The sequence below is a fragment of the Kribbella sp. NPDC023855 genome (assembly GCF_040639475.1).
Lineage (GTDB): Bacteria > Actinomycetota > Actinomycetes > Propionibacteriales > Kribbellaceae > Kribbella.
The window spans coordinates 114,028-342,548 of sequence record NZ_JBFAAA010000007.1; the positions used below are offsets into that span (position 1 = coordinate 114,028).

218 protein-coding genes, 1 tRNA gene and 1 pseudogene (1 of these 220 running past the window's edge) are annotated in these 228,521 nt (G+C 67.2%); 96 read left to right on the top strand and 124 right to left on the bottom strand.

The annotated features are described in order from the left end of the window. Positions 1-633 carry the 5' end (the start) of an MFS transporter gene (locus tag AB0F51_RS24520; RefSeq protein WP_360283689.1) on the bottom strand. 693 nt of this gene lie to the left of the window's left edge, so 633 of the gene's 1,326 nt are visible here — the first part of the coding sequence; it begins with the start codon at positions 631-633; its stop codon lies beyond the left edge, outside the window. 65 nt (positions 634-698) lie between these two features. On the opposite strand from AB0F51_RS24520, the gene AB0F51_RS24525 reads away from it, so the two are divergent. Both AB0F51_RS24525 and AB0F51_RS24530 read left to right on the top strand, forming a co-directional pair. Further along, positions 699-1,700, top strand: coding sequence for a PLP-dependent aminotransferase family protein (locus AB0F51_RS24525; protein WP_360283691.1), 1,002 nt, complete (start codon positions 699-701; stop codon positions 1,698-1,700). Next, entirely contained in the window at positions 1,601-2,056 is a 456-nt protein-coding gene (locus AB0F51_RS24530) for a hypothetical protein (protein ID WP_360284104.1), read from the top strand. The genes AB0F51_RS24525 and AB0F51_RS24530 overlap by 100 nt, the downstream gene beginning before the upstream one ends. Here the strand turns inward: AB0F51_RS24530 and folP are convergent. The 4 genes and pseudogenes from folP to AB0F51_RS24550 all read right to left on the bottom strand — a co-directional run. Beyond that, positions 2,048-2,815: pseudogene (gene folP / locus AB0F51_RS24535) on the bottom strand (dihydropteroate synthase); the annotation flags it as partial. The gene AB0F51_RS24530 and the pseudogene folP sit on opposite strands and share 9 nt — an antisense overlap. Positions 2,816-2,866: 51 nt before the next feature. After that, positions 2,867-3,838, bottom strand: coding sequence for an LLM class flavin-dependent oxidoreductase (locus AB0F51_RS24540; protein ID WP_360283693.1), 972 nt, complete (start codon positions 3,836-3,838; stop codon positions 2,867-2,869). A 75-nt stretch (positions 3,839-3,913) separates the two neighbouring features. Beyond that, positions 3,914-5,371 carry a peptide MFS transporter gene (locus AB0F51_RS24545; protein ID WP_360283695.1) on the bottom strand — a complete coding sequence of 486 codons (1,458 nt, stop codon included), beginning with the start codon at positions 5,369-5,371 and terminating at the stop codon, positions 3,914-3,916. Positions 5,372-5,430: 59 nt separating this feature from the next. Continuing rightward, complete coding sequence (locus AB0F51_RS24550; RefSeq protein WP_360283697.1) at positions 5,431-6,315, bottom strand: AraC family transcriptional regulator; 885 nt, start codon at positions 6,313-6,315, stop codon at positions 5,431-5,433. Between the two features lie 55 nt (positions 6,316-6,370). Here AB0F51_RS24550 and AB0F51_RS24555 point away from each other — a divergent pair, with 55 nt between their 5' ends. Then, a complete protein-coding gene (locus tag AB0F51_RS24555; protein ID WP_360283699.1) occupies positions 6,371-7,177 on the top strand; it encodes an MBL fold metallo-hydrolase in 807 nt (268 codons plus the stop codon). Positions 7,178-7,228: 51 nt separating this feature from the next. On the opposite strand, the gene AB0F51_RS24560 is transcribed toward AB0F51_RS24555, so the two are convergent. Both AB0F51_RS24560 and AB0F51_RS24565 read right to left on the bottom strand, forming a co-directional pair. After that, entirely contained in the window at positions 7,229-8,530 is a 1,302-nt protein-coding gene (locus tag AB0F51_RS24560) for an erythromycin esterase family protein (protein ID WP_360283701.1), read from the bottom strand. 56 nt (positions 8,531-8,586) lie between these two features. Beyond that, positions 8,587-9,018, bottom strand: a complete 432-nt coding sequence (locus tag AB0F51_RS24565; protein WP_360283703.1) for a helix-turn-helix domain-containing protein — start codon at positions 9,016-9,018, stop codon at positions 8,587-8,589. A gap of 126 nt (positions 9,019-9,144) precedes the next feature. Between AB0F51_RS24565 and AB0F51_RS24570 the strand changes: the two genes are divergently transcribed. Further along, positions 9,145-10,026 (top strand): MBL fold metallo-hydrolase, encoded by an 882-nt coding sequence (locus AB0F51_RS24570; RefSeq protein WP_360283705.1) that lies wholly within the window; start codon positions 9,145-9,147, stop codon positions 10,024-10,026. On the opposite strand, the gene AB0F51_RS24575 is transcribed toward AB0F51_RS24570, so the two are convergent. After that, positions 10,012-10,575 (bottom strand): TetR/AcrR family transcriptional regulator, encoded by a 564-nt coding sequence (locus tag AB0F51_RS24575; RefSeq protein WP_360283707.1) that lies wholly within the window; start codon positions 10,573-10,575, stop codon positions 10,012-10,014. The genes AB0F51_RS24570 and AB0F51_RS24575 overlap by 15 nt on opposite strands. Before the next feature lie 73 nt (positions 10,576-10,648). Here AB0F51_RS24575 and AB0F51_RS24580 point away from each other — a divergent pair, with 73 nt between their 5' ends. Beyond that, positions 10,649-11,665: an enterochelin esterase domain-containing protein gene (locus AB0F51_RS24580; RefSeq protein ID WP_360283709.1), complete on the top strand. Its 1,017-nt coding sequence runs from the start codon at positions 10,649-10,651 to the stop codon at positions 11,663-11,665. A 10-nt stretch (positions 11,666-11,675) separates the two neighbouring features. Here AB0F51_RS24580 and AB0F51_RS24585 read toward each other — a convergent pair whose 3' ends face one another. Then, a complete protein-coding gene (locus AB0F51_RS24585; protein WP_360283711.1) occupies positions 11,676-12,209 on the bottom strand; it encodes a hypothetical protein in 534 nt (177 codons plus the stop codon). Positions 12,210-12,333: 124 nt separating this feature from the next. On the opposite strand from AB0F51_RS24585, the gene AB0F51_RS24590 reads away from it, so the two are divergent. Both AB0F51_RS24590 and AB0F51_RS24595 read left to right on the top strand, forming a co-directional pair. Continuing rightward, positions 12,334-12,846 (top strand): SigE family RNA polymerase sigma factor, encoded by a 513-nt coding sequence (locus AB0F51_RS24590; RefSeq protein ID WP_360283713.1) that lies wholly within the window; start codon positions 12,334-12,336, stop codon positions 12,844-12,846. Continuing rightward, entirely contained in the window at positions 12,843-13,892 is a 1,050-nt protein-coding gene (locus tag AB0F51_RS24595; RefSeq protein ID WP_360283715.1) for a hypothetical protein, read from the top strand. The genes AB0F51_RS24590 and AB0F51_RS24595 overlap by 4 nt, the downstream gene beginning before the upstream one ends. A gap of 33 nt (positions 13,893-13,925) precedes the next feature. Here the strand turns inward: AB0F51_RS24595 and AB0F51_RS24600 are convergent, their stop codons facing one another. Continuing rightward, on the bottom strand, positions 13,926-14,429 hold the full coding sequence (locus AB0F51_RS24600; protein ID WP_360283717.1) for a MarR family transcriptional regulator: 504 nt from the start codon (positions 14,427-14,429) through the stop codon (positions 13,926-13,928). A 39-nt stretch (positions 14,430-14,468) separates the two neighbouring features. On the opposite strand from AB0F51_RS24600, the gene AB0F51_RS24605 reads away from it, so the two are divergent. Together AB0F51_RS24605 and AB0F51_RS24610 are read left to right on the top strand one after the other, a co-directional pair. Then, a complete protein-coding gene (locus tag AB0F51_RS24605; protein WP_360283719.1) occupies positions 14,469-15,386 on the top strand; it encodes an EamA family transporter in 918 nt (305 codons plus the stop codon). A gap of 2 nt (positions 15,387-15,388) precedes the next feature. Beyond that, a complete protein-coding gene (locus tag AB0F51_RS24610; protein ID WP_360283721.1) occupies positions 15,389-15,844 on the top strand; it encodes a general stress protein in 456 nt (151 codons plus the stop codon). Between the two features lie 148 nt (positions 15,845-15,992). Here the strand turns inward: AB0F51_RS24610 and AB0F51_RS24615 are convergent, their stop codons facing one another. After that, the gene (locus AB0F51_RS24615; protein ID WP_360283723.1) at positions 15,993-16,820 is read right to left on the bottom strand and encodes an oxidoreductase; all 828 of its coding nucleotides are present in this window, start codon (positions 16,818-16,820) and stop codon (positions 15,993-15,995) included. Positions 16,821-16,926: 106 nt separating this feature from the next. On the opposite strand from AB0F51_RS24615, the gene AB0F51_RS24620 reads away from it, so the two are divergent. The 7 genes from AB0F51_RS24620 (at position 16,927) to AB0F51_RS24650 (ending at position 23,002) form a co-directional block, all read left to right on the top strand. Beyond that, positions 16,927-17,469, top strand: coding sequence for a helix-turn-helix domain-containing protein (locus tag AB0F51_RS24620; RefSeq protein ID WP_360283725.1), 543 nt, complete (start codon positions 16,927-16,929; stop codon positions 17,467-17,469). A gap of 53 nt (positions 17,470-17,522) precedes the next feature. After that, positions 17,523-18,431: a MurR/RpiR family transcriptional regulator gene (locus AB0F51_RS24625; protein ID WP_360283727.1), complete on the top strand. Its 909-nt coding sequence runs from the start codon at positions 17,523-17,525 to the stop codon at positions 18,429-18,431. 5 nt (positions 18,432-18,436) lie between these two features. Next, positions 18,437-19,501 carry an aldo/keto reductase gene (locus tag AB0F51_RS24630; protein WP_360283729.1) on the top strand — a complete coding sequence of 355 codons (1,065 nt, stop codon included), beginning with the start codon at positions 18,437-18,439 and terminating at the stop codon, positions 19,499-19,501. Positions 19,502-19,566: 65 nt separating this feature from the next. Continuing rightward, positions 19,567-20,019, top strand: coding sequence for a hypothetical protein (locus AB0F51_RS24635; protein WP_360283731.1), 453 nt, complete (start codon positions 19,567-19,569; stop codon positions 20,017-20,019). Between the two features lie 159 nt (positions 20,020-20,178). Next, positions 20,179-20,463, top strand: coding sequence for a hypothetical protein (locus tag AB0F51_RS24640; protein ID WP_360283733.1), 285 nt, complete (start codon positions 20,179-20,181; stop codon positions 20,461-20,463). A gap of 125 nt (positions 20,464-20,588) precedes the next feature. Beyond that, positions 20,589-22,298: a cytochrome c oxidase subunit I gene (gene ctaD / locus AB0F51_RS24645; protein WP_360284105.1), complete on the top strand. Its 1,710-nt coding sequence runs from the start codon at positions 20,589-20,591 to the stop codon at positions 22,296-22,298. Between the two features lie 11 nt (positions 22,299-22,309). Then, the gene (locus tag AB0F51_RS24650) at positions 22,310-23,002 is read left to right on the top strand and encodes an ANTAR domain-containing protein (RefSeq protein WP_360283735.1); all 693 of its coding nucleotides are present in this window, start codon (positions 22,310-22,312) and stop codon (positions 23,000-23,002) included. A 21-nt stretch (positions 23,003-23,023) separates the two neighbouring features. On the opposite strand, the gene AB0F51_RS24655 is transcribed toward AB0F51_RS24650, so the two are convergent. Next, positions 23,024-23,722, bottom strand: coding sequence for a GAF and ANTAR domain-containing protein (locus AB0F51_RS24655; RefSeq protein WP_360283737.1), 699 nt, complete (start codon positions 23,720-23,722; stop codon positions 23,024-23,026). An 89-nt stretch (positions 23,723-23,811) separates the two neighbouring features. Here AB0F51_RS24655 and AB0F51_RS24660 point away from each other — a divergent pair, with 89 nt between their 5' ends. Continuing rightward, positions 23,812-25,275 (top strand): aminotransferase class I/II-fold pyridoxal phosphate-dependent enzyme, encoded by a 1,464-nt coding sequence (locus AB0F51_RS24660; RefSeq protein ID WP_360283739.1) that lies wholly within the window; start codon positions 23,812-23,814, stop codon positions 25,273-25,275. Between the two features lie 50 nt (positions 25,276-25,325). Here the strand turns inward: AB0F51_RS24660 and AB0F51_RS24665 are convergent, their stop codons facing one another. Beyond that, complete coding sequence (locus AB0F51_RS24665) at positions 25,326-26,204, bottom strand: manganese catalase family protein (protein WP_360283741.1); 879 nt, start codon at positions 26,202-26,204, stop codon at positions 25,326-25,328. Between the two features lie 153 nt (positions 26,205-26,357). Between AB0F51_RS24665 and AB0F51_RS24670 the strand changes: the two genes are divergently transcribed. Beyond that, complete coding sequence (locus AB0F51_RS24670; protein WP_360283743.1) at positions 26,358-27,911, top strand: NAD(P)/FAD-dependent oxidoreductase; 1,554 nt, start codon at positions 26,358-26,360, stop codon at positions 27,909-27,911. 38 nt (positions 27,912-27,949) lie between these two features. Then, a complete protein-coding gene (locus AB0F51_RS24675) occupies positions 27,950-28,402 on the top strand; it encodes an SRPBCC family protein (protein ID WP_360283745.1) in 453 nt (150 codons plus the stop codon). A 4-nt stretch (positions 28,403-28,406) separates the two neighbouring features. Here the strand turns inward: AB0F51_RS24675 and AB0F51_RS24680 are convergent, their stop codons facing one another. After that, a complete protein-coding gene (locus AB0F51_RS24680) occupies positions 28,407-29,288 on the bottom strand; it encodes an SDR family oxidoreductase (RefSeq protein ID WP_360283747.1) in 882 nt (293 codons plus the stop codon). A 29-nt stretch (positions 29,289-29,317) separates the two neighbouring features. Next, on the bottom strand, positions 29,318-29,929 hold the full coding sequence (locus AB0F51_RS24685) for a hypothetical protein (RefSeq protein WP_360283749.1): 612 nt from the start codon (positions 29,927-29,929) through the stop codon (positions 29,318-29,320). Between the two features lie 62 nt (positions 29,930-29,991). On the opposite strand from AB0F51_RS24685, the gene AB0F51_RS24690 reads away from it, so the two are divergent. From AB0F51_RS24690 to AB0F51_RS24705, 4 genes are all read left to right on the top strand, one after another. Then, complete coding sequence (locus AB0F51_RS24690) at positions 29,992-30,780, top strand: SDR family NAD(P)-dependent oxidoreductase (RefSeq protein WP_360283751.1); 789 nt, start codon at positions 29,992-29,994, stop codon at positions 30,778-30,780. Between the two features lie 146 nt (positions 30,781-30,926). After that, entirely contained in the window at positions 30,927-31,358 is a 432-nt protein-coding gene (locus tag AB0F51_RS24695; protein WP_360283753.1) for a DUF4383 domain-containing protein, read from the top strand. Positions 31,359-31,366: 8 nt separating this feature from the next. Further along, positions 31,367-32,539: a zinc-dependent alcohol dehydrogenase gene (locus AB0F51_RS24700; RefSeq protein ID WP_360283755.1), complete on the top strand. Its 1,173-nt coding sequence runs from the start codon at positions 31,367-31,369 to the stop codon at positions 32,537-32,539. Between the two features lie 322 nt (positions 32,540-32,861). After that, entirely contained in the window at positions 32,862-33,353 is a 492-nt protein-coding gene (locus tag AB0F51_RS24705) for a GAF domain-containing protein (RefSeq protein WP_360283757.1), read from the top strand. An 8-nt stretch (positions 33,354-33,361) separates the two neighbouring features. Here AB0F51_RS24705 and AB0F51_RS24710 read toward each other — a convergent pair whose 3' ends face one another. The 4 genes from AB0F51_RS24710 to AB0F51_RS24725 all read right to left on the bottom strand — a co-directional run bounded on the left by AB0F51_RS24710 (position 33,362) and on the right by AB0F51_RS24725 (position 35,603). Next, entirely contained in the window at positions 33,362-34,078 is a 717-nt protein-coding gene (locus AB0F51_RS24710) for a GAF and ANTAR domain-containing protein (RefSeq protein ID WP_360283759.1), read from the bottom strand. A 201-nt stretch (positions 34,079-34,279) separates the two neighbouring features. After that, positions 34,280-34,696: a CBS domain-containing protein gene (locus AB0F51_RS24715; RefSeq protein ID WP_360283761.1), complete on the bottom strand. Its 417-nt coding sequence runs from the start codon at positions 34,694-34,696 to the stop codon at positions 34,280-34,282. A gap of 78 nt (positions 34,697-34,774) precedes the next feature. Continuing rightward, entirely contained in the window at positions 34,775-35,161 is a 387-nt protein-coding gene (locus AB0F51_RS24720; RefSeq protein WP_360283763.1) for a hypothetical protein, read from the bottom strand. Beyond that, entirely contained in the window at positions 35,130-35,603 is a 474-nt protein-coding gene (locus AB0F51_RS24725; RefSeq protein ID WP_360283765.1) for an Hsp20/alpha crystallin family protein, read from the bottom strand. Before AB0F51_RS24725 ends, AB0F51_RS24720 begins: the two co-directional genes overlap by 32 nt. A 142-nt stretch (positions 35,604-35,745) precedes the next feature. On the opposite strand from AB0F51_RS24725, the gene AB0F51_RS24730 reads away from it, so the two are divergent. After that, positions 35,746-36,042: a hypothetical protein gene (locus tag AB0F51_RS24730; protein ID WP_360283767.1), complete on the top strand. Its 297-nt coding sequence runs from the start codon at positions 35,746-35,748 to the stop codon at positions 36,040-36,042. Here the strand turns inward: AB0F51_RS24730 and AB0F51_RS24735 are convergent. Further along, the gene (locus AB0F51_RS24735; protein ID WP_360283769.1) at positions 36,025-36,849 is read right to left on the bottom strand and encodes a sigma-70 family RNA polymerase sigma factor; all 825 of its coding nucleotides are present in this window, start codon (positions 36,847-36,849) and stop codon (positions 36,025-36,027) included. The genes AB0F51_RS24730 and AB0F51_RS24735 overlap by 18 nt on opposite strands. Before the next feature lie 214 nt (positions 36,850-37,063). Here AB0F51_RS24735 and AB0F51_RS24740 point away from each other — a divergent pair, with 214 nt between their 5' ends. Genes AB0F51_RS24740 through AB0F51_RS24760 form a run of 5 tightly spaced genes read left to right on the top strand, consistent with a single transcriptional unit; the run spans position 37,064 to position 42,339 of the window. After that, positions 37,064-38,023, top strand: coding sequence for a hypothetical protein (locus tag AB0F51_RS24740; RefSeq protein WP_360283771.1), 960 nt, complete (start codon positions 37,064-37,066; stop codon positions 38,021-38,023). Further along, positions 38,020-39,066 carry a polysaccharide deacetylase family protein gene (locus AB0F51_RS24745; protein WP_360283773.1) on the top strand — a complete coding sequence of 349 codons (1,047 nt, stop codon included), beginning with the start codon at positions 38,020-38,022 and terminating at the stop codon, positions 39,064-39,066. The genes AB0F51_RS24740 and AB0F51_RS24745 overlap by 4 nt, the downstream gene beginning before the upstream one ends. 52 nt (positions 39,067-39,118) lie before the next feature. After that, the gene (locus AB0F51_RS24750) at positions 39,119-40,606 is read left to right on the top strand and encodes an FAD-dependent oxidoreductase (protein ID WP_360283775.1); all 1,488 of its coding nucleotides are present in this window, start codon (positions 39,119-39,121) and stop codon (positions 40,604-40,606) included. Between the two features lie 57 nt (positions 40,607-40,663). Beyond that, positions 40,664-41,149, top strand: coding sequence for a MarR family winged helix-turn-helix transcriptional regulator (locus AB0F51_RS24755; RefSeq protein WP_360283777.1), 486 nt, complete (start codon positions 40,664-40,666; stop codon positions 41,147-41,149). Further along, positions 41,146-42,339, top strand: coding sequence for an MFS transporter (locus AB0F51_RS24760; RefSeq protein WP_360283779.1), 1,194 nt, complete (start codon positions 41,146-41,148; stop codon positions 42,337-42,339). Before AB0F51_RS24755 ends, AB0F51_RS24760 begins: the two co-directional genes overlap by 4 nt. On the opposite strand, the gene AB0F51_RS24765 is transcribed toward AB0F51_RS24760, so the two are convergent. The 5 genes from AB0F51_RS24765 to AB0F51_RS24785 all read right to left on the bottom strand — a co-directional run bounded on the left by AB0F51_RS24765 (position 42,340) and on the right by AB0F51_RS24785 (position 45,705). Continuing rightward, entirely contained in the window at positions 42,340-42,672 is a 333-nt protein-coding gene (locus AB0F51_RS24765) for a PRC-barrel domain-containing protein (RefSeq protein ID WP_360283781.1), read from the bottom strand. Next, on the bottom strand, positions 42,659-42,952 hold the full coding sequence (locus AB0F51_RS24770; RefSeq protein ID WP_360283783.1) for a hypothetical protein: 294 nt from the start codon (positions 42,950-42,952) through the stop codon (positions 42,659-42,661). The genes AB0F51_RS24765 and AB0F51_RS24770 overlap by 14 nt, the downstream gene beginning before the upstream one ends. 1 nt (position 42,953) lies before the next feature. Beyond that, entirely contained in the window at positions 42,954-44,183 is a 1,230-nt protein-coding gene (locus tag AB0F51_RS24775; RefSeq protein WP_360283785.1) for a divalent metal cation transporter, read from the bottom strand. Further along, positions 44,180-44,617 carry a hypothetical protein gene (locus tag AB0F51_RS24780; RefSeq protein ID WP_360283787.1) on the bottom strand — a complete coding sequence of 146 codons (438 nt, stop codon included), beginning with the start codon at positions 44,615-44,617 and terminating at the stop codon, positions 44,180-44,182. Before AB0F51_RS24780 ends, AB0F51_RS24775 begins: the two co-directional genes overlap by 4 nt. Positions 44,618-44,703: 86 nt before the next feature. Beyond that, complete coding sequence (locus AB0F51_RS24785) at positions 44,704-45,705, bottom strand: DNA topoisomerase IB (RefSeq protein WP_360283789.1); 1,002 nt, start codon at positions 45,703-45,705, stop codon at positions 44,704-44,706. 95 nt (positions 45,706-45,800) lie between these two features. Here AB0F51_RS24785 and AB0F51_RS24790 point away from each other — a divergent pair, with 95 nt between their 5' ends. Both AB0F51_RS24790 and AB0F51_RS24795 read left to right on the top strand, forming a co-directional pair. Beyond that, on the top strand, positions 45,801-46,322 hold the full coding sequence (locus AB0F51_RS24790) for a DUF6328 family protein (RefSeq protein WP_360283791.1): 522 nt from the start codon (positions 45,801-45,803) through the stop codon (positions 46,320-46,322). A gap of 11 nt (positions 46,323-46,333) precedes the next feature. Next, a complete protein-coding gene (locus AB0F51_RS24795) occupies positions 46,334-46,957 on the top strand; it encodes a hypothetical protein (protein WP_360283793.1) in 624 nt (207 codons plus the stop codon). A 37-nt stretch (positions 46,958-46,994) separates the two neighbouring features. On the opposite strand, the gene AB0F51_RS24800 is transcribed toward AB0F51_RS24795, so the two are convergent. Further along, positions 46,995-47,405 (bottom strand): MarR family transcriptional regulator, encoded by a 411-nt coding sequence (locus AB0F51_RS24800; RefSeq protein ID WP_360283795.1) that lies wholly within the window; start codon positions 47,403-47,405, stop codon positions 46,995-46,997. 51 nt (positions 47,406-47,456) lie between these two features. Between AB0F51_RS24800 and AB0F51_RS24805 the strand changes: the two genes are divergently transcribed. Further along, positions 47,457-47,852 (top strand): SRPBCC family protein, encoded by a 396-nt coding sequence (locus tag AB0F51_RS24805; protein ID WP_360283797.1) that lies wholly within the window; start codon positions 47,457-47,459, stop codon positions 47,850-47,852. A 66-nt stretch (positions 47,853-47,918) separates the two neighbouring features. Next, the gene (locus tag AB0F51_RS24810; protein ID WP_360283799.1) at positions 47,919-48,851 is read left to right on the top strand and encodes a hypothetical protein; all 933 of its coding nucleotides are present in this window, start codon (positions 47,919-47,921) and stop codon (positions 48,849-48,851) included. 25 nt (positions 48,852-48,876) lie between these two features. Here the strand turns inward: AB0F51_RS24810 and AB0F51_RS24815 are convergent, their stop codons facing one another. Further along, a complete protein-coding gene (locus AB0F51_RS24815; protein WP_360283801.1) occupies positions 48,877-50,826 on the bottom strand; it encodes a glycoside hydrolase family 43 protein in 1,950 nt (649 codons plus the stop codon). An 18-nt stretch (positions 50,827-50,844) separates the two neighbouring features. Next, positions 50,845-52,662: a GDSL-type esterase/lipase family protein gene (locus tag AB0F51_RS24820; RefSeq protein WP_360283803.1), complete on the bottom strand. Its 1,818-nt coding sequence runs from the start codon at positions 52,660-52,662 to the stop codon at positions 50,845-50,847. Positions 52,663-52,783: 121 nt separating this feature from the next. Between AB0F51_RS24820 and AB0F51_RS24825 the strand changes: the two genes are divergently transcribed. Further along, positions 52,784-53,839, top strand: a complete 1,056-nt coding sequence (locus tag AB0F51_RS24825; RefSeq protein ID WP_360284106.1) for a LacI family DNA-binding transcriptional regulator — start codon at positions 52,784-52,786, stop codon at positions 53,837-53,839. A 41-nt stretch (positions 53,840-53,880) separates the two neighbouring features. Here AB0F51_RS24825 and yjfF read toward each other — a convergent pair whose 3' ends face one another. The 4 genes from yjfF to AB0F51_RS24845 are packed head-to-tail and all read right to left on the bottom strand — an operon-like array spanning position 53,881 to position 58,492. After that, entirely contained in the window at positions 53,881-54,882 is a 1,002-nt protein-coding gene (gene yjfF / locus AB0F51_RS24830) for a galactofuranose ABC transporter, permease protein YjfF (RefSeq protein ID WP_360283805.1), read from the bottom strand. Next, entirely contained in the window at positions 54,879-55,913 is a 1,035-nt protein-coding gene (locus tag AB0F51_RS24835; protein ID WP_360283807.1) for an ABC transporter permease, read from the bottom strand. The genes yjfF and AB0F51_RS24835 overlap by 4 nt, the downstream gene beginning before the upstream one ends. Next, positions 55,906-57,480, bottom strand: coding sequence for a sugar ABC transporter ATP-binding protein (locus AB0F51_RS24840; RefSeq protein WP_360283809.1), 1,575 nt, complete (start codon positions 57,478-57,480; stop codon positions 55,906-55,908). The genes AB0F51_RS24835 and AB0F51_RS24840 overlap by 8 nt, the downstream gene beginning before the upstream one ends. 7 nt (positions 57,481-57,487) lie before the next feature. Next, the gene (locus AB0F51_RS24845; protein ID WP_360283811.1) at positions 57,488-58,492 is read right to left on the bottom strand and encodes an ABC transporter substrate-binding protein; all 1,005 of its coding nucleotides are present in this window, start codon (positions 58,490-58,492) and stop codon (positions 57,488-57,490) included. A 308-nt stretch (positions 58,493-58,800) separates the two neighbouring features. On the opposite strand from AB0F51_RS24845, the gene AB0F51_RS24850 reads away from it, so the two are divergent. After that, complete coding sequence (locus tag AB0F51_RS24850) at positions 58,801-60,642, top strand: rhamnogalacturonan lyase (RefSeq protein ID WP_360283813.1); 1,842 nt, start codon at positions 58,801-58,803, stop codon at positions 60,640-60,642. A 39-nt stretch (positions 60,643-60,681) separates the two neighbouring features. Here the strand turns inward: AB0F51_RS24850 and AB0F51_RS24855 are convergent, their stop codons facing one another. The 4 genes from AB0F51_RS24855 to AB0F51_RS24870 are packed head-to-tail and all read right to left on the bottom strand — an operon-like array spanning position 60,682 to position 64,806. Beyond that, a complete protein-coding gene (locus tag AB0F51_RS24855) occupies positions 60,682-61,530 on the bottom strand; it encodes a carbohydrate ABC transporter permease (protein WP_360283815.1) in 849 nt (282 codons plus the stop codon). After that, a complete protein-coding gene (locus tag AB0F51_RS24860) occupies positions 61,527-62,351 on the bottom strand; it encodes a sugar ABC transporter permease (RefSeq protein ID WP_360283817.1) in 825 nt (274 codons plus the stop codon). The genes AB0F51_RS24855 and AB0F51_RS24860 overlap by 4 nt, the downstream gene beginning before the upstream one ends. A 44-nt stretch (positions 62,352-62,395) precedes the next feature. Further along, complete coding sequence (locus tag AB0F51_RS24865; RefSeq protein ID WP_360283819.1) at positions 62,396-63,715, bottom strand: ABC transporter substrate-binding protein; 1,320 nt, start codon at positions 63,713-63,715, stop codon at positions 62,396-62,398. After that, complete coding sequence (locus AB0F51_RS24870) at positions 63,712-64,806, bottom strand: LacI family DNA-binding transcriptional regulator (RefSeq protein ID WP_360283821.1); 1,095 nt, start codon at positions 64,804-64,806, stop codon at positions 63,712-63,714. Before AB0F51_RS24870 ends, AB0F51_RS24865 begins: the two co-directional genes overlap by 4 nt. Before the next feature lie 92 nt (positions 64,807-64,898). Between AB0F51_RS24870 and AB0F51_RS24875 the strand changes: the two genes are divergently transcribed. Together AB0F51_RS24875 and AB0F51_RS24880 are read left to right on the top strand one after the other, a co-directional pair. Then, the gene (locus AB0F51_RS24875) at positions 64,899-67,001 is read left to right on the top strand and encodes an alpha-galactosidase (protein ID WP_360283823.1); all 2,103 of its coding nucleotides are present in this window, start codon (positions 64,899-64,901) and stop codon (positions 66,999-67,001) included. A 3-nt stretch (positions 67,002-67,004) separates the two neighbouring features. Continuing rightward, positions 67,005-69,710, top strand: a complete 2,706-nt coding sequence (locus tag AB0F51_RS24880; protein ID WP_360283825.1) for a CBM35 domain-containing protein — start codon at positions 67,005-67,007, stop codon at positions 69,708-69,710. A gap of 6 nt (positions 69,711-69,716) precedes the next feature. Here AB0F51_RS24880 and AB0F51_RS24885 read toward each other — a convergent pair whose 3' ends face one another. Genes AB0F51_RS24885 through AB0F51_RS24895 form a run of 3 tightly spaced genes read right to left on the bottom strand, consistent with a single transcriptional unit; the run spans position 69,717 to position 72,227 of the window. Beyond that, a complete protein-coding gene (locus AB0F51_RS24885; protein WP_360283827.1) occupies positions 69,717-70,334 on the bottom strand; it encodes a helix-turn-helix domain-containing protein in 618 nt (205 codons plus the stop codon). 19 nt (positions 70,335-70,353) lie between these two features. Continuing rightward, entirely contained in the window at positions 70,354-71,205 is an 852-nt protein-coding gene (locus AB0F51_RS24890) for an alpha/beta hydrolase (protein WP_360283829.1), read from the bottom strand. 26 nt (positions 71,206-71,231) lie between these two features. Next, positions 71,232-72,227 (bottom strand): NADP-dependent oxidoreductase, encoded by a 996-nt coding sequence (locus tag AB0F51_RS24895; RefSeq protein WP_360283831.1) that lies wholly within the window; start codon positions 72,225-72,227, stop codon positions 71,232-71,234. A gap of 169 nt (positions 72,228-72,396) precedes the next feature. Between AB0F51_RS24895 and AB0F51_RS24900 the strand changes: the two genes are divergently transcribed. From AB0F51_RS24900 to AB0F51_RS24935, 8 genes are all read left to right on the top strand, one after another. Then, a complete protein-coding gene (locus tag AB0F51_RS24900; protein WP_360283833.1) occupies positions 72,397-75,183 on the top strand; it encodes a carboxypeptidase regulatory-like domain-containing protein in 2,787 nt (928 codons plus the stop codon). A 199-nt stretch (positions 75,184-75,382) separates the two neighbouring features. Continuing rightward, the gene (locus AB0F51_RS24905) at positions 75,383-76,684 is read left to right on the top strand and encodes a sugar ABC transporter substrate-binding protein (protein WP_360283835.1); all 1,302 of its coding nucleotides are present in this window, start codon (positions 75,383-75,385) and stop codon (positions 76,682-76,684) included. Positions 76,685-76,691: 7 nt separating this feature from the next. Further along, the gene (locus AB0F51_RS24910) at positions 76,692-77,579 is read left to right on the top strand and encodes a sugar ABC transporter permease (RefSeq protein ID WP_360283837.1); all 888 of its coding nucleotides are present in this window, start codon (positions 76,692-76,694) and stop codon (positions 77,577-77,579) included. Beyond that, on the top strand, positions 77,579-78,514 hold the full coding sequence (locus AB0F51_RS24915; RefSeq protein ID WP_360283839.1) for a carbohydrate ABC transporter permease: 936 nt from the start codon (positions 77,579-77,581) through the stop codon (positions 78,512-78,514). Before AB0F51_RS24910 ends, AB0F51_RS24915 begins: the two co-directional genes overlap by 1 nt. Further along, on the top strand, positions 78,511-81,042 hold the full coding sequence (locus AB0F51_RS24920) for a beta-galactosidase (protein WP_360283841.1): 2,532 nt from the start codon (positions 78,511-78,513) through the stop codon (positions 81,040-81,042). The genes AB0F51_RS24915 and AB0F51_RS24920 overlap by 4 nt, the downstream gene beginning before the upstream one ends. After that, positions 81,017-82,267: an ROK family transcriptional regulator gene (locus AB0F51_RS24925; protein WP_360283843.1), complete on the top strand. Its 1,251-nt coding sequence runs from the start codon at positions 81,017-81,019 to the stop codon at positions 82,265-82,267. Before AB0F51_RS24920 ends, AB0F51_RS24925 begins: the two co-directional genes overlap by 26 nt. Positions 82,268-82,275: 8 nt before the next feature. Then, positions 82,276-83,793 carry an alpha-L-arabinofuranosidase C-terminal domain-containing protein gene (locus tag AB0F51_RS24930; protein ID WP_360283845.1) on the top strand — a complete coding sequence of 506 codons (1,518 nt, stop codon included), beginning with the start codon at positions 82,276-82,278 and terminating at the stop codon, positions 83,791-83,793. Positions 83,794-83,852: 59 nt separating this feature from the next. After that, on the top strand, positions 83,853-85,061 hold the full coding sequence (locus tag AB0F51_RS24935; protein ID WP_360283847.1) for an alpha-galactosidase: 1,209 nt from the start codon (positions 83,853-83,855) through the stop codon (positions 85,059-85,061). On the opposite strand, the gene AB0F51_RS24940 is transcribed toward AB0F51_RS24935, so the two are convergent. Further along, a complete protein-coding gene (locus AB0F51_RS24940; RefSeq protein WP_360283849.1) occupies positions 85,058-85,726 on the bottom strand; it encodes a LysE family translocator in 669 nt (222 codons plus the stop codon). The genes AB0F51_RS24935 and AB0F51_RS24940 overlap by 4 nt on opposite strands. Before the next feature lie 148 nt (positions 85,727-85,874). Here AB0F51_RS24940 and AB0F51_RS24945 point away from each other — a divergent pair, with 148 nt between their 5' ends. Genes AB0F51_RS24945 through araA form a run of 4 tightly spaced genes read left to right on the top strand, consistent with a single transcriptional unit; the run spans position 85,875 to position 90,789 of the window. After that, complete coding sequence (locus tag AB0F51_RS24945; RefSeq protein ID WP_360283851.1) at positions 85,875-86,891, top strand: LacI family DNA-binding transcriptional regulator; 1,017 nt, start codon at positions 85,875-85,877, stop codon at positions 86,889-86,891. A gap of 42 nt (positions 86,892-86,933) precedes the next feature. Next, positions 86,934-88,607: a ribulokinase gene (gene araB / locus AB0F51_RS24950; protein ID WP_360283853.1), complete on the top strand. Its 1,674-nt coding sequence runs from the start codon at positions 86,934-86,936 to the stop codon at positions 88,605-88,607. Then, positions 88,604-89,269 (top strand): L-ribulose-5-phosphate 4-epimerase, encoded by a 666-nt coding sequence (locus tag AB0F51_RS24955; protein WP_360283855.1) that lies wholly within the window; start codon positions 88,604-88,606, stop codon positions 89,267-89,269. The genes araB and AB0F51_RS24955 overlap by 4 nt, the downstream gene beginning before the upstream one ends. A gap of 14 nt (positions 89,270-89,283) precedes the next feature. Further along, positions 89,284-90,789, top strand: a complete 1,506-nt coding sequence (gene araA, locus AB0F51_RS24960; protein ID WP_360283857.1) for an L-arabinose isomerase — start codon at positions 89,284-89,286, stop codon at positions 90,787-90,789. Positions 90,790-90,793: 4 nt separating this feature from the next. Here the strand turns inward: araA and AB0F51_RS24965 are convergent, their stop codons facing one another. Further along, the gene (locus AB0F51_RS24965; RefSeq protein WP_360283859.1) at positions 90,794-92,623 is read right to left on the bottom strand and encodes a beta-L-arabinofuranosidase domain-containing protein; all 1,830 of its coding nucleotides are present in this window, start codon (positions 92,621-92,623) and stop codon (positions 90,794-90,796) included. 116 nt (positions 92,624-92,739) lie between these two features. Between AB0F51_RS24965 and AB0F51_RS24970 the strand changes: the two genes are divergently transcribed. Continuing rightward, entirely contained in the window at positions 92,740-93,750 is a 1,011-nt protein-coding gene (locus AB0F51_RS24970; RefSeq protein WP_360283861.1) for a LacI family DNA-binding transcriptional regulator, read from the top strand. On the opposite strand, the gene AB0F51_RS24975 is transcribed toward AB0F51_RS24970, so the two are convergent. The 8 genes from AB0F51_RS24975 to AB0F51_RS25010 all read right to left on the bottom strand — a co-directional run bounded on the left by AB0F51_RS24975 (position 93,747) and on the right by AB0F51_RS25010 (position 102,099). Further along, positions 93,747-94,523 (bottom strand): inositol monophosphatase family protein, encoded by a 777-nt coding sequence (locus tag AB0F51_RS24975; RefSeq protein WP_360283863.1) that lies wholly within the window; start codon positions 94,521-94,523, stop codon positions 93,747-93,749. The two genes, AB0F51_RS24970 and AB0F51_RS24975, sit on opposite strands and share 4 nt — an antisense overlap. Before the next feature lie 19 nt (positions 94,524-94,542). Then, complete coding sequence (locus AB0F51_RS24980) at positions 94,543-95,520, bottom strand: hypothetical protein (RefSeq protein ID WP_360283865.1); 978 nt, start codon at positions 95,518-95,520, stop codon at positions 94,543-94,545. After that, positions 95,517-96,749, bottom strand: a complete 1,233-nt coding sequence (locus tag AB0F51_RS24985) for an MFS transporter (RefSeq protein WP_360283867.1) — start codon at positions 96,747-96,749, stop codon at positions 95,517-95,519. The genes AB0F51_RS24980 and AB0F51_RS24985 overlap by 4 nt, the downstream gene beginning before the upstream one ends. 9 nt (positions 96,750-96,758) lie before the next feature. Further along, complete coding sequence (locus AB0F51_RS24990) at positions 96,759-98,357, bottom strand: discoidin domain-containing protein (protein ID WP_360283869.1); 1,599 nt, start codon at positions 98,355-98,357, stop codon at positions 96,759-96,761. A 365-nt stretch (positions 98,358-98,722) separates the two neighbouring features. Further along, complete coding sequence (locus AB0F51_RS24995) at positions 98,723-100,126, bottom strand: NAD(P)/FAD-dependent oxidoreductase (RefSeq protein WP_360283871.1); 1,404 nt, start codon at positions 100,124-100,126, stop codon at positions 98,723-98,725. Between the two features lie 13 nt (positions 100,127-100,139). Further along, entirely contained in the window at positions 100,140-100,340 is a 201-nt protein-coding gene (locus AB0F51_RS25000) for a hypothetical protein (RefSeq protein ID WP_360283873.1), read from the bottom strand. Between the two features lie 27 nt (positions 100,341-100,367). Continuing rightward, positions 100,368-100,811 (bottom strand): VOC family protein, encoded by a 444-nt coding sequence (locus AB0F51_RS25005; RefSeq protein WP_360283875.1) that lies wholly within the window; start codon positions 100,809-100,811, stop codon positions 100,368-100,370. A gap of 49 nt (positions 100,812-100,860) precedes the next feature. Continuing rightward, positions 100,861-102,099: an MFS transporter gene (locus AB0F51_RS25010; protein WP_360283877.1), complete on the bottom strand. Its 1,239-nt coding sequence runs from the start codon at positions 102,097-102,099 to the stop codon at positions 100,861-100,863. A gap of 113 nt (positions 102,100-102,212) precedes the next feature. Between AB0F51_RS25010 and AB0F51_RS25015 the strand changes: the two genes are divergently transcribed. Next, positions 102,213-103,127, top strand: coding sequence for a DMT family transporter (locus AB0F51_RS25015; protein ID WP_360283879.1), 915 nt, complete (start codon positions 102,213-102,215; stop codon positions 103,125-103,127). On the opposite strand, the gene AB0F51_RS25020 is transcribed toward AB0F51_RS25015, so the two are convergent. Further along, the gene (locus tag AB0F51_RS25020; protein ID WP_360283881.1) at positions 103,117-103,737 is read right to left on the bottom strand and encodes a maleylpyruvate isomerase family mycothiol-dependent enzyme; all 621 of its coding nucleotides are present in this window, start codon (positions 103,735-103,737) and stop codon (positions 103,117-103,119) included. The genes AB0F51_RS25015 and AB0F51_RS25020 overlap by 11 nt on opposite strands. A 69-nt stretch (positions 103,738-103,806) precedes the next feature. On the opposite strand from AB0F51_RS25020, the gene AB0F51_RS25025 reads away from it, so the two are divergent. After that, positions 103,807-104,817 carry a sigma-70 family RNA polymerase sigma factor gene (locus tag AB0F51_RS25025; RefSeq protein WP_360283883.1) on the top strand — a complete coding sequence of 337 codons (1,011 nt, stop codon included), beginning with the start codon at positions 103,807-103,809 and terminating at the stop codon, positions 104,815-104,817. Here AB0F51_RS25025 and AB0F51_RS25030 read toward each other — a convergent pair. Together AB0F51_RS25030 and AB0F51_RS25035 are read right to left on the bottom strand one after the other, a co-directional pair. Further along, positions 104,814-105,662, bottom strand: a complete 849-nt coding sequence (locus AB0F51_RS25030) for an ABC transporter permease (protein WP_360283885.1) — start codon at positions 105,660-105,662, stop codon at positions 104,814-104,816. The genes AB0F51_RS25025 and AB0F51_RS25030 overlap by 4 nt on opposite strands. A 35-nt stretch (positions 105,663-105,697) precedes the next feature. Continuing rightward, positions 105,698-106,585, bottom strand: coding sequence for an ABC transporter ATP-binding protein (locus tag AB0F51_RS25035; RefSeq protein WP_360283887.1), 888 nt, complete (start codon positions 106,583-106,585; stop codon positions 105,698-105,700). Positions 106,586-106,715: 130 nt separating this feature from the next. On the opposite strand from AB0F51_RS25035, the gene AB0F51_RS25040 reads away from it, so the two are divergent. Then, positions 106,716-107,645, top strand: coding sequence for a MarR family transcriptional regulator (locus tag AB0F51_RS25040; protein ID WP_360283889.1), 930 nt, complete (start codon positions 106,716-106,718; stop codon positions 107,643-107,645). Here the strand turns inward: AB0F51_RS25040 and AB0F51_RS25045 are convergent. Then, positions 107,611-108,762: a geranylgeranyl reductase family protein gene (locus AB0F51_RS25045; RefSeq protein ID WP_360283891.1), complete on the bottom strand. Its 1,152-nt coding sequence runs from the start codon at positions 108,760-108,762 to the stop codon at positions 107,611-107,613. The two genes, AB0F51_RS25040 and AB0F51_RS25045, sit on opposite strands and share 35 nt — an antisense overlap. A gap of 111 nt (positions 108,763-108,873) precedes the next feature. Here AB0F51_RS25045 and AB0F51_RS25050 point away from each other — a divergent pair, with 111 nt between their 5' ends. Beyond that, positions 108,874-110,361, top strand: a complete 1,488-nt coding sequence (locus tag AB0F51_RS25050; protein WP_360283893.1) for an alpha/beta hydrolase — start codon at positions 108,874-108,876, stop codon at positions 110,359-110,361. A gap of 18 nt (positions 110,362-110,379) precedes the next feature. Here AB0F51_RS25050 and AB0F51_RS25055 read toward each other — a convergent pair whose 3' ends face one another. The 3 genes from AB0F51_RS25055 to AB0F51_RS25065 all read right to left on the bottom strand — a co-directional run bounded on the left by AB0F51_RS25055 (position 110,380) and on the right by AB0F51_RS25065 (position 114,833). Beyond that, a complete protein-coding gene (locus AB0F51_RS25055) occupies positions 110,380-111,174 on the bottom strand; it encodes a hypothetical protein (protein ID WP_360283895.1) in 795 nt (264 codons plus the stop codon). Positions 111,175-111,300: 126 nt separating this feature from the next. Then, the gene (locus AB0F51_RS25060; protein WP_360283897.1) at positions 111,301-113,049 is read right to left on the bottom strand and encodes an ABC transporter ATP-binding protein; all 1,749 of its coding nucleotides are present in this window, start codon (positions 113,047-113,049) and stop codon (positions 111,301-111,303) included. Then, the gene (locus AB0F51_RS25065) at positions 113,046-114,833 is read right to left on the bottom strand and encodes an ABC transporter ATP-binding protein (protein WP_360283899.1); all 1,788 of its coding nucleotides are present in this window, start codon (positions 114,831-114,833) and stop codon (positions 113,046-113,048) included. The genes AB0F51_RS25060 and AB0F51_RS25065 overlap by 4 nt, the downstream gene beginning before the upstream one ends. 105 nt (positions 114,834-114,938) lie before the next feature. Between AB0F51_RS25065 and AB0F51_RS25070 the strand changes: the two genes are divergently transcribed. Then, the gene (locus AB0F51_RS25070; RefSeq protein ID WP_360283901.1) at positions 114,939-115,631 is read left to right on the top strand and encodes a TetR family transcriptional regulator; all 693 of its coding nucleotides are present in this window, start codon (positions 114,939-114,941) and stop codon (positions 115,629-115,631) included. 141 nt (positions 115,632-115,772) lie between these two features. On the opposite strand, the gene AB0F51_RS25075 is transcribed toward AB0F51_RS25070, so the two are convergent. Continuing rightward, on the bottom strand, positions 115,773-116,600 hold the full coding sequence (locus AB0F51_RS25075) for an SAM-dependent methyltransferase (protein ID WP_360283903.1): 828 nt from the start codon (positions 116,598-116,600) through the stop codon (positions 115,773-115,775). Between the two features lie 359 nt (positions 116,601-116,959). Between AB0F51_RS25075 and AB0F51_RS25080 the strand changes: the two genes are divergently transcribed. After that, positions 116,960-117,193, top strand: a complete 234-nt coding sequence (locus AB0F51_RS25080) for a DUF397 domain-containing protein (RefSeq protein WP_344211191.1) — start codon at positions 116,960-116,962, stop codon at positions 117,191-117,193. A gap of 243 nt (positions 117,194-117,436) precedes the next feature. Here AB0F51_RS25080 and AB0F51_RS25085 read toward each other — a convergent pair whose 3' ends face one another. Both AB0F51_RS25085 and AB0F51_RS25090 read right to left on the bottom strand, forming a co-directional pair. Beyond that, entirely contained in the window at positions 117,437-117,622 is a 186-nt protein-coding gene (locus tag AB0F51_RS25085; protein WP_112249279.1) for a hypothetical protein, read from the bottom strand. A 26-nt stretch (positions 117,623-117,648) separates the two neighbouring features. Beyond that, positions 117,649-117,837: a hypothetical protein gene (locus AB0F51_RS25090; protein WP_360283908.1), complete on the bottom strand. Its 189-nt coding sequence runs from the start codon at positions 117,835-117,837 to the stop codon at positions 117,649-117,651. A 466-nt stretch (positions 117,838-118,303) separates the two neighbouring features. Here AB0F51_RS25090 and AB0F51_RS25095 point away from each other — a divergent pair, with 466 nt between their 5' ends. Further along, positions 118,304-119,176 (top strand): helix-turn-helix transcriptional regulator, encoded by an 873-nt coding sequence (locus AB0F51_RS25095; RefSeq protein WP_360283910.1) that lies wholly within the window; start codon positions 118,304-118,306, stop codon positions 119,174-119,176. A gap of 8 nt (positions 119,177-119,184) precedes the next feature. Here AB0F51_RS25095 and AB0F51_RS25100 read toward each other — a convergent pair whose 3' ends face one another. Beyond that, positions 119,185-119,811, bottom strand: coding sequence for a DUF2461 domain-containing protein (locus AB0F51_RS25100; protein ID WP_360283911.1), 627 nt, complete (start codon positions 119,809-119,811; stop codon positions 119,185-119,187). 36 nt (positions 119,812-119,847) lie between these two features. Between AB0F51_RS25100 and AB0F51_RS25105 the strand changes: the two genes are divergently transcribed. Then, entirely contained in the window at positions 119,848-120,792 is a 945-nt protein-coding gene (locus AB0F51_RS25105) for an NAD-dependent epimerase/dehydratase family protein (protein ID WP_360283913.1), read from the top strand. Positions 120,793-120,877: 85 nt separating this feature from the next. Next, positions 120,878-121,825, top strand: a complete 948-nt coding sequence (locus AB0F51_RS25110) for a zinc-binding dehydrogenase (protein ID WP_360283915.1) — start codon at positions 120,878-120,880, stop codon at positions 121,823-121,825. A 22-nt stretch (positions 121,826-121,847) separates the two neighbouring features. On the opposite strand, the gene AB0F51_RS25115 is transcribed toward AB0F51_RS25110, so the two are convergent. The 5 genes from AB0F51_RS25115 to AB0F51_RS25135 all read right to left on the bottom strand — a co-directional run bounded on the left by AB0F51_RS25115 (position 121,848) and on the right by AB0F51_RS25135 (position 130,993). Next, positions 121,848-123,002 (bottom strand): epoxide hydrolase family protein, encoded by a 1,155-nt coding sequence (locus tag AB0F51_RS25115; protein WP_360283917.1) that lies wholly within the window; start codon positions 123,000-123,002, stop codon positions 121,848-121,850. A 40-nt stretch (positions 123,003-123,042) separates the two neighbouring features. Further along, positions 123,043-123,339, bottom strand: a complete 297-nt coding sequence (locus tag AB0F51_RS25120) for a hypothetical protein (RefSeq protein WP_360283919.1) — start codon at positions 123,337-123,339, stop codon at positions 123,043-123,045. A 279-nt stretch (positions 123,340-123,618) separates the two neighbouring features. Next, the gene (locus AB0F51_RS25125) at positions 123,619-126,465 is read right to left on the bottom strand and encodes a TIM-barrel domain-containing protein (RefSeq protein ID WP_360283921.1); all 2,847 of its coding nucleotides are present in this window, start codon (positions 126,463-126,465) and stop codon (positions 123,619-123,621) included. Then, positions 126,462-129,773 (bottom strand): TIM-barrel domain-containing protein, encoded by a 3,312-nt coding sequence (locus AB0F51_RS25130; RefSeq protein WP_360283923.1) that lies wholly within the window; start codon positions 129,771-129,773, stop codon positions 126,462-126,464. The genes AB0F51_RS25125 and AB0F51_RS25130 overlap by 4 nt, the downstream gene beginning before the upstream one ends. A 38-nt stretch (positions 129,774-129,811) precedes the next feature. Further along, on the bottom strand, positions 129,812-130,993 hold the full coding sequence (locus AB0F51_RS25135) for an ROK family transcriptional regulator (RefSeq protein WP_360283925.1): 1,182 nt from the start codon (positions 130,991-130,993) through the stop codon (positions 129,812-129,814). Between the two features lie 175 nt (positions 130,994-131,168). Between AB0F51_RS25135 and AB0F51_RS25140 the strand changes: the two genes are divergently transcribed. Genes AB0F51_RS25140 through AB0F51_RS25165 form a run of 6 tightly spaced genes read left to right on the top strand, consistent with a single transcriptional unit; the run spans position 131,169 to position 138,676 of the window. Beyond that, positions 131,169-132,377: an ROK family transcriptional regulator gene (locus AB0F51_RS25140; RefSeq protein ID WP_360283927.1), complete on the top strand. Its 1,209-nt coding sequence runs from the start codon at positions 131,169-131,171 to the stop codon at positions 132,375-132,377. 35 nt (positions 132,378-132,412) lie between these two features. Further along, on the top strand, positions 132,413-133,288 hold the full coding sequence (locus AB0F51_RS25145) for a sugar ABC transporter permease (protein WP_360283928.1): 876 nt from the start codon (positions 132,413-132,415) through the stop codon (positions 133,286-133,288). Further along, the gene (locus tag AB0F51_RS25150; protein ID WP_360283930.1) at positions 133,281-134,105 is read left to right on the top strand and encodes a carbohydrate ABC transporter permease; all 825 of its coding nucleotides are present in this window, start codon (positions 133,281-133,283) and stop codon (positions 134,103-134,105) included. The genes AB0F51_RS25145 and AB0F51_RS25150 overlap by 8 nt, the downstream gene beginning before the upstream one ends. Before the next feature lie 19 nt (positions 134,106-134,124). Continuing rightward, positions 134,125-135,381: a sugar ABC transporter substrate-binding protein gene (locus AB0F51_RS25155; protein WP_360283932.1), complete on the top strand. Its 1,257-nt coding sequence runs from the start codon at positions 134,125-134,127 to the stop codon at positions 135,379-135,381. A gap of 8 nt (positions 135,382-135,389) precedes the next feature. After that, positions 135,390-136,523, top strand: a complete 1,134-nt coding sequence (locus AB0F51_RS25160) for a glycoside hydrolase family 15 protein (protein ID WP_360283934.1) — start codon at positions 135,390-135,392, stop codon at positions 136,521-136,523. Next, the gene (locus tag AB0F51_RS25165; protein WP_360283936.1) at positions 136,523-138,676 is read left to right on the top strand and encodes a TIM-barrel domain-containing protein; all 2,154 of its coding nucleotides are present in this window, start codon (positions 136,523-136,525) and stop codon (positions 138,674-138,676) included. Before AB0F51_RS25160 ends, AB0F51_RS25165 begins: the two co-directional genes overlap by 1 nt. Here the strand turns inward: AB0F51_RS25165 and AB0F51_RS25170 are convergent. Next, entirely contained in the window at positions 138,669-141,740 is a 3,072-nt protein-coding gene (locus tag AB0F51_RS25170) for a hypothetical protein (protein ID WP_360283938.1), read from the bottom strand. The genes AB0F51_RS25165 and AB0F51_RS25170 overlap by 8 nt on opposite strands. A 156-nt stretch (positions 141,741-141,896) precedes the next feature. On the opposite strand from AB0F51_RS25170, the gene AB0F51_RS25175 reads away from it, so the two are divergent. From AB0F51_RS25175 to AB0F51_RS25185, 3 genes are read left to right on the top strand one after another with little or no spacing between them, the layout of a single operon-like run. After that, on the top strand, positions 141,897-142,853 hold the full coding sequence (locus tag AB0F51_RS25175) for a GNAT family N-acetyltransferase (protein ID WP_360283940.1): 957 nt from the start codon (positions 141,897-141,899) through the stop codon (positions 142,851-142,853). Positions 142,854-142,862: 9 nt separating this feature from the next. Next, positions 142,863-143,270, top strand: a complete 408-nt coding sequence (locus tag AB0F51_RS25180; RefSeq protein ID WP_360283942.1) for a metalloregulator ArsR/SmtB family transcription factor — start codon at positions 142,863-142,865, stop codon at positions 143,268-143,270. Then, on the top strand, positions 143,270-144,259 hold the full coding sequence (locus AB0F51_RS25185; protein ID WP_360283944.1) for a cation diffusion facilitator family transporter: 990 nt from the start codon (positions 143,270-143,272) through the stop codon (positions 144,257-144,259). Before AB0F51_RS25180 ends, AB0F51_RS25185 begins: the two co-directional genes overlap by 1 nt. Here AB0F51_RS25185 and AB0F51_RS25190 read toward each other — a convergent pair. Then, complete coding sequence (locus tag AB0F51_RS25190) at positions 144,213-144,734, bottom strand: GNAT family N-acetyltransferase (RefSeq protein ID WP_360283946.1); 522 nt, start codon at positions 144,732-144,734, stop codon at positions 144,213-144,215. The genes AB0F51_RS25185 and AB0F51_RS25190 overlap by 47 nt on opposite strands. An 81-nt stretch (positions 144,735-144,815) precedes the next feature. Between AB0F51_RS25190 and AB0F51_RS25195 the strand changes: the two genes are divergently transcribed. After that, the gene (locus AB0F51_RS25195) at positions 144,816-145,091 is read left to right on the top strand and encodes a DUF1905 domain-containing protein (protein WP_360283948.1); all 276 of its coding nucleotides are present in this window, start codon (positions 144,816-144,818) and stop codon (positions 145,089-145,091) included. Positions 145,092-145,283: 192 nt separating this feature from the next. On the opposite strand, the gene AB0F51_RS25200 is transcribed toward AB0F51_RS25195, so the two are convergent. From AB0F51_RS25200 to AB0F51_RS25210, 3 genes are all read right to left on the bottom strand, one after another. Continuing rightward, positions 145,284-146,882, bottom strand: a complete 1,599-nt coding sequence (locus AB0F51_RS25200; protein ID WP_360283950.1) for an ABC-F family ATP-binding cassette domain-containing protein — start codon at positions 146,880-146,882, stop codon at positions 145,284-145,286. Between the two features lie 123 nt (positions 146,883-147,005). After that, complete coding sequence (locus AB0F51_RS25205; RefSeq protein WP_360283952.1) at positions 147,006-148,439, bottom strand: HAMP domain-containing sensor histidine kinase; 1,434 nt, start codon at positions 148,437-148,439, stop codon at positions 147,006-147,008. Between the two features lie 2 nt (positions 148,440-148,441). Beyond that, on the bottom strand, positions 148,442-149,125 hold the full coding sequence (locus tag AB0F51_RS25210) for a response regulator transcription factor (protein WP_360283954.1): 684 nt from the start codon (positions 149,123-149,125) through the stop codon (positions 148,442-148,444). 133 nt (positions 149,126-149,258) lie between these two features. On the opposite strand from AB0F51_RS25210, the gene AB0F51_RS25215 reads away from it, so the two are divergent. Further along, positions 149,259-150,281, top strand: a complete 1,023-nt coding sequence (locus AB0F51_RS25215) for a 2-dehydropantoate 2-reductase (protein WP_360283956.1) — start codon at positions 149,259-149,261, stop codon at positions 150,279-150,281. Here the strand turns inward: AB0F51_RS25215 and idi are convergent. Then, positions 150,255-150,824, bottom strand: coding sequence for an isopentenyl-diphosphate Delta-isomerase (gene idi, locus AB0F51_RS25220; protein WP_360283958.1), 570 nt, complete (start codon positions 150,822-150,824; stop codon positions 150,255-150,257). The genes AB0F51_RS25215 and idi overlap by 27 nt on opposite strands. A 313-nt stretch (positions 150,825-151,137) precedes the next feature. Between idi and tyrS the strand changes: the two genes are divergently transcribed. From tyrS to AB0F51_RS25240, 4 genes are all read left to right on the top strand, one after another. After that, positions 151,138-152,358, top strand: coding sequence for a tyrosine--tRNA ligase (gene tyrS / locus AB0F51_RS25225; RefSeq protein WP_360283960.1), 1,221 nt, complete (start codon positions 151,138-151,140; stop codon positions 152,356-152,358). Further along, positions 152,355-153,062: a 3-keto-5-aminohexanoate cleavage protein gene (locus AB0F51_RS25230; RefSeq protein ID WP_360283962.1), complete on the top strand. Its 708-nt coding sequence runs from the start codon at positions 152,355-152,357 to the stop codon at positions 153,060-153,062. Before tyrS ends, AB0F51_RS25230 begins: the two co-directional genes overlap by 4 nt. Further along, positions 153,062-153,889, top strand: a complete 828-nt coding sequence (locus AB0F51_RS25235) for an NAD(P)H-binding protein (RefSeq protein ID WP_360283964.1) — start codon at positions 153,062-153,064, stop codon at positions 153,887-153,889. The genes AB0F51_RS25230 and AB0F51_RS25235 overlap by 1 nt, the downstream gene beginning before the upstream one ends. Positions 153,890-154,176: 287 nt before the next feature. Then, positions 154,177-155,094, top strand: a complete 918-nt coding sequence (locus AB0F51_RS25240) for a VOC family protein (protein WP_360283966.1) — start codon at positions 154,177-154,179, stop codon at positions 155,092-155,094. Positions 155,095-155,141: 47 nt separating this feature from the next. Here the strand turns inward: AB0F51_RS25240 and AB0F51_RS25245 are convergent, their stop codons facing one another. From AB0F51_RS25245 to AB0F51_RS25255, 3 genes are all read right to left on the bottom strand, one after another. Next, positions 155,142-155,528: a hypothetical protein gene (locus tag AB0F51_RS25245; RefSeq protein ID WP_360283968.1), complete on the bottom strand. Its 387-nt coding sequence runs from the start codon at positions 155,526-155,528 to the stop codon at positions 155,142-155,144. A gap of 256 nt (positions 155,529-155,784) precedes the next feature. Then, complete coding sequence (locus AB0F51_RS25250) at positions 155,785-156,318, bottom strand: isochorismatase family protein (protein WP_360283970.1); 534 nt, start codon at positions 156,316-156,318, stop codon at positions 155,785-155,787. A gap of 11 nt (positions 156,319-156,329) precedes the next feature. Further along, positions 156,330-161,162, bottom strand: coding sequence for a DUF2961 domain-containing protein (locus AB0F51_RS25255; RefSeq protein WP_360283972.1), 4,833 nt, complete (start codon positions 161,160-161,162; stop codon positions 156,330-156,332). Positions 161,163-161,338: 176 nt separating this feature from the next. On the opposite strand from AB0F51_RS25255, the gene gndA reads away from it, so the two are divergent. The 3 genes from gndA to AB0F51_RS25270 all read left to right on the top strand — a co-directional run bounded on the left by gndA (position 161,339) and on the right by AB0F51_RS25270 (position 164,275). Further along, positions 161,339-162,778 (top strand): NADP-dependent phosphogluconate dehydrogenase, encoded by a 1,440-nt coding sequence (gene gndA, locus AB0F51_RS25260; RefSeq protein ID WP_360283974.1) that lies wholly within the window; start codon positions 161,339-161,341, stop codon positions 162,776-162,778. Between the two features lie 111 nt (positions 162,779-162,889). Next, positions 162,890-163,399 (top strand): DUF6319 family protein, encoded by a 510-nt coding sequence (locus AB0F51_RS25265; protein WP_360283976.1) that lies wholly within the window; start codon positions 162,890-162,892, stop codon positions 163,397-163,399. A 339-nt stretch (positions 163,400-163,738) separates the two neighbouring features. Next, positions 163,739-164,275: a DUF6817 domain-containing protein gene (locus tag AB0F51_RS25270; RefSeq protein ID WP_360283978.1), complete on the top strand. Its 537-nt coding sequence runs from the start codon at positions 163,739-163,741 to the stop codon at positions 164,273-164,275. An 8-nt stretch (positions 164,276-164,283) separates the two neighbouring features. On the opposite strand, the gene AB0F51_RS25275 is transcribed toward AB0F51_RS25270, so the two are convergent. Continuing rightward, positions 164,284-164,646, bottom strand: a complete 363-nt coding sequence (locus AB0F51_RS25275; protein ID WP_360283980.1) for a hypothetical protein — start codon at positions 164,644-164,646, stop codon at positions 164,284-164,286. Between the two features lie 99 nt (positions 164,647-164,745). Here AB0F51_RS25275 and AB0F51_RS25280 point away from each other — a divergent pair, with 99 nt between their 5' ends. Then, the gene (locus AB0F51_RS25280; RefSeq protein WP_360283982.1) at positions 164,746-165,159 is read left to right on the top strand and encodes a hypothetical protein; all 414 of its coding nucleotides are present in this window, start codon (positions 164,746-164,748) and stop codon (positions 165,157-165,159) included. Positions 165,160-165,249: 90 nt separating this feature from the next. Here the strand turns inward: AB0F51_RS25280 and AB0F51_RS25285 are convergent, their stop codons facing one another. The 9 genes from AB0F51_RS25285 to AB0F51_RS25325 form a co-directional block, all read right to left on the bottom strand. Continuing rightward, positions 165,250-165,972 carry a PIG-L deacetylase family protein gene (locus AB0F51_RS25285; protein WP_360283984.1) on the bottom strand — a complete coding sequence of 241 codons (723 nt, stop codon included), beginning with the start codon at positions 165,970-165,972 and terminating at the stop codon, positions 165,250-165,252. Positions 165,973-166,021: 49 nt separating this feature from the next. Continuing rightward, positions 166,022-167,323: a D-arabinono-1,4-lactone oxidase gene (locus tag AB0F51_RS25290; protein WP_360283987.1), complete on the bottom strand. Its 1,302-nt coding sequence runs from the start codon at positions 167,321-167,323 to the stop codon at positions 166,022-166,024. Further along, complete coding sequence (locus AB0F51_RS25295) at positions 167,320-168,474, bottom strand: amino acid deaminase/aldolase (protein ID WP_360283989.1); 1,155 nt, start codon at positions 168,472-168,474, stop codon at positions 167,320-167,322. Before AB0F51_RS25295 ends, AB0F51_RS25290 begins: the two co-directional genes overlap by 4 nt. A 43-nt stretch (positions 168,475-168,517) precedes the next feature. After that, positions 168,518-169,258, bottom strand: a complete 741-nt coding sequence (locus tag AB0F51_RS25300; protein WP_360283991.1) for a hypothetical protein — start codon at positions 169,256-169,258, stop codon at positions 168,518-168,520. A 17-nt stretch (positions 169,259-169,275) separates the two neighbouring features. Further along, positions 169,276-170,628, bottom strand: coding sequence for a M15 family metallopeptidase (locus tag AB0F51_RS25305; protein WP_360283993.1), 1,353 nt, complete (start codon positions 170,626-170,628; stop codon positions 169,276-169,278). A gap of 103 nt (positions 170,629-170,731) precedes the next feature. Next, on the bottom strand, positions 170,732-171,838 hold the full coding sequence (gene dapC, locus AB0F51_RS25310) for a succinyldiaminopimelate transaminase (protein ID WP_360283995.1): 1,107 nt from the start codon (positions 171,836-171,838) through the stop codon (positions 170,732-170,734). Next, entirely contained in the window at positions 171,835-172,701 is an 867-nt protein-coding gene (locus tag AB0F51_RS25315; protein ID WP_360283997.1) for an alpha/beta fold hydrolase, read from the bottom strand. The genes dapC and AB0F51_RS25315 overlap by 4 nt, the downstream gene beginning before the upstream one ends. Positions 172,702-172,795: 94 nt before the next feature. Further along, positions 172,796-173,392: a TetR/AcrR family transcriptional regulator gene (locus AB0F51_RS25320; protein ID WP_360283999.1), complete on the bottom strand. Its 597-nt coding sequence runs from the start codon at positions 173,390-173,392 to the stop codon at positions 172,796-172,798. 30 nt (positions 173,393-173,422) lie between these two features. Beyond that, positions 173,423-173,911 (bottom strand): MarR family transcriptional regulator, encoded by a 489-nt coding sequence (locus AB0F51_RS25325; RefSeq protein WP_360284001.1) that lies wholly within the window; start codon positions 173,909-173,911, stop codon positions 173,423-173,425. Positions 173,912-174,010: 99 nt separating this feature from the next. Here AB0F51_RS25325 and AB0F51_RS25330 point away from each other — a divergent pair, with 99 nt between their 5' ends. Further along, the gene (locus AB0F51_RS25330) at positions 174,011-174,388 is read left to right on the top strand and encodes a DoxX family protein (protein WP_360284003.1); all 378 of its coding nucleotides are present in this window, start codon (positions 174,011-174,013) and stop codon (positions 174,386-174,388) included. Between the two features lie 22 nt (positions 174,389-174,410). Here AB0F51_RS25330 and AB0F51_RS25335 read toward each other — a convergent pair whose 3' ends face one another. From AB0F51_RS25335 to AB0F51_RS25345, 3 genes are read right to left on the bottom strand one after another with little or no spacing between them, the layout of a single operon-like run. Beyond that, entirely contained in the window at positions 174,411-174,731 is a 321-nt protein-coding gene (locus AB0F51_RS25335; protein WP_360284107.1) for a co-chaperone GroES, read from the bottom strand. Positions 174,732-174,745: 14 nt separating this feature from the next. After that, entirely contained in the window at positions 174,746-175,009 is a 264-nt protein-coding gene (locus AB0F51_RS25340) for a DUF3618 domain-containing protein (RefSeq protein ID WP_360284005.1), read from the bottom strand. Between the two features lie 39 nt (positions 175,010-175,048). Continuing rightward, complete coding sequence (locus tag AB0F51_RS25345) at positions 175,049-176,092, bottom strand: glucose 1-dehydrogenase (RefSeq protein ID WP_360284007.1); 1,044 nt, start codon at positions 176,090-176,092, stop codon at positions 175,049-175,051. Between the two features lie 141 nt (positions 176,093-176,233). On the opposite strand from AB0F51_RS25345, the gene bcp reads away from it, so the two are divergent. From bcp to AB0F51_RS25380, 7 genes are all read left to right on the top strand, one after another. Continuing rightward, positions 176,234-176,704 (top strand): thioredoxin-dependent thiol peroxidase, encoded by a 471-nt coding sequence (gene bcp, locus AB0F51_RS25350; RefSeq protein ID WP_360284009.1) that lies wholly within the window; start codon positions 176,234-176,236, stop codon positions 176,702-176,704. 350 nt (positions 176,705-177,054) lie between these two features. Then, positions 177,055-178,677 carry a VWA domain-containing protein gene (locus AB0F51_RS25355; protein ID WP_360284011.1) on the top strand — a complete coding sequence of 541 codons (1,623 nt, stop codon included), beginning with the start codon at positions 177,055-177,057 and terminating at the stop codon, positions 178,675-178,677. Positions 178,678-178,735: 58 nt separating this feature from the next. Further along, positions 178,736-178,816, top strand: a tRNA-Leu gene (locus AB0F51_RS25360). A 249-nt stretch (positions 178,817-179,065) separates the two neighbouring features. Then, positions 179,066-179,371, top strand: coding sequence for a hypothetical protein (locus AB0F51_RS25365; protein ID WP_360284013.1), 306 nt, complete (start codon positions 179,066-179,068; stop codon positions 179,369-179,371). Further along, a complete protein-coding gene (locus AB0F51_RS25370; RefSeq protein ID WP_360284015.1) occupies positions 179,368-179,934 on the top strand; it encodes a hypothetical protein in 567 nt (188 codons plus the stop codon). The genes AB0F51_RS25365 and AB0F51_RS25370 overlap by 4 nt, the downstream gene beginning before the upstream one ends. After that, entirely contained in the window at positions 179,844-180,482 is a 639-nt protein-coding gene (locus tag AB0F51_RS25375) for a site-specific integrase (RefSeq protein WP_360284108.1), read from the top strand. The genes AB0F51_RS25370 and AB0F51_RS25375 overlap by 91 nt, the downstream gene beginning before the upstream one ends. 329 nt (positions 180,483-180,811) lie before the next feature. After that, a complete protein-coding gene (locus tag AB0F51_RS25380; protein ID WP_360284017.1) occupies positions 180,812-181,282 on the top strand; it encodes a hypothetical protein in 471 nt (156 codons plus the stop codon). 1,088 nt (positions 181,283-182,370) lie between these two features. On the opposite strand, the gene AB0F51_RS25385 is transcribed toward AB0F51_RS25380, so the two are convergent. Together AB0F51_RS25385 and AB0F51_RS25390 are read right to left on the bottom strand one after the other, a co-directional pair. Then, entirely contained in the window at positions 182,371-182,880 is a 510-nt protein-coding gene (locus AB0F51_RS25385; protein ID WP_360284019.1) for a hypothetical protein, read from the bottom strand. Between the two features lie 193 nt (positions 182,881-183,073). Beyond that, the gene (locus tag AB0F51_RS25390) at positions 183,074-183,583 is read right to left on the bottom strand and encodes a hypothetical protein (protein WP_360284021.1); all 510 of its coding nucleotides are present in this window, start codon (positions 183,581-183,583) and stop codon (positions 183,074-183,076) included. A 678-nt stretch (positions 183,584-184,261) separates the two neighbouring features. Here AB0F51_RS25390 and AB0F51_RS25395 point away from each other — a divergent pair. After that, on the top strand, positions 184,262-184,522 hold the full coding sequence (locus AB0F51_RS25395; RefSeq protein ID WP_360284023.1) for a hypothetical protein: 261 nt from the start codon (positions 184,262-184,264) through the stop codon (positions 184,520-184,522). A 392-nt stretch (positions 184,523-184,914) separates the two neighbouring features. On the opposite strand, the gene AB0F51_RS25400 is transcribed toward AB0F51_RS25395, so the two are convergent. The 3 genes from AB0F51_RS25400 to AB0F51_RS25410 form a co-directional block, all read right to left on the bottom strand. Beyond that, entirely contained in the window at positions 184,915-185,211 is a 297-nt protein-coding gene (locus tag AB0F51_RS25400; protein WP_360284109.1) for a WhiB family transcriptional regulator, read from the bottom strand. A 139-nt stretch (positions 185,212-185,350) separates the two neighbouring features. Beyond that, a complete protein-coding gene (locus AB0F51_RS25405; protein WP_360284025.1) occupies positions 185,351-186,790 on the bottom strand; it encodes a hypothetical protein in 1,440 nt (479 codons plus the stop codon). An 80-nt stretch (positions 186,791-186,870) separates the two neighbouring features. Further along, positions 186,871-187,404: a hypothetical protein gene (locus AB0F51_RS25410; RefSeq protein WP_360284027.1), complete on the bottom strand. Its 534-nt coding sequence runs from the start codon at positions 187,402-187,404 to the stop codon at positions 186,871-186,873. Positions 187,405-189,499: 2,095 nt separating this feature from the next. Here AB0F51_RS25410 and AB0F51_RS25415 point away from each other — a divergent pair. Further along, the gene (locus AB0F51_RS25415; RefSeq protein ID WP_360284029.1) at positions 189,500-189,727 is read left to right on the top strand and encodes a helix-turn-helix domain-containing protein; all 228 of its coding nucleotides are present in this window, start codon (positions 189,500-189,502) and stop codon (positions 189,725-189,727) included. Positions 189,728-191,402: 1,675 nt separating this feature from the next. Here the strand turns inward: AB0F51_RS25415 and menD are convergent. The 7 genes from menD to AB0F51_RS25450 are packed head-to-tail and all read right to left on the bottom strand — an operon-like array spanning position 191,403 to position 199,534. After that, positions 191,403-193,040 (bottom strand): 2-succinyl-5-enolpyruvyl-6-hydroxy-3-cyclohexene-1-carboxylic-acid synthase, encoded by a 1,638-nt coding sequence (gene menD, locus AB0F51_RS25420; RefSeq protein ID WP_360284031.1) that lies wholly within the window; start codon positions 193,038-193,040, stop codon positions 191,403-191,405. After that, a complete protein-coding gene (locus tag AB0F51_RS25425; RefSeq protein WP_360284033.1) occupies positions 193,037-193,963 on the bottom strand; it encodes an o-succinylbenzoate synthase in 927 nt (308 codons plus the stop codon). The genes menD and AB0F51_RS25425 overlap by 4 nt, the downstream gene beginning before the upstream one ends. A gap of 14 nt (positions 193,964-193,977) precedes the next feature. Continuing rightward, positions 193,978-194,886 carry a 1,4-dihydroxy-2-naphthoyl-CoA synthase gene (locus AB0F51_RS25430; protein WP_360284035.1) on the bottom strand — a complete coding sequence of 303 codons (909 nt, stop codon included), beginning with the start codon at positions 194,884-194,886 and terminating at the stop codon, positions 193,978-193,980. Continuing rightward, positions 194,883-195,983, bottom strand: a complete 1,101-nt coding sequence (gene hisC / locus AB0F51_RS25435; protein ID WP_360284036.1) for a histidinol-phosphate transaminase — start codon at positions 195,981-195,983, stop codon at positions 194,883-194,885. Before hisC ends, AB0F51_RS25430 begins: the two co-directional genes overlap by 4 nt. Positions 195,984-195,985: 2 nt before the next feature. After that, complete coding sequence (locus AB0F51_RS25440) at positions 195,986-197,395, bottom strand: isochorismate synthase (RefSeq protein ID WP_360284038.1); 1,410 nt, start codon at positions 197,393-197,395, stop codon at positions 195,986-195,988. A gap of 17 nt (positions 197,396-197,412) precedes the next feature. After that, positions 197,413-198,555, bottom strand: a complete 1,143-nt coding sequence (locus tag AB0F51_RS25445; RefSeq protein ID WP_360284040.1) for a GntG family PLP-dependent aldolase — start codon at positions 198,553-198,555, stop codon at positions 197,413-197,415. Positions 198,556-198,586: 31 nt separating this feature from the next. Further along, on the bottom strand, positions 198,587-199,534 hold the full coding sequence (locus tag AB0F51_RS25450; protein ID WP_360284042.1) for a cupin domain-containing protein: 948 nt from the start codon (positions 199,532-199,534) through the stop codon (positions 198,587-198,589). A gap of 167 nt (positions 199,535-199,701) precedes the next feature. On the opposite strand from AB0F51_RS25450, the gene AB0F51_RS25455 reads away from it, so the two are divergent. Further along, entirely contained in the window at positions 199,702-200,019 is a 318-nt protein-coding gene (locus AB0F51_RS25455; RefSeq protein ID WP_360284044.1) for a riboflavin kinase, read from the top strand. A gap of 13 nt (positions 200,020-200,032) precedes the next feature. Here the strand turns inward: AB0F51_RS25455 and AB0F51_RS25460 are convergent, their stop codons facing one another. The 3 genes from AB0F51_RS25460 to AB0F51_RS25470 form a co-directional block, all read right to left on the bottom strand. Then, the gene (locus AB0F51_RS25460) at positions 200,033-201,319 is read right to left on the bottom strand and encodes a GNAT family N-acetyltransferase (RefSeq protein ID WP_360284046.1); all 1,287 of its coding nucleotides are present in this window, start codon (positions 201,317-201,319) and stop codon (positions 200,033-200,035) included. Between the two features lie 77 nt (positions 201,320-201,396). Further along, the gene (locus AB0F51_RS25465; protein WP_360284048.1) at positions 201,397-203,910 is read right to left on the bottom strand and encodes an AAA family ATPase; all 2,514 of its coding nucleotides are present in this window, start codon (positions 203,908-203,910) and stop codon (positions 201,397-201,399) included. 9 nt (positions 203,911-203,919) lie between these two features. Then, positions 203,920-204,234: a hypothetical protein gene (locus AB0F51_RS25470; RefSeq protein ID WP_360284050.1), complete on the bottom strand. Its 315-nt coding sequence runs from the start codon at positions 204,232-204,234 to the stop codon at positions 203,920-203,922. Between the two features lie 517 nt (positions 204,235-204,751). On the opposite strand from AB0F51_RS25470, the gene AB0F51_RS25475 reads away from it, so the two are divergent. Together AB0F51_RS25475 and AB0F51_RS25480 are read left to right on the top strand one after the other, a co-directional pair. Further along, positions 204,752-206,338, top strand: a complete 1,587-nt coding sequence (locus AB0F51_RS25475) for a sensor histidine kinase (RefSeq protein ID WP_360284052.1) — start codon at positions 204,752-204,754, stop codon at positions 206,336-206,338. Next, the gene (locus AB0F51_RS25480) at positions 206,335-206,967 is read left to right on the top strand and encodes a response regulator transcription factor (RefSeq protein ID WP_360284054.1); all 633 of its coding nucleotides are present in this window, start codon (positions 206,335-206,337) and stop codon (positions 206,965-206,967) included. Before AB0F51_RS25475 ends, AB0F51_RS25480 begins: the two co-directional genes overlap by 4 nt. A 16-nt stretch (positions 206,968-206,983) precedes the next feature. Here AB0F51_RS25480 and AB0F51_RS25485 read toward each other — a convergent pair whose 3' ends face one another. From AB0F51_RS25485 to AB0F51_RS25525, 9 genes are all read right to left on the bottom strand, one after another. Beyond that, positions 206,984-207,829, bottom strand: coding sequence for a cupin-like domain-containing protein (locus AB0F51_RS25485; protein WP_360284056.1), 846 nt, complete (start codon positions 207,827-207,829; stop codon positions 206,984-206,986). Positions 207,830-208,298: 469 nt separating this feature from the next. Then, positions 208,299-208,787 carry a hypothetical protein gene (locus tag AB0F51_RS25490; protein ID WP_360284058.1) on the bottom strand — a complete coding sequence of 163 codons (489 nt, stop codon included), beginning with the start codon at positions 208,785-208,787 and terminating at the stop codon, positions 208,299-208,301. Next, the gene (locus AB0F51_RS25495) at positions 208,784-209,302 is read right to left on the bottom strand and encodes a pyridoxamine 5'-phosphate oxidase family protein (protein ID WP_360284060.1); all 519 of its coding nucleotides are present in this window, start codon (positions 209,300-209,302) and stop codon (positions 208,784-208,786) included. The genes AB0F51_RS25490 and AB0F51_RS25495 overlap by 4 nt, the downstream gene beginning before the upstream one ends. A gap of 29 nt (positions 209,303-209,331) precedes the next feature. Continuing rightward, on the bottom strand, positions 209,332-209,898 hold the full coding sequence (locus AB0F51_RS25500; protein ID WP_360284062.1) for a sigma-70 family RNA polymerase sigma factor: 567 nt from the start codon (positions 209,896-209,898) through the stop codon (positions 209,332-209,334). A 148-nt stretch (positions 209,899-210,046) separates the two neighbouring features. Beyond that, a complete protein-coding gene (locus tag AB0F51_RS25505; RefSeq protein WP_360284064.1) occupies positions 210,047-212,617 on the bottom strand; it encodes an AAA family ATPase in 2,571 nt (856 codons plus the stop codon). A gap of 47 nt (positions 212,618-212,664) precedes the next feature. Continuing rightward, positions 212,665-213,363 carry an anti-sigma factor gene (locus AB0F51_RS25510; protein WP_360284066.1) on the bottom strand — a complete coding sequence of 233 codons (699 nt, stop codon included), beginning with the start codon at positions 213,361-213,363 and terminating at the stop codon, positions 212,665-212,667. Between the two features lie 117 nt (positions 213,364-213,480). Next, a complete protein-coding gene (locus AB0F51_RS25515; RefSeq protein ID WP_360284068.1) occupies positions 213,481-213,783 on the bottom strand; it encodes a hypothetical protein in 303 nt (100 codons plus the stop codon). A gap of 329 nt (positions 213,784-214,112) precedes the next feature. Further along, positions 214,113-214,490, bottom strand: coding sequence for a Rieske (2Fe-2S) protein (locus AB0F51_RS25520; protein ID WP_360284070.1), 378 nt, complete (start codon positions 214,488-214,490; stop codon positions 214,113-214,115). A gap of 126 nt (positions 214,491-214,616) precedes the next feature. Next, entirely contained in the window at positions 214,617-215,195 is a 579-nt protein-coding gene (locus AB0F51_RS25525; RefSeq protein WP_360284110.1) for a DUF6529 family protein, read from the bottom strand. A 263-nt stretch (positions 215,196-215,458) separates the two neighbouring features. Between AB0F51_RS25525 and AB0F51_RS25530 the strand changes: the two genes are divergently transcribed. Next, on the top strand, positions 215,459-216,046 hold the full coding sequence (locus AB0F51_RS25530; RefSeq protein WP_360284072.1) for a hypothetical protein: 588 nt from the start codon (positions 215,459-215,461) through the stop codon (positions 216,044-216,046). Positions 216,047-216,350: 304 nt separating this feature from the next. After that, positions 216,351-217,178: a hypothetical protein gene (locus AB0F51_RS25535; protein WP_360284074.1), complete on the top strand. Its 828-nt coding sequence runs from the start codon at positions 216,351-216,353 to the stop codon at positions 217,176-217,178. An 89-nt stretch (positions 217,179-217,267) separates the two neighbouring features. Here AB0F51_RS25535 and AB0F51_RS25540 read toward each other — a convergent pair whose 3' ends face one another. Next, positions 217,268-217,654 carry a CARDB domain-containing protein gene (locus AB0F51_RS25540; RefSeq protein ID WP_360284111.1) on the bottom strand — a complete coding sequence of 129 codons (387 nt, stop codon included), beginning with the start codon at positions 217,652-217,654 and terminating at the stop codon, positions 217,268-217,270. Between the two features lie 78 nt (positions 217,655-217,732). Here AB0F51_RS25540 and AB0F51_RS25545 point away from each other — a divergent pair, with 78 nt between their 5' ends. Then, complete coding sequence (locus tag AB0F51_RS25545; protein ID WP_360284113.1) at positions 217,733-217,864, top strand: hypothetical protein; 132 nt, start codon at positions 217,733-217,735, stop codon at positions 217,862-217,864. Positions 217,865-218,171: 307 nt separating this feature from the next. On the opposite strand, the gene AB0F51_RS25550 is transcribed toward AB0F51_RS25545, so the two are convergent. Then, positions 218,172-218,633, bottom strand: coding sequence for a hypothetical protein (locus tag AB0F51_RS25550; protein ID WP_360284076.1), 462 nt, complete (start codon positions 218,631-218,633; stop codon positions 218,172-218,174). Between the two features lie 234 nt (positions 218,634-218,867). On the opposite strand from AB0F51_RS25550, the gene AB0F51_RS25555 reads away from it, so the two are divergent. Then, positions 218,868-219,404 (top strand): hypothetical protein, encoded by a 537-nt coding sequence (locus AB0F51_RS25555; RefSeq protein ID WP_360284078.1) that lies wholly within the window; start codon positions 218,868-218,870, stop codon positions 219,402-219,404. 168 nt (positions 219,405-219,572) lie between these two features. Here the strand turns inward: AB0F51_RS25555 and AB0F51_RS25560 are convergent, their stop codons facing one another. The 9 genes from AB0F51_RS25560 to AB0F51_RS25600 all read right to left on the bottom strand — a co-directional run bounded on the left by AB0F51_RS25560 (position 219,573) and on the right by AB0F51_RS25600 (position 225,897). Then, positions 219,573-220,811 (bottom strand): MFS transporter, encoded by a 1,239-nt coding sequence (locus AB0F51_RS25560; protein WP_360284080.1) that lies wholly within the window; start codon positions 220,809-220,811, stop codon positions 219,573-219,575. Between the two features lie 54 nt (positions 220,812-220,865). Then, complete coding sequence (locus AB0F51_RS25565) at positions 220,866-221,927, bottom strand: tetratricopeptide repeat protein (RefSeq protein ID WP_360284082.1); 1,062 nt, start codon at positions 221,925-221,927, stop codon at positions 220,866-220,868. 109 nt (positions 221,928-222,036) lie between these two features. Then, the gene (locus AB0F51_RS25570) at positions 222,037-222,222 is read right to left on the bottom strand and encodes a hypothetical protein (RefSeq protein ID WP_360284084.1); all 186 of its coding nucleotides are present in this window, start codon (positions 222,220-222,222) and stop codon (positions 222,037-222,039) included. Positions 222,223-222,526: 304 nt separating this feature from the next. Further along, positions 222,527-222,748, bottom strand: coding sequence for a hypothetical protein (locus AB0F51_RS25575; protein ID WP_360284112.1), 222 nt, complete (start codon positions 222,746-222,748; stop codon positions 222,527-222,529). 160 nt (positions 222,749-222,908) lie between these two features. Further along, entirely contained in the window at positions 222,909-223,220 is a 312-nt protein-coding gene (locus AB0F51_RS25580) for a hypothetical protein (RefSeq protein WP_360284086.1), read from the bottom strand. A gap of 144 nt (positions 223,221-223,364) precedes the next feature. Then, positions 223,365-223,778 (bottom strand): RICIN domain-containing protein, encoded by a 414-nt coding sequence (locus AB0F51_RS25585; RefSeq protein WP_360284088.1) that lies wholly within the window; start codon positions 223,776-223,778, stop codon positions 223,365-223,367. 112 nt (positions 223,779-223,890) lie between these two features. Beyond that, on the bottom strand, positions 223,891-224,535 hold the full coding sequence (locus tag AB0F51_RS25590; protein ID WP_360284090.1) for a hypothetical protein: 645 nt from the start codon (positions 224,533-224,535) through the stop codon (positions 223,891-223,893). 407 nt (positions 224,536-224,942) lie between these two features. Continuing rightward, positions 224,943-225,458 (bottom strand): ricin-type beta-trefoil lectin domain protein, encoded by a 516-nt coding sequence (locus AB0F51_RS25595; protein WP_360284092.1) that lies wholly within the window; start codon positions 225,456-225,458, stop codon positions 224,943-224,945. Between the two features lie 169 nt (positions 225,459-225,627). Further along, complete coding sequence (locus AB0F51_RS25600; protein WP_360284094.1) at positions 225,628-225,897, bottom strand: hypothetical protein; 270 nt, start codon at positions 225,895-225,897, stop codon at positions 225,628-225,630. A gap of 207 nt (positions 225,898-226,104) precedes the next feature. On the opposite strand from AB0F51_RS25600, the gene AB0F51_RS25605 reads away from it, so the two are divergent. Continuing rightward, positions 226,105-226,383, top strand: coding sequence for a hypothetical protein (locus tag AB0F51_RS25605; protein ID WP_360284096.1), 279 nt, complete (start codon positions 226,105-226,107; stop codon positions 226,381-226,383). 602 nt (positions 226,384-226,985) lie between these two features. Here the strand turns inward: AB0F51_RS25605 and AB0F51_RS25610 are convergent. Next, positions 226,986-227,729, bottom strand: coding sequence for an SDR family oxidoreductase (locus AB0F51_RS25610; protein WP_360284098.1), 744 nt, complete (start codon positions 227,727-227,729; stop codon positions 226,986-226,988). 79 nt (positions 227,730-227,808) lie between these two features. Continuing rightward, positions 227,809-228,054 carry a WhiB family transcriptional regulator gene (locus AB0F51_RS25615; RefSeq protein ID WP_360284100.1) on the bottom strand — a complete coding sequence of 82 codons (246 nt, stop codon included), beginning with the start codon at positions 228,052-228,054 and terminating at the stop codon, positions 227,809-227,811. Positions 228,055-228,521: the final 467 nt, after the last annotated feature.

The window sequence follows — 228,521 nt, forward strand, 5'->3', positions numbered from 1 at the left end:
GTTCAGCACCCCGTTGAGCGCCATGAAACCGACGAACGGACCGTCTCGCAGTACGGCCCACGGCGACGCGCCCGGCTCGACCGCCGGCACCCGCGGCAACCGGAGAATCAGGGCTCCGGTGGCCAGCAGCAGTACGGCGGTCACCAGCAAACCGACCCGGTACGCCGCCGGCGCATCGGTGGCCAGCACGATGCCACCGAGCCCGGCGCCGACCGCGAACCCCGCATTGGCGGCCACTCGAACTTGCGCCCGAACCCGCAATCGCGACTCGGCCGGCACCACCGCGTGGATCACCGCTCCCTGGGCACTCCGCTGGCCGAGATCCCCGATCGCCAGCGCCAACGCCACCAAGGCGTAGGCGGGCACATCGCGAACGAGGACGAGCCCGGCGACTCCGATCGCCTGCAGGCCGAGCATCCCGGCGTACACCTCGCGTGCGCCGAGCCGATCGGCCAGATGTCCGAGCCAGGTGCTTGCGGCGACCGCGATCGCAGTAGCCGCTGTCAACGTGAGACCTACCGACCGCAGACTCAAGCCGGACACCTGGGTCACGAACAGGGCCGAGACGGCGGTTGCGAGTCCGGTCCCGGTCCGGCTCACGAGGGCGATCAGGCGCAAGGTCAGTTGGTCCACAGCACCGACGCTAGGATGATCTTGTCCCAGAATCTTGGGCCAAGTCGCAGCTAGAATCGTGGGCCATGACGGACCTGCATCTCACCCTCGACCGGTCGGCGGGAGTCCGGACCGGCCTCGAGCGAGCACTGCGAGAGGCGATCACGGCGATGCCACCCGGTACCAGGTTGCCGTCGTCGCGGGCGCTGGCGATCGACCTCGGGGTGGCCCGGAACACGGTGGCCGAGGTCTACAGCCAGCTGGTCCAGGAGGGGCGGCTGGAGGGCGACCGGGGTGCCGGCACGCGAGTGGCCGCAGTACAGCCGCAGCCTGCTCAGATGTCACCAAGCTCGCTGCAGCCTGAGGTCGCGCACGATCTGCGGGCCGGGCGGCCCGATGTGTCGTTCTTTCCGGCGGCCGCATGGAACGCCGCGACCCGGCAGGTTCTCAACACGCGTCCTCGGGAGGCTCTCCAGTACGACGAAGCGCAGGGGTCGCGTTACGCCCGGGAAGTGCTGGCCGGCTACCTCAACCGCGTCCGCGGCGTACAGGCTGACCCTGACCGGATCCTGCTCTGCAGTGGATTGCGGCAAGCCGTGGCGCTGGTGGCGGGCGCACTCCATCGGCAGGGCGCTCGATCGTTCGGCTATGAGCGTCCCGGCCAGCCCGCGATCCGGCAGCAGCTCAGCTGGGTCGGGCTGGATCCACGACCCCTCCCCATCGACTCGCACGGTGCCGTGGTCGGCCAACTGGGCGATGAGGCCGGCGCCGTACTGACTCCGGCTCACCAGTTTCCGACCGGCGTACCGCTGGCTCCGCGCCGCCGTACGGAGGTGATCGCCTGGGCCCGGCGTACCGGCGGGGTGATCGTGGAGGACGACTACGACGGCGAGTTCCGGTACGACCGGCAACCGATCGAGCGCTGCAGGGGTTGGGGCCCGACGTCGTCGCGTACGCCGGTTCGGCGAGCAAGACGCTCGCGCCCGGCCTGCGTCTCGGCTGGCTCGTCCTGCCGAGCCACCTCGTCGACGCCGTGGTCGCCGAGAAAGAACTCTCCGACCGCCACAGCAACAGCCTGGCCCAGCTGACCTTGGCCACGATGATCGAGTCGGGCGGCTACGACCGGCACGTACGCGCCGCCCGGCTGCGCTACCGGCGCCGCCGGGACGAACTGATCCATGCCCTAGGCAACTACTCCACCACCGGCATCGCCGCCGGCCTCCAGGTCGTCCTCAACCTGCCGGACCACGACGAACAAGCCGTACTACGCCACCTCGCCACCCACGACATCGCCACCTTCGGCATGTCCCGCTTCGGCCCTGACCTCCCCCCGGCCCTCATCCTCGGCTACGGAGCCCCACCCCAGCACACCTGGCCCCAAACCCTCACCGCCCTCCTCCGCGCCCTCGCAACCGGAGCAGCGCCAGCAAGCTGCCAGGGCTGAGTGGATGGTGAGGGCGTCGGTGAGGGCGGCTGGGTCGTGGGTGCGGATGAAGTTGGCGCCTTGGGTGGCCGCGTAGAGCTCGGCGGCGAGGGTGGCTGGGCCGATGTCGGCGAGGGCGGTGCCGGTCAGGGTGCGCAGGAAGGACTTCCTGGAAGGGGAGACCAGGATCGGTAGGTCGAACTGGGCTTTCAGTTTGCTGAGGTTGGCGAGCACCTTAAGGGAAGGTTCCGGAGTACTGCCGAGGAAGTACCCGAGTCCTGGGTCAAGCACCAAGCGATCGACGCCGGCTGCCTGCAGGTTGGCGAGCCGTTCGTGGAAGAAGTGCTCGATGCCTTGGTAAACGGCCGATGCATCGGTGCGTACTTCGGTCGCCGGGCCGCGGCGCTGGATCGAGTGCATCACGATGAGCGTGCAGCCGGTGTCGGCCAGCTCGGCATAGCGGTTCGGGTCGGGAAAGCCCTGGATGTCGTTCAAGTACGTCGCGCCGTGGGCGGCGGCGAACCGTTGGGTCTCCGGCTGGAACGAGTCGACCGACACGGGGACGCGAGCGGCCACCAACTCGTCCAGGACATCGGCCAGCCGCCGAATCTCCTCCTCGGCACTCACCTGCTGAGCACCTGGATGGCTGGCTGCCGGGCCGAGGTCGATGATGTCGGCGCCGCCCTCCACCAGCCGCCATGCTTGGGCCAACGCATCCTCGGTCGCCAGATACTTGCCGCCGTCGGAGAACGAGTCCGCGGTGACGTTGACGATCCCCATCACCAACGGCCTCGAAGTAATCACCTGCTCCACAGTACTTCGATGGATGGTTCAGAGTCGGCTGATTATCTCTGGGAGGACCTTGTGGGCTATTAGGTGCAGCGACTCCAGGGCGCGGCTGTGGGGGAGGCCTGGGAGGCGGGACCAGTGGGCGAAGTGGTCGAACTGGATGTCGTGGTGGAGGGCAACTAACTGGTCCGCCACCTGCTGGGGGGTGCCGACCAGGTAGTCGTCTCGGTGGGGAGGCGGGAGGTCCGGCTGGCCGCTGTAGGTGGCGATTTGGCCTTCCAGGTAGGCGATTCCGGGTGCGGCTTCGGTCCATGCTTGGTCCGGGTCCTCGGCTACGTGCAAGATGCTGGTGCAGATCAGTGGATGACCCGGGGCGATCTCATCGAGGAGGGCGCGTCTGGCTCGGAGGTCGGCGGGTTTGGCGCAGTAGATGATGACCGCGTCGCCGAGTCGGGCCGCGCGGCGGAGGCCGGCCGGCGCGACTCCGGCGACGTAGATCGGGATCGCGCGTTCTGGCTGGGGCGTGACTCGCAGTCCGTCGTACGACCAATGCTTGCCGTGGAAGTCGATCGGCCCCGGCGACCACGCCTGGCGCAGCAGCGTGACGCCCTCTTCGAGCAGGGTGCCGCGATGCCGGCGTTCAGCGCCGAAAGCGGCGAACTCCTCCTCCGCATACCCCTGGCCAACGCCGAGCACCAGGCGCCCACCCGAGACCAGGTCGGCCACCGCAGCGTCCTCCGCCACTCGGAGCGGGTGATGAAGAGGCAGTACGACGATGTTGGTGCCGATCCGCAGCCGGGTGGTTCGCGCGGCAATCGCGGCTGCCATCACGAGTGGTGAAGGCAGCAGCCCGTCGGCGGTGAGGTGATGCTCCGACATCCAGACCGCGTCGAAGCCGAGCTGATCGGCAACGGCGACTTCCTCGAGACTCTCGGCGTAGTATCGGGAAACGGGGTCGGAGTTGGTCGGCGGCCGGCGGAAGTCGTGCAGGATCCCGAAGGTAGGAACACTCATCTGTCCCAGGCTGCCGCCACCCGCGCCGCCGGTCCAATGCCAAGTTCAGAGGACTTGATGCGGGCTGGACATGAGTCAGTGGATGCCGCTCATCAGGCGACGGATGGCGGGAGTGGCCGCCCCCAGGGCGAGGCCGAGCAGGAGGGCGACCACACCGATCACTCCGAAGTACGCGGTCTCGTGGTCGGCGCTGTAGAACTTGGCCAGTACGCCGGACATCGCCGTCCCGAGGGCGATCGAGAGGAAGAACAGCGCGACCATCTGGGTGCGGAACGCCTCCGGTGCCAGCTTGGTCGCCAGCGAGAGGCCGACCGGCGACAGGAGCAGCTCGGCGATCGTGAAGACCAGCAGTACGCCGGCCAGGCCCAGCAGGGGCGCACTGTTCGGGCCGCCGCCGGCCATCGGGAGGAACAGCAGGAACGCGATCCCCATCACGGCCAGACCGAGGCTGAACTTGACCGGTGTGGACGGCTGGCGGGAGCCGAGTTTGGTCCACAGGGCAGCGAAAACGCCGGACAGGATGATGATCATGATCGGGTTGATCGACTGGACGAACGACACCGGCATCTCCCAGCCGAAGATCGTCCGGTCGAGCCGCTGGTCGGCGTAGATGGTCACCACGGTGAACTGCTGCTGGTACAGCGACCAGAAGGCGGCGCTCGCCAGGAACAGCGGGATGAACGCGAGGACGCGTCGCCGCTCGATGTCGGTGGTCCGCCCGCTCCCCAGGATGACCACGAAGTAGGTGATGGCGGCGACCGCGCTCAGCACCACCACGGCGGTGGCGAACCGCGAGGCGGGCAGCACGCCGGTCACCATCACGACGACGATGAGGAGTACGGCGACCGCCACGAAGATCGCGACCCGTCGCAACGCCGCACCCTCGATCGGGTTCGGTACTTCCCGTGCCTTGTCAGCCAGCCGGCGCCTGCCGAAGCTGTACTGGATCAGGCCGAGCCCCATCCCGACGGCAGCCAGACCGAAGCCGTAGTGGAAGCCGGCCTCCTTCTGCAGCAGCCCTGTCAGCAGCGGGCCGACCAGGGCACCGAGGTTGATGCCGAGGTAGAAAAGGGAGAAGCCTGCGTCGCGGCGCTCGTCGTGTTCGGAGTACAGGCTGCCGACCAGGGAAGTCGCGTTGGCCTTGACCCCGCCGCTGCCGAAACCGATCAGCACCAGGCCTACGCCGACACCGGCCAGCCCTGGGATCAGCGCGAGCGCAATGTGCCCGAGCATGACCACCGCGGCGCTGTAGAACAAGGTTCTTTCGGCACCCAGCAGCCGGTCCGCCAGCCAGGCGCCGACGATCGTGGAGAGGTAGACGAGACCGCCGTACGCGCCGACGATGCTGGTGGCGGTGCCTTCGTCGATCCCCAGGCCGCCTTGCGCCGCGGAGTAGTACAGGTAGATCAGCAGGATGCCCTGCATGCCGTAGAAGGAGAACCGCTCCCACAGCTCGACACCGAACAGGTTCGCCAGGACCGGCGGCTGACCGAAGAAGGTACGACTCGGCTGGGTCTCGGTTTCGGTGGTCACGGCAGCATCCCTTCGTCGACTCGCGCCCCTTGGTACCCGCCCACCCGATCCTCATGCGATCAGTGGTCGGTGCGGCTTCGGGTGCGGAAGGCGACGGGGGTCAGGTCGGTGTGGCGGCGGAAGTAGGACGAGAAGTTGGAGGCGTCGTCGAAGCCGAGTTGGTCGGCTATTTCGGCGACGGAGGTGTCGGCGTGGCTGAGCAGGCGCTTCGCCTCCAGTACGACGCGTTCGTCGATCAGCTCCTTGGCGGACAAGCCCGTGTTCTGGCGGGCGAGCCGGTTGAGGGTGCGCGCCGAGTAGCCCAGCCGGTCGGCGTACTCGCTGACCTTGTGCCACTCGTGGAAGTGCTCCTCGATGTGATCGCGGAACCAGCCGTACGCCTCGTGAGTCAGCCCCTGCGCCGGTACGCCGTCCGGCGGCTCGACCAGGGTCAGCTGGACGAGAAGCAAGGCAAGACCGTGTGCAAGGGCTGCCTGGCGTAGATCACCCCGCTCCCCCGCGTCCACACCGGCGCTGAGCGTGAGCAGTTCGAGAGCCTGCGGGACCGGCGAGCCCTTCAGGTCGACGGCGGACCAGTGGCTCCGCGGGCGAACGACATGCGCCCGGATCAGTTCGCTGGTCTGGTCGTTGATCGTGTGCGAGCCGAACAGCACCACCGCCCCCTCGATGTCCTCGATCGCACTCCATTGGTGAACCTGGCCGGCCCGCACCCAGAGGACGTCACCCGGGCGCAGCGGGTAGTCCGTGAAGTCGACGGTGTGCACGGCGGCGCCCTCTTCGACAGCGACCAGCAGGTCGAATTCGAGCCGCTGGGGTGTGAGGAACTCGTGCGGACCGCCGCGCTCGCGGATGCCGTGCAGGGTGTTGACCTCGAGATCGCCGATTCCCCGGGACGGCGGCAGAAAGCGGACGCGGCGGATCGCCGGTTGTCCCGTTTTTACCATCGGCCTTCCTCTTGCTACCGGGATTTCCGGCTCCCACCGCCCTAGCGTTACCAGCATGTCGAATCTTACTTTCACTGTCATCGACGCGGCGGACACGTCGCTGAACAAGACCTCCGTGGTCGTCACCGGTGAGTCCGAAGCACTCGTCGTCGACGCAGCCTTCACCCGGGCGGACGGCCACCGGATCGTCGCCGAGGTGCTCGACTCCGGCAAGGGGCTCAGCACCGTCGTGATCACCGCGGGCGACCCGGACTTCTACTTCGGCGCCGAAGTCATCGCCGACGCGTTCCCGGAGGCGGCCTTCGTCGCCCCGGCCGACGTCATCGAGCACATCCAGCACAGCTACGAAGGCAAGCTCCAGGCCTGGGCCCACCTCGGCCAGAACCTGCCCACCCGACTGGTCGACATTGCTCCCCTGACCGAGTCGACGCTGACCGTGGACGACACGACGATCGAGGTACGCCGCGCCAGCGACCAGCTCGGCGACCGGGCCTGGTACCTGTTCGAGCCCGAGTCGCGTTCGGTTGTGGGCGGCGTACTGCTCTTCGAAGGTCTGCACGTGTGGACCGCCGACAGCGCCACCCCGGAACTCCGGGCCGAGTGGATCCGGGTACTGAACGACCTGGAGGCTCTTGCCCCGGCGTACGTCGTCGCAGGCCACCGGCTCGCCGGTACGCCGACCGACCTGACCGCCATCACCCATACCCGCGAGTACCTCGAGCTGTTCGAGAAGACCGTTGCGGCATCCAAGAACGCGGCTGAGGCGGAGTCCTCGCTGCTGGCCGCCTACCCGGACGCCGGGCTGAAGATCGCCGCCGGCCTCGGCACCAAGGTCGCCAAGGGCGAGATGACCTGGGGCTGACCCCGGAGATCACCCCGGCGGACCAGCTGGTTGCCCCCGGCAAACAGCTGGCTATGCGTCCAGCGCCGCGAAGGGGTGCCGTGGATCGGCGGGGGCTTCGACGGTGCCTCCCAAGGGGGTTACCGCCGTGGTCTCGTCGATCCAGCAGTACTCGTCGAACTGCACCGGCAGGACAGCGTCGAAGTAGTGGCTGGCCAGCTCGGTTTGCGGCCGGTAGACGACTCCGATCGCGCGCTCCAGCCGCTGCTCGCACAGTGACCGACGCAGCTCGGCATCGATGGCGCCGCGCCGCAACGGCAACAGAAACGCGTTCTGATCGGCCTGATGGAACAGGTGTTCATAGCTACCCGGCCGCCCAGGCTGGACCTGCATGACGGCTGGCTCCTGTCCCCAGGCCGGCGCTGCGAGCACTGTTCCGTGGTCGGTGCCGAAGCCGATGTGGTACGAACCGATCCCGGACTTCGCCCGCACCAGTTGCCCGAGATTCAGCTGCCTGCGGGCCGACATGGCGGTAGCCCTGGCATCGCCCAGATGCGAGTTGTGCGCCCAGATCACGCCCTTCGCCGCGGGCCCGTGAAAGTCCAGCAACGCCTGCAAGGTGGTGAACATGTGCCGGTCGCGCAGATTCCAGGACTCCTCGCCGCCGTAGTACATCGCCCGGTAGTACCGCTCGGCGTCCCGCGCGACGGCGGCGTTCTGCTCCGCGTCGAGGAACTCCTCACCGCGGCCGGTCCGGTAGCTGTCCCGACGCCGGCACAGCTCATGCAGCACCGCCACAACGTCGTGCTCACACGCGCGATACCGCTGCCTCACCGCGGCCTTCCCGTACGCCGCCGGGTTCGACTCGTACGGCGTCAGGCACCCGTACCGCTCCCTGGCAAGCTCCCCCAATTCCGGGTCCTTCCCGTCGAGGTAGGCCAGCACCCGCTGGATCGAGTCCTGCAGGCTGTACAGGTCGAGCCCATGGAACGAGACAGGATGTTCCGGATCCTGGTCGTTGTGGGCCCGAAGCCAGTTCACGAAATCCAGTACTTCGGTATTGCGCCACATCCACTGCGGAAACCGCCGGAACCCGGACTCGACCGACTCGGAAGCGGCGCCCTCGGAAGCGTCGCCGCGGACGTGGCGATCGATCAAAGCGGCATCGGGCCAGTCCGCCTCCACGGCGATGAAATCAAAACCGGCCCGCTCGATCAGCTCCCGGGTGATCCGCTGCCGCACTCGGTAGAACTCACTCGTCCCGTGCGACGCCTCGCCGAGCAGCACCAGCCGCGCATCACCGATCCGCTCGAGCAGTCCACCCAGCTCGAGCTCATCCAGCTCCGCGATCGGCTCACCGGCAAGCTGCACCATCACGCCTCCTCACCTGTACGACGGGTGCGTGCGGCCAGTACCCAGAAAGCTCGGGCTCAGCTTTCCCGGGCGTCCGTCTCGGCGCGGGCTGCTTCGATGTCGTTGATGTACCGCTCGGCCCAGGCCCGGATCGCGGCGACCGGATCCTGCAGCGTTCTGCCCAACGGGGTGAGTTCGTACAGGACGGTCCGGTCCGGGCGATCCGCCTGGCGGGTGATCAGGCCGTCTCGCTCGAGACTGCGCAGCGTCTGGGTGAGCATCTTCTCGCTGATCCCGTCGATCTGGTCGCGCAGTTGCCCGAAGCGCCGCGGCCCGGTCTCCAGGGCACCGATCAGCAGCACGGTCCACTTGTCGGCCAACCGGTCCAGCGCCTGCCGGGACGGACAGGCCGCGCTGTAGACGTTCGCGAGGTGCCCGTCGGCCAAGCGGGCGCGAGCAGGCCGGCGACTACCGGGGCGCGGACGGGGTTGCACCGAGCGGGGTGACATAGCCAAAGGCTAACCGATGGAGAGTGCGTGCCTACAGCTGCGCACTTGTAAGTGCGTACTTGTCGAGCGATTCCAGCTAACCAATGGTTAGTAGGTCAGCGCAGCTCACGAGAGGAACCCCCGCACATGCTCACCGCCGCACCCCGGACCCAGGTCACCGTCGGCTCGACCACGGTCACCTACCTGCCCGACGGCGAGGTCCACCTCGACCCGACGGTCTTCTTCCCGGCCTCCGCGCCGGACGGCTGGTCGGCGTACGCGCCGTACCTCGACGACGATGGCAGGCTGCCGATCAGCGTCGGCTCGTTTCTCGTCCAGACTCCCGAGCATCGCCTGCTGGTCGACCTCGGGCTGGGTGCGGTCGACTTCGAGATCCCAGGAATGGGCTCGTTCAGCGGAGGGCGGTTGCTGGAGAGCCTGGCCGCCGAGGGACTGCAGCCGAGCGACGTCGACACGGTGTTCTTCACCCATCTGCACCACGACCATGTCGGCTGGACGACGGACCACGCGCCGGCCCCCGACTCCGGCCACCGCGGATCACCCAGCGGGCTGACGTTCGCCGAGGCGCGCCATGTGGTCGACCGCGCCGAGTGGGACCACTGGAGCGGCACCGCCGAACTCACCGGACCCGATCCCGAAGCGGTTCAGAAGCCGCTGACCTCCGTCGTTCAGTTCCTGGACGGTGAAGTCCTGGTGCCCGGCGTCCACGCGATCTCCACCGCCGGCCACACACCTGGCCACACCAGCCTGCTGATCACCGATCCCGGGACCGATCATCGAGTGCTGATCCTCGGCGATGTCATGCACACCCAGGCACAGGTCAGCGAAACCCACTGGAACTTCCGCTTCGACGTCGATGCCGAGGCCGGTACGAAGACCCGGATCGACCTGCTGGCCGCCTACCAGGACGGCCGCACGACGATTGCCGCCGGCCACTTCGCCGGCACGGTCTTCGGGCACTTCCTGCCGCCGAAACTCCAGCACCGCTGGAGCTCAGGCGCGCGGTAAGTAGCCTTGGGCAACCAGATGGAGGAGATAGTCCTGGGTCTCCTCCGGCTGCCAGCCGTAGTCGCCGTGCAGGGCACGCAGATGGACGTAGGTGAGCATGACGAGGTTGGTCAGCGCGGTGACGAAGCGCTCGGGGTCGGGGACCGGATCGAGCGTTCCGTCGGCCGCGCCGGCCTCGAGGATCCGGAACCACGGCCCGAAGAAGTCGAGCTCGATGCCCATCGCGTCGAGCGCCGGGCCATGGAAAGCCTCCTCGGTGTGCGCCAGCAGCGGCAAGTTGCGCTCGGCAACCGAACACAAGGCTTGCAGCGCCGCAGTCAGCCGGTCCCGCCCGGAAGCTTCCATCGTCAGCGGTCCCCACAGGGCGTCGCGATAGTCGCGGACGAGTTGCGCGCGCAACACCGCTTCGACGGACGCCTGGGTGACACCGTGCCGCCAGACCGTCGCCCGGGACAGACCCGCCCGCTCGGCGACCCGGTCCAAGGTGAGCGCGGACCAGCCCTCCTCGTCCAGCAGTTCGATGGCGACTGCCAGCAGCCTCTGATCCATCCGCTCCCCTTGGCTGAAACAACTTGTTTCATGGTACGACGAACTCCGGCTCGCCAACTCGGAGGGGAAACTCGTGACAGACCTGCGGCAAGTGACGTTTCGCTGGAGCGACGACCAGCCGGCGTACGACGTACTGGTGCGGCTCATCTCGCATACGGATCGGGCTTATGACGAAGGGGAACTGGACCGCTATCTGATGAACCAGGACAGGGACGGCTGGTCCTTGACGTTGGAGCTCCCTGCCGCGCTCAGGACGTCGTACCAGCTCTGTCCTGTGCGGGACGCGCCGGTGCGTGGTCAGAAGGTGGACGACGAACGGTGGACGGCGATCATGGCCGCCGGCGTACCGGACCCGCTCAACCCACTCACTCACCCGGCAGGCTGCACCTACGGCAACCCCGGCCCGGCCTCAGTCCTGGAGATGCCGGCCGCACCATCAAAGGCAGCCCGATCCGGTACTACGGAAAGCGTCGTGCGGCAGCAGGTCTTGGACGATGGATCCGTCGTCACCATCGCTCAACCAGCTGATCCGCAAGGGCTGGCGGTGCTGTTCGACGGTGCTCGATGGATCGACCTTGGCCTGCCGAACCACCTGGATCTCCCGATCACCGTGGTCCTGATCGAGTCGATCCGCGGCCTGCCGAGGCGGGAGGCGCTCGCTCGGCCGGAGGTGTTCGCACCGGTCGCGATCGAGCTCGCCGAGCGCTGGGCGACCACCGGCCCGACGGCGCTGATCGGTCAGAGTCTCGGCGGCCTCGCCGCCACCTTCACGGCACGACAGCGGCCGGACCTGTTCGACACCGTCGTCGGGCAGTCAAGCTCCTTCTGGTGGGACGCCGACGGCTTCGACGGCGCCTCGGTGATCGACGAGCTCGAACAAGGTCCGCTGACGACCCAACGGTTCTTCTACGAGGCCGGCAGCACCGAGGGCGACTTGCTCATCGGCAACCGCCGGCTGGCCGCAGTACTGGCTGAGCGTGGCTACGACTCGACGTACCGGGAGTACGAAGGTGGGCACGACTATGCCTGCTGGCAGGTCGGCCTGATCGACGCCCTGCACTGGGCCTTTCCCGCCAGCCGGCGCAGTTAGTTGCTGAAGGCTACTTCTGGCGGGTGGCGACGAAACGCTGGCGGACGATGATGCGGCCGTCGGCGTCCTCGTCCTCGTTGCGCCAGTGGAAGCCGGTGCTGGAGATCTCGGTGAAGATCCAGCGCGTCTTGGCGGCCTTGGGCTCGCGGGCCTCGAGGGTGATCGAGTTCTCGCCGGGATGACCGATGAACGTCATCACGGACGCATGCTTGGGACCCATCCAGGTGGACCTAAAAGCCTTCAGCTCCGGATCGTGGATCCGGATGGTCAGGCCCCACTCCCCGTCGCCGTCGGTGGCCCGCGCCGCGCGGCTCGGAGTGATCCAGATGTCCGCGACCGCCCGCCCGTCGAGCGCCCAGGCGAAGTGCCACTCCCCCACCGTCTGCCGGGTGACCGCGCCGTCCTCGTCGTACCAACTGACGTCGAGATCCCAGCTCCCGATCAACGGCGCGAACGGCTGAAAGGCCTCGGCAAACTCCTCCCGCGGCCCCTCCGACACCATCAACCCAGCAAGAACCTTCGCCGCCTCAACCTGACTAGTCATGTGCATGGCACATATTTACTCCTTACCACCACCCGCTTGTCAACGCCTTCGACCAGGACCCGCCGTTGCAACCGCGATGCTCGCGGCTTCCGTCTTCTAGGAGACAAGGGAGAGTGGAGGCACCATGGCGGACCAGGACCAGGAGTACGTCGAGTTCGTCGAGGCGGCGAGTGCGTCGCTGCGGCGGACCGCGTTTCTGGTCTGCGGGGACTGGCACACCGCGGACGATGTCGTCCAGGACGCGCTCTACCGGCTGTATCTGTCCTGGGCGAAGTGGAACCGCGCCGGCAACCCGCTCGGGTACGCCCGCCGGACGGTGATCAACGCAGCCATGGACATCGGGAGGCGCCCCTGGCGCCGGGAAGTGCCGACCGATGTCCTGCCACCCGGCCGGTTCCAGATCGCGGACCCGGCCACGGGTCACGCGGCCCGGGACGAGGTTTTCACTGCGCTGCGCGCGCTGGCACCACGCCAGCGGGCGTGCGTGGTCCTCCGGTACTACGAGGACCTGTCCGTCGAGCAGACAGCCGAGATCCTCGGCTGCTCGACCGGCACCGTGAAGAGCCAGACGGCCCGCGGCCTCGAAACTCTCCGGACCACCATCGACCAGGCCCGGCCGGCAGGGCGGGTCTCATGAAGGAGAACGAGATGGACGACGTCCGGGATCTCGGCGCCCAGCTGCACCGGTTGGCCGCCACCGATCCGCTGGATCCGATCGACGCGAGGGCCCTGCTCGACCGCGGCCGCCGGGGCAAACGCCGCCGCAAGTTGCTCTCGGTCGGTGGAGTGGCGGTGGGCGTGGCTGCTGTCGCGATTGCCGCGAGCATCCTGCCGAACCTCGGTACTGCGAAGGACCAGCCTGGTGTCGCCGGCACCGTCACGACAACTGGCACGAGCACTGGCACTGGAGGGGCCGCCGGTGAGGCGTTCGGTCCCGTACCGGGCGTTCCTCGCGGAGAGGCCGCGCTGGGGAAAACTCTCCCCGCGGCCGAGGTCGTCCGGCGTTGCACGCTGCGCTACCCGCAGTACAAGCGGCCGCTGCGGCATCCAGGTGGAGGGCCGACCGGGATGACCGTGCTGTACCAGCCACAGAAGGGCGATCCGCCGATGGCCTGCACGATTCCGGGCGGCGACAAACCGTCCGCCGCGCTGGTCGCCGCCGCCCAGCGCGAGCCGATGCCGACGACGGCAGCCGGGCAACTGCGGAACTGTTCCGTGCTGTTCTGGTCCGATCTGACCAAGTGGCGTGTGACGGCGACAGAGACCGCGCCCGGGATCGGGACCAGCCTGATCGCACTGTCACCGTCGGGGCGCACCGCGGTCGCCTGTGACCTGAGCCCGACGCTGCCCACCGACGCGGCGCCGCTAGGGTCGAGCACGGGATTCCTCACCGGCGCCATGATCAACAGGACGGCGATCGACCCGGCTCTCAGCGGCAGCCTCGACTGCGCGACGTACGGGAAGCCGTGCAAGGGGTTCACCTACCGCGGCCAGGGCCGGATCTCACCGCAGGTCGCCAAGCTGCGGATCGAGCCCGCGAATGGTCTGGGTGTGCACGAGGTCAAGGTGCAGGACGGCTGGTACGCCGTCATGTGGAAGGCCAAGGGGAACTCCACCGAGTGGGGCGGCAAGCTCACGGCGTACGACGCGGCCGGGAAGGTGCTCAAGACCCTCCCGCTCTGAAGCAGACCTCGTACTGATCAGCCGGCGGGCTGGTCAGTCCGCCGGCTCCAGGCGGGTCAGCCAGCTCTTGAGGAGCTTTTCCAGCTGGTCCGCTTCGGACGGAGTGAGTGTCTCCAGGAGCCTTTGTTCGTTCGCGATGTGGGCTGTGAACGCCTTGTCGATCAGGCGTTTGCCGGCTGGGGTCAGCCGCACCATCCGGCCTCGTCCGTCGGCGTCACTGCGGCGCCGATGGACCAGGCCGGCCTCTTCGAGCCGGTCGACCCGCTTGCTCACGGCACCGGTCGTGACCATGGTGTGCAGCGCGATCTCACCCGGCGCCCGCTCGTACGGCGTACCGGCGCGGCGGAGCGCGGCCAGGACGTCGAACTCGCCCTCGGTAAGTCCGTGCTGGGCGTAGACGAGGTTCAGTTCGCTGGTCAGCCGGGCGGCGATCCGGTGCAGCCGGCCGATGACGCCCTGCGGCCGGACGTCGAGATCCGGCCGCTCCGCCCGCCATGCGGCCTGGATCCGGGCGACGTGGTCCTGTTCTTCGGTCACCGGAGCATTCTATCTTCCACGGAAGATAGAATGTCTTCCATGGAAAATAGTTTTCGCTGGGCCGCCGTCACCGCGATCGCACCGATCGCCTGGGGCACGAACTACTACGTCACCCACGAGTACCTGCCCAGCGACCATCCCCTGTACGGCGCCGCCCTCCGCGCGCTCCCGGCCGGGCTGCTGCTGTTCTGCCTGGCGCGCCGCAAGCCGGTCGGCGACTGGTGGTGGAAGTCCGCAGTACTGGGGGTGTGCAACGTGGGCGCCTTCTTCGCGCTGATCTACGTCGCATCCCAACTGCTGCCGGTGAGCGTCGCGTCGATGATCATGTCGACCGCGCCGCTCGCGATGGGGATGTTCGCCTGGGCTCTGCTCGGCGAACGGCCCACCGTGCCAGTCGTGCTCGGCACGGCAGCCGGCATCACCGGCGTCTGCGTCATGCTCGGCACCGCGCCCTCGGCCGTGAACCTTCGTGGTGTCGCCGCCTCGCTGGCCGCGGTCACGCTGTCGTCCTTCGGCTATGCGTTGACGAAGAAGTGGGGACGGCCGGGAGACTTGATCGCCACCACGGCCTGGCAACTCATCGCCGGCGGCGCGGTACTCATCCCCTTCGCCGTCGTCTTCGAAGGAGCACCACCACACCTCGGTCGGGCCGCGATCGGCGGCTTCGTCTACGTCGTCCTGGTCGCCACGGCCGTCGCGTATCTGGCGTGGTTCATCGGCTTGCGTCATCTCGGCGCCGCGACCGTCGGCCTCATCGGCTTGCTCAACCCGGTCACCGGCGTACTGCTCGGAACCACCTTGTCCGGCGAGCGATTGAGCACAGCACAGCTGGCCGGGATCGCCTTGATCCTGGCGGGAATCCTGGTAAGCAGGGGGCGGGGGCGGCATGGTCCCGCTACGCCTGGGTACCCGGGCAGTCGTCGCTCCGAAGTAGTCCACGCCGAATCAAGGGGGTAGCCGTGCCGTCGTACCGTGCAGGGGTTTCCAGCAATGTCATCGCTTCAGCATCGACGCGGGCCGAGGCGCAGGCAACGGTGGATTTCCTGTGGTCGCGCGGTCTGCGGGAAGGCCTCAGCATCGTCGGCACCGACCTCCGGCTGGCGGACAGACCGCGCCGGAGCGTGGCGCGCAGTACTGGTATGGACGCCGCGCAAGGCGCGGGCATCGGGTTGCTGATCGCGATTCTGATCGCATCGTTCACCGAGACCAACACCAACGGCTTCCTCGTGGTGCTGTGGGGGATCCTGTACGGCGCGCTGTTCGGCGCGTTGCGCGGCTTCTTCCGTGCACTGTCCCGGCCCGCGCCGGAGCCACAGCCGGTCGCGACCCGCTTCGAGGTGTGGTGTGCACCGGAGGACGAACGGGTGGCGCGCCGGCTGCTCGCCGGTGAGGAACAACTGCCTGATGCCGCCTGATCACTCATAGCATCGGCCCTAGTGGGTACTGGCAGATCAGGAGACGCGGTCACTCGAGGGACCGTCGCCCCCAGGCCCCAGGCGTTCAACCCAGAAGCGCCGGGACCGCCACCATTCCGTCCACTCACCTCTCGCTCGAGGCGGGGGTTCAGTGGTCGGTGGAGGTGGTGAGGCCGGCCCATTCGGCGGCTTCGGCGGCGCGAGACCTCGACGCCTTGTCCGCCAGCTCGAGCGCGTCCTTGCCGAGCAGGAGGCGAAGAGGCGGCTGGTCCGCCACCACGACGGCGAGGATGGCCTGGGCCGCTTTGGCGGGGTCGCCGGGCTGGGTGCCGTCGACCGCCGCGCGGTACCGGTTGATCTCACCGACCGTCGACTCGTAGTCCTCGCCGACCGAGTTGAGCGTCATCGAGGAACCACCCCAGTCGGTCCGGAACGCGCCGGGCTCGACGATGGTGACCTTCACGCCGAACGGCTTCACCTCGTTGTTCAGCACCTCGGAGAATCCCTCGACCGCGAACTTCGCCGTCTGGTACGCGCCCATGCCCGGCGTACCTCCGGCCCGGCCGCCGATCGACGAGAACTGCAGGAAGTGTCCACCGCGCTGCTGACGGAATACCGGCAGGGCAGCCTTGGTGACGTTGACGACGCCGTACAGATTGGTCTCGACCTGGGCCCGGAAGTCGTCTTCGGCCATCTCCTCGATCGGAGCGCTGTTCGCGTAGCCGGCGTTGTTCGCCACCACGTCCAGCCCACCGAAGACCTTGACCGCGGCCTGGACGGCCTCCCGCGCGGCCGCCGCGTCGGTGACATCGAGCGCGAAGGGGTGGACGGCCTCGCCGTACTCCTTCACCAGGTCGTCGAGCTGCTCCACCCGCCGCGCGGTGGCCAGCACGCGGTCACCGTTGTCGAGTGCCGCCTCGGCCAGCGCACGACCGAGGCCCCGAGAACTGCCGGTGATCAACCAGATCTTGTCCATGACTCCTTCTTTCGAAACTGCCACACTGTTGTGACAATTAATCTACAACACACCACACGGCTGAGCCTATTCCCAGGCTTACCGCCACGCGAGATAGGTTGACGCGATGAGAGCCGACGCCGCCCGGAACCTCGACAAGATCCTCGGTACTGCGGCACGCCTGCTCGCCGCCGACCCCACGGTCAGCATGGCGACGATCGCGAGCGAGGCCGGCGTGGACCGGCGGACCGTCTACCGGCAGTTCGACTCCCGCGAGGCCCTGCTCGCCGCCATCTACAAGGCCCGGTACGACGCCGTCGAACTCGCCTTCGAGGCCGCCCGCCTGACCGAAGCCCCGGTGACGGTGGCCCTGCACCGGTACGCCGAGGGCATCATCGCCGCCACCCGCCAATGGCCGGTCGCGTTCGACCAGATGGCCGCGGACCCGGCGACCGCGGCCCGCCGGCGCGAGCTCGGCGACCGCCTCGACACCTTCATCCGCCGAGCCGTCGACGAAGACCTCTTCCGCGCAGACCTCCCCCACGGCTGGCTCGAAGGCCTCCTCCGCCAGGTCATCAAAGTCGCCGCCGAAGACGTCCCCCACCTCACCCCCGCCCAAGCCGCGGACCTAGCCATCACCACCCTCCTCAACGGCATCGGCCGCGTCTGACACTTCTGGGAGTGGTTGACTAGCTCGCGGATTGGTTAGAGAATTACAGCCTTATGTCGAATCAGATAGGTAATACCGAACCAGCAAGCATCATCCTGGCGATTCGCCGGCTGCTGCCGGAGCTGGCACCGGCGGAGCGGCGAGTGGCGGACCAAGTGCTGCTCGATCCCACTCGGGCGCCACTGTCGACCAGTGAAGAGCTGGCGGGCCGGGCCGGTGTGTCACTGGCGACCGTCACCAGGTTCTGCCGCTCACTGGGGCTGTCGAGCTACCAGCAACTCCGGTACGCCCTCGCCGGCGAGGCCGCTCAGCCGCCCGGCTCTGGCTGGGCTCCCGCACAGGGCAGCGACATCGGGCCCAGCGACGCGCTGTCCGACGTCGTGACCGGCTTGCTGGGTGCTGAGATCCAGGCGTTGCAGAACACCGCGGCCACCCTGGACCTCACCGTGCTGGAGCAGACACTCGACCTGCTCGTCGCCGCGCGGCGCATCGACATCTACGGCGTGAGCGGGAGCGGATCCGTCGCACAGGATCTCGGCCGGCGGCTGCACCACATCCGCCGCCCGGCCCAGGTGTGGACCGACTCCCACGACGCCCTGGCCAGCGCCGCACTGCTGGGCGACGGCGACGTGGCGGTCGGTCTCTCACACTCCGGCCACACCCGCGATGTCGTCGAACCGCTCACCAAGGCGCGCCAGTCGGGTGCCGCCACCGTGGCGATCACGAACTTCCCCCGTTCCCCGCTGGCCGCCGCCGCGGACCACGCGCTGATCACCGCGGCCTCGGACACGACCTTCCGCGCCGGCGGCCTGTCCGGCCGCCAGGCCCAGCTCTTCGTCGTCGATCTCCTGTACGTCGGTGTCGCGCAGCGGACGTTCGAGCCCACCGTCGCCGCGATCGCCGCCACCTCCGCTGCTGTCGAACCCCGCCGGATGCCACGCCTGTCCGGCCGAAAGGACTGAGCCCCATGGCACCGAGCACCACGGAACTGAGCCCCACCGAACCGAGCCCCGCCGAACTGGGCACCAAAGAACCGGGCAGCATGGAACACGTGTTCCTGGGCCGCACCGGCCTTCCCGTCTCGCGGCTGTGCCTCGGCACGATGACGTTCGGGCTCCAGTGCGACGAACCGACCTCGGCCGCCATCCTCGACCGGGCCGTCGAGGGCGGGATCACCTTCATCGACACAGCCGACGTCTATCCCATGGGCGGCCGGCTCGCCACCGTCGGGCGGACCGAGGAGATCGTCGGCAACTGGCTGAAGAACCGGCGTCAGGACGTCGTACTGGCGACCAAGGCGTCTCATCGGGTGGGGCCGCGCCCTTGGCAGCAAGGGAATTCGCGCCGGCATCTGCTCGACGCCGTCGAGCAGTCGTTGCGCCGGCTGCAGACCGACTACCTCGACCTCTACCAGTTGCACGGAACCGATCCGGCGACACCGATCGACGAGACGCTGTCCGCCCTGGACGATCTGGTCCGGTCCGGCAAGGTTCGCTATGTCGGGTGCTCCAACTTCGCGGCGTACCAGATCGCACGGGCACTGGGGCGCAGTGAGGCGCGCGACCTCGTCTCCTTCGTCACGGTCCAGCCGCGCTACAACCTGCTCTTCCGGCAGGCGGAGCGGGAGCTGCTGCCACTCTGCCTGGAGGAGGGCCTGGGCGTTCTGCCGTACAACCCGCTCGCGGGCGGAATGCTCACCGGCAAACATGACCGGGGCGAACCGGCGAGCGGAACGCGATTCGCCGTCGACGCGGTCCGGGACATCTACCAGGGCCGTTACTGGCAGGATGAGCGCTTCGGCGCCGTGGACCGCTTCCGGGCTCTCGCGGCGGAGGCAGGTCAGCCGCCCGCGACCGTCGCACTCGCCTGGGTGCTGGCCAACCCGGCGGTCACCGCGCCCATCATCGGCGCAAGCCGGCCGGAGCAGCTGACCGACACCCTCGCAGCACTCGCGTACACCCTGCCTGCCGACCTGAAGCAGGAACTCGACGACGCGACTCACCAGTTCCGGATGGGTGACGCGCCGTTCTGATCCGGTGGTAGTTCGGAGCGGCACCGGGTGGGTACCGGTGCCGCATGGAGCATGGGGAGAGTTCGGTGGATGGGGACGCTCGGGACTGGCCGGCTGGGCATCGGCGGCCGGAGGGGATGAGTGATGAGACGCTCGCGGCGCTCGGGGCCTTGTCCGAGGCGTTGGAGAAGACGATCCGGGCGCGGGGACATCTGTACTCCTTTCATCAGCTGACCGGTGAGGCCGACTTCGGGCTGGACGAGGCGGTCGAGGCGTTGCGGAAGGCCGGTCACGAGGAGCTCGCGGACCGGATCGACAGCGAGCTCATCGGCCGGAACGTGCTGCCCGGGCGATGGACGTTCAAGGTGGTCGAGGACTACGACGACCAGTACTACGAACCCTTCGTCGCCCTGGAGCGAGAAGCCCGCCAGCAGCTGGCCGGCGGCAAACGCCACCTCCACGAGGCCCAGCTGAAACGGAAACGCGCCACCCCCGGCCGCTCCGGCCACGAGATGGATGCCGGCGAACTCGGAGGGTGACCCCCGCTCCCACGCCGCATCAACGCCTGTGACCGGGGTACTGGAAGGTGCTTCCGGCAACCGGCAGGTTGCCGGAGTTCCTCGGTTTCGTGGGTTGCGACCTCAGCCCAGCAGCAGATCGTGCCGGTCGCGCCGAGGTGGACACGAAGGACTCGCACTATGTTCGATCAGGTTTCCGCACCGACCCTGACCTGCACCCATGCTCATCCGAGGGCCCACAAGACCAGGCAGCTGCAGCAGGCCGAAAGCGTGCTGCGGGGCTGGTTCGACCTGTCGCCCGAGGAGGCCGGGGCGATCCTGCGCGCCTGGTCGATCGAGTGTGACGCCTGCACCTGCCAAGTTGCCGAGGCGCTGGTCAACGGCATCTGTCTCGGCCACGGCACCACGGAACACCCCGAGCTGGTGCGGCGTCTGGAGCAACGGCTTCGCCAACTGCCCACCTGAAAAACGGCACGCCGTCTCGCGCATGGATTACCTCCCAGGTGGGTACTCGCTGACAGGTTTCCTTCCGGGAGGAGGCGACGGTGGCGACCGTTGAGGAACGCCGGCAGGCCGTCCGTACGTCGGCGATGCCGCTGGTCAGGAGGCGGACGCTCGGGCAGCTTGCGGTCAAGTGGCTGACCACCACCGACCACAAGCTGATCGGACAGCTCTACCTGATCACGTCCTTCGTCTTCTTTCTCGTCGGCGGCCTGATGGCGCTGCTGATCCGGGCGGAGCTGGCCCAGCCGGGTCTGCAGATCGTGAACGAAGAGGTCTACAACCAACTCTTCACCATGCACGGCACGATCATGCTGCTGCTGTTCGCGACGCCGCTGTTCGTCGGCTTCGCGAACGTGATCATGCCGGTCCAGATCGGTGCTCCCGATGTGGCCTTCCCACGGCTGAACATGTTCAGCTTCTGGCTGTTCCTGTTCGGCGGCCTGATCGCGTTCAGCGGGTTCTTCACCCCCGGCGGCGCGGCCGACTTCGGCTGGACCGCCTACACCCCGCTGTCGACCGAGGCCCGCTCGCCGGGCATCGGCGCTGACCTGTGGATCATGGGCCTGTGGATGGCCGGTCTCGGCACGATCCTCGGCGGGGTGAACTTCGTCACCACGATCATCACCATGCGCGCACCGGGCATGACGATGTTCCGGATGCCGATCTTCACCTGGAACATCCTGGTCACGTCGATCCTGGTCCTGATCGCGTTCCCGATCCTCGCAAGCGCGCTGCTGATGCTGGAGGCCGACCGGCGGCTCGGCGCCCACGTCTACGACGCCGCGAACGGCGGGCCGCTGCTGTGGCAGCACCTGTTCTGGTTCTTCGGGCATCCCGAGGTCTACATCATCGCGCTGCCGTTCTTCGGCATCATCACCGAGATCCTGCCGGTCTTCAGCCGCAAACCCGTCTTCGGCTACATCGGCCTGGTCGCTGCCACCCTCACCATCGCCTTGTACTCCGTGGTCGTCTGGGCGCACCACATGTTCGTCACCGGCGCCGTCAGCCTGCCGTTCTTCTCGCTGGCGACCTTCATCATCGCGGTGCCCACCGGGGTGAAGTTCTTCAACTGGATCGGCACGATGTGGGGCGGCTCCATCTCCTTCGACACCCCGATGCTGTGGGCCGTCGGCTTCCTCACCACGTTCCTGTTCGGCGGCCTGACCGGCGTCATCCTCGCCTCCCCCTCGCTCGACTACCAGATCAGCGACACGTACTTCGTGGTCGCGCACTTCCACTACGTGGTGTTCGGGACCGTGGTGTTCGCGATGTTCGCCGGGTTCTACTTCTGGTGGCCGAAGATGACCGGCCGGATGCTCGACGAGAAGCTCGGCAAGCTGCACTTCTGGCTGCTGTTCCTCGGCTTCCACACCACCTTCCTGGTCCAGCACTGGCTGGGTGTCGAGGGCATGCCGCGGCGCTACGCGTCGTACGGGGCCAACGAGGGCTTCACCACTCTCCATCAGGTCTCGTCCGTGGGGGCCATGTTGCTGGGCGTCTCGACGCTGCCGTTCCTCTACAACCTCTACAAGTCGCGGAAGGCGCCGCTGGTCGCCGTCGACGACCCGTGGGGCTGGGGCCGTTCGCTGGAGTGGGCAACGAGTTCCCCGCCCCCGCGGCACAACTTCGTCAGCCTGCCGCGGATCCGGTCGGAGAGCCCTGCCTTCGACCTGCATCACCCGGACGTCGCGATGGCGGAGTACCCGGACAGCGGTGCGCCCAAGGACAACCTGCTGGACGCCGGCGAGGACCAAGGGCGGGTCGAGCACCTGAACCGGCCTGACACCGAAAAGTAGCCGAGAGGTCAATGACAGACCGCGCAGGAATCTTCGTCCGGCTCGCCACGCTGGCGGCCGCCAATGCCACCCATCCGAATCTGGCCGGGCGCTTGTGCACTGCGAGCCGGCTGATCCTGGGCGCGGACGGCGCTGCGATCACGGTGGAGAACACCACGGCGAACCGGACCACCCTGTCGACGACGGACGCGGTGATGGCGAGGCTGGTGGATCTGCAGGACGTGACCGGGCAAGGGCCGTGCCTGGACGCGTTCCGGTACAGCACCCACTTCACGCTGGCGCTGAACGACCAGCCGAATCTGCGCTGGCCCGAGTTCGCCAGGTCGGCCTGGCAGGCAGTCGGCGGCCTGAACATGTACTCGTTCCCGATGCGCCCGTCGGGCCGGACGCTGGGCGTCGTCAGCACCTACTTCACGGAGGGGCGCGAGCTGCCCGAGCCGAACGACACGGCCCAGTTCCTGGCCGACGCCGTCGGCGCCGCCCTGCTGCAGGATCCGGCCGCCAAAGGATTCGGTTCCGAAGGTCCCTGGGCGTCCCGGGCCCAGGTCCACCACGCCTGCGGCATGGTGACCGCCCAGCTGCGGCTGTCAGCCGACGACGCGCTGGCGATCCTGCGCGCCCACGCCTACGCCCACAACATCACCTTGGCCGAAACCGCCCGCCAGGTCGTGGAGCGCGAGCTCGACTTCCGAGGAGACGCATAGACGGCGCCCGTCGCGCCGGCGTCAGCCCTGGCCGGTGCCTTGCTCGCCCTTGCGTTGGACGTCGGCGACCAGTTCTTCGGCGAGGCGGCGGAGTTTGGTGTTGCCGTGCTGGGAGAGGCGGGTGAGGAAAGCGAAGGCCCGCTGGTCGGTCAGGGTGTAGCGCTCCATCAGGATGCCGACCGCCTGGCCGATCGTCCGCCGGGTGCGCAGCGCCTCCTGCAGGTTCTGGATCTCGTTCGCGTACTCGATCGCCATCGCCGACTGGTGCCGGAAGAGCTCCCCGAGCGAGCTGAGATCCTCGAAGGCGCCCGGCGTCTGCGAGTACAGGTTGAGGGCGCCCTGCGACTTCGGCGCGTCGAACAGCCGCAGCCCCATCTGTGCCCGGATACCGACAGCGACCGCGGTCTCGGCGTACTTCGGGAAACGCTCGTCCACAGCCAGGTCGGGCGAGATGACATGAGCGGTGTCGGTCGCCGCCTGGTAGCACGGCCCTTCCTGCAGCTCGTACTGCGCGGCGTCGACGCCCCAGAGCACGTCATCGGTCGGAGCCACGGTCTCGAGCCTGCCGTCGCTGTGCTTCACCGTGATGCTGGCGTACTGCACTTCGGGCAGTACCTCGACTGCTGCCGCGGTGATACGGCTCAGCGTATGGTCGAGATCACCCGGAGTGAGTGACTTCGCCAGTAGCTGGGCTGCTCCAAGCAAGGCTGCATCGTCCATGCCCGACCTGTACCCGCCCACAGCCACCCGAAGCGCGTTGAGCCCCCATCACTGAGCGTGAGAACGGCTCTTCTGGGTACCGCCCGGTCATGAGCGAACTGGACCAGACCTCCGCGCCGGTACTCGAGGCGCTGGAGGAGTACCACCGACGGGCCTACAGCAACTATTCGCCGCCCGGCCACAAACAGGGCAAGGGCGTTGACGAGCGGGTTCTGAAGGTGCTCGGCGCAGACGTGTTCCGCTCCGACGTGCTGGCCACGGGCGGTCTGGACGACCGGAAGTCACGGGGCAAGGTGCTCAGCCGGGCGCAGGACCTGATGGCCGACGCGGTGGGTGCCGATCACGCCTTCTTCTCCACCTGCGGCAGCTCGCTGTCGGTGAAGAGCGCGATGATGGCGGTGGCCGCTCCCGGTCAGAAGCTGCTGATCGGCCGCGACGCGCACAAGTCGGTGATCTCGGCACTGGTGCTCGCGGGGATCGAGCCGGTCTGGGTCCACCCGCGCTGGGACACCGACCTTCATCTGGCTCACCCGCCTGCCCCGGACGCCTACGACCAGGCGTTCCGGGATCATCCCGACGCGGTCGGAGTGCTGGTTACCAGCCCGTCGCCGTACGGCACCTGTAGTGACCTGAAGTCGATCGCGGAGGTCAGCCACCGGCACGGCAAGCCGATGATCGTCGACGAGGCGTGGGGAGCGCACCTGCCGTTCCACGAGGATCTGCCTACCTGGGCGATGGATGCCGGCGCAGATGTCTGCGTGGTGTCGATCCACAAGGCCGGCGCCGGGTTCGAGCAGGGTTCGGTCTTCCACTTGCAGGGCGACCTGGTCGACCCGGTGCGGCTGCAGGAGAGCGAGGACCTGCTGTCCACGACCAGCCCGAACGTTCTGCTGTACGCCGCGATGGACGGCTGGCGGCGCCAGATGGTGGAGCACGGTCACGAGCTGCTCGGATCGGCACTGAAACTGGCCCGGACGACTCGCGGGGAGATCGACGCGCTGCCTGGCTTGCGGGTGTTCGAGGACAAACTGATCGCCGAAGAGGCGTCACACGATCTGGATCGCCTGCAGATCATGATCGACGTACTGGACGCCGGCATCTCCGGGTACCAGACCGCGGACTGGCTGCGTGAGCAGAAGGCGATCAACGTCGGGCTGTCCGACCACCGGCGGATCCTGGCGCAGCTGACCTTCGCGGACGACGAGAGCGACGCCGACCGTCTGGTCTCGGCCCTGGCCGACCTGACCCGGACCTCTTTCCCGGCTCCGAAGTCCGTCGTCCTGCCGACGCCGGCCGATCTCGAACTGGAGCAGGCGATGCTGCCCCGCGAAGCCTTCTTCGCGAGGCCGGACATCGTCCAGGTCGAGGAGGCGGTCGGGCGGATCGCGGTCGAGCAGATCACGCCGTACCCACCGGGGATTCCCGCGATCGTGCCGGGCGAGCGGATCTCCGCCGGAGTGATCGACTATCTCCGCTCCGGCGTGGCGGCGACCATGACCCTGCCCGACGCTGCTGACCCGTCGTTCAAGACGGTCCGGGTCGTTGCGAACTGATCTCGGGACGATGGGTGACCGGCTCGGCGGCCACCCATCATTCCGAAGTACTAGTCGGTCTTCTTCTTTCCCTTCTTCGCTGCCGCCTGTGCCTTGCCTTTGACCGTGCCCTTGAGGTCTTGCAGGGTGGAGTAGGTCCCGAACAGGGCGGGATCCGGCTTAGGCGCCGTACCGGGAGCGCCGAGCGGCTCGGGATCGGTCAGGTACTCCAGCGGGTCGTCGCCGGCGGACCAGCCACCCTTCGGTCCGTCCGTGCCGTCGGACAGGCCCCAGATCGTGTGGTTGTGCTCCTGGTTCTCCTCGTCGAAGAACGCGTTCGGCACGATCGGCGTCTCCAGACCGTCCTCCTCCAGCTCCTCGATCGCCTTCAGCCACTGTTTCTGGTGCACGGTGTCGCGGGCCAGGTTGAACTGCAGCATCGCCTTCACGCCGGGGTCGTCGGTCATGTTGTAGAGCCGGGCGGTCTGCAACCGGCCTTGCGCCTCGGCGGCCGCGTTCGCCCGGAAGTCCGCCAGCAAGTTGCCACTGGCAACGATGTAGGCACCGTTCCACGGCACGCCCTGGCTGTTGGCCGCCAGCGCGCCACCACCGGCGACGATCGCCTGCTGGGGATCCATACCGCCGAGCACCGCCGCCATCACCGGGTCCTTGACCGCCTCGGCGGTCGCCGTCGCCGGAGCTCCCTCCAGCAGCCGGGCGACCATGGTGGCCAGCATCTCGACGTGACCGATCTCCTCGGTCGCGGTGTCCATGATCAGATCCTTGTACTTGCCCTCGACCCGGCAGTTCCAGCCCTGGAACAGGTACTGCATGGTCACGGTCATCTCACCGTAGGCACCACCGATCAGCTCCTGCAGCTTCCGCGCGTACAGCGCGTCCGGCTTCTCCGGCTTCGCCTCGAACTGCAGTTGCTTGGTATGACGGAACATCAGGTTCTCCACTTCCTCGGGGGAGGCGCCTCGGTACCCACGGCCCGGGCTCGCAGTCGTCCCCGAGCACACTGTTTTCTCGGCTAGCACACTGTTTTTCTGGCGCAGCTCGGGCCGCCGGTTGCGGTGTGATGCTCTGGGTACCGGCCTCCCGTGACTGATGCCGTTGTCATCGGGGCCGGACCCAACGGGCTGGTCGCCGCCAATCTGCTGGCCGACGCGGGCTGGGAGGTCGTCCTGCTCGAGGCGAACGACGCGATCGGGGGTGCTGTTCGCAGTACCCGCGAGGTCGCCGGCTCTTATGTGCACGACACCTTCAGTTCGTTCTATCCGCTGGCCGCGGTGTCGCCGACGATCAAGGCGCTGAAGCTCGGCGACTACGGGCTGAGCTGGTCGAACGCGCCGTCCCCGGTCGGCAATCCGTTGCCCGGCGGCGGGTGGGCCCTCGTCCATCCCGACCCCGGCGACACCGCCGCCGCTCTCGATGCGCTCAGTCCGGGAGACGGGCAGGCGTGGCTCGAGCTGTACGCCGACTGGCGACGCGTCGGCCCGGCGATCATCTCGGCCCTGCTGAACCCGTTTCCTCCGGTCAAGGCTGGCGTCGAGCTGCTGCGTCGTCTATTGGGGCGGCGCGGCCTGGAACGCCTCCTCCTGCTGATTGGCCCGGTGCGCTCGGTTGGCGACCGGCGGTTCTCCGGCGAGGCGGCCAAACTGCTGCTGACGACCAATTCGCAGCACGCCGACATCGCGCCGACCGGCCTGGGGTCGGGATTAATGGGCTGGCTGCTGGTGATGATCGCGCAGCAGTACGGCTATCCCGTACCGCGCGGCGGGGCCGGCCGCCTGTCGCAGGCTCTGGCCGATCGGTTTGTGGCTCGTGGTGGGTCGATCGTGTGCGGGGCCGAGGTGGGTCAGGTCGTCGTACGGGATCGTCGCGCGGTCGCAGTACGGACGGTGGACGGCACGGAGTACGGGGCTGGGCGGGCGGTGCTCGCGGATGTCTCGGCGCCGGCGCTCTACGGGCGGTTGATCGCGCCCGAGGACCTGCCGGCCAGCGTCAAGGCGCGGCTGCGGTTGTTCGAGTGGGATCCCGCGACCGTGAAGGTGGACTGGGCTCTCGACGCGCCGATTCCTTGGAAGGACAAGCCTGAGCTCTCCCCTGGTACTGCGCACATCGCCGACTCCGTCGATGACCTCAGGCGCTGGTCGGCGCAGCTTTCCGCGGGGCAGATCCCGGACAATCCGTTCTTGCTGATGGGCCAGATGACGACCGCTGATCCGACCCGGTCTCCGGCGGGGACCGAGTCGGTGTGGGCTTACACCCACGTGCCTCAGAAGATCCGGGGTGATGTCGGCGGCACCATCAGCGGCACCTGGGACGACCGCGACGCGGAGCTGATGGCCGAGCGGGTAGAGGCGAGGATCGAGCAGTACGCACCGGGCTTTCGTGAGCATGTCGTCGCGCGGCGGGTGATGACACCGCCTGAGCTGGAACGCCGCAACGCCAACCTGGTGGGCGGGGCCGTCAACGGCGGCACGTCACGCCTCCGGCAGGAGCTCGTACTCCGGCCGTTCCCAGGCCTCGGCCGGGCGGAGACGGCGATCAAGTCGCTCTATCTCGCCTCGGCCTCCGCCCATCCGGGAGGCGGAGTCCACGGAGCCCCCGGTTCGAACGCCGCCCGAGCAGCTCTGGCGCACGCCCGCTGACGCCGGTCTCGATGATTGCCGCTGGGTACCCAGAGGGCATGAGTGAGAACGAGCGGCTGATTCACGCGCCTGTTGCGGACGTCTTTGCCATCCTCACCGACGGGTGGTCCTACTCCTCCTGGGTGGTCGGCGCCTGCCGGATCCGCGATGTGGAGCCGGGCTGGCCGCAGCCGGGCCACAGCATCCACCACTCGGTCGGGATCTGGCCGCTGCTCATCGACGACCGCACGACGGTCGAGCAGTACGAGCCCCTGCGCTTCCTCCAGCTGAAGGTGCGGGCCTGGCCGACCGGCGAGGGCAGGGTCGAGTTCGTTGCCAACGACCAGAATGGTGAATGCCACCTGGTCATGCGTGAGCAGACCGTGAAGGGGCCTGCCGCCCTGCTTCCGGACTCCGTGGTCGACCAGATCCTGCACGTTCGCAACACGGAGACCCTCCGCCGCCTGGCCTTGATGGCGGAGGGTTCCACCAAACACCCGAGCCAGGACTAGGGTCCTAGGGCATCGGCTTGCCGCCGGTGGCGCCGATGCGTTCGCCGGTGATGTAGCTGGAGTCCGACGACGCCAGGAACACGTACGCCGGTGCCATCTCGGCGGGCTGACCCGCTCTGCCGAGCGGCGTGTCCGCGCCGAACTGGTCGACCTTCTCGGCCGGCAACGTGGCCGGGATGAGCGGAGTCCACACCGGACCGGGCGCCACGGCGTTCACGCGGATCCCCTTCGGCGCGAGCTGCTGGGCCAGCGCCTTGGTGAAGTTGAGGATCGCCGCCTTGCTGGTCGCGTAGTCGAGCAGCTCCGGCGATGGCTGGTAGGCCTGGATCGACGTGGTGTTGATGATCGTGGAGCCCGCCGTCAGATGCGGCAGGGCGGCCTTGCTCAGCCAGAACATCGCGTACACGTTGGTCTTCATCACCTGGTCGAACTGCTCGGTGCTGATCTCCTCGATCCCGCCCTGCGACATCTGGTACGCCGCGTTGTTGACCAGGATGTCGAGTCCGCCCAGCTCGCTGACAGTGCGCTCGACCAGCTTCGAACAGTGGCTCTCGTCGCGAATGTCGCCCGGTAAGGCGAGCGCACGCCGGCCGGCCTCCTCGACCAAGCGGCAGGTCTCGCGGGCGTCAGCCTCTTCGCTGTCCAGGTAGGAGATGGCCACGTCGGCCCCTTCACGAGCGAACGCCAGCGCGACCGCCCGGCCGATCCCGGAGTCGCCGCCGGTGATGAGTGCGCGCTTGCCGGTCAGCTTGCCGCTGCCCTTGTAGCTGCTCTCGCCGTAGTCGGGCTGAAGATCCATCTCGCGACTCAGACCAGGATGCTCGAGCTGCTCCGCGTCCTGGGCTTCCGGGCCCGGGTACCGGCTGGTCGGGTCTTGGTCAGACATAACGGGGAAACTCCCTTGGTCGTCGGATGTCAGGTGGTACCGGGGCCGGTGAGGAAACGGCTGGGATCGCCGGCCGCGCTGGCGGAAGAAGCCAGCCAAGCCTGTAGGCCGTCGGGGTTTCGGCGTTCGAGCTCGTCGAGGCAGTGCTCCCGAGCCTCGATGATCTGCAGCCGGAGGGCGACGGTCGGCGCCTCGCGCAACGCCTGGTAGCTGTCCTGCCATTGCCGGCACAGCTCCAAGGTGGTCAACTCCCGCGCTTGGGCCGCCCCGTGGGATCGATCCTTCGACCGGAACCCGCGTTTGCGGAACAGCCGCGAGATGACCGGCGGCGAGGTCGCCAGCACCAGGAAGAACAGCAGGAGCGCCGCACTCCCGAGCAGTTGAACGAGCCCGGACATCGCCAGGCCCGCGCCGGCCACGAGAGCACCGGCCAGCAATGCCTGCCGCAGCCGTCCCCCGCCATCGCCCGTCGCGCTCCCGAACGTCGTACCGAATCCGACGGACAGCCCCGTGGTCGCCGCCGCGATCACGAAGAACGCGATCAGCAACGTCGACGGACGCGACAACAGCACCGCGGCGACCAGCCCTGGCACCGCGAGCACAACACCCAGACCGCACCAAACCACCCGGTACCTGCGCATGCCACCCGGTACCCAGCGCACGAGCCCGCATGCGGGCTTTCCCGCCTGGGTACCGCGGGCAGATGACTGACAACCGACCTCTTGCCCTGGTGACCGGAGCTTCCAGCGGAATCGGGCTCGAGCTCGCCAGACAGTTCGCGATCCACGGGTACGACCTGGTCATCGCGGCGGAGAACGACGCGGTCGAAACCGTGGCCTCCGAGCTGCGAACCGCCGGCCCGGCCACCGTCCAGGTCGAAGCCGTCAAGGTCGACCTCGCCACGTCGGACGGCGTACAACGCCTGTACTCCGCTCTCGCGTCCCGCCCCGTCGATGCCGCTGCTCTGAACGCCGGTGTCGCGCTGGGCGGCGCGTTCGTCGAGAACGACCTGGCCGACGAGCTGCGGATGATCGAGCTGAACGTCAAGTCGACGGTCCACCTGGCCAAGTTGCTGCTGCGCGACATGACCGCGCGGGACGCGGGCCGGATGCTGGTGACCTCGTCGATCGCCGCGGCCATGCCCGGCCCGTATCAGGCCGTCTACAACGCCACCAAGTCGTTCCTGCAGTCCTTCACCGAAGCGCTGCAGAACGAGCTGTCCGATTCGGCCGTCACCATGACCTTGCTGATGCCCGGGCCGACCGAGACGAACATCTTCCACCGGGCCGGCATGGACAACACGCCCCTCGGCCGAGCGGACAAGGACGACCCGGCCGAGGTGGCCAAGCAGGCCGTCGAGGCCTTGCTGGCCGGCAAGGACCGGGTGGTGGCCGAATCCCTGATGACCAAGGCGCAGGAGCTGGCCGGCAAGGTCGTCCCGGACAAGGTCAAGGCCGCCCTGCACCGGAAGGTTTCGGAGCCGGATCAGTGACCGCGGCAGCGCCGGAAATCCGCGATTAGGCGCCGTTTTCGCGGGAACCGGGCGGCTGAGTGCCGCTTCGGCCTCCCGGTCGGTGAGTTCCTCACCGGTCGCAGTGAAAGGACGGCGTGATGATGGCTGACGCGACATCACGGAGCATGACCGCCACGGCGGTCCAGAAGGCGGCGCTGGCGGTCGCGCTGGCGTTCCTTGCGGTCGGCGTCCTCGGATTCGTCCCAGGCGTCACCACCGACTACGACACGATGACGTTCGGCGGGCACGACTCCGACGCCATGCTGCTGGGCATCTTCCAGGTCTCGATCCTGCACAACATCGTGCACCTGCTGTTCGGCGCGGTCGGCCTGGCCCTGGCCCGGTCCGCCGCCACCGCGAAGACCTACCTGCTCGGCGGCGGCATCGTCTACCTGGTGCTGTGGATCTACGGCCTGGTGATCGACCAGTCGAGCTCGGCGAACTTCGTCCCGGTCAACACGGCCGACAACTGGCTGCACCTGGTCCTCGGCGCCGCGATGGTCCTGCTGGGCGTCGTCCTCACCCGCCGCGTCACCGCGGCGCACGCATCTCACTGAGGAGCATCTTGAAAGCACTGACCTGGCAAGGAAAGCGCAAGATCGAGTACGGCGAGGTTCCCGACCCGAAGATCGAGCAGCCGACCGACGCGATCATCAAGATCACCTCGTCCGGCCTGTGTGGCTCCGACCTGCACCTGTACGAGGTGATGGCGCCGTTCCTGCAGGCCGGGGACGTGCTCGGGCACGAGCCGATGGGCATCGTGGAAGAGGTCGGCTCCGAGGTGACGAACCTGTCCCCCGGTGACCGGGTGGTCGTGCCCTTCGGGATCGCCTGCGGGACGTGCTTCATGTGCGAGCACGGCCTGCAGTCGCAGTGCGAGACGACTCAGGTCACCGAGCACGGGTCGGGCGCCGCGCTGTTCGGCTACACGAAGCTCTACGGGCAGGTGCCGGGCGGGCAAGCGGAGTACCTGCGCGTTCCGCAAGCGCAGTACGGGCCGGTGAAGGTGCCTGAAGGGCCTCCGGATGACCGGTTCGTCTACCTCTCCGACGTGCTGCCGACGGCCTGGCAGGGAGTCGAGTACGCCGGGGTCCCGGACGGTGGAACTCTCGCCGTCGTCGGGCTCGGCCCGATCGGTGACATGGCCTCGCGGATCGCTCTGCATCGTGGCTACCGGGTGATCGGTGTCGACCTGGTGCCGGAGCGACTCGGGCGGGCGGCGGCGCGCGGCGTCGAAGTACTGGCCCTGAGCAACGACGTCGCGGCCAAGGTGCGCGACATGACCGACGGTCGGGGGCCGGATGCCGTGATCGATGCCGTCGGCATGGAAGCTCACGGCTCACCGGTCGCCAAGGCCGGCCAGCAACTCGCCGGGCTGCTGCCCGACAAGCTGCAGGAGAAGTTGATGACGACGGCCGGCGTGGACCGTCTCGCCGCGCTGTACCTGGCCATCGACCTGGTACGCCGTGGTGGCACCGTCTCGCTCAGCGGGGTCTACGGAGGGATGGCCGATCCCTTGCCGATGCTGACCATCTTCGACAAGCAACTCCAGCTCCGCATGGGTCAGGCGAACGTGCGGAACTGGACCGACCAGATCCTGCCGCTGCTCACCGACGAGGACCCGCTGGGCGTGGACGACTTCGCCACCCACCATGTCCCGCTCGCCGAAGGGCCGGCGGCCTATGCGAAGTTCCAGAAGAAGGAGGACGGCGCCGTCAAGATCCTGTTCCGTCCGTGACCCCTTCTGCTCCCGACGCCCCGTGCCCGGACTCAGGTTCCGGCGCGGGGTCCGGGCCGGGGTCCGGGTCCAGGTCCGGATCGGGCAGTGGCGGGCCGGCGGGTTCGCTCGGGGACGGGCGGCCGAGCGGCTCGATCGGCGTGGGCTCCGCGGCGCGGCTCGGATCGTTCTCCGGCGGGAGCGACAAGGGATCCGCGGGGTTCGGTTCTGCTGTCATCACCAGCCGGTAGCCGCGGATCTTGACCGGCAAACTTCGTCGCGCCAGCCTGGTTTCACTGCGGGGTACCGCCAGAGAAAGAAGCACAGCGGATCGGTCGAGGAGATGCACGGGCAACAGGCGCGGGAGTTCGCGGCGGCCGCCGGCCGGCTGGAGGGCCAGGTCGAGGTCGGGGAGATCTTCGCGACCCTCGAGCAGCTGGCCCGGGTCTGTCTGCACTGCGAACACGTCGGGCTTCTCCTGTGCCGGGATGACCGGCTCACCGAGGTCGGCGCGACCGATCCTGCGGTGGAAGAGGCCGACCAGTGGCAGCTCGACACCGGAGAAGGCCCCTGCTGCGCGTGCCTGGAAGCTCATGGCGCCTGTGTAGTCGCCGATACCGCGACCGAGGATCGCTGGCCGGGCTGGAGCACCCGCGTTGCCCGGTTCGGTTTCAGGGCCAGCGCGGCCATCCCACTGCGCGAAGGCGAAGTCACCCTCGGCGTACTGACCCTGTACTCCGACCGTCCGGCGACCTTCGACGCTGCGGCGCAACCCTGCGCTGACCTGCTCGCGGCCCACGCGACCAGGGCCCTCGCCAGATCAGGCCGCAACTGAGTGAACGGTCAGAGGTGCAGAGGCACCCGGGTGCCTTCGGGTAGCCGGCCGGTGTGGATCAACTGGTTCGCGATGTCCCCGAGCAACAGGTTGCGGTCCTGCGAACAGCGGCGCAGTACGGCGAAAGCCTGGTCGGCGTCGATGCCGTAGCGCTCCATCAAGATGCCCATTGCCTGACCGATCAGCTTGTGGGACTCCATCGCCTCGCGCAAAGTCTCTTCCTGCCGGGCGTTCCGCAGGGCGACCGCGAGATGTCCACACAAGGCATGGGCGGTCTCCACGTCACAGGGTGAGAACGCGGCGCGCTCGGTACCGAACAACTCCAAGACACCGAGCACTCCGTCATGGGTTGCCAACGGCAACGCCACGAGGCTGCGCAATCCGAGGTCGGCCGCAGCGCCGGCCCACTCCGGCCAGCGGTCTTCGGTGGAAGTGTCATGCACCAGCACGATGTGCTGGCCGACCAGCACATCGCGGGCGGGGCCGCGGTGCTGCTCGATCTGCAACTGGTTGACGGTGTCAACGATCTTGCCGGTCGTTGGACCGGCTAGGAGTTTGTCACGACGGCCCTTGAGTAGCAGGCCGGCATGCGTGCAGTTGATGACTTGACTACCTGCTCGCAGGACGGCAGCGGCGGTCTGCTCGACACCGGAGAGCTGGTAGAGATCCTGGGCCAGCTGGGCAAAGACTTCAGCGGTGGCCACGCTGCTTGAAGGAGTGGTCACTGGACACCTTCCAGGGCCAGTCAAGGTACTCGCCCGGCCGCCGTGACCCGGCGTCACCATTCTGCCCCCGAAGACGCAAACGGTCACGCATCCAGCGACCGCAGTTCCAGCAAACCCTCGGCTTCAGCGCGCACGGATCTCGCCCGCTGGTCGCGGGCGAGATCGGTTACCAGCTCGCGCGGCTGATCGCTGGAAAGGCGGTCAGTTGCGGGAGATCTCCTGGACGGTGTCGCCGGTGGCCTGTTCCGGCATGGACCGGGCGATGTCCGCCTGGGCGAGCATGCCGACCAGGTCGTGGCCGTCGATCACCGGCAGCCGGCGGACCTGGTGCTTGGTCATCGTCGCCAGCGCTTCCTCGATACTGTCGTCGGCGCCGATCGTGACAGGCTTGCCCTGGCCGAACTGGCCGGCCGTGGCCTGGCTCGGGTCACCGCCGTCGGCGATGCACTTCACCACGATGTCGCGGTCGGTCAGCACGCCCTTGAGGCGGTTGTCCTCACCGCAGATCGGCAACGCCCCGACGTCGAGGTCCCGCATCTTGCGGGCCGCGTCCACCAGCGTCTCGTTCTCGCCGACACATTCCGCGCCGGCCGTCATCAGATCCCGTGCTTTCGTCATCGAAAACCACTCCCACGCTCTGTTGGCCTGATTCCGTGGTTCTGTGGTTCCCCTCCCTGGCCGAGCGAAAACGCCGATTCAGCCCGCGATCGCGTACAGAGTCGACGTGAATCCCGCGGCCGACCCGAGGTGCGGATCCGGATCGAGCAGCCGGATACAGGTGCCGGTGCGGTCGGCGAACACGGCGTACCGGCCGAGCGATCCGCTCACCGGGGCGATCAGCCAGTCCAGCTCGGGGTGGTCGGAGAAGAAGGTATCGACATCGCCGACGTCGTACACGCCGCCGCAGCCCAGAGCGGCCTCGGCGGGGTCGCGGATCAGCACGATGGTCGGGTCGCCGCCGCTCGGGCCGAGCAGCGCGGTGTCGTCATCGGGCCAGCCGAGTGGGTCCAGCCCGAGCCCGCGGTAGTAGTCGACGCTGGCTTCCAGGTGCTCAACTGGACGGAACTCGAACAACAGCTTCATCGGTGTGCTCCTGCCTCGCCTCGGACGTCGACCCGTTCACACTGATCCGGCGCGGTCCGGCCGGCGCGGCCACCGGGACCCGCACAGTCAGTACGCCGTTCTCGTACCCCGCCTCGATCCGCTCCAGGTCGAGCGTGTCACCGAGGAACAGCTGCCGGGAGAAGACGCCCAGCGGACGCTCGGCCGCCTGCAGCTCGACCCCCTCGGGCACGTCGGTCGGCCGGCGCTCGGCCTTCACGGTCAGGACGTTGCGCTCCACGTTCAGTTCGATCGCCTCGACCGGTACGCCGGGCACATCTAAGACCATCACGTACTCGTCGCCCGCCCGGTAAGCGTCCATCGGCAACGGGGCCGGCCGCGACCAGGTCCCCCGCGCGGAGGCGCCGGCCGCCGATCGGGCCCGCCGCTCGAACTCACGGAACGGGTCGGTGCGCATCAACATCGTTCCACCTCCCGAGCAGTCGCCTTGTCGGTGTCAATACGCAGTACTGGTTATATCGCGTCATCGGCTCGATGACAAGAGGTTTGTCATCGAGGCGATGACATGGCGATTCCAGCCCGGGTTCGCTGGGTACCGCACGGGCATGAGCAAACTCCACCGACTCGGTCTGCTGCTCGCGCTGGTGACGGCCGTGTGCGCGCTCCTTCAGCCCCCGGCGAACGCCGCGCCCGATCGCGACGGCGCGGTGGTCGCCGCCGCCGTCCCCGGCGCGGACTCGGCGACTTCACCGAGTCCGGCCGAGGACGGCCCTGGTGCCCGCGACGGCGATCGTGACGACTGGAACGGCATCCCGTGGCTGTTCTTCGGACTGCTGATCCCGATCGTGGTCGTCGGCGGCGTCATCCTGGCGAAGAAGCGCGGGTCAAGCAGCCGAAAGTGACGGCCCGAGCCGGTTGCGCAGGTTCTCCAGCACCTGACGCAGCACCCGCGAGACCTGCATCTGGCTGATGCCGACGTCCTTGCCGATCTCGGACTGCGTCCACCCCTCGACGAACCGCAGCTCCAGCACCCGTCGCTCCCGGGGGCCGAGCGCCTCCAGGACCGGCTGCAGCATGTCGATCGCCTCCAACTGACGGATCGAGTCGTCCTCCTCGTCGGCGACCAGATCCCCGAGTGCGAGACCGTCGCCGGCGGGCAGCGGACGATCGAGCGAGAGCACGTTGAAGCAGCCCCGCGCGGCCAGCGCCTGCTCCACCTCGGCCACTTCATGACCGACGTACTCCGCGATCTCGGGGACCGTCGGTTCCCGGCCCAGCTCCTGCTCCAGCGCCGGCACCTTCGTCCCGATCGTGCCCTGCAGTTCCTGCAGCCTGCGCGGGATCCGGACCGTCCACGCACAGTCACGGAAGTACCTCTTCACCTCCCCGCGGATGGTGGGGATGGCGTAACCGATGAACGGCGTGTCGGCGTCCAGGCGATAGTGATGGGCCGCCTTCACCAGCCCGAGGTAAGCGACCTGTTCGAGGTCGTCGGGTTCGGCGCCCCGGCTACGGAACCGCTGGGCGATCCCGCGGGCGATCTCGATGTTGAGTTCGACGACCTGTTCCAGCAGCTCCCGCTGCTCGACCTGATCGGTACTGTTTTCCCTGCGCCGGAACAGTTCCTGGGTCGCCGCCTCGCGCGCCGCGCGATCTTCGGCGGAGTGACACTGGACTGGCACCGGCTGGGTGGTGCTGAGAGTAACCATGGCTTGACCTCGCGACGAATAGTCACGGCGTAGCCCACCTCTGGACCACGGTCAGGTTGGTTCCCCCTTCGTACCCCACTACCGAAACCACATGCATGCTTACGCTCGGCAACGGCGTGTCGACCCGGAGCGATCGACTACAGTGGGTGGCCAAGTGGGTACAGAGACGTTGCCTCGAGACTAGTTTCAGTTCTCCCGAAAGCAAGGTCCCCGTATGTCGAAGTCCGCGTGCTGCCTTCTCGTCCTCGCCGTCACGGCCGGCCTCACCGGCTGCAGCGATGTCGAGCCGGACCAGCCGCCGACCGAGCAGCTGGTCAATCGGCCCGCCGCCGCGCCGGCGCGGGAGGCCGCGCCCAAGCCGCGGGCGACCCCGCAGCCGCTTCCGCAGCTGCCTCGCGGGGGCCGTCAGCTCTTCCCCACCTACCAACTCGTCGCCTTCGTCGGCACCCCCGGCTCACCGGCTCTCGGTCCGCTCGACAGCAATCTCGACGAGCGCGCGCGACGGCTGGAGCGCCTCGCGGCGTCGTACCGGGCCGGGCGGCAGGCGCTGCCGGTGATGGAGTTGATCGTCGTGGTCGCCCAGGGCGCACCGGGCAAGGACGGCAAGTACCGGTCACGGATCGACCCGCGGCAGATCGACCACTATCTGGCCGTCGCCCGCAAGCACAAGATGCTGCTGATGCTGGACGTGCAACCCGGCCAGGCGAAACCCCTCGACGAGGTACGCCGGCTCGAGCCCTGGCTCAAGCAGCCCGATGTGGGACTGGCCCTCGACCCGGAGTGGCAGGTCGGCCCCGGGCAGGTGCCGGGTCGCGTCTTCGGTCGCACCTCCGGCGCCGAGCTGAACAGTGTCGCCGCGTACCTGTCCACGCTCGTCGCCACCCATCGGCTGCCGGAGAAGCTCTTCGTCTTCCACCAGCTCAGCAAGCCGATCGTCCATCAGCAGGCCTCGCTGCGCGCCCACCCAGGGGTGGCGATGGTGAAGTCCGTCGACGGCATCGGCAATCAGGGCCAGAAGCTCGCGACGTACCGCGGGCTGACCACCGGGCTCCCGAAGGGCATCCGCACCGGCTTCAAACTCTTCTACACCGAGGACACCCGGCACGGCGCCCTGATGACGCCCGCGCAGGTGCTGGCCGTGCGGCCACGCCCGGAGCTGGTGATCTACGAGTGAACCGGCGACGCTTCCTCGCCCTGGCAGCTACCTCGACAGTGGTGGGCGGATGCGCCGACACAGCTCCTGACACCGCCCCGGTGGTCGTGGACTCCGCCGTTGCCCGACCACGCGTCACCACATCACCCCGTACTCCGAAGCCGGCCGTCGCCAAGGTTCGCGCCAACGAGCTGGGCCAGATCCCGGTGCTCATGCACCACCGGCTGGTGACAGGATCCGGGCCGGTCGGGAGCTACGACATGACGCCGGCGTTCTTCCGCCAGGAACTCGAGCGGCTGCACCGCGAGAACTACTACCCGATCCGCGCGATCGACCTGGTCCTCGGCGAGTTGGGCTCGGTCCCGGCCGGCAAGACGCCGGTCGTGCTCACCTTCGACGACAGCACGCCGGGTCAGGTCACCTTCGACTCGAGCGGGCAGGTCGCGCCTGACTGCGCTCTGGGCATTCTCCGGAGCTTCCATGCGCGGCATCCCGATTTCCCCGCAGTCGCGACCTTCTACATCAACAAATCTCCCTTCGGACTCAACGGCTCGGCCGCGACTCGGGCCTTGGTCCGGCTGACCGAGCTGGGCTGCGAGATCGGCAACCACACCTGGAGCCATCCGAATCTGGGGTCGTTGACCACGGCGCAGGCCGAGGCCGAGATCGGGAAGCTGGCCGCGCTGGTGAGCCAGGCGACCCCGCGTTCGCCCGCGCGCACGCTGGCTCTCCCGCTCGGCGTCCATCCGCGGGATTCCCGCGTCCTGGCTCGTGGCGGGAGTGGCGGTACGGCGTACCGGAATCTGGGGGTCATGCTGGTCGGTGCCGAGCCGTCCCACTCGCCTTTTCATCGCGCGTTCGACCCGATGGCGGTGCCCCGGATCCGTTGCAGCTCGCACGATCGCGGCGACGGGGACCTCGAGCTGGGCTACTGGCTGGACCGGCTCGCGGCCCAGCCGGAGCTCAAATATGTTGCCTCCGGCACTGCGGGGCGCATCACCGCACCGCGCTCGCTGAAGCCGGAGATCGGGCCGGCCTTCCGCGGCCGCGCGACCTGGTACTGAATTCGCCGCGGCCACAGCGCATCACGTGGTCGGTGGCGGGTACCGGCCGAGCATGGTTTCCGTGTGGAGTGCTACCGCAGAGGTTCCGTCGTACGAGCCGTTGCTGAGCGATCAGCGAGCTGACGTGGTCGTGGTCGGTGGCGGGTGGATCGGCCTGACCACCGCTCTGCTGCTGGCTCAGGACGGCGCCGACGTCATCGTGGTCGAAGCCGGCCGGATCGCCACCCGGACGAGTGGGAACACCACCGGCAAGGTGACGTCCCAGCACAGCGCGATCTACGCGGACCTGCTCGACCGCCACGGCCACGACAAGGCCGGCCTGTACGCCGAGGCCAACCAGGCCGCGATCGACCAGGTCGCCGCGCTGGTCCAGACGCACGGGATCGAGTGCGAGCTGACCCGGGCACCGGCCTTCGTCTACTCGACGGAGTCGGAGGACGAGATCAAGCGGGAAGCCGAGGCGGCCATCTCGCTGCGGCTGCCCGCGCACCTGACCGACGAGCGAGAACTCGGACTGCCCGCGGTCGCCGCGCTCCGCTTCGACAACCAGCTCCACCTACATCCGGTGAAGTTCCTGGCCGGGATTGCGAAGGCGCTGACCGAGGCGGGTGGGCAGATCTTCGAGGAGACCAGAGTCACCGACGTCGACACTGAGGACGACGGCGTACTGGTCAGCACCCAGGGCGGTCCGAAGGTCCGCGCCCGGCACGCGGTCATCGCGACCCTGCTGCCCATCGGGCTGATCGGCGGGTACTTCGCCAAGACGCGTCCGCAGCAGTCGCACGGCATCGCCGTCCGGCTGCCGGTCGAGGCACCGGCCGGGATGGCCATCTCGATCGACTCGCCCGTGCGCTCGACCCGGCCCTGGCCGGGTGGCGGCCCGAACGGCCTGATCGTGGTCGGCGGCGGTCACGAAACCGGCAGCGAAGAGGACACCGAGGCGATCTACCAGAGCCTGACCGACTGGGTCAGCTCGACCTGGAACTACCCGTGCCAGCCCGAGTACCGCTGGTCCGCCCACGACTACAGCACGCCCGACCAACTCCCGTACGTCGGCAAGACGCCGGGCAGCGACGCGATCATGGTTGCCACCGGCATGCGAAAATGGGGCCTGAGCAACGGAATGGTTGCCGCTGGCATCCTTCGCGAACTCGTTGCCGGCCGCCCCGACCCGTGGGGTGGCCTGTACGACGCCGGCCGGATCGGCGATGTGAAGGCGGTCGCCAAACTGCTGAAGGACAACGCGAAGGTCGGCATGGACTTCGCCGCCGGCCACCTGAGCCGCGCCCTGCACGGTGGGCTCGATCACCTCGAGGTCGGCCAGGGCGGACTCTTCGAGATCGACGGCAAAACCGTCGGCGCCTACCGGGACCCCGACGGTCAGCTGCACGCGGTCAAGCCCACCTGCACCCACCTCGGCTGCCCCCTCAACTGGAACAACGCCGACACCAGCTGGGACTGCAACTGCCACGGCTCGCGCTTCTCGTACGACGGAAGCGTCCTCTACGGCCCCGCCACCAAACCCCTCGACCGCTCCTAGTTCCCGAGCGGCACGCCACATCTTGCGCCTTGCTGCGGCTCGTCATATGAATGAGTCATGCATGAGTCGAACCTCTGGGCGGCGTGGACGCTGCGGAGTCACGATGTGCTGGTCGCCGCGCTGCCGGCCGGCCTGGGGCTGCGGGACGCGGCGGCGCTGACCCTGATCGCCAGCCACGACGGTTGCTCCGCCGACTGGCTGCTGGCACGGATCGGGCTGACGCAATCGGGCACGGTCCGGCTGATCGACCGCCTCGAAGGTCTGGGCTACCTCACGCGGACTCGCGCCGGACGATCGGTGCAACTGAGTCTTCTCCCAGGGGGGCACGCCGTCCTTCGCGACTGGAACCAGGCGCGAGAGGCTGCGTGCGACCAGGCTTTGGGTGGATTGACCGACGAACAACGGCAGGAGTTCGGCGCGCTGCTGGATCTCGCGCTGCGGAGTACCGGCCGGGCGCGGCTCAAGGCGGATGTGACGTGTCGGCTGTGCGACTGGGACGCCTGCGCGCGGTGTCCGGTCGACGAGTCCGTGGACGAACCATGACAGCTACTGACACTGCCCGCGCAGACTCGCTCCCCCGCTCGGTCTGGGCCCTGGCCGGCGCCTGGACGCTCGCATCGACGGCGGACAACTTCGTCCTCTTCGTGCTGTTGTGGAACGCCGAGCCACAGGGTTGGTCGGGGTTGCAGACCGCGTTGCTGGTGATCGCCATCCGGCTGCCCGCGGTCGCCGGCGGAGTACTGGGTGGCCGAGCGGTGGACCGGGCCGGGCCGACGCGCATGATCGTCATCGACGGCTGGTCGCGAGCCTTGCTGATGTTCGTTCTCGCACTGATCAGCTGGACCGGCCAACTGAACATCTGGGCTGTCCTGGCCGTGGGTGCGATCGCCGGTACGACGGCGCCGTTCAGCTACTCGGCGGCCCGCACCATGGTGCCCAGCCTGGTCGCTCCTGGCGCGCTCGGCCGCGCGAACAGCCTCCTCAGCGTTGGTGACCAGCTCCCGCTGCTGTTGGGCGCAGTACTGAGCGGCCCCGCTCTCGCGCTGCTGGGCACCGGCCCCTCGTTTCTGCTGCCGGGGTTCATGATGCTCGGTACGGCGATCATCGCGCACCGGCTACGACGCGGCGCCCGGCCTCAACCGCGATTGTCCCCAAACCCCATCTCCCACAGGGCTTCGTGGACACCACGAGTGATCGGGCTGGTCGCCCTGTCGGTCGCGTACTACTTCACCTACGGCCCGTTCGAGACCGTGCTGCCGCTCTTCGTCCGTGAGGGACTCGGCTCCGGCCTCGGCGGCTACACGCTGCTGTGGATCCTCTTCGGTGCCGCCTCGTTGCTGACCTTGCCCGCGGCGGGAGCGTTGGCCAGGCGCAGACCGGGGTTGGTGAACGCTGCCGGAGCAACTCTGTGGGGAGGCCTGATGCTGCCGCTGGTTTTCGTCGACCAACTCCCGGTGTTCGCCGTCGGGTTTGTCGTGGCGGGCGCGATCTGGGGGCCGTACTCGGCGATCGAGGCAACCGCCCTGCAGCGGTGGACACCTCCGGCCGACCACGGACGGGTCTTCGGCACCCAGCGAGCCCTGCTGGCCATCGCCTCACCCCTCGGCGCAGCGGCCGGCGCGCTCGCAGCCGACCACGCCACACCACAAACCGTGCTGGCCTTCTCGGCCGGAGGGTGCGCGGTTGCTGGTCTGCTCGCCGCCACGCTCAAAGGGCTGCGCCGGTCGGACTGACTACAGCTCTTCGAACTTCCGGAGATCGGAGCGGCCGGCACGGATCTCGATCCGGCCGTCGGTCAGTTGGTCGACTTCGGTCCAGGGCGCGTACCAGACGTCGCCGAGGTGCCGGTGGACCAGCCAGCGGATCAACGCCGGGCCGACGTGGCGTTCGTAGCCGAGCAGCCGGGTGGTGCGCTTCTCCACGATGATCAGGCCGTCGACCCGCAGCGCCGCCTGCATGGACGGCTGCAGCGGTCCGTCCTGGACCAGCCGGACGTCGGCGACGTGGCCGATCACGTCGCCGTTCGCGTCGACCACGTCGCGGCCGAGCAACTCATTCAGCCGCATGACCGGCTCCCGGGATCTTGTCGATGATGTGGTCCTCGACCCAGTCGTCGCCTTCGGTCAGGTTGAGCTCCCCCGGCGCGATCTTCACCGCGGTGTCGATCTCGACGATCTGCACCGCCGGGATCCGCTGCCGGCCGGAGACCAGGGCGCTGACCACCGGTACGTCGGCGTCCAGGTCGAGCTCGACGTCGTCGACCTTGCCGAGCAGCCGGCCGGTCTCGTGGTGGATCAGCTGCCGGTCCAGCAGGTGCAGCTGGGCGTGCAGGACGCGTCCGCTCATCTCATTGGCCGCCTTTCGTGATGATCATCAGCGGGATCGCCGCGATCGATGCCAGCAGCAACAACCCCAGGTAGATCAGGGCGAAGAAGTTCAGCACCCGGCCGTTGCGCTGTTGCCCCATGTAGCCGGGGTCGTTGGCGATGATCAGGATCGGCAGATAGGTCAGCGGCAACGCCATCGCCGCGAACACCACCGAGTACTCCGTCACCTTGACCGGATCCACCGCGGTCAGCAGCACCAGGATCGACAGCACCAGCGTGATGATCATGACCAGGTGGAACCGCGACGCCTCCCGCGGCCGGACGAACTTGCCCCACTGCCAGCCGAAGTACTGCGCGATCGTGTAGCCGCAGGACAGCGCGGTCTCCAGCGCCGCCCCGAAGGTCGCCGCGAACACGCCCAGCAGCACGATCGCCAGCCCGAGCTTGCCGAACGCGATCGCGGCCGGCAGCGTCACCTGGCCGAGCGTGTCGACCTGGATGCCGGCCGGCAAGTAGAGCACCGCCGCACACCCCGCGATCGCCAGCGAGAGCAACCCGCCGAGCGGGAAGCCGACGAAGACGTTGGACCGCTCGGTCATCAGGTCGTTGCGCCCCCACTTCTCCTCCACTCCACCGGAGGAGAAGAAGAACACCTCGTACGGCGTCATCGCGGCGCCGAACAGCGCGATCGCGAAGTACGCGTAGGTGGCCCAGGTCTCGTGCCCGATCGGCTGGGGATTGGTTGCCTGATGCATCAGATCGCCCCAGTCCGGGCCGAGCTTCCACAGCGCCACCGCGAAGACGATCAGCAGCAACCCGAGCAGGCCGAACACCTGCTCGAGATGGGAGAACTTGACCCGCCAGATCACCAGCCAGACGGCGAAGGCCGCCAACGGCACCCAGAGCAGGTAGTTCACCCCGCTGGCCAGTTCGAAGGCCAGCGCGACACCGCCGATCTCGGCGATCAGGGTCAGCATCGTCACCAGGAACGACGCGACCAGCGCGAGCAATCCGGTCCGCCGCCCGAGCCGCTCGCGGATCAGGTCGAACACGGGTCGCCCGGAGACCGCGACGACCCGGCCCGCCATCTCGGCGTACAGGCAGATGCCGATCACGCCGAGGACCACCACCCAGGCCAGCCGCATCCCGAACCGGGCGCCGACCAGGGCGTTGGTGACCAGGTCACCGATGTCGACGAAGCCGCCGATCGCGGTCAGGATGCCGAGCGTGACGGCGAGCAGCTTCTTCACTTGGCCTGCTCCCCCAGCTTGGCCAGCTGGTCGCCGGTTTTGCCGAGCTCGTCGACCTGGCTGCGGACCTTCGCCAGGTCACCGGAGCGGAGTGCGATCCTCAGGTCGGTGACGCCCTCCTCGGCGGTCGACAACGCCTCGGTGGTCTGGTCGTAGATCTTGCGCGACTCCGCCGTCTCCGGCTGCCGGGCGCTGAACGAGGTCGCCACCTTGCCGAGCGCTTCCTCGGCGTCGGTGACCAGCACGGTCGTGGTGGGCGTGATGATCTTCTGGTCGAGGAGAGACTGGCCGGCCAGTCGCGCCGTTCTCACCTGCGAAACCGCGTCCCGGGCGGCCTTGGCCCCCTCCGTCCGCATCTGCTGATCCGGGTCGCCACACCCGGCCAAGCCGAACACCAGACCGCAGATCATCGCGACCGACCCGACCCTTCGCATCCGCCACCTGTCCTTATCCGATAGCCGTACAAACGCCTGGTACCCACCGAAGGGGTGCCGAAGCAACCATCGCCCGGCGGCGGCGATCAGGTGAGGAGGCGGGCCACCGACCGTTCGAGCTTCATCCGGACCGTGTGCTTGTCGAGATCCGAGCCGGTCTTGTCGATCGCCCGCGCGATGGTGCGGCCTTCCTCGTACTTCGTGATCACCCGCGGGTCGACGTACGACGCCCGGGCCACCGCCGGCGTGTTGCCGAGATGCTCCGAGACCTCCGTCAGCATCGCCTTGACCGCGGCCTTCTTGGCCGTCTTGGTCTTGGGCGGGTCGGCCTGGGCGAGCGCGACGGCGGCATGCACGGTGGCGGTCCAGGTGCGGAGGTCCTTGACCGTGTAGTCGTCGCCGACGAGTTCGTGGAACCGTTCGTTGATCTGGTCCGCGGTGACGTCGTGCCAGCCGTCCCGGTCCCGGTAGACGAGCAGCAGCGGGCTCTTGTGCCTGCTGCGCTTGAGCGCGGTGACCGCCGAGACCAGCTTGCGGTCCTCCAGTTCGAGGGTCCGGCGAACGCCGCCCTTGGCGGTGAAGTCGAAGATCAGCTCACCTTTCCGGACCTGGACGTCGTCGCGCAGCAGCGTCGCCGCTCCCCGGCTGCCGTACTCGTCGGCGTACTGCGTGTTGCCGGTGCGGAAGACGCCGTAGTCGAGCATCCGGAGCGCCACCGCGAGCACCCGCTCGCGGGTGAGCCCCTTCGCGCACAGGTCGCGGTCCACGGCTTTGCGGAACGCCGGGAGGCGTGGCACGAGGCGGCGTACCCGCTCGTGCTTGTCGGCGTCCTGGTCGGTGCGCCACTGGTCGTGGTACAGGTACTGCCGGCGGCCGGCCTCGTCGGTGCCGACGGCCTGGATGTGGCCGTTCGGGTAGGGGCAGATCCAGACGTCCTGCCAGGCGGGCGGAATCGCCAGCGCCCGGATCCGCTCGACCACCTCGGCGTCGCGAATTACCTTGCCCTCGGCATCCAGATAGCTGAACCCCGCTCCGCGCCGGCGCCGGCTGAACCCCGGCTGATCGACGCTGGCCCGCCGCAACCGCACCTGACCTCCCGTTGGCTCGGATCAGGCCACCTGGTACCCAGCGGGCAAACTGGTTTCCCTTCGGGTACGGGACCCGGAGAGTAGCGAGGAGACCGATGAGCGACGAGCAGAAGGCCGGGGGTTACCGGCGCGACGAGGAAGACGAGCGGGAACGCCTGGACCGGCACTGGGCCGAGCTGCTGCAGGAGCTGCGGCTGGCCCAGACCGGCACCCAGATCCTGTTCGCCTTCCTGCTCAGCATCGCCTTCACCAACCGGTTCCAGGACGCCGACCGGTTCACCCACGACGTCTACGCGATCACCCTGGTGGCCTCCGCGCTGGCCGCCGGCCTGTTCCTTGCCCCCGTCTCGTTCCACCGGATCGTCTTCCAGCAGCGGATGCGGGACCGGATGATCCCGATCGCGAGCCAGATGACCAGCGCGGGAATGGTCTTCCTCACCGTGGCGACCACCGGCGGCATCCTGCTGGCCATCGACGTGGTCCTCGACCGCCGGCTGGCGATCATCACCGCGACCGGCGTCCTGCTCTGGTTCGTCTTCTTCTGGTACGTCCTGCCCACCTGGATCAAGCGCGCCAGCCGCCGGGGACCGGCCAACGGCGACACCTCGGGGCCGTAGCATCGGGCGGTATGTCCCAGAGCTCGTTTCCGCCGCCGCAAGACGGCGCTCCGCAGTACGGGCCACCGCAGTACGGCGGCTCCCCGAGGCGTAGTCGGGGGCCGGTGATTCTTGTTGTGGTGCTCGGGATCGTGCTGATCGCCGTACTGGCCGTGGGTGCGGTGGTGTTGCTGCGGGCTGACGAGTCTGGGGAAGGGAAGGGCGGTGCGCCGGCAGCGGGCGCCGAGGCTGTGCAGTTCCGGCCGGTGCTGAAGGCCGAGCCGGGTGGGTGCAGTGCCTCGACCTCACCCTCGGCGGAAGGTACTGCGTGTGGGCCGGACGGGATCCGCTACACGCTCGGCAAGGTGGAGCTGGACGGCACCCATGTGTCCGAGGTGAAGAAGCCCATCTTCCGCGACGCGTCGGGCTGGACCGTCGGGTTGACCCTGGACGCCGAGGGAGCGCAGACGTTCAGCCGTCTGACGTCCGAGCTGAGCAAGAAGACGCCACCGCGGAACCAGCTCGCGATCGTGGTCCGGGGCCGGGTGGTGACCGCGCCGTCCGTGATGTCACCGATCACCGGCGGCCAACTCGAGATCACTTCCAACTACACCCAGAAAGAAGCCGAACAACTCGTCAAGGACATCACCGGCTGACGCCCGCGGGTGGCTCTGCGGTCAGGGAGCCGTTGACCTAGCCGTCGGCGAGGTGGGTGAGGATTCTCAAGAGGGCACGGCGGTCGGTTGCGCTGAGGTCGGCTAGCAGGTCGTCCTCCATCGCCCGGACCTGAGCCCGTACTGCGGTCAGCCGGCTCTCGCCTTGCGGGGTCAGCCGGACTCTGCGGTGACGCCGGTCCGCCGGGTCCTGCTCGCGGACGATCAAGCCGTCGTGTTCCAGCTGGTCGAGCAGCGGGATCAGCCGCGACTTGTCGTGCCCGATCGCGGTCGCCAGCGCCAGTTGACTGTCAGCGGGCTCCCGGGCCAGGTGCGTCAGCACGGCGTACCCCCACATCGACAGCTCCTGCTCGGCCAGGAGCGGTTCCTCGGCGGCGATCAACCGCCGGGTGATCCGGCCGAACAGCGATCCCAGGTCTTCGCGCTGCATGCTCGGATGATAAGTGCTGGACAACGATAAGCAGTTGCGTATGATATGCACATGCCTACTAATCTGTTGATCGCCCACACCCGTTCCATCGCGATCGCCGCACCGCCGGAGAAGGTCTTCGAACTGGTATCCGATCCGAACGCACTGCCGCGCTGGGCTCCCGGCTTCGCGCGCACCATCCGGCGCGACGGCGAGCACTGGGTCGTCGAGAACGACCAGGGCGAGGCGCGGATCATCGTCCGCAGCTCCGCCGACCAGGGCACCGTCGACATCCTGAACGCCGAGAACCCCAGCCAGGGCGCGTTCACCCGCGTCCTACCGAATGGCGAAGGCAGCGAGTACCAGTTCACCACCCAGTTCCCGCCGGAGGTGCCCGAGGAAGCCGTCTCCGCCCAGCTGCTCGTCATCGAGGAAGAACTGCGGACCATCCGCGATCTGTGCGAGTAGTCCCACAACCGCTTACCGGGGTGCACCTTGGCCTAGTACGGTGCTGGGCCAAGGAGGAGTCCGCCGATGACACTTCGCCGATCGATCCTCGCGGTGGCCGGCGCGAGCCTGGTCGCCGCCACCGCGTTGGCCGGGCCCGCGGGCGCCGGCGTACAGAACAGGCCAGAACCGGATCGCCGCCAAGCAGTCGGGACAGCAGCCGTGGCTGCGTCGGCCTGTTCAGTCCAGGTGGGTGCGGTGAATACCGCCGGGATGAGCGGCGGCTACAACATCGTGGCCACCAAGCCGGTGCAGGTGGGCGAGTTCGTGCCCTACAAGCTCTTCGGCATCCGCGCCAGCGCCACCTGGTACTACTACCGGGAGCCGACGAGGAACTACTTCCGAGGGCTCGTGCTGCAGGGCAGCAACTTGTACGCGGCGTACGAGATCTACCAGGGTTCCTCGGACGTGCCGACGGTCAGCGCGACGAAGGTCGGTATCGGCTGGTCCGGGTTCAGCACCATCGCGACCTCCAACTTCGTACAGGGCACCACGCCTCATCGCTACCTCTACGGTCTGCACACGAACGGTTCCCTCTACCGCTACAACGTCAACGGCCCGGTCAGGTCCTACGGGTCGGCGCCGGGTTATCGGTCGTTCAAGACCATCACGGTGATCGCCGAGACCGCGACGTACGACACCTTGCTCGCCACCACGAAGACCGGCGCCCTGTGGACCATCCGCGTCCCCGTCACGGCGCCTCTCAAGGCGACCCTGAAGCAGGTCCGCACGACCGGCTTCCAGGCCTACGAGCAACTGATAGCCCAGCGCTGCGGCACCACCAGCACCCTGCTGACCGCCTTCGACAACGACGCCAACACAGCCACCGTGTACGCCGTCAGCCGCGCCACCGGAGCCAGCACCCTCATCAACACCATCGACACCTTCCCCGCCACCTTCGACGCCCCCACCCACCACCTCTACACCGCCAGCGGCGGCCCCCAACTAGTAGGCGAGTAGCACCTACTAGTTTGAGGGCCGGCGGTCAGCTGGTTTTGGCTAGCATCAGCCAGCTGAGTTGGATGTCGGGGGAACGGGTGGGGGTCACCGAGACGGTGATTTTGCCGTCTGGGGTTGGGGTGATGTTGGGGTATTCGCCGGCTGTGGGGGTGGTGGTGAAGAGGCGTTGGGGGTCTACGACTGTGTTGTTGACGGAGATGCCGGCGGCTCGGTTGGCCCAGGGCCAGGGGTCCCAGTAGCCGGCGTGGACGGTGTACGTGCCCGGCTCCAGGTTGCTGAAGTCGTAGCTGAGGGCTTCCTTGTTCTTTGCCCAGCGCAACGTTGTGTAGAGGTTGTCACCGGCACCGCCGTAGGTGCCGCTGGTGCCGGTGAAGCCCCACGTGGCCGCGGTCTTCGGGTCGACGCCGATCGGCTGCTCAGGGACGGAGTTCAGTACTGCGCCTTCGGTCGCGGCCACCTCGACGGTTCGCTTCCAGTCGGCGGTGACGGCGCCGCCCGCGTTCACGACGTACCGGAGGTTGTGCGGTACGACGAGAACGGAGCGGGTGAAGGTCCGCCCATCGGCGAGTGTCCCCCGCACCTGGCTCGGCCCTGGTTGGGTGACGGTCGACGCATCCCAGGTGACGCCGAGCATCTGGGTCCGCCCGCCCGCGGTGACCGACACGTTGGCCGGAAGGTTGCTCGTGTCCCGCAACCAGACATGATCGGGAAGCACAGTGTCGACCGTCCACCGCTGGTACGGCTTGAGATCCGTCAGCTTCCACTCGGTATCCGGACCGATCGACAGACTGCCGCCCTCACCGAACTTCATCGGCATCCACACGTACGGCGAGTTCGCCAGGTCGTTCGGCGTCCAGCGGTCAGCCATGAAGACGAACTTGTTGTTCGCCCGGTCGACCGGGATCACCGACGTACTCTGCGACCGGAACGTGTCCGCGGCACCGGCCCCCGCAATCGGATTCCCCTGATCGGCCCAAGCGCCCAGGACACTCTTCGCCGTCGCGTACCGAGCCGGATTGGGATCCCAGCCGGTCGCACCCGACGTCACCAGGTAGTAGGTGCCCTCGGACTTGAACATCGCCGGCGCCTCGCGCTGCGAGCACGGCAGCGTGCGGACGAAGTCCTTGCCCAGCACGGCTTCGCCGGGCGCTGCGGACAGATACGTGTAGGCCCGGTTGAGCTTGGAGACGTACATCGTCCGGTTCTCCTCGGACGAGTAGATGATGTACGCCGTACCGTCGTCGTCGACGAACAGGTTCATGTCCCGCGCCATTCCACCGGCCGGGTCGAACGCGGACGACGTGCCACACCACGGGACCGAGTCGCTGGGCACGCGGTTGAGCCGGTACGAGTCGATCCACCGGAACGGGCCCTTCGGCGAGTTCGAGACCGCGACCCCCGCCTCGGCCCGGGCGTACGTCGAGGTCATCTCCGGTGTGGTCGGTCCGTCCGAGTGCACCCACATGACCCATTGCCGGGTCGCCTTGTTGTAGATGACCTTCGGCCGCTCGAGAATCGACGGAGCGGCCCAGCCGTCGGCCCGGACCTTGTTGGTCGACAGATCGCGCCAGACGACTTCCCGCTGCGCGGCGCTGTACTCCTTGTAGAGCTTGGCGAAGTACTTGTCCCCGGTGAACTGCTCCTTCGAGCTCATGGTTCGCAGTACGACGCCTTGGTCCTTCCAGTTGTAGAGGTCGTACGACGAGTACAGGTGCACGCCCGGGCTGTCGTAGTACCCGTTGCTGCGGTCCTCGCCGTACCAGTACCAGATGCGTTTGCCGTCGTCATCGGTTGCCTGCAGCACCTGACCGCCGTGGGCCTGGATGACCTTGCCGTCGGTGTCGCGCCACTCCTGTCCGGGGCGGAACGAGGTGGCCGGGTTGATGAGTTCGGCTGAGGCGGGCACCGCGGTCAGGGTCACAGCGAACAACCCGACCAGGGCGAGCGAAACGCTCCGCCAGACACGTGATCTCATGAATCTCCTAGGACGTCTTTACTTGAGGTAGCTCGCCAGAGCGAAGTGCTGGTCGCGGATCGCCTGGGCCACCACCCGGGCGATCTTGTCCGCGCCGGCGGCTTCGAAGTGCGTGTGGTCGTTGCAGAAGAAGGCGCCGACGGCGCCCGAGCTGTAGTCGCCGTTGTTGGGGCAGAGCTTGAGCGTGTTGTAGAGGGTGTAGCTCAGTTTGTGCAGGTCGATGACGGCCGTTCCGGTCGCGCTGCCCGCCGCGAAGGTCTGGGAGAGGAATCCCCGAGTTCCGACGGCTGTGCTCCCGCTGCATTTGATGGCCGAGACGGGCGTCAGCAGCACCGGACGGGCACCCCGGCTCTTAGCCGCGTTCACCATCATCGTGAGCAGGCTCTGGTACCGCGCCGTACCTACGTGCCGCGGGCAGTTCGGGTCACCGTCGTTGATGCCGAACTGGATGAACAGGTAGTCGCCGGCCTGCATCCCGGTCGACGAGTTGAGCATGTCCAGCCAGCGCTGGTGGTAGGTCTTCGGGTTCACGATGCACTCGCCGGACGAGTCCTTCGTACCGGTCACATTGCCCTCGTACAGCCAGGTCTGGATGCTCCGGCCGCCGACGGCCCTGTTCACCACGGTCACCTGGTCGTTGAACAGCGGGTCGAACTGCCGTCCCCAGCCCACCGGGCAGGTCGACGAGCCGTTCGCCATCGTCGAGTCACCGGCCAGCCAGATCTTGGGGCCCGCGGCAACAGCCTTCACCGTCGGCTTGGCGGCACAGTCGGTCGACGCGGTCTGGTCGGTCGATGCGGCCTGGTCGGCCGCCGCAATGGTGCTGCCGGCAATGATCGGCGCGAGCCGGTCGGCGATCTTGCGGTGGCCGGCGTCGTTGGGGTGCACGTTGTCCACCGTGTCGGTGGCCTCGTTGATCCAGCCGTCGGTGGCGACGAACCGGATCTTCGCGTCACCGACCGCCGCGACGGCCTGCCGCGTCTCGTTGATGTAGCGCTTCCGGAACGTCTGCAGGGCGATGATGTCGGCGGCCGGGTACTTCGCCCGCACCCGCTTCAGCAGCGTGACGTAAGCAGCCTGGAAGTTCGCACCCGAAACGCTGTGCCCGGCATCGTTCGTCCCGAGGTTGATCACCACCGTGCTCGCCTGGTACCGCGAGAAGTTCCAGTCCGGCGTACTGGCGTCGAGCCCGGTCTTCAGGAAGCGGTCGCGCACCCCGAGGCACCCGTCGGCCGACGGATACAGACACGCGCCACCGACCGCGATCTGGGTGTGCCCGGCCTTGAGCCGCTCCCCCACCAGCCACGGGTACGCCGTCAGCGTCTGCAGGCTGGACCGTTGCCCGACGGTGATCGAGTCACCGACGAACTCGATGATCTTCGACGGCACACTCGGTACGACGGTCCGCGCGCCCGGATCGAGGATCACGCCCTGGAAGACGGCGTCACCGCGGTACGAGCCGGCCACCGGGCGGTACGAGACCCGCAGGCTGTGGGTGCCCGAGGCAAGCGGTCGCGGGGTGAGGTTCACGGTGCCGCTGACGCCCGGGTAGGAGACGAACGGCCCGCCGTCGATACTGGCGAACAAGTCGATGGTGTTGCGCTGGCGAAGTTTGACGGTGGTCCCGGTGAAGCCGAGTGCGACATAGGCACCGGCCCACTCCGATTTGTAGGCCGTGGAGGTTCGGGTGTCCCAGCGGCCGAAGTACCGGAGGTTCGGATCGGACGGCGAACCGTCGCCGGCGGCGGCGGACGCGCCGCCGGCCGGGACGAGGGCGAGAACCGCGGCGAGGACCAGGACGACGAGCAGCGACAATTTGCGCGGCAAAGTGATCACCTGACTATGGGGCGGGGCGGAAGAATAGTACTGTTAGCGCTAACAGCGATTTCCGAGGGTAATGGTCCGGTCACACAGTGGCAAGAGGTCGGCGAATGGCAGAATTCGGCTCGACGAGATGATGGGAGCTGGAAACGTGTCCAACGGTTCAGACACCGAGCGTGCCTCCGGGGCGCCGGCGACCTCCCCCCGACGCCCGCCGAGCTTGGCCGACGTAGCCGTCCTGGCGGGGGTTTCCCACATGACGGTGTCGAGGGTGATCAACGACAGCGAGCTGGTCCGGCCGGCCACCCGGGAGCGGGTCCGGGCCGCGATCGACAGCCTCGGCTACCGGCCGAACACGGCCGCCCGGGCGCTGGTCACCGGGCGCACGGGGACGCTCGGCGTGGTGACCATGGACTCGACCCTGTACGGGCCGGCCAGCACGCTCTACGGCATCGAGTGCGCGGCCCGCGAGGCCGGCTTCGCGATCACCGTCTCGAGTGTGAGCAAGCCGGACCGCGGGTCGATCGCCGAAGCTGTGGAGTCGCTGCAGCGCCAGGCGGTCGAGGGCATCGTCGTGATCGCCCCGCACGTCGCCACGGCCGAAGCACTCAAGTTCGCCCCCCAGGGCATTCCGCTCGTCGCCGTCGGCGGCGCGCCCCCGCCGATCCCGGCCATCTCGGTCGACCAGTACGACGGCGCCCGCCTCGCGACGGAGCACCTGCTGTCGTTCGGCCACAAGACGGTCTGGCACGTCAGTGGGCCGTCCGACTGGCTCGAAGCCAGTGAACGGGAGCGCGGCTGGCGCGAGACGCTCAAGGCCCACGGCATCCGGCCACCGCGCCTGACCAAGGGCGACTGGAGCCCGCTGTCGGGGTACGAGGCCGGGAAGTCGCTGGCCAAGGAGTCCGGCCTCGGCGCCGTGTTCGTCGCCAACGACCAGATGGCGCTCGGGCTGCTCCGGGCGTTCGCCGAGGCCGGGATCAGCGTGCCCGGTGACGTCCAGGTGGTCGGGTTCGACGACGTACCGGAGGCAGAGTTCTTCAACCCGCCGCTGACCACCGTGCGGCAGGACTTCAACGAGGTCGGCCGGCGGACCTTCGGCCTGCTGTCGGAGCAGATGAACGGCGGGCAGCCGGGCAGCGAGCAGATCGCCGCGACGTTGATCGTGCGGCAGAGCACGCAGCCCGGCTGACCGCCGGCGGCAGACCTGCGGGGGTCAGGTCTGCCGGCGGGTCAGGTCTGCCGGCGGGTCAGGAAGCGCTGGATCACCACGAAGATCAGCAGCAGCGCGCCGATGGAGATCTTCGTCCACCACGAGCTCAGCGTGCCGTCGAACGAGATGAAGGTCTGGATCGTGCCGAGCAGCAGGACGCCGAACATCGTGCCCAGCACCATGCCCCGGCCGCCGGTCAGCAGCGTTCCGCCGATCACCACCGCGGCGATCGCGTCGAGCTCCATCCCGACGGCGTGCAGGCTGTACCCCGACAGCGTGTAGGCCGCGAACAGCAGGCCGGCCAGCGCCGAGCACAGACCGCTGATCGTGTAGACGCCGACCTTCACCAGGGCAACCCGCAGGCCCATCAGGTGCGCCGAGCTCTCACTGCCGCCGACGGCGTACACCGTGCGGCCGAAGCGGGTCTGGTGCAGCATCCAGGCGGCGACCGCGAAGATCGCCAGCGCCACCACGACACTAGGGGTGATGTGGTAGCCGCCCGGCAGCGGCACCGTCCCCTGGGCAAACTTGGTCAGGCCGGGGTCGCGGATCGGGATCGACTCGACGCTGATCAGGTAGCAGAGGCCGCGGGCAAGGAACATCCCTGCCAGCGTGGCGATGAACGGCTGGACGTCGAAGTAGTGGATGACCAGGCCCATCAGCGTCCCGAGCACGGTGCCGGAGACCAGGACGGCGATCACCGCCGCGATCACCGGCCAGCCCGCTTCGAGCGTCGAGGCCGCGATCATCGTGGACAGCGCGACCACCGACCCGACACTCAGATCGATGCCGCCGGCAAGGATCACGAACGTCATGCCGACGCCCAGCACCAGCAGGAAGGCGTTGTCGACAAAGAGGTTCATGATGACCTGGGGGTCCGCGAACCCCTCGTAGCGCAGCGATCCCGCACCGAACATGCCGATCAGCAACGCGACGGTGGCCGCCACCGGCAGGTAGCGTCCCGGCGGGCTGTACCTGCGGATGCGGGTCGCCAGCGCGGGCACCGCGGTCGTGGTGGTCATGCTGCCTCGGTTCCGGCGGCGGGAACGGGAACAGGCCGGCTCGGCCGGCGATTGCGCAGCGCGGCCCGCGCCTTGGGCGACTGCAGAAGACAGACCGCGATCACGACTACCGCCTTGAAGAGATAGTTGGCCTCGGCCGGAATCCCGATGGTCGGGATCGTGGTGGCGAGGGTCTGGATGAACATCGCGCCGATCAGCGTGCCGGTGAGCGAGAACTTGCCGCCGGCCAGCGACGTGCCGCCGATCACCACGGCCAGGATCGCGTCCAGCTCGATCCACAGCCCGGCATTGTTCGCGTCCGCCGCGCTGGTGTTCGACGCGATCATCAACCCCGCGATCCCGGCGCAGAACCCGCTGAACACGTAGACGGTCCAGGTGATCGTGCGGGCGTGGATCCCGGCCAGCCGGCTGGCCTCCGGGTTGATGCCGACCGACTCGATCAGCAGGCCGAGCGCGGTCCGCCGGGCCAGCACGGAGGTGATGCCGAAGACCGCCAGCGCGACCAGGATCGCCACCGGCAGCGTGGCGAAGAAGCCCGCGCCCAGCACCTTGAACGCCGGGTTGGTGACCGTGGTGATCTGGCCGTCGGTGATCAGCATCGCCAGCCCACGGCCGGCGGTCATCAGCACCAGCGTGGCGATGATCGGCTGGATCCCGATCACCGAGACCAGGAAGCCGTTCCACAACCCGAGCAGGATGCAGACCCCGACCGCCAGGAAAATGGCCGTGATCACCGTGGAGGTCGCGCTCTCGTTCGATCCCGCGATGTACACGCAGGCGACGGCACCGGAGATCGCGGCCACCGCCCCGACCGACAGGTCGATCCCCCGGGTGGCGATCACCAGCGTCATCCCGAGCGCCACCAGCAGCACGGGGGCGCCGTTGCGCAGGATGTCGATCAGGCTGCCGTACAGGTGGCCGTCCTGGATCCGCATCGACACGAAGGACGGTGTCACCGCCGTGTTCAGGCCGAGCAGCAACAGCAGCGCGAGCGTCGGCCAGAACAACGGCCGGCGGACCAGGTCACGCATCGGACTTCCTTTCCTCGGTCGCCGTCGTCCCCGCGATGATCGTGAGGATCTCGGCCACGGTGACGCTGTCGGTGTTGAACCGGTCCGCGATCTTCGCCCGGTCCCGCATCACCAGGAGCCGGTCGCTGAGCCGGAGTACTTCCTCCAGCTCGGCGGAGATGAACACCACCGACATGCCTTCGGCCGCCAGTTTCGCGACCAGTTGCTGGATCTGGGTCTTGGCGCCGATGTCGATCCCGCGGGTCGGCTCGTCGAGGATCAGCAACTCCGGCTTGGTGATCAGCCAGCGCGCCAGCAACACCTTCTGCTGGTTGCCGCCGGACAGGTTGCGCATCAGCGCGTTGGGCTCCGGTGGCCGGATGTCCAGCGCCTTGATGTACTCCGAGACCAGCCGCTCGCGCGTCCGGGCCGGGACCGGCCGCAGCCAGCCCCGGGACGCCTGCAACGTGAGCAGCATGTTGTCGGCGACGGTCAGGTCCTCGACCACGCCTTCGGCCCGCCGGTTCTCGCTGGAGAACGCGATCTTCGCGCCGATGGCGTGCCGCGGCGTACGGAACTTGTGCTTGGTACCACGGACCTCGATCGAGCCGGAGTCCGCGGTGTCGGCGCCGAACAGCAGGCGGGCCAGTTCTGTGCGTCCCGACCCGAGCAGACCGGCGATGCCGATCACCTCGCCGTCGTAGACCTCCAGGTCGACGGCCTGCAGGCTGCCCTTACGGCTCAGCCCCAGCACCTTCAGCAGCGGTACCCGGCCTTCGACCGGAGCCGGCGCCTCGGCGTGGTGCTCGAGCTTCTCGAGGGTCTCCAGCTCACGGCCGATCATGGCCTCGACCAGTTGGAGCCGGCTCACGTCCTTGGTCAGGTACTCGCCGACCAGTTTGCCGTTGCGCAGCACGGTCATCCGGTCGGAGATCTCGAAGACCTGGTCCAGGAAGTGCGAGACGAACAGGATCGCCACGCCCTGGTCCCGCAGTGTGCTCATCACCGTGAACAGCCGGGCCACCTCGTCGGCGTCCAGGCTGGAGGTCGGCTCGTCGAGGATCAGCACCCGCGCGTCGATGTCGAGCGCCCGCCCGATCGCGACCAGTTGCTGGACCGCGATCGGGTGGTCGCCCAGCGCCGAGCCGGGATCGATCGAGAGACCGAGCCGATCCAGGATGGACCGGGCCCGGGCGTTCATCGCCCGGACGTCGATCCGGCCGAACCGGTGCGGTTCCCTGCCCAGCAGCATGTTCTCGGCCACCGTCAGGTTCGTGCACAGGTTGACTTCCTGGTAGACGGTGCTGATGCCGGCGGCCTGCGAGTCGGCCGGCGAGGTGAACCGGTGCTGCTCGCCGGCCACCGTCACGGTGCCGTCGTCGATCGTGTACACGCCGGTCAGCGCCTTGATCAGCGTCGACTTCCCCGCGCCGTTCTCGCCCATCAGGGCGTGGACCTCGCCCGGAAGCAAGCGGAAGTCCACCCCCTGAAGCGCTTTGACACCCGGGAAGCTGATGCTGATGCCCCGCATCTCGACCACTGGCATGGTCAGCGACGGCGAGAGGGCCGCAGTGGTCACCTGGGTCATCAGCTGATCAGTACTGACGCGAGGCCAGCGCCGCCTTGGCCGCTGCCTGGTCGAAAGCGGTCTCCTCGGTCAGCACCCGCTGCGGGACGTCCTGCTTGGCGACGACCTTCTTCGCCAGGTCCATCAGTTGCGGGCCGAGCAGCGGGTTGCACTCGACGATGTAGTTGATCTTGCCCTCGGCCAGCGCGGTCATACCGTCCTTGACCGCGTCGATGGTGATGATCTGGATGTCCTTGCCGGGCTTCTTGCCGGCCGCCTCGATCGCCTCGATCGCGCCCAGGCCCATGTCGTCGTTGTGCGCGAACACCACGTCGATGTCCTTCTGTGCCTTCAGGAACGACTCCATCACCTTCTTGCCGCCGTCACGGGTGAAGTCACCGGTCTGCGAGGCCGCGATGGCGATCTTCGGGTTGGCCTTCATGGCCTCCTCGAAGCCTTCCTTGCGGTCGATGGCCGGCGCGGCACCGGTGGTGCCCTGCAGCTCGACGACCTTGACCGAGCCGTCCTTGTTCACGTCCGCGGCGTCGCCCTGCTTGACCAGCCACTCGCCGGCCTTCTTGCCCTCGAGCACGAAGTCCGAACCGAGGAAGCTCTTGTAGAGTGTGGTGTCCTTCGAGTCGACCGCGCGGTCGGTCAGGATGACCGGGATGTTGGCCCGCTTGGCCTCCATCAGCACGGTGTCCCAGCCGGTCTCGACGACCGGGCTGAAGGAGATGACGTCCACCTTCTGCTGGATGAAGGACCGGATCGCCTTGAGCTGGTTCTCCTGCTTCTGCTGCGCGTCGGAGAACTTCAGCTCGATTCCGGCGGCCTTCGCCGCTTCCTGCACGGACTTGGTGTTCGCCGTCCGCCAACCGCTCTCGGCACCGACCTGGGCGAAGCCCATCGTGATGCTGTCACCGCTACCGCCACTGCCACTTGCCGCGCTCGTCTCGGGTTTGTCGTCCCCACACGCCGCCAGGCTTCCGGCGAGCACCAGACTCGTCGCAGCCGCCATCAGTCTCTTCACCACAGCACTTCCTCCATCTTGGGTGCTTCCTGGTCCGAACGGCCAGGGAGAGATGAGCCCCACCAGAGCGCCCGGCCAGCCCTCGGAAGATCGCGGGCCACACACCTGATTGGCTGAATGTTAGCGCTAACGTTCCTGGCGTCAACCCCTTCGTAGCCTGATTGTTAGCGCTCTCAGTTCTGAATCACTACGCTTCGTAGTGCCATTGACACGGTCCGCGTCGGGCTCTACATTTCGGGAACCGCTTTCCGTGCACAGGAAGCGATCGGGCCCCACCTCATGCGCGCTTTTGCGCCCGACGCTGGACGGTCATGATGAAACGAATCAATCCGCCCCTGGCGACAGTCGTCGCCCTCACGATTCTCGGTGCCGGCCTGACCGCCGGACAGGCGCAGGCCAAGCCCGCGCCGGCCACCGACGCGACCCCCACACTCTCCTCCGCCGTCCCCACCGACACCGCCCAACTCGGCCGCGGCCTGATCAGCCTGCGGACCGCGAAGGGCAACTTCCTTTCCTGGCGACAGTTGCACGACGATCCGGCCGGCACCGAGTTCGCGGTCTATCGCGGATCGACGAAGCTCGGCACCACCTCGGTCACGAACTACACCGATGTCGGTGCTCCGGCGAATGCCCGCTACACCGTTCGCCCCACCACCGGCGCAGCGAAAACCCTGGCCGCCGACGGCGAGGTGGGGACGATGGCGACCAGCCAGGACATCCCGATCCAGAAGCCTGCGGGTGGGACGACTCCGGACGGTGTCGCCTACACCTACACGGCGAACGACGCGTCGGTCGCCGATCTGGACGCCGACGGCGCCTACGAGATCGTGCTCAAGTGGGATCCGACGAACGCCAAGGACAACTCGCAGGCCGGCTACACCGGCAACGTGTACCTCGACGCGTACGAGCTGAACGGCACTCGCAAGTGGCGCATCGACCTGGGCCGCAACATCCGGGCCGGTGCGCACTACACGCAGTTCCAGGTCTTCGACTACGACGGTGACAACCGGGCCGAGGTGGTGGTGAAGACCGCGGACGGCACGCGTTCCGGGACCGGCCAGGTCATCGGCAGCTCCAGTGCCGACCATCGCAACTCGTCCGGCTACATCCTTGCCGGACCGGAGTACCTGAGTGTTTTCAGCGGCACCACTGGTGAGGTGCTGGCGACCGCCGACTACGTCCCGCCGCGCGGCACGGTCTCCGCCTGGGGAGACAACTACGGCAACCGCGTCGACCGTTTCCTGGCCGGTACTGCGTATCTCAACGGCTCCCGGCCGAGCATCATCATGGCGCGGGGCTACTACACCCGGTCCGTGGTCTCGGCCTGGGACTACGCGAACCGCACGCTGACCAGGCGCTGGACCTTCGACAGCAACAGTTCGTCGAACGGTTCGGCGTGGACCGGACAGGGCAACCACCAGTTGTCGATCGCCGACGTCGACAACGACGGCCGCGACGAGATCATGTACGGCGCGATGGCGATCGATGACAACGGCAACGGTTTGTGGGTCAACGGACTCGGGCACGGCGACGCCTACCACGTCGGCGATCTCGTCCCGAGCCGCGCGGGACTGGAGGTCTACAAGCCCTCCGAGGACAAGTCCAAACCGGCCGACTGGCTGGCCGACGCGCGGACCGGTCAGACCCTGTGGCGAGCGGCGTCGTGCAACTGCGACAACGGCCGCGGTGTGGCGGACGACATCTGGGCCGGCAACACGGGCGCCGAGGTGTGGTCGTCAGCCGTCGGTGGGTTGCGCTCGGCAACCAATGGCGCGCAGGTCGCGGCCCGCAAGCCGGGCTCGACGAACTTCGTGATCTGGTGGGACGGCGACCGGCAACGCGAGTTGCTGGACGGCACCCACATCGACAAGTACGGCACCGGCGGGGACACCCGGTTGCTGACCGGCAGCGGCGTCCGTTCCAACAACGGCACGAAGGCCACCCCCGCGTTGCAGGCGGACATCCTGGGTGACTGGCGTGAGGAGGTCATCTGGCCGACCACGGACGACACCAAGTTGCGGATCTACTCCACGACCGAGCCGACCAGCATCTCGCACGTCACGCTGATGCAGGACCGCATGTACCGGCTGGCCGTCGCCTGGCAGAACACCGCCTACAACCAACCACCGCACGCAAGTTTCCTGAACCCCTGACGAGTTCGACGTGGGGGCGCACCGCCCCGCGCCCCCACGTCACTTGACCGCGCCGCCGGTGATGCCGGCGATGATCCGGCGCTGCGCCACCGCGAAGACGACCAGCAGCGGAATGCTCATCAGCACCACGTACGCGAAGATCAGGTTCCAGTTGTTCAGGTAGACCCCGGCGCTGGCGACCTGGAACAGGTTCAGCGGCAGCGTGTCCATCCGGCCACCGATCACGAAGAACGCGAAGAACACGTCGTTCCAGATGTAGAGGCAGATCAGGATCGTCGCGGTGGCGAGCACCGGCCGGAGCAGCGGCAGGATGATCGTGAAGAAGACCCGGACCGGGCCGGCGCCGTCGACGCGGGCCGCCTCCTCCAGCTCGTGCGGGATGGTGCGGATGAACCCGGTGACGAAAAAGATTGCCGTGGACAAGTAAATGCCCACGTAGACCAGGACCATCCCGGGCAGCGTGCCGGCCAGACCGAGTTGACGCAGCAGCAGGACCAGCGTGATCACGGCGGGCGGGATCACGATGCCGCTGATCGCAACGGCGTACGCGACCGCCAGCCAGCGACTCGCTCGCCGCGCCAGCACCCAGGCAGCCATCGAACCGAACAGCAGAATGAGCACCGCGGCCGGTACGACGATCGAGGCGCTGCCGAAGAAGGCCTTGATCACCCGGCCTTCGGTGAACGCCCTGCGGTAGTTCTCGGCGAGATGCCAGCCGTCAGTCGGCAGTCCCAGCGAGGGGTTCAGGGCATCGCCTTGCGACTTGGCCGATGTCACCAGAACCAGCCAGAGCGGGATGCCGACGACGACGGCGACCAGTGCCAGGGCGGCCACCGGCTGGATCGTGGTCAGCCACGATCGGCGTTCCGTAGTACGGGCGGTGGTCACAGGACACGCTCCCGGCGGCGCAGGAAGATGATCGTCGGAAAGGCCATCAGCGAGATGACCAGGACCAGTACCAGGCTCATGGTGGTGGCCTGGGCAAACAGGCCCTGGCCGAAGGTGCGGTAGATGAAGATGTTCAGGATCTCCGTGGTCTGACCTGGTCCGCCCCCGGTGGTGGCCTGCGCGATGTCGAAGCTGTTCATCGACCCGAGCAACGCGGTCGCCACGTTGAACGTGACGGCCGGAGCCAGGAACGGGAACTTGACGTGCCGGAACGTCTGCCAGCGATTCACCCCGTCGATGCGCGCGGCCTCGAGCACCTCGGCGGTGATGGTCTTCAACCCGGCCAGGTAGATGAGCATCGCCAGCCCCATCCACTTCCAGGAGTGGATCAGGGTCAGCCACAACAGGGTCCAGGTCGGGTCGTTCAGCCAGGCGTAGCCCACGTCCTGCCCGGTGACGAACGAGAGGATCGCGTTCACCGAGCCCTCGGGCTTGAGCAGCGCCTGGAAGATGTAGCCGACGGCAAGCGCCGACATCAGCACCGGGATGAAGATCATCGTCCGGGCGAACCGGTTGATCCTGGTGTCCGCCTCCAGCAACAGCGCCAGCCCGAGGCCGAAGACGTTCTGGAAGACGGCCACCAGGACCGCGTAGATCACGTTGACCTTCAGGTCCCCCAGCAGGACGCCGTTGTTCAGCACGTTGCTGAAGTTGCGGGTGCCGACGAAGTTGATCGAGCTCTTGAAGCTGGACCAGTCCGTGAACGCGTAGACCAGGTTGTAGACGCTCGGCACGAAGAAGAAGACGAGCATGATGGCCATGGCCGGCACCAGGAAGGCCAGGGGCTGCGAAGGTTTGCGGCGCATCAGAAGCCAGGTGCCCCGATGGCCTGGGCGAGCTGGTCGAACTGAGCCTGGGTGGTCGACGCGACCTTGTCCGGGGTGGCCTGTCCGGCCAGCATGTTGGCCAGGTTGAGGTACAGGTCGGGGTTGACGATCGCGAGTACCTGCATCGAGCCGACCGACGTACCGATCGATTCGGCGTTGGCCTTCAGCGCGTCCGGAACCGTCGCGGGCGTCTCGACACCGGTCTGGATCGAGACCGTGTTCTGGCTCTTCACGAAGTCCGGGTACGCCGTACCGAGCCAGTACGACAGGAACTGCCGGGCGGCCGCCTCGCGCTTGGCATCACCGGTCTTGAAGGCGATCAGCGCGTTCGACTGGTCGGGGATGTTGGTGCCGACGTTGCCACCGGGCGAGATCGGGAAGAAGCCGATCTTCTTGTTCAGCTCGGCCGTCGTCGACTGCGCCTGCAGCTGGCTGAAGAAGGTGTTCACCTGGATCGCCATCGCCGCCTCGCCGGTCAGCAGCGCCTTGCCCTGGTCCACGAAGGTGGCCGAGGTGAGGTTCTTGTTGAACAGGCCTTCGTCGATCAGGCTCTTGTACTTCTTGATCGCGTCCAGGATGGTCGGGCCGGTGAACTTCTCCTCGCCCTTGTTCACCTTGTCCCACAGGCCGTTCTTGGCCGCGTCGGCGAGCTGGACCTGGACCCACCACTGGGTCGCCCACTTCTCGCCGCCCATCTCGTAGAACGGCACGCCGCCTTGCGCCTTGATCTTGCGGGCGTCGGCGACCATCGCGTCGAAGTTCTTCGCCGGGGCGGTGATGCCGTACTTGGCGAAGACCTCCTTGTTGTACCAAACACCTTCCACCGCGGGCACGGTCACCAGGGCCGCGTACCGGGTCTTGTCCAGCAAACCAGTCGCGTCCTTCAATGCCGGTGTGTACTTCTCGACGAACGGCGCTCCGTCGAGCGGCTGCAGGTTCTGCTTGGCGTTGATCGCGGTCAGCTGCGACGCGGTCGGCTGCCAGAAGGCGAGATCCGGCTTGTCACCCGACGCCACCTTGGTCTGAACGCTTTGCTCGTAGGGGTCCGGGACGGTGAGGATGGTGACCTTGGCACCGGTCGCGGCACCGAAGTCCGCGGCGACCTTCTTGGCCACCAGGTTGCTGTTCTGCGCGGCCCAGATGGTCAGGTTCACCCCGTCGAGCTTCTCGGTCTCGGCCGGCCAGGAAACGGGCGCGGCCGAGCCGGTGTCCGCCGTACCGGCGCCGGGGTCGCTGCACGCCGCGGTCAGCAGCGCGACCGCCATCGCGGCGATCAGTGGTTTGCGGATTCTGCTCATCGGTCGTCCTTATCGCTGGTGGTCTTACCGGTACGGCGCAGGGGTGCGGGTCCGGTGCTTTCCCGTACTACGAGAGCCGGTTTCTCCAGTGGCGCCGGCTCCGGCGCCTGACTGTTCATCAGCAGGTCGAAGGCCCTGCGACCGAGTCCCGCGAAGTCGAACCTGACGGTGGTCAGCGCCGGGGTGTAGAACCCCGCGGCCGGTACGTCGTCGAAGCCGACGACGCTGACATCAGCCGGGATCCGCAGACCCAGATCGTGGGCGGCGCGGATCACCCCCAGGGCCTGATCGTCGTTGCCGCAGAGGACCGCGGTCACCGCCGGATCGCGAAGCAGTCGCAGCGCCTCCTGATGGGCCCCGGCCGTGCCCCATCCGTGGGGATGGATGACCTCGGGAACGGGAGCACCTGCCGACACCAGCGCCCGCTTCCAGCCGCGCTGGCGATCGCCGACGTTCGTCGTGGAGGGAATCGCTATGTGGTGAACGGTTTTGTGGCCGAGTTCGAGCAAGTGAACGGTGGCTTGCTCTGCGGCGATCGTGTCGTCGAACCAGGCCCAGCGGTCTCGATCCGCTGCCGGTGCGCGGCGACCGAGATACGACTCGGCTGCCGCGGATGACCGCACATTCGCGGGAAGTGCCCGCAACGCACGAGCTCCGGCGCGGTCGAACGCCAGCACGATCACTGCCCCCGACCGTGGATCGCTGACGCCTTCGACGGCCGCGGCGACGTCGTCCGCGCGATCCGACTCCAGGACGCGGATGGCGACCTGGATGCCGGCTGCCCTCGCCGCTTCCTCGATCCCGCCGAGGGTTTCGGCGTACCCGAAGAGACTGTTGTTCGAGGTCAGGACGGTCACCGCGCGGTCGACTCCGCTGGCCAGTGCCCGGGCTGCGCGACTCGGTCGGTAGCCGAGCAACGCGATGGCGTCATTGACCTTCTGGCGGGCCTTCTCGCTGACGTTCGGGTGGTTGTTGATCACTCGCGACACGGTCTGGTAGGACACCCCGGCAGCACTGGCGACGTCACGGATCGACGCCGTCGCGGCGGCTGGGTCTCCATCGGGTGGTCCATTGTGACCGGTCACAAACATGGCTAGAGTGTTAGCGATAACACCGGCGGAGCGCAAGACCCCGGCCCGGATTCGATCCCCGTCACCGGCGTTGCCGCCGTTTGGAGTCCCTCTTGAGCCCTCAGTCCCGCGATGAGATCCACTGGTCCCCCGGCGTGTTCTCGCTGAACCTGACCGTCACCGACGGGACGGCTCGGCTGTCCCGCCTCCGGATCGGAGATCAGGACCTCGTCCGCCCGGCCGCGCCGCTACCGCTGGTGGAACTGGGAATCGCGGGCTCCGGCCGAAGCTGGTCGTCCCGCCGGTACGTCGACTCGGTGGCCGGCCGGCGGCTTGCTTATCGGCACCACACGATGTCGACCGACACCCTCACGGTCACCGGTGTCGACGACGTCAGTGGCCTCAGTGTGATCACCACGTTCTCGGCGGTACCGGGTGCCGGCGCGGTGCGGATTCAGTCCCGCATCGTCAACGGTGGCAGCGACACCGTCGATCTGGAATGGGTAACGTCTGCTGTCTGGGGTGGCACCTTGGCAGCCTCGCCGTTGGAGTCGCTGCGACTGTGGTGGGCCGACAACGACTGGCTCGCCGAGAATCGCTGGATCTCCGCGACCGCCCGTGAACTGCTGCCCGATCTCAATCGCAGTGCGCACGAGCACGATCCGCGGGGTACTTTCTCGCGGACCGCACTCGGCGCTTGGTCGTCGGATGGCAGCCTGCCGCTCGGTGTCGTCGTCGACGAGTCCACGCAGGCCGCTGTCGGCTGGCAGATCGAGCACAACGGCGGCTGGCACTGGCAGGCCGGCGAGCGCACCGACGGTCTCTACGTCAGCCTGCTCGGCCCGGCCGAGACCGAACACGACTGGTACGCGCGACTGGCTCCCGGCGAGGACTTCACCACAGTCCCGGCGACGATCGCGTTCTCTACCGATGGCTTCGACGGAGTGATCGCTGCTCTGACGGCGGGGCGGCGCGCAAACCGGCGACCACACCGCGACCAGGTCCGGCTGCCGGTCATCTTCAACGACTACATGAACACCCTGATGGGTGACCCGACGACCGCGAAGCTCCTCCCCCTGATCGATGCCGCGGCCGAGGTCGGCGCCGAGACGTTCTGTATCGACGCCGGCTGGTACGACGACGACTCCACCGGCTGGTGGGACAGCGTCGGTGCGTGGGAGCCCGCGACGAAGCGATTCCCGGGCGGCCTGGCGATGATCATCGACCACATTCGTGACCGGGGCATGATCCCTGGCCTTTGGCTGGAGCCGGAGGTGGCGGGAGTTCGCAGTACGGTGGCTGAGCTCCTGCCGGACGAGGCGTTCTTCCAAAGGCATGGACGGCGCGTCGTCGAGCACGGCCGGTACCACCTCGATCTGCGGCACCCGTTGGCCCGCAAGCATCTCGACGAGGTCGTCGACCGGCTGGTCGGCGGCCTGGGCGTCGGCTACCTGAAGCTCGACCACAACATCAACATCGGGGTCGGTACGGATCACGACGCCGTGGCCGCCGGGGCTGGTCTGCTCGGTCACAACCGGGCGCTTCTGCAGTGGATCGACGGCGTGCTGGATCGCTATCCGGACCTCACTCTGGAGAACTGCGCGTCCGGTGGCATGCGGGTGGACTACGCCATGCTGTCCCACCTGCAGTTGCAGTCGACCAGCGATCAGCAGGACTTCCTCCGGTATCCGCCGATTGCCGCGGCAGCCGCTGCCGCGATCGCGCCGGAACAGGCGGCCAGTTGGTCCTATCCCCAACCGTCGTTCACCGACGACGAGATCGTGTTCACGATGTGCGCCGGGATGCTCGGCCGGCTGCAGGTCTCGGGTCACCTGGACAAGATGGACGAGGTCCAGCGAGCCCTGGTTGCCGAGGCAGTTACTGCCTATCGCTCCCATCGGCAGTTCATTTCCACCGCGGTTCCGTTCTGGCCCCTGGGTCTGCCCGGCTGGGAGGACGAGTGGGTTGCCCACGGCATCCAATCCGGGCAACAGGCACTGGTGGCCGTCTGGCGACGCGGCGGCGCAACGGACACCCGCACCTTGCAGCTTCCCGCTGCCCTCACGACTGCTTCGGTCGACGTGGTCTACCCGGCCGCGACGCCGGCGACGTACCAACTGGTCCCCACCGACGGCGCCTCGGCGCTGCGTCTCACTCTGCCCAACGCCTATCAGGCCATCGTCCTGGCCGTCGGAGAAACCCCGCCCAAGGAGTAGCCCATGAAGCAAGTCGTCAGAGCATTAGCCGCCTCTACCGTTCTCGCGATTGCAGCAGCCGGCCTGTCGGTGGCGCCTGTCGCGGCCGCCGATCCCACCACCGACGCGCTGAGCGTCGACTTCTCCCAGAGCACCGGTACCTTCCGGGGTGGTGCGACGGGCACGCTGTACGGCTTCGGTGACGAGGGTGCGCCGACGCAGGCACTCATCAACGGGGCGGCCATCACCAACACGTCGCAGAAGGCGCCGTACGGGACGCAGCATCCGAGCGGTGACGCCCTCAAGGTCGAGAACGGGTTCTTCGCCAAGCACGGCAAGGACATGTACATCTACGTCCAGGACTACTACCCGGACTGGTCCTACAACGGTGGCGTGCGGCCTGGCGACGCCCGCACCTACAACCAGGCGACGGGTGCCTACACCAACACTCCCAACGGCATCTGGGACTACCTGGAGATCGTCGAGTTCGTGACCGAGGCGGTCGCGACCAAGTCGGCGCACGCCAAGGACTACGTGTTCATCCCGTTCAACGAACCCGACGGTGGCAACTGGTACGCGAACTGGTCGACCATGAAACCGACCTTCCTGGCGGACTGGAAGGCGGTGTACACGAAGATCCAGCAGGTGTACGCGCGCCACCAGTTGGGGCACGCCCGGATCGGCGGCCCCGGCGACACCCACTGGCAGCCGCAGCGGTCGGCCGACTTCCTGCAGTACAGCAAGGCCAACTCGGTCCTGCCCGACATCTTCATCTGGCACGAGCTCGGCATCGACAACCTCGCCACCTTCCGGTCCCACTTCGCCGACTACCGGCGTCTCGAGAGCTCGCTGGGCGTCGGCCCGCTCCCGATCAACATCACGGAGTACGGGATGTTGCGGGACATGGGCACGCCGGGCCAGCTGATCCAGTGGCTGTCGATCATGGAGGACCTCAAGGTCGACGGCCAGACGGCGTACTGGAACTACGCCGGCAACTTCAACGACAACAGCGCGCGGACCAACTCCGCCAACGCCGGCTGGTGGATGTACAAGTGGTACGGCGACCTCGCGGGCAGCAAGACCGTCAAGGTCACCCCGCCGGCCCTGAACACCGTCGACACCCTGCAAGGCATCGGTGCGGTCGACACCGCGAACCGACGGGCCACGGTCCTGTACGGCGGTGGCAGCAAGCCCGTCGCGCTGAACCTGTCAGGTCTCGACCCGACTGTCTTCGGTAGCAAGGTCGACATCGAGGTGCGCGAGAACACCTTGTCCGGTGCCGAAGGTGTGGCCGGAACCCCACGCGTGATCAAGGTGCTCGACGGAGTCGCGTTGTCCGGCGGGGCTGTCTCTCTCCAGGTGCCGACCTACGATCGCTACGCGGCGTACCAGGTGATCGTCACTCCCGAGCAGGATCGTGCGCTCGCGGTCGACCAGGTGTGGACGACCAGCATCGAAGCGGAGAAGACGAATCTCACCGCTGCCACGGTCTACGACCAGGACCCGCTGTCCGGTGGCGGCTGGAAATTCCTGGCGTCCGGCGGTCGCGATGTCGGTTCCTTCAACCAAGCGACTTCCAAGGCCGACTGGACAGTCACCGTGCCACGATCCGGCAAGTACCGCTTCCAGGTCATCGGCGCCACCCCAGGTACGCCGGGCCGGCATGCGCTCTTTGTTGACGGCGCCAACGCAGCCCGGGTTCAGTACACGGCCGACCTGGCACTGACGTCGTACCAGAAGTGGCAGTACCGCGGCAGCGCCGAGGTGACGATCTCACTGACGGCCGGGCAGCACACGCTGTCGCTGCGATCCAGCGAAGACGGCAGCACTCTGCTCCCCAACTCCGACATCACGCTGGACAAGTTCCTGCTGACCGACGTGACCGACGGCGAACCGACCGTCTACCCCGCCTCGACCCTGCGGTACTCCGGCGGCGCGGCCCTCTCGTACGGCACTCCCAAGGCTCGCGGTTTCGCCAAGCTCCGCGGGGCCGGCCAGCGCGCCGACGTCTACGCCAACGCCTGGGAGACCGGGTACTACGACGTCAGCGTCGACTACCGGACGACTGGAGCCGCCTCGATCGGCGTACTGGTGAACGGTCGCCCGGTCTCGACGCTCAGCGCGCCACGACTCGGCAACTGGCGTTCGACGGTGCGGGTACACCTTGCCCAGGGCATCAATGAGGTGGAGTTGATGACGGCCGACGGGATGCTGCTCCAGCAGGTCAGCACCACTCGCGCGGCGGCCTCGGACAGCGCGGCGGTCACCATCGAGGCCGAGAGCACCGTCCGCCACGGCACCACCGTGGTGAACACCTACTCGACGGCCTCGGGCAGCAACGCCTCCGGGCTCAAGGGGATCGGGTTCGTCGGCAACGGTTCCGGCAACACCTTCGAAGTACCGCGCGGACCGGGCTTCGACAAGCCGGGCACCTACAACGTCGCGGTCACCTACGCTAACGCCGAGCTGGGCGGTGCGCACGCCTACAACCCGCAGGTGGTCGATCGTCGAATCGACGTGAAGGAAACCGGTGGCGCGGCCAGCGCGGGCCACGCCTATTTCCGCTACACCTACGCGTGGGACAGCTTCCTCGAACGCACGATCCCGGTGACGCTCAGCACCTCGGGCGGCTCACTGGTGTTCGGCAACGCCGGTGCCTACGCGCCTGATATCGACAAGCTCACCATCGCACCGATCACCACCGGCACGCCCACAACCACTCAGCGGTAACTCGCGTCACCGGGAGATCAGAACGCGTACCTGGTCTCTGATCTCCCGGACGACGTCGTCGACCGGGTTGGCGAGGTTGATCGTCGCCGCCATGCTGACGAACATGATCGCGGAGACGATGTGCGCGAGGGTCGCGGCCTCGTCGGCGCCGATGCGGTCGTTCCGCCGCAGTACCTCGGCGATCGCCTGCTCGGTCTGCACGGTCAGCAGGAGCGCGTCGCGGTGATGCGGTTCCTGGGGGTCGCCGAAGACGATCTCCCGCAGGTACGTGCGCCCGTTGTCGACCTGTTTGCGGTTGCACTCCACGACCGGGCGCACAATCGACATCACGGCTTCGAGCTCATCGGGCACGCGCTCCGCATCCGCCTTGCCCTGGGCAAGCGCCTCGGCGTACGTGGAGTTCTGCACGAGCAGAAGCAGTTCGCCCTTGGTCTTGGCGTAGAGGAACAACGTGCCCGCACCGATATCGGCCTTGTCCGCGATCTCCTGGGTCGTAACTTCATCGACCCCGCGCTCGGCGAACAACTCCCGGGCGGCTGCGGTGATGCGCTCGAGCTTCTCCTGCTTGTTCCGCTCCCGCCGCCCCACCCGCTGACCCCCACCCGCCATAACCACCACCCTCATGTCCCGTGGCCTCCGAATATTACCGGCCGAGGAATTCGACGGCGATGGGGGCGAACTTGTCGTGGTACTGGAAGATGCCGCCGTGGCCGGAGTCGGGGTAGATGATCAGTTGGGAGTTCTTGATTCGGCGGTGCAGGTCTTCGGAGAGGGCTGAGGGGACCATGCGGTCGTTGTCGCCGTTGGCGATCAGGGTGGGTTGGGTGAAGGTCGACAGGTCGGCCGGGGCCGAGCGGCCGTACTTCTTGATCGCCTTCAGTTGCGTCCGGAACCCCTTCAGCGAGATGTCCGCGTCGCGGTCGGTGATGCGCTCCTGCAGGCGTTGCACGAAGGCGCGGGCGGCGGGTTTGCCGGTGGCGTTGCGGTTGAAGAACAGGAACTCCTTCGGGTCCTGCCGGGTCAGGGTCGCGCGGAGGATGTCGTAGTACGTGGTGGCGACGACCTTGTCGATGTCCTTGCCGCCCCGTGGTCCCGTACCGGTCAGGACGAGTTTGCGGACGAGTTCGGGGTGTTTGACGACGAGGTCCTGGGCGATCATGCCGCCGAGGGAGAACGAGAAGATGTCGACCTGGTCGAAGCCGAGTGCCTTGATGAACGTGTAGGCGTCGTCGGCCATCGCCTCGACGCTGTCCGGAACGCTGCCGGTCGACGCGCCGACGCCACGGTTGTCGAACGTGATGACGTGCCGGTTCCGCGCGATCGGGTCGACGATCCGGGGGTCCCAGTTGTCGAGGGTCGCGGCGAGGTGGACGAAGAAGACGACGGGGATGCCGCCCTTCGGTCCCAGCTCGCGGTAGGCGTAGGTGACGCCGCCGGCCTCGACGGTGCGGGCCGGCGCGTCCTTGTACGCCGTGACGACATTGTTCGTGCTCATGGTGTGCTCCTGCTTTCTGTGGTGGATCAGGGTGTGGTGATGACGGCCTTGCCGCGCAGGCCGCCTTGGCTCAGCGACTGCACCGCCTGCGTGGTCTGGTCGAAGTCGAAGACCCGTCCGACGACGGGCCGCAGCACGCCGCTGTCGACGAGGGCGGTGATCTGGCGGAGCTGGTCGCCGCTGGCGCGCATGAAGAGGAACTCGTACTTCACGCCGAGCCGCCGAGCCTGGCGGCGGATGCGGCCGCTCAGCGCGGTCATCACCAGCCGGAGCACGGCGTTAGTGCCGAGCTCGCGGGCGAACGCCGGGTCGGGCGGCCCGGCAATGCCGATCGCCTTGCCCCCAGGACGCAGTACCCGCAGAGACTTCTCGAGGTTCTTGCCGCCGAGGCTGTCCAGCACGAGGTCGTACCCGTCCAGCATTTTCTCGAAGTCCTGGGTGCGGTAGTCGATGACGACGTCGGCCCCGAGCTCGCGGACGAACTCGGCGTTGCCGGCACTGACCGTGGTGGCGACCGTGGCGCCGAGGTGCTTGGCGAGCTGGATCGCGACCGTCCCGACGCCTCCGGAGCCCGCGTGGATGAGGACGCGATGTCCCGGTCGCACGTTGCCCCGCTCGACGAGGGCCTGCCAGGCGGTCAACGCCACCAGCGGTAGCGAGGCCGCTTCCTCGAAGCTGATCGTCGCTGGCTTGAGCGCCAGGTCGTCCTCGGCGATCGCGATCCGCTCCGCGAACGTCCCGATGCGGTCCTGCCCGGGCCGGGCGTACACCTCGTCGCCGAGCCGGAATCCCCGGACCTTCGCGCCGACGCCGATCACGGTTCCGGCGACGTCGTTGCCGAGGATCAGCGGCAGCTTGTACGGGAGGATCTGCCGGAACTCCCCCGTCCGGATCTTCTCGTCGAGCTGGTTGAGTCCCGCCGCCCGGACCTGCACGAGCACGTCGCGCTCGCCGGCCACAGGCTCGGGAACCTCCGCCTGCTGCAGTGGCCCCTTGTACCGATTGACGACGAACGCTCGCATGACGACCTTTCCTTTGTGCTGATTTCTGAGTTGACTCAAATATGAGCTTACTCAGCAAAGATGTCAACCCGATCGCTCAGTGGCCGGATCCGGTCACTCATCGCGTTCGGCATTGCCATCGCGCAGTGCGGCTTGGAAGATCGCCCCACGGCGAGGGAAAGGGCTTTCCATGGGTACGAAGCTCGGTCGTTGGGTGCTGGTGCTCGCGTTGCTCGGCCTCGGTCTTCTCTCGCCGCAGCAATCGGCAGCGGCGGTAGACACGGGCGGCAAGAGCTACTACGTCGACGCGGCCCACGGGTCGGACAACGCAGCCGGTACGTCGCCCGCGCGGGCCTGGCGCACGCTCGACAAGGTGAATGCGCGGACCTTCCAGCCGGGCGACCGCATCCTGCTGCGCGCCGGCCAGAGCTGGGCCGGGCAGCTGTGGCCGAAGGGCTCCGGATCAGCCGGCCGTTCGATCGTCGTCGACCGGTACGGCGCCGGCCCGAAACCCGCGATCCACGGCGGTGGCGAGGTGGCCGAGACGGTTCGCCTCTTCAACCAGCAGTACTGGGAGCTCCGCAACCTCGAGGTCACCAACGCCCGCCCGCTCACCGGCGGTCCGGGCACCAACCTGCGGGATCTGCGCGGCATCCAGGTCAGCGGTGACCAGGGCGGGCAACTGAACCACTTCCGGATCGACGCGGTCGACGTCCACGACGTCACCGGCGAGGTCAACTGGATCGGCGGCGACCCGGCCGGCAACGCACCCGGCGTCACCTTCAAGACCGGGTGGGACCGGTCGAAGAACACCGGCGGCATCGTCTTCCGCGGCACGGTCGCCGACCAGGCCGCGCCCGGTACCGCGACCGTCCTGAACGACATCGTGGTCGAGAACTCCACCGTCAAGCGGACGTCCTTCGCGGGCATCACCGTCAAGCAGTACACCGGCTCGACCCCTGGCGCCGTCCCGACCGGCTGGGGCGAGCGCGCCAACGCGGCCGATACCCGGTTCACTCCGCACACCAACGTGGTCATCCGCAACAACTTCATCCAGCAGGACGGCAGCGACTACGCGTGCAACGGGATGTACCTGACCGACGTCCGTGGAGCACTCATCGAGGGCAACGTCGTCTACCGCGCCGGCACCTCCGGCATCGAGGCGTACTACGCCGACGACGTGGTGATCCAGCACAACGAGGTCTACGAGACCCAGCAGAAGGCCGGCGGCGCCGACTCCAACGCGATCGATCCCGACAAAGCGACGACCCGCGTCGTCGTGCAGTACAACTTCGTGCACCACAACGGCGACGGCATCCTGATCTGCCAGTTCTCCTTCGGTGACGTGGTGGTGCGCTACAACACCATCGCCGCCAACACCCGGTACCAGATCTACCTGCACTCGGACCGGGCGGCGACCGCGCAGATCTACAACAACACGATCTACAACGACCGCAGCGACCACCTGGTCTACGGCTACGGCAGTTCGTTGCTGGCAACCTACGTACTCCGCAACAACACCCTCTACTCCACCCGGGCCGGCGCCTCCCTCACCACCAGTCCGACCATTGCCTACGACAACAACCTGTACGGCGGCGCGCAACTCGCCGTACCGGCGTCGGACTCTCACGCACTACGCGGCGACCCGCTGTTCGCGAGCGCCATCTCGGGTCCGTACGGCACCGAGACCACCGGACCTCAACTGGACCGCGCCCTCGCGCTCCGGCCGTCGTCGGGTTCGGCGGCGGTCAGCACCGGGCTCGCGATCCCCGGCAACGGAGGACGCGACTACGCCGGTACGACGCTCTACCGCGGCCTGCCCGACATCGGCGCCTTCGAGTACCGGACGCCCCAGCGGCAGAACTGGGAGGCGGTCAACGGCTTCGTCCGCGACCAATTCGGTAACCCGGTAGCCGGTGCGACAGTCGTGGCGACATCCCTTGGGCAAACCTTCCAGACCACCACCGAGAGCAGCGGCTTCTATCGCATCGCCCAACTGCCCTTCGGCGAGGCCACCATCAACGCATCCAAGGACGGCTTCGCCCCCGTCAGCGCCGTCGTCGAGCTTCGCCGGGGCGACAGCACGCGGAGCGACCTGGCCGTAGTACTGAAGAACACCGACGGAGCGATCACCGGGCGAGTGCTCGACGAGCGAGCGGCCCCTCTCACCGGGGCGGTCATCACGGTACTGCGAGACGGGCAACCCGTCGCCACGACTCAATCGGGCCCGGACGGCGTCTTCGTCGTCCCCGCGATGCCGATGGGAACCGGCTACACGTTGGTGGCGAAGCTCGACGGCCGGCACAGCGTGGAACGCGGCGGAATCTCCGTCCCGCCCGCGGCCACCGTCGATGCGGGTGCGTTCCTGCTGGCCGGCCTCACGCCGGACAACCTGCAGAATCACTCCTTCGACCAACTGCAGCCCGGCCCGTTGCCAGAGGGGACCGACGGCTGGAAAGTGAGTGCTCTGGGCAACAGTGTGGAGGTCGTCGATCTGCCGTCGGCTACGGACCGCAGTGTCCGCCTGACCCGATCGGCGAACACCGGCGGCACCGCGGGGACCGGCATCTCGCAGGTTTTCGCGACTCCCTTGCGCGGACTGGTGACAGTGCAGACGCGGGTGATACGCGACCAACCCTTTGTATCGGGTAACAACTGGTTCAGCCTGCCCTACCTGACCACCGAGAGTGGCGCGGCCGCCGTCAGTGTTGCCTTCGACAAGGGAAACATCATCGCGTACGAAGGCACGACATCGCGCACCGTCGCGACGTACGAGGTCGGCCGCTGGTACGACGTCCGGCTGGTCGTCGACACCGTGAACCAGCGGTTCGACCTGTTCATCGACGGCGCTCAAGTCAGTGACGACCAGCCGTTCCGTACTGCGATGCCCGCCGTCGGCGGGATCGCCCTCTACGCCAACAGCACGAACTACGGCAGCGCGCACGTCGACGGAATCCGGATCGCCTACGGTCTGTGAACACCGCGGTCGTGACTCTCTGTTTACGTTAACATCCTTGCTATTGCTGGGATGTCGCGCTCCGGGTCACGGTTCGGATTCGGCGGCTCCGAGGTCTTGCCGCGAGTTATTCTGAGGGTTAACTTAACCCCCACTCGAACCCGCGCGGCCCGTCCGGACCGCCCACTCGCGAGGTTCACGAGCAAGGAGGGTCAACGCGATGGCGATTGACAAGACGCGGCTCAGCCGCCGGGGTTTCCTCGGCATGGGAGTCGCCGCGGGCGTGATCACACTCACCGCTTGCGGTTCGGACAGTGACAAGGCCTCGGGCTCCAGCCCCACCGCCGCCGACCTGGTGATGACGGTGTGGGGCGGGGATTCCGACAAGACGGCGTACCAGCAGCGGATCGACCTGCTGGTGAAGAAGTTCCCCGAGCTGAAGATCAAGCTGCAGCTGATCCCTGGTGACGGCTACGCCCAGAAGGTGCAGACGATGATTGCGGGCGGCAAGGGCCCGGACATCATGCAGGTGGCCGAGAACGTCAACGTGTACTCCAGCAAGAGCCAGATCCTGCCGCTGGACGAGCTGGCCGCGAAGGCCGGCGTCGACCTGGAGAAGCGGTTCGGCTCGATCGGCAAGATCTACTCCTACCAGGACAAGGTGTACGCGGTCCCGGACCGGTCCGGCGCGATGATCGTGTACTACAACAAGACCCTGTTCGATGTCAAGGGCATCAAAGCGCCGACGGCGGACTGGACCTGGGAGACCACCCTCGACGCGTTCAAGGAGCTCACCGTCCCGGGCAAGCAGTGGGGTTACTCCGGCGGCGGCTGGTGGGCGCAGTGGTGGAGCTTCGTGTACCAGAACGGCGGCAAGATCATCGACGACGCCGGCAAGCCGACGGTCGCGACCGACGAGGTGATCGAGGCACTGCAGTGGACCGGCGACCTGATGACCAAGCACGGCGTCGTCCCGACCAAGAAGCAGTACGCCGACATGGGCGCCGACGTCGGCGGTGACGGCGCCTTCGCGAACGGCAAGGTGGCGGTCAACACCACCGGTTTCTGGGCGATCAGCGGCCTGACCAAGTCCAAGATCGAGTGGGACATCGCGCCGCTGTGGCGGGGCAAGGAGCAGGCCGTGACCGCGTTCGGCAGCGGGCTGGCGATCTCCCGGACCGCGAAGAACCCCGACGCGGCGTTCAAGGCGATCGACTTCCTCACCTCCCCCGAGGCGCAGCAGAAGATCATCGCCACCGGTCAGGACGTGCCGGCCAACCTCGAGGTGCAGAAGAGCGAGGCGTTCCTCAAGCCCGCCTGGATGACCAAGCCGGTGAAGATGGACGTCTTCGCCCAGTCCAGCGAGTTCGTCTACCGGGCGCCGTTCATCCCCGCCTGGAACGAGATGCAGAAGGCGTTCGACGACGGACTGGCCGACTTCTGGCTGGGCAAGAAGGACGCCCGGAGCTCGCTGACCGAGATCCAGAAGCGGCTCGAGACCATCGTCAAGCCGGCGGGCTAGGCCGGCGATGTCGAGGCTCCGGCGCCGGGAGGCGTTGTGGTTCTACCTGTTCGCGTCGCCGTGGATCATCGGGTTCGTGGTCTTCCTGCTCGGCCCGATGATCGCGTCGATCTACATCTCGCTGACCGACTGGGACTCCTTCACTCCGCCCAAGTGGGTCGGGCTGGACAACTACACGCGGTTGCTGACCGAGGATCCGGTCTTCTGGAAGGCGTTGTGGAACACCTTCTACTACGCGGCGGTCTCGGTCCCGCTCGGTCTGGTGATCGGGCTGTGGCTGGCGAACCTGCTGAACAAGGGGGTCCGGCTGCGCAAGCTGTTCCGGACCCTGATCTACCTGCCGACGCTGGTGCCGCTGGTCGCGACCGCGATGATCTTCAAGATGGTGCTGGCGCCGTCCGGTCCGCTGAACGGCGCGCTCGGGGTGTTCGGCATTCCGGGCCCGTCCTGGCTGCTGGAGGCGATGTGGGTCAAACCCGCGTTGATCCTGCTGTCGGTCTGGGGGGCCGGCGCGGCCACCGTGTTGTTGCTCGCGGCAATGAAAGGTATCCCGCGCGAGCTGTACGAGGCGGCCGAGGTGGACGGCGCCGGACCGGTCCGGCAGTTCTGGAGCATCACCATCCCGCAGCTGACGCCGATCATCTTCTTCAACCTGATCATGGGGCTGATCGGGGCGTTCCAGGTGTTCTCCCAGGTCTACATCCTGACCAAGGGCGGCCCTGACAACGCCAGCCAGATGATGGTGCCGCTGCTGTTCAACGAGGCGTTCTCCTTCTACCACATGGGGTACGCGTCGGCGATCTCGTGGTTGCTGTTCGCCGTGATCCTGGTGTTCACGCTGGTCGCCTTCCGGACCGCGCGGCGCTGGGTGTTCTACGAGACCGAGGTGAAGTGATGGCTACCGTTCTGTCGACCGCCGCTCCCGGCGGGCCGCCGCCCGCCGCGGCGCCGCCCGGGCAGCGCCCCCGCAGTACCGAGCGGGTGGCGTTGGCCAACCGGGCCACGCCGTTCAGCTACGCCACGCTGATCATCGTCTCGGCGGTGCTCTGCGTCCCGCTGGTGTTCGTGGTGTCGATCGCGTTGTCCAGCGACCAGACCGTCAACGCGAACACCTTCACGATCATCCCGCGCGAGTGGCACTGGGAGAACTTCACCCGGGTGTTCAGCACGGACCTGCCGATGCAGCGGTTCCTGCTGAACTCGGTGATCATCTCGGTCGGCGCCGTGATCGGCCAGGTGCTGTCCAGCGGCCTGGTCGGCTACGCGTTCGCCCGGTTGCGCGCGCCGGGCAAGAACGTGCTGTTCATCATCGTGCTGGCGACGATGATGATCCCGGCCCAGATCACGATGATCCCGCAGTTCATCCTGTTCAAGGAGCTCGGCTGGGTGAACACCTTCCTGCCGCTGATCGTGCCGAACTTCTTCTCCAACGCCTTCAACGTATTCCTGGTCCGGCAGTTCGTCTCCCGGCTGCCGAGCGAGATCGACGAGGCCGCGATGGTGGACGGGCTCGGCTTCTTCGGCATCTACCGCCGGATCATGTTGCCGATGCTCGCGCCGGTCCTGATCGCAATCGGCATCTTCACCCTGACCGCGACCTGGGGTGACTTCATGGGCCCGCTGATCTACCTGAACGACGAGTCCAAGATGCCGCTGGCGCTCGGCGTGCAGTACATCACCAGTACGTCGCAGGCACTCCAGGCACCACCGTGGAACCTGGTGATGGTCGGCTCCATCCTGCTCACGTTGCCGATGATCCTGGTCTACTACCTGGGCCAGCGGTACCTCTACGAGATGGACATCAGCGGCGGAAGTGCGGGGGTCAAGTGAGTACGCCGACCACCGCCGTCCGGGCCGGCGTCGAACTGGATGCCCAGGGCATCCGGATCGACGGCTGGCCGGACCTGTTGCTCTGCGCGTCCCTGTTCTACTTCCGGCTGCCGCGCGAGCAGTGGCAGGCGCGACTCGAGCAGGTTCGCGCGTCGGGCTACACCTGCGTCGACGTGTACCTGCCGTGGAACTTCCATGAGGTCGCACCCGGCCGGTGGGAGTTCGGCGGGCGGCGGGACGTCGCGGCCTTCCTGGATCTCGCGCACGAGGCCGGCCTGTCCGTCATCGCCCGGCCCGGACCGTACATCTGCTCAGAGTGGGACGGCGGCGCGCTACCGGTCTGGCTGGGCCTCGATCCCGAAGTACGGGTCCGGCAGAACGAGCCGCGGTACCTGGCGCAGGTGGCGGCCTGGTTCGACCAGGCGCTGCCGATCCTTGCCGAGCGCCAGTATCCGGCCGGCCCGGTGATCATGGTCCAGCTGGAGAACGAGCTGGACTTCTTCGACTGCGAGGACCGGCCGGGCTATCTCACCGCCTTGCGGGACCAGGCGATCGGCCACGGCATCACCGTGCCGTTGATCGCCTGTGCCGGCCAGGGTGACATCGCCGGCGCCACCGGCGACGTCCCGGGCATTGTTGCTGCGTGCAACTTCTACCCGAACGACGACTCCCCGCACATCGAGGAGGAGGTACGCCGGTACGCCGCGCTGCTCGCGGAGCGGGATCTCCCGTTGCTGGTCACCGAGACCAATCGGCGGCACCGGACGCTGCGGCGGCTGCTGGCCAGTGGCGCGAAGTTGATCGCGCCCTACCTGCAGTCGTCCGGCTGGAACTTCGGCTACAGCCCGTCCACCGGCAACTGGGGTGACCCGGGCAGTTTCATGAGTCACGACTACGACTTCGGCGGCTACGTCTCTCCGGCCGGCGCCGAGAGGCCGGAGTACGCCGAGGCGCAGGTCCTGGCGCGCGTGATCAGTGCGCTGGGATCGCGGGTGGCGCTTGCCACCTCCACCATGTCCCGGGTGGAGGTGACCAGCGACTTCCCGACCAGTTCGTCGTTGTCTGCTCTGGACCTGGACGGTGGCGGTCAACTCATCGCAGTACCGAATCTGGGCGACACGACTGGCGGCGCGGTGGTCGGTGGGATTCCGGTCACTGTTGCGGCCGACTCGTGTCCGTTGATGCTGGTCGATTTGCCCTTGCAGGACAGGGTTTTGTCGCTCGCCTCGGCTGATCTGGTCGCGATGACCGGCTCGGAGCTGGTCTTCTCCTCCGCGGTTCCGGTGACTGTCGTCATCGGGCAGACGCAAGCCGAGATCCCCGTGGGTGAACAGCAGATAGTCGACGGAGTCACAGTCGTCGTCGAACCGCGCGGCGTACCGGCTGAGGCTGTGCCACCCGTGCCGACCGTGGTTCGCTCGGTCAGGCAACGAGCCGGTACTGCGCCCGCGCAGGAGGCCGGCACCCACGAGACGCCGCCGGCACTCGAATCGCTCGGTGTCTACCGAGGGCGTGGCACGTACTCGGCGACTGCTGAGCTGACGGGTGTCGACGAACTGCTGCTGGTCGGCGCGTCCGATTTTGTCGACCTGTCGATCGATGGCCAGGTTCAGCCGACTATCGCCAGTTTTGGCGCTACCCGGCGTATCGACATCCGCGCCGCGTCCGGCCGGTCCACCATCGAGGCGACGGTCGAGATCTGGGGCCACGCCAACTTCGACGACTCGCGGTTGCCGGCGCTCCGGCTCGGCGCGCTCCGCGGTTTGGGCACGGTGTGGACCGTCCAGGACGTTCAGGCTCTCGATGCATCGTGGACCGTGGACGGTCACTGGGCTGGTCAGCCGGCCCCGCTTCGGTCGCTCGGCGGTTGGAGCAGCACGCGCGTCGGCGTACCGATCACCTACTCGCGCCGTCTCGACCTGCCCGGTACGGCGGCCCTTTACCTGGATGGCGTCGACCAGCCGATCAGTGTGAGTCTGGATGGAGGCGTACCGAGCACAGTCAACCGGGAGAACCCGTGGGTGATGCTGCCCGCCGGGACCGCTGAAGTCTCGGTCACGCTGCCACACCATCCGAGCGGTGACGGACTCCATGCCGAGTTGCTGCACCTCCAGCCCCTGACGGATTGGACCTGCACCGCGCAGGACGACGAACTGCTCACCGCCTTCGCCACCCGCGAGGCCGCGACGACGGACATCGAGCTTCCGCTGACGCTCGAACCGGGGCAGGAAGTCTGGCTCGAGGTCGACCTGCCCGACAGCGGCGAAGACTGTGTGGTCCGGCTCGATGGTTCGCAGCTCCGGGTGACCGGCTGGGCTGCGGGTGAGTGTCTCGGCCGGATCTGGACCGGCGACCGACCCAGGTTCTCGGGTGGCGACCCCGACATCTTGTGGGTGCCCGCCGGCTGGCAGGGCCTGACGCTGCTGCTGCGGGGCGTCGGGGGTCCGGGTGTTCCTGAGCTTCGTAGGCTGAGGCTAGGTCCATCCAGGTCCAGAGGGGGAAATGGTGCCGAGGCAGACGTCACGTGATCTTCGCAACGAGAGCCGGTTCGAGGTTCTCCACGCGCTGTTCGAGCTGGGTCCGTCGACCCGGCAGGAGATCTCGAAGCACACCGGACTCAGCACGGCGACCGTCGCCACATTGGTCACCGAGTTCCTCTCCGAAGGTGTGCTGAAGATCGCGACCCTGGAGCGCCGGACCGTCGGACGGCCGTACGAGCGGCTGGCGATCGACCCGGATCGCGGCCGGATCGTCGGGGTCGACGTCGCCGAGACGTACGTGGCCGCCACCGTCTACGACATCGCGCTCGAACCGGTCAGCCACGGCGAGGTGACGCTGGACGAACACGAGAACAGCCAGTCGTACGTCGTCGACGGCATCGTCCGCGCGGTCGAAGCGGCCGTCGCGGACGTTGCCGGCGGGCTGGGCAGCATCCTCGGCAGCGGGGTCAGCATGCCGGGCCAGGTCAGCCCCGACGCCGGCGTCTCGGTCTTCGCCCCGAACTGGGACTGGCACGACGTCAGCATCGAGGCACTGCTCGCGCAGCGCCTGCAAATTCCGGTGTACGTCGACAACCCGCTCAAGGCCGTCACGCTGTCGGAGATGTGGTTCGGGGTCGGGCGGGTGTCCGGCAGCATGGCCGTGGTCAACCTCGGGACCGGCGTCGGCGCCGGGATCGCGATCGACGGAGCCCTGATCCGCGGCGCCAACAACAACGCGGGCGAGTGGGGCCACACGCTGCTCCAGCTCGACGGCCGGCAGTGCCGGTGCGGGCGCCGCGGCTGCGTCGAGGCGTACCTCGGCGTCCACGGCCTGGAGACCTCGCTCGCGGAGATCGACCCCGATCACCCGGCGCTCCAGCAGTCCCAGCAACGCGGTTTCGTCGAGGCCGTCGCGAAGGGCCTCGCAGCCGGCGACCCGGTCCTGACCGAACTAGCCGCCCGTACTTCGCACTACCTCGCCGCGGCCCTCGGCGATCTCGTCAACGTGCTCGACATCCCCTCGATCACGCTCACCGGCTGGACCTCGGCGGCGCTGGCCGAATGGATCGTGCCGGCCGTCCGCGAGGAACTCCCACAACACGTCCTGCCCGGATCGCTGCCGAACCTCACCGTCGAGTCGTCCCGCGTTCCCGGCAACCCGGTCGCCCTCGGGATGGCCGCCTTCGCCCTCGAACAGTTCCTCGGCCAGCTCGGTCTGGCCAGCCCGGCGAGCACCCCGATCGCCCGCCGCCGGCCCCGCTCACAGACTTAGGAGACATCTTGTCCGACGCCTCAGCCGCTCGGGTCGTGATCGACCTCGACGTCCCCGGCCCGACCATCAGCCGCCACCTCTACGGTCACTTCGCCGAGCACCTGGGGCGGTGTGTCTACGACGGCTTCTACGTCGGAGAGTCCTCCGAGCTGCCCAACGAGGGCGGGATCCGGCTCGACGTGGTGGAGGCGTTGCGGGCGCTGAACATCCCCAACCTGCGCTGGCCGGGTGGCTGCTTCGCCGACGAGTACCACTGGATGAACGGCATCGGCCCGCGCGAGGACCGGCCCGGGATGGTCAACACCAACTGGGGCAACGTGGTGGAGAACAACCATTTCGGCACCCACGAGTTCATGGCCCTGTGCGAGCTGCTCGGCGCCGAGCCGTACGTGAACGGCAACGTCGGCAGCGGCACGGTCCGGGAGATGAGCGACTGGGTCGAGTACCTGACCCGGAACGGTGACAGCCCGATGGTCCGGCTCCGCAAGGAGAACGGCCGGGAGGACCCCTGGAAGGTGCCGTTCTGGGGCATCGGCAACGAGGCCTGGGGCTGCGGCGGCAACCTGACCGCCGAGGCGTACGTCGACCTGGCGCGCCAGTACGCCACCTTCTGCAAGAACCACGACGGCAACGAGCTCTACCGGATCGCCGCCGGTGCCTCCGACCACGACCTGGCCTGGACCGAAGCCCTGATGAAGTCGATCAGCAAGCTCGGCGGCACCCCGCGCGACCTCTTCCAGGCCATCTCGGTGCACTACTACACCGTCCCCGGGACCTGGGAACACAAGGGCAGCGCCACCCAGTTCGGGTTCGACGACTACTACCGGACGATGATCAAGGCGCAGGACATCGATCGGGTGCTCACCGGCCACTCGACGGTGATGGACGCCTACGACCCCGAACGCAAGATCGGCCTGGTCCTGGACGAGTGGGGCACCTGGTGGGACGTCGAGCCGGGCACGAACCCCGGGTTCCTGTACCAGCAGAACGCCTTGCGGGACGCCCTGGTGGCGAGCCTGCACTTCGACGTGTTCCACCGGCACGCCGAGCGGCTGGTGATGGCGAACATCGCGCAGACCGTGAACGTCCTGCAGGCGATGGTGCTGACCGACGACACCGGCCTGGTGCTGACGCCGACGTACCACGTGTTCGAGATGAACAAGGGTCACCATGATGCGACCGCCGTACCGGTGCATGTGGTCGATCAGCAGGCGCCGTACGCGCTCGACGGCAAGCAGTTGGAGTTCCTCTCGGCATCGGCCAGTGTGAAGGGTGACAAGGCGCTGGTGTCAGTGACGAATCTCGATCCGGCCGCGGCCGCGGACGTCGTACTGGACTTGCGTGGGGCAACGGTTCGCGCGCATCGCGGACGGTTGCTGACGGCACCTGAGTTGCAGGCGCACAACACGGCGGCCGAGCCGGAGGTCGTCGTGCCGACCGAATTGACGGACATCACCACCGACGCGCGTGGGCTGCGGGTGACGCTGCCGCCGCACTCGTTCGCGACCATCGAGCTCGACCTGTGAGCCTCGTTCGGGCTACTCCCCCGCTGGGATGGAACAGCTGGGACTGTTACGGCTCCACCGTGACGGAGGAGGAGGTGCTCGCGAACGCGCGGTTCATGGCCGAGCGGTTGCTGCCGTACGGCTGGGACACCGTGGTGGTCGACATCTGCTGGTACGAACCGGCGGCCAGAGCGCACGGCTACAACGACGACCCGGACCTGGTCCTCGACGAGCACGGACAGTTGCTACCGGCACCCAACCGGTTCCCGTCGTCGGTTGGTGGCAAGGGATTCGCGCCGCTCGCGGCCGAGATCCACGGGCTCGGCCTGCGCTTCGGCGTACACATGATGCGCGGCATCCCGCGCCAGGCCGTCGAACGCGACCTGCCCGTCGCCGGTACACCGTGGACGGCTCGCCAGTTCGCCGACACGACCTCGGTATGCCCGTGGAATCCGAACAACTACGGACTCGACCACGACCATCCCGGTGCCCAGGAGTACTACGACGCGCAACTGCGGCTGCTCGCGAGCTGGGGCGTCGACTTCGTCAAGGGCGACGACTTCCTCTATCCCTACCAGGCAAGGGAGATCGAGGCGTACGCAAAAGCGATCGAGCGAGCCGGTCGCCCGATCGAACTGAGCCTCTCGCCGGGCCGCGAACTGTCGATGGCCAACCTCCCGCACCTGCGCGAGCACTCGTCGATGTGGCGGATCTCCGACGACCTGTGGGACCGCTGGGAGGACCTGGAGGCGCAGTTCACCCGGCTGGCCCGCTGGGCACCACACTCGGGACCCGACGGCTGGGCCGACGGCGACATGCTGCCGCTGGGCCGGATCGGCATCCGCGCCGAACGCGGCGACGACCGGTTGTGCCGGCTGACCCCGGCCGAGCAGCAAACCATGATGACCCTGTGGGCCATCGCCCGGTCACCGCTGATGGTCGGCGGCGACCTGCCGACGTCCCCACCGGACACGATCGACCTGCTCACCAACCGCGACGTCCTCGAGGTCCTGTCATCCTCGAAGGACAACCGGGAGGTACTGCGCGACGGCGAGCTGATCGTCTGGACGGCAACCGCGACCGCGCCCCAGCACCCGGGCGCTCGCTACGCCGCCGTCTTCTGGCTGGGCGGCAAACCGCAGCGCCTGACCGTCCCGCTCCTGTCGATCGGCGCCACCCCGACCAACCGCATCACGGAGCTGTGGACCGGCAAGACCCTCCAACCCACCGGCCCGGACCTGCCCCTCGAACTGGAGCCGCACGGCTCGGTGATGCTCAGATTGAGTTAGTGGATGTCCGTCGCGACGCGGGCGGCGAGGCCGGCGAAGACGGCGGCGCAGAAGCGGTCGAGCCGGCGGCGGAAGGTGCCGCCGGCCCGGACCAGCCGCTCGGTCAGGCTGCCCGCCAGCAGGCCGGCCCCCGCGTCGACCGGGAAGCCGACGGCGATGAACAGCGCACCGAGCGTCAGCAACTGGACGGTCACCGGCCAGCTGCCCGCTCCGGCGGTCAGGAACTGCGGCACGAAGGCCAGGTAGAACAAAATGACCTTCGGATTCGCCAGGTTGGTCAGCGTCGCCATCAGGTAGGTCTTGCGCAACGACCGCTTCGGCACCCGCACCGGCTCCGCGGCCTCGGCGGCTTCGGCGGCTTCAGCGGGCTCTTCGCCGCGCCGGCTCGCCCGCCAGCTGGTGACCGCGAGGTACAGCAGAAACACCGCGCCGAGCACCCGTACTACGGTCAGGAGCTCCGGCGCGGCCTGGATCAGCGCACCGAGCCCGAGCGCGGCCGCGATGGTGTGCACCGCGATCCCGGTCGACATCCCGGCGGCCGCCACGATCCCGGCCCGTCGCCCGCCGACCGCGGCGTTGGCGACGATGAACAGCATGTCCGGCCCCGGCACCACGCTGATGAAGAACACGGCCACCAGGAAGCTGATCAGCAGCGAGAGGTCCATCCAGCCATCCTGCCTGCTGCCGCCTCCGGCGGCAGCCCTGGTTCCACCCTGCGAAACGGCCGGGGGATCGGGTGAGCGAGAGGGCTTGACCGGGCGAGTGTTAGCGTTCACAGTTAACCGGTACAGCGAACGTGAGGAGAACTGGTCGATGAGGGTGAGGGCGTCGCGACCGCCGGTGATGGCCGACGTGGCCCGCGTCGCCGGCGTCTCGCACCAGACCGTCTCCCGGGTCCTCAACGACCTGCCGAACGTCCACCCGAGCACGCGCAAGCGGATCCTGCAGGCGATCGAGGAGCTCGGCTACCGCCGCAACCTCTCGGCCCGGGCGCTGGTCACCCGGCACTCGCGAGTTCTGGGCGTGGTCAGCTTCGACACCACCCTGTATGGACCGGCCAGCACCGTGCACGGCATCGAGCAGGCCGCCCGGGCCGCCGGCTACTTCATCAGCATCGTGAGCCTCAAGGCGATCACCCGGGACAGCGTCAAGGAAGCGATCCAGCACCTCGCCGGCCAGGGCATCGACGGAATTGTCGTCGTCGCCCCCCAACGCCAGGCCGCCCAGGCGCTGGCCAGCGTGCCGGACAACCTCCCGGCGGTCGCCGTCGAAGGCGGCCGGGCCCGCAAGGTGCCGGTCGTCAGTGTCGACCAGGTCGGCGGCGCGCGGCTCGCAGTACAGCATCTGCTCGATCTCGGGCACGAGACGGTCTGGCACGTCGCCGGGCCGGACGACTGGCTCGAGGCGGAAGGCCGGCTCAAGGGCTGGCGTGACACGCTCGAAGCCGCCGGCCGGCGGGTGCCCGACGTACTGACCGGTGACTGGAGCCCCCGGTCGGGTTACGAGGCCGGGCACCGCCTGCCGGCCGAGGCAACCGCGGTGTTCGTGGCCAACGACCAGATGGCGCTCGGGTTGCTCCGGGCACTGTCCGAGCGCGGTGTCCGGGTGCCCGACGACGTCAGCGTGGTCGGGTTCGACGACCTGCCGGAAGCCGAGTTCTTCAGTCCGCCGCTGACGACGGTGCGGCAGGACTTCGGTCTGGTCGGCCGGCACAGCATCGAACTGCTGCTCGGCCAGCTGCAGAAAGATCCACCGGCCCGGCAACGCCGGGTGTCGGTCGCCGCGAGCCTGGTACCGCGCGCGAGCACCGCTGCCCCACCGGGTGCCTGATCCCTTGTCCCCCTTCTTCCCAACCGCAGTGCGGAGCAGAGTGTGAACGCTAACAAGAGCCAGCAGTACGCCGTCGGTATCGACTTCGGCACCCTGTCCGGGCGGGCCGTCGTCGTCCGCGTGTCCGATGGCGAGGAACTCGGCAGCGCCGTGCACGAGTACTCCCACGGCGTGATCGAGACGGCCCTGCCCGGGACCCAGGTCCGGCTCGGCCCGAACTGGGCGCTGCAGTCGCCGACCGACTGGGTCGACGTACTGCGACGCGCGGTGCCTAAGGCGCTGGCCGTCTCCGGGGTGGACCCCGCGGACGTCATCGGCGTCGGTACCGACTTCACCGCCTGCACTGTGCTCCCGACCACGGCCGACGGCACACCGCTCTGCGATATCGCCGAGTTCGCCGAGCGGCCGCACGCCTGGCCGAAGCTGTGGAAGCATCACGCCGCCCAGCCGCACGCCGACGCCATCAACAAGCTCGCCGAGGACCGCGGCGAAGCGTGGCTGGCACGGTACGGCGGCCGGATCTCCTCCGAGTGGGAGTTCGCGAAGGGCCTGCAGCTGCTGCAGGAAGACCCGCAGGTGTACGCGCGGACCGACCGCTGGATCGAGGCCGCCGACTGGATCATCTGGCAGCTCACCGGCACCGAGTCCCGCAACGTCTGCACCGCCGGCTACAAGGGCATCTGGACCGAGGGCGGCTACCCGTCCCGGGACTACCTGCTCGCCCTCGACCCGGCCTTCGGTGACTTCACCGACAAGCTCGCGAGCGAACTGCTCCCGCTGGGCGCACTCGCCGGCCGGCTCAGCCCGCAAGCCGCCGAATGGACCGGCCTGCCCGCCGGCATCGCGGTTGCCGCTGGCAACGTGGATGCGCACGTCACTGCCGCGGCCGCCGACGCGACTCGCCCCGGTCAGCTGGTGGCGATCATGGGTACGTCGACCTGCCACGTCATGTCGTCGGATCAGCTGGCCGAAGTTCCCGGCATGTGTGGCGTGGTCAACGGCGGCATCATCGACGGACTTTGGGGCTATGAGGCCGGGCAGTCCGCGGTCGGCGACATCTTCGGCTGGTTCGTCGACAACTGCGTCCCCCCGGCGTACGTCGCCGAGGCCGACCGCCGCGGCATCTCCGTGCACACCTACCTGGAAGAGCTCGCGGCCGAGCAGCCGGTCGGCGCCCACGGCCTGATCGCGCTCGACTGGCACAACGGCAACCGGTCGATCCTGGTCGACCACGACCTGTCCGCCGTACTGGTCGGGCAGACCCTGGCGACCCGCCCCGAGGACGGCTACCGGGCACTGATCGAGGGCACCGCCTTCGGTACCCGGCGGATCGTCGAGGCCTTCGAGGAGAAGGGGGTCGCGGTCGACGAGTTCATCGTCGCCGGCGGCCTGCTGAAGAACCGGCTGCTGATGCAGATCTACTCCGACGTCCTCCGCCGCCCGATCTCCGTGGTCGCCTCCGAACAGGGCCCGGCCGTCGGTTCGGCCATCCATGCGGCCGTTGCCGCCGGCACCTATCCGGACGTGCCGGCGGCAGCGGCGTCAATGGGACGCCGGATCGAGTCCGCCTACCGGCCCGACTCCGACCGGGCCGACCGCTACGACCTCCTGTACGCCGAGTACCGGGGACTCCACGACTACTTCGCCGGCGAGGCGTACGGCGGCAACGGCGTACTGCACCGGCTCCACAAACTCAAGAACGAGGTGATCGGGTGACCGCGTCTGCTGTCGTCGCCGAACTGCGCAGCCAGGTGGCCGCGCTGCACACGGAACTGGTCCGCTACGGGCTGGTCGCCTGGACGTCGGGCAACGTCTCCGGCCGGGTGCCGGGCGAGAAACTCTTCGTGATCAAGCCCAGCGGGATCTCGTACGACGACCTCACGGCCGACTCGATCGTGGTGTGCGACCTGGACGGCAACCTGGTCGAGGGTGACCTGTCGCCGTCCAGCGACACGGCCGCCCACGCGTACGTGTACCGGGCCAGGCCCGACGTCGGCGGGGTGGTGCACACCCACTCGACGTACGCCTCGGCCTGGGCCGCCCGCAACGAGCCGATCCCGTGCGTGCTGACCGCGATGGCCGACGAGTTCGGTGGCGACATCCCGGTCGGGCCGTTCGCCCTGATCGGGGACGACTCGATCGGCCAGGGCATCGTCGAGACGCTGGCCGAGTCCCGCTCACCGGCCGTGCTGATGCGCAACCATGGGGTCTTCACCATCGGCAAGGACGCGCGCGCCGCCGTCAAGGCCGCGGTGATGTGCGAGGACGTCGCCCGCACGGTGCACATCGCCAAGACCGGCGGCCCGCTCGTCCCCATCGACCCCGCTCACATCGACAGCCTCTACCACCGCTACCAGACCGTTTACGGTCAGCGCTGACCACTGGAGTCATCATGAAAGCCTCCCGCCGGCCGCAGATCTGGTTCCTCACCGGAAGCCAGGGACTGTACGGCCCCGAAACCCTCGACCAGGTCGCCGTCCAGTCGCAGCAGATTGTTGCCGCACTCAACGACTCGGCCGACCTGCAGGCCGAGGTCGTCTGGTACCCGGTCGTCACCGACGCCGACGCCATCCGGCAGACCTTCCTGCAGGCGAACGCGGCCGGGGACTGCATCGGCGTGATCGCCTGGATGCACACGTTCTCGCCGGCCAAGATGTGGATCGGTGGCCTGGAAGCACTCCAGGTCCCGCTGCTGCACCTGCACACCCAGGCCAACGTCGCGCTGCCCTGGGCCGACCTGGACATGGACTTCATGAACCTGAACCAGGCCGCCCACGGCGACCGCGAGTTCGGGTACATCCAGACCAGGCTCGGCATCCCGCGGACCACCGTCGCCGGTCACGTCAGCGACCCGTCGGTCACCGCGCGGATCGGCGGCTGGGCCCGCGCCGCGACCGGGCTGGCCGCGTTGCGCACGATGAAGCTGGCCCGCTTCGGTGACAACATGCGCGACGTCGCGGTGACCGAAGGCGACAAGGTCGAGGCGCAACGGCGCTTCGGAGTCTCGGTCAACACGTACTCGGTGAACGACCTGGTCGCCTCCGTGGACGCCGTACCGGATGCTGAGGTCGACGCGCTCGTCAAGGAGTACGACGACGTGTACCGGCTGGCGCCGGAGCTGCGGATCGAAGGCGATCGGCACGACTCGTTGCGGTACGCCGCCCGGATCGAGGCCGGCCTGCGGGCATTCCTCGACGCCGGCGACTTCACCGCCTTCACCACGAACTTCGAGGACCTCGGCGGGCTGCGTCAGCTCCCCGGGATGGCTGTCCAGCGCCTGATGGGCGACGGCTACGGGTTCGGCGGCGAGGGCGACTGGAAGACCTCGGTACTGCTCCGCACGCTGAAGGTCATCGGTGGCGACCGGCCGGGTGGCACGTCCTTCATGGAGGACTACACGTACCACCTGGTGCCGGGCGAGGAGCTGATCCTCGGCGCGCACATGCTCGAGGTCTGCCCGTCGATCGCGTCCGGTACGCCGTCGATCGAGATCCACCCGCTCGGCATCGGCAACCGCGAGGACCCGGTCCGGATGGTCTTCGACGCCGCTCCCGGCCCGGCCGTGGTGGTCGGACTGGCCGACCTCGGCGAGCGGTTCCGGCTGGTGGCGAACGAGATCGACGTCGTCGCCCCCGCCGAGCCCCTCCCCAAGCTGCCCGTAGCCCGCGCGGTCTGGAAGCCCCGCCCGGACTTCCGTACGTCGGCCGAGTCCTGGCTGACCGCGGGCGCCCCGCACCACACGGTGCTGTCGTCATCGGTCACCTCGGACGAGCTGAACGACCTGGCCACGATGCTCCGCACCGAGCTGCTCACCATCGACGCCAACACGGACGCCCGCCAGTTCCAGAAGGAGATCCGCTGGAACCAGGCCTACCACCGCCTGGCCCTCGGCCTCTGACGGTTCAGGCCAAGGGAAGCCAGACGCGCATCGCGCCTGGGCCGCGATTGGCCCAGGCGTGGTACGGGATGGCGGTGACGGTGATCGGCGGACCGGCCGGGGATTGTGGCTGGTACGCCTTGTACAGCTCGGTTTCGAGCGGTTTGGCGATCGCGTCGAAGCGGAGTCTGACGGGAGTGAAGTCGTCCTGCTCTTCGGTGATGGTCGCCGAAGGGTCGAGGCGCAACTGCTCGACCAGTACGCCGTCTGGCAGGTCGGCCTGCTCCACGCAGTACACGAGCGGTCCGCGTTGGATCGCGACGCAGCCACGGACGGCGTCGACGCGCTCGTCAGCGCGCACCAGCCGCGGCGTCATCGGCAGGGTGAGCCGGACGGTGGCGCCGTCTTCGCAGGACACCCGCAGGTAGTCGCCCGGAACTGGTTCAGCAAGCACCGTCGCACCGGTCACGGCAAGAGTGGCGCCGGCGGCCCAGCTTGGTGCGCGAATGGCCAACTCGCCTTGGCCGCTGACGGTCACCAGGACGTCGCCGTCCCAGGGATAGCCGGTCTCGACGACGGCAGTCAGATTGTCGGAGGCGAACGTGCCGGCACTGAGGAGCTGCAGCTGCAGTCCGGCTGCATCCGAGGTCGCCGAGTAGCTGTGCAGCGAGGCGAGCAGGCGGGCAAGATTCGGCGGGCAGCAGGCGCAGTCGTACCAGGGCAGACGCTCGCTGGGAGCATCCTCGTTCGAACCGTCATGCCCGGTGCGGAGTTGCAGCGGGTTGGAGTAGAAGAAGGCCGTGCCGTTCTTCGCCATCGACGCGGCGATCGCGTTGTAGAGCGCGCGCTCCATCTCCTCGGCGTACCGGGCCTGGCCTGTCGCGAGGAGCATGCGCCAGCACCACTGCAGGGCAGCGATCGACGCGCAGGTCTCGGCGTACGCGCGGTCCGGCGGCAGCTCGTAGGGATCGCCGTACGCCTCGTCGCGATGCCGCGACCCGTGTCCGCCGGTGATGTACATCTTGCTGCCGAAGGCGCTGTCCCACAGCTGCTCCATCGCGCGCAGCAGCGACTCGTCTTTGTTCTCCAGGTAGAGGTCGGTGACCCCGGCGGCGAGATACAGCTGCCGCACCGAGTGCCCGATGGCTTCGGTCGCCGCGCGCACCGGCAGATGGTCCTGGTAGTACTGCGAACCGAGTCGCCCGCCGGGCAGCACTCGGCGGCCACGCCGCTCGACCTGCAACTCGGCCGCGCGGAGATAGGACTCCTCCCCGGTTTCGCGGTAGAGCTCGACCAGCGCGGTCTCCACTTCGGGATGCCCGTCGATGAGCGGCTTGTCGTTGCCGAGGGCATTGACGATCAGGTCGGCCAGCTTTCGCGCGACCGCCAGGATGCGCTCGTTGCCGCCGCCACGATGCAGCGCCACGGCCGCTTGCAGGAGATGGCCGGCGCAGTACAGCTCGTGGCTGTGCTCGAGCCGGTCGAAGCGCTCCAGGCCTGGCGTCCCCTGGATGTAGGTGTTGAGGTAGCCGTCGGAGGTCTGCACCCGCTCGAGGAGGTCAGCTGCCTCGGACAGCACGTCTGCCCACTGATCGGTGCCGGTGCGGCCCATCTCCCAGCCGATCGCCTCGAGGGTCTTGTACAGATCGGAGTCGGCGAACCAGAACCCGGCGAACTCGCCCTCGGGTCCCTCCGGACCCGCGTCGGCGAGCCGGCTGAAGTTCGCGAGGACGCCGGTCCGCCGGAGGTTGTCCAGGCAGTGCGGAATGGTGGCAGTGGCGTTGAGTTCCTGCCAGCCGCCCAGCAGCGAAGCAGGATCCAGTTGGACGGCCGGTCCAGGGGCGTGAAGGTTCACTTGCTGCCTTTCGTCGCGCGGTCAGAGAAAATCGGGCAAAGGTTTTCTCGTCGGCCAATCTAGCGCGTTGCGGTATCTTCTAGGAAAACTTTCCTCTCCACACCAGGAAGCGGGTCATGACCGAAGAACCCGGCCGCCCGGCCCGCCGGGTCGGCATCACCGATGTCGCCGCGAAGGCCGGCGTTTCCGTCGGGACCGCGTCCAAGGCCCTGAACGGCCGTGGCCGGCTCCGCGAGGAGACCCGCGCCCGGGTCCGGTCCGTCGCCGACGAGCTCGGCTTCGCGCCGAACAACGTGGCCCGCAGCCTGCTGACCGGCCGGACCTTCACCGTCGGCGTCATCACCACCGACAGCTACGGCCGGTTCGGCATCCCGGTGATGCGCGGCGCCGAGGACTCGCTGGCCGCCGGCGAGATGATCGCCTTCCTGTGCGACGGCCGCGACGACCCGATCCGCGAGTCGCACCACCTGCGCAAACTGCTCGAGCGCCGCGTCGACGGGATCATCGTCGCCGGTCGCAGTACCGACCCTCGTCGCTCGCTCGGCGAGGACCTGCCGGTTCCTGTCGTGTATGCCTTCTCGCCCAGCAGCAACCCGAAGGACTGCAGCGTCGTCAGCGACGAACGCGGCGCCGCCCGGCTCGCGGTCGAGCACCTGGTCAAGACCGGACGCCGGCGAATCGCGCACATCACCGGTCCGGAGTCACACGCCTCCTCTCGCGAGCGGGCCGCCGGACTGACCGAGGCATTGGCCGAGCAAGGCCTGGAGCCTGCCGGGCCGCCGCTCTTCGGCAGCTGGACGGAGGCCTGGGGTCGCTTCGCGGTCGCCCAGCTTCTCCGCGCGGAGGAGGACTTCGACGGCGTGTTCTGCGGCAGCGACGTCCTGGCCCGTGGCGTGACCGACGGGCTGCGGGAGGCCGGGATCTCGCTGCCCGACCAGGTCGGCGTCGTCGGGGTCGACAACTGGGCGCTGGTCGCCGAGGCCGCCCGGCCGCCGTTGACCACGGTGGATCTCGGCCTCGAGGAGATCGGCCGGCGGTCCGCCGAACTGTTGCTCAAAGCAATCAACGGTGATCCGAGTCCGGGCGTTCACGTCGTACCGGGCCACTTGGTGGTCCGGGAGTCCTAAGGTTTGGGCAACCGGCGGGCAATGAAGTCGAGCAGTTGCTGGTGGCTCTTGGCGTCGGCGGCCGCGACCAGGCCGGGGCCGGTGTGCAGAGGTGCGCCGCGAAGGTCGGTGACGATGCAGCCTGCCGCCTGGCACAGCGCGATGCCGGGGGTGAAGTGCACGCTGTCGCGCAGGATCCCGTTCGACACGTACGCCGCACGCCGCCCGGCTGCCGTCCAGGCCAGGGTGAGCGTGGTCGACGAGACGCGCGGCGCGAAGATGTCCCGGAACTCCGGGTCGATCAACTCGGCGGGCAGCAGGTCGGCGTCACGTGGAGCATCGGCATCGATGTCCACCAGCCGTGATGTTGCCGACGGCATCAAGGGCGTATCCACGCCGGACCGGCGGAGCGTGGCCGTAGTACCGGCGGTCCAGAAGATCTCGCCGGCAAGCGGATCGGCCACTGCCGCCACCAGCGTTTCCGCGCCGGAGCGTAGTGCGATGTTCACCGAGAAGAGTGGTGTCTGGGCAGCGAAGTTGAGCGTGCCGCACAGCGGGTCGACCAGCCAGGTGCGATCGCCTTGTCCGGAGGCGCCGAACTCCTCACCGACCACGGCGTCGTGCGGCCGCTGGCTGCGGAGCACCTCGCCGATCGCCTTCTCCGCGGCCAGGTCGGCGTCCGTCGCGAAATCCGTCGGCGACTTGTCGTGCCGTCCGACCGCCGTGCCGTACAGCTCCCGAACCACTGCCGCACCGGCTTCGGCCGCCGCGATCGCCACCTCGACATCATCCATGCCGGTCAGGATGCCAGGGTCACCCGACGGCGGGTGAGGCGGCATCCGGTACGAGCAACCGCGGGGTGCCCGTCGGCGTGATCGGGGTCGACCAGATGTCGGAGCTCGCACCCCGTTTGAGTGCGTAGAGCAACGTGTTGTCGTCCTTCCACAGCGGCTGGTCGTCGATCGCCCGGCCTTCCGCCGGATGCGTCACCTGACCGGTCGCAAGCTCCAGTACCGCGAGGCGCCAGCTCCCGTCGGGGTTCTTCTGCTTGAAGGCGATCCGCTTCCCGTCCGGCGACAGCGACGGGCACTCGACGTTCTGCGCGATGGACTCACCGCGATACTGGCGGTAGTCCGCCTTGATCAGGTAGGTCTTTCCCTTGCTGCCCAAGGTCGCGTAGAAGTGGTTGCCATCAGCATCGAACGTGATCCCCCAGTAGTTCACGTCCGACGCGAAGTACCGGCGGCCGTCGATGAAGACGGGGAGCTCTTCGATGCTCTTGACCAGCGTCTTGGTCTCCACCTCGTAGAGCCCGCTCCGGGTGGAGAATCCCGTGGTGGCGTAGGAGTCGCCGCTGACGAACAAGGTCCAGTTCACGATCTTGCCGTCCGGCGACACGCGGGCGCGGCTCGGCGTACCGGGCAGGGTCTCCTTGTGCTTGACGGCGAGGTCGGGGCCGAGCACGAGCATCTCGGTGTAGGGCGGCAACGAGCCGGGCTTGAGCCGTAGACAGATGCTCGTACCGCGAGCTGTCGCGAACCGGTCGCAGCGCAGCTTCTCGACCTGTCGCGGGCCACCCGGGTCGGTGACGGAGACCGCGGACAGCTTGCCCTGGTCCGGCCCTTTGGCGAGATTGCGGAAGTACAGGTTGCCCTGGGCAAGCTCGAGGTGTCCGGCCGCGACCGGCCTGGCGTTGTCCGCGGGACCGCCGACCCGCGACTGGACGACGTAGAGGGTCGCGGCACCGAGCAACACGATCATGCTGAGTTTTCCGACCAAGATCTTCTTCATCGTGCTTCCTCCAGAGGTCGGACGACGGCGGCCGCGATGGTGACCACCAAGAGGGCGGCGGTGGTCAACAGGAGTGCGGGCCGGAGATCCCAGAGCGTCCAGGCGAGTCCTACGAGTACGGCCGACACCATGCGGGCCAATGCCTGTCCCGTCTGGAGCAGAGCGAGGCCACTCGCCCTCAGGTGCACCGGCAGCAAGGGGCCAGCAGCAGCAGGCAGTACTCCGTCAGTGGCTGCGTAGAACGCGCCGTGCAAGCCCAGCGCGGCGACTGCGAGCCATGGACTCTTCACCGGGCCGCACAGCAGGACCAGAGCGAGCACCAGGGATGCATGGCCGGCCAGAAAGAGCTTCCAGCGCCCGATGCGGTCAGCCAGCCGCCCAAGCGGAATGGCCAGCAGCAGGAACGTCGCAGCCGTGCCGATCGGCAGCAATGGGAACAGCGCGGTGTCGACGTCCCACCTGCGCTGCAACGCGAGATAGACGAAGGAGTCGGTGATCGTCACCAACCCGAGGGCCGCCGCCCAGCCGCAGCAACGCCGGAAGTCCTTGATCTTCAGGAGTTTGAGCATCCCCCGCAGCGGCACGGCGACGGGCGGCCCGACCCGCGGATGATCTTTGACGAGCATGACCAACAGCAGCACGCCACAGGAGGCGATGCAGAAGCTGCTGACGAAGACGGCGTCGAAATCTCCCAGGCTTGCCCACAAGACCCCGGCTGCCACCAACGGTCCGAGCAGTGCACCGACTGTGTCCATCGCCCGATGGACGCCGAACGAGCGACCCAGCGCCTCCGGCTTGCTGCTCAGCGAGATCAGCGCGTCGCGGGGCGCCGTACGGATCCCTTTGCCTGCTCGATCCACCGCCAGGACCCCGCCGATCGCCGCGACCGACGATCCGGCGGCCAGCAGGCCGAGCTTGCTGACCGCGGACAGCCCGTAGCCGATGCCGGCGACGGCTTTGAGCCGCCGCCAGCGATCGGCCACATGCCCGCCGGCGAGTCGCAGTACCGCGGTCGCCCCGGCGTAGAGCCCGTCCAGCAGACCGAACTGCAACGGGTTCAGACCGAGCCCGATCACCAGGTAGAGCGGCAGGATCGCCGTCACCATCTCCGAGGAGATGTCGGTGACCAGACTGACCACACCGAGCGCGACCACGTTGGCCGGCACCCGGCGCCATCGGCGCCGCTCGACCTTGGTCGAAGCGCTACTACGACTCTCGGCGAGATACATCGGTCCGACCTACGAGTGGCAGGTGTAGGTCGGGCTGGCGTCCAGCACCCGGTTGTCGAGCCCGATCAGCGAGCTCTGGAAGGTGTTGTCGGTCATCGTCAGCTTCAGCACCCCGTAGGTCTTCAGCAGCTTCGCGGTGGCGTCGTGACCGGCATTCGGCGTGTACAGGTCCTTGCCGCCGGTGCCGCCGATGATCTGGACCGGACCGTTCGAGTCCACGCTGCCGTCCTTGGCCTGCGGCAGGAAGCGCTCGTAGTGGTGGTCGTGACCGTTGAGAATCAGATCGACCTTGGCGTCGACCAGGAGGTCCCACACCGGGGCGACGGACGGGTTGTCACCGTGGCTGCCGGAGCTGTACCGCGGGTGGTGCAGGTAGACCAGGACACAGCCCTTGGTGTTGTTCGCGAGGTCGTTCCGCAGCCAGGTGATCTGTTCCGGCTCGGCCAGGCCGTTCTCGCCGCTGAAGTCGTTGGAGTCGAGGCCGACGAAGTGCCAGTTGCCCTTCTCCCAGCTGTAGTACCGCTTGCCCTGGGGCTTCGCGATCGCCGAACCGAAGTACTGCTCGTAGCCGGCGAACGGGGTGTCGTCGTAGGTCTCGTGGTTGCCGGGGATCGGCTTGGTGATCGACTTGAACCGGCCCCACGTCTTGGCGTAGTAGTTCTGGAAGTCGGACAGGTGCGCGTCGTCGTACTGGTTGTCGCCCATCGTGATGACGTTGGCCGGAGCGATCCGCTCGACCAGCGCTGCGGTCTTCGGGTGGATGCAGCTCGAGCTGGACGCGGTGCACTGGTCGGCGATGTCACCGGCCGCGGCCAGGACGAAGTTGCCGGTGCCGGTCGCGCTGGTGGTGACGGTGATCGCGGCGCTCGCCGCCGACTGGTTACCGGCCGCGTCACGGGCACGCACGGAGTACTGGTACGCCGTGTTCGCGGTCAATCCACTGTCGGAGTATTGCGTGGTGGCGGACGAGCCGACGACGACGCCGTTGCGCAGTACGTCGTACGCGGTGACGCCGCGGTTGTCGGTCGAAGCGGTCCACGCGAGCGCGGCGGTCGTCGCCGTGACGCCGGTCGACGTCAGGCCGGTCGGTACCGTCGGGGCCTCGGTGTCGTCACCCGAGTCAGCCGTGCCATAGACCTCGAGCTCCCACAGCGAGTAGCCGTAGCTCGTGCCTCGCACGGTCCCGTAGACGCGGACGTAGCGGCCGTGGCCGGTGAGGCCGGTCAGGTCGTCGGTGGCGCCGTTGCCGTCGGTGACGCTCTTGATGGTCCGGTACGTGGTCCCGTCGTCGGAAACCTCGATCCGGTACGCCTTGGCGTAGGCGACTTCCCAGTTGAGCTTGACCCTGCTGATGCTGGAAGGCTGCCCGAGGTCGACCCGGATCCACTGCGGATCCACGAACTCGGTACTGGCCCAGCGCGTCGTCAGGCTGCCGTCGACCGCCTTCGGCCCGGTCAGCGTGCTGGTCTCGTTGCTGGAGGTGAGAACGGGCTTCGAACGGGACAACAGCACATCGGCTGTAGTCCCGGCCGTAGCGTCAGCCACGCCAAGCGCGGCGACGATCATCACTGGTAACAACAGAGCCGTACGTCGAAATCGTCTGATCATGAGGTCTCCCGGGGCGGTCGAAGAATTGTTAGGAAAGTTACCTAACAGATAACCCCCCGTCAATGCCCCGAGCACGAGCACCAACCTCAGCCCGTGGTTGAACTGAAGCGCCCACCCAAGTCCTGGACTTGGGTGGGCGCCGACCACCTCCGAGTGCGGAGCACAGCCCCGCCACCACAGCCTTCACATCAGCCAAGCGCCGACCGTCACCACCGGCACCTACAAGCCGGGGCAGCGACGGTGGACCGTCTGTTGCTCTTGTCTGTTGCTCTTGTCTGTTGCTCTTGTCTGTTGCTCTTGTCTGTTGCTCTTGTCTGTTGCTCTTGTCTGTTGCTCTTGTCTGTTGCTCTTAGCTGTTGGTTGGCTTACGGGCGGCCGTAAGACTCCAGGAGGCGTAGCCAGACTTCGTTGATTGTTGGGTAGGCGGGTACTGCGTGCCAGAGGCGGTCTAGGGGGACCTCGGCTACTACTGCGATGGTTGCCGCCTGCAAGAGGTCGGCTACGTCGGGGCCTACGAAGGTGACGCCTAGGAGCACCTTGCGTTGTTCGTCTACGACCATGCGGGCCGTGCCTTTGTAGCCGTCGGCTGCGACGCTGGCGCCTGCTACGTTGCCGATCTCGTAGTCGACGACCCGGGTCTTGTAACCCGCCTTCTCGGCGGCGGCCGCGGTTAGGCCGATCGACGTGACTTCCGGCTCGGTGAAGGTGACCTGCGGGACCGCCTCGTGGTCGGCCGTTGCGACATGCGTTCCCCACTTCTCGTCCGACACCGGCCGGCCGTTCGCGCGGGCGGCGATCACGTCGCCGGCTGCGCGCGCCTGGTACTTGCCTTGGTGGGTGAGCAACGCGCGATGAGTGACATCACCCGTCGCATAAAGCCAGTCAAACCCGCGCACCTGCAAGGTGTCGTCGACGTCCAGCCAGCTCCCCGGCTTCAACCCGATGGTCTCCAGCCCGATGTCCCCGGTGCGCGGCGTACGTCCAGTCGCGACCAGCACCTCCTGCGCAGAGACGGTCGAGCCGTCACCCAGTTCGAGCACGACCTCGTCGTCCACCCGCTTCACGCTCTTCGTCTCGGTGTTGAGCAGCACCGTGGCGCCGAGTTCACGCAGCCCCGCGGCCACCATCTCACCCGCGAACGGCTCCATCGATTCGAGCAAGCCGCTGCGGGCGATCACCGTGACCGTCGTACCGAAGCCCGCGTACGCCGTCGCCATCTCGGTCGCCACAACACCGCCACCGATGATCGCCAGGCTTCGCGGCACGGCCTTCACGCTGGTCGCGTCGCGGCTCGTCCACGGGTCGGCGTCCCGCAGGCCCGGGATGTCCGGCACGAGCGCGTCGGACCCGGTCGACACCACAACCGCGTGCCGCGCCGTGAGTACCTCTCCGCCGACCGTCACCTCCTTGGGACCGGTGATCCGGCCATGGCCGCGGACCAGCGAGATGCCGGCGCTCTCGAGCCACTTCACCTGGCCGTCGTCCTTCCAGTGGCTGGTGAAGTCGTCGCGCCGGGCGAGCACCTCCGGTACGTCGACGTCGCCCGTCACGGCCTGAGCGGCGCCCCGCACCCGCCGGGCGGCGCGGAGCACCTGCGCAGACCGCAGCAGCGCCTTCGACGGCATGCAGGCCCAGTACGAGCACTCGCCGCCGACCAGCTCGCTCTCGACGATCACCGCGCTCAGCCCGCCCTGGACCGCGCGGTCGGCGACGTTCTCGCCGACCGCGCCACCGCCCAGGACGATGACGTCGTACTCCGTCGTTCCCATGCTCTGCTCCGCCCTACTTGTCGTCGTCGGTGCCGGTCCGGACGATCCGGTAACCACTCTCGGCCAGCGTCTTGGTCATGTGCCCGGCGTACCAGAGCGGCCACTGCTCGTCGAACTTGCCGCCGAGCTCCTCAGCTTCGTGTACTCCGTGCGCTGCCGCGGCCCGCTGCAGAGCGTCGAGGATGATGCCGGTCTGGTCTTCCACGGTGTCCATCGTCGCAGTCCTCGCTCGCCGGTCCGCTCAGCGACCCGGTGCGCGGGTGACGACTTCCTGGACGATCCAGCCGTTGCCGTCCGGGTCGCTGAAGGAGAGATACGAGCCGTAGCTGGCCCGCTCGGGGTGCGGACCGGAGACCCGGTTCGCCTCACCGGCGTGGTGGAAGATGCCGTCGGCGTCGTGCCAGACCTCGCTGACGTCCGCGCCGTTGGCGACCAGCTCTTCGCGAGCCGCTTCGATGTCCTTGACGACCAGGTGCAGGCCCTGCGCCGAACCGGGCTGGCCGGCCGACACTCCGCTGCCGAAGATCACGGCTGCCTCGGAGCCCGGCGGGGTCACCTGCACGACCCGGAAGCCCTGCTCGGTGGCGAAGTCGGCGTCCATCCGCCAACCGAGCTGCTCGTAGAAGGCCTTGGCCTTGTCGACGTCACTGACGGGGATGACTACTACCTCTAGTTTCATGTCCATATCTGGAAGATAGGAGCCGGCCCACCTGCTCCGCGCCCGTCAGATGACGCTATTGGTGTACGTCATGGGTCGCGCGCGCCTGCGGCCCCGGAATGTACCGGCTGAAGGTCAGGCAGACACTCGCGGCGACACAGGCCAGAGCGACCGGGACCATCGTGTACCGGTAGCCAGCCGTGGTGGCGAGCAGAGCGGCTCCGAGCGGGCCGATCGCGCGGGCCGCGAGCACTGGCGTCGCGAGTGCTCCCGAGATGGTGCCGTACCCGGCGGCGCCGTACCGGTCCAGGAGGATCGCCGGGGTGGCGAGAGTGGAGACGCCGAAGCCGAGACCGAACAGGACGATGCACAGGGCAGCACCGAGGGGATGCCTGCCGAGGAGCGGCAGGACGCCGATCGCGAAGCATTGGATCAGGAAGGTCCGGGCGGCGATCGTCGACATGTCGAGCCAGCGCTGCAGGACGGAGGTGACGATCCGGCCGGTGACGGAGTACAGGCCGAGGAGTCCGGTGAGGCCTGCGGCGACGGCGGGTTGGTAGCCGAGGTCGACCAGGAAGAGGACGAGGTGGACCGACACGATCGCCAGCGCTCCGCTGTGCAGGACGAAGCCGGTGGTGATCAACCAGAAGCCGCCGTCCCGGAGCGCCACCCGGAGCGCGCGACCTCGATCGCCGCGGTCGGCCGTTGTCGTGCCGGGAGGCCGGGTGCCTCGCAGGGCAAGGGCGTGCAGCGGCACGGTCACCAGGTTGTGGACCAGGCCGAGGATCAGCAGTGCGTGCCGCCAGCCCTGCGCGCTGATCAGCTGGCCGGCCAGCGGGATGAAGATCGTGCTCGCCAGACCGGCCACCAGTGTCACGACCAGCAGGGCATTGGTACGCCGCTTAGGCTCCAGTACTGCGACCAGGACCGCGATCGCCGGACCGTAGAGCACCATCGCCGAGGCGATCCCGATCAGCACGAACACGGCGTACAGCTGAATCACGTTCTGCACCTGCGACCAGGCGAGGACGGCGATGCTGGCGAGTAGTGAGCCGGCCGTCATCAGCAGGTGCGCGCCGCGCCGGTCGAGCCATCGGCCGACCGGGACCGACATGACGCCACTGACCAGGATCGCGAGGGTGAGCGCACCGGCCGAGGTGGCCGTCGAGATCCCGAGGTCGGTGCTCATCGGGCCGAGGAAGACGCCGAAGACGTAGTACAGGACTCCGTAGCCGACCGTCTGGGTGACGGCGAGCGCGGCGACCACCAGCGAACGGTTGCCGCGCGGCTCGGCGACCTCCGGCTGCGCAGGCATCGTGCTGACTATGTCCGCAGACGGTCCGACGGGCAAGAGGCAAGTTATGGACCACTGAAACAGATCGGCTATGGACCTCTGCATCAGTCCATAGAGAATCTACGGTGAAGGTCATGAGCAACCATTCCTGGTCCGCCTACAGCCGGGCGGGCAGCGCGATGTTCCTGGTCGGCAGCCTGGCCGCCGTCTCCGGCGTCGTCCACGACTACCCCTTCTACGGCGGCCAGACCGCGCGGTACCTCGTCTCCGCAGTGCTGCTGTTCGCCGTCGCCCTGGTCCGCCGCATCCCGCTGATCCGTCCGACCGGCCGCGAGGCGCTGCTGTTCGTTGCTCTCGCGGCAACCGGGCTGGTTCTGTTCAACCTGTTCGTCATCGAGGGCACCAAGCACGCCAACCCGGCCGTCGTCGGCACGATCGTGGGCACCGTGCCGATCGTCCTGGCCCTCGCGGGACCCCTGATGCGCCGGACCAGGCCGTCCGGGCGGATCCTGATCGCCGCCTCGATCGTGGTGGCCGGCACCGCTCTCGCATCCGGCCTCGGCACCTCCGACGCACAAGGCATCCTGTACTCCGTGGGCGCGCTGGCCTGCGAAGCCTGCTTCTCACTCCTCGCGCTTCCGCTGCTGGTGAGGCTCGGACCGGTCCGGGTCTCGGCCTACACAGCCGCCATCTCGGTCCCGATGCTGCTGGTTCTCGGCCTACTGGTCGACGGCACCTCGATGTTCCGTACGCCGACCCTGGCCGAGGCAGGCGGCCTGGCGTACCTCGCGATTCTGGTCAGCGGCATTGCCTTCCTCCTCTGGTACCGCGCCCTCCCCATGCTCGGCGCCGACCGCGCCGGCCTGTTCGCCGGCGTCATCCCGGTCGGCACGATCATCACCTCCCTGGCCCTCGGCTTCGGCCTACCGGCCCCGGCCGAGCTCGCAGGAGTAACCCTGGTCATCGCCGGCCTCCTCTTCGGCCTCTACCGACCACGACCAGCCGCACCGCGGGCCGTAGTACGGGAGCCTGAGGTCCTCACAGGTTGAGTCGGGTCAGGGCTGGGCCGGTGGCGTTGGTCAGGCCGGCGGGGCGGCCGGTGGAGATCAGAATGAGGTCGGCGACGGGGGCGTGGAGTTCGTCGGGGCCTTCGCCGCCGGACCAGTCTGTGTCAGTGGCCACCAGCCGTACTCCGCGCAGGCGCTTCGGGGCGCCGTAGAACTTGTTCGTGCGGACGAACTCGAGTGCGGCGATCGCAGGCTCGAGCGGCATCGAGCGCGGCCGACCGAGCGGCCGGGCGATGTCCTGCCCGTGCACCAGCGCATCGAGCAGGCAGTCGAGGTGGCTGGAGCCGGGTGTGTGGCGGTCCGACCCAGCGGTCACGCGGATCTGCTCGATCAGCTCGGCCCGGGTGAACTGGGTGGCGCGCTTGCGGGCCAGGTCGGCCTCCATCCGGTCGAAGCTGCCGCGCGCCTTGATCGCACCCCACACGACCATCCCCAGCGTCGTGCGGGTCGACAGCGTCAGATGCGCCGCCACGTCGAGCACGGTCCACCCCGCGCACAACGAGTCCTTGCTCCACTCGTCGTCGGCCAGATCGTCGAGCAGGTCGGCAAAGGACAACCGCTCCGCCTCGACCCACCGCAGTACCTCGTTCATCGGTTACCTCCGCCGTCGTCAGGTGATCGTTCGCAGGTAGGACTCCCGGCATGAGGCAGACTCATCGGTGTGAGTGAAACTTTCGTCGAGTCCGAGGACCTCACCGCGGCGCGCGAGGGTGACGACGCCGCGTTCGGCCGGCTGGTCGGGCCGTTGCGCCGCGAGTTGCACGCGCACTGCTACCGGATGCTGGGGTCGTCGCACGACGCCGATGACGCGCTCCAGGACGCCTTGCTCCGGGCCTGGAAGGGGATCGCCCGGTTCGAGGGGCGCAGTACGGTGCGTTCCTGGCTCTACACCGTCGCCACCCGGACCTGTCTCGACCTGGTCGAGAGCCGCGGGCGGCGCGCACTGCCGATGGATCTCGGCCCGTCGAGCGAGCGCGCAGTCCTGGACGACCCGCCGCTCACCGAGATCGCCTGGCTCGGTCCGTACGCCGCCGGCGACCTCTCCAGTGGCGGCCCCGTTGCCCGCTACGAGCAGCGTGAGGCGGTCGAGCTCGCCTTCGTCGCCGCGCTTCAGCATCTGCCCGGCAACCAGCGGGCTGCCCTCGTGCTGTTCGAGGTGCTCGGGTTCAGCGCGGCCGAGATCGCCACCATGATGGACACCTCGACCGCCTCGGTGAACAGCGCGCTGCAGCGGGCCCGCCGGATCGTGGCCGACAAGGTCCCCGCGGCCAGCCAGCAGCAGACGATCCGGCAGCTCGGCGGCCGTGTGCAGGAACTCGTCGCCGGCTACTCGACGGCCCTGGAACGAGGTGACGCCGACGCGCTCGTCGCCCTGCTCACCGAGGACGTCACCTGGTCGATGCCGCCCCTCGGCCACTGGTACAGCGGCATCGAGGCGGTGATGGACTTCGCCAAGGAGGTCCCAGTGACTCGGTGCCCGAGCTGGCACAACCTGCCGACCACGGCCAACGGCCAGCCCGCACTCGCCTGCTACCTCGGCATGACCCCGGACAGCGAGCACACCGCCTGGTCGATCAACGTGTTCACCCTGCGCGGCGACAAGATCGCCGCCATCACGTCGTTCATCGGCCAGGAGAACTTCAAGCTGCTCGGCTTGCCGCTCACCCACTAACCGATGCGCTGAAGGGCCCTCTCACGACGACTGGCGACACTGGAGCCGGACTCGCGACGAGCCATTCTGCGCAGTACTGCGGGGGCCAGCAGCAACCCGAGCACCGCCCAGACGCCGAGCACCCCGATCGTCTCCAGGTGCCGCCATGACTCGCCAATCTCGACCGTGACCGCGTCGCCCGGCAGCAACGCGGAGCGCATCCCGAGGCCCAGCCAGTAAATCGGCGTCAGTTGCGCGATCCACTCCAGCCAGTCGGGTAGGGCAGTGAGCGGATAGAAGATGCCGGAGATCCCGATCAGCCCGATGACCGGCAACTGGATCAGGCCCTGCGAGCGCGCACTCGTGAACACCGAGCCCAGGATCGCGCCGATCGGCAGGGTCGCCAGCATCCCGAGCACCAGCACCCACAGCAGTGTTAGCCAGGCGCTCGGCCGGTCGATCGCGAGTCCGCCGATGATCAGCAAACCCGGGATCAGGAGAATCGCCAGGTCCGCGAGCAACCCGCCCGCCACCGAGATCACTTTGCCGACCAGGTAGCCGACCATGCCGTTCGGCGTCGCCTTGGCTCGCAGCAGGGTTCCGTCCTCGCGGTCGGCGGTGAGTTGCTGGCTCATGCTGATCATGCCCATCGCGGCGTTCATCCCGAGCATGCTCGGCAATGCCAGCGCGCCCAGGCCGAAGCCGGTCGCCCCGAACGACCTGTCCCGCAAGAAGAAGAGCGCGATCAGCAACAGCACCGGCCAGAGGAAGTGACTGAGCAGCTCCCCCGGGTTCGTGAACGACTGCCGCAACTCGATCACCCCGCGCCGCCACCCAGCCCGCACCGCCACCATCCGCGGACTCATCACACCGCTCTGCGCTGCCACCATTTGTGAGCCCATCACGCTGCCTCGCTCTGCCGTACGAGGGCCAGGTAGGCGTCCTCCAGCGTGGCCCGGCGAACCTCCAGGTCGCCCACCGCTTCGCCGTACCGGTCGAAGAGCCCGCGGACGAAGGCAGTCGACTCCGCGGTGGACTCGGTGAAGGGCCGGCCGTCGATCGTCCAGCGCACCTCGTCCTGGCCGGCGATCTGCCGGGTCAGGTCGGATTCGGTGCCAGCAGCAACGATTCGCCCGGCGGCCAGCACCAGCATGCGATCGGCGAGCTTGCCTGCCTCGTCGAGGTCATGCGTGGTCAGCAGGACCGTCGTCTGCTCGTCGGCCGCGAGTCGCCGGACCAACTGGTGGAACTCGTGCCGCGCCGCCGGATCGAAGCCCGCCGTCGGCTCGTCCAGGAACAGCACCTCCGGCCGCCCGACGATGCCGATCGCGACATCGAGCCGCCGCCGCTGCCCACCGGACAACGTCCTGATCTTCTTGCCCGCGTGCGAGGTCAGCCCGACCGCCTCGATCAACTCGTCGGCATCCCACGGTCGCCGACGCTCGGCGGTCGAGTACGGCGCGTAGTACTCGCCCAACTGCGCCAGCAGCTCACGCACCCGCCACTTGCCGTGGTCCCGCCAGGACTGCAGTACTACGCCCAGCCGGGCTCGCCACCGCTCGTCCCCCTCGGCCGGATCCACGCCGAGCACTTCCACGTGCCCGGCGGATCGCGACCGGAACCCCTCCAGAATCTCGATCGTGGTCGTCTTGCCGGCACCGTTCGGCCCCAGCAACGCCAGTACTTCGCCGCGTCGCGCCCGCAGCGTCACGTCGTGCAGGACGTCGGTCGACCCGTACCGCATCCGCAGCCCGTCGACCTCCAGCACGACTTCATCAGTTGTCGTCATGACCAGCAAGCTAGGTTGCGTTTCCTACTTCGGCAACGCTCATCCCGCCCAGATCATCAACAAATCGAGCGAATCTGAGCTATTGTTGCAATGACCTTGAGAGCGAACGCAAAGCGTGAGGAGGACGCCGGTGCCGGGCGGACGACTGGGCGAGCAGGACCGGCGACTGATCGCCACCCGGCTGGCGGAGGGTCACGGGTACGCCGAGATCGCGCGCGAACTCGACCGGCCCACCTCGACCATCAGCCGCGAAGTGACCCGCAACGGCGGGCGGACCGGCTATCGCGCCGAGCACGCCCACCTCGCGACCGGGTCGCGCGCCCGCCGGCGCAAGCGCGCCAGACCGGAAGACTCGGCACCGCCCACCGATGCCTACGGTCGCGACCGTTCGGCGGTCCGTGAGTTCGCCGACCACTTCGCCGCAACGATGATCGACACGGGCCTGCAGCCGATGGCCGCGCGCGTCCTGTCCCGCCTCTACACCGCGGACTCCCCCAGCCTGACCGCGGCCGAGCTCGTCCGCGAGCTCAAGGTCAGCCCGGCCTCGATCTCCAAGGCGATCAACTACCTCGAAGGGCTGGAGCTGGTCTGCCGTGAGCCGGTGCCCGGCGAGCGGCACGAGCACTACCTGATCGCCGAGGACTTCTGGATCCAGGCCTGGCGCACGAGTGCCCGCGCCAACGCGAACTGGGCCGGCACCGCCCGCAAGGGCGCCGACCTCTTCGGCCCAGCCACGCCGGCGGGCGGGCGGCTCGAGCGGATGGCCCAGTTCTTCCAGCAGCTCAGCGACGACATGTCCGGCGCTGGACCCGATCCGGAGACCGCCGAGGACGTGACCGTCGTCCTGGCCGCACTCGTCCACGCCGCTCGCCCTCTCACGGTCGACCAGCTGGCCACCGCCCTGGACTGGACGGCAGACCGGACAGTGACAGCACTGACCACCGCCGAGGCGTACAAGATCTTCACCGATCCACTGGCCGTCGAACTAGTTGCCCCCGACACCTACCGGATCGCCACTCCCCGGCTCACCGAAGCGCAACGTCACGCCCTGCAGGCCTGACCGCCAGTTGCGCGACCCGCCGAAGCGAGGCAGCCCGCAGTACGCCGTCGGCCAGTCCGATGTCGACCAGGTTGTCGAAGACTCCCTGGTCATCCGCAGACGCCCGGATCCCCGCATCCAGCACCCGCCCGGAACGAGTCAGCCGGGCAACCAGAGCGGTATGCCACAAATGCCTTCCCAGCAACCCCTTCACCGCCCGCCCGTACTCCGTGCCGGCGTCGCGCGAGCCTCGTCCGAGCGCCGCGGCGGCGGCCCTCCCGGCGAGAATCCCCGTCGCGACCGCGTAGTAGATACCCTCGCCCGTCATCGGGTTGATCAACCCGGCCGCGTCACCGACGAGCATGACCGGTCCGGGCTGCGGTCGCCACGACCAGGACGACAACGGCAGGTGATGCCCACGCCAGTCGGTCGCACCACTACTTGCCTCTGGCAACAACTGCTCCAGCGCTTGCAACAGGCCGGCCCGGGTCGGGTGCTCCTGCTTCGCCCGCAACTGTTCGCCGTACCCGACGTTCGACCAGCCGTCTCCACGGTCGAACGACCAGGCGTACGACGGCTGGCGCGCCGTACCGAACACGATCACCTGCCGACCGGCCCGGTTCTCCGGGGTCGGTGCATAACCCCGCAACGCCAGCGCGGACGGACCGGCCGCGAGTCCCAGTGCTCCACGGACGAGCGAGTAGGCCCCGTCGGCGCCCACGACCATGCGGGCTGCCAGGTCATCGACGAGCACCGATGTGGTTCCGGGCGAGACACGGCCGACCCGCTGCTTCCGCAGTACGGCGCCTGCTGCCTGCGCTGCCTCGACCAGTCGATGGTCGAACAGAGTCCGCGGAACCACGTACGCCGGGCGCGCCATCAACCGGTCGACGCCGAGCGCTCCACGCTGCAACGAGAGGCGGCGGATCGGCGTACGGTCGTCGACCAGGCCGGTCACGCCGACCTCGGCCAGCAGGTCGAACACCTGCGGCGCGATGCCGTCACCACACGCCTTGTCCCGCGGGAAGTCGTGCCGGTCGAGCAGCAACACGGACATCCCAGGCTCGGCAGTCAACGCGCCAAGCGCAGTCGCTGCTCCAGCCGGTCCGGCCCCGATCACCACGAGATCCCACCGCATCTTGGCAGGCTACCCGGGTAGCGCCTGCGCCACCCGGGGACGGGTGCTCGGGTGAGTGTGCCGGGGCGGCTTCCTTTCTAGCGTCGGGGGTATGTCCAGGGAGGAGATTTCATGAAGCGGATTTTGGGTGCCGGGCTCGGGCTGCTGCTGGCCGGTGGCGTGATGCCGGTGGCGGCGGCCGCGGAACCACAGGCGGTCAGTGGGATTCAGTGGCACGGCTGCCAGAACGGCTCGGAGGACGAGGAAGGAGCCGAGCTCGACCGGGCAGGCGCCCAGTGCGGGGAGTTGGCGGTGCCGCTGGACTACCGGCGGCCGGGCGGGCCGAAGATCCAGATCGCGATGTCGCGGTTGAAGGCGACTGGGGACCGGATCGGGACGATGGTCCTGAACGACGGTGGGCCTGGTGGGCCGGGGCTCGGGATGCCGGTGCGACTGCGGGCGGCGATGCAGGAGACGGGGACGCGGTACGACCTGATCGGGATGGACCCGCGGTTCGTCGGCCGCAGTACGCCGCTGGACTGCAAGTGGCCCGTCGGCAACGGGGTCTGGGCCGCAGGGGCGAGTCGCGCCAGCTTCGAGCGGGGCGTGCGGCTGCAGGCGGAGCTCGCCAAGCGGTGCGCCGACAACCAGGGCGCGCTGCTGCCGTACGTGACGACGCGGAACACTGCGCGGGACATCGACCAGATTCGGGCCGCACTCGGTGAGGAGAAGATCTCGTACCTGGGCTACTCGTACGGGACGTATCTGGGATCGGTCTATCTGCAGATGTTCCCGGACCGGCTCGACCGCGTCGTACTGGACGGTCCGATCGATCCCGATCAGCACGGTCCGGGACTGCTGCGAACGGTAGGACCGGCGAACGAGGCGGCGCTGCGGGCCTGGGCCGGCTGGGCCGCGGCGCGGGACCGGACGTACCACCTCGGCCGGACCACCGAGCAGGTGATGGCCAAGGTGCAGCGGATCTATCGAGTCAGCAGTGAGCGGCCGCTGCGGGTGGGGCGGCATTCGCTGGACGACAACACGGTGCCGCTGCTGTTGCTGACCAGACTGTCGGACGACCGCGATCCAGCTCGGACAGCAGCCGCCGAGCTGATTCAGACGTTGCTGAAGGCAACCTATGGGCCCGTGCAGCCTAGTGAGGAGCTCGGGCAGATGCTGGACGTGTTGTTCGGCTCAGAGATGTCCGCCGGTGCGAGCGCGCAGATCGCCATCATCTGCGGCGACCGGGCCGCGTCCCGCAACCTGAACACCTACTGGCGAGACATCCAGCGGCACCGCAAGAGCGAGCCGTACTTCGCCGGGCTCACGCGCAATCTGCTCGCCTGTGCCTTCTGGCCGGGTGAACCGCTCGAGAAGCCGACGCGGGTCGGGAACGCAGTACCGGCTCTCATCGTCGCGGCCGACGGTGATCCGCGGACGACCTATCCGCAGGCGAAGGTGCTGCACGAGGCGCTGACCGGGTCGAAGCTGGTGACGCTGCGGAATGCCCGGACGCACGGTGTCTTCGGTGAGTACGGCAACAAGTGCGTCGATCGGCTCGTGATCGACTACCTCGGATCAGGGAGGCTTCCGTCGACCGACCGGACCTGCCACGCCTGAGAGTTTGAGCCGTCGCGGTCAGCGTTGGCCGCGGCGGCCTGGGCGGTGGGGACGGCGGCTCGGCGGGACCGCGGGGATGCGGCGGGCACGCGGGTTGCCGCGATCAGCGTGGCCGGTGCCCTCTGACCAAGCAGTCACCGGGCGGGCCTCGTCGAGGTCGATCACCTTCGGCAGCGGCGGGAGGTAGGACGGCGGAGTCAAGGCCGGCACCGGCTCGACCCGCCGGCCGGCCTCCGAGTCGTCCGGGTGGTCGTCCACCAGGACAGCGGTCTCGACCTGCGGCTCGTTGCGGACCGGCCTGGCGCGAGCGGCGGCTTCTTTGCTCACCTGCGGCTTCGGCCGGCTGACCGGCTCGGGCGGGCGGTACGTCTCCCGGGGCGGCAGCTTGGTCTTGAGCTCGATCCCGAGCGTGCGGATCAGCCTGCCGATCACCACCACCATCACGGCCACCGCGACCACCGTGCAGGCGGCGAACAGGACCGACTGGCCACCCGACTTCCAGTCCGAAGGCCCGGTCCGCCGCATCGCGGCGATCATCGCGACCACGACGACGTTGGTGATGCCGATGGCAACGGCTGCCGCGATCGTCCAGGCCAGCACGCGCCGTTCGAGGTCGACGTCATCGGCCGCCGCGACCAGCGCCGCGATCAGCCCGGCCAGCACCGGCACGGTGTAGACCATGGCCAGCGTCAGGCCCGGGCTGGCGACCAGGTAGAAGACGTCGAAGACGAGCGCAGTACCGGCCAACGCGGCCGCGAAGCAGATCACCACCGGCGGGTAGTACCGCACGATGGCCACCGCGTCGGCGGGCACCGTCCTGATCATCCGGAACGCAGAAACGTCAGTACTCCGTCACTAGGGACTGTCTTGCTGCTCATTGTGCCGGTACCCGGTGCCCACCGTCACAATCCGCAGCCGCGAGTTGGCGACTTTCGCCGGTCAACCGCCCGCCGGGACGTGCCAGCTGCGGGCGGCGAGCTGGGCCGCCCACATCCGGGCGTAGCGTCCGGTGCCGTCGGCAAGGAGTTCCTCGTGCCGGCCGAGCTGGCCGACCACACCGTCCTCGATCACCGCGATCTGGTCGGCGCCGACGATCGTGGACAGCCGATGGGCGATCACGACGACAGTTCGCCCCCGGACCAGGCGATCGATGGCTTCCTGGACGACCACTTCCGACTCCGTGTCGAGTGCCGACGTCGGCTCGTCCAGCAGCACGAGGGGAGCGTCCTTGAGGATGGCGCGGGCGATCGAGATCCGCTGCCGCTCCCCGCCGGACAGCGCCGAGCCGATCTCCCCGGTCCGGGTGTCGTAGCCGTTCGGCAACCGCTCGACGAAGGTGTGCACGTTCGCCGCCCGCGCGGCCTGCTCGATCTCGGCCTCGGTCGCACCGGGCCGGCCCATCGCGATGTTCGCCCGGATGGTGTCGTCGAACAGGTAGACATCCTGGAACACGACGGCGACGTGGCGCAGCAGCTCGGCCGGCTCGAGCGTCGCCAGGTCCACCCCGCCAAGGCGGACCACGCCGCCCTGCGGATCGGCGTACCGGGTGATGAGTTTGGTGATCGTCGTCTTGCCCGAACCCGACGGGCCGACCAGCGCGGTCAGGCTGCGCTCGGGCACAACCAGATCGAGTCCGCGCAGCAACGGCTCCTGGCCGTCGTAGCCGAACGTCACGTTCTCGAACGTCACCTCGTACGACGCGGGCGCCGCGCCACCCGGCCGGACCGGCATCGGCTCGACGGCGAGCAGGTCACTGACCCGGCTCAGTGCGGCCTCGGACATCTCGAACAGCTTCACCATCAGGGTTGCCAGCGCCAACGGTTCGGCGAAGCGGGCAGCGGCGACAATCACGGCCACCAGCAACGGCAGCGTCAGAGCAGCGTCGAGAACCAGCGCCGCCCCGACGACCACCAGAGCGACGATCGCCAGCCGCACGATCAACTGAACCACCGCGACCGGGAGGGACGCCGACCTGTTCGCGGTCGACTGGGCGCGCTGCTGATCGGTCAGCACCTCGACCAGGCGAGGCGAGTCCGCGCCGGCCTGACCCGTTGCCTTCAGCACCGGAAGTCCTTGCACGTACTCCACGATCCGGTTCGCCGTGGCCGCGTCGGCCTCGTCCACAGTCCGGAAGCCCTTGTTCGACAACCGCTGGATCTGCCCTATCAACGGGATCGCGGCAACGACCGCCACGGCGAGCACGGCTCCGAGCCGCCAGTCCACGACGAGGATGACCAGCCCGATCACCGCGGGCACGGTGACGATCTGGATGAACAGGGTCGACAGCAGGGAGATCGCTGTCGCCGCGGTGGTCGCGTTGTGGCCGACCACGGTCGCGAGATCACCGGCGGCTCTCCGGCCGAGCTCCTGCTGTGGCATCGAGCGCAACCGCTCCCCCAGGCCCAGCCGCGTGGCCCTGGTGACCAGCGGCCAGGTGTCGAACTGGAACGCCATTTCGCCGATCCGCAAGAAGCCTTCGAGCACCACCAGCATCGCGAGCACAGCCACCCAGGACCACGCTCGGCCGGTGGCGACGGGCTCCACGGCCAGCGCCGCGAGCAGCGGGATGAAGACCGCGTACGCCGCGGCCTGGGTCGCGGTCGCGGCCATCGAGTACCGCAGGGTCCGCCGGTACTCCGGTGCGTACGGGCCGGCCGCGGTCAGCATCAGATTCAGAACGCGCCTCATCGGACGATCTCCTCGATCCTCGAACCGGTCAGTCCCCACCGGGCGGCCTGCTCGTGCCGCGCCCACAGGTCGGCGTACCGGCCGCCGGCGGCGACCAGGTCGGCGTGACGGCCGCGTTCGGCGACTCGGCCGCCGTCGATCACGACAATCTGGTCGACGTCGACGACGGTGGACAGCCGGTGCGCGATGATCAGCACGGTCCGGCCCTGGGTGAGCCGCGCGATCGCGTTCTGGATCAGCGCCTCGTTCTCCGGGTCGGCGAACGCCGTCGCCTCGTCCAGGACCACGATCGGCGCCCCGGACAGGATGGCCCGGGCGATGGTGATCCGCTGCCGCTGACCGCCCGACAACCGGCCACCCCGCTCACCCACGTCGGTGGCATAGCCGTCGGGCAGTTCACCGACGATGAAGTCGTGCGCGGCGGCCGCCTCGGCAGCGGCGTACAGCTCGTCGTCGGTGGCGTCCGGCCTGGCCAGTCTGAGGTTGTCCGCGACCGTGCCCTGCACCAGGAACGGGTCCTGGAAGACCAGCGCCACGTTGCGTAGGAGCACTTCTGAGCTGATCTCCCGGACGTCGACACCACCGACGCGCACCGAGCCGTCGGTCACGTCGTAGAACCGCGGGATGAGCCGCGCGATCGTCGACTTGCCGGAACCGGACGGCCCGACCAGCGCGCAGACGCTGCCGGCCGGAATCTCCAGGTCGACCTCGGTCAGCACGTTGCGGCCCGGCTCGTACCCGAAGTTCACCCCGCTGAAGACGATCGACGCGTCGGCCGGCTCCTTCGGCTCGTCAGGTTCCGTCATCGGCGGCATCGCGAGCACTTCACTCACCCGGATCGCAGCGGCCTTGGAGTCGTTGACGTAGTTGACCAGATGCATCAGCGGCGAGACCGCCTCGATCGGCATCGCGCCGATCAGCAGCGCGACCATCAGCTCCGGCACCGAGACCCAGCCCGCGGCCAGCATCGGTACGCCGGCCGCCGCGACGAGCAGCAGCGTCGGCAGCGGCACGATGAACAGCTTCGTCACCAGACCCGCCGAGCGTGAGGTCGCCGACCACGCCGCGACCGCCTCGGTGAAGGCATCCACCCGGTCGGCGAAACGGCGGAACGAGACCCCGCCGTCGTCGAAGGTCCGGACCACTGGCATGCCCTGGACGAACTCGACCAGGGCGGCGTTCACCTGCTCGTTCGCCTCGTTGTACCGGTTGCGCTGTTCGCTGTAGTCCTTTGTCATCAAGGCCATCGCCAGCATCGCGATCGGTGCCATCAGCAAGACGACGAGCAGCAGTTTCCACTGGACCAGCCCGAGCGCGACCAGCGCCGCGATCGGCTGGGCCGCTCCCGAACCGACGAACGGCAACGCGTCCGCGACCACCGTGTGCAGCGCGCGAACATCGTCCTGGACGATCTTCCTGATCCGTCCCGAACCGAGCCGCTGGACCTCGCCGAGCGGGAGCCTGGCCAGGTGGTCGGCAAGCATCCGCCGCAGCACCACCTCGAACTCGAAACTCGCCTCGTGCGCGACGTGGTCAGCCGCGAGCCGCAGGACAAAACCGCCCACCAGTCCGGCCAGCGCACCGACCGACCACCACATCACCGGCGACAGGTCCCGCGAGCCGCTGATCAGCGATCCGACCCCGAAGGCGACACAGACGTAGCCGGCCACCCCACTGACGCTGCCCAGGACGGCGAGCCACAACGCACCACCCAAGCGTCGCCAGATCGCCGGCGCCAGCCGCACCACCCCCGCCACCTGCGCCAGCCCGCTCTGGTCAGCCATCCTGTCTCTCCCCACTTCGTTGTACGGCGTACAACGACCACTATAGATTATGAAAATCGTTCTCATCTAGTGCTCCCTGGCGGCCGGCGTGAAATCATGACGGCCATGGCGCCGAGCACTCCTGCGAAGTCGAAGGCTGCTGCGGGGATCACGGCGGACAAGGTCACGACGGCGGCCACCGAGCTGACCGCGCGATCCGGTCTCGACGGCTGGAGCGTGCGGGATCTCGCCGCGGCGCTGACCGTGTATCCGACGGTGATCTACCACCACGTCGGCGACCGCGAGGCCGTTCTGCACGCCGTCGTTGAACGGGTGGTCGCGCACATGCCCTGCCCGCCTGCGGATCTGCCCTGGCGCGAGTGGTTCACGGAGTTTCTCTGGGAAGGACGCGAGGTCCTGCGTCGGTACCCGGGGGTGGCGCGGCGGCTGTGCCTGGCCGGGCCGACGGTGCCGTCGGCGCTCCGGATCATTGATCGTGGCGTCGTGGTTTTGCAGCGGGCCGGTTTCGGCGACCAGGCGGTCGCGGTCTACACGTTCCTGGTCGGGACCGCCTTTTTGCATGTCCCACTGGAGGACGAACGCAGCGAGCGGGTCGACGAGCGCCTCGCGGCGCGCGACGTGTTCTTAGCCCATGGCCGGGGTGACGACGCGCCCGGCCTGGCGACGGTGGCGGCCCAGCTCGGCGGAGGTGGGCGGTCGCCGGAGGAACTCACCCGGACCGACGAGCTGCACTACCGGTCAATCCTGGAGCTCAGCCTCGACGGGGCTGCCGCCCGGTTGGCGCACCTGCGGGCGTAGTACTGGGGCTGCCGCCCCGTTGGCGCACCTGCGGGCGTAGTACTGGGGCTGCCACCCGTTGGTGCACCTGCGGGCGTAGTACCGGGGAAAGCGAAAGGCGCGCACCCCGTTGCGGGGGTGCGCGCCTTTGACTGCTGTGCGTCAGACCTTCTTGGCGATTCCTGCCATCAGGATGCGCTGGTAGGGCTGCAGGTCCTCGGCGTCCGGGACGTCGGCCTCCGGGTCCTCCGGGAACCAGCGGGCCAGGAAGTCCAGGCCGGGCGGAACCAGCGGCATGCCGAGGAAGTGCTGCTCGATCCGCTCAGGAGTGCGGATCCAGCCGTTGCCGAGGCTCTCCAGACCGGCCCGCTCCATCCCCTTCTGCAACTCCTCGCCGGTGTCGACGAAGTCGGTGAGGAACAGGTAGCTGCCCGGGACGAGCCGGTCCATGATGGTGCGGACCCACTCGTCCGGCTGCTCGTCGTCGTGGAAGTGCATGTGGAGGCCGACGACCATCAACGCGATCGGCCGGCTGAAGTCCAGGTGCGCCTGGATCTCCTTGTTCTCCAGGATGCTTTCCGGCTCGCGCAGGTCGGCGGTCACCACGATGGTGCTGTTGTTCGTCGCCAGCAGCGCGCGGCCGTGCGCGAGCACGATCGGGTCGTTGTCGACGTAGGCCACCTTGGCTTCGGGGTTGATCTCCTGGGCCGCCTGGTGGGTGTTCTTCTGCGTCGGCAGGCCGCTGCCGATGTCGAGGAACTGGTCGATCCCCGCCGTCCGGACCAGATACTGCACACCCTTGACGAGCGCTTCCCGGTTCTCGATCGCGCACCGGCCGGCGTCCGGAACGTACTTCAGGTAGGCCGCCGCACCCTCGCGGTCGGCGGCGAAGTTGTCCTTGCCACCGAGCAGTGCGTCGTAGACGCGGGCGATGGTCGGTTGGGTGGTGTCGAACTCCGGAGCGGGATCCGGGCTGTCGGGAGTCGCCATCGGCGCAGCCTTTGTGTCGTAGGGAATCGTTGCCGTCATCGTAGTGCAGTTGCATACCAGCGTCAGCCTGGTTCGGCCGTTTGCCGAGTGTTTCCGGACAGATTTAACGCAGCCCGGACACCTGCCCGGTCTTTCAACCAGCCAACGGGTTCCCGGGTTACGCCGAACGGCCGACGGAGTTCGGCCAGATGCCCGACAGGACGCCGAAAGCCGTCACGCAGGGCGATGGATCACGGTTACCCAACGGGCGTTTGAGCACGCTGCGTATTGGACCGGACACAGGGCTCTCCAACGTGTACGATGCAAATGCAAGCCCAAATGCACGTGCATATGCCTAAGACGTACGGAAGGTGCAGCTGATGACTGCTGTCTACAACGGCATGCCCGGCGACGCGATGAGCGAGTTGACCTGGCGGAAAAGTCAGCGGAGTGGCCCGAACGGCAACTGCGTAGAGGTAGCGAAGCTTCCTGGCGGCGGCGTGGCGATGCGGAACTCGCGTCACACGGACGGACCGGCGCTGGTCTTCACCAAGGCCGAGATCGAAGCATTCCTCGGTGGCGTACACGACGGCGAGTTCGACGACCTCGCCTGAACCACATCCACCAAAGCGAGAGGCCCCTTCACCAGGCGAGTGGTGAAGGGGCCTCTTACGTTGCGGCCGCCCCACAACTTCTTTGCGACCCGCCGGACCGCTGGATCACGGCGACCGGGGCTCGGTGGGAACGGCAAAGGCCGGCCTTCCGCTAGGAGGCCGGCCTTCTTTCAGTTCTGGCGCGCGGAGGGGCATCTCCGCGCGCCGTACCGCAGTACTACTGAACCGTCGGGGAGCAGAAGTTCACTGCACGGTGAGCGGCCAGAGCTGTTCGCTCGGGAGCTCGGAGGCGCCGGCTGTTGCCGCGCCGTCCACGGTGATCCGCAGACCCGTGAACTTGGGCGTCATCACCCGCTGGTAGCGCGAGGCCCGGTCGGGCTCCGCGACGTACTCGGCGATCAGGTGGTCGCCCAACCAGATCCGCACCATTTTCCGTCCTCCCGCTCGTTCGGTGGTCATCCCAGGCTCACGATCGGATCGCCGTCCAGCAGGCGTTCGCCGCGGAGCCAGCCTTCGAAGGCCCAGCGCTGCTGCTCGGGGCAGCGCGCCACCAGTTCCTGGATCTCCCGCTCGGTCAACTCGTCGGGCGCACGCTCGCCGGCAGGGCGGGCTGCGAACTCGACGGCATCTGCGTCGTCAGTCATCGACTCGGGTTCCCCAACCAGTCATGCCGGCCGCACTGCCCGGCGGATCTGTAGGACCGGCCTGCTGGATCACGCGACGTCACTATTCGCGAGATTCAGCTCACCTTCTGTGCATGAAGCAATCATGGCGGTCGCACGATACGAATGCAAGCGCCCGATGCACGTGCATTCGCACGTTTTCGACTTGTGACCATCCGCAGGCTCAAAACAGGCCCTCAGACCGCTCATTTGAGCGTGAAACCTGCCGATCCGGCTGACTGGGAAGCGATTGCCAGTACTGCGAAACGCCGGCCCGGGCGCCGCGCAGTACCGACGAGCCGTCACTGAGCGTGATCGCGGCTGGAATCGATGCCGCCTGGACCCGAGTCGTATGTAAGAACTTCGACAGTTCACGCCTGGACCGTGAGATGATTCCGTCGGGGTAGGCGGACTGCCGTTGAGATCGAGCTGGGCGTCGGAGGTGACGGTGACGGAGTCGGGCGCTCAGGGCGGACCGACCGCGCTGCGGATCATCCTCGGCGCGCATCTGCGGAGAATGCGCGAGGCGGCCGGGATCACCCGCTCCGACGCGGGCTACGAGATCCGCTCCTCGGAGTCCAAGGTCAGCCGGATGGAACTCGGCCGGGTCGGCTTCAAGGAACGGGACGTCGGCGACCTGCTGACGATGTACGGCCTCGACGATGAAGAAGAACGCGAGCGGCTGATGGCGCTGGCCCGCGACGCCAACAACCCCGGCTGGTGGCACCGCTTCGGCGACGTACTCCCCAGCTGGTTCCAGTCTTACCTCGGGCTCGAGGCCGCGGCCCAGCTGATCCGTACTTATGAGCTGCAGTTCGTTCCCGGTCTGCTGCAGACCCCGGAGTACGTCCGCGCCGTCGTCCAGCTCGGCCGCGGGCTGATCCCGGCCGAAGAGGTCGAACGCCGGGTCTCGCTGCGGGTCAACCGCCAGCAGGTCCTGCACCGGCCCGACCCGGTCCGCCTGTGGGCAGTCGTCGACGAGTCGGTACTACGCCGGCCCATCGGCGGGCTGAAGGCGATGCGGCTCCAGCTCGAGTACCTGATCGAGGCGTCGCACATGCCGAACGTGACGCTCCAGGTGATGCCGTTCGACTCCGGCGGCCACGCGGCGACCGGCGGCGCGTACAGCATCCTGCGTTTCCCCGAGCAGGACCTGCCGGACATCGTCTACATCGAGCACCTCACCAGCGCGCTCTACCTGGACAAGCTCGAGGACCTCGACCAGTACACCGCCACCATGGAAGCCCTCTGCGTCGCCGCTCCCCCACCCAGCAAGACCCGAGACCGCCTAGCGGCCATCCTCGAAGACTTCGCCGACTGATCACTCCGTCAAGCGTTGGCGGTGATCCAGTCGAGGAACGGTGTGGTTGCGCGCCAGGCGTCGCGGATCTCGTCGAGTAAGGCGGGGGTGTGGATGATGGGCTCGAAGCCGTAGGACTTGCCGAGGGTGATGGACTTGTGGCGGAGCAGGTCGATGCGAGGGTGGGTGGCGTCGTAGCCGCGGGGCGTGGTTTTGAGTTTGTCGCCACCTAGGGTCCAGCCCTCCGCTTGCAGGTCGGCCAGCAGCTTGGCCAGCTCGTTGCCTCGGCGTTCGTCGTCGATGGCGGTCCGGATGCGGGCAAGCCGGTCGGAAGGCGCCTCGTAGAAACCCGCGCCGACGCGCACGCCGGGTGCCGCCACCTGGACGTAGTAGCCGGTCGACGGGCCGACCGCGACGAAGGCGCCCTGCGCTGTCTTGTACGGCGTCTTGTCCTTCGCGAACCGGACGTCCCGGTACGGCCGGAAGATCTTGGCCGGCCCGAACTCCTCCTCCAGCCCGGCCAGCAACGCGACCATCGGCGCCCGGACGGACTCCTCGTAGATGTGCTTGTTCGCCGTCCAGAAGGTCTTGCTGTTGTCCATCTCGAGATCGTCGTAGAAGTCCAGCGCCGCCGCCGGGAAACCGGTGAAACTCATGCCGCCACGATAGTTCGCCCACCTAAGGTGGATCGCATGCGGATAGCGGTCATCGGAGGCACAGGTCATATCGGCAGCTACCTGGTTCCCGAGCTCGTGCAGGCGGGGCATCAGGTCGTCGTGCTCAGCCGCGGCGAGCGTACGGCGTACCGGGCGGGCTCGGCCTGGCAGCGGGTCGAGCTGATCCAAGTCGATCGCGAGGCGGAGGACGCCGCGGGGACCTTCGGGGAGCGGGTGCGCGCGCTCGAGGCGGACGTGGTGATCGACCTGATCTGTTTCACCGAGGAGAGCGCGCGGCAGCTCGGTGAGGCGCTTCGCGGTCAGGTGCGGCATCTGCTGCACTGCGGGACGATCTGGGTGCACGGGCCGAGCGCGCTCGTGCCGACGCCGGAAGAGGCGGTGACGGTGCCGTTCGGTGAGTACGGGATCGCCAAGGCCGCGATCGAACGCTACCTGCTCGGCCGCGACGGGTTGCCGGCCACTGTCATCCGCCCCGGGCACATCAGCGGGCCGGGCTGGGCGCCGGTCAACCCGGCCGGGCACCTTGACCTCGGTGTGTTCGAGACGCTGGCCAAGGGCGGCGAACTGGTCCTGCCGAATCTCGGGATGGAGACCGTCCAGCACGTTCACGCGGCTGACGTCGCCGGCGTCTTCCTCGCCGCGCTGGCCAATCGGTCGGTCGCGGTCGGCGAGAGCTTCCACGCGGTCGCGGCCGGTGCGATGACGTTGCGCGGGTACGCCGAGGGGGTGGCCAGGTGGTTCGGGCAGGAGCCGCGGCTGGCGTTCCTGCCGTGGGAGGAGTGGCGCAAGACCGTCTCCGAACGCGACGCCCAGATCACCTGGGACCACATCGCCCACAGCCCCCACTGCTCGATGGAGAAGGCCGCCAGGCTGCTGGGTTTCCGTCCCTCGTACTCCGCCCTCGGCGCGACCCTGGACGCCCTCGGCTGGCTCGTCGGCAACAACAAGCTGTCGATCTAGCCGCGTTGCAACAACGTGCAACGGCGGTTGTGGGGGGCGGTTCCGGGCTTACGTTGGAAGCCCACCGAGAGGACGGAACCGGTTCATGCGCGCGATCCAGGTCAGCCGGTTCGGCGGGCCCGAGGTGCTGGTGCCTGCTGAGGTGCCGGCGCCGGTCGCCGGGCCGGGTCAGCTGCTGATCGAGGTCGACGCCGCCGGAGTGAACTATGCCGACACCCATCGCACCGACGGCACCAGCACGACCGCTGTCGAGCTGCCGTTCATCCCCGGCTCCGAGGTCATCGGCCGGACCAGGGACGGCCGCCGCGTCCTGGCCCACACCTTCAAGGGCGGTGGGTACGCCGAACTCGCCGTGGTGGCCGCCGACGACGCGGTCGACGTCCCAGGCCGGGTCGGCGACGCCGAGGCGCTCGCTCTGCTCGTCCAAGGACTCACTGCCTGGCACCTGTTGCGCAGCAGCGCTCGCTTGTCACGCGGTGAATCTGTCGTGGTGAACGCCGCCGCCGGTGGTGTAGGCAGCCTGGCACTGCAGCTCGCGAGGCTCTTCGGCGCCGGCCGGGTGATCGCTGTCGCGTCGACGGAGGAGAAGCGGAAGCTCGCCGTATCGCTCGGTGCGGACATCGCCGTGGCCAGCGACCCGGACGGGTACACCGCCAGAGTCGTTGCCGCCAACAACAATCGGCCGGTGGACGTGGTGCTCGAGTCGACCGGTGGCGCGACCTTCGGCGCGGCGCTCGGCGCCCTGGCCGGATTCGGGCGGCTGGTCACCTATGGCAACGCCGCACACCAGGGTCGCCCGCTCGTCGACCCGGCGGTGCTGGCCGAACGCAACCTCGCGGTGGCGGGCTTCTGGCTCCAGCCCGCGCTCGAGGCGCCCGGTGCCTTTCGCGAACCGCTCGCCGAGTTGTTCGATCTGGTTGCCACCGGCAAGCTCGAGCCGGTGGTCGCGGAGTACCCGCTCACCGAGGCCGGCCGTGCCCACGAGGAGCTCCGGGCCCGCCGTACGACGGGCAAGCTCGTCCTCCGGCCCTGAAGCCAGTTGACCAGGCGAAGGGTCAGCCTGCCAGTTCGCGGAAGAAGGCGCGGATGTCGGCCGCCAGCAGGTCGGGGTGTTCGAGGGCGGCGAAGTGACCGCCGTGGGGGAAGTGGGTCCAGCGGACCAGGTTGTTCGTACGTTCCGCGATGTGCCGCAGCGGGATGAAGTTCTCCTGGGCGAAGTCCGCGAGCGCGGTCGGTGTGGACGACGGTTCGATCGGCCGGCCGTAGTACGGGGCGTGGGCCCGCTCGTAGTAGATGCGCGCGGACGAGCCCGCGGTGCCGGTCAGCCAGTAGAGCGTCACGTTGGTGAGCAGGTGGTCGCGGTCGATCGGCCCGTCCGACCACTCCTCGAACTTCTCCGCGATCCAGGCCAGCTGCCCGACCGGCGAATCGGTCAACGCGTAGGCCAGCGTCTGCGGGCGGGTCGCCTGCAGCTCGGCATAACCCTGGCTGTCCTTCGTCCACGCCTGGAACCGTCGCCACGACGCCCAGGTGCGCTCACGTTCGGCGGCAGTCAGCTCGGCCAACTCCTCCTCGGTCGGCTCACTGGTGGCACCGGCCCCTGGGATGAGGTTGAGGTGCACGCCGATGACCCGGTCCGGATGGATGCGGCCGAGCTCACGCGAGATCCACGAACCCCAGTCACCACCCTGTACGCCGTACCGGTCGTAGCCGAGGCGTTGCATGAGTTCGGCGAAGGCCCGCGCGACTCGCTTGCCCTCCCACCCCGTTTCCCGGGTCGGGCCCGAGAGCGTGAAACCGGGGATGCTCGGGATCACCAGGTGGAAGGCGTCGGCCGGCTCGCCGCCGTACCGGCGTGGGTCGGTCAGCGGACCGGCGATCTGCTCGAACTCGACGATCGAGCCGGGCCAGCCATGCGTGATGAGCAGCGGGGTCGCGTCGGGCTCCGGCGATCGCACGTGCGCGAAGTGCACCCGAGCGCCGTCGATCGTGGTGGTGAACTGCTCCCACTCGTTGAGCCGCGCCTCGGCCGCACGCCAGTCGTACTCATGGCGCCAGTACTGCGTGAGGTCCTGCAGATAGGCCAGCGGTACGCCGTACGCCCACCCGACTCCGGGCAGCTCGTCAGGCCAGCGGGTCAGGTCGAGCCTGGCCCACAGGTCGTCCAGCTCAGCCTGCGGAACGTCCAGCCGGAACGGTTCGATGCTCATGGCAGCACCCTCCGGTACGGCGTACTGGACTGCACCCGGCTCAGGCGGCGACGCGGTCGCGGAGCACCTTGACGGCGAGCGCGGCGGCCAGGCACAGCGCACCGGCGACCAGAACGAGCGTGACGATGGTGCCCGAATTGTTCAGCCGGCCGTCGCAGGCCATCGGCGTGATTCCGGCGGCCGGCTGGAACACCGACCCGCAATTGACCCCGGTCGCCGACACCGACCGGAAGCCGAGTCCTACCCCGCCGAGCAGCAGAGCCACTCCGGCGATGATCAGGATCTTGTTGGCCGCGGTCATACCCGCACCGACGCCGACGTGAGTTCCCGCGGGCATGCCGACGGCACGACCCGACTGCCCCGTTGCACTTCGCTCACTCCTGACTTCGACCGACACCTCTCCGAACTTACGGTTCCTTGAACGCCGAACCACCTCCAGAAGGGCGTCAGGAGCGAATCTTCACGCAGTCCTTACTCAGGACATACCCGCACGTGACGATGGTCGCAGAGCGCGCGACAGCCGGTGACACTGGCATCACAGTGCCAGGAACTGGACGACCGTCCAGAAACCGGAACGCGCTCTCCGGATACCGGAGAGCGCGTCGCGGCGAGGGGTTCAGAAGGTGCCGGCCGTGCTCCCTCCCGAGCCACTCGCGGGGGTCGTGAAGGACACGTTCGGATCCGGACCCCACTGGTCGGCGGTCGCCGGATAGTTCACTTCCTGGCGTTTGATGCACTTCCATTCAACGGTCGTGCTGGGCGGCAGGTTACTGATGGTTCCGGTCCAGATCGGATAATTCGTCGGCGCCAGCTTCACCGCGCTCGCCACCGACCAGGCGCCGAGCTGCGGCGCGCTGCCGACGACGTACACCGACTGCCCGGTCGTCGTGGTGCCGTTGGCGCAGCTGAACGTCTTCGAGACGACCGCCTGGCCGAGGGTGAAGACGAACGACTTGGCGGTACTGGTCGCCAGCGAGGCCGACTTGGCCACGACGAGGTTGCCGCCGGCGTTGTACCAGCCACTGGCCGCCGCGTCGAAGGCCGCCTTGTTCGCGTACTGCGTCAGCGCGGTGCCGTTGAGCGTGACCCCCGACGCTTGCGTGTCGGCGACCAGCTCGACCACGTTCTGCCGCGACGTGGGTGCTCCGGTGTAGGTACCCGACGACGCCGCGATGCCGACGGTCGCCGTACTGCCCGACCGCTGCTGGGTCAGGTTGGTGGTCCGCTTCGCACCCGTCTGGTAGCCGACAGTCGAGCCGTCGTCCTCGGCGAGTGTGAACGACGAGGCGGTGGTGTCGGCGTACACGCGCGCCACCAGCTCGTTGCGCGTCGTACCGTCGGCGCGCTTGCCGACCACGTTCATCGTCTGGTCGTCGACGTGCATCTTCGGGATGATCGCGCCGGCCCGGGCGTAGGCAGGCAACTGGAACTTGCCGTTCCGCCACAGCGGTACGTCGGTCAGCGTCTGGCCGGTGCTGACCGTCTTGGTGTTGGTGTAGTAGTCGAACCAGGTGCCGGCCGGCAGGTAGACGTCCCGCTTGCGCTGGTTCGCCCCGGCCGCGACGCCGACCAGGAGGTCCTTGCCGATCAGCTTCTCGTGGCCGACCTCGCGGACGTTCGGATCGTTCTGGTACTGGTAGACCAGCGGCGGGATCAGCGGTTCGCCGGTGGTGTGGGCCCGGTGCGCGAGCGAGTAGTAGTACGGCGTGAGCTCGTACCGCTGACGCAGGTTGGCCAGGTTGCTCGGGACATCCCCGATCGAGTCGGGTGAGGTCTCCGCGCAGTTGCAGAGGTTCTCGGTGTGCGGCCGGATCGGGACGTCGAACCAGGACGAGTTCGCGAACCACTGGGTGTAGAGCTCGTTCAGGTCGCTGTTCAGCATCTCCCGCCGGAAGCCGCCGATGTCCGAGCCGAAGTAGTCGATCCCCGACATGGACATGTGCATCTGGACGTTCTGCTGGGCAGCGAGGGCGGGCAGCTTGGAGCCGATGTCGCCGGACCACATCGCCGTACCGGTGCGCTGGATGCCACCGGCCGCGGACCGGGCGAGCATGAACGGGCGCTGCTGGACGGCGTTGTCCGTGTAGCCCTTCGCGATCCCGCGAGCCCATTCCAGGTTGTAGAGGTTGTGGTAGTCGGAATGGGCGTGCTTGCCGGGGAGCAGTCCGGCGGTCCAGTCGTTGGCGTCGTACATCTCGGGCTCGCCGAGATCGAGCCAGTGGCCCATGACGCCGTCGGTGATCAGCGGCTGGCGCTGGGTGTTGTGCCACTGCGCGCTCGCGGCCGGCTGGGTCCAGTCGAGCATGCCGCCGCGACCCCACCAGTCGTTCCCGGTCAGGTACGCCGGGCTGCAACTCGAGCAGCCCGCACGGATGAGATAACCCGCTGAGGCCATGCTCGAGTGCTCCGGGAGGTTCTTGCCGACGTACGACTCCTCGATCGTCATCACCCCGACGCCGTTGGTGTTCTTGTACTGCGCCAGCTTGGTGGCCGGGTTCGGGAAGTTGACCGGATCCCACTCGAGCGTGCCCATCCGGGTGTTGTCGGAGCCGGCCGTGACGCCACCGAACCAGTTGACGTCGAGCATCACGCCGTCGGTCGGGAACTTGTTCGCCCGCAGGCCGTTGAGGGTGGTGTCGATCTCACCCCAGTTGTCGTAGCCGTACTCCGACATCCACAACCCGAAGGCCTTCTTCGGCGGCACCGGCGGGCGGCCGGTCAGTTCGAGGTAGTCCTTGCGCAGGTCGGGCAGGTCGGGACCGCTCATCACGTACCACCGGAGCTGGTCGCCGAAGGTGTCCATCGTCCAGGGATCGCCGGTGAGGTCCCACTGCTGCTTGTAGACCTGGTCGACGAACATCCCGTAGTTGGTGGTGTTGGCACCGACCGCGAACAGCACCGGGATCTGCGCGTTGCCGACCGGGCCGTTGTCCGTGTCGTAGAGCATCGCGTTGCCGTAGGCACCACCGGTGCGCTGGCGCCCGACCCAGTCGCCGTCGGCGCTTCCACCCATGAAGAACTGCTCACCGAGCCCGTAGGCATTCTGCATCGACGACTTGGTGAAGCTCAGCCCTTTCCAAGCCTGGCTGAGATTTCGCGGACAGGTGGTGTTGAGCAACAACTGCGGCGTCCGCGTGGTGTCGTAGGCGGTCGCGCACAGAGTGGACGTGTTGACATCCACCTTGATCCCCGGCGTCGTCAGCACTCCACCCACCTGGTTGAGGCTGGTCGGCCCGGGATAGTCGGTCTTGGCGATCTGCGTGGTGGTGAAGATCGGCGAACCGGTGCCAGGTCCGCTACCCGCACCCATCTCGAAGTGCACCAGATCGTTGTCGAGAAACTCCACCACCAGGTAGTTGCCCCCGGCAGTGAACTGCACCCGCTGCACCGCCGCATTGGCCGTTGCGGTAGGCAACACAACCAGCAGTGGAAGAAGGAGCAGGAATGCTGCGAGACGTTTCATGGGCGCACCACCGAGATGTTGTCCAGGTTGATGCCGCCGGTGCCGTAGAGGACTTTCACCACGCGTTTTCCTGCGGTCAGGTTGGTGGTCAGGGTGGCTGTTGCCCAGGTGTCCCAGTTGCCTGTGGTTGGGAGGTTGATGGTGCCGACGCTGACGCCATCCACCTGGATCGTCCGGGTTGCCGCGGTGGCGGCTCCGTTGGAGTAGCGGAGTTTGATGACGTGGCTGCCGGTGACGCTCGCGTTGGTGTCGACCTGGACCGCGTCGCCGGCCGTCTCGAACCCGTCGACGAAGCCGGTCCCGGTAAAGCCCGCGTGGTCCGTGTTCGTCGTCGTACCGGTGTTGCTGCCGAACTCGGCCTCATAGGCCGCCTTGTCGACACCGTTCAGTACTACGCTCCGCGTCGCCGCGCCGGCCGCGGTCTTGACCATCGTCAACTGCTGGACCGGATCCCAGTACCAACCGTCCGTTGCTGCCTGCAACGCAGCCAGCGTGGCGTGCGCGGTCATCGCGACTCCGCCGTTCGTCACCGACGTCGGCTTGCTCGACGCCACCTGGAGCGTGCTCTTGGTGGCGAGCGGGGGCACGCTCACGGTGACCTGGTGCCCGGCGAAGTTCTCGGTCGACGTGATCGTGCGGGTCAGGTTCGCCGAGTCCTCGAAGTACCCGTAGCTCGTCGTACCGGACGGGTAGATGCGGAAGGCAAGGTTCGTGTAGGTGTCGACGCTGTTGCCGATGTTCCCGCCGAGTTCGTAGTTCGCGTTCAGGTTGAGCGGGACGATCGCACCGGCCTTCGCGTAGACCGGGATGGTGCTCGTGTCGGCGTTGTAGACCTTGGTGCCGGCACCCTGTGCGCGTCCACCGTTCCAGAAGTCGTACCACTCGCCGGCCGGCAGGTAGACATTCTTGCTGGTCGCGCCCTGCGTGGTGATCGGCGCCACCAGCAACTGCCGTCCGAACATGTACTGCTGGTCCTGCGCGGCGGCCGTCGCGTCGTTCGGGAACGCGACGCTCATCGCCTGCATCATCGGCAGCCCGGTGGTGGATGCATTCTTGGCTTCCGTGTACAGGTACGGGATCAGGTTCATCCGGGTGTTGGCGAACTTGCGGAACTTCGGGATCACCGTGGTGTCACCCGAGCGGGCCTGCACGTTCCACGGCGTACGGGCCTCCGAGACGCCGGGGTTCGACTTCTCCGAGTGGTACTGCATGATCGGCGAGAAGGTCGCCTGCGCGGCCGAGCGGAGGTAGAGCTCGCTGCTCGGGAAGGTTCCGGTGAAGCCCGCCATGTCCCACGACCAGAACGGGATGCCGGACTGACCGGCGCTCTGGCCGGCCCGGACGGCCTGCTGGAACGCATCGAAGGTCGACGCCTGGTCACCCGCCCAGAAGATCGAGTTCGCCTGCGCGCCCGACGTACCGCCGCGGCTGAACAGCACGCCCTGGGTGCCCTTCTTGGTCTCGACGAAGTCCTTGTAGGCGCGGGTGTACTCGTTCGGGTAGGCGTTGTGCAGCTCGTCGCCCTTGCGGCCGCTGCCACTGGTCACGTTGCGGCCGAAGACCGCCTCACTGCCGTCGGTCTTGAAGCCGTCGATGCCGACGTCGTCGAACAGGTAGGACCGCTTGCTCATCCACCAGTTGGTGGCGGCGGCCTTGGTGAAGTCCGGCACGGTGCTGTTGCCGAACCACTGCCCCGACGGGATCCGGTAGGGGCCACCGGCACCGTCACCGAGAACGTAGCCCTGGGCAACGGCGTAGTCGCGGTCGTTGATGTGTTGCTGCGGCGCGGTCGGTGGGTTCGTGTCGAAGTCCTGTTTCAGCACCGGGATCTGCCACAGAACCATCTTGATGTTCTGGTTGTGCGCCGCGGTGACCATCGCCTTGGGATTGCTCCAGGCGGTGCCCGCGGGGAAGGTGAGATCGCTGTACGCGAGCGCCTGGCTGCCCGGCTTCGGCGTGTACGTCGCGCCGTGCCACAGGTAGAACGTTGCCTCGTCCGCCCACTGCTCGAGCACCATCGCGCTGTGCGGGATGTTGTTCGCGGTGACGTTCGCCAGCTCGGCGTTCACCTCGGCCTGGGTGTTCCACTCGTTCGCGGACATCCACAGCCCGAACGACCACTTCGGTGGCAGCTTCGGTCGCGCGGTGGCCGCGGTGTACTGGTCGAGCATCTCGGCGCGCGTACCGGTGAAGAAGTGGTAGTCGACGGTCGAGTTCAGCGCGCCACCGGTGTCGACGGTGAAGCCTGCCATGTCACTCAGGTGGGTGCCGAGGTTGAACACGGAGTACCGGGTGCTGGGCACGTAGATGCCGTAGCCGGCGGAGTTCGTGAAGAACGGGACGCTGAGGTAGGTCCGCGCGGTCGGGCCCTGGTCCTGGTACTGGTTGTAGACGTAGTTGTGGACGTCCTTGCCGCGCTGGTTCAGTGTGTCGTACCGCTCGCCGAGCCCTTCGAAGCGTTCGCCGGCCGGCGAGAGCCAGTGATCCTCGACCTTCGTCACCGTCGTGCTGCCGTCGCTGGCCCAGCCGGTGTTGCGGAACACGGCCGGGTCGTACTGCCGGGCGATCAGCGTCGTGCCGTCACCCTTGTAGACGGCCACCCGGTACGGCGACTTCTGGATCTTCACGACCACCTTCGGGGTGGCGAGCTGCAGTGTGGTCGGACTGTCGGTCACCGTGTACGGCGATGCGCCGCTGATGTTGAGTCCGCTCCCCGACGGGGCGACCTGGACGTGGAACCGGTCGGCCGCGGGGAACGCGAACCTGACCTTCGGGGTGAAGCTGCCCGCGGTGTCGCCGGTGGTCACGTCGACGCTCGTCCCGTTGTTGACAAATCCAGAGACGTTGCTGGTCCCGGAGTAGCTCGTCACCGCGAAGGAGAACGGGCCGGAGGTCTTCTGGTTGGCCCCGTCGACGTCCGCGTTCACCGTGTAGGTGATCTTGTCGCCGCGCGCGAACGTGCCGAGCGGGACCTTCCAGTACGTGTTGTTGCCGCTGTTGTAGTCGAAGGCGGCGCCGATGGGCGTCTGGTTGACGCCGTTCTTGGTCCAGGTGATCCAGACCGTCTGGCCCGGTGAGACCGGCCACGTGGTGGCCTTCACCTCGACGGCCTGGCCGGCCATCGGGTCGCGAGGTGCCCGCTCGGTCGGAGCGGTGTTGTAGAGCTCGTCGGCGCCGTGCGGCGCGTGGAAGACACCGGTCAGGGTGCCGGCGAAAGCGGGGGTCGGGGTGAACTGGAAGACGACCGCTGCGAGCACCAGGAGCGCAGCGACCCACCGCCTTCGCGGGGGCGTCAGGGCATACCTCATCTACGGCCTCACTTCGAGAGCAGGTCGGACGGAACGGATCAGGCGGTTCGGGTGGTGAGGGACGGGCGGTTGGTTTCGTCCGGGCGGAGGTTGGGCTGGAAGAGTTCGCCGAGGAACAGGCCGGCGGCGCCCTGCGCCCAGGCCTCGTCGTCCCAGTCGTCGACGACGACCTCCAGGTCCCGCTCGAGTCCGTCGAACACCGCTCGGCGCAGGGCTTCGTCGAAGCCGGGAAGGAAGAGATCGCTCGCTCTGGTTCCCTCACCGGCGAGGACGATCAGCTTCGGGTTCAGCAGGTTGACCAGATTGCCGACGGCCGTCCCGAGGGTGCGGCCGACTTGATCGAAAACGTCACGGGCCGCCGCGTCGCTCGCGCGGGCACGCTCGACGGCTTGTTCGATGGTGGTGCAGCCGGTGGCGGCGAGAATGGCGGGCTCACCGATCAGCGCTTCCAGACAGCCACGGCCGCCGCAGTCACACAGCGGGCCGTCAGCAACGACTTTGGTGTGCCCGAACTCGCCGGCCCCACCACCAGCTCCGCGGTACAGGCGGCCGTCGAGCACCATCCCGAGCCCCACACCACGCCCGATACTGACCACGGCGACGTCGGACACACCTCGGCCGGCGCCGAACCACTGCTCACTCGCTACCAGGGTGTTGACGTCGTTGTCGACGACCACCGGCAGCCCGATGCGCTTCTCCAGCAGCGTTGCGAGATCGACGTCGTGCCAGTCGGAGTACGTCGCGTGCCGGACGACCCCACTGGCTCGGTCGATCACGCCGGCGAGCCCGACACCGACGCCGTACACGGGACTTGCCTTTGCTCTGAGCTTCTTGACGACAGCGGCCACAGTCCGTACAACGGTCCCGACGTCGTCGGTGGTGACCGACGCAGTGGCCCGTCCGACGATCCCCGCGTTGAGATCGGTGAGCACGGCGATGACCCGCGTCTCGGTGACCTTGATCCCGATCACGTACCCGGCGTCAGGTTTCAGACCGAGCAGCACGGGTCGCCGGCCGCCACCGGACGACGCGGTCTCCCGTTCCTCGATCACGCCGGAGCTGATCAGTTCGCCGACGATCTCGGACACGGTCGGCAGGCTCAGCCCAGTCCGCTTGGCCAGCTCCGTCCGCGACACCAGCCCGCCACGCAGCTCCCCCAGAACCAGCGACGAGTTGATCTCCCGGATCAGCTCCTTGCTCCCGGCTCGAACCGGCTGCACCTGCCCCACCCCCTTACTAAGGTCACCGAAGGAAGTCCTCCGGACGCTAACCCCGCTCCCGGCACCAGGTCAACAGTTCGTCTCCGTCCGGCCGCAGGTGCTGCCTCTTGACAGGCCTCCGTCAGCCGCTTAGTTTTTCACTAAATTTAGTGACGAAGTAAGTCGAGGAGAGCACGTGGCGAGTGGGCAGGGACCGATTCCGCGGGGCGACCTGGTGCCTTCGGGGATCGTCGGGTTGCTGGGAACCCAGGGGCCCACGTCGCGCACCGAGATCGCCAAGGGGCTCGGGTTGAGCCCGGCGACGGTGACTCAGGTGACCAAGGACCTGATCGCTCGCGGGCTGGTCGAGGAACTGGAGTCCGTGCCCTCGAAGGGTGGCCGGCCCGCCCGGTTGCTCGGGCTGGTGACCGATGCGGGTGTCGCGCTGGGGGCCAAGGTGACTGCCGATCACGTCGCCGTCGTGACCGTCGAACTCGACGGCACGGTGCGGTCCTCGGTGGAGCTCGACTACGACCCGGGCGCGGGCGACGCGATCGAGCGCCTCGGTCAGATCCTGGCCAAGCAGGTCGCCGAGCTGGACGACCGACTGCTCGGCGTCGGCGTCGGCGTACCGGGGTCGGTCGACTCGCAGGCGTCCGGCATCGTCGACGCCCCGACGCTCGGCTGGTCGTCGGTGCCCGTCGGTTCCGTACTGCGTGCCGCGATCGGCACGCCCGTCCTGGTCGACAACGACGTCAACACGCTGGCCGCGGCCGAGCGGCTGTACGGGATCGGTCGCGACCATTCGTCGTACCTGGTCGTCACGATCGGGCGCGGCATCGGTTGCGGGATCGTCGTCGACGGCGGCATCTACCGCGGCGCCAACGGTGGTGCCGGCGAGATCGGGCACATCCCGGTCTGGTCGCCGGACACCGAGCAACCGCCCTGCACCTGCGGCTCGACCGGCTGCCTGGAGGCCTACATCGGCGCGGCCGGCATCGCCCGTACTGCGCGCGCCCGGAAGGTGGTCGGTCCGCGCGGCAACCTCGCCACCTTGTTGCGGGCGGCCACCACTGGTGACGCTGGGGCGCAACAGCTCTTCGCGGAGGCCGGCGGGATGCTCGGTCGCGCGCTCGCCGGGGTGATCCACACCGTCGATCCCGAGGTCGTCGTGCTGATGGGTGAGGGGGTTGACGGCTGGGAGTTCTGGCAGACCGGTTTCGAGCCGGCGTTCCGCCGATCGTTGCTACCGGCCCGCAAGGACGTTGCCGTCGTCGTGGAGCCCTGGACGGAAGACCAGTGGGCCCGGGGCGCCGCCTCCCTCGTGCTCTCCTCCCCCTTCGACTCCGCCAACAACGGCGGCGAACAAAGCCGCCTGGTCCGCGCCCGCCTGGAGGCCCGATGAAGGCGAACGCGACACGTGTACGTGTCAAGCCTCGGATGACCGCAGGGTGGAAGCGGTTGGGGTGGGTGTTGTTCTTCCTGCTCCCGAGCGCGATTCCGCTGTTCATCTTCACGCTGGTGCCGATGGTCTCCTCGTTCTGGGTGAGTCTGCACAAGTGGAATCTGATCTCGCCGATGGAATGGGTGGGGCTGGGCAACTACCAGAACCTGCTCAGCGACGAGATGACGCGCCGGGTCTTCCTGCACACGTTGATCTACGTCGCCGGCTACCTGCCGATCGTGTACGCCGGTGGGCTCGCGCTGGCCCTCGCGCTCAACCAGAAGCTCAAGGGCCGTGCCTTCCTCCGGGCGACGTACTTCCTCCCGGTCGTCACCAGCTGGGTCGTCGTCGCGCTGGTCTGGAAGTGGTTGCTCAATCCAACGAACGGCCTGGTCAACCAGGTGCTCGGGGCAATCGGTCTGCCCGAGCCGGGTTGGTGGACCGATCCGCACTGGGCGCTCCCGGCCGTCATCCTGTCGTCGGCCTGGAAGGACCTCGGTTTCGTGATGGTCATCCTGCTGGCCGGTCTGCAGTCCATCCCGGCCGACATCTACGAAGCCGCGAAGGTGGACGGTTCGAGCGCCTGGCAACGGTTCTGGCGCGTCACTCTGCCGCTGCTCTCCCCGTCGACCTTCTTCGTGGTGGTGATCTCGCTGATCAACGGCTTCCAGGTCTTCGACCAGGTCTACGTGATGACGGCCGGCGGGCCGCAGGGCTCGAGCCAGGTGGTGGTCGGTCAGATCTACGACCTCACCTTCCGCTACGGCCGTGCGGGTGAAGCCTCCGCGCTGTCCTGGATCCTCTTCGCTGTCATCCTGCTCATCACCGTGGTCCAGATCCGCGGCCAGCGCCGGTGGGTGCACTATGCGTGACACCAGATCCCTCCCCGCGAAGCTCGCCCTGTACGCCGCTGTGCTGGTCGGCGCCGCGATCATGCTCTTCCCGTTCCTGTGGACCGTGATCACCTCGATCACCCCGGAGGGCTCGCTGGCCGACGGGCCGAAACTCGTCGTCGAGAACCCGACGCTGGCCGCGTACCAGACACTGCTCGACGCGATCCCGATGTGGCGGATCATCCTCAACTCGCTCGGCATCGCGATCGCCTCGACCGCTCTGCAACTGGTGACCGGCTCGATGGCGGCGTACGGGTTCGCGCGGTTGCACTTCCCGCTCAAGAACGTGGTGTTCGGCTTCTACCTGGCCACCTTGATGGTGCCCTTGCAGGTGCTGGTCGTACCGCTGTTCATCGAGATGAAGACGTTCAACCTGCAGGACACGTACTTCGCTCTGCTGGCACCCACGATCGCGTCGGCCTTCGGAGTGTTCCTGCTCCGCCAGGCGGTCACCGCAGTACCGATGGAGCTGGATGAAGCGGCCACCATCGACGGTGCCGGTCACCTGCGCATCTTCACCACCATCGTGTTGCCACTGATCCGGCCCGCGCTCGCCACTGTCGCGGTGTTCGCCTTCATGGGCAGCTGGAACAGCTTCCTCTGGCCGCTGGTGGTGATCAGGTCGCCGGAGTTCATGACGCTCCCGCTCGGCCTGTCCACCCTGCAGGGCCAGTTCACCACCCAGTGGGACGTGGTGATGGCGGGCTCCGTCGTCTCCATCGTCCCGATCGCCATCGTGTACCTGCTCGCGCAGCGCCACATCATCGCCGGTGTCGCCCACACCGGCATCAAGTAAGAGAGTGAAGGAAACCGCCATGCGCCATCTCAAAACCGTGGGCCTCGGACTGACCGCCGCGCTCGCACTCACCCTGACCGCCTGCGGGCAAGGTTCGGCGACCAAGGAGGCCGCGGCGCCGGAGGGCAAGTCCGTCGTGCGGTACATGAACTTCTCCTCCAACGACGGCCACGAGAAGGATCTGACGGCGATCGTCAACGCCTTCCAGACGGCCAACCCGAACATCACCGTCCAGGTCGAGACCGTGCCGTACGCGGACTACTTCACCAAGCTGCAGACCTCGGTGGCTGGTGGCACCGCGGCCGACGCGTTCGAGCTCAACTACGAGAACTTCGTGACGTACGCGAAGAACGGTTCGCTGGCCGAGCTGAAGAACGTCGACACGAGTGTCTACAAGAAGTCGCTGGTCGAGGCGTTCAACGACGGCGGCAAGCAGTACGGCGTACCGGAGTCGTTCTCCAACGTCGTGCTGTTCTACAACAAGGCGCTGTTCAAGAAGGCCGGTGTGGCTGAGCCGACCGAGGCGTGGACCTGGAAGGACGAGCAGGCCGCCGCGGCCAAGCTGACCGACAAGGGCGCGAAGGTGTGGGGCGACTACCAGCCGGTGTCGTACAACGAGTTCTACAAGGTGCTCGCGCAGAACGGCGGCGAGTTCCTGAACGCCGACAAGACCGCGGCGACCTTCAACTCCCCCGCCGGCGTCGAGGCGGCCAAGTTCCTGATCGACAAGGTCGGCAAGACGATGCCGACCGAGGCCGACGGCGCCGGTACGCCGGACTTCGACTCCAAGCTGTTCAAGTCGGGCAAGCTGGCCATGTGGCACACCGGGATCTGGATGTTCAGCGCGATGGCGGAGGCGCCGTTCGAGTGGGATGTCGTGGTCGAGCCGGGCAACACGAAAAAGGCCTCGGCGATGTTCGTGAACGGCCTGGTCGTGTCGGCCGCCTCCAAGAACGCGGAGGCCGCACAGAAGTGGATCACCTTCCTGGCTTCCTCGGACGAGACCACCAAGACCCGGCTCGCCACCTCCTGGGAGCTGCCGCCGGTCGCCGACGAGGCGAAGCTGGCGCCGTACCTCGACCAGAAGAAGCCCGCGAACCGCAAGGCTGTGTTCGCCGCGCTGGAGGAGACCGTGCTGCCGCCGGTGATCGAGCGTCAGCAGGAGATGCAGGACCTGGTCACCGCTGAGCTGACCGCGGCCGCGGCCGGCCGCAAGCCGGTCGAGAAGGCGCTGGCCGATGCCCAGACCAAGGTCAACGGCCTGCTGAAGAAGTGAAGGACTCGATGATCTCCACCTTGGACCTGCAGGAACTCACCCGGCTGCGTGCGCTGGCCGAGCACAGCCACGCCGTCATCACCGGGCACCAGGATGCCGGCGGCGCCTACCCGGCCTCGCCGACCTTCTCGGCGTACAAGGGGTACGCGTGGCTGCGCGACGGGTCCTTCACCGCCGAGGGGATCTCGCGGTACGGCGATGTCGGCTCGGCCGGGCGTTTCCACGACTGGGTGGACGGCGTACTGCGTCGCCGCCGCGCGCAGGTGGACGGCCTGCTCGCGGCACAGGCCCGGGGTGAGACGCCGTCGAACGAGGCGATGCTGCCGACGCGGTTCACCTTCGACGGTGAGGACGGGTCGGATCCGTGGTGGGACTTCCAGACCGACGGCTACGGGATGTGGTTGTGGGCCGTCGTCACGCACGCGAACCGGCACGGGCTGGACCTGTCGCGGTGGCGGGAGGGGATCGACGTCGCGGTCGACTACCTGGTGGCGTTCTGGGACCGGCCTTGTTACGACTGGTGGGAGGAGCATGTCGAGCACCGGCATGTCTCGACGCTCGGGGCGATCCATGGTGGATTGGTTGCTGTGGGCACCTGCGAGGCGTTGCGGTCGGCACCTTGGTCGGCGGCGGCCTTGAAGGTTGCCGCCGACATCCGTTCGCTGGTGACGGCTGAGGGGATCGTCGACGGGCACTTGGTGAAGTGGCTCGGCAGTTCGGCGGTGGATGGGTCGTTGCCGGCTTGCATCGTGCCGTTCGGGCTGGTGGCTCCGGATGACTCGCTGGCGTCGATGACGCGGGCGGCGGTGGCGAAGGATCTGGACTTCGACGGTGGGGTGCATCGGTTCACGGCTGATGTGTTCTACGGCGGTGGTCAGTGGATCCTGTTGTCTGCCCTGCTCGGGTGGAACTTGGCGGCGGCCGGAGACACGGCGGGTGCGCTGCGGCACTTGCGGTGGATCGCCGACCAGGTCGACGAGCACGGCGATCTCCCGGAGCAAGTCCCCCATCACCTGCTCCATCCCGGCTCCCTCAACGAGTGGATCGCCCGCTGGGGGACCGTCGCCAGCCCCCTCCTGTGGTCCCACGGCATGTACCTGATCCTCGCCGACGAACTCGGCATCACGAAGGTTGACTCCTGATGCTCACCCACCGCCCACATGGCACAGAACACCCCTACGCCACCTCCCCCGACCAACGCATCCCAGTCCAGCCCCTCGCCGGCGAGCAAGTGCGGCTGGGTGTGGTCGCCTCCCCCGACGTCGAGCACGTGGTCTGCGAGTGGGGCTCGATCGAGCTGCCCATGACCACAGCAGAGACGAACGCCGCGGACGCAGCCGCGCTCGCGGGCGGCGAAGGCCACCTGGCGGAGGCCCAGGCAAGCTCGCTCGCGGCGGACGGCGGCTGGTCCGTCGTGACTCCCCCGATCACCGAGCCGGTGAAGTACCGCTTCAAGACCTCCACGGAAACTACTGAGTGGTTCGAGGTCTCGCCGGCGTCCTGGGTTACTGGACGCGGTGAGGTGCGGGGTGGTGGGGAGCGGGTTCGAGGGGTTGAGTGGTTGGTGTCCTCGGGAGGGGTGCATCGGGCTCGGTTCCGGTTGGCGCTCGCTGACGGGGAGCATCTGGTGGGGTTTGGGGAGCGGTATGACGCGCTGGATCAGCGGGGGAAGTCGCTGGATGCGGTGGTGTTTGAGCAGTACAAGTCGCAGGGGGTGCATGGGCGGACGTATCTGCCAATGCCGTTTGCTCATGTGACGGGTGGGGACGGGTGGGGTTTCCATGTGCGGACTTCGCGGCGTACGTGGTACTCGTCCGAGGGCGGCGAGCTTGTGGTTGAGGTTGCGCTGGGCGACGACGCGGTGGTTGATCTCGGCATCTATGAGGGCTCGCCTACCGACGTACTGAAGCAGTTTCTGGATGAGGTCGGGCGGGCTGAGGAGCTGCCCCCGTGGGTGTTCCGGTTGTGGGCTTCGGGCAACGAGTGGAACACGCAGGAGCTGATGATGGCGCGGATGGACGCGCATCGCGACCTGGAGATCCCGGTCGGGGCGGTGGTGATCGAGGCGTGGAGTGACGAGGAGGGCATCACGATCTGGCGTGACGCCCGCTACGAGGTCACCGCCGACGGAAGCGCCCACCGAGCGACCGATTTCGAGTACCCCGCGGACGGCGCCTGGCCCGACCCCAAAGCGATGATCGACGAGCTGCACGCCCGCGGTATCAAGGTGATCCTCTGGCAGATCCCGTTGCAGAAGACCGAGTTCGACGAAGGTCAGGTGGCCGCGGATGCCGAGGCGATGGTCCGCGAGGGACACGCAGTACTGGAAGCCGACGGTACGCCGTACTACAACCGCGGTTGGTGGTTCCCGAAGGCGCTGATGCCGGACCTGTCCACCCAGCGCACCCGCGACTGGTGGACCGCGAAGCGGCGCTACCTCGTCGAGGACCTCGACGTGGACGGCTTCAAGACCGACGGCGGCGAGCACGCCTGGGGACACGACCTCCAGTACGCCGACGGCAAACGCGGCGACGAAGGCAACAACCTCTTCCCCGTGCACTACGCCCGCGCCTTCGGTGATCTGTTGCGTTCGGCCGGCAAAGCACCGGTGACGTTCTCCCGGGCCGGCTTCACCGGTTCGCAGGCGCACGGCATCTTCTGGGCCGGCGACGAGGACTCCACCTGGGAGGCCTACCGCGCATCGGTGACGGCCGGTCTCACCGCGGCATCCTGCGGAATCGTCTACTGGGGCTGGGATCTGGCCGGCTTCTCCGGCCCGGTCCCCGACGCCGAGCTCTACCTGCGCGCAGCCGCGGCCTCGGTGTTCATGCCGATCATGCAGTACCACTCGGAGTTCAACCACCACCAACTCCCGCTCCGCGACCGCACCCCGTGGCACGTCGCCGAGACCACCGGCGACGACCGCGTCATCCCGCTCTTCCGCCGGTACGCCGACCTCCGCGAGCGCCTCGTCGGGTACCTGACCGAGCAGACCGCCCTGACGATCGCCACCGACCGTCCGTTGATGCGCCCGCTCTTCTTCGACCACCCGGCCGACGAGGAGATCTGGAACCATCCCCACCAGTACCTTCTCGGCAACGACCTCCTCGTCAACCCGATCCTCGAACCGGCCGCCACCACCTGGACGACGTACCTCCCGGAAGGCGACTGGATCGACGTGTGGACGGGCGAACCGGTTCCCCACGGCCTGGTCACCCGCGAGGTGCCGCTCGAGATCGTGCCCGTCTACTGCAAGGCGGATCGTTGGTCCGAACTCGCGAGCCTCTTCAGCTGATGCCGAGGGCAACTAGTAGGTCGTGCAGCGTGCCGTAGCCGCGGCAGTCCGGAGCGCACTGCTTGTCGGCCTGCAACAGCAGGTCGTTGTCGAGGTCGTTCTGACTGGCCTTCGACAGCGTCCAGCCGAGCGGGGCGGCCAGTGACGGCTGGGTGCTCTGGCTGATCACGTACACCGAGTTCGGCAACTTCTTGCGGAGCTCGGTGCACGCGGTCGAGTCCGTGCAGAAGTGCGCCGTCACCGCCGCTCGCGCTTCTTGGAGCAACGCGCGGTCCTTGGTGCCATCCTCTTTGCCCGTGATGAACTTCGTTGCCGGTGGCACCAGCAGTTCGGGGACGGAGGAGAGACTCGTCCCGGGCTTGAAAGTGTTGCCGATCCCTTCCACCGGATCGTCGTTGCCGACGCTGTAGTCCTTGCCGGTGCCGTTCTCGACGTAGACGACCAGCGGTACCACGACCTCACCGGTGCCTGCGGCAATGACCTTGTCGTTGTGCTCCCGTACGGCGGCTCCCCAGGCCGGCGCGAGATCGACGATCGTGCCGATCCCCGTGTTGTCGGTGTAGCCGCCATCGACCAACTGGGCCGGCTTGAGGTCACCACAACGGCCGACGACGCCGGACGGCGTGACATAGGGGAACCGGCTGGCCAGCAGACCCGCACTCAAGGCCTGCAGGTTGCCGACACATCCTGGGTCCTTCCGATCCGCTGTCGGTCCAAAGGCGCCGAAGAGGTCGTAGTTGTGCGCACCCGCCACTCCAGCGCCGCAGACGGGCGAGCCGTTCGCAGTACGGGCTCCTTCGCTGAGATCGACCTGACTCACCAGCGCGCGACAGCCGTTGCGGACTGCGGTCGTGGTCAGGATCAACTGTCCGGTCATCGCGTCGTCGGCGCTACCGTCGTCCGGCAGGAACAACCTGCGGAGCTCCGGGACCTTGCGTTCCCAGGCCGTCTCCATCAGCCCGGCCCGATCCAGCGGTTGCCGTGAAGGCGTCCGGTACTCCGCGGCCGCGTCGAACCGCAGCCCGGCGACGCTCGCGAGCAGATCGCTCGACATGAACGAGATCGTGGCAGCGCCGAGTGCTTCGTGACCCGCCATCTCCTTGACCGCACTCAACGGCCGGTCGTGGAACCGGGCGACCGTCAGCCCGAAAGCACCTCCGCTGGCACCGCCGGAGAACAACACTGCATGCTTCGCGCAACCATTGCCTGCCGTACTGAGTTTCTCCACCGCGGACGCGGTCCAGTACGCCGCGCGGATGCCGCCACCCTCCGCCGCGATCATCACCATCGGCCGTAGCGTGAGTCCGCCTTGCAACGGGACCTTGCACCGCGTCGACTGACGTTCCCACGCGTCGAACGCCTCGCGCAGGGTCAGGCGATCCGGCGGTTCGGCGGTCGCGTCGGCCGTCACCGGATGCACCTCGGTCTTGCCACCGATCAGGGCGGTCGCGACCATCGCGACGATCAGCAGGCCGAGGACCGGCGTCGCCCGCAGCCTCAGCAGTCGCGTCTGGAAGACCTCGGGTGGTTGCCGCTCCTGGGCGTAGGCCACGATCACCGCGATCAGGATCATGAGCGTCGCCAGCCCGAGCATCGTCGCCGCCAGTACGCCGAGCGCCTCGGCGATCCGGCGCGGGAACGATCCGAGCAGCAGCATCGCGACCGCGGCACCGAACACGATTCCGGATCGGACCTTGCTCCGCGGCTCCACGTCGACCTGCGTCTGACCGTTGGGGTTGACGCCGGGCGTGGCGAGGTGGCCGTACCAGCCGAGCAGGCCGGTGGTGTTCGGCCGGCCCCAGCGATGGATCGCTTGCAGAACGGGCCACGAGACCAGCCACGGAACGATGGCCAGCACCACCCCGATCACCAGCGCCACCGACGGGTGGACGACGTACGACGAGCCGAACAGCCCGACCGCGTCACCGGCCGCGAGTCCGGCAAAGGCGCGGACCATGCCGAGACCACCGAGGGACACGGCCGTCACGGCGAGCATGTCGCCGGCGACCATCACGTCGCGGGGGAACCACGGCCCGACCGGGCGAAGCGGCTTCGGCTCGACGTCCAGGTTCTTGCGGAAGAGGTACGACAGGACCAGCACCAGCACGGGGATCAGGCAGAACATGACCAGCCGTCGCTTGAAGACCTCACCTTGATCCATGACAACGATCAGGAGCGCCACCACCGGGAGCAGGGTCGGGCCGATGATCCAGAGCTTCAGGTTGTGGCGGCGGGGTTGACCAACCTGGTCGTAGAACGGCCATCCGTGGCTGGCGCCGTTCACGCGCCGCACGGCCCAGTCGGCACGGAGCCGGCCGAGCAAGAAGAGTGCGGGCAGCAGCACCGCGTAGTACAGGAGGGCGGCGATGAAGGCGTGGCGGACGCCGGTGCCGGTGTCGAGCCAGCTGCGTTGGACGTCGGGGAGTTGGTCGAGGACCTCTGTGCCGGGGATGACCGCCAGCAGAGCGAGCGGTAGGAAGGCGAGCAGACTGAACCGCTGGATCCACAGCGCGCGGCGGATCCGTGGGAACCCTGCCTTGATCGTCGGCCAGTGGCCGCGGACCAACAGGATGAGCACGGCGACGAGAGCGGCCCACTTCAGCGTGGTGATCAGCATGAGGATGATCGCCTGCGTGTTCGACACGCAGTCGGCGGCGGCACAACGCTCGGTGCCGAGCCAGTAGGTCAGCAGGTTCTCGGCCACGTCGAGACCCGCCAGCATCAGAACCGGGCCAATGGCAACGAACCGTCTCAGCGCCGGCACGTAGAGAGCGATGAAGACGAAGTCGAGGACCAGATAGATCGCCAGCAAGGGCAGCCAGTCGTTCAGCTGTTCACTGGTGAGCTTCCCGTGCCACCCGCCGTACTCCGTCGCCGCGAGCGGTCCGCTCATCCCGTTGAACGACCACGACGATCCGCCCTCGGCCAGGAATCCGGCCGCGAGCAGGCTGATCTCGTTCAGCGCCAGCCACACCGCACCGAGCGCGGCCAGCATCCCGCCGACCCACCGGAAGTCGGCGGGCCTCAGTTCCTCTTCCCCCACTGCCGTCGCGACCATCGGCATTTCGCCCCCACAGCTCCAGCGCCGAAGCTTCCCCCATCACATGCAGTTACATTCCTGCACACTCCGCAGCATCCAGCAAGAGTTCACTCGCCCGGGGCCGACGGAACGCGCTGTCCATCTTGCTTTACATGCGACTAGGTCGCATATGCTGCCGACGTGACCTTGACACTTCGCGCTGCCGTTGCCGCCGACGGGCCGGCCCTGACTCAGTTGGTCCGGACGTCTGCCGCGTACGACGGTGAGTACCGGGCGATGATTTCCGAGCAGACCATCGATGCCGCCTATCTGGAGAAGAACCCGGCGCGGGTGGTTGAGAACGACGGGCGGCTGGCTGGGTTCTACACGCTGCTCATCCCAGGTCGCGGTGAACCGGGCGAAGGCGAGCTGGACTACCTGTTCGTTGCCGACGACCAGCAAGGTGCCGGCATCGGGCGGTTGCTGATGACTGATCTGCGCCGCGAGGCCGCGCGGCTCGGGCTGCGGCGGATCCACATCGTCTCGCACCCGCCGTCGGAGGGGTTCTATCTCGCGGTCGGCGCCCGGCAGGTGGGCACGCGTCTGCCGAAAGGGCGAGTGACCTGGTCGCAGCCGGTCTTGGTTCTGGACTTGCCAAAGATCGAGGTCCGGCGGGCGACTCCGGGCGACGGTGCGGCGATCGGGAGCGTACATGCGGCGTCGTGGGAGGCGGCGTACGCGCCGTTCTTCGACGAGAAGTTCGCGGCGGGTGAGATCGCCTCGCGGTTGACTCGGTGGCACGAGCGGGTCGCCGATCCCAAGGGGCTGATCCTGCTGGCCGAGCTGGACGGGCGTCCGATGGCCTTCTCGTGGAGTGTGCCTTCACCGGAGCGTGCCGGCCAGGCCGAGATCTACAGCTTCTACGCGCATCCGGACGGCTGGGGCACTGGTGTCGCGGCGGCTCTGATGGCCGGGACACTGGACCAACTGCGGGCCGACGGATTCACCGCCGTACACCTGTGGACCCTGCGGGACACGCCTCAGTCGCGCCGCTTCTACGCGAAGTCCGGCTTCCGCGAGACGGGCGCCACCACCGAACGCGACTTCGGTGACGGGGCGCCACTTCCCCAGGTGGAGTACGAATGTCCCATGGCCTAGGCTGGACGTATGAAGAGTTCTGCAGATGTGCAATCGCCTGCGGCGATCGACGGCTGCGCTGTGCGGCTGGTCGATCCGGAGCGGGTGGCGGCCGTCCACGCCAGGATGCCTTCTGAGCAGGACGTCGTCGACACGGCCGATGTGTTCGGCCTGCTCGGCGATCCGCGCCGGCTGAAGTTGCTGGTCGCGCTGCTGGACGGCGAACTGTGCGTCTGCGATCTCGCCGCGGTGACCGGGATGAGCGAGTCGGCCACCTCGCACGCGCTCCGGTTGCTCCGGGCCCACCGGGTGGTCTCGGTCCGCCGGGACGGCCGGATGGCGTACTACCGGCTCGACGATGCGCACGTCCGGATGCTCGTCGACCTCGCCGTCGCACACACCGAGCACACCGACGCAATCCATCCGGAGCGTGGCTGATGGGCGCCGGTCACGGCCATGGGCATGGGCACGGCGTCAGCGCCGCGGCCGACCGGAAGTTGCTGAGCGGGGCGCTCGCGCTGATCCTGGCGTTCATGGCCGCCGAGGTCATCGTCGGTTTCGCGGCCGGCTCGCTCGCACTGATCACCGACGCCGCGCACATGCTCACCGACGCCGCCGCGATTGCGCTGGCCCTGATTGCGATCCGGCTCTCGGCCCGGCCGCCGGCCGGCGGGTTCACCTTCGGCTTCAAGCGGGTGGAGATCCTCTCGGCCCAGGCCAACGGCATCACGTTGCTGCTACTCGCCGCGTTCTTCGTGTACGAGTCGGTCAGCCGCATGATCGATCCGCCGGAGGTCGAGGGTGGACTGGTCCTGATCACCGGTGTGGTCGGCATCGTGGTGAACCTGATCGCCACCTGGCTGATCAGCAAGGCGAACCGCTCGAGCCTCAACGTCGAAGGCGCCTTCCAGCACATCCTCAACGACCTGTTCGCCTTCGTCGCCACGGCGATCGCGGGTCTGGTCGTCCTGCTCACCGGATTCGCCCGCGCCGACGCGATCGCCGCGTTGATCGTCGCCGCGCTGATGCTGAAGGCGGGCATCGGGCTGGTGCGCGACTCCGGCCGGATCTTCCTCGAAGCCGCTCCGGCCGGGCTCGACCCGGCGATGGTCGGCGCCGAGCTCTGCGCAGTACCGGGGGTGGTCGAGGTGCACGATCTGCACGTCTGGGAGATCACGTCGGGTGAGCCGGCCGTGTCGGCGCACATCCTGGTCAGCGAAGGACTCGACTGCCACGACATCCGCAGCCGGATCGAGACGCTGCTGGCCGAGCGGCACCACCTGACCCACGCGACGCTCCAGGTCGACCACGCGTCAGCCGACGTACAGGCTGCTCACTGCAGTGACTCCCACGGCGAGGTGCACCGGCCGGTCCCCGAGATCAAAGCCGCTGATACAGGACCTGACCCGGCCACTGCGAGTCATTGATCGGTACGCCGAACGGCTCGCCGCGGGTGAAGCCTTCCTTCTCGTAGTACCGGATCAGGGCTTCGTCGCCGCCGCCGAAGCAGTCGACTCTGAGTAGCTCGACGCCGAGGTCACGCGCCAGCTTGCGCGCATGGTCAAGCAGCTCGGTGCCGATACCGGTGCCCTTCGACGCCCGGTCGGTCACGAGCAGGCGGATGTAGAGCTCGGGCTCGTCGGCGGGTGGCACGTAGGCGGTCGGCGCACCCACGGCCAGCGCGCCGACCACGCGCCCGTCCAGCTCGGCGATCCACAGCCCGTCGCCGGCGGCGAACTCCTCGATCTGCTCGATCCGGCGCGGGTTGGTCGAGTGCGGCTCGGTCCCCCACTGGTCGGTCCGGCCGTTGGCGACCAGCCACTCGGTGGCCTTGTCGAGCAACCCGAGGACCGCCTCGACGTCGCCGGGCCCGCCACGCCGAATACTCAGAGAAGATGTCACCGGATCATCCTCGCACTGTGTCGAAAACCGGATGACAGCCTCTACGTACTCAGTGAAGGCCGATCCTGAGGAGGAAACATCATGACCACCAAACTGGACAAGACGTTCACCGCGCCGCTGCAGAAGAGCCCGGCCAAGGGCGGGTGGACGTATCTGCAGATGCCGGGCTCCGCCGAGTACTTCGGCACCCGCGGCCTGGTGAAGGTCCGCGGGACGATGGACGGGCACCCGTTCGAGAGCTCGTTCATGGCCCTCGGCGACGGCACCCACAAGCTCCCGGTGAAAGGCGAGCTCCGGGAGCTCCTGGGCAAAGACCCCGGCGACGAGATCACCGTCCACCTGGAAGAGCGGCTCTAGGACCGGGTTGCGGGTGGCCAGGTGAAGGCCGGGTCGCGCTGGTAGTCGTCCCGGCGCCATTCGAGTGCCGTCCGGACCATGTAGTGGGCACCCGCCCAGTCGGTCGCGAACCCGCCCAACTGCAGCAGGTGTACGTCGATGCCGAGCGGCGCGACCTCCGCCGCCAGCGCTGCTCGGCGAGCGCCCGTGGGATCAGGCGAGGGAGACCAGGTCCAGGTAGTCGTCGGTCCACAGGTCCTCGGTGGCGTCCGGCAGGATCAGCACGCGGTCCGGCCGGAGCGCCTCGATCGCGCCCTCGTCGTGGGTGACCATCACGATCGCGCCCGGATAGTTGCCGACGGCACCGAGCACCTCGCCGCGGGAGGCCGGGTCGAGGTTGTTGGTCGGTTCGTCCAGCAGCAGCACGTTCGCACCCGAGTGGACCAGGCCGGCCAGCGCCAGCCGGGTCTTCTCCCCGCCTGACAGCACGCCGGCCGGCTTGTCCGCGTCGTCCCCGCTGAACAGGAACGACCCGAGCACGTTCCGTACTTCGCCGTCGGTCAACCCCGGCGCGACGGACGCCAGGTTCTGCCGGACCGTACCGGCCAGGTCGAGGGTGTCGTGTTCCTGCGCGAAGTACCCGAGTCGCAGCCCGTGCCCGTGCACCACCCGGCCGCTGTCCGGCTGTTCCCGGCCGGCCAGGATGCGGAGCAGGGTGGTCTTGCCCGCGCCGTTGAGGCCGAGGATGACCAGTCTGCTGCCACGATCCACGGCCAGGTCGACGCCGTTGAGCACCTGCAACGCGCCGTACGACTTGGTCAGTCCGCTTGCCGCCAACGGGGTGCGGCCCGACGGGGCCGGGTCGGGTAGGCGGATCTTGGCGACGCGGGCGGCACGGCGTACCGGCTCGAGGTCGGTGAGGAGCTTGTCGGCCCGCCTGGCCATGTTCTTGGCGGCCATGGCGGTCGACGCGCCCGCGCGCATCTTGTCCGCCTGCGCGTGGAGCACGGCGGCTTTGCGCTCGGCGACGTGCCGCTCCCGGGTACGACGACGCTCGTCCAGGTCCAGCTGTTCGAGGTACTTCTTCCAGCCGGTGTTGTGGATGTCGATCGTCGTCCGGTGCGGGTCCAGGTGGAAGACCCGGTTGACCGTTGCCGCCAGCAACTCGCGGTCGTGGCTGATCACCACGAGACCGCCGGTGTAGCCGAGCAGGAACGAGCGCAGCCAGCTGATCGAGTCCGCGTCGAGGTGGTTGGTCGGCTCGTCGAGCAGCAGCGTGTCGTGCTCGGCGAACAGGATGCGGGCCAGCTCGACCCGGCGTCGCTGACCGCCCGAGAGCTCCCCGACGGGCTGGTCGAGGGCACGGGTGGGCAGACCGACACCGGCCGCGAGACGAGCGGCCTCGGCTTCGGCCGCATAGCCTCCGGCTGCCTGGAACTGGGTTTCCGCTTTGGCATAAGCGGCCATGGCCCGCTCCTGAGCCTCACCGGTGGTGCTGCTCATCGCCGCTTCGGCCTTCCGCAGTCTCTGTACTGCGAGGTCGAGGCCGCGCGCGGACAGGATCCGGTCGGTGACCGTGACGGCGGGGTCGGCGGCGCGCGGGTCCTGCGGCAGGTAGCCGACGGAGCCGGTGGACGCGATGCTGCCGCTCGCCGGACGGTCTTCGCCGGCCAGCGCCTTCAGCAAGGTGGTCTTGCCCGCGCCGTTACGGCCGACCAGGCCGATCTTGTCGCCGGGGCTGATGTGGAACGAGAGGCCGGACAGCAGCAGGTGGGCGCCGACGCGAATATCTACACCGCGGACGGTGATCATGATGGTTACTCTCCGTGATAGCAAGTGGACGCACTTCGGGTCAGGAAGCGGGTCCGCAGCTAGACACAGAGGCAAGTAGCCATACCCCAAGACTAAGTGCCCGGCTCTCCCCCGTCAGTTGATTTATTCGGGGTTGCGGGCGGGGAGTTCGATGATGAAGCGGGCGCCGCCTTCGGGGCGGTCTTTGGCTTGGATGGTGCCGTGGTGCCATTCGACGTGGCGGGCGACGATGGCCAGGCCCAGGCCGATGCCGCCGCGCTGGGCGTCGGTGCGGCTGTCCGGGGACGAGTCGCCGCGACCGAAGCGTTCGAAGATGCGGTCGCGGTCGGCCGCCGGGATGCCCGGGCCCGCGTCGTCGACGTACACGATGACGCCCAGGCCGCCCGCCTTGACGCTGACTCCCTTGCAACCGCCCGCGTGCTGCTCGGCGTTGTCGACCAGGTTGGCGATCACGCGTTCGAGCCGCCGCTTGTCCGCCTCCATGGTCAGCTCGGCCGCCTCCGGTGACACGTCGGTGATCTCCCGCCCGGCGGTCGCGTCCGCGGCGGCGCGGACCAGGTCAGCGATCCGGACCGTCTCCCGAGTCCCCTGGTCGCCGCCGTCGTCCCGCGAGATCTCCAGCAGATCGACCACCAGCCGCTGGAACCGGTCCAGGTCGTCCCCGAGCAGCTCGAGCGGCTCGCGCACCGACCCGGGCAGCTCGGCACGATGGTTCTGGATCAGCTGCATCGAGTTCATCATCGTCATCAACGGCGTCCGCAGTTCATGACTGATATCGCCGGCAAACCGCGCATCGGCGGCCACCCGTTTCTCCAGCGCCGCCGCCGTGTGGTTGAAGGAGCGCGCCAACCCGCCCAGGTCCGGATCGTTCTCCGCCTCCAGCCGGGCATCGAGCTGGCCCCGCGCCACCCTCGCCGCGACCTGGGTCAGCTCGGCCAGCGGCCGCAACGCCAACGTGCTCGCCAGCCGCCCGACGGCCAGCCCCAGCATCGCGGTCACCAGCGCGGCCAGCACCAGCGTGATCTTCAGCATCCGCAGAGTGTTGTCGAGCTTCGCCAGCGGATGCAGCGCGAAGAACGCCTCGCCAGGGCTCCCCATCGCCACCCCGACCGCGAGCACCTGCCGGCCACCCACCTCGATCCGCCGATGCACCTCGATCCCGCTCCGCGCGGTCGACACCATGTCGGCCGGCACATCGTCGGGCTGCGCCGCAACCGTGTACCAGCTGCCGTTGTAGCCGAGCAGTTTGGCGGCCGAGTCGGTGGACGGCAGCGCCTTGACCAGGTTCATCACCTTGTTCGGTGGCACCGCGACACTCGACTGGCACTCGGTGTCGTGCCGGCGTACGGCCTGGCAGTCCGGGGTCAGTCCGTAGAGCCCGTAGTGCAGCGTCGCCGCGTTGTCCTTGGTCTCCACGATCGCCGACGACGTCCGCTGATTGGTGAGGTAGTTGGAGACCACCCCGAAGATCACCAGCGCCAGTACGCCGGACAGCCCGAGCGCCAGCAACCCGTAGGCCAGCATCACCCGGTCGCGCAGGCCGAAGCGCCCGAGCACGGTCAGCTCACCAATCGGTAGCCGAGGCCGCGGGCCGTGACCACGTGGGTGGGGCAGGCCGGGTCCCGCTCGATCTTCAGCCGCAGCCGGCGGACGTGGACGTCGACGATCCGGCTGTCACCGAAGTACCCGTAGCCCCACACCTTCGACAGCAGGTGCTCGCGGCTGCAGACGCGGCCTTCCATGTTCGCCAACTCGACCAGCAGCTTGTACTCGGTCCGGGTCAGCGGCAGCGCCTTGCCGTCGCGAAACACCGCAGCGCCCGGTAGGTCGATCTCCAGCTCGCCGACGACGATCCGCTGCAGCACCGGCGCTCCGTTCGGCTCGACCCGCCGCAGCAACGCCCTGATCCGGGCCGACAACTCCTTGGCCACCAGCGGCTTGGTCACGTAGTCGTCGGCGCCCGCCTCGAGCCCGGTGACGACGTCCTGGCTGGCGGTCCGCGCGGTCACCATGATCACCGGTACGGCGCTGATCCGCCGGATCTCCCGGCAGACGGTGAACCCGTCGAGGTCCGGCAGCATCAGATCGAGCAGCACGATGTCCGGCGGGTTGCGCCGCAGCGCCGTCAACGCGTCCAGCCCGTTGGCCGCCTCGGCCACGTCGTACTCCTCGGCCTCCAGGGCGAGCCGCAGTACGCGCCGGATGCGCGGGTCATCCTCGACCAACAACAGACTGTGCGCCACCGGACTAGTGTCGCGCGTCGAGGCGGTGTCACCCAATCCCTCGTGCCCGACTCCGGAAAGTGAGCCGTCCACAGGGCTGACTCGCCGATCCGGTTGGATGATGGTTGGCGGCGGACGGACGAGGAGGCTGATTGTGACGATCGCGGTGTACGGCGCAGGCGGGATCGGCTGCTACGTCGGGGGACGGCTCGCGGCGACTGGGGCTGACGTCGTCTTCGTCGGCCGGCCACGGCTCGCGGCCGAGCTGGCCGAGTACGGCCTTCACCTGACCGACTACCTCGGCGCCAACCTCGCAGTACCGGCTGAGCAGGTCCGCTACGAGACGACGCCGGCTGCTGCGGCCGAGGCTGAGCTGGTCCTGGTCACGGTCAAGTCCGCCGGTACTGCGAACGCCGCCGACGAGCTCGCCGCGGTACTCAAACCCGGGGCGACCGTGGTCAGTTTCCAGAACGGCATCCGCAACGGTGAGGTGCTCCAGGACCGGCTACCGAACCACACCGTGTTGACCGGGATGGTTCCGTTCAACGTGCTCAACCGCGGCGGCGGGGCGTTCCACCAAGGGACCGAGGGCGCGCTCGACGTGCAGCAGCACACGGCTCTGCAGCCCTTCGAGGACGCCTTCGAGCGGGCAGGACTCCCGCTGAAGCAGCACGCCGAGATCCTGCCGGTCCAGTGGGCGAAGCTGCTGCTCAACCTCAACAACCCGGTCAACGCGCTGTCCGGGCTTCCCCTGCGCCAGGAGTTGGGGCAGCGCGACTACCGCCGCTGCCTCGCCGCGGCCCAGAGCGAGACGCTCGACCTGCTCAAGGCGGCTGGGATCACCCCGGCTCAGCTCACCGCCCTCCCGGCTCACCGGATGCCGACCGTACTGCGCCTGCCGGACTTCATCTTCCGGCGGCTGGCGGCCAGGATGCACGCCGTCGACCCACTGGCCCGGTCGTCGATGTGGGAGGACCTGCAGGCGGGACGGCGTACGGAGGTCGACTACCTGAACGGTGAGGTCGTCCGGCTGGCCGAATCCCTCGGCCGCACTGCTCCGGTGAACGCCAAGCTGACCGCCCTCATCCACGCGGCCGAGTCGGGCCAGTCCGCCTCGATCTCTGGAGCCGAGCTGCTCCGGACCCTCAGGTCAGCCCAGGCGGGCAGCGGCAGGTAGCTCGCCTGGATCGGCCTTCGGCCATTCCGACGGGTTGCCGCCGAGTGCCTTCAACTCAGCCAGTTGCAGGACGCACCAAGGCGAAAGATCAATCCAGGCGGCGAGGTTACTCCACTCGACCCACTCGTAGGCCGCGACCTCGGCCGGATCGGGGACGGGCTCGGTGGCGACAGTGACCCGAAAGACCGGGCACAACTCGTTCTCGACGATGCCGTCGGGCATCTCGGCGCGATACCGGAAGGCGGGCAGAACCAGGTCCACCGTCGTCGCGACCAGGCCGAGCTCGTCGGCCAGCCGGCGGCGTACGGCGGACTCCATCGGCTCGCCCGGAAGTGGGTGCCCGCAGCAACTATTCGTCCAGACGCCCGGCCAGGTCCGCTTGCCGAACGCACGCTGGGTCAGCAGCAGCTGGCCGCGGTCGTCGAACACGTAACTGGAGAACGCCAGATGCAACGGCGTCGCGGCGTGATGCACCGTCGCCTTGTCGGCCCGCCCGACCGCGCGGCCGGCCTCGTCGACCAGCACCACCTGCTCCGTCTCCACCTGAAGAGCCTAGCCCGACCTCCGGACGTCGTACGGCCCGGACCGCTTCCACTCACCAACCTGCTCCCCTGTAGCGCGGGGCACACCACCTGCGCCTGGCCGAATGAGGTTTGTGAGTGGCGGCGGTCCGGGTTAGCCTGGCCGGGTGACGCAGCGAATCGCGCAGTATCGACCGGCTCTGGGACGAGCCGGCTTGCTGTAGTTCGCTCCACCCCAGAGCCTCCGAGGCAGGATCCCGTCCGGGTTCCTGCCTCTTTCCGTTGCCGGAGGCGCTCGTCCGGGGTGCCTCTCGCCCAGCTTTGAGAGGAACCTGATGACCAACGGACCGGCCGTGCTCGAACGGCTGCGGCGGACGACCGACACGATTGTCGGCGAGACCGACCTGATCGAGCGGCTGAACTCAGGACGCCCGCTGCGGATCAAGTACGGCGTCGACTGCACCGCTCCCGACCTGCACCTGGGGCACGCCGTCAACCTGTGGATGATGCGGCAACTGCAGGATCTGGGGCACCGAGTGGTGTTCCTGCTCGGCGATCTGACCACCCGGATCGGCGATCCGACAGGTCGTTCCGAGACGCGCCCGATGCTCAGCCCCGAGCAGATCGAGGAGAACGCGGCCTCGTTCCTCGACCAGGTGTCACTCGTCCTGCGCACCGACCCGGAGGTCTTCGAGGTACGCCGGAACTCCGAGTGGTTCGGCACGATGGAGGTCTCGACGCTGCTCGGGCTGTTCAGCCAAGTGACTCACGCGCAACTGATGGCGCGGGACATGTTCCGCGAGCGCGTCGCGGCCGGACGGGAGATCGCGCTCCACGAGCTGATCTACCCGGTACTGCAGGGCTACGACAGTTTCGCGATGGACAGCGACCTGACCATCGTCGGGTCCGACCAGCTCTTCAACGAACAGCTCGGCCGGCACTTCCAGCAACGACTCGGCTCGCCGCCCCAGGCGCTGATCATCACCACGATCACCCCCGGGATCGACGGCGGTCCCAAGCAGTCGAAGTCGCTGAACAACTACATCGCGCTGACCGACACCCCGAAGGACAAGTTCGGCAAGCTGATGAGCCTGCCCGACTCGTTGATCCAGGTCTACGCGCACGTCTACACGGAACTGCCGCTCGAGGTCGTGAGCGCCCTCGGCGATGCCGCCGCCGAGGGTGGTCCGGCGGCCCGCGACGCCAAACTCAAGCTCGCCGCCGCGGTGGTGACCCGCTACCACGGCGCGGGCGTCGCGAAGGCCGAGCGAGCGGCGTTCACCGAGCAGTTCAGCCGGCGCAGTACTCCGGCCGACCTGCCGGAGGTGGCCGTGACGACCCCACAACCGACCATCCTGGACCTGCTGCAAGCGGCCCGGCCGGAGCTGAGCAACTCCGAGCTGCGCCGGTTGATCCGCCAGGGAGCAGTCTCGATCGACGACCGGAAAGTCCACAGCCATGACCAGCAGATCGCCGTCACCGAACCAGTCACATTGCGCTCCGGCTCCCGCACCTTCCACCGCATGATCCCCGCGAGCCAGGGCGACGAGCGATGAGCGCCATCGTGAAGGCGTGCCTGAACGGGGACCGCTCACGGGCCGACCACCCCGCAGTACCGGTGACTCCGGCGGAGCTTGCTCAGGCCGCGTACGACGCGGTTGCGGCTGGGGCTGACGCGGTGCATTTCCATCCGCGCGGGGCCGACGGGCGCGAGAGTTTGCGCTGGTCGGATGTGGAGCCGGCGGTGGCCGCAGTACGGGAGCGATGTCCTGAGTTGCCGCTCGGGGTGTCGACCCGGCAGGAGATCGAGCCGGAGCTGGAACGGCGGCTGGCCTTGCTTGGCGAGTGGTCGGCTGGGCCGGACTTCGCCAGCGTCAATTGGCATGAGGAAGGTGCCGAGCAGGTCGCGGATCTGCTGGTGGAGCGCGGGATCGGGGTGGAGGCCGGGCTGTTCACACCTTCGGCCGCACGCAAGTTCCTGACCTGGCAAGGGCCGGTGGTGCGCGTGCTGGTGGAAGCACTGCCAGGGATCTCCCCCGGCGCGGATGGTGTGGAGGCGGCGCGGGAGATGCTGGCCGTGCTGCCGGCCGGCTTCGACGTGGTGGTGCACGGGGAGAACGAATGGGCCTGGCCCGTGCTGAAATGGGCGCGGGCCGAGGGCTACGGGGTGCGGGTCGGCTTCGAGGACATGCTGACCGGGCCGCAGGGTGAAGCTGTCGCTGGCAATGGCGAGTTGGTCGCTTATCTGAAGGGAAACTGATGACGATTCTGGTCACCGGAGCAACGGGAAACGCGGGTGGGGCGGTTGTGCGTGCTTTGGCCGCGAAGGGGGTTCCTGCCAAGGCGCTGGTTCGCAAGGCGGTTGAGCTGCCCGATGGGGTCGAGGCCGTCATCGGCGATCTCAACCAGCCCGACACTTTTGCCGATGCGCTTCCCGGGGTTTCTGGGATCTTCCTGCTGAGCGGGTACGAGCGGATGGAGGAGTTGCTCGCGAACGCAGTACAGGCTGGGGTACGCCGGGCTGTGCTGTTGTCGAGTAGCTCGGTGGTTGGTACGGATACGCGCAATGCGATCGCGCAGTACCACGGGGATGCTGAGGCTGCTGTTCGGGCGTCGGGGGTGGAGTGGACTTTCCTGCGGCCGCACGCGTTCATGTCGAACACCTTGCGGTGGCTTGACCAGCTTGCTGTTGGTGACGTGGTGCGGTTGCAGTTCCCGGAGGTGCCGATCTCGACGATCCACCCGGATGACATCGCTGACGTGGCTGTTGCTGCGCTGACCGAGGATGGGCACGCGGGGGCGGCGTATCGACTGAGCGGACCGGTGGCGCTGCGCCCGGCCGAACAGTTGGCGATCGTGGGAGAGGCGATCGGCCGGCGGTTGGAGGCGTATGAGATGAGCCCGGAGGAGACGCATGAGGCGCTCTTCGCATCGATGCCGGCGCAGTACGCAGAGGCGATCGAGGCGTTCTATCGCGACGGGATCATCGACGAAACAACCGTGACGGATGTTGTGGAGAAGGTCACGGGGCACGCGCCACGGACTTTGCAGCAGTGGGCTCGGGAGAACGCCGCACTCTTCAGCTAGACGGTGGGGTGGGTGACGCCCACGCGTGCTCCTACGTCGCCCGCTCCCCCCAGCTACCCTCGCTCCTCCGTCGCTCGTCCCGCTGCCGTGACTACTAGTCGCGCCGGCGACCCGCCCGACTGGCTGGTCGCCGGTGCGACGACCCGCCACCCGCTCATCTGTCGCCGACCGTTCGCCAGCTCACTGCACTGGGGATCCGGACGAGCCGTGTCGAGAACGACGACTCGGCTCCGACTTGTCAGTGACAGCAAGTACTCCGACCTGCGGCGGACAGGAGACAAACGGACATGACGAGGGTCTTTGCCCAGGCATCGGTTTCGCTGGACGGCTATATCGCCGGACCGGGCGGTACCGGGTTCGACGAGACCGGGGCCATCGTGGTCGGGCGGCGGCTGTTCGACGTGACGAAGGGATGGGGAGGGTCACATCCGTCGGGCGTTCCGGTGTTCGTGGTGACACATCAGCCGCCGGCCGGCTGGTCCAACACCGATACGCCGTTCTCGTTCGTCACCGATGGTGTCGCGGCAGCCATCGAGAAGGCCAAAGTCGTGGCCGGCGGCAAGCAGGTGGGCATCGGTCCGGGCTCGACCGTTGGACAGGCTCTTCGTGCCGGCCTCGTCGACGAGCTCCGCGTCGACCTCGTGCCGGTGACGCTCGGCGGCGGCGTCCGCATGCTTGCCGGCCTCGACGACCAACCGCGCGACTTCGCCACCCCTCGCGTGATCGAAGGCATCGACGTCCACTCACCTCAGCTATCAACTCCCCTGACCAGACCATTCCGAAAGGCCCTCGACATGATCGACAACCCCACTCCCGCCGTCCAGCCAGGCGCGTTGATGCTCGAACTGGTCATTGTGCCGGTGAGCGACATCGACCGGGCCAAGGCCTTCTACACCCAGCAAGTCGGTTTCACCGCCGACGTAGATGTCAGCCCGGCCGAAGGAGTCCGCGTCGTGCAACTCACCCCGCCAGGCTCCTATTGCTCGATCACACTCACCTCTGGTCTGCCGGAGGCCGAGATGCCGCCCGGTTCGCTCCGCAGCCTCCACCTGGTAGTTGCCGACATCGAGGCCGCTCGCTCGCAACTGATCGAACGCGGCGTCGACGTCGCACCGACAGAGGACTCCGGCGGCGTCTTCTACGCCCGTTTCGCCGACCCAGACGGCAACACCTGGGTCCTCCAGCACATGCCCTGGCGCAGTTGACCCTCAGCAGTGTTGCTCATGAGGGGCTCTCGTCGATAAGGGATCGCTCAAACGCGGGTGAGCTCGGATGCCTGGAATATCCGCTCCTGGCCTGTGCACGAGACGACGTCGATCAGGGCTATGTCTACGAAGCCTCCACCGACGGCTATCTCGTCGCCTGGCCGGCAGGCCAGCTGTCCTGTGGCATCAATCAGGGCGGGTGTGCCGTCACGGAGTTCGACACTCCAGCCTTGAGGCCAGGCCACATCGATGTCGACGAGGCGGTCAGTACCGTCGCCAGTGCCCATAGGGGTACGGACCACCAGGCAGTTTGTCGAAGTGTCAATCTCGAGGGTTCCGATCAACTGCGCCTGTAACGCCACGGTAGGGACTTCACGTTGAACAGTCAGACCGGGCATCACAGCATCGGGGCTCTGCTGCGCGTCGCCATTCATCGGATCATCTCCAGAGCTTTCTCTGAGCGGCCGATCACCGAACTGCTCCCAACCCAGCCAAACACATCAGCGGGCGACGGAGGAGCACGCGTGGGCGTCACCCACCCCACCGGGTTCGCCTGGGCGTCAGCACACGACCAACCCGCCGAGCGCGTCTTCTGGGGCGACTAGTAGTCACGGCAGCGGGACGAGCGACGAAGGAGCGAGGTAGCTGGGGGTGGGGAGCGGGCGACGCAGGAGCACGCGGGGGCGGGAGTTACTCCGGGCTGAGGGCTGCGACGTACTGGGTGCCGGTGCAGGTGGTGCCGAATCTGGGGAAGATGTAGGAGACGGCGAACTCGTGTGCGTGGGCGTGGAGGCCGGTCATCGCGTCGGTGACGTAGACGGTGTCGTAGCCGTGTTCGTCGGCGATGCGGCCGGTGGACTCGACGCCGAAGTTGGTGGCGATTCCGGCGAGTACGACGGTCCGGATGCCGCGAGCTCGCAGTACGTCGTCGAGGCCGGTCTGGTGGAACGCGCCGACCGTGTGCTTGACGATCTCCACGTCACCGGGCTGGGGGTCCAGCTCGGGCGCGAAGCCGCTGCCCTCGGGCTGGACGTCGACGCCGGGGCGCTCGACCCGTACGTTGACGACCAGCCCACCGACGGACCGGGTGGCCTTGGCCAGCGCGACGCAGCGCTTCAGCACCTCCGGTCCGCTCAGTGGCGCCGTGTCCAGCGCGATGATCCGCGGCATCAGGTCGATCAGCACCAGCGCCGTCGTACGGCGCTCCAAGGCAAGAGTGGTCACACCGTCGGACCTTACGACATGCCGGCCGCCAGGTTGTCGGCGAAGGTGGTGTCTTTCTCGGTCGCGGAGAAACCGAAACGCCAGGTGCCCCCGTTGTAGGTGCCCGGCTGCCACGCGCGACCGCCCGGTTGCCAGAGCGGCTGCCACGCGACGGCCGCGTTCTGCGGGTCGTACCAGTGGTTGTCCGCGGCCCACGCCGAGCCTTGCCGGTACGCCGACACCACGCTCAGCCCCGGACTGGTCGCCATCGACCATTTGGGCAGTCCGGGATAGTCGCCGTTGCGGTTGAACCCGCTGGGATCGCCCTGGTCGGCGAGCCCGGAGTCGACGTTGAAGGAGACCTCCCACAAGGGCGCGGACGGCGTCTGGTTGACGTTCCAGCGCAGGCTGGTGTCGAAGGTCTTCGGACCGAACGCAAACGACCAGTCCGCGGTGATCGGCTCGTCCCCGAGCGGGATGCCCTTGAGGTCGAGCTTCCCGTCCGCCGCCTCCACCTGAGCCGCCGCACCGGTGAGGTCGGTCGCACCGAAGTTGCCCACGCCGAGATAAGGCGCGGTCGCCCGGGACGACGAGTCCAGCGCCGGCCTGTACTGCGCTTTGCCCGCTGGGTCGACGTCCAGCGCTGTCAACACCGCCCGCGGCGTGGTCTGCACAGTCGCCCGGTAGTACTTCGTGCTGGCCACCATTCCCTTGGTCACCTGGGTCTTCGCGAAGTCCAGCGACGCGATGAACAACCCACCCTTGCCCCAGCCGGCGCCGGTGACGTACCAGTCGGTCCCGTCCTGGACAACCTCCGCCGCGTGGGACGAGATCGTGCCGACCCACTGGTCGATCGTGAAGTGCAGCGGATCCTTGCTCTTGTAGACCTTCGTCGACTCGTAGCCGCCGTCGCAACAGACGAACAGATACCAGTCCGTACCGCGCTGGACCACGAACGGCGACTCGGTCGGTCCACCGAAGGTGCCCGTCGCGGGGTGCTGGAACGCGGTCTTCCGCGCGCTCCAGTGCAGCAGGTCGGCACTGGTGCGGTAGGCAACGATGTGGTTGCCGCCGCTCGGCGTCGAGTTGGCCGTGTAGTACATGACCCACTGGTCGCCGACCTTGACCACCATCGGATCGCGCCCGTCGAACCCGTCCGTGAACAGCGGATTCGCCGGGCTCCTGGTCCAGTGCACGAGATCGGTCGACGTCGCCAACGACATCCGGTACGCCGTGTGGTCGGCGGTCCCGCCTGCGTAGAACATGTAGTAGACGCCTTGGTCGTAGATGACGTGCGGTGCCCAGATGTGGCTCTCGCCGGCCGCCGGGTCAGCCACCAGCGCGGCTGGCTGTTTCGTCCACGGGCCGGTTGGTGACGGCGCGGTGGCGTGCCCGAAGCTCTTCTCGTCGAGCGGATTGGCCGGTTCGGCGTGCGTGATGGCGTAGACGTGCCAGGTCCCGGTCTTGCGATCCTGGATCAGCGTGTGGTCGTTGTAGTACCACGGGCTGGACTCGCCGACACTCGGGTCGTACACGTTGACGAACTTGCCCGCGGCCACCACCGTGTCGGTCTTGGTGAAGGGTTCGCTGTTGATCACCGAGAGCTCCAGATCGAGCAGGTCGAGACCTGCCAGATAGCCGGTCGCCGCATGGTTCTTGCCGATCACCGCGACCGTCAGCTGATGCTTGCCTGCCGCAAGGGTTCTGGTGCCGAGGTCAACGTTCTGGGTGACCACACCACTCGCGACGTAGCCGTCGAAGTCAGCCACCTTCACGCCGTCGATGCTGAGCGCAACGATGCCGTAGTCGGCGGCCTTGGTAAGCACGGCGGAAAGGCTGTAGGTGCCCGTCGTCGGGACCGTGAACGGCAGCACCGCTTGATCGCCCGACTTCGCGCCGTGGATCCACAGTTGCGCACCACCCGACCAGTTCACTCCACAGCAGTTGCCCTGCACATCGACAGGCACCGTCGCGGAGACGACCGGCAGCATCGATTCGCCTTCGATCCGGAGCGTGCTCCCGGACGTCGCCTGCACCGGCGCGGACTTGACGCCCACGTTGCCGGCCAAGTCGACACCCGCCACGCGGTAGGTCCAGGTCTCCTGCAACCCGAGTCCCTTGTGCACGAACCCTGGCACCCGGCTCGTACCGATCAGCTTCTCGGCAGCGCCCTTCTTCGCCGCGTAGACGTCGTACCTCGCGATGCCGCTGTCATCCGTCGGCTCCTGCCAGCTGAGCGCGATCGCGTTGTCGGCCCGGCTCACCGCGGTCAGGCCCTGCACTTGGGCGGGGGCGCGACGATCGGAGTACGGGATGACGGAGGACTGGATCACATAGCCGGCTGCGGTCCACGAAGTGGTCGGCCTGAGTTCGATCTGCAGGCTGCGCTTCCCGAAGGTGATTGCTGCGGGCAACTGGTAGTTGTCGTCCAGCCAGCGCTGCCGGTCGTTGCCCAAGGCCTGCGACCAGGTCCCCACTTCCTTGCCATCGACAAATACCTTGGCGGTTTGCCCGGCCACCTTCTGGTCACTGGTACGCCGCAAGGTGACGCCGCGGTTGACCGGGTCAATCTTTGCGGTGAAGCGGATCGGCGTGGTCGAGGACCTGACCTGGTCGGTCAGCACGATGTCGTCGTGATCGCCCTCGTAGACGCTGGTCAGGTCGGCCTGGGTCGCCGCGCCGTCGTCGAACTGGTGCTCCGTTCGGCTCTGCGCCGAGCCGGTGTCGAGTCGGTCGGTCTCGCGGGCGCCGAACTGCGGTGCGGAGTACAGGAAGGCGGTCGAGCCGTAGATCGCCGGGTGATCGTTCTGCTGGCCGTGTTCGATGCCGAACGTAAGTTGGTTCTGGTAGCCGATCGAGTCGGTGATGTGCAGGCGGAACGCGCTGTCGCATTCGTACTTGCACGCGCCCGCCTGGACCTCGTGGCCCGAGTTGCCGTGGAAGGGCGTGGAGTAGGTGCCCTGGTTGAAGTACCACCCGGACTCGTAGTAGTCCTCGGTGCCGGTGCCGTAGATCGCCGGGGTGCGCTCGCCGTCGACGTACACGCGCTCGTCGCCTTCGAGGTAGCCGCGGGTGTTGCCGTCCGGCTGCAGACCTTCCATGGTGTGCGAGACACCGACGAACTTGCCGCGACCGGTGGTGTCCGCGATCAGCCAGTCGCTGCCCATCACCGGCTCGGCGCGATGCGACAGCGCGGTGAAGTACCCGCTCTTGCCGGTCACGAGATCGGCGGCCACCTTGGCATCCCGCGCTGAGGTCACCTCGGCCTGCCCACCGGACAGCTTGTACTGCGAGGTGTTGACCAGCGTGACGGTGGCGCGGGCGAGGTACGGCATCGGCCACCAGGCGGAGTACCAGCCGTTCGGGTCCATCGCGAAGAAGAGGGAACGGACGTCGTTCTCCCCCAGTCCGGAGCCGAAGAACTCACCGAGCGGTGCATCGACGCGCTTCTTGCCGTCCACGGTGACCTGCACCCGTACGCCGGACAGCAGCGCGTCGGAGGGCTTCACGCGTTCGGCATCGGCCGGCGTGGCGGCGTACGGCATCGAGTGCGAGCCCTCCCAGCGCTGGTTCGTGATCGAGTAGCCGTGAGCCTGCTCGTCGGCCACATGCTGCGGTCCAAGGTCGAGCGTGTCGGTGCGCTTCGCTGTGCTGTTTCCTGGGCCGCCGACCATCGAGTCGGCCCAGTATGTGAACTCGTTGAAGTCGAGATCGGACGACACGAACTCGTTGCGGATCTCCACCTGCGACTTGCCCGCCGTGACACTGGCCGGCAACTCGACGACCTGGTCGGCCCACTGCGCGCCCTTGGCCGGCAGCGGTGCCCACTCACCCGCCTGGACGCCGTCGACGAACACCTTCGCGCGTTGGTTGCCGATCCGCAGGTCTAGCCGGCGGGTCAACTTGACGCTGGTGTTGGCCGGGTCGACCTTCATCGTGAACTTGCTTCCGCCGATGAACGCGCGGCCGTCGTCGGTGACGCTCTTCAGTTCCAGGCCGACGAGCTGCGGGAGCTTCAGCCGGAGCGCGCTGAGCTCACCCGGACCGTGGACGTCCCCGAGCGTGAGTTGCTTGCCGGGGGCAAGCTCCACCGGGGTCTGGGTGGTCTTCGCGCCGGGCTCGGTGGGCTTGGGATCCTTCGTGCCGGATGCCTTGAGCAGGGCGACGACATCCGCTGCCTTGTCGGCCGGGTCGAAGGTCTTCACGCCGGCCGCGTCCGGGAACTCGCGGTAGCCGACGTGGTAGAAGTACGGGTTGTTCTGGACGGTCACCCGCATGGACTTCTGGTACGGCATCGGGACGCGGAGGTAGACGCCGCCGCTGGTCTCCAGCGCGTTGGCGACGAGCGGGTAGACGAACGGCGAGCCAAGCTTGCCGTCGACAACGTCCTGCAGGCTCGCGTTCAGCACCAACTTCCCGTCCAGCTCGACGGTGATGGTGCCGGTCTTGCGGACGTCGCCCTCGTCGCGGGTGAACCAGATCGTGGCGATCTCGCCGGGGCCGTCGTCCTCGGCGAGAACGCAGCCGGCGGGAGTGGTCCGGAGGCAGGAGTAGGTGCCGTCGAAGCCGTCGTTGTTGGAGCCGTCGCGGCCGAAGCTGGAGAACTGCTTGGTGCGGACGCCGGTCTGGAGCTCGGGGAGCCGATCGAGTTGCCGGTAGACGTCCCAGCCCACTGGGCCGTTGCTGCCCGCGAGAGCGGACGTAGTACCGGAGGCCTGTACTGCGGGCGCGGGCGCCGCGGCTGGTACTGCGGCTGCCGCGGCTGGCGGCGCCAGGGCCGGCGCGGCCGAGGCATGCGCGGCGGTGGGGACGGCCAGAACTGCGCCGAGGAGAACCGCGACGACAGGTCGCAGCGATCTGGTCATGGGCGGACCTCACGATCTGGGAAATCGATTTCTCAGATGTCTACCATCGCTTCGCGGTCTTTGAGAAGGGTTCGGAACCGTCTACTTGCTGAGACCCCGATCGACGGCAGGGTTGCTCCGGGCAGGAGACTGGTCTCGCACTCGGACGTCCAGCACTCACCCGCAGGAGATAGCCAATGAGTTCTGCTCCAGCCCAGATCGCCGTCACCGGACTCGCGGTGATGGGCCGCAACCTGGCCCGGAACCTGGCGCGCAACGGTTTCCGCGTCGCCGTCCACAACCGGTCCAAGGGCCGCACCGACGCGCTGATCCAGGAGTTCGGCCACGAGGGTGAGTTCACCCCTGCCGACGACCTCCCCGCGCTGGTCGCCGCACTGGAGCAGCCGCGCAAGATCATCATCATGGTCAAGGCCGGCGAGCCCACCGACGCAGTGATCGACGAACTGGTGCCGCTGCTCGACGAGGGCGACATCGTCGTCGACGCCGGCAACGCGCACTTCGCCGACACCCGCCGGCGCGAGGACGCCCTGAAGGCCAAGGGCCTGCACTTCGTCGGCGCCGGCGTCTCCGGCGGCGAGGAGGGCGCGCTGAACGGCCCGAGCATCATGCCGGGCGGCTCGCCGCAGTCGTACGCCGCACTCGAGCCGATGCTGACCAAGATCGCCGCCCAGGTCGGCGGCCAGGCCTGTTGCGTCCACGTCGGCCCGGACGGCGCCGGCCACTTCGTCAAGATGCTGCACAACGGCATCGAGTACGCCGACATGCAGCTGATCGCCGAGGCGTACGACCTGCTGCGCAGTGTGCTCGGGCTCAGTGCGACCGAGATCGCCGACGTGTTCCGCGAGTGGAACAGCGGCGACCTGGAGTCGTTCCTGATCGAGATCACCGCCGAGGTGCTGTCGCAGGTCGACGAGTCGACCGGCGGGCCGTTCGTGGACGTCGTACTGGACCAGGCCGAGCAGAAGGGCACTGGGCGCTGGACCGTTCAGGTCGCGCTGGACCTGGGCATTCCGGTCAGCGGGATGGCGGAAGCCGTCTTCGCGCGGTCGCTGTCGGGCGATGTCGTACGGCGTTCCGCAGCGGCCGGAGTACTGGCTGGGCCTTCCGATGCCAAGGTCGATGTGGATCGGGACGCGTTCATCGAGGATGTCCGGCACGCGCTGTACTCGTCGAAGCTGGTCGCGTATGCGCAGGGGTTCGACGCGATCCGGGCGGCTTCGGACCAGTACGGCTGGGACATCGACCTCGGTGCGATGGCGACCATCTGGCGGGGCGGATGCATCATCCGGGCGCGCTTCCTGGACCGCATCAAGGAGGCGTACGACCGGGACGCCTCGCTGCCGTCGCTGCTGGTCGACGACTACTTCAAGGAGGCCGTCGTCAGCGGGCAGGATGCTTGGCGTCGCGTGGTCGCGACGGCAGCCACGGCCGGCGTACCGGCTCCTGGCTTCTCCGCTGCTTTGTCGTACTACGACGGGTTGCGGGCGGAGCGGCTGCCGGCGGCGCTGATCCAGGGGCTGCGGGATCTCTTCGGGGCGCACACGTACCGGCGGGTCGATCGCGAGGGTGCGTTCCACCTGGACTGGTCGGGTGACCGCAAGGAGCAGTCCGCCTGATCTCTGCGGCAGAAGGGGGAATTGGCGCTGGGGTCGAACGTGTGTTCTAATACACTCTCAGCGCCAGCCCGCTTCGGCGGGGACATGTCACCCAGGGAGATCGCCGCAACGATGACTGTAGACACTTTTGCAGCAGAAGCTCAGACCGACGCCGCCGACACTCCCGATGCGGTGATCGACTCTCCGGCCGCGACCGCTGAAGCTTCCCCGTCAGTGATCGACACGCCGGCGGCCGATGCTGTTTCCGACGCCGACGTTGCGTCGGATGCCGACGCTGCGGCGGTTGCCGACGCTCCCGTCGTGGCGGAGAAGCCGAAGAAGGCCCCGGCCAAGAAGGCGGCGCCGAAGAAGACCAAGACCCTCGAGCTGACGCTGACCGTCACCGGCACCGCCGACGGCGAGTGGAAGGCAGAGCTCAAGCAGGGCAACAGCTACATCGCAAAGAACCTGCTGGTGGCCGCAGCCGCCGTCTCCCGCGCCGCCAAGGAACTCCACGAGGACCTGTCCGGCCCGATCGACGAGGTCATCGACGCAGCCCGCGAACAGCAGGCCGCCAAGGTAGCCGCCCTCGAAGCCGAACTCGAAGCAGCCCGCAAGGCCCTCGCCGAACTCGACGACTAGTTCTCACCACCCGCCGGTCTCGCCACCGACGGCCCGCCCCACCCACCGACCCGTCGGCCCCATCACCCGGCGGGTCGCTGGCTTCCCAGCACCCCGCAGAACACAGCTGCCAGCACTCACACCCCCAACCACCCGCCCCTCGGAACCCCTCGCAGTAACCGGCAGGAGCCGGCGGCGGGTGCCGCAGGAGGTGGGTGCTGGTGGTCGCCGTACTCGGGTGGGTGGTTGTGTGACGGAATCGGCACGCCGGTGTTGTGGGCGGAGGGGGTGGGGGCGTCGTACCTTGTTTTCCTGGGCCGGTCCCGTTGGGCCCTGACCGCTCCGAACCGAAGGGGTCAGATGAGCACCTTCCAAGATCTGGGATCATTGCTGCTCGTCCGCGGTGCCGATGAGCTGGAGCATGCCGGTGGCACGTTGTACGTGCACCTGCATCGGGTCGCCAAGCGGCTACGTGATCTAGGCGCGTCCGAGACGCTGGTGCTCGCCGGGCTCGCGCACGCGGCGTACGGGACGGACGGGTTCCCAACGCATCTGTTCGACTGGCAGGAGGAACGGCCGGTTCTCGAAGCCGTCATTGGTCCCGAGGCGGAGCTGCTCGTCTACCGCTACGGCTCCTGCGACCGCGAGACCACCTGGCGCGATCTGGCCGAGCACAGCACCGTCACCGACCGGTTCACCGGTACGTCGGAGGAGCTGACGTCGGCCGAGTTGCGTGACTTCGTCGACCTCTCCATCGTCAACGAGCTCGACGTCCTCGACCATGCCCCGGACCTCAAGCCCAAGCTGCACGCGTTCCTCCAGGAACAGATCCCACGCTGGCAGTCCCTCGCCTCCCCCGCGGTGCTGGCCGACGCCAACCGCGCCCTAGCCCTCTAAAACACGCATCAGCTCCGGTCGAAGCTCCGCATCGTCGTCAGGAAGAGAGCCAGCAACGTTGCGGCGACAGTCGCCGCAACGCAAAGCCACAGCGGAAGCGTCGTCAGCAACGTGGTCCCAGCAAAGGTCAGCGGCGCAACATAGCTTCCGGCCAACCGAGGGTGCTGCCTGATCCAGCGCAGTACGGCGGGAATCGGCATGCCGACCGGCGCCAGCAGAACGGCCGCGCCCAACGCCACCTTCCAGCCGCGTTGCTCGATCAGAAGCGCTCCGACCAGCAGCCAGCAGAGCGGACCGAAGACGAGCAACCACCAGGGCGGCTGCCACGGATCACCGTCGGCCGCGTGCGGGACGGTCTCGTCGTCCGTCACGCCCCTCGCCTCCTCCCCCGGCCGGGCCCGACCCTTCGAGTTTGGCACCCGCGCGCCGGTTTCCTGGAAAAGAGGTCGCCCCCGACGCATGATCGGTACATGGCCCGCTACGAAGTGATCGCCCGCGCCCAGCTCGACCAGCGCCAGTCCACCTCCGACTACTTCACCATGGCCAACCTGTCCGGTCGCCTCGACAAGGGCATGCACCTGCGGCGGATCGAGGAGCTGCCCGACGGCCGGGTCGCTCTCGTCCTGCAGCACAAGTTCAGCCCGCGGAAGCAGGACGAGGCGGCGCTGATGGCGAACCGGTCGCTCGCTCAGCTCGGCATCCCGGCCGCCCAGGTCTTCCAGGTCGACCTGCTCCGGCTGTCCCGCAAGGGGCGCACCTTGGTCCGCTCCTGGGTCGGCCCTGGCAACCCGCCCGGCCCCGATTCGAGCGGGGATCGTGAACCCCGCAACCCGCTGCCCGCTCCGCCTCACCTGAAAGCCTCACTCGAACTCCCCACCGACTGATCACACCCGCGCCCGTGCCCACCCCCGCAGTACGCCGGAGGTGGGCACAGCCGCACCCGCCGGACGGGGCAGGTCGCGGAGTTCAGCGGATCAGGGCGTGAACACCTCGAAAGGCGCCGCGTACGTCGTGCCGAGGCGGCTGCCCGCGGCGCGGCCCATCCCTTCGAGGAACTCGGCCGGGTCGAAGTCCGGCCAGTTCAGCCCTTCGATGTAAGCCTTGTGCGCCCGCAGTGACTCGACCCCCACCTCGAAGGTGTCGGTCGTGTCCACAGCGTGCCTGCCGTTGGGCGACCCGGCCATCCAGACCTGCCGTACGCCGTTCCAGCGCTCGCCTTCCTCGGGGAAGATCCACCGGTTCGCGGCGTCCCGGACGGCGTCGAGGGTGGCCTTGCCGGTGCTGATGTGGTCGGCCTGGTTCAGCACGACGTCGCCGTCCCAGGTGTCGCGGAAGTTGTTCGTGATCACGATCTCCGGCTGGTGCCGCCGAATCACCCCGGTGATCAGCCGGCGCAGCGCGACGCCGTACTCGATCGTGCCGTCGGGCTGGCCGAGGAACTCCACGGAAGAGACGCCGACGATCCGGGCGGACTCGACCTGCTCGGCCTCGCGCAGCGGGCCGCTCTCGGCCGGTGGGATGCCGTCGATCCCGGCCTCGCCCGAGGTGAGCAGGACGTAGACGACCTCCTTGCCCTGTCCGGTCCAGCGCGCGACCGCGGCGGCGCAGCCGAACTCCAGATCGTCAGGATGCGCGACCACCGCGAGGGCCTTGGTCCAGTCCTCGGGCAGTGCTTCGAGCGGCTCCGGTGCAGTCATGAAGGAAGGCTACGACGCGACGGCCCGGGCCGACACCTTTTCCCCGGTACTACGCGTCGAACACCTGCCGGGTGTAGGGATTGGCGAAGGCGCGCCGCGGGTCAAGCCGGTCACGAACCGCGAGGAAGTCGTCGAACCGCGGATACCGCTCGCGCAAGTCGTCCGCGCCGAGCGTGTGCAGCTTGCCCCAGTGCGGCCGGCCCCCGAACGCTTTCACGATCTGCTCGAACGCATCGAAGTACTTAGTGTGCGAAAGCCGGTGGTACTGGTGAATCGCCACATACCCGGTGTCTCGCCCGTACGCCGTCGACAGCCAGATGTCGTCGGCAGCAGCAACCCGTACTTCGATCGGGAACGGCAACCGCTCCCCCGACCGGTCGATCCACGCGCGCAACTGCCGCACGACCTCGACCACGTGCTCGCGCGGTACGGCGTACTCCGACTCCCGGAACACCACGTTGCGCTCGGCACAGAAGACCTTGTACGACGCGTCGACGTACTCGCGGGCCGACAGCGCCCGAGACGCGAGCTGGTTGATCCGCGGCACCAGCCCCGGTCGCCGGGCCGAGAGCCGGTTGGTCAGCTCGAAGACGCGGTTCGACAGCAGTTCGTCGTCGACCCACCCGCGGATCCGGCCGACCGGCGACGCCCCGACGCCCGCGGCGACCCGGTTGTTTCGCTTGGTCAGCGCGACCTCGGTGTGCGGGAACCAGTAGAACTCGAAATGATCGTTGCCATCAGCAAATGAATCGAAGCCGTCCAGGACGTCGGCCAGCGGCAGCGGCATCTCCTGGGCACGGAGCAGGAAGGCCGGCACGGTCTGCAGGGTGAGCCCGGTGATCACGCCGAGCGCGCCGACCGAGACGCGGGCGGCGGCGAAGACGTCCGGGTTCTCCTCGGCCGAACAGTTCAGCACCGAGCCGTCGGCGGTGACCAGCTCCAGCCCGACCACCTGGGTGGCGAGCCCACCCAGTTTCGCGCCGGTGCCATGGGTGCCGGTCGAGATCGCGCCGGAGATCGTCTGCTTGTCGATGTCACCGAGGTTGGCCATCGCGAGGTCGAAAGCGGCGAGGCCGGCGTTCAGCTTGGCCAGCCCGGTCCCGGCGCCGAGCGTCACCTTGCCGGAGGTCTGGTCGGCGCTGGTGATCGAGGACAGACCGTCCAGCCGGATCATCACCTGCTCAGGCACCGAGCAGCCGGTGAACGAGTGGCCGGACCCGACCGCCTTGAGCTGCTTCCCCTGCTCCGCCGCCGTCTTGACCATCGCGGCAACCTCGTCGACAGACGACGGCCGGACGATCTCCACGCCGGTCGCCGACTCGGTACCGGCCCAGTTCCGCCAGGTGCTCATCCGAAGTTCTTCCCCTCACCCCGATACGTCACGAGCCCGGTCAGCTCGTTCCCGTCGATCGCGTGCAGCACGTCGAATCGTTCCAGCATCTCGCCCGCCTTGGCGTATCGCATCCAGACCCGGTCGCCGATCCGAAGGCCGCGCGCTTCCTCACCGGCGACAGGGGTCTGCACCTCGCCCGCGCCTTCGGTGCCGAGCAGCTTCAGCCCGAGCGGCCAGCTCGGCGACGGGAGGCGGGACTTCTTCGCCGGGCCGGAGGCGACGTAGCCGCCGCCGAAGAGGGTCGCGATCCGCGGCGACGGGCGGCGTACCACGCCGAGCGCGTAGGCGACCGCATGCTCCGGCTGGAAGACGTCGTACTTGTCGAAAAGGGTCGGGCCGTAGAGCCCGGAGCCGGCGGTGACCTCGGTGACGGCCGGATCGGCGCTGCTGACCTCGATGCTGCCGGTACCGCCGGAGTTCACGAGTCGCAGCGGCGCGACCTGCTTCACGGCGTCCACGACCAGCCCGCGACGATCGGAAAGCTCGTTGGCCGACAGCCGCTTGACCAGCCGGACGGCGGGCGAGGTGTCCGGGAGCCCGGCGATCTGCGCCTCGTAGAACATCACGCCGACCAGCTCGAAAGCGTCGTCCGCGGCGACCCGGCGGGCCAGCTCGATCACCTGCTCAGGCGTCCGCAGCGGCGACCGGCGTACGCCGAGGTGCTGGCCGAAGATCCGCAGCGACGCGTCCACGTCCAGGCAGACCCGGATCCGTTCACCGCCACCGGTGGCCGACTTGATGAAGGCGAGGTGCTCGAAATGGTCGATCATCAGCGTGATCCGCGACGCCAGCGCCGCGTCGCCGGCCAGCTCCTTCAGCGCCGCCCGGTGCACGGTCGGGTAGCCCATCAGGATGTCGTCGACGCCGTCGCGGGCCAGCCAAATCGCCTCGGGCAGCGAGTAGCTCATCACCCCGTGGAACCCCGGCCGCTCGATCGCGGCCCGGATCAGCGCCCGGCACCGCACCGACTTCGACGCCACCCGGATCGGCGTACCGGCGGCGCGGCGGACCAGATCGTCCGCGTTGCGCCGGAACGCGGCCAGGTCGACCACCGCGTACGGCGGCTCCAGCTCAGCCGTCAGTCGCGCGTACCTGTCGAAGTCACCCATGTCCGGAGTTTAGAGCGGATGAAAACTGAAAGGTAGTACATCTTTACGGCGAATCGATCACAGCCTGCAGTTCCGGTACGACGCTCCGCGCCCACTCTGCCTGCGTGTCCGGCTTGCCGCTCGCCTGGGCCAGTAAGGCCACGGTAGAGCCCTTCAGGGCGGAAAGCTCCACAAAAGCCTCCGCGCCGACGTAGGAACGTACCGACGCGGCCGCCTCCTTCCCGGACCAGAGCTGCTTCACCTGGAGCTCACCCTTGTCGCCACAGGCAGCCATGCGCGCCTGGTAGCCGGTGTAGTACCCCGAGGCTTGGTCTGCGTCGGCGAAGCGCAGTACGAGCACAGTGGCCGGCTTGTTGGCGGCTGTGCGGTAGGAGCCTTGCAGTGCGTGCTTCGGGACCGGGAGCGAGCTGGTCGGCAGGGGGTTGCCGCAGCCGACCGGCAACGCCTCGAAGGCCGCCTGGTGCGCCTTCCGGCTGCGCGTCCAGGTCTCGTTGCCCAGGAAGCCCTCCTCGGCGCCGCCCGGCTCCGTGTAGGTCTTCCAGCCTGCCCCCAGCTTGGCAGGAGCCGGCAGGTTCTTGGACGACACAGGTCCCGCTGCGGCAGGTGGCGGCGCTGTTGCTTCCTCCGGTAGCTCTGGAGGCTGAGCAGCATCGGTCGGGTCGACTGTGCTCAAGGTGTTCGTCGGGATGGGAGCAGTGCCCGACGTCGGGGTGGGAGTCGGCGTCGGCGTAGTACTGGCTGCTGGACTCGCGCTGCACCCAGCTACAAGTCCAGCAACAGCCACTGCCGTCAGTACGGCCCTCACTTCGGCTGGAAGTGCTGGTAGTCGGGCTTACGCCAGCCGGCGCCCCAGAAGTACCCCGCGTTGCGCAGGGCCCGAGTCGGCGTACTGGTGCTGAACAGCATGCCCGGCCGGACGACACTGCGGTTGCGGTAGGCCAGGCCGTTCGACGGGTACCAGACGTTGTTCGCCGCGAGGTACGGATTCTCCACGGTGTTGATGTCGATCGCCCAGCCGTACGAGTGCGGGGACAGCGCGTAGGGGTTGCCGGTCACCTGGCGGCAGTTGAAGACGGACGTGTTGTCGGCGGCCATCGCCTTGATGTCGCTGCCCCCGAAGTAGTCGACCCGCTGCATCCGCCGGATCGGGAACTTCGCGTTGAAGCTCGCGGTCCAGACGGCGATCATCTTCGACACGGCCGCGTCGCGGACGACGAGTTCACCGCGGTGCACGAGACCGTCGAATCCCCAGTAGTTCAAGGTGATGTAGCGCAGCTGCGACGGCTTCACCGGACAGCCGGGCCGGTAGGTCTTGTTGATCGACGGCGCCGAGATGTAGGAGACCTTGGCGTTGACGAGCGCCTTGATCGTGATCACGGCGTACGCCGAGGCCTCGAACGCGGCGGCCGGGGTCTCGAGCGTGACTACCCGCACGGTCTTGGTGGCCGGCAGGTTGTCCGGCACCGGTACTGCGAACGTCCCGTTCGGCGCGGTCCACGCGCTCGTCAGTGTGCGCCACCTGCCATTGGCCCGGTCCTGCAGCCCGATCAGCTTCTTCACCGGCTCGGGCGGGGTCAGCTTCCCCGTCATCCGGACGCCGCTCAGGACGGTGTACGACGCGGCCGGCTTGGTCATCACCAGCGTGCGGTTGAGCACCGAGACGGTCCGGTCCGGGGTGTTGCCGACGGCGCTCGGGAACACCCCGCCGATGATGACGCGGAAGGTCGCGGCACCGGGGTTCGGCGCGACGTAGGTGAACTTGTAAGCCCCGTTGGTGACCGTCCGGGTCTTGGCGCGCATGACCCAGCCGGACGACAGCTTCTCCCACAGGCTCAGATGCGAGCCCACCAGGCCGGTCTCGAGCCGGCCCGTGAAGGTGATCGGGCGGTCCTCCCAGGTCGCGGCCGGCTGGTTCAGCGTGATCGGCAACTGCTCCGCGGTGACCGTCGGCGGCGTGCTGGGCGTCGTCGTGGTCGGCGACGTCGGAGTCGGCGTTGGTGTCGGGTCCGGCGTCGTCGGCGGCGGTGTGGTGGTGACCACCGGCGGCGTCGTCGTCGGATCCTCGGCCGCCGGTGCCGCGGTCGCGGGCACCGCACTCAGGCCGATGAGCAGTGCCGCCACGACAGCGGCCGGTCCAAAGGCACGAATGTTCACGGCCCAGTCCTCCCCAGAAAGGGAGAGCCACCCCAGCTCTCCTCACACCCACTTAAGAGGGCTTGTACCTAGGAAGACGTCACACCCAAACCAAAAAGTTCGGCTACTCGTGCAATCTTTTCGCGGCGGCGTCGATTCGCTCGTCGGTACCGGTCAGGGCGACCCGCACATGCCGATCACCCGCAGTGCCGTAGAAGGCACCGGGAGCGACGAGAATGCCTCGATCCGCCAGCGCTGCAACGGATTCATAGGCGTCGTACGCCGGGTGGCTCGCCCAGAGGTAGAGGCCTCCCTGCGACAGGGTGATCTCCCAGCCGGCGACGGTCAGCGCGTCTCGCAGTACGGTCCGGCGGCGGATGTAGCGGGCGCGTTGCTCGTCCACATGCGTGTCATCGGCGAAGGCTGCGGCCATCGCGGCCTGGATCGGCGACGGCACCATCAGGCCCGCGTGCTTGCGAACCGCCAGCAGTTCGGCGACCACTGCTTCGTCACCAGCGACGAAGCCGGCGCGGTAGCCGGCCAGGTTCGACCGCTTGGACAGCGAGTGCACCGCGAGCAGGTTGTCGAAGCTGCCGCCGCACACGTCCGGGTGCAGCACGGACACCGGCGTCGAGTCCCAGCCGAACTCCGCGTAGCACTCGTCGCTCACGAGCAGCACGTCGTTTGCCCGGGCCCACTCGACCGCGGTCCGCAGCTCGTCGGGCGAGGTGATCTGGCCGGACGGGTTGCGCGGCGAGTTGAGATAGGCGAGCCGCGCCGGACCGTCGTACTGCGTGGGGTCGGCGACCGGGACGCTGGTCGCCCGGGCCAGCGCGGCGCCGGCCTCGTACGTCGGGTAGGCGAGGTCGGGGATCAGCACGGTGTCGCCGGCGCCGATCCCGAGCAGCGTCGGCAGCAGCATGATCAGCTCCTTGGTGCCGATCACCGGGAGCAGACCGGCCTGCGGATCGACCCCGGGCACCTCCAGCCGGCGTGCCAGCCAGTCGACGGCGGCCTGGCGCGCGACCGACGTACCGAGCGTCGTCGGGTACGCCGGTGCGTCGGCCGCGTCCGCCAGTGCCTTCTTCACCAGGTCGGGCACCGGGTCGACCGGACTGCCGATCGACAGGTCGACGATGCCGTCGGGATGCGCGGCCGCCTTCTGCTTGAAGGGAGCGAGCTTGTCCCAGGGAAAGTCGGGCAGACGGCTGGAGGTGGGGGTGAAGGTCACCCGTGCATTGTCTCCTGCACGACCTTGCCCGGCTCACCTACCGCCCGATCTGTGGATAAGAACGCGGTTGCGCCGGTGACGACCGCGGGATCCCGGAGGATCCGGTTGTGGCCGAGGTCATCGGTGAGCTCGAGCCGAGCCCCCGGCCAGACGTCGACGACCTTCGCACTGCCTTCGGCGGAGGTCTCGCGGTCGGACCGGTCGTGGAACACCAGCAACTGGGGCAGTTCCCGCTCCTCGGCCAGACCGTCGATCAGCGGCGCCACGGCAAAGCTGTCCAGCGAACCGAACCTGCGGGTGAACCGGCGCAGGAACTGCTCGCGGGTCCGCGGCCCGAAGCCGAAGTACGCCTCGTACTGCGCCAGCCCGTCGCGGAAGTCTGTCGCGGTCGCGAGGAACACCATCCGGCGTGCGCTGAACCCGTCCCGCAAAGCCAGCGCCACCGCAGTCGCACCCATCGAATGCGCCACCACCCCGTACGCCGGTCCGTAGGCGGCGACCACGGCGCGGAAGGCATCCCTCATCTCCAGCAGCGTGGCTCGCTTCGGCCCTTCCCTGCCAGGCTCGGAGTCGCCGTGGCTCGGTGCGTCGAACGTGACGACGCGGAAGCCGGCATCCAGCAGTGGCGGGACGAAGGAGGCCAGCTGGAGCCCCCAACCACCCCAGCCGTGGACGAGGTACACCGTCGGACCGTCGCCCCAGGTGCTCCCGCGGATCGTTCCATCCTCGAAGGGCAGCTCGATGGCGGTCGCCTCGGGCAGTTCGACCCGGAGCCGACGGGCCTTCGCCGACACCTCCGGCAGCCGGAACCAGATCGAGTCCAGCAACCGTCCACCGGCCGCGGGCGCGACCCGTTCGAACAACTGGAACAGTTTCCGGATTCTCTCAGTCCGACCGTTCGTGCTTTTTTCTGCCGCCATTGCTACTCCTCACAGGGGAAGTCTTCACAGGGGAAAGTCAGATCTTGGCCGCTTGGAGCAGGCCCTCGAACGCCACCCAGGCCCGCTTCTCGGCCTCCGGGTCACCCAGCAAGCGCCCGGCCAGGTGGTGCGACATCAGCACGCCGCGGATGTCGAACGCATACTGCTCCGGGTCCGCGTCGGGGCGGAACTGCCCCTCGGTGATCCCGGTCCGGAACACGGTGGCGATCGTGTCGATGTAGTCCCGCTCGATCTGGACCAACTTGGCCCGCACCGGACCCGGCGGAGCATCGTCCAGCTCCGCCGCGACACTGGTGAAAAAGCACCCGCCGGGCAACGCGAGATCGCCGTTGCCCCAGCGCAGTTTGCGGTCGAACAACTCGCGCAACCGCGGCTCGCCGCGCGGCATCTTCAGGGCCGGCCGGACCACCCGCTCGGCGAACAGTTCACCGGCGTAGTCGATCACCGCGACCTGCAGCTGCTCCTTGGACCGGAAATGACCGAACAAGCCGCTCTTCGACAGACCGGTCTTGTCGGCGAGCAGTCCGATGGTGAGACCGTTCAGCCCGACCAGACTGACCTGACGGGCAGCCTCGTCCAGTACGGCGGCTCGCGTTTCCTCACCCTTGCTCACAGGATCAATAAAAGCACGACCGTTCACCTGTCAGCAAGGGCGGCCCGGATCGACCTTGCGGTGGACCTGGTCGCCGATGGCCTTGAGCTGCCTGAGTTGCTCAGGCGTGAGCACGTCGATCACGTACTCACGAACCGTGGCGACATGCCCCGGCGCGGCGGCGACGAGCTGCTCGTACCCGGCGTCGGTGAGCTCGGCGACGGTGATCCGGCCATCCTCCGCGTCCGGCCGCCGTACGACGAAACCGCGCTTCTCCAGCCGCTTCACCACATGCGACAGCCGCGACAGCGAGCCGTTGGCGAAGCCGGCCAGGTCGCTCATCCGCCGGGCGTGGTCCGGCGTCTCGGACAGCCCGGCCATCACGACGTACTCGAAATGCGTCAGTCCCGAGTCGCGCTGCAGCTGGTAGTCGAGGACGCCGGGCAACTTGAACAGCATCGCGGCCAGCGCCATCCAGGCCTCGAGCTCCTCCGGCGTGAGCCAGCGCGTCCCCTCGGCTTCTGCACTGTCCCCCGTCATGCCGCCCAGTCTAACCGATTAGTTGACGCTTCAAGTCATTGCGGCTACCTTCGAGGTTGACACATCAACTCAACACCTTTTCGAGAGCGGATCACCACTGTGAACGTGTTTCTCTGGATCGTCGCCGGCGTCCTGGCGGCCTTCTTCCTCGCCGCCGGCCTGACCAAGCTGAGTCAGTCCAAGGCCAAGCTCGGCGAGAACCCGCAGATGGCCTGGAGCAAGGACTTCTCCGCAGGCACCATCAAGCTGATCGGCGCCGCCGAGGTGCTGGGCGCGCTCGGGCTGATCCTGCCGGGCATCTTCGACATCGCGCCGGTTCTGGTCCCGCTGGCCGCGGTCGGGCTGGCGCTCATCATGCTCGGCGCGATCGTCACCCACGGGCGCCGCAAGGAGTTCCAGCAGATCGTCATCAACACCGTTGTGCTGATCCTGGCCCTGGTGGTCGCGATCTTCCGCTTCGGGCCGAACGCGTTCTGACGGCGGCGCGCAGTACTGCGAACTACAGGTAGAGGCCGGTCTGGCCGTCCTCGAGCCGGGGAGCGGCGACGGCGTGCAGGTCACGCTCGCGCAGCAGGACGTAGTCGTCGCCGCGGACCTCGACCTCGGCCCGGTCCTCGGGGTCGAACAGCACCCGGTCGCCGATCTCGACGGTCCGGACGTTGGCGCCGATCGCGACCACCTTCGCCCAGGCCAGCCGACGGCCCATCTGGGCGGTCGCGGGGATCAGGATGCCGGCCGACGACTTGCGCTCGCCCTCTTGCTCGAGTGACACCAGGACCCGGTCGTGCAGCATCCGGATCGGCAGCTTGTCGTCGGCCATGCGCTTGCGAGAGGTCACCGGCGACCCACCAGCTGCCGGATCATCACCAGCATGCCGACTACACCCACGGCCGCGGCGCCGACGGCGACCAGCTTCTGGGTGCGCAGCTGACCGCGCTCGTCGAACACCTGCGCCTTGGCCTGTTCGACCTGCCGCTTGGCGACGTTCTTCGGGTGGGCCCGGTCGACCAGCTCGTCGACGGTCGAGGCCAGTCGCGCACGGGTGGCGGCGATGTCCGCCTCGATCTGCTCGGTGGTCCGAGCCTGCGTGTCCGACACCAGGGCTCCCTTCACAGTGTTTGATCACATCTTTGCAGGTCAGGACCGGAGATCCACGACCACCTTGATGTCTTGGGCTTCCTTGACCAGTGCCGCGGGCCAGTCCGACAGTGGCACGAACCGAGTGACGAGCCGCTCCAGCCAGGACTGATCAGCGGCCATCAGCACGTCCACAGCATCCGCGTAGTGCCGCTTGGCCGCATTCACCGACCCCACCAGCGCCGCATTCCGTACTACGAGCTGCCGGGCCAAAGCATCCAGTTGTACGTCGACCGTCGCCTGGTCCGGGGAGATCCCGGTCAGGCACATCACCCCTGCCGGTGGCAGCAGCTTCGCGCAGTCGAACACGAGCTGCCCGGCCCCAGTGGCTTCGACAACCACGTTAGGTGCCACTGGAAGGTCGGACAGGTCAGTGAGGTACTCCGCGCCAAGGTCACGCACCAATTGGGGCTTGGGGCCTTCAGTGGCGCGATCGAGCACAGAGACGGAGTACCCACGTTGCTTGGCAGTTAATGCAGCCAGTAGCCCGATGGGCCCGGCGCCGGTGACCAGTACGTGCTCCGGGCCGTACCAGGATCGCGAGCCGACCCGGTCGATCTGCTCCCACGCCTTGGTGAGGATGCTGGCCGGCTCGACCAGTACTCCGAGATGCCCGAGTCGCGCCGGCACCGGTACGGCGTAGTACGGGTCGACTCGCCAGCGCTCGGCGCCGTACCCGTCCAGCTCCCTGATGCCGCGCTCGGTGTAGCGGCCGTTGCGGCAGAAGTCCCACTCGCCACGCGCGCAGGCCGGGCACGGCTCGGGGTCGGGCCTGCGGACTATGCCTGCGACCAGGTCGCCAGTGGCGAAGCCTGAGCCGGCCGGTGCCTCCAGGACTCGGCCGAGCGACTCATGCCCGATCACTAGTCGGTCAGTGCCGGCGGGGGCGCTACCGAAGAGCCCACTGCACAGTTCTATGTCCGTGCCGCAGATCCCGGCATACAGGCCCTCGACCAGGACCGAGCCGTCGGACTCAGGTGGCTCCGGTACTTCGCCGACCGACGCGGAGTCAGCTGTGCCCGGCACTACCGTCATCGCCCGCATAGGCCCCACTCTGCCGCATCGACGCCCTGACTCTCTGTGTGACACAAGCGTTTGGACGACCAGTGAGCCGGTGCGGCCGGCCGATCCGGCGTACGGCAGAATGTCGGACAATCACCGTTTCCGTTCCGTGGAGGGCTTCTGATGTCCGATCGTCTGTCCGTCGGTGACCCAGCACCGGACTTCACCCTCCCCGACGCGGACGGCAACGACGTCGCGCTGTCCTCCCTGCGCGGCAAGAACGTGATCGTGTACTTCTACCCGGCCGCGATGACGCCGGGCTGCACCAAGCAGGCCTGCGACTTCCGCGACTCCCTCGACTCGCTGCAAGCCCACGGGTACGCCGTACTGGGCATCTCGCCGGACAAGCCGGCCAAGCTGACCAAGTTCCGCGACCGCGACGGGGTGACCTTCCCGCTACTCAGCGACCCGGACAAAGAGGTGCTGTCGGCGTACGGGGCCTTCGGGGAGAAGACGATGTACGGCAAGAAGGTGACCGGGGTGATCCGGTCGACGTTCGTGATCGACCCGGACGGCAAGATCGCGGTCGCGCAGTACAACGTGAAGGCCACCGGGCACGTCGCCAAGCTGCGCCGGGATCTCGGGCTGGACTAGTCCGGGCGCGGCGGTCCGGACGTGATGTCAGGACAAGCCGCGAAGGGAAACCTTCGACCGTTTCATGTCCGCAGTTCATGCAACGGTCGTTTGAGCACCTCAGATCTGTGATTTGGGCCACACTCGGATCTCACCTGTTCGCAGCGGTCCGGTGACCCTGAGTCACAATTTCGGCCACCGCAGGGACAACCGGGACCCGATGGGCATTCCGGTCCTGATCACAACCCTCCATCCAAGGCGTGAACAAGCACGGCGCTCTTGGCCCTGACCTGTGCAAACCGGGTAATCTGCGCCCGCAGTCTGCCTCTGGGAGGGAGGGACCTGCCGCGATGGGAAAACACTCCTCTGCGGTGACGAAAAGTAACAACAACCGGCGTCCGGTGTATCTGACCGCCGTTGGGCTACTGGTGCTGTCGTTGGGCGCCGTCTTTGTGGTCCGCTCCTTCGGATCGGAAGCCGGTGCCGACGGGTTCCTGGGTGGCAAGTCGTGTGACGACCTGACCCAGGTCCGGCTCAGTACGACGCCAGAGGTCCAGCCGTTGCTGGAGTCCGCGGCCAAGTCGCTGGCCGCCAAGAAGGAGGACAACCCCTGTCTGCAGTTCACGATCACCGCGGCCCCGTCGGCCAAGGTGGCCAAGGACGTCGCGGGCAGCACCGAGGGCCGGCCCGATCTCTGGGTCCCGGACTCGTCGCTGTGGGTGGCCCAGGCCGACGACGGCCAGAAGGTGCCGACCGTCGCCGTACCGTCGATCGCGACCTCACCGCTGATCCTGGTCGGTCGCTCGGACAACTTCGCCAACACCGGGTCCTGGCTCGGTTCGTTTGCGGGAGCCGAGCCGGCGCTGCTCGACCCGTTGAGCCAGTCGCCCGGCGCGCTGGCGCTGCTGGCCATCCAGGCCGAGCGCCAGAAGACGTCGGCCAGTGACAAGGCGGTAGCCGCGGTCATCGTGCCGACGGCCCAGAAGCTGGGGTCGATGGCGAAGCCCTTCACGGATGTGAACGGGTTGTTCAGCCGGGCCGCGCAGCCCGGCAGCAGACTCGTCGTACCGGCTTCCGAGCAGAGCTTCGTGAAGTTCCAGGACGAGCACCCGGACGCCGAGCTGAAAGCGGTCGTACCGCAGACCGGCACCTTGCTGCTCGACTACCCGATCGTGGTGACCGCGCAGAACAACGACGCGGTCTACTCCGACGCGGGCAAGGCGCTGGCCGAGGAACTGATCTCCAACACGGCCGCATCGTCCCGCGACGACGCCGGATTCCGGGACCCGCTGGTGAGCGACCTCGGTGCCGGTCGTGGCGTCGGTGCGATCACCCGCCTCACCACACCGTCCGCGGCGGCGATCGAGAAGACACTGCTGGGCTGGACCCGGCTGTCGCTGTCGGCGCACTCGCTGGCCGTGATCGACGTGTCGGGTTCGATGGCCGAGAAGGTCGGCAACAAGACCCGGATGCAGCTCACCATCGAAGCTGCGGCGAACGGGTTGAAGTTGTTCCCGGACAACGCGGCACTCGGCCTGTGGACGTTCTCGACGAACATCGGAAACCTGGGCGCGGACTTCCGCGAACTGGTCCCGATCGCCAAGCTGACACCGGCCCAACGGCAGAAGATGACCACCAACCTGGCGGTCCAGCAGCCGATCAAGGGCGGTGGGACGGGCCTGTACGCCACCACGATCGCGGCGGTCCGGGCAGTCCGCAGCAGCTACGACCCGCTGGCCGTGAACGCCGTCCTGATCTTCACCGACGGCAAGAACGACGACCCGGACGGGCCGACCCTGGCCCAGACGCTGCAGACCCTCGAAGGCCTGCGCAACCCGGCCCAGCCGGTCCGGATCATCGCCCTGGGTATGGGTCCTGACGTCGACGCCAACGAACTGCGGCAACTCGCCGCGGCAACCGGCGGTCAGGCCTACGTGGCGAAGAACCCGCAAGACCTGCGCGACGTCTTCATCGACGCCCTGCAGAGCCGCTGAACCAACCGATCGGCGTCCCCCTAAGATGAAGTCCTCAGGGGGACGCCGATCTCCCCTGGCCAGAGTGGTGGAATGGCAGACACGCCGGCTTTAGGTGCCGGTGCCCCCGGGCGTGCGGGTTCAAGTCCCGCCTCTGGCACCCGATCGCGGCATACCTGCCACACAAGACGTATCAAGTAGACGAGCTCGGTGAAGCGCTTCAGCGCATCGCCGAGCTCTCCTGCCTTCGCCCACCCGGATGTGCCCGATGAGCACATCCATCCGCCCGCTGATTCCAGCGCTTCGAATGCCCGCAGCGGCGACCAGAGAGGTGCCCTCACAACCGCCCCGGGGCCGTCTCCCCCTGCCCACATTGGCCGCACAACGGACGGCGGCGACCGTCTACGGCTTGTCAGCGGTCGACGATCGAGGCCGCCTCGCCGACACCCGCATCACGCGCGCGCTGGCTTGGTCTCCCGGCCTCGCGTTGACCTGGACCGTGATGCGCGGAGTGCTGCTGGTCACACCCGACCCAGCCGGAGACTTCCATCTCACGGCAAAGGGCCATGTGCGCATCCCTGCACCACTGCGGCACCACTGCGCACTCACCCCCGGCGACCGAGTCCTCATGGCAGCCGACCCGAGTACCTCCCGGCTGACGATCTATCCACCAGCCACCCTCGACACACTCCTGGCTGACGGAGCTGGACGATGACACAAACCAACAGCGCCGACATCGAAGCCGCCCGCCTTCTGCTCGCACGCCTAGGCGTCAGCGTCACCGATCTCCTGGCCACCGCCGCGCCACCAACGGCCGTCCCTACCTTCGCCGAGTACGTCCCCATCGTCAGCGCAGCCGTCGGCGCCGGAACCCGCCGCGTCTACAGCTCCTACTGGAACCGCCTGGTCGAACACTGGGGCCAGCGCCACCTCGACGAACCCACACCAACCGAAATCCGGCAACTCACCGAAACCCTCAAAACCGCCCTCATCGTCCGCCGCAACGCCCGCGGCGGACGCTCCGCAACCGAACACTTCATCGCAGCCCTCCGCTGCATCTACACCAACGCCGAGAACGACGGCCTCATCAACCCCGGCAGCAACCCAGCCATCAAGGTCGCCAAACCTCGCCGCTTTACCTCCACCGACAAGCAATCCCAGACACACAACTCGCCGAAATCAACCAGATCGCCGCCACCACCGGAAACGACCCCGCCCTCGACAGCCTCATCCTCAGACTCCACACCGAAACCGCCTGCCGACGCGGCGGCGCACTAGCCCTGACCCCCAACGATCTCGATGCCACCCAATGCCTCATCCGACTCAGCGAGAAAGGCGAGACCGTGCGCTGGCAACCCGTCTCCCCCACCCTCATGTCGCACCTCCTCCACCACGCCGAATCCCGCAGCACACCACCAAACGGCCAACTTCTCCGGTACGCCGACGGCCGCCCCATCACCAAACGCCGCTACGACCACCTCTGGGACCGCATCGGACGACATCTCCCCTGGGTAGCCACCCAGCAGATATCCACCCACTGGCTCAGGCACACAACCCTCACCTGGGTCGAACGCAACCACGGCTACGCCACCGCCCGCGCCTTCGCCGGCCACACCGACACCCCCGCCGCAGGCACAACCGCCACCTACGTCAAAGCCACCCTCCCCGAAATAGCCCAAGCCCTCTCCCACCCTCACCGGCGAACCACATCCACTGGCCCCCAGTTGACCTATGCGTTCAAGCCACAAGACTCGGCCCTCCAGCACGGCCGCCTCGTGCTGTGGCTCAACACACCCTCGGAGACGCGTAGCTCGGCGAGCATGTAGCGAGGATGTTCACTGCAGCGGCCAGTGCCGCGGCCTGCTCGACGCGATCGGCAGAAGGACGCGGATTTGAGGGATTTCCCGGATGCTCTCCACGGACGCCACCTGGCATGCTGGAAGCCATAGCACCGATCGCGGTGTTGGAGCAGGCATGCTGTTTCGGTGGGAATGGACCGAGGGCATGGAGCAAGAAGGGAGCCCTCGAGTCCATGAAGTGGCAAATGACGAGAAGGACATCGGGCATATTTGGCGCCTGGCCGACATATCGCCTCAGACAGAGATGGGGGCTCTGGTCGCCGGCGGTCGCGTCCGTATCGGTAAGAAACCTTAGAGTGAACAAGATACTCAGGGCCGGATCTGCGTCCCTGTTGCTCGTTATGACCAACACTACGGCGGCGGCCGCCCTTTCGAGCGATCAAGGAACTCAGGAAGTCAGCAACTTGGCGACCCCTCCCAGTGAGGTCACGATGGTTGACTTAGGTTGCGTGTCCCAGGATTTCGGATCAGCACAAATGGTCTTCAAGACCTGCATCACGCAGTTCAGCGAAGATGGCCTCGAACGATTCACCCTTAATGCGCGAGTGTTGAACGTGACCACTTCGAAGTCTTTCTACCTTGAGGATATCAAGCTTGAATCTACTCAAGGGCAGCCTCTCGAAACCTGCCCCATGAGTTGGTTGAGCCCTACGACTTGGGCGAACTGCACGCTTAATCCTCCGGGCGGGCAGACGATCGCCAAAGTCAACTGGATTGACCATGGACAGCCGGCGAAGGTGTCGATCACTATCAACCCCCCATTTTAGCCCTACCTCACCCTACGTGCGCACGTGGCAGCGAGTTACGCAGAGACAGGATCCCACCTGAGCCGAGGGCTGGTAGCCAGGTAATTCCTGGGACCTGGTAGTCGTTCTGGCGAGGGGGCAGAACGAGTAATGCAGGGTGACTCGGGCTTCGAATTGATGCCGGGGATCGAGCCCAACTTTACGGCGAGGGGCTGGAGCGGCGGGATCCCGATGCAGGGGATGTCCACATCATGCTCTGGCCCTGCGGTCCAAACAAGACGGGCTCCGGCAGCACACCACTACCCGACGATGTGCGTTCGACGATGGAGTGCCGGTACGCCGAGGACTTCGGCGGGCTCCGGGCACACCTATTTAGCAAGCGGACCGGTCGGCCGGGGCTGTGAGCGCGGTCGCCTTCACGGTAGTCGGCGACGCCGTCTGGGGCACGTCGGCACGTCGGCACGTCGGCCCGTCGGCCCGTCGGCCCGTCGCTCGACAGCCCTGCAGGACACCACGCCATGACTCACGAGTTGACCCACGTCGCCCTGCAGCGGTACCGACCGGTGTCGAGTACACCGGTCGGCCGCGGCGTCGCCATCAGTAACCCGCCGGCAGCTTCGAACGTGCGGCGGCACGGAATGCCGAGACATGGCCGGCGGATCGCCCGAAACCTTGAACGCCCCTCGTCGCGCTGCACGCTGCTGGGGAACGCTGTCCAGCGCGAGGAGCTCGCGTCATCGCCTGGTCGAGCCGGTCGAGACGGCACCCCCGGGGACTCGCCATGGAGGCCTGCGCTCGGAGTCGGTCAGGTCAGTGGCCGGGAAGCCGTCGTAGGCAGCGATGGTGATCTCCACCGAAGCCACAGCCGATCGATTCAGCTTGTCTTCACTTCTCGCCGACCTCCCGAAGGAGCGAGTCATCCTTCTAGACCTTCACTCCTCGACCACGTTGTGCCACGATCCGGACGTCGGGGTGAAGTACATCTGGATCTGTGGTTGGCGGCTCTCGGGCGCTTGCGGGCGGCGTATTACTTGGCCCCATCGCTAGGTACGACTCGTCGCCGGGGTAGGCCATGGACTAGGTCGACACTGACTCCTCAACCTCCGAGGTCAGGAGGTCCTCGGGTTTTTCACCGTTGCGATCTCGACGCCTCCATCGCTGTTCCGATTGAAGACAAACACTCCTTGGGCGGCGTGCATGAGCGACTTGGTACTGCTGCCGCTGCAGGAGTATTCTTGCGCGGGCTTCAGCCAGCCACCTTTGCAGACATCCAGAATATCTCCTGCATAGTCACTTCCTTGCACCGTAAGGGAGTGGACATAATATGCTCTGCCAGCGGAGACGTTGAGTAATGTGACATTAACAAAAACTCTCTTGACCTGACCGAACACCTCGAACTCGCGCTTACATACCCGTCCGCGCAAGTCCACCCACAGCTCTTCGTTTACACAAAGCGTGGGACCCAATCTCCCGACCCCCTGTGGATGGGCAGCAAGATTGCTATTGTCCGCGGATGTAGTCGCTATAGCTGCTGCCGACGGCGCTGGCGCCCCCAGGATCCCGCCTGCAAAGCCCAATGTGCTCATCACCATTGCGAGAACTTTGAGCCTTTGTTTCATCAGTCCCAACTTCCTGTAGAGCGGCAGGGCATGCCGCAGGATATTTGTCCCTATCGGCGGTACGCAAAACGACCGGACTTTGGATCGCGCCAGGGGCTGATCAAGGGGCGCGGAGAGCACGGACAGTCGTCCACCTAGCCGGACTCAATCGGCGCGTTCGCGGTCACCGCGGTCACCGTGGCGCTGACTGATGTCACTTATTGAGGTATTCAACCCTCGGCAGTCCAGACTTCAACTGGAAGACGTAGGAGGCAGAAGTCTTGGCGATCATGGGATCAATGGATGGCGCGGAGCAGTTTATGGATTGCCCCGGTCCGAGCCATCCAGTGATGACGCAGGTCTCAAAATGGAAACGCGAGTCGTCGAGGGACATTGAATCGACGTAAATTTTCCGCGCATCCAAACCCCCATTAAAGTTCGCCGTTGCGTTGAAAATCGACGCAGTAATGTAGACCCGCTTGGAGAATCCGAAGACAGAGAACTCGGTTTTGCACAATCGCGCCAGCACCCCGTTGTCGAAACTCTGCTGGACGCAATTGTCGGGACCGAGTTGCACCCCCGAAGGTGGAGCGGCAAGGTTGTTCTGTCCGATTGCGGCCGCACTTGTGGCTCCGAACGAAATCACGACACCGCCCAGCAGCGCCAACCATTTGGAAGATTTCCGGCAACCTGAGTCATTCCGATCCTCAATCCGTCGAAACATGTCATCTTCTCCTGATACTCGCGGGGAAATCGATGTTCTGTTCGCGTGGTCCTCCTGCGAGCGGTGGGGCGCACCCAGCCTCGGTCGCTCATGGGGCTTTACGTATGAACACGGAGACACGGATCACACTGCAGGTTCACGCCAGGACGAGTCGGCGGAACTCGGTGCCGGCTGTCCTCCCTTGCCCCCATGCCTCCGGAGGGAGTGCCAGCGCTGTTCTCGCGCGAGTTCATGGAATCCGTACCGACGTACGGGTGGCTCCGATCGATCGAGCCTGTCTCTCAGGTTCTTCTGCCCCAATGTGTGACCGGGTGGCTGGTCACGCGCCGTGCGAAGCACGGCAAGTTCTGAGGGCCGCTCGATTTTCGAAGAACTCTCGCTTCTTATCCCCGTCCATACCACGGGCATCTGGGTGCCTGCCAGGTGGGTGCCAGCAGGCGGGCTCTGCAGTCACAATGGTCAACAGCGGCGCATCGGAGCACCGTCGGCTCTGTGGCGTTGCGAGCGCGGCTTCGGTCCGCGGAGATTCGAGTTGCTGCGCGAGCGCATCGAGCAGGTGTGGCAGCAGAGTTCCTCGAGTCAGTGCTAGATCGCGGCTAGGCCAGTGCCGCGCGGTCCTTGCCCCCAACCTGGCCGCACGTCTAGCTGGGGCGGGCGGGTGGGACGCTCGACTCGCAGATGCGTGCCTTCGTCCGCGACCTGATCGCCGTCACTCGGCTGGCGCGTGGTGAGCTGAGCTATGACCCGCCGGTCGACATCACCACCTTGCGCTTCTGCGCCGCGGCTTGGAACTACTTGCCGGTCACCTTCCGGAAGGCTGCAACCTCCGGGTCGTATTCTTTCGCCGCGGCTGACGCAGCTGCCTCCAGCAGGGACACGTGTGTGAGCCGCGCTCTGAAGGCTGCGCCGGCCGTCAGCCGGTCGATCTGGCCGATCTGATCCGAGAATGCTGACGGGTGACCAGCGTGCCGATTCGTGCAGTGATCACGGGCGCGAAAGTAGAGGCCTGGCGGCAGGTGCGAATTGTGGCGCTGCGCATGAGCGGTGCGCGATCGTTGCAGAGCCGCGAGAGGGGGACCGACCGGGTCGTTTGCTGCTGCCCGCCGAGATTGGACGGCAAGATTGTTGGCAGCGGCTTGTCGGGCCGCTCGGACGGGGCTGGGCGGCCGTTCCTTGCTCCACGGGTCCAGCCCGAGGAACCGGTGTCAGGGCGTCGGCACGGACTTGCCCGCCGACCGCACGGGGATGGCGTGCGGCCGGCGCGCATATGAACGCTCTGCGACCTGTTGAGGAGCATTGCGGGTGGCCGATGATAAGCCGTTCGTACCAGCTTAAGCACCACGGGACGGGACTGGTTCCCGTGTGACCTCTGGTCGCTTCGGTGCCGGCGTCAGCTCAGCGCGCCGGCGGGCGCGGAGAACGAGTCGTTCGATTTCACTGGTTCCGCCCCAGACCCCGTGAACCTGAGCGAACTCCAATGCCCAGGCAAGGCACTCCTCACGAACCGTGCAGTGGAGACAGATTTCCTTGGCTTCGTCGATCTGCTGGTGGGCGAGGTCGCTGTTACCAATCGGAAAGAACAGCTCCGAGTTCTTGTCGAGGCATGCACCCCGCATGTGCCAGTCCATGGTGCTCATACTCCGGCCATCCCCGTGAACGATGGGGACCATGAGGCACTACGCACCGGACGAGCACCCTGGTTCGGCGGCCAGGAGCCCGTAGGGACCGACTATCTTGAAGGTCGGTACCCACGGGCTGCGAGTCAGTTCAGCAGGGGCCGTTCTCTTCGATCCAACCGAGCTGGTCCTCTCCCAGTGGGTAGTGCACGTCGAGCCATGCGACCAGGTCGGCGAATGCCGAGTTCTGGTTCTCCCCTGGCATCCAGTGCTGCGCCCGCTGTCCGGTGGGAACGTCATTGATTTTGTATACGGCGCACCAGGGGTACCACTTGTTGACCGGTTCGGAGTTCTGCACCGCGTTCGGTCCGTTCACGGGTGACGGAACGGGGCTGCCGTTGCTGTCCTTCCAAGATGGTTTCCATCCGGCGGAGATCTCCTGGGGGTGGTACCCCGTTCCGACGGGCTCGCTGATCTTGGCCTCTGTCCAGCCGGGCTGTGCTGGGTCGTTCTTGAGGACGGCCAGGGAGCGAGGTCCGGGCTTCAAGTCTCCGATGTTTCGTTGGTAAACGATTCCGCCGCCGTTGGCCTGGGTCTCTGTGACGGCCAGCACCGGGCCGTTGGAGCGGGTGTACATGGCAGGCCCGAATGGACTGTTGCCCTGCGTCTGGAACCACCGCCAGCCGGGCCCGGTGTCGCCGGCTTCGGCAACGCCGTTCCATTGGTTCGCCTGATAAGTCTGATAGGCAAAGCCGTCGTTGACACCGCGCACGGCCAGCCACAGAGTGTCGGCATATCCGTCGAGGTCGTTGTCCCACTCGGCCATTGACAGGCCGTGGTTGGTTTTGCCTCCGCCGGGCACCTCGAACCACACCGAGTTGGTGTTGAACTCCTTGCTGTTTTTCAGGGTGCCCTGCGCGTTGTAGATCAGGCCGTGCCCGTCCTGCGTGGCGGCGATACGCAGACTGCTGAACTCAGCCCCGGCCGGCGTCTTGCCACCGACCCATCGCGCAGCCACCTTCAGCTTCGTGGTGAAGGGCGAGCCCCACTGCTTCCATGTCAGGTTGCTGGAGTCGGTGGGCTGTCCGATGAGCTGGTTCTTGTAGTAGAGACGCGAGTCAGTCCGCCCTGATCCAAGGAGCGTGATGATCCCCTTCTGGTCGTTCACGGCGATCTCCGGAGGGGAGCTGAACTCCCCGCCGTAGTACGTCCAGCCGTTCGCCCACGCCCCGGTGTTCCAGTCGATGGTCTGGAGGAACATGCCGAAGCCGCCCATGCCGATCGCGGCCACATAGGTCTTGCCCAGCTTCTTGTTGTGATGCACGGCGAGCTGGCGTTCGGTCCGCCCGCCGCCCGGGATCTCCGCCCACCCCCGGATCACACCGGCAGCCGTTGCATCGTTAGAGATCGAGTAGACGATGCGGTTGTCCGGGAGTCTCACCACCTGCAACTGGTCGTTGAATGCCGAGGCCACGCCGACCGCCGGAGCCGAAGCGACCTGGTGCGGAATCACCTTGTCATGAACGATGTTCTCCGCTGACGCCGACGACACAGTCGACAAGGCGCCGACCAGACCGAACACCCCGCTCAACGCGAGGATCCTACTGAATCGATATCTCACAGCCACATTCCCTTCTTTGTAACAAAAAAGCATGAAACGGACTCACGACGTCAGACCGGGTTGGCGATGGTCATCTCGACCTTGGCCGGCTCACCGTCCGGCGTAATCCAGTGCACCCTTGCGTAGGTGTTGCCCGCTGGCGGGTGGACCGTGCACTTCAGGGTCTCGCCTGTCCCGAGCCATCCGCCTTTGCAGCTGTCCAGAACGGTGCCTGCGCCATTCACCAGATCCACCCGATCGATGTAGTACTTCGTGCTGAGACTGATCGGATTGTTGTTCATCACGATCGCGTTGAGGGAGAACCTCTTGCCAGTCCCCGTCCCCGTGTACTCCGCGGTACAGGTAGTGAAAAGCAGACGACCTTCCGGGCCGAATACCTGGTGAAGGCACGGTCCGGATTTGAGTTCGACACCTTCCGGAGGCACATCCACATTGGTGAACCCTCCAGTGATCGCCGCGACGGGTGCGGCCACGCCCAGCACCAGAGCAGCAGCCACTCCGGCTGTAAGTAGCCTGCGCGAGCGCTTCACGCCCTTCCAGTCGCCGCTCGCGCGGGATGCCCACCAAAGGACCATTCTCGGCATCGCCGATCTCCTTCTCCTCGATGTTTCAGACCGTGCCCGGCTTTACGCCGACCCCAGCCAGTTCGGTTCACGTACCAGCAGCTGAGCCACGAGCAAGGCACGGAAAACTGACCAGAACGCAACGGCCGAATCGGAGGCTGGTCCTCGACGTACTGCCAACGCGAACTCAGACGGCCAGGCGAGCGTCAGGCACTGCCCCGGTGCTGCTCCTTTCTCGAGCGGCGGGGCACGTCGGCCGATCCCGCCGCCGCAGCGCCACCAGTGGCAACACCGGTCATCGGGGAGAACAGGCGGACCGAACCACGTCAGCCACAGCCGATTCACCGACGCCGACCATCGCGCCGGGGTCGGTCACCATGAATGGCCCCAACCCGTCACTGATCTGCGGAAGCTGTGAGAGTCCTACCGCCGGTTCTGTGCGCGTTGTGCTGCCCCGCTCGCGGAAGCTGCCGTCGTGCGGCGCGCATCCAGGTGGCGTCTCCTCACCGGTCGCTAGCGTGTCTTCCAGGCAGGAACCCGCAAACCGGCGTCTGGACGAACCCGTCGTCGACTCCGCGGCATCGTGCAGCTGGTGACACCATTCGGGGGCCATCACAACAATCGGTATCGCCGCCGGTCCTCAACGTGTACACCTGACCGAGGCACTCCGAGGCCGGCTGAACCGGACGCTGGATCCCGTCGCCGTCCCGCGAACGACAAGCCGGGCGCTGTGAACCGGCTTCGAGCAAGCTTCGAAAAGCCAACCCACCTGATGGCGATCGGCATCACCAGCGGAGTCTCTGTCCAGCCCCCTGCCTTCGTTGCCGGCCCGCGCCCGCGCCAGATCGAAGTCTCCGTCACCGCCGGCCAGACCCCTGTCGTACACCGATCCACGCTCATCGACACAGCCGGCTTCCAGTCGACCTCGACCTCCGCGACGCTTGCCAGATCCAGATCCAGATCGCGATCCTCGCCACGCGCGGAAACCCTCACCTACGCAACCGCCGTGACTGAACTTGAACTCTTCGCCGCTCGCTGGTGTCCCCAGTAGCTAGCTGGTTTGCGGTTTGTGTGGGTCAGTATGGCGAGTCGGCCGGTTCGGCATCATCGAACGACAAGGCGCCCTCAGCGGCACCTTCCGATGAGTGCGCGATCTCAATGCCAAGACCCTCGCCTTCAGCGACGGCTGGGACGACCGCTGCCACTCTTTCGTCTGAACCAAGGCCGCCGACCAATCCTCAGGAAGGCCAACCCTCAGACCCCACCTCAAACCCGGACCATAGTTACCGCACCGGTTCTCGATCGGCATCGAACCAGTTGCACGTCGCATTGCGTACTGCATGCAAAAACAGATGAGGACAGGTGACTCCAGCCTGGCGAGCACAAAGTGCGGGACGTCAGGTCAGAGGATCTAGGTCCGCCGAGACACACACATGACGGACTGCCGACTCTGGGATCTGATCGCGACCACACCATATGCAGGAGAATGAGAGGGAGCATGGTCATGCCATCTGCGACGGTGATCAGGAAGCTTCGTGTAATGCTCCGCATCCATCCCCTGCGGGCCGGTCTTGTAGGAGCGGTGATTCTTCTCCTCGGAGTCACGGTAAACGCCTCCGCGAGTAGCCCGAACGCCAACCTCGCTCCGCCGCCGGCCAACGTCAAGATCTCACCGGACGGGTGCGCATCCAAGGCGACCTTTCCCGGTTTCGTCATTGCGGTATGCCGAGCAGAGTATGCAAGTTTCGGCATAAGCCCGGCTAGGGTCGCAATTTCAGCGGAAGTCGACAATCATACCAGCCACACTGATATATACATCGATTTCGTTGACATAGCTCACGATGAGCAAAAGGCTGACCACTGTGATGTAAATGGCTGGTTGAAGCCGAGCGGTTATATCTCTTGTGGAGGAAGCAGCCCGAAAGGGCACGGATATGATTCGTGGGCACGGGTGCGCTATCGCGACGCGCAGGGAGGTATTCAGGTGGGTACTGTGAAACTGCCTGCAAGCTAGTATCGCCTGTAGTTAGTTGATTTACGGTTGGTGTGCGTCAGGATGGACTATGGCGAATCGGCCTGCTGCTGCGTAGGCTCCTCGTGAGGGTGATCGGGAACGGTGTTTCGGACGCCGCCGGGTCGGCCGGATCTGGCGCTGCGAGCGTGGGTCCCGTCTCTGGCGGCTGACGGTGAGGCGAACACGGCGATCGCCAAGCGGATCGGAGTATCGCGGCCGACGGTCATCGGCTGGCGAGAGCGGTACGCGGAGCGAGGGCTGGCAGGGTTGGATGAGAGCCGGGGCCGGGTGGGCATGCGGGTGGTCGATCATGGCAAGATCGTGGCGTAGACGCATAGACGCTCCGGTGCCCGGATCGAAATGGGTCACCGACTCGAAGGAAGTGAACGATCCCACGCATCGTTTCCCTGTCCAAGGTCAGCGGCGCCTGTCTGCACCGGCCCCCGCTAAGCCCAGCTCCCACCAGGTGCCGTCGCCAGGTGGTTCCGGCGACCGCAGCACATCCTGGACGCTGGCAGCTCTCATTTGTTGCCTCTGCGAAGACGCTGAGGTTGACACCCAGTACAACGCAAAGGACAGCGAGCGGAGCCGTAAGGACCGTCATGCTCTCTTTGATGTCGCGCCAGAGAGCGCAGCCTTCGTCGGACTGAGCGTCCTCGCCGTCATCTTCGGCAGCCCACCGACTCACAGGAGCGATGCAGTCGAGTAGTGCCGGCCACGCGAGCGACGTGAGCGGACGGGTCGGCCAGCAGGCGGCCAGCGTATCTGGATGCCGCTGACATGGCGCCGCTGAGGTCTCAGGACGATGCCGCTGCTGGCTTCTCGGTCGCCAATCTTCACCCGGTGCAGTACGGGCTCAGGTGGGACATCGGTTCGAGACTCAAGGACCCTGTCAGGGCTCACTGCTTGACTTTATGAGACTCCACGACACCCCAGGCCGACTTTGCCGTTCAGACCATCGGTTGGACCTGACATCTCAGTTCCTGGCGTGAAGTCGCTGTAGTACGGCGCAGGCTGTGGCTAATGTGATGAAGAGAGCGGAGAACAGAGTCGACTCCCAAGCCCGCTTCGGATCGCCGAACGAACTGGCGAGCATTGCTGGCACGATGGCGAAGCCGATTGTGCCGGCGGCAAGTCGCCCCCACCGTGATCCGCGGCCGGACATCGCGTGACCAGCCAGCATCGCCAGGACCACCACACCAATGGATGCACTGCCCTCCCCCGGTTGCCAGCAGGTGAGGAATCGCTCCCGGAGTCGACAGAGTGCCGATGGCGAAGAGCACAGGCGTCCACACCAGCCAGCCGGGGATTCGAGCGCCCGTTCGCCCCAAGTTCACTGCCCAGCCGACGCAACTGCCCACAAGAACTCCTGGTAGGAGCAGACACGCGAAGGTGCCGACCCAGGTGAAGCGCGAGTCCGCCCCGGCAAGCTGGATCATCCAGCCGCGAAGGCTCGCGGCCCAGGTGAATCCGAGAAGCGCACCAACCCCGGCGGCAATGGCCAAGGTCGCGGTCAAGCCGCTTGCGCAAACTCGCGCCGCCAATGCCCGGCGCCGTCTTGACCGGGACCTCATGATTGGGCATCCGCTTCCTCATGTCCGGACTGCCCCTCGACGCTGCCCAGCCGCCAACCCGAGAATCGAAAACATCGACATCCTTCCGGCGATCACACGTTGCACAAGGACAGCCAGCCCAAGGTCGCGCAAAGGCGGGAGGATCTGGCGGCACGTAGTGCTCGCCCGACCGCAGGGATAGCTGTACTGCGCCTCGGCCAGGAACGCAGGCGAGCGTCCCCACAGCAGCGCGTGCGCTCGTCACCCCAGCGACGAATCCGCAGACACCGACCGCGGACGTCAACCGATGGAACACAGCTGAGCCCCCTTCCGCTTCCTGCGGCCAACGCCCGTCCGGACGGAATGCGCGCGCGACATGTCCTATTTCCTAGCTCAACGAGCAATACGGCCCGGTAGCGACAGATGGTTCATCATCGAGTCCACCTGCGTGGCTACAACTGGCTGACGGCAGCTCGCAGCTCGGCTTGCAGGTTGCGGTGGGTTGAGCGGTCGACTCGTACTTCGATGATGTCGATGCCGGCGACTGTTTGGGTCAGGGCGTCTCTTAGTGCGTCTGTTGTTTCGACCAGTTTGTAGGGGGTGTTGGTGGCGGCTGCGAGTGCGGCGAGGTTGACGTTGTGGGGTGTGCCGAAGACGCGTTCGAAGTGGGTGGCGTGGTCGGTGCCGCCTTGTTCGAGGGTGCTGAAGATGCCGCCGCCGTTGTCGTTGACGACCACGATGCGCAGGTCGGGACGTGGTTCGGCGGGGCCGATCACCAGGCCGTTGGCGTCGTGCAGGAATGCGAGGTCACCGACCAGGGCGTAGGTCGGGCCTGCGTTGGCTAGGGCGGCGCCGATGGCGGTGGAGATTGTGCCGTCGATGCCTGCCAGGCCGCGGTTGGCGACTGTTCGGATCGGTACGACGGGGGCGAGGTCGAGGTCGCGGACCGGGTTGGAGGAGGCGACGATGAGCATGCCGTCGGCGCCGATGACTTCGCCCATCAGGGCGGCGACGGCCGGTCCGTTGAGGCTGCCTGCCAGCACCTTGTCGATGGCCGGGCGTGCCTGCTGGTCGGCTTGCAGCCAGCGGTCGAGCCAGTCGGTGGTGTCGGAGCCGATCACTTCGAGGCCGGTGACGACGGCGGCGGCTCGGCGTCCGGCGTCGGGCCACAGTCCGGTCGGTGACACGACGATGACCTCGACGTCGGGGCGCGCGAGCAGCTTGGAGATCGGTCGTGACAAGGTCGGGTGGCCGAACACCAGCACCCGCTCGATCTCGTCTGCGATCGTTGTTGTCAGCAACAATCTGTAGGCCGAGATGACGGCAGGTCCGGTCCTGGACCGGCTGGACGGTTCGGCGAACAGCGGCCAGTTGCCGGCCTCAGCTGCGAGCCGCGCTGCTTGCGAGGCGCCGTCGCCTGCCACCACCACGGTCTTCGGTCCGGGCGCGACAGCCGAGGGCTGGGCGGCAGTGGCGTGCACGCTCGTCCATGGGCCGGTGGTGCGCCCGTCGAGCGGTTCTGACCAGTCGCCGTCGTCGGTTGGCACCAGGGGTTCCACGAGCGGGCAGTTGAGCTGCACCGGGCCGGGGTCGGCCGTGCGGGCGCCTACGGCTGTGGACACGGCGCGGGCGATCTGCGAGCGCCAGTACGCGACCTGGCCCAGCTGCTTGGTCGGCGTACCGAGCTCGTGGAAGAGGCGGACGGCGTCGCCGAAGATCTTCAGCTGGTCGGTGGTCTGGTTGGCGCCGGTCCCCCGCAGCTCCGGTGGGCGGTCGGCGCTCAGCACGATCAGCGGCAGGCCGCTGTGGGATGCCTCGAGGACAGCCGGGTAGAGGTTGGCGACCGCAGTACCGGACGTTGTCACGACCGGCACCGGCAGGCCGGTCCCCCGGATGAGTCCGAGCGCCAGGAAGCCCGCAGTACGCTCGTCGATCCGCACGTGGAGGCGCAGGCGCCCGTCCCGGTCGGCAGCGGCGAGAGCCAAGGCCAGCGGTGTGCTGCGCGAGCCGGGAGCCAGCACAGCCTCGCGGACACCGGACCTGATCAGCTCATCGACCACCACTGTCGCGAACGCCGTGGACGGATTCATCTGCTTCCTCTCAATGCATCGACCCTCGCAAACCGCGCTTCCCACCTGGCAGTGGTCGCTCGGTCGGCAGCTGGCAAGTCTGGAGCCGGTGCCAGGCGTTTCACCGGCAGGAACCCGTCGACCGACAGCAACGGCTCCTCGACAACCTCAGCGGTGAACATGGAAACAGTCGCCAGGCCGCACGCGTACGGAAGCTCCGGCAGCGCCGCCGCGAGAGCCACACCGGCAGCGATACCGATCGAGGTCTCCAGCGCCGACGAGATGACCACCGGCAGGCCGATCTGCTCAGCGATGTCCAGACAGGCCCGCACACCACCGATCGGCTGCACCTTCAGCACCGCGATGTCAGCAGCCTCAAGCTTCCGCACCAACAAGGGATCCTCAGCCCGACGGATCGACTCGTCCGCAGCAACCAGCACATCAGTGCGGCGTCGTACGGCCGCCAGGTCCTCCACCGCTGCGCAGGGCTGCTCGACATACTCCAGATCGAAGCGGCGCAGTTCCTTCAACGCCCGCAGCGCTTCCTCAACCGACCACGCCCCGTTGGCATCGATGCGCACCTGACCGTTGCCGATCGCAGCCCTGACCGCCTCAACCCGCTCCAAGTCATCCTTCAGCGTCTGCCCCGGCTCAGCCACCTTCACCTTCGCCGTCCCACACCCCGAAGCCCGCACAATCGCAGCAGCCTTCTCCGGCCCCACCGCCGGCACCGTGCAATTCACCGGCACCACATCCCGCACCGCCGCCGGCCAGCCGTCAAAGGCCGCCTCCCGAGCAGCCCGCAACCACGCCACACAAGTCGCATCGTCATAATCCAGAAACGGCGACCACTCAGCCCACCCCGCCGGCCCCTCGAACAACATCCCCTCACGAACCGTGATCCCCCGGAACTTGTTCTTCAACCCGACCGCGTAAGTGATCACCGGCCACTCCCCCGTCAGAACCCGTAGGGGTACCCCGACCAGTCGGCCGGCCGCTTCTCCAGGAACGAGTCGCGCCCCTCGGCCGCCTCGTCCGTGCCGTAGGCCAGCCGGGTCGCCTCCCCGGCGAAGATCTGCTGACCGACCAGTCCGTCGTCGATCAGGTTGAACGAGTACTTGAGCATCCGCTGCGCCGTCGGTGACTTCGCGCAGATCTTCTTGCCCCACTCGAGCGCGACCGCCTCGAGCTCGGCATGCGGCACGACCTTGTTGACCATGCCCATCCGGTAGGCGTCCTCGGCGGAGTACTCGTCGCCCAGGAAGAAGATCTCGCGAGCGAACTTCTGCCCCACCTGCCGAGCCAGGTACGCCGACCCGAAACCCCCGTCGAACGACGCCACATCCGCATCGGTCTGCTTGAACCGGGCATGCTCGGCCGACGCCAGCGTGAGATCGCAGACCACATGCAGACTGTGCCCGCCACCGGCCGCCCAGCCCGGTACGACGCAGATGACCACCTTCGACATGAACCGGATCAGCCGCTGCACCTCGAGAATGTGCAGCCGGCCCGCCTTGGCCGGGTCGATCGTGTCGGCAGTGGTGCCCTCGGCGTACTTGTAGCCGTCCTTGCCACGGATCCGCTGATCGCCACCCGAGCAGAACGCCCAGCCGCCGTCGCGCGGGGACGGGCCGTTGCCGGTGATCAGCACGCAGCCGACGTCGGTCGACATCCGGGCGTGGTCGAGCACCCGGTACAGCTCGTCGACGGTCTGCGGCCGGAACGCGTTACGCACCTCGGGCCGGTTGAAGGCGATCCGGACCACACCGGCGTCGACCGCCCGGTGATAGGTGATGTCGGTCAGGTCGAAACCGTCCACCTGCTTCCAGGCCGACGGGTCGAAGATCTCGGACACCTGCGCGTTCACCGTGCCGGCCGCATCTTCTGCTCGGCGGCCGCCGCGGCCAGATCAAGAAACGCGTCGTTCTCATCCGGGAGGCCGATCGAAACCCGGATCCCATCGGCTCCGAAGGCTCGTACGTGAACTCCCGCCGCCTGGCAGGCCGCAAAATAGCTGGCTGTCGCTTCGCCGAGGGGCAGCCACAGGAAGTTGCCGCCGCTGGGCGGCACAGACCAGCCCTGAGCCAAGAGGACGCCACGGACGCGATCTCGTTCGGCGACGGTGCTCTCGACCCGGGACACAAGTTCATCCTCCGCGGCCAGCGAAGCAATTGCCGCAGCCTGAGCGATGCTGGTGACGCTAAAAGGCAAGCGTGCCGCGCGGACCGCAGCGACCACCGCTGGGTCGCCGACGAGAAAGCCTACTCGCAGGCCAGCCATGCCGTAGGCCTTCGAGAATGTGCGCAGGACCGCCACGTTCGGCCGGCCGCGACAGAGGCTGAGACCGTCGGGAAAGTCCTCGTCCTGGACGTACTCCCGGTAGGCCTCGTCCAGTACCACGAGGCAATCGGTCGGCACCTCGTTCAGGAACCTCTCGAGCTCGGCGCGACTGACGGTTGTGCCGGTTGGATTGTTGGGGTTGCAGATGATGACCGCTCTGGTCTTGTCGGTGATGGCGTTCGCCATCGCGATCAGATCGTGCGTGTCGTCGGCGAGGGGGACCTCGACGGCGGTAGCACCAGACAGGCCCACCAAGAGCTGGTACGCCCCGAAGGAACGCCATGCGTACACGACCTCAGCGCCAGGCTCGCCAAGTGCCTCCAGCACCATCTGGAGGACTCCAGCGGAGCCGCAGCCGACCGCAACGTGCGTGGGTGGGACATCGAAGCGGGCTGCCAGCGCAGCAACCAGTGCGGTGTGGTCGTCGTCGGGGTAGCGGTTGATCTCACTTGCAGCGCTCTGAATTGCCTTCAGCACTGACGGCAGCGGCCCGTAAGGCGATTCGTTGGCGGACAGTCTGGTCGATCGGGTGCCGGAGGCAACCAACGCGGCAGTACGCCGGTCAGCGGATCGCTTCAGCACCGAGCGGAAGTGAAGGACCCCGGACAGTGCATCCGTGTTCATGGTTAGTGGTTCCTACCTGCACCGGTCTTCGCCGCGGACTTCGGCCGGGTCGACCCGCGATCTGGCGGCAAGAGGCCTAGTGCCTCTCTCATCACCGACAGCTTCCAGTTGGTCTCGGCCAGCTCGACCAGGGGGTCGGAGTCACTGACGATGCCACCGCCCGCGAACATGGTGGCGGTGTCTCCGGTCAGCAATGCGCAGCGCAAAGCGACCCAGCAGTCGCCGTCCCCGGCAGCGTCAGCCCACCCGATAGGGCCGGTGTACCAGCCTCGATCGAAGTTCTCCAGCTCTGCGATCAGCGCCCGCGCCGCCGGAAGTGGGTGGCCACCGATTGCCGGCGTCGGGTGAAGCCACTCCGCCACGCTGAGCACCGATGCATGCACGGGCAAGTGTGCGCTGACATCCGTTCTGAGGTGGCGAATGTTGCGGAGGCTGACCACTCTTGGCCGCTGATCTCTCCGGACCGAGTCGCACCGCATTCCCAAGGTCTGCTCGATGTGATCAGCAACGATCGAATGTTCTCTGCGCAGCTTGGGATCCGACATGACCAGCTCATCGCCAACATCTGCGGGCACCGACCCGGCAAGTGCCATCGTTCGAGCTAGACGGCCCCGCACACTGCACAGTAGTTCAGGTGTCGCTCCCAGGAAGGTGGTCTCTTCCAGAGCGACGGCGAACCGGCATGTTTCGGGATAGAGGTTGTCGAGTCGACTCAGGATTGCGACCGGCTCGATACCTGTTGTTCTTGCCTGCACGACCCGCGTCAGAACGACCTTCTCCAAATCTCCCTGCTTCAGGTGCTCAATGGCCTGTCCGAGGGTGCTTACGTATGCTCCTTCCGCGTCAGCCCACGATGGACGAGGCTGTCGGGATGTATCCGGACCATCTATCGACGGTTCCCTCGGAAGGACTGGGGTTCCGACGATGGCGGATGCCGTGGCGACCAACGTGCCGTCTATCGCCCGGACCGAGATCTGCGGAATGCTCGTGCGGGACCGGCCGAAGTTCCGCCATGGTCCCATGGAGTCGCACTCGTCGGCGAAGGAGTGACCGAATACGACGAAGGGGTTCGCCGTCTGTACCGACAACTCGTCACGCACAGCACCGGCAACGAGTTCGCTCCAGTCCTGGTCGACAACAGCGAGATCCGCGTTGTCGCGTAGGCGCCCAGCCGAACCCCATGCGATGAGATTCGCCTCGGCGCCAGCAAGACTTGCCCACTCTGGGTTGCGCGTCGCCAGCCACAACAACCGCTGCGGCGAACCCGCAATATCGAGCACGGTGCTGGCACAGGCGAGTACTGGCTTCCGGAGTCGGTGGGCCCGCCGCCGCGCTTTTGGGACCAGCCTTTCAAGCGACTCCTCAAGCCTTGCAAAGGCCTCGAGGGTAGCGATCTCCTCAGTTGTCGTCACGGTGTCCGCGCTGGTCACTAGAACAGCCCCACGGGCGCGGGCCAGCCCGGGCCCGTGAGAAGCACCGACCCGCGGTCCGGCGCGATGCTGGTGCAGGAGCGCACGGCCGAAGTCAGCACATCGGCGGCACGCTCGCTGTCTTCCCGCGACACGTCGAGGTGTGTGCACGCCCGAAGCCTCCGCGGCCCGAACGGCAGGACTTTGACGCCTGCCTTCAACGCATACTCGGCCACGGCCACCGCATCCGGGACGTCGCAAACGATCAGGTTCGTTTCCAGGCGTTCCAGGTCGATGGACACTCCCGGCAGTTCGGCCAACGCCTCACTGATCAGGCGCGCGTGCGCATGGTCCTCGGCCAGCCGCTCGACGTGGTGGTCGAGCGCGTACAGGCCGGCCGCGGCTGCGATCCCGGCCTGGTGCAGAGTGCCACCCAGCATGCGTCGATAGCGCACAAGTCTGTTGATGTGCTCGGCCGACCCGACCAGCACCGAACCGATCGGACAGCCAAGTCCTTTGGTGAGCGACACGGCCACCAGGTCGAACCCTTCGGCGAGCAGAGCAGGGTTCACCGACAGGGCGATCGCCGCGTTGAAGATTCTTGCGCCATCGCAGAAGGTGGCGACGCCACGTTCCTTGGCCAGCGCACAGACCTCCTGCATCTGACCCAGGTCCCAGACGCGCCCGCCCATCCGGTTGTGCGTGTTCTCCACCTGGATCAACGTTGTCGGCGGATACAGCATGTGGCCTCGCGGTTTGAGGACGGCCTCGACATCCGCGGCAGCAAAGGTGCCGTCCTGTCCGACGGTCGTGAACTGCACTCCGGCCAGAGCAGCCCCCGAGCCGGTCTCGTGCCACAGCGAATGACTTTCCCGCCCCACGAGGACGTCGTCTCCCGGCTGGCAAAAGAGCTTCAGGGCCAGCTGATTCGCCATGGTCCCGCTGGGCACGAAAAGCCCGGCCTGCTTGCCGAGTAGGTCAGCCATCCGTTTCTGCAGCGAGTTCACACTTGGGTCCTCACCGAACTGGTCGCTGCCGACCACAGCCGCCGCGATGGCCTCGCGCATAGCCGAGGTCGGCTGAGCCACCGCGTCAGTACGCAGGTCAATCCATCGATGGGTAGTCATGAACTTTCCTGCCTTCTCGATCAGACCTTGAACCATGGGATGGATCAGTGAAACTGGGGCGCCGCGTTCACTCGACCGCGAGTTCCTCGCGATAGATCTCAAGAGCCACCAGCGCAGGCTGGTCGGAAAGCCGGAAGAGTAAGGCTGGGCTACTGGCGTGATGTTGCTGCCAGCTCCACGCAGGGACAGCCAGCACGTCCCCCTCCCCCCAGGAGACGGTGGCTCCTTCGACCTCGCTGGTTCCGTTGCCTTCGACGACCATCACGATGCTCGAGGACGCCTCACGCCACTTCGGTGTCGAGCACGCGGCGTCGATGGCCGCGATCTCACAGCCCAGCGTTCCAGTCACGCGGCCACCATCGCCGTACGGGACACGGCGAACTCCGTCGACGGCAACCGTGCGATCGATCGCTGCTTGCATCTCTTCCCAGCGATACAGAGCCGGGCGGGAATGATCCTGGGTGGTCTCGATCGGGCCGTCAGCCAGTTCAAACCACACTGCCGCGAGGCGGGACACCAGAGGAAGGTCGAGGCCGTCGAGCCAGACACCACGCCCAGAGCCGTTGTTCTGATGCGCGTGCCAGTCGCCGGCCTGCTGAACCAGAAGGTCGCGCGGTCGCAGGGGCACGGGAGTACCGTTCACCAGCGCTACAACACCGTCGCCTTCCATGCCGAAGCGGATCGACGACATCGCGTGCCGGTGGGGAGTGACCTGCTCACCAGGGTGGACAATCTGGACAGCCGTGATCAGTGTGTCTGTAGTCGCGACCACTCCGGGTCCCTCGACACCAGGGTTGGCCAGGGCGACGATGCGCCGTTCCGTCCGACCTTCGGCAACGAACTGCGCCGCGTTCTCTACAGCATTCTGGATCACTGCCGATGGCCAGTGATGCACGACCGCGTTGGTCAGCGGGGCTGTCGGCAGGTCACGCTCAGCCGCGATCCATAGCGGCACCAAGTGATTGCTCGCGGCCCACGAGGCAACAGCGTCTTCCGGATCAGTGACGGCGCTCATTGGCATTCTCCGATCGACAGGTGACGACCTTCTGACCGGCAATACGCAAGGAGGCGCGTGCCCGGTTCGCCTTCGTCCCACCGGGCCGCGCAGTCGACCGCGAACCGCTCGAAGTGTGGCGGCGTATACCTGTCTGCCGAGAAGAAACGCGCCCGACGGAGGCTGTCATGACATGGCAGGTCAACGGTCTGGTCGTCCATCCCGATGACTTCGCTAGGTCTCTAGGCCTTGCTTCCTTTGATATCCGGCTCGATCCGGGCTCGAGCCTGCCGACTCCAGGTATCTACGCCGGCTGGCTGAGGACAGCTGATCGAATTCTGCCGTCGCTCATCTCCATCGGCGGCCACGACGCCTTTGGCGATCCCGATCGTCTGGAGATCTGCTGCTCAGGACTGACAGACCTCGACTTCTACGGCAGTACGGTGTCCATCACCTTCGTCGCAGCCTTGCGCACAGTCATAAGCAGGACATTCACTGCGATCTGAGGCCACCTCATGGCTAGATGACCGACCAGACCGATGCGGACAGCCTCGGGAAGCCGATGGCGAGGAAGTCCAATGTGGTGGGCTCCGGAACAGACATGTCCGGCCAGATCTGGAGCAACTCAGAGGGAGTTGCGTAGCCGAGGATCAGTTGCAGCAGCGCGCCCGGTGGTACCACGACATCGGCGGCGCTGCGCAGGGCGTCACGCGCGACAACATCGATGTCGTGCAGCCGGCCGGCTGCGAAGTGCAGGCGAATCACCTCGTGGTAGGTGTCGAGCACCAAGACCGATCGCGGCCAACCGTGCTCTCGCCAGCGCGCTGCAAGCGCAGGAAGGCACCACTTGAGCAACGCCCCCAGGTCGCCCGATCGCGCATACCAGGGCTCTGCCCGGTGCACGGCGACTGGTGGCAGCATTCCCATGAGTTGATGCCCGTCGGGCATCAACATTCTCAAGGCCGTGAACTGGCTGCCGGTTCGGCGCGCAGCGGCAGCGCCGGCGTCGGCGAGATAGCGCAGCATCACCGCACGTGCGCCGGCCCAAACGTCGTCGTTGACGCACTCCGCGGCGAACACCTTCAGCGCGCCGTCCGAGCCGATCCGAGGACTGTTGACGACATACCCCGCGATTGCTCCCAACCGGTCTGTTATGACCGCCACCTCCACGGACGGGAGCGAGTCTTTCCGGCGACCACTCAGCTCGTACACCCACGACGTTTCGTCGCGGTGGCACCTCAGGACATCCGCCGGTACGGCGGACCTGTCGAGACCGGCCAGGGCAGGCGCGTCAGCGGACACTGCCGGCCTGACGAAGAAGTCGAGCTCCGAGTGACAGTGGTGGTCCTGCAATACTGCTGCAGCAACGTCGATCGAGTCGCCGGGACGTACGGCGTACTCGTAGCCGAACCTACGGTAGAAGTACGGGATTCCGCTGATCAGCTGCAATGCCGGCCCCATTGTCCGACATCTTTGGTGGACGGCGTCCAGCATCCGGCCCGTCAGGTTGTGGCCGCGATCGCGGGGATCCGAGCCAACCAGTTCGATCTGCACTGCCGGTACTGATGTCCCGCCGAGTGTCCACTGCTGGTTGATGGCAACCAGAGACGCGGCGATGCGGCGTTCCGTCCGCGACTCCGCAACCACGAAGTCGCGGAAGTCGACAAAGGGGTGACGCTCAAACAGGTCGCGCGTCCACGGTCCGACCCCTGGATACGGGTGCAGACCCTCGTTCATCGCTGCCAGGACCGCAATGTCGTCGGGTATCCCCGGCCGAACGACGTACTCATCGCCGCTGATCTTCATTCGCCCTCGAAGCTATCTACGCAGGTCCCCAGCCCTTCTCCACAAACGATACGAGCGGCACCCCGCGGATGGATCGCTCAGGCGGCGGGCACACGCCGCCCTGGTGAAGGCCCTACCACCGTCATCGAGGCCGTCAGAGTGTGCGCTGTGGTGCCCCGCGCTCTGCCGGCCATCGGGGTCAGCCCCACGGCCTTGGCTGTTGCTATTGCCCCTTGACGCGACCGAACTCCCAGTCTCGCAAGGATTGCCGAGACATGGTGATCCACGGTTCGCACGGAGACGACGAGAGTCCTCGCGATCTCCGCATTCGTCAGTCCCTGAACCAGCAACTCAAGAACCTCGCGCTGACGTCGAGTCAGCGACGCATCGATCGCTGCCCCGTCAGGTGTGTGTTCACCTCGGCCGGTCGGTTTCTCGGGCCGTTTGCTGACGAGTCTCACGGCAGCGACGGCACCGAGTTTCTCCAGTAGCGACACCGCTCGCCGGATCGCATTCGGCGATCCGTCACAGATGAGCGAGATGGCCTCCTCATAAGGATCGCCGAGGATCCTGGGCAGCTGGTCTGGGCCGGCCACATAGTGCGAGCCTGCCTGGCCATCGATCATCTCTGTGCTGGCACCAGCAAGAAACAGATAGCGGTACATTTCACCGACCAGATGATCGAGGCCTTGGGGCAGGGCATCTGTTGACACCCGGGCGCGAATCTCCTCGGCGACGTCGGCACGCCCGCTGAGCCACGCCCACTCCGCGCGTGCGAGGGCCGAGTACAGAATCCCGATCGGCGACCCCTGCCGCCACGCTTCGCGCCACGAGTCGGCGAGGAACGGCTCCGCAGCTTCGAGTTCGCCGCGGCGCGCCAGGAGTCTGGCGTAGAACGGCAGGCTGTAGAGCCGCACCGACCCCAGACCTTCGGATGCTGAGAGCAGCCGAAACAGCCGCCACTCGGCGCCGTGCGGATCACCCGATCGCATGCTGTGCAGCGCCCGATACACCTCGAGGGGCGAGGTGAGAGACCGCAGCCCCTGCTTCTCGGTGAACCTCCGCGCTTCGTCCAGGCAGGCCCCCAGTTCGTCGAACCTTGCGTGCAGGAACAGAACTTCGGCCAGGTTGGCGTAGACCGCTGCCGCACCATCGGCATCGCCCGATTCAAGGGCCGTACGCAGGCCGCCTCGCAGCTGGACGACGCCCCGCGGATCGCCCGAGTTTGCTCGGACAGTACCGAGGTAGGCCAAGCACAACGTCAAGAGATCAGTTCGCCCGACAGCAGACGCCAAGTCGCGAGCCCGTCCGAGCACCACGAGTGCCTCGTGCCACTGCCCAGTCTGCGCCAGCAACATGCCGCGGTACGTCGACACGACGGCTTGTGCCGTCTCCGACTCCATTGGCTCTGCGAGTCCGGCGGCCCGGTCCACGGCAGTGAGAGCACCCTTGTTGTCGCCAGCCATTTGCAGGTGTTGCGACAGCCGGACGAGCGACTCCACGAGAGCCGCGCTCTCGCCCTCATGCTCGAGCAAGGAGACCGTTTCATGGACAAGCTCAGTCGCCTCCGTCAAGCGCTGCGCCCTGTGGAGATCACGGGCGTACTCGTCTCGGATGCGCGCACGCGCCGCCGGACCGACTGGGTGGTCAGGCAGGACGGCTTGTAGCGCCCTCCGGTTGAGGTCGATTTGTCTGATCCGTCCGATGCTCCGCTCGACGGCGCGCCGTTCTACCTCGCGCCGGAATTCGACGTTGCCGGCGCGGATCGCGATGACCCCGCAGCGTTCCAGGTGGCCGAGGATGCTGAACTGATGCCCCAGGAGCCTCTCCGCGAAGGCGATGTCGACGGCCCTTGGCACGACAGACAGCTGCTCCAAGACCGCGAGGCAGTCCGTACCCAGGAGATGGAGCCTGGCAATGACCGCCTCAGCCACCCTCGCGGAGGCTCCACCTGCGGGATCGGCCAGAACCTCGGTCAAGTAGAACGGATTCCCCGCAGTGAGGCTATGCAACTCGGCCGGGTCCCAATAAGACCCTTGCGACAAAACACCCACGGCTGCCAGTGACAGGGGCTTGAGCTCGATCCGCCGAGCACGACAGCTGGCGAGTTCTCCAAGCAGCGCACGGTGTGAGTCTCCCAGGTCAGGGACGTCCGAGCGCATGGTCAGCACCAGAGCAGCGGACAGCTGCTCGAGTCGCCGCGCCAGGTACCGAATGGCGTCGACCGAAGCTGGGTCCGCCCACTGCAGATCCTCCACAACCAGGACGGTCGGACGGTCACCGGCGAGGTCGTTGAGCAAGGCATCGAGCGCCTGTTGTGTGACGCCGGCTTTCAAGGTCTCGGCGATGGCGTTTCCCCGGTAGGCCTCCCGGAGCGGACCAAGCGCCGGTGGGTCTGACAACTGGTCACAGCTACCGATCAGGATACGTACGTCCTTGTCCATTCCCGTCACCAAGGATCGGATGACGCTTGTTCTGCCGGCTCCAGCTTCGCCTGTGACCAGCGCGACCGCACCGCGCCCGGTGGAGGGTGCCGTCACGACGTTCAGCAGCTCGGCCAATGGCGCATCTCTCTCCAGAAGCGACGATGTGACCACCTGGTAACCAGACATGCCGAGACGTCATGCCCGCGCGCGGTCGAGGTCGACACCGGGGAGGCGGTTCCGGCGGCGCGTCCCGAAGCGGTGGCCGACGGCAACTAGGCCAAGCCCGAGGAGATAGATCACCGCTGTGACGACAAGGTATTCCGCGGGAAACGTCGCCGCGTCGGCTGGGAAGGCACCTGATCGGTTCTCGACCCAGTCTCGCATCAGATAGACGTTCTGGAACGCGAAGCAGTAGCCGTAAACGGCCACATAAGCGAGGATGGCGGAGGTCCGGCTGCGAAGCAGGAACCCCAGCGGAAACGCAAGCAACAAGGTGATGATGGCGATCACGACAATCTCCTTCATGAGTGGCTCTGACTGACTTCACTCACGATGCAACTGCGGACCGACTCACCGCATCCGTGTCAGCATCCGATGCCACCGCAACGGATACGTAAGTGGTAGCACTGATGACAACGCGTCGGCGGGCGGGCCATCATGAGGTGTGCCTACAGCTCATGCCCGGACGGGCGGCTGGATCGTGATGGCGACGATCGTTTACTTCAGCGCATCCGCCATCCGGGCCCTGCTGGCCTACGGGCCCGCCTCCGTCGGCACGTCGACCACCTTTCTTGTGTCGACGTTGCTCCTGGTACCGGCGCTCGTGCTCGGCTGGTTGGTTTGGGTCAAGGTGCCGGCCTCGCCCGTCGGTCCTGCCCTCGGGTGGACCAGCGCCGTACCGGCGGCAGTCTTCGGGATCGAGGACTGGGGTGCCTCGGCGGCGACAGCGGCACCGATGCCGGGTGCAGAGGCGGCAGCCGTTGCCGGCGCCGGCGTCTGGGCATGGCTCTTCCTCGGGTTCGCAGGCTTGATCCTGCTCTTCCCCGACGGTTTACTGCCCGGGAATGGCTGGCGTCTCGGTGCCGTGGCGGTTCCCGGAGCAGCGCTGATAGTGAACGTCGTTATCTCGACGCTGAACACGAGCTCCTCGCCCCTCTCTCCGGCTGTTGGCGTCGTGGCTCTTGCCTTGTTCGCCGGTGTCCTGGTCACCGTCATGGCGAGCCTCGTGGTTCGCTACCGCACCGGCAGTGAACGGACCAGGCAGCAGTTGCGATGGCTGCTGTGGTCTGCCCTCAGCGTGCCCATTCTGCTGGTGCTGAGCTGGTTCGTCGTGTCCGCCGGTGTGGCCCCCTCATTTGCGTACGCCGGGTTCCTTGCCTGCATGCTCGTCGTGGTACCGGCTGCGATCGCGGTCGCCATCGTCCGCCACGATCTCTTGGACGTCGACCGGCTACTTGGTGGCACGGTCACCTGGGCTATCACCAGCCTCCTCTCGGCGGGAAGCTTCGCCGGCGTGGTGATTCTCGTCGACTCGATAGTCCCCGAGCAGCGCCAAGCCGGCGTCACCGGCGCCGCCTTCGTCACCGCGCTCGCCCTGTTGCCGTTGTACCACCGGCTGCACCGGGCTGTTGGGCGACTGATCGACCGTGACCACACCGTCGCGGTCGCACAAGTACGAGACTTCGTCGGTCTGGTGCGTGACCGTCAAGCCCCGCCGGAAGAAGTCGAGGAGGTGCTCCGCTCGGCACTCCGCGATCCCGATCTCCAGCTGATCCTGCGCAGACCGGGACAAGAGGAGTACGTCGATGTCCGCGGCCGGCCGGCCGTCGCCAGCAGTGACCAGTCGATCCCGCTGCAGACAGCAGGATCGACAGTTGCACTCCTTGTCCTGGGCAACGTCTCGGCCCGCCGTGTCCGGCTGGCGGGTGAGCTCGCTCGTGAGGCCCGACTGCCGATCGAGGTCAGCCGGCTACAACTCGAGCTTCGTGAAGCACTCGCCGAGGTGAGCGCCAGTCGCGCCCGTCTGATGTCCGCCGTTGCGGCGGAGCGTAAACGAATCGAACGCGACCTGCACGACGGAACCCAGCAGCGACTTGTTGCCATTGGCATGCGAATGCGTAGCCTGCAGCAGCGCCTGACGCGATCTGCATCGGACCGGCTGATGAACCGTGAGCTCGATGAGCTTGTCGAACATTTGGAGGACACGATCAACGAGCTGCGGCGGATCGCACACGGTGTACGGCCCAGCGGCCTGGACGACGGCCTCTCGGTCGCTCTGCGGCGGTTGGCGGGAGACAGCTCCGTGCCCGTAAGCCTCAACGTCCACGACATGGACGTCGCGGAGAACGTTGCCAGCGTCATCTATTTTACCGTGGGCGAGGCTCTCACCAACACGATGAAACACGCCCACGCCAGTCAGATCGAGATCGAGGTCCTTCGCCGCGATGGTCTGGTCAGCGTGGAGATCCGTGACGACGGCGTAGGCGGTGCGCGCGAGGGGTTCGGCCTGACATCGCTCCGGGATCGAATCGCCTCCGTCGGCGGGGATTTCAGCGTCGTCAGTAACCACGGATCCGGGACGACTCTGCAGGCGGTGATCCCGTGCGAGTCGTGATCGGTGAGGACTCTGCTCTGTTCCGCGAGGGCTTGGCCCGGCTGCTCGCTGAAAACGGACACGAGGTGGTCTCTTCCGCCGCCGATGCTCCTTCCCTGGTTGCCGAGGTGATGGCGAAGACCCCCGATCTCGCCATCATCGATGTACGGATGCCGCCACAGATGAACGACGACGGCGCTCGCGCCGCGAAGGAACTGCGCGACTGGTCGTCAACGTTGCCGATCCTGATGCTTTCGCAGCACGTCGAGACACGCCATATCGTCGACCTCGTCAGGGCCGGCGGCTTCGGCTACCTCCTGAAAGACCGCGTGCTCCGCGTTTCCGACTTCCTCGACGCCATGCAGCGGGTGGCATCCGGCGGCTCGGCACTGGATCCGGCCATCGTCGCGGCCCTGATGACCCCGCCCCAACCGAATGGCCCCCTTGCGACACTGACCGAGCGCGAACGGGAGGTACTGGCCCTTGCCGCGGAGGGCCTCACCAATGCGGCAATCGCCGCGCGCCTGTACGTCGCGGAGCGAACGGTCGAGACCCGCATCCGCACGATCTTCCAAAAACTGCACCTACCTGAATCGCCGGACAGCAACCGACGCATACTCGCCGTCCTCGCTTACCTCACGGCCTCCTGACCGGCCTCAGCAGTCCCTAGGACCGGCCCGAGTGGCGTGATCGAACACTGGCGATCTTCTTGGCCTGCCAGGCGACGAATGGCATGGCTTGTACGAACTCGGGAAAGTACCGCGTGTTTTTCCATGGCGATGCGAGCCAGATGTAGTTCATCGACACGTTGTGGTCGGCTGTCGATTCGACATGGTGCCAGTAGAACGCCGGGATGTAGAGCAACTCTCCGGCGTGCAATTCGAATTCGATCGGCCGGACATGCTTCCAGCGTGGGTAGGCCGACATGTCGGGGGCAGTCGGATCGACCTTACTGAACATCGGAGCCTTGGTGTGGACACCGTGGGGGTAGAAATTCCTCAGCCCAGGCTGGAAGCACAACCAGCGCTTGCTGCCCTCCATCATCCAGTGGAGCACCTCGACCGGGTCATAGTGGAGCGGCGTGACAATCCCCTTCCCGCTGACCCACAGCTTCGTCCGTACGATTGCGGTGTTTCGCAGGTACGTCGGCACCTGGTAGCTCGAGTGAAACGAGGGCAGGTTGCGGACGTCGTCCTGTAGATAGGTTCGTGGGCCGGCGTAGGCCTCGCTCTCGATCCGTGCGCGAAGCTCCGCGAAAGGGATTCGCTCGAAGTTCGGACGAGCCTCGGGATCCTGAGGCGTGTTCCTCGACGCCCGGCGGTCGACCTCGACGCGATGCTCGCCGATCGCGTTCTGAAGGTCGTCGAGAGAGTACGAACCGCCTCGCGAGAGTTCGCGTGACAAGCCGGTGATCACCACCAGCCTGCTTGCCTTCACCGCCCGCCGGAACTCGCTTTGGGTCGGGCGGTGAAGCCGTAGCAGACGGTCAGCGGTTCGCGCGGTACTCATCATGCGTCCTTTCCTCGAGTGATGTGCTCAGACAAATCGTCGGCAGCTTCCTGCTGGGCGCCGCAGCCTGACTGCCACTGGCCTCGACCAAGCCTTCAGAAGCGGGGAGTTAGGGATGCCACCACCGAGGGCGAGGCGCCTCAGTGATGGCCGCGCTGAGAACGGCGCGGAGGCGCCCCGTACCAGGCAGCTCCGTCGCATACTCCACACGTTCTGAAGGAATCCGGATCCGGACGGATCGCGTCAGCACATCGCCGCCCCGGGGCGAGCGAACGCTGCTGAGATCAAGCTCCTCGCATCAATACGAGCGCATCCGCCGAGTCGGTTCCCATTTGCCGACGGGCATAGCTCGAAATCTCTGTGACCCGCCGATGGGTTTGGCGCCGCCTAGATCGTCGGGACGGGCCGACCATCGCTGCGTGCGATGGCCGACCGGGTTTTTGCGCGCCGGCCCTCTCGGAACGTCACAGGATCAGCTGTGCTGCCCCTCTGCACGGCGCCCCTCGGCCAGCACCCGCTTTTTCGCTCCGCGGAGGGTCTTCCAGGGGATCGCGGGCGGAGTTTCGTCTGCGCGGAGGAGATACCTCTCGGCGTCCCGCCTCGCCTGGAGGATCTGCTTGAGAGCGCTGCGGAACAGCGCGATCCGGCTTCCTCCAGTCGCCGCAAGCCAGCGGAATTCTGCCGGCGTGAAAACGACGTGGCCTTCACGCAATGCCGCTGACCCCTTGGCCAGGAAGCTGCGGAGGTCCCAACCGACGTCGTTGTGGCTGTGGGACATCAGGCATGCGGGACCATCTTCGAACTTCAGCCAGTCCGGCTGCGGTACCTGAAGGGCTGCCTTGTCCCCGGCCGGCGTCAGTCGGCAGCGCAAGCTCAGTGGGTAACCGTCCGTGCCGACGACGGTGAGCACAACGCTGCCGAAGGTCGCCGATGCTGCCTGCGCCTCCTCGCGTGCGGTCATGCCATCACAGCTTTCGGCGCCGCTGACATGTCGCCGTCCGGCCACCACAAGACACGTCGTGGAGTGACGTGGATCTTCACTCGCTGGAAGTACCAGGACAGGATTCTGCGCGAAATGACATCGGTGCCGATGCCGTTCGGCTGCTTACGCCATGCCATCTCGTACCAGGCGGCCAACTCGTCGTCCCAGGTGGTGATCTTCGAGATCGTCGCGTCGCCCTGGACGAGCACCGCGGCCCGCTGAGTGAGCCCGCTGCCGGTTGGATCCGAGTACAGCAGAGCAACTTTGGGATTGCGCCGGATGTTGTACAGCTTCTGAGGTAGCCCGATTCCTGTCGTTGCCATGATCCGGCCTGCCTCGGCCTGCCAAATGGGGGTAAGCGCGACAGTGATCGGCACACCAGTCCTGGAGAACGTCGTCAACTCGGCCGCGAAGTAGCGCTCCAGGACGGCCTCCACTTCAGTCGGAAAACCATTCATGGCACCAGGTTCGACCCCGCAGCCGGCAGCCGTCATCGGTAGATGCTGCCTAACTTGCGGGTGACCTACCTATCAGTCAGGGCGTCGTCTCGGAGATGGCCTAGCGAAGCGGCCAGATGCCGCAGTGCCCGGGATGTGCGGCTCTTGACAGTGCCGAGCGCGATCCCGAGATGTGCTGCGATTTCGCTTTGGGTCTGACCGCCGTGATACGCCAGGTCGATGACCTCACGTTCCGCAGGCGCCAGTTGGTCGAGCGCCTGGCGAACCTGCCACGTCTGCCAGGTCTCCTCCATCGTCGGGTCGTACGCGACCATCACACGATCGATCTGTTCCGGCTCCAGCGACAGCATCTCTGCCGCGCGACGCTGGCCCCGGTAGACATCGATCGCCGCGCGGCGGGTGATGGCGTAGAGCCATGGCTGCAGACCCCGGGAGACATCGAAGCTGCCGGCGGCCCGCCAGGCCTGGACGAAGGCTCGTTGCACTGTGTCCGCGGCCAGCTCATGTCGCCCCAGCAACCTCAGTGCAATGACATACATAGGAGCGGAGAACTCGCGGTACATCTCTCGCATCGCGCCCTCGTCACCGCGGCAAAACCGTTCTTCCAAACTCAGTTCCGGGTCAACGGTCACCGAACCACTCCTGGCCCGCATCGTCCCCGCGACTTCATCGAACAGTCCATTGCACGGACCACAGTCGGCCGGATCGGGCGGAATCACATCGGTAGCGGACTGCCTATTTCGGCACGGCCGGCGCTACCTAGCGCCGAGGTACGCGGACCTACTGTCCGATAGGTAGTCCCAGGCTCGCGGCTGCCGCCACCGCCTCATGACGCGTCTGCGCGCCCAACCTCGCCAGGATCGCGGAGACGTGGTGGTCGACCGTCCGAACCGACAACACCAGTCGTCTCGCGATCTCGGCGTTTGTCAGCCCTTCCGAGAGGAGCAGGAGGACTTCAATCTGCCGACTGGTCAGCCCACCAGCATCTTCCGCACCGCCCGGGCCCGGGGCAGCCGGCGCCGCTTGGCTCTCGAGGTCCCTTTTGATCCTTGCGACGGCTGCCCTGGCCCCCAAGCCCTCAAGAATCCGTAGCGCCCATCTCGCGGCTCCTGGCGATCCAGATGCCACCAGCTCGATGCTCCTCTCGTAGGGGTCGTCCTGAGGTCCCGACCGGGCGAAGTTCGGAGTACTCCGCTGGTCGGCGTCTTCTGCGAGGCAGAGGTAACGACGCAGCTCTTTGGCTAGGCGGTCCGCACCCCTCGGGAACGGATAGCGCGACAGCGTCGAGCTGATCTCCCGAGCGACGTCTGGTCGCTCGCTGAGCCACGCCCACTCGGCGTAGGCGACGCCGGCGTACAGAATCCCAACCAGAGACTTCTGCTTCCATGCACGTTGCCACGACGTCGTGAGCATGCCGCCGGCTGTCTCCAGATCACCGCGGCGAGCCAGCAGTCGCGCGTACACCGGTGTCGAGTACGCGGACAGCACTCCCGGCTCATCGACCGAGTCGAGCAAGCGGCGGAGGCGGCGTTCCGCAGCGTCCCATTTCCCGCATCGCAGGTCGAGCTGTGCGCGATGGACCTCGATGTTGTACGCGTGGGACGAGAAACCTCGTTCCTGGGTGAATCTCTGCCCTTCGTCCAGGCAGGCGGCGAGCTCGTCGAACAACGAATGGCGAAACAAAACCTCGGCGGTGTTCGCATAAGCCCGAGCGGCCGACTCATAGGCACCGGCTTCGAGCGCCAAAGTGAGGGATTCCCGCAGATAGGTGAGCCCTCTTGGATCACCGGAGTCCGCGAGCACCGTGCCCAAGTAGTTGAGGCACAGGCTGACAAGGTCTGGCCGCTCGGCCTTGGCCGCGAGATCGCGAGCCTTCTCCAGTACGCCGAGGGCCTCGTCGAGGCGCCCGGTGAGTGTCAGAAGCATGCCCCGGTGGGTCAGCGTTGCTGCCCGCGGCGACAAGGACCGAAGGGGCTGCGTGACTTCTGACGCGCGTTCAATCGTCTTCTGTGCATCGTCGGTGTCACCAGCCATGCACTGGTGCCGCGAGAGCCGCAGCAGGGTCTCCACCCGTTCCGCCGACTCGCCGACGGACTCGTACAGCATGACTGCCTGGCGGCCGATTTCGACGGCGTCTGCGAATCGGTGGGCGATATGTAGCTCCCACGCGAATTCGTCAAGCAGCTGCGCGCGATCACGCGGGTCGAGGCGAACGGCATACGGCAGGACGGCGTCGAAACAGGTCAATGCCTGCCGGTGTGAACCCGATCGCGAGGCCTGTCGCGCCGCCGTCGGTGCATGGGCGACTACGGTCTCGATGTCGCCAGCCTGCATCGCATGATGGACCAGCGCAGCCAGTTCCGGAGCGTCCGCGCCCGACATGGCCCGGACGACGGCACGGTTCAGGATGATTCGTCGCGTTTCCGAGAGACTGTGCTCCACAGCCCGCCGGGCAAGCTCATGCCGAAAGCGGATGCCCTCGGGCCCAACCTCGAGGATTCCGCTACGTTCGGCGTCTGCCAGATGGGAGAAACGCTCGCCGAGCAGCCGCTCACCAAGATCAAAGCTCACCCGAGTCGGGACCACGGACAGCTGCTCGACCGCATCAAGACAGCCCGGATTCAATTCGGAGGTGCGAGCAAGAGTCGCGTCGACCACAGAGGCCGGAACACCACCGGCCGGCCCGGCAAGTACCTCGGCCACGTAGAAAGGGTTCCCGCCGGTCAAGGTATGCAGCTCTTCGGGATCCCATCCCGAACCGCCGGCCAACACCCGGACCGCCTCGAGAGTGAGCGGCGCAAGCACTATCCGCTGTGCCCGTGCACAGGCCATCTCACCGAGCAGCGCGCGGAGGGGATGGCCGGAATCGAGCGCATCCGACCGAAACGTCAGCACGAGCACAGCACGCACACGATCCAGCCGTCGTACGACGTAGCGGATGACGTCGAGCGACGTATCGTCCGCCCACTGCAGGTCCTCGAGGATCAGCACCGTCGGCGGGTCATCGGCCAGTTCGCCGATCAGCGCGTTGAAGAGCGGCTCGACGGAGCCCTGTCCGAGCGCCTCCGCGACCGTGCCCTCCGTACGCACGAACGCTTCCCTGAGCGGCCCCAAGGCCGGCGGCGCGAGAAGGTCGTCGCAACCACCGGTCAGAGTCCGTACGTCAGGCTTGAGGAGCGCGGCGAACGAACGAACCAGGCTCGTCTTGCCGATCCCTGCCTCACCGGTCACGAGGGCCACCGAACTCCGCCCCTTGCGGGCGGCGGCCACCGCCTCGATCAGTTGGCCGATCTGAGCTTCACGCTCGAACAATGACGGCAATGCCGTACTCCCGTCGCGTGCCAGAGGCAACCATTGTCAGGCCGCGATGCCTCAGCGTGATCACAGCTTGTGGCGGTTCAGCGATCCTCTGGGACGACTTCGCCGACGAGTACGACGCGACCTGACGATGCGGGGCCGGCGCCCTCCTGCTGGATCGTCACCGTGATGGTCGGATAGTCCCTCAGCTCCACCCCGGACCAGAGCTTGATCTCGTCAGCTCCGTCCCGCAAGTGAAAGGTGCCGATCGGGACCGTTCCCCGGACGCCCTTGACCCACCCCTCGTAGTAACTACCTGGTGGCGTCGGGGGCAACCCGGTGATGTTCATGCTGATTTCTACGCCAGAGGGTGTATCTCTCACGTCGACCCGGGCGCGGGCGTCAGAAGCAAGGGGCGTGCCGACCAGAGCCACTGTGCGAGCGTCCGGCTGTACCAATGCCGTGGCTCCGAAGCCTGCCGCAGCGATCATGGCAGCTGCCGCGGCCACCAAAGCCGGCCGCCGCATGGTTGCGAGCCGTACCCGCCGAGTTCGGGATCCGCTACGCAACGCCGTCAGTTTGACTGGGACCACCGTGCCGTTCAGCGAAGCAACCGGAGGAGCGGCCGCGTTCGAACCCACACGGACCCGATCAACCTCGGCGAACACACGCTGTTCGAGGTCCGGGGGAACTTGGGCCCAAACCTCGCCGCTGCGCAGTACCGTCTCGAAACCGGCGAGGGCCGCCTCGGTCTCTTCCACCGGAAGGTGACCTTCCGGCTCGCCTGAATACTCCTCCATGATCGCTTTCTGCCTGCCCGTCTGATCGACGACTCACCGTGTCACTAAGCACTACGTGTGTAACCGGCCTAGTGGATCATCCCCGTCGGCGCTCGACCAGCGATGACGGGGACGCGGCTACCGAGCCGTGGCCTTCTTGCCGGCCGGGCTGATCGCGTGCCAGGTGCCCTTGATCCCTTCCCCGTTCACCTCACCAGGCTTCGTGTCCTGCGCATAGCGGTACAGCGGCCATCCGCCGAGGGTTGCCTGGCGGGTCCCATCCGGCCTGTCGACTGCCCCCACCGCTGCGGGATCGACGCCTTTGCCCGCCGTCGGCTGTTCCCCTTGCGGGACGGACAGCGGCTTCCAGGCGCTCAGGCAGGCGTCGCTGAGGCACACCGACCGCGGAGGATTCGTCTTGTCCAGAACGGACAAGTACAACGTGAATCCTTCCGCATCGACAGCGGTGGGACCGAGCTTCGTGATCCCCGCAGACACAGTGCCCGGACCTGCCGAGACCTCTGTGCTCGGTTCACCAGTAGGCGGTTCCGTGGCCGGCGGTTCGGTGGTCGGCGCTGGATCGGTCGGCGCTGGAGCTGTCGAAGCGGACGCGGGTGGTGCGGTATTCGCCTCGACCTGGGCACGGACCGGCGGCGCCTGCGCCGTGACGACCTGTCCTACAACCGGACTCAGACACGTCACAGCAGCCGTCGCCCCGACGAGCCACAGGGTCGTCGGTAGTCGCTTGAACATCGGCATCAGCCGCTCTCCTAAGCCTGGAAGAGGCCACCGTCGCGTTCGACGACGGCGACAGGTGGAAGGGGCTTCTTCGCCGGGCCACCAACAGGTTCGCCACTGGCGAGATCGAACTTGCTGCCGTGGCACTTACAGTCGATCGTTCCCTCGCCGACGGCAGTGACCAGGCAACCCTGATGCGTGCAGACGGCGGAGAAGGCGTGCGGAGCACCGCTGTCGTCGCGGGTGACTACGATCTTCTGATCCTTGAGAATCACCCCGCCGCCGGCAGGGACATCCTTCGCGCTGGTCAGCAGGTCGCCCGCCGGCTGTGCGGTTGGTGCGCTCGACTCGGTTGCTTGTGGCACCGATGTGGTCGGCTGCTTGGCCGGTGCCGGTTGTTCAGCAGGCACTGACTGCTCAACCACGCAGGCACTCAGTACCGTGCCCACGGCAAGCGTCCCGGCTCCGAGTAGCGCCGATCTGCGGTCAATCTCGCGATTGGTCATGTGCAATGGATTCCTCTGGATGAGCTGGCGTCAGCGAAGCGGCACGCCGGGTTGGCTGAAGTACCACAGGGATGCGGTCGCCCACAGCGCGACAAGCAGCGTGAACAACGCGCCGCCGACAAGTGGCAGAGCCCATCCCGGCAGCTTCTCCGTGCGCAGCGAGAGCATTTTCGTGGCGAAGACCCCGTAGAACGCGCAGCCCGCGATGGAGTGCAGCGCAGTACGGGTGTCGAACGTGACGAAGCCAAGGCTCCACAGGCAGTGGTAGCCGACCGGCAGCGTCAGAACGAATGCGACAGCGCCACTCCATCGGTGGCCTTCGGCGGCCCAGGCCGGTGCCTTGCGCGTGATGGGCAGTCGGCCCCACATCCACGCTGCTGTGACGACCTGGAAAACGCCGAGCAAAACACCGAAGGTCGCCAGCCATGCCTTCATTGGCGTCATTCCGCTGAAGCCGATCACGAGGGCAAGCGGCCGGCCGGTGGGCTCGTGCGTGCGGCCGTAGACACCCAGCGCGACGGCCACCAACGCGCCCATCAGGGCCGCAACCGCGAGGCCGCCCAGGCCGTCGTGAGGCCCAGAACGTCGCCGGCGGCCCTGTCGCGACAGGACTTCGGCGTTACCTGGTCCGGAAGCTTCCATGGGTCAGTCCATCCGTTGTCGGGTCTTCAAGCCGCAGTACGGCGCTCCGCCGCGATCCGGTTCACGACTCCTGGATGCCGCCTGGGTGATGAAGTCTCCGCCCGGCGAGAACCGGTTGCCTCCCGGCCCGCGTATGCATCGGTGATCGGACGCCGGTCAGGTTGATGCGCCGGCGTAACTATCGGCGCCGGCTGTCGCACGGCGGCGCCTCGTCACGGAGATGATCAGTCATGAGGCTTCCCACCACCCTGTCAATGGTCGCGTCGGCGGTCGTGCTGCTGTCCAGTTGCGGCTCGCCCACAGCAGCCGACTACACCGACAGCCCGGCGACGTCGACTCCGCCGCCAGCCCAGACAACTGCGGCGCCGGAGCAGCCGGCCGAGACCGCAGCCGTTCCCACCCCGACTGTCAGGCCCGGTCCGATCAAGCTCGAAGTCCGTCGTACGACGGTCAAGGGAGTGACCGCGGACGTCGTCACCATCAACGGCTCGACGGCGTATCGCTTCGAGGTGGACGAGGACAAGCCGTCGAAGGTGAACTGCAACTTCGACTGCCTGATCACCTGGCCGCCTGCGCTGACCGACGGCTCGAAGGTCGAAATCGTGGGCATCGACCCGAAGCTGGTCGGGACCGTCGGCCGCCGTGATGGTGACGGGTATGTGCAGGTGACGCTCAATGGCTGGCCGCTGTACCGATTCAAAGAGGACAAGGTACCGACCGATGTGAAGGGTGAAGGAATCGGCGGCAACTGGTCCGTCGTCAAGCCCGACGGCAAGCCAGTCATCAAGAAGGGCAAGCAAGGTCCACTCGGAGGCTGATGCCGCTGTTGCGGTCGTTGCCTGCGGCTACATCCGCATCCACTCCGTGCTGCCGAGACCATCGGCGGCACCAGCCTTCGAGGACAGAACAATGCACAACGGCCTAGACCAGAAGCCCTATTGGCCGACCTACTGTCGGTGCACGTCAACATTCGAGGGCTCACCGATCAACCCGCCCACGCGACTCTCTCCGACCGAAGTGTTCCACCGACGGACGGCGAGACTGAGCACAGTCCGGACCCGTGTCCAGTCAGCCGCTGGGCCTCTGTTGTTTTCCGCCTTGCCGCGCCGCGCTTCGCGTAAGTTGCTGCTGAAGTACGTCCGCTTCGACGAAGCTCGACTGGCCGATGTCCGCGTGTACAGGGCTGAGACCGTTGGTGACATCAAGGCGGCCCTGACCCTTCTGCACGACGTCTACACCACGGTGGGCATCATCAAACCGAACGAGGCACGGCTCCACGTGACCAAGTACAACGCCCTTCCCACGACGATGATCTTCGTTGCCAAGAAGGGCGACCGTGTCGTCGGCACCCTCTCGATGGTGCTCGACACAGACCTAGGCCTCCCCGCGGACTCCACGCACCGCGCCGAGGTGGATTCCTTGCGCGCACAGGGTCTAGCCCTTGCCGAAGTGGTGGGCACCGCGTGCGCGAGCGAGTACCGTGGCTCGGGCCTCGTCCTCTACCTTTATCGCATAATGGTGCACTCCGCACTGCGTGCCAACCTCGACCGCGTGGTGATGCGTGCGGCACCGAAGGGCGCATTGCTCTACGAGGAGTTGATGGTCTGCCAGCGGCTCGGCGCAACGCGCCCCGATCCGCTGCTCAACAACAAACCTTTCGCGGCACTCACGCTGGATTTGCAGACATGCGCGGACCGCGCCGTTCGACGCTTCGACGGTCTGGTGCCGTACGTCAAGACGCCGCACTACTACTTCTTCGGCAAGGACCTGCCACAGCTCGAGGTACCGGACACCTTCACCGTCACGACTCAGCGTCGCGAGGCGGTCGCAAGTCTCCTGTGCGCGCGCCACGACCTGTTCCGCAGCCTGCCAACCAACGAGCGCGTCTACTATCGCTCTATCCTCCCAGAAGTCGACTTCTCCTGCCTGCTGCCGTCCGTACCCATTTAGCCGGCGCGTCCCCGGACTCGACAAGTCCTTGCGGAGCGGACCGAGGCCGCGTGTCGCCGTGGCCTCGGTCGCGGATTTCGGCGCTGAGGCTAATCGACCACCGGGACCGTCCCGATGTAGCCGTTGTAGCTGTTGTTCCCTTCGTGGCTCTCGGCCACTGTGTTGTAGGCATCCAGCACGAAGTTGTAGGTGTCTGCCGGCGACAGACCGGAGACGTCGGCGTAGATGGTCTGGGTCGCGCCTGGCGCGGCGCTACTGAAGACCCAGTAGTCGTACACCGTGTTGTTCACCAAGAAGTTGACGCGGAATCCGCCCGCACTGGTGTTCCCGCTGTTCTTGAAGGTGATGTAGATCCGCTTCTCACTGAGGTCGATATACGGTTGACAAGTGAATCCGAGGTCGGCGGAGGGGTGGTCGGAGGTGGCGGCGGGGGCGTTCCACCACCGCTGACGACGCTGCCCGGCACCAGGAACCAGCCCCCGTACGCCGAGTGCGGCACGTAGGTACTCCCGGTCGAGTCCGAAGGGGCGAGTGCTTGCCCGTAGACGCCCCGGTTGGAACCGACGACGTACGGCATGACGCTCCCGTCGACGTTTGCTACTGCAGGCGCGAACGAGGTGTTGCCGGCGTGGGTCATCAGCTTCCATGCCGCGCGCCACTTCACCTTGGAGTCAGTGGTCTGGTAGAACAAGTCGTCGTTCACACCACGAACCACCGCGACGAGTCCGGAGCCGTAGTCGGCCGTCTTGACGGTGGTCAAAGCAGGTGCATGGTCGGTAAGGGCACTGCCGGGAAGCTCTGACCATGGCGTGAACGCGCTGCCCTCGCCCTTCGTCGAGTACACGCGCCTGTTGTCGCCGGGGGCAACGACGTGAAGGTAGCCGTAGACGTAGGACGCTCCGACGGCGGTCTGGGTCTTCAAAGTGTGATGCCAGCGCTGGAAGTGCACTTGATCCGACAAGCCCGGAGCGGCGAACGCCAACTGGGTGCCTTTCAGCGCGGCCGCCGCAGGCCCGCGGTGAAAGTCCCTCCGCCTGGGATCTCGTGCCACGTTCCCTCCCAGGAACCATAACCACTGGTCGAATAGGCCTGGGTGAACATGCTCTTGCCGCCCTGGCCGGCGACCACGACGTAGATCTTGCCGTTGAGCTTCGCCACCGCGGGGGCGAACGGCGTCCGGCCGCCACCCGGGAGCTCCTTCCATTCGTTCCATCCCCCGTTGTTCCAAGCAGCAGTCCAGTTCCCGGTGTTGTAGAACAAGCGGCTGTCCGAAGTACGAACGACCGCGAACGTACTCGAGCCACTGCCCAACTGGGTGACCGCCGGAGCCGAGTCAGGCTGGGCCGGCAGCGACGCCGCTGCCGCCTGCTGAGCCGGCGCGATCACGGCCAAGGCGGTAGCAGCTACCACTGCTGTTGCCAGCAAGGCCAGGACTCTTCGCGCGGTTGGTCTCATGTAAAGCTCCGTTCAGATGTGCGGATAGAAGCCCGCCCCTGGCAGTACGGGATCATCACGACCATCGGATTGCAGGACGCGCACAGCCCGAGCGGGATCTCTGTGGCCAGTGGAACAGAGGAGTATCGGCCAACTGAGATCGAGGGATTTCCCTCATGCGGTCGAGCCTGACCAGGGCAAGGATGGCCTCGGACGTGTTCCCGGGTGTAGGCACCCAAGATCTAGTGAGGTTTCATGGTCCGCAAGACACTTCTGTCCCTGGCTGCATTGACGACCGTTTCGACTGCCGTGTGTCTGCCCGCGGGTGCGGCTTCCTCGGACTCGAGCGCCGCTGCCGAGACGCAGTACAAGATCGTTTCTGCCGCTGGCAGTCCTCAGAACGTACTGACGGCCGCCCCCAACTCATCCGGCTTCACGCCGGATGTCTTCCTCTTCGACAATCCTTCGCTCACACGGCAGAAGTGGAAGATCTCACGGGCGGCCGGTGACACTTCCACCGTCGTCATCGAGAACGTCGGCAACCCTGGCGAGTGCCTTTCTGTGCTCACCGGGTCGACCGGGGTCTACAGCATGACGTGCGATGATTCGCTTGCTCAGCGATGGAAGGTACCCGCGGCCGGCGCGGCGACGGCGCAACCGATCATCAGCGCGCAGACCAACGACGCCCTGACCCGTCTGCAAGGCAATCCAGACTTCTCCCCTATTGCTGTTCGCTCTACTTTTACGGGAGCACCGGACCAGCTGTTCAAGATCATCGCTTCGAGCAGCTGACATCGGTAGCTGGGAATTGCGGGTAGCCGGCTGCGGAGCAGGCCAAAGGGCGTTGAGTGTGGTCGCCCAGTAGTTCAACGCCATGCCGCGATCATCACATCGATGCGTGCCACCCATGCTGAGAGGTCCTACCGTTGCCTCTGGCAATTGTTTCCTGTGGCGGCTTCCTCACGTCGCTGTAGTCCGAAACGGATCGTCGGCTAGGACCGGGAGGTGTTGACGCATGCGGAGAGAAACGGCGAGGCCGAGGCCGAGCAGGGAGATGAACACAGGCGCTAGCAACTCTGCAGCGTTGATTGCCACAGCCGCGCCGGTGAAGGCCGTACCGCCGAGCCATCCACCAGTCCATGCCAAGGTGATCGCGCCGTTGTAGCGCCCTCGCAGACCGTCGGGAGCTAGGTCATTCACAAGCGCCGACATAACGGGGGCCATCAACACCTCACCGGCCGCGAAGACGACCGCGACCATGACGAGGTGGACCGCAGTGAGTGTGGTTGCAACGGCGAGCACCGTCCACGCCGCCATCATCACAGCGATGCCTGAGAACATGCTGGAGGTGCGTCGCCATGACACCGTGAGGCGACGTACCGGCGCTTGCAGGATGACTACTGCAAGCATGTTAGCTGCGAATGCCCAGCCCAGATCGCCAGCGGAGAGACCGGAGGCGAGCGCGAGAACTGGCAAGCCGACGTGCAGCTGGGAGAATCCCGCGGCGACGACAATCGCCACCGTGAGGCAGAGCCACCGCGCGGCCGGGTCGCGGACAACCTCCGAATACCCCTTCCTCTCTGCCGTCGACGCGCTCTGCGGACTGGTTGGCAGCTGACTCCTCGTGGCGCCCCTCGGCCACACAGCCAAGGCGAACAGAGCAATCGAGATCGCGTCCGCGACATAGAGGAACGTGTAGCCACTGGTTGGCCAGGCCTTGAGTACCATCCCGGCAACGAGCGCTCCGCCGGCTCCACCGACGTTGACCATGACGTACTGGATCCCGAAAGCGCTGGTTCGCTGCGTGGGCGTCGTCTGCTGCGCTAACCAGGCTGCCAGGGCAGTTTGCAACATGGCGCCAACCGCGCCGTACAGTGTGAAGAGAGCTGCGCCGGTCCACGGTTCGCGGATGAGCAGCAACGCGAGCGTTGTCCCGCACGCCACGACCGCCGCTTGGAAGGCGGCACGCCCGGCTCCAACCCTGTCCGCCCACGCGCCGCCGAGCACTGCCCCGAGCACCGCTCCCACAGCGCGGGCCGTCAAAAGGATGCCGGCCGCGCGCGCGTCGAGTCCCAGATGCACGATGAAGGCGTACAGGTACGGCACGGTGCTGCCACTGCCGAACGCCGCGATCAGCAGGCCCACCAGCACAACTCGTACTGGTCGGGGCATCGCACGGAAGCCTTCGCTCTTGGGCAAGAAGCCGCTCCTCAGATCGTTGGCGGGGACAGACGGCTTCGGCGACTTGGAGGCTTAGTTCTGTACGCCGGACCGGATCGCGTCCAGAGCGGTGCGAGCGGCAGAGAGTGTCGGATGCTGGGGCGAGACGACCCCGCTCAGGATCTGAACGCAGTCAGCCAGGTGGCCCTCCGCTTCAGCGGTCCGGCCGACGGAGTGCAACACCGTGCCGAGGTTGTGGAGCGTGATGGCGAGCTCAGGATGTCGGGAGCCAAGAACCGCCCTCTTGATCTCAGTCGCCCGCACCAGGTTCCTTTCGGCGGTCTCGAGGTCGCCCGCGGCGACCGATACCGCCGCGAGGTTGTGCAGGACAACGGCAACCTCACGATGCACCGACCCGTACACGCGTTCGTAGCTGACGAGGACTTCACACAAGATGGATTCCGCCTCGGCGTACTCCTTTCTGGAGATCAGGATGGCTGCGAGCGCTGCACGGTCAGCTGCTGTCTTCAACGAGCTTTGGTCATCCACCTGGGAGCGAACAGCCAGCCCTCGCCGTGCGACCGCCTCGGCCCTGCGGTGATCTCCGGTTGCATGCGCCAGGCCGGCGACGTTGTGGAGAATGTCGGCCGCGTACGTGCTGTCCGGACCGACCTTCGCCTTGACGATCGCCATTGCCCGACGATAGGTACGGCGCGCTTCGTCGAACTTGCCGGCGTACTTGTAGGTGATTCCGAGTTCGTTGAGGATCGGCACCACCTCCCTCGCGCCGCGCCCGAGGTGTGTCGAGGTCAAATCCAGGATCCATCGCAGCTCGCCCTCCGCCTCGTCGTACCGTCCTGCGCGCCGAAGTGCCCGCCCAAGCGTCACGCACGTGGACTGAAGCAGTCCGTCAGGGTTGGCGGCGGCCAAGGTGCTTTTCGCCGCGCGAAGGATCGAGACAGCCTCGATGGGGTTCCGCGTCTCCATGACGAGGGTTCCCTCGATCAACAGGCTGTTGGCCAGGACGGCAGGCGAGACGTCGGCGCAGTGTGCCAGGAGTACAGCTTGACGCGCTCGGCGCAGTGCTCGTTCGGGCTTTCCGGAACGACGCAGATCTGCTGCGTCGTTGAGGATGTCGAGGATGGTTGTACTCACAGCGATCACCCCGCGGGGTCTGATGGTGGACTGTGCTGTCCGTGCGCACAGGAGTTCGACTCGCTCGGGACCACCTCACGAGGTGGCCCCGAGTGTCGCCGGTAGCGGATCAGAGCGAGAACAGAACCTCGTTGTGATTCGTTGCGATACCGCGCTCGGGCACGACCTCGTCGCGGTTCGCCGTGACGTCGCGGTCGAGCAGTACCTCGTTGTGATTCGTCGCGATGCAGCGCTCGAGCAGCACCTCGTTGTGGTTCAGCGCGACGCCGCGCTCGAGCAGTACTGGGGCGCACATTTTCAAACTTCCCTTCTAGTTGGACGACCCTCCTATGAGTGGTACGCAGCGAACCGCGTGCTCGGTTTTCGCCGGCCGACACCGGTCGACCGGCCAGCCAGTTTGTCTTCCGGTGGCGGCGTAAGTGGCTCTCGTCCCGGCAACTGCGCGCGCCCTAACCTTGAGACACCGCACAGGGAGCATGGATCTCGATCCAAGCCGAGGGCGGTGCGATACAGAGGGCCTGGGTCTCTATACCCGGGTCCTTTGCTTGTTTGCGTCGGCATAGTGCGATCCGCCGACTCCGTGTGCTGCAAGCCCAGTTTCAGCCCTCGGTCTCCAAGTGATCGACCACGTCTCTCACGGTCTCGGTCCATCGTGGGTGGTTCAGGACGTCCGCAGGGATGAGTCCATGGTCGTGGAGGATCTCCATTTGGATGCGGAGCGGAGCGGAGAGACGGCTCGGGTCGAGGATGACCAGCGGTTTGGAGTGCACGCCGAGGGCCCATCCCGCCCATACCTCGAGCATCTCGTTGACGGTCCTGATGCCTCCCGCGTCCGCCGCGGACTACTTCCACACCGGGCGGTGTGATTCCAACGCGCTCATCTTGGGCTTCGGTCACCTCACCAACGCCAACCTCACTCGCGGCCTCGCAACTGTCAGGCGGGAGCTCTCGTCCAGGACAACACAGACCTGACAGCTCGGCTCAACTCAGGAAAACTCGCGCGGGCCAGAACCAAGCGGATGACGTGCTTCCATCACCCAACTCCTCGCCTATCTGCCGTGCCGAGCACTGGTCTTCCATGATCACCGCTGCTTGCGTCGGCGACAGCCACCGAAAGTGCTGGGCCACCTCACCCACTTCGCTGACGAGATTGAGGATCAACGCAGCCGGTGTCGAGGCGCGCTCCCATCCCCGCAACTCGGCGAATCGCCGGAGGCGGCGGCTCAGCTCAGCTTCAGGTGAGCATGTCTCGCCGCTCTGCGGGACGGCCTCGCCTGGCTCATAGCTGTCCATCACTACGGCACCGTATCGCTTGGTGCAGCGGGCGGGCGCAGGTGCAGGGGTAACCGGTACGCCCGCTGGATCTGGGTTGGCCCTGGTCAGGATCCGCGATGTCTGAGGTACTTCAAGCAGTACGCCGATTCAGGCGGATCCGGATCACAGGTTGGGTGCTGCCTCGAACAACTGATCGTTGCCGATGCGGAACGACTCCAGGAGGAGGGGCGAACTGCCCTTGGCGGCGCTGATGGTGACGTACTTCCTGCTGAATCTGTTCTTCAGTCGGTAGCGAGTGCCGAGCTCGAGGTCCTTCTCGAGGATCCAGTGCTGAGACGGCGATCCGTCGAACAGAGTGGTGACCAGCGCGATCCCGTCGGCAACAGAATTCCCCGACAGGTCCAGGTAGAGATGCATGTCGCCGCCCAGCGGATCGCGCTGGCGGACGACGTACGTGCCTGGGAAGGTGGACGACTCGATGAAGGTCCAGTTGCCACCCTCCAGTGATGTCGTCGAGCCGGCGCCGACCGCCCGGTTCTCCCCTTGGCCGAACCACTTCGCCGGCGGCGAGGACACGGAGACAATTTGACTGTCCGTGGCCGCCTCCGCCGGCGACGCCGCAAGGACGAGCCATCCAGCAGAGAGGAGGGCGCACAGCGCGCGCGATTGAGTCTTCAGCATGGTGAGTTCACCTGAGTCGAGGCTTGGCAAAGACGGCGTCGCCGCTTCGTCCGATTGCGGACCAACTGTCGCCGAATCCCTCGCCTCTGGCGTCCCCCTTCGTGGCGTCCTCGATGAACCAATAGAGAGGCCAGCCGCTGTAGGTGAGCTGTCGATGGCCGTCCGCTCGCTGGACAGTGCCGACAAGCTTCGCGTCGATCCCCGCGGTCAGGGTCACCTTGGCGTCGTCCACAACCACCGGCGGCCAGGTGATGGGGCAGTCGTCGACGCAGTTGACCCTGGACGGCTCGTTCGCGTCTCGCTCGAATCGATAGACCGCCTTGCCGTTCGCAGTGAGGATCTCGAACGACCCACCCGGAATGTTCACTATCGATGTCTTCACCGGGATGAAGGCCTGACGCCGCAAAGCGAGCCGAGCGGGTGCTGCTTTCAAGGGCGGTACCGTCTCGGGCGGTTCTTGCCGCGTGGCGTGATCCGAGACTGTCGGGCGATCCGTCCGTGAGGCACCAGTACCGTCACTGCCGCTCCCATCGCAGGCTGTCAGTCCAAGTCCAATCGCTGCGGTGAGGACGGCGGCCAACACTGTTCGGGCAGTGGTCACTGAACTCCCCCTTGTCATCAGCGGCTTCATGTTCGTCTGCAGTACGTGCACAGCGCCAGGTTCAGTTCGCGATGGCTGTCGGGTATCGGCGAATGCCACCAAGAACCAACGCCGCGTCCGGTTCCGTACCGCCTTGGAGAGCGCCGGGCTCCCGCATGATCTCCCGTACCGGTCGTGCGCCCGCTGCGGCTTCCCCATTCCCGTTGACGATCTTGTCGACAGCGACTTCCGCCCTCTCTACCGCAGTAGTTGCTCTGACGAGACCCCGCCAGAGCCGGCCAGCTAACCCTCGCCCGGATCGATGGCTGACTCATCCACACGACCAGGTCGACGCGGCAGTCGGCAAGGTCCTCACGAAGACCACCGCCTGACACTGCCGCCTCGACCTGGTCTGCACCCGGCGACGAACGTTCGGCTGATCGAACAAGTTGCCTTCGCTCAGCAACCTGAGCTTCGCCTCACAGGACCTTCTTGAAGGCGAGGTCGCCCGTCGTGCTCTGGGTCAGAATGGCGCCGAATTCCTGATCCGAGGGCTTCTGGATGTACTTGTGGCTGTACAGGTTCTCCAAGCGGGTACCGGTGTACCGCCACTTCTGGCTGAGCGTCCCGTCGCAGGCGCGAATTACGATCTTGGCGCCGGTCGACGTGGAGTCGTTCTCGACATCGAGGCACTGGCCGATGGTGGTGAAAACGCTGGCCTCCAAGAGGAAGCCGGCACTCGCGTCGCTACCAACCTGCCGCCACCGCTGAAGCTGGCCGTTGTTGTCAGTGGCCAGCGTGACCCTGACATTGCTGGCGTTCTTGCTCACGCTGGCGATCAGGCCGAACTGAGAATTGGTCGACTTGATTTCCACCGGGGTGGCGGCCGCGGCGGCACTGCTGGGGAGCGCTGACGCCATCGACAAACCACCCACAACGCTGCTGGCGACGAGAAGTGTGCCGACAGCACGACGAATTGCGGAAACTTTCTTCATGTTCATACTCCATCACCGTGGACTGAAAGTTAACGGATCGAGCGGGATTAACTGACTCACTCTCGTCCAAGGGAAGAACTTCCCTCGCCTGTCATTACGCACCGGTACATCGATCGGTTCTGCGCCTGACGGCGCGTGGCAGTGGGCTGAGCGGGCGAGAGAGCTGGCCTCACCGCGCGCGTGGCGAAGCGAGGCGGGTGACCAGTGCGTACAGATCGGCGACACACTTGACTTCGAGCAGCTCGCGATCGCCGGCCAATAGCGTGCCGTACAGCTCTTCGACGATGACCAGCATCTCTACGCGCTCCAAAGAGTCCAGCTCGAGATCAGCTAGCAGCGTGTCCGCGACCAGGCAGCGGCTGCCGCCCTTCATCGCTTGGTAAATACCACTGATGTCATCCACGAACTCGGCCAGAGTTGGCACGGTGGCATGGTTCATCCTCTCCTCCTCACTACGATGCACCGAAGTGGCGCGACGGCAAATGGTGGCCGACAACCATCGACCGCGCATGAGGGAAATCCCTCATGTCGAGCGGAGACTGCTGCAGCGCGCCGTCGGACCCCGCCGGCTCTTTGTCGGCATCCGTCAAGGTTCCGTCCTGCGTACTGCATGGTGATGAACCCTCGCTGGAGAACGGCGGAGAGCATGGATGCAGACGACGGGAACACCAACTTGACCTGGGTGCACGATCTGATTGCCAGGAATCCATCGCTTGCGGCGATGCGGTACCGCGTGGTGTTCCGCTCGGGCCTGGTCTCCGTCGAGGTCATCGGGGCATATCGCGAGGCAAGCACGTGGCGTGCCGCGATCAACGGCATGATCCGGCCGTCGTGGACCGACGTCCGCGGCCTCCGCCACCACCTCGTCATCGGCAGCCGTGTCGCCGTCGACGTCGTCCACCCAGCCGACTCGCCCCGCCGATGAACTGTCGGCGGACCTCGAACATTCATCGCCAGCGGCAACGAACTCGGCTCAGCCGGAACCCTGAGATCGACTGCCAACCACAAGACGATGTCCGCTGTGACGTCGGGGAGAAGAAAGGTGCCGATAGCAACGGAACTTCGCTCGCCCCTCATCCATCCCTGGTAGAAACCTCCAGGCGGTGCGGGTGACTACCCCTTTATGGTAGGTGTGACTCGCGGCCGGCGGGTGTTTCGCGCAGCTCAGCCTCGGCCCAAGCGCCTTCGGCTAGGGCTGTAGCGTCCAACGCCATCGTGTGGCTTTCCGACCAGTCGAGCGCAGCGAGGCCAATGGTGCCGCCCGCGCCACCAATCCGGCGGCAGCTGCGACAGTGAATGGCCGCTGAAAGGTACCAGGGCGGGACGACTGTCGACCGGCCGCCCGGCGTACCGACAGCTTTGCGCGCGCGGTCTGGCACAGGGCCAACAGATGCCCCATCACGCGGAACTCGAGATCCACTGGCACTGACGCCCCAATCCTTCACCACGGAGGGTTGTTCGGCCGAGATCCGCAGCTCCGGCACCCCCGCGATCCCTGCAATGGTGGTCTCGGTGAAGGAGGCCGTGTCAAAGCTGTGTGCCACCGCTGACGTCGATGCACTGGCCGGTGATCCACCGAGAGTCCTCGGAGCACAGGAAGCCAACCACGTCGGCGATGTCGGCCGGCTGCCCGATCCGCCCGAAGACGGAGAGCGAAGCGAGCACGCGTGCCGTTGCCGGGTCGGCGAGCATTGGTTCGGTCATGGAGGTTTCGACGAGCCCCGGAGCGACGGTATTCACGGTGATTCCGCGCGGTGCGAGCACTGTGCTCAACGCCAGTGTCATGGTGTTCAGGGCGCTCTTTGTCATCCCGTAGGCAACCGCGTCTGGCGACGAAACCCTCGTGACAGCAGAGGAAATGTTGATGATCCGGCCATCGTCGCGCAACCTGCCCAGGCCCAGCTGGATAATGAAGAACGGCGCGCGAGCGTTGATGGCGACGAGCTGGTCGAATGTTTCGACGTCCAGGGCAGCAAACGGACCCATCACCGCAGTACCGGCGTTGTTGACGATGATGTCGACTACTGAGGCCTCGGCGTCGTACGCCTGCCATAGTGCCTCCGCGTCGCCCGGCACACCGAGTTGTGCCCTCACGGTGAACGCGGATCCGCCCAAGGCTTCGATCGCAGTGACCGTCTCCTCTGCCGCCAGTTCGTCGTGGCCGTAGTGAACCGCCACGCGCGCACCCTCACGCGCAAGCCGCATCGCGATCCCTCGTCCGATGCCACGGCTTCCTCCAGTGACCAGGGCCACCTTGCCGACCAGACTCATCACCGGCTCCTCTCAGCCTTGCACGTCTGAAGCTCAGTACGCTGAGGATGACGCCATCGGATCGCAACGCGCGAGATGATCAGGAGTTTTGTCTGGCAGCCCTGCGGGTGCGGAGGACCAGTCGCTCCATCTCGCTGGTTCCGCCCCAGACCCCATGAACCTGACCAATCTCCAAGGCCCAGGCCAGGCAGCGCTCGGTCACCGTGCAGCGACCGCAGATCTCCTTCGCTTCTTCGATCTGCTCGTAGGCGAGGTCACTGCTGCCAATCGGAAAGAACAGCTCGGGATTCTCGCCTAGGCACGCACACTGCGCACGCCAATCCATTTGCTCACAGCTCCTTCTGGGCACCGGGGATTACCTGTAGGCACTCATTGACTGGCCGCTCACGGAACCCAGTGGGTTCAACGGGGCAGGGGTGGGCCGGAGAGTGGGCCTGCCATCTTGTGGTCAGGCCCACTCCAAGGCGTGCTTTTACAGCGGCGCGGCCAGTTCAGCCGTCATCGCAGACCTATTCTGAAACGCCATGGGCCGGGAGGAGCGTATGCCACTCCAACCCACTCACCGGTGACGGATCCGCCAACCATGGCACTACCGAACATGGCATGTGTTGCTTCCGTAAACCCGGAGCTCGACCCGGTCTTGCTGTTCCAACCAGCTCTCACACCGGCTTCGTAACCGAGCACACCAGGGATGCCGGCTTCGGCAACCGCCCAGGAGTTGACTCCATATACCCCATCGAGCCCGCGCTGATACTGACGCCAACGCTGCCCGCCGCCCTGGCCGGGGGAGGC

Bases quoted from the DNA above. Each gene is read 5' to 3' on its own strand.
- AB0F51_RS24525 (WP_360283691.1), top strand. From the start codon at position 699: ATGACGGACCTGCATCTCACCCTCGACCGGTCGGCGGGAGTCCGGACC.
- AB0F51_RS24540 (WP_360283693.1), bottom strand. From the start codon at position 3,838: ATGAGTGTTCCTACCTTCGGGATCCTGCACGACTTCCGCCGGCCGCCG.
- AB0F51_RS24550 (WP_360283697.1), bottom strand. From the start codon at position 6,315: ATGGTAAAAACGGGACAACCGGCGATCCGCCGCGTCCGCTTTCTGCCG.
- AB0F51_RS24555 (WP_360283699.1), top strand. From the start codon at position 6,371: ATGTCGAATCTTACTTTCACTGTCATCGACGCGGCGGACACGTCGCTG.
- AB0F51_RS24560 (WP_360283701.1), bottom strand. From the start codon at position 8,530: ATGGTGCAGCTTGCCGGTGAGCCGATCGCGGAGCTGGATGAGCTCGAG.
- AB0F51_RS24565 (WP_360283703.1), bottom strand. From the start codon at position 9,018: ATGTCACCCCGCTCGGTGCAACCCCGTCCGCGCCCCGGTAGTCGCCGG.
- AB0F51_RS24570 (WP_360283705.1), top strand. From the start codon at position 9,145: ATGCTCACCGCCGCACCCCGGACCCAGGTCACCGTCGGCTCGACCACG.
- AB0F51_RS24575 (WP_360283707.1), bottom strand. From the start codon at position 10,575: ATGGATCAGAGGCTGCTGGCAGTCGCCATCGAACTGCTGGACGAGGAG.
- AB0F51_RS24585 (WP_360283711.1), bottom strand. From the start codon at position 12,209: ATGACTAGTCAGGTTGAGGCGGCGAAGGTTCTTGCTGGGTTGATGGTG.
- AB0F51_RS24590 (WP_360283713.1), top strand. From the start codon at position 12,334: ATGGCGGACCAGGACCAGGAGTACGTCGAGTTCGTCGAGGCGGCGAGT.
- AB0F51_RS24595 (WP_360283715.1), top strand. From the start codon at position 12,843: ATGAAGGAGAACGAGATGGACGACGTCCGGGATCTCGGCGCCCAGCTG.
- AB0F51_RS24605 (WP_360283719.1), top strand. From the start codon at position 14,469: ATGGAAAATAGTTTTCGCTGGGCCGCCGTCACCGCGATCGCACCGATC.
- AB0F51_RS24615 (WP_360283723.1), bottom strand. From the start codon at position 16,820: ATGGACAAGATCTGGTTGATCACCGGCAGTTCTCGGGGCCTCGGTCGT.
- AB0F51_RS24620 (WP_360283725.1), top strand. From the start codon at position 16,927: ATGAGAGCCGACGCCGCCCGGAACCTCGACAAGATCCTCGGTACTGCG.
- AB0F51_RS24625 (WP_360283727.1), top strand. From the start codon at position 17,523: ATGTCGAATCAGATAGGTAATACCGAACCAGCAAGCATCATCCTGGCG.
- AB0F51_RS24630 (WP_360283729.1), top strand. From the start codon at position 18,437: ATGGCACCGAGCACCACGGAACTGAGCCCCACCGAACCGAGCCCCGCC.
- AB0F51_RS24640 (WP_360283733.1), top strand. From the start codon at position 20,179: ATGTTCGATCAGGTTTCCGCACCGACCCTGACCTGCACCCATGCTCAT.
- ctaD (WP_360284105.1), top strand. From the start codon at position 20,589: ATGCCGCTGGTCAGGAGGCGGACGCTCGGGCAGCTTGCGGTCAAGTGG.
- AB0F51_RS24650 (WP_360283735.1), top strand. From the start codon at position 22,310: ATGACAGACCGCGCAGGAATCTTCGTCCGGCTCGCCACGCTGGCGGCC.
- AB0F51_RS24655 (WP_360283737.1), bottom strand. From the start codon at position 23,722: ATGGACGATGCAGCCTTGCTTGGAGCAGCCCAGCTACTGGCGAAGTCA.
- AB0F51_RS24660 (WP_360283739.1), top strand. From the start codon at position 23,812: ATGAGCGAACTGGACCAGACCTCCGCGCCGGTACTCGAGGCGCTGGAG.
- AB0F51_RS24665 (WP_360283741.1), bottom strand. From the start codon at position 26,204: ATGTTCCGTCATACCAAGCAACTGCAGTTCGAGGCGAAGCCGGAGAAG.
- AB0F51_RS24675 (WP_360283745.1), top strand. From the start codon at position 27,950: ATGAGTGAGAACGAGCGGCTGATTCACGCGCCTGTTGCGGACGTCTTT.
- AB0F51_RS24680 (WP_360283747.1), bottom strand. From the start codon at position 29,288: ATGTCTGACCAAGACCCGACCAGCCGGTACCCGGGCCCGGAAGCCCAG.
- AB0F51_RS24685 (WP_360283749.1), bottom strand. From the start codon at position 29,929: ATGCGCAGGTACCGGGTGGTTTGGTGCGGTCTGGGTGTTGTGCTCGCG.
- AB0F51_RS24690 (WP_360283751.1), top strand. From the start codon at position 29,992: ATGACTGACAACCGACCTCTTGCCCTGGTGACCGGAGCTTCCAGCGGA.
- AB0F51_RS24695 (WP_360283753.1), top strand. From the start codon at position 30,927: ATGACCGCCACGGCGGTCCAGAAGGCGGCGCTGGCGGTCGCGCTGGCG.
- AB0F51_RS24705 (WP_360283757.1), top strand. From the start codon at position 32,862: ATGCACGGGCAACAGGCGCGGGAGTTCGCGGCGGCCGCCGGCCGGCTG.
- AB0F51_RS24715 (WP_360283761.1), bottom strand. From the start codon at position 34,696: ATGACGAAAGCACGGGATCTGATGACGGCCGGCGCGGAATGTGTCGGC.
- AB0F51_RS24720 (WP_360283763.1), bottom strand. From the start codon at position 35,161: ATGAAGCTGTTGTTCGAGTTCCGTCCAGTTGAGCACCTGGAAGCCAGC.
- AB0F51_RS24725 (WP_360283765.1), bottom strand. From the start codon at position 35,603: ATGTTGATGCGCACCGACCCGTTCCGTGAGTTCGAGCGGCGGGCCCGA.
- AB0F51_RS24730 (WP_360283767.1), top strand. From the start codon at position 35,746: ATGAGCAAACTCCACCGACTCGGTCTGCTGCTCGCGCTGGTGACGGCC.
- AB0F51_RS24735 (WP_360283769.1), bottom strand. From the start codon at position 36,849: ATGGTTACTCTCAGCACCACCCAGCCGGTGCCAGTCCAGTGTCACTCC.
- AB0F51_RS24740 (WP_360283771.1), top strand. From the start codon at position 37,064: ATGTCGAAGTCCGCGTGCTGCCTTCTCGTCCTCGCCGTCACGGCCGGC.
- AB0F51_RS24750 (WP_360283775.1), top strand. From the start codon at position 39,119: ATGGTTTCCGTGTGGAGTGCTACCGCAGAGGTTCCGTCGTACGAGCCG.
- AB0F51_RS24755 (WP_360283777.1), top strand. From the start codon at position 40,664: ATGCATGAGTCGAACCTCTGGGCGGCGTGGACGCTGCGGAGTCACGAT.
- AB0F51_RS24760 (WP_360283779.1), top strand. From the start codon at position 41,146: ATGACAGCTACTGACACTGCCCGCGCAGACTCGCTCCCCCGCTCGGTC.
- AB0F51_RS24765 (WP_360283781.1), bottom strand. From the start codon at position 42,672: ATGCGGCTGAATGAGTTGCTCGGCCGCGACGTGGTCGACGCGAACGGC.
- AB0F51_RS24770 (WP_360283783.1), bottom strand. From the start codon at position 42,952: ATGAGCGGACGCGTCCTGCACGCCCAGCTGCACCTGCTGGACCGGCAG.
- AB0F51_RS24780 (WP_360283787.1), bottom strand. From the start codon at position 44,617: ATGCGAAGGGTCGGGTCGGTCGCGATGATCTGCGGTCTGGTGTTCGGC.
- AB0F51_RS24790 (WP_360283791.1), top strand. From the start codon at position 45,801: ATGAGCGACGAGCAGAAGGCCGGGGGTTACCGGCGCGACGAGGAAGAC.
- AB0F51_RS24795 (WP_360283793.1), top strand. From the start codon at position 46,334: ATGTCCCAGAGCTCGTTTCCGCCGCCGCAAGACGGCGCTCCGCAGTAC.
- AB0F51_RS24800 (WP_360283795.1), bottom strand. From the start codon at position 47,405: ATGCAGCGCGAAGACCTGGGATCGCTGTTCGGCCGGATCACCCGGCGG.
- AB0F51_RS24805 (WP_360283797.1), top strand. From the start codon at position 47,457: ATGCCTACTAATCTGTTGATCGCCCACACCCGTTCCATCGCGATCGCC.
- AB0F51_RS24810 (WP_360283799.1), top strand. From the start codon at position 47,919: ATGACACTTCGCCGATCGATCCTCGCGGTGGCCGGCGCGAGCCTGGTC.
- AB0F51_RS24815 (WP_360283801.1), bottom strand. From the start codon at position 50,826: ATGAGATCACGTGTCTGGCGGAGCGTTTCGCTCGCCCTGGTCGGGTTG.
- AB0F51_RS24825 (WP_360284106.1), top strand. From the start codon at position 52,784: ATGGGAGCTGGAAACGTGTCCAACGGTTCAGACACCGAGCGTGCCTCC.
- yjfF (WP_360283805.1), bottom strand. From the start codon at position 54,882: ATGACCACCACGACCGCGGTGCCCGCGCTGGCGACCCGCATCCGCAGG.
- AB0F51_RS24835 (WP_360283807.1), bottom strand. From the start codon at position 55,913: ATGCGTGACCTGGTCCGCCGGCCGTTGTTCTGGCCGACGCTCGCGCTG.
- AB0F51_RS24840 (WP_360283809.1), bottom strand. From the start codon at position 57,480: ATGACCCAGGTGACCACTGCGGCCCTCTCGCCGTCGCTGACCATGCCA.
- AB0F51_RS24850 (WP_360283813.1), top strand. From the start codon at position 58,801: ATGATGAAACGAATCAATCCGCCCCTGGCGACAGTCGTCGCCCTCACG.
- AB0F51_RS24860 (WP_360283817.1), bottom strand. From the start codon at position 62,351: ATGGCCATCATGCTCGTCTTCTTCTTCGTGCCGAGCGTCTACAACCTG.
- AB0F51_RS24865 (WP_360283819.1), bottom strand. From the start codon at position 63,715: ATGAGCAGAATCCGCAAACCACTGATCGCCGCGATGGCGGTCGCGCTG.
- AB0F51_RS24870 (WP_360283821.1), bottom strand. From the start codon at position 64,806: ATGTTTGTGACCGGTCACAATGGACCACCCGATGGAGACCCAGCCGCC.
- AB0F51_RS24880 (WP_360283825.1), top strand. From the start codon at position 67,005: ATGAAGCAAGTCGTCAGAGCATTAGCCGCCTCTACCGTTCTCGCGATT.
- AB0F51_RS24885 (WP_360283827.1), bottom strand. From the start codon at position 70,334: ATGAGGGTGGTGGTTATGGCGGGTGGGGGTCAGCGGGTGGGGCGGCGG.
- AB0F51_RS24890 (WP_360283829.1), bottom strand. From the start codon at position 71,205: ATGAGCACGAACAATGTCGTCACGGCGTACAAGGACGCGCCGGCCCGC.
- AB0F51_RS24895 (WP_360283831.1), bottom strand. From the start codon at position 72,227: ATGCGAGCGTTCGTCGTCAATCGGTACAAGGGGCCACTGCAGCAGGCG.
- AB0F51_RS24900 (WP_360283833.1), top strand. From the start codon at position 72,397: ATGGGTACGAAGCTCGGTCGTTGGGTGCTGGTGCTCGCGTTGCTCGGC.
- AB0F51_RS24905 (WP_360283835.1), top strand. From the start codon at position 75,383: ATGGCGATTGACAAGACGCGGCTCAGCCGCCGGGGTTTCCTCGGCATG.
- AB0F51_RS24910 (WP_360283837.1), top strand. From the start codon at position 76,692: ATGTCGAGGCTCCGGCGCCGGGAGGCGTTGTGGTTCTACCTGTTCGCG.
- AB0F51_RS24915 (WP_360283839.1), top strand. From the start codon at position 77,579: ATGGCTACCGTTCTGTCGACCGCCGCTCCCGGCGGGCCGCCGCCCGCC.
- AB0F51_RS24925 (WP_360283843.1), top strand. From the start codon at position 81,017: ATGGTGCCGAGGCAGACGTCACGTGATCTTCGCAACGAGAGCCGGTTC.
- AB0F51_RS24940 (WP_360283849.1), bottom strand. From the start codon at position 85,726: ATGGACCTCTCGCTGCTGATCAGCTTCCTGGTGGCCGTGTTCTTCATC.
- AB0F51_RS24945 (WP_360283851.1), top strand. From the start codon at position 85,875: ATGAGGGTGAGGGCGTCGCGACCGCCGGTGATGGCCGACGTGGCCCGC.
- araA (WP_360283857.1), top strand. From the start codon at position 89,284: ATGAAAGCCTCCCGCCGGCCGCAGATCTGGTTCCTCACCGGAAGCCAG.
- AB0F51_RS24970 (WP_360283861.1), top strand. From the start codon at position 92,740: ATGACCGAAGAACCCGGCCGCCCGGCCCGCCGGGTCGGCATCACCGAT.
- AB0F51_RS24975 (WP_360283863.1), bottom strand. From the start codon at position 94,523: ATGGATGATGTCGAGGTGGCGATCGCGGCGGCCGAAGCCGGTGCGGCA.
- AB0F51_RS24980 (WP_360283865.1), bottom strand. From the start codon at position 95,520: ATGAAGAAGATCTTGGTCGGAAAACTCAGCATGATCGTGTTGCTCGGT.
- AB0F51_RS24985 (WP_360283867.1), bottom strand. From the start codon at position 96,749: ATGTATCTCGCCGAGAGTCGTAGTAGCGCTTCGACCAAGGTCGAGCGG.
- AB0F51_RS24990 (WP_360283869.1), bottom strand. From the start codon at position 98,357: ATGATCAGACGATTTCGACGTACGGCTCTGTTGTTACCAGTGATGATC.
- AB0F51_RS24995 (WP_360283871.1), bottom strand. From the start codon at position 100,126: ATGGGAACGACGGAGTACGACGTCATCGTCCTGGGCGGTGGCGCGGTC.
- AB0F51_RS25000 (WP_360283873.1), bottom strand. From the start codon at position 100,340: ATGGACACCGTGGAAGACCAGACCGGCATCATCCTCGACGCTCTGCAG.
- AB0F51_RS25005 (WP_360283875.1), bottom strand. From the start codon at position 100,811: ATGGACATGAAACTAGAGGTAGTAGTCATCCCCGTCAGTGACGTCGAC.
- AB0F51_RS25010 (WP_360283877.1), bottom strand. From the start codon at position 102,099: ATGCCTGCGCAGCCGGAGGTCGCCGAGCCGCGCGGCAACCGTTCGCTG.
- AB0F51_RS25015 (WP_360283879.1), top strand. From the start codon at position 102,213: ATGAGCAACCATTCCTGGTCCGCCTACAGCCGGGCGGGCAGCGCGATG.
- AB0F51_RS25020 (WP_360283881.1), bottom strand. From the start codon at position 103,737: ATGAACGAGGTACTGCGGTGGGTCGAGGCGGAGCGGTTGTCCTTTGCC.
- AB0F51_RS25030 (WP_360283885.1), bottom strand. From the start codon at position 105,662: ATGAGTCCGCGGATGGTGGCGGTGCGGGCTGGGTGGCGGCGCGGGGTG.
- AB0F51_RS25035 (WP_360283887.1), bottom strand. From the start codon at position 106,585: ATGACGACAACTGATGAAGTCGTGCTGGAGGTCGACGGGCTGCGGATG.
- AB0F51_RS25045 (WP_360283891.1), bottom strand. From the start codon at position 108,762: ATGCGGTGGGATCTCGTGGTGATCGGGGCCGGACCGGCTGGAGCAGCG.
- AB0F51_RS25050 (WP_360283893.1), top strand. From the start codon at position 108,874: ATGAAGCGGATTTTGGGTGCCGGGCTCGGGCTGCTGCTGGCCGGTGGC.
- AB0F51_RS25060 (WP_360283897.1), bottom strand. From the start codon at position 113,049: ATGAGGCGCGTTCTGAATCTGATGCTGACCGCGGCCGGCCCGTACGCA.
- AB0F51_RS25065 (WP_360283899.1), bottom strand. From the start codon at position 114,833: ATGGCTGACCAGAGCGGGCTGGCGCAGGTGGCGGGGGTGGTGCGGCTG.
- AB0F51_RS25070 (WP_360283901.1), top strand. From the start codon at position 114,939: ATGGCGCCGAGCACTCCTGCGAAGTCGAAGGCTGCTGCGGGGATCACG.
- AB0F51_RS25075 (WP_360283903.1), bottom strand. From the start codon at position 116,600: ATGGCGACTCCCGACAGCCCGGATCCCGCTCCGGAGTTCGACACCACC.
- AB0F51_RS25080 (WP_344211191.1), top strand. From the start codon at position 116,960: ATGACTGCTGTCTACAACGGCATGCCCGGCGACGCGATGAGCGAGTTG.
- AB0F51_RS25085 (WP_112249279.1), bottom strand. From the start codon at position 117,622: ATGGTGCGGATCTGGTTGGGCGACCACCTGATCGCCGAGTACGTCGCG.
- AB0F51_RS25090 (WP_360283908.1), bottom strand. From the start codon at position 117,837: ATGACTGACGACGCAGATGCCGTCGAGTTCGCAGCCCGCCCTGCCGGC.
- AB0F51_RS25100 (WP_360283911.1), bottom strand. From the start codon at position 119,811: ATGAGTTTCACCGGTTTCCCGGCGGCGGCGCTGGACTTCTACGACGAT.
- AB0F51_RS25105 (WP_360283913.1), top strand. From the start codon at position 119,848: ATGCGGATAGCGGTCATCGGAGGCACAGGTCATATCGGCAGCTACCTG.
- AB0F51_RS25110 (WP_360283915.1), top strand. From the start codon at position 120,878: ATGCGCGCGATCCAGGTCAGCCGGTTCGGCGGGCCCGAGGTGCTGGTG.
- AB0F51_RS25115 (WP_360283917.1), bottom strand. From the start codon at position 123,002: ATGAGCATCGAACCGTTCCGGCTGGACGTTCCGCAGGCTGAGCTGGAC.
- AB0F51_RS25120 (WP_360283919.1), bottom strand. From the start codon at position 123,339: ATGCCCGCGGGAACTCACGTCGGCGTCGGTGCGGGTATGACCGCGGCC.
- AB0F51_RS25125 (WP_360283921.1), bottom strand. From the start codon at position 126,465: ATGAAACGTCTCGCAGCATTCCTGCTCCTTCTTCCACTGCTGGTTGTG.
- AB0F51_RS25130 (WP_360283923.1), bottom strand. From the start codon at position 129,773: ATGAGGTATGCCCTGACGCCCCCGCGAAGGCGGTGGGTCGCTGCGCTC.
- AB0F51_RS25145 (WP_360283928.1), top strand. From the start codon at position 132,413: ATGACCGCAGGGTGGAAGCGGTTGGGGTGGGTGTTGTTCTTCCTGCTC.
- AB0F51_RS25150 (WP_360283930.1), top strand. From the start codon at position 133,281: ATGCGTGACACCAGATCCCTCCCCGCGAAGCTCGCCCTGTACGCCGCT.
- AB0F51_RS25155 (WP_360283932.1), top strand. From the start codon at position 134,125: ATGCGCCATCTCAAAACCGTGGGCCTCGGACTGACCGCCGCGCTCGCA.
- AB0F51_RS25160 (WP_360283934.1), top strand. From the start codon at position 135,390: ATGATCTCCACCTTGGACCTGCAGGAACTCACCCGGCTGCGTGCGCTG.
- AB0F51_RS25165 (WP_360283936.1), top strand. From the start codon at position 136,523: ATGCTCACCCACCGCCCACATGGCACAGAACACCCCTACGCCACCTCC.
- AB0F51_RS25170 (WP_360283938.1), bottom strand. From the start codon at position 141,740: ATGCCGATGGTCGCGACGGCAGTGGGGGAAGAGGAACTGAGGCCCGCC.
- AB0F51_RS25180 (WP_360283942.1), top strand. From the start codon at position 142,863: ATGAAGAGTTCTGCAGATGTGCAATCGCCTGCGGCGATCGACGGCTGC.
- AB0F51_RS25185 (WP_360283944.1), top strand. From the start codon at position 143,270: ATGGGCGCCGGTCACGGCCATGGGCATGGGCACGGCGTCAGCGCCGCG.
- AB0F51_RS25195 (WP_360283948.1), top strand. From the start codon at position 144,816: ATGACCACCAAACTGGACAAGACGTTCACCGCGCCGCTGCAGAAGAGC.
- AB0F51_RS25200 (WP_360283950.1), bottom strand. From the start codon at position 146,882: ATGATCACCGTCCGCGGTGTAGATATTCGCGTCGGCGCCCACCTGCTG.
- tyrS (WP_360283960.1), top strand. From the start codon at position 151,138: ATGACCAACGGACCGGCCGTGCTCGAACGGCTGCGGCGGACGACCGAC.
- AB0F51_RS25230 (WP_360283962.1), top strand. From the start codon at position 152,355: ATGAGCGCCATCGTGAAGGCGTGCCTGAACGGGGACCGCTCACGGGCC.
- AB0F51_RS25235 (WP_360283964.1), top strand. From the start codon at position 153,062: ATGACGATTCTGGTCACCGGAGCAACGGGAAACGCGGGTGGGGCGGTT.
- AB0F51_RS25240 (WP_360283966.1), top strand. From the start codon at position 154,177: ATGACGAGGGTCTTTGCCCAGGCATCGGTTTCGCTGGACGGCTATATC.
- AB0F51_RS25245 (WP_360283968.1), bottom strand. From the start codon at position 155,528: ATGAATGGCGACGCGCAGCAGAGCCCCGATGCTGTGATGCCCGGTCTG.
- AB0F51_RS25255 (WP_360283972.1), bottom strand. From the start codon at position 161,162: ATGACCAGATCGCTGCGACCTGTCGTCGCGGTTCTCCTCGGCGCAGTT.
- gndA (WP_360283974.1), top strand. From the start codon at position 161,339: ATGAGTTCTGCTCCAGCCCAGATCGCCGTCACCGGACTCGCGGTGATG.
- AB0F51_RS25265 (WP_360283976.1), top strand. From the start codon at position 162,890: ATGACTGTAGACACTTTTGCAGCAGAAGCTCAGACCGACGCCGCCGAC.
- AB0F51_RS25270 (WP_360283978.1), top strand. From the start codon at position 163,739: ATGAGCACCTTCCAAGATCTGGGATCATTGCTGCTCGTCCGCGGTGCC.
- AB0F51_RS25280 (WP_360283982.1), top strand. From the start codon at position 164,746: ATGGCCCGCTACGAAGTGATCGCCCGCGCCCAGCTCGACCAGCGCCAG.
- AB0F51_RS25285 (WP_360283984.1), bottom strand. From the start codon at position 165,972: ATGACTGCACCGGAGCCGCTCGAAGCACTGCCCGAGGACTGGACCAAG.
- AB0F51_RS25290 (WP_360283987.1), bottom strand. From the start codon at position 167,323: ATGAGCACCTGGCGGAACTGGGCCGGTACCGAGTCGGCGACCGGCGTG.
- AB0F51_RS25295 (WP_360283989.1), bottom strand. From the start codon at position 168,474: ATGGGTGACTTCGACAGGTACGCGCGACTGACGGCTGAGCTGGAGCCG.
- AB0F51_RS25325 (WP_360284001.1), bottom strand. From the start codon at position 173,911: ATGACGGGGGACAGTGCAGAAGCCGAGGGGACGCGCTGGCTCACGCCG.
- AB0F51_RS25335 (WP_360284107.1), bottom strand. From the start codon at position 174,731: ATGGCCGACGACAAGCTGCCGATCCGGATGCTGCACGACCGGGTCCTG.
- AB0F51_RS25345 (WP_360284007.1), bottom strand. From the start codon at position 176,092: ATGCGGGCGATGACGGTAGTGCCGGGCACAGCTGACTCCGCGTCGGTC.
- bcp (WP_360284009.1), top strand. From the start codon at position 176,234: ATGTCCGATCGTCTGTCCGTCGGTGACCCAGCACCGGACTTCACCCTC.
- AB0F51_RS25370 (WP_360284015.1), top strand. From the start codon at position 179,368: ATGACACAAACCAACAGCGCCGACATCGAAGCCGCCCGCCTTCTGCTC.
- AB0F51_RS25385 (WP_360284019.1), bottom strand. From the start codon at position 182,880: ATGAAACAAAGGCTCAAAGTTCTCGCAATGGTGATGAGCACATTGGGC.
- AB0F51_RS25390 (WP_360284021.1), bottom strand. From the start codon at position 183,583: ATGTTTCGACGGATTGAGGATCGGAATGACTCAGGTTGCCGGAAATCT.
- AB0F51_RS25395 (WP_360284023.1), top strand. From the start codon at position 184,262: ATGCGTGCCTTCGTCCGCGACCTGATCGCCGTCACTCGGCTGGCGCGT.
- AB0F51_RS25400 (WP_360284109.1), bottom strand. From the start codon at position 185,211: ATGGACTGGCACATGCGGGGTGCATGCCTCGACAAGAACTCGGAGCTG.
- AB0F51_RS25410 (WP_360284027.1), bottom strand. From the start codon at position 187,404: ATGCCGAGAATGGTCCTTTGGTGGGCATCCCGCGCGAGCGGCGACTGG.
- menD (WP_360284031.1), bottom strand. From the start codon at position 193,040: ATGAATCCGTCCACGGCGTTCGCGACAGTGGTGGTCGATGAGCTGATC.
- hisC (WP_360284036.1), bottom strand. From the start codon at position 195,983: ATGAACACGGATGCACTGTCCGGGGTCCTTCACTTCCGCTCGGTGCTG.
- AB0F51_RS25445 (WP_360284040.1), bottom strand. From the start codon at position 198,555: ATGGTTCAAGGTCTGATCGAGAAGGCAGGAAAGTTCATGACTACCCAT.
- AB0F51_RS25450 (WP_360284042.1), bottom strand. From the start codon at position 199,534: ATGAGCGCCGTCACTGATCCGGAAGACGCTGTTGCCTCGTGGGCCGCG.
- AB0F51_RS25455 (WP_360284044.1), top strand. From the start codon at position 199,702: ATGACATGGCAGGTCAACGGTCTGGTCGTCCATCCCGATGACTTCGCT.
- AB0F51_RS25460 (WP_360284046.1), bottom strand. From the start codon at position 201,319: ATGAAGATCAGCGGCGATGAGTACGTCGTTCGGCCGGGGATACCCGAC.
- AB0F51_RS25465 (WP_360284048.1), bottom strand. From the start codon at position 203,910: ATGTCTGGTTACCAGGTGGTCACATCGTCGCTTCTGGAGAGAGATGCG.
- AB0F51_RS25485 (WP_360284056.1), bottom strand. From the start codon at position 207,829: ATGATGAGTACCGCGCGAACCGCTGACCGTCTGCTACGGCTTCACCGC.
- AB0F51_RS25490 (WP_360284058.1), bottom strand. From the start codon at position 208,787: ATGACCGCACGCGAGGAGGCGCAGGCAGCATCGGCGACCTTCGGCAGC.
- AB0F51_RS25495 (WP_360284060.1), bottom strand. From the start codon at position 209,302: ATGACGGCTGCCGGCTGCGGGGTCGAACCTGGTGCCATGAATGGTTTT.
- AB0F51_RS25510 (WP_360284066.1), bottom strand. From the start codon at position 213,363: ATGGAGGAGTATTCAGGCGAGCCGGAAGGTCACCTTCCGGTGGAAGAG.
- AB0F51_RS25530 (WP_360284072.1), top strand. From the start codon at position 215,459: ATGAGGCTTCCCACCACCCTGTCAATGGTCGCGTCGGCGGTCGTGCTG.
- AB0F51_RS25550 (WP_360284076.1), bottom strand. From the start codon at position 218,633: ATGAGACCAACCGCGCGAAGAGTCCTGGCCTTGCTGGCAACAGCAGTG.
- AB0F51_RS25555 (WP_360284078.1), top strand. From the start codon at position 218,868: ATGGTCCGCAAGACACTTCTGTCCCTGGCTGCATTGACGACCGTTTCG.
- AB0F51_RS25570 (WP_360284084.1), bottom strand. From the start codon at position 222,222: ATGTGCGCCCCAGTACTGCTCGAGCGCGGCGTCGCGCTGAACCACAAC.
- AB0F51_RS25580 (WP_360284086.1), bottom strand. From the start codon at position 223,220: ATGGACAGCTATGAGCCAGGCGAGGCCGTCCCGCAGAGCGGCGAGACA.
- AB0F51_RS25595 (WP_360284092.1), bottom strand. From the start codon at position 225,458: ATGAAGAAAGTTTCCGCAATTCGTCGTGCTGTCGGCACACTTCTCGTC.
- AB0F51_RS25600 (WP_360284094.1), bottom strand. From the start codon at position 225,897: ATGAACCATGCCACCGTGCCAACTCTGGCCGAGTTCGTGGATGACATC.
- AB0F51_RS25605 (WP_360284096.1), top strand. From the start codon at position 226,105: ATGGATGCAGACGACGGGAACACCAACTTGACCTGGGTGCACGATCTG.
- AB0F51_RS25610 (WP_360284098.1), bottom strand. From the start codon at position 227,729: ATGAGTCTGGTCGGCAAGGTGGCCCTGGTCACTGGAGGAAGCCGTGGC.
- AB0F51_RS25615 (WP_360284100.1), bottom strand. From the start codon at position 228,054: ATGGATTGGCGTGCGCAGTGTGCGTGCCTAGGCGAGAATCCCGAGCTG.